The 230,686-nt window shown below is 41.8% G+C and carries 214 protein-coding genes, 4 tRNA genes, 1 rRNA gene, 3 riboswitches and 1 other annotated feature (1 of these 223 cut by a window edge); of the genes, 149 read left to right on the top strand and 70 right to left on the bottom strand.

Features of this window, described 5'->3' with window-relative positions; genetic code table 11:
* The 8 genes from C6348_RS09500 to dnaA form a co-directional block, all read right to left on the bottom strand.
* Nucleotides 1-130: ribosomal RNA gene (locus tag C6348_RS09500) — 16S ribosomal RNA — on the bottom strand; the annotation flags it as partial.
* A 364-nt stretch (nucleotides 131-494) separates the two neighbouring features.
* Complete coding sequence (gyrA, locus tag C6348_RS09505) at nucleotides 495-2,999, bottom strand: DNA gyrase subunit A (protein WP_066031458.1); 2,505 nt, start codon at nucleotides 2,997-2,999, stop codon at nucleotides 495-497.
* 232 nt (nucleotides 3,000-3,231) lie between these two features.
* Entirely contained in the window at nucleotides 3,232-5,148 is a 1,917-nt protein-coding gene (gyrB, locus tag C6348_RS09510; protein ID WP_095286181.1) for a DNA topoisomerase (ATP-hydrolyzing) subunit B, read from the bottom strand.
* 57 nt (nucleotides 5,149-5,205) lie between these two features.
* A complete protein-coding gene (gene remB, locus C6348_RS09515) occupies nucleotides 5,206-5,451 on the bottom strand; it encodes an extracellular matrix regulator RemB (protein ID WP_008360920.1) in 246 nt (81 codons plus the stop codon).
* Between the two features lie 17 nt (nucleotides 5,452-5,468).
* A complete protein-coding gene (gene recF, locus C6348_RS09520) occupies nucleotides 5,469-6,581 on the bottom strand; it encodes a DNA replication/repair protein RecF (protein ID WP_034660671.1) in 1,113 nt (370 codons plus the stop codon).
* Nucleotides 6,582-6,597: 16 nt separating this feature from the next.
* Nucleotides 6,598-6,813 carry a S4 domain-containing protein YaaA gene (gene yaaA / locus C6348_RS09525; RefSeq protein ID WP_003215257.1) on the bottom strand — a complete coding sequence of 72 codons (216 nt, stop codon included), beginning with the start codon at nucleotides 6,811-6,813 and terminating at the stop codon, nucleotides 6,598-6,600.
* Between the two features lie 150 nt (nucleotides 6,814-6,963).
* Nucleotides 6,964-8,100, bottom strand: a complete 1,137-nt coding sequence (dnaN, locus tag C6348_RS09530; protein WP_034660670.1) for a DNA polymerase III subunit beta — start codon at nucleotides 8,098-8,100, stop codon at nucleotides 6,964-6,966.
* A gap of 196 nt (nucleotides 8,101-8,296) precedes the next feature.
* Nucleotides 8,297-9,637, bottom strand: a complete 1,341-nt coding sequence (gene dnaA, locus C6348_RS09535; RefSeq protein ID WP_034660669.1) for a chromosomal replication initiator protein DnaA — start codon at nucleotides 9,635-9,637, stop codon at nucleotides 8,297-8,299.
* Nucleotides 9,638-10,255: 618 nt separating this feature from the next.
* On the opposite strand from dnaA, the gene rpmH reads away from it, so the two are divergent.
* From rpmH to C6348_RS09590, 11 genes are all read left to right on the top strand, one after another.
* Complete coding sequence (gene rpmH, locus C6348_RS09540; RefSeq protein WP_008360908.1) at nucleotides 10,256-10,390, top strand: 50S ribosomal protein L34; 135 nt, start codon at nucleotides 10,256-10,258, stop codon at nucleotides 10,388-10,390.
* Nucleotides 10,391-10,468: 78 nt separating this feature from the next.
* Entirely contained in the window at nucleotides 10,469-10,828 is a 360-nt protein-coding gene (gene rnpA, locus C6348_RS09545; protein WP_034660668.1) for a ribonuclease P protein component, read from the top strand.
* A 158-nt stretch (nucleotides 10,829-10,986) separates the two neighbouring features.
* Entirely contained in the window at nucleotides 10,987-11,769 is a 783-nt protein-coding gene (gene spoIIIJ, locus C6348_RS09550) for a YidC family membrane integrase SpoIIIJ (RefSeq protein ID WP_095286180.1), read from the top strand.
* Complete coding sequence (gene jag, locus C6348_RS09555; RefSeq protein ID WP_034660666.1) at nucleotides 11,766-12,389, top strand: RNA-binding cell elongation regulator Jag/EloR; 624 nt, start codon at nucleotides 11,766-11,768, stop codon at nucleotides 12,387-12,389. The genes spoIIIJ and jag overlap by 4 nt, the downstream gene beginning before the upstream one ends.
* 402 nt (nucleotides 12,390-12,791) lie before the next feature.
* Nucleotides 12,792-14,171: a tRNA uridine-5-carboxymethylaminomethyl(34) synthesis GTPase MnmE gene (mnmE, locus tag C6348_RS09560; RefSeq protein ID WP_034660665.1), complete on the top strand. Its 1,380-nt coding sequence runs from the start codon at nucleotides 12,792-12,794 to the stop codon at nucleotides 14,169-14,171.
* A 17-nt stretch (nucleotides 14,172-14,188) separates the two neighbouring features.
* The gene (mnmG, locus tag C6348_RS09565; protein WP_034660664.1) at nucleotides 14,189-16,075 is read left to right on the top strand and encodes a tRNA uridine-5-carboxymethylaminomethyl(34) synthesis enzyme MnmG; all 1,887 of its coding nucleotides are present in this window, start codon (nucleotides 14,189-14,191) and stop codon (nucleotides 16,073-16,075) included.
* A gap of 13 nt (nucleotides 16,076-16,088) precedes the next feature.
* Entirely contained in the window at nucleotides 16,089-16,808 is a 720-nt protein-coding gene (rsmG, locus tag C6348_RS09570) for a 16S rRNA (guanine(527)-N(7))-methyltransferase RsmG (protein ID WP_034660662.1), read from the top strand.
* 105 nt (nucleotides 16,809-16,913) lie between these two features.
* A complete protein-coding gene (gene noc, locus C6348_RS09575) occupies nucleotides 16,914-17,789 on the top strand; it encodes a nucleoid occlusion protein (protein ID WP_034660661.1) in 876 nt (291 codons plus the stop codon).
* A 118-nt stretch (nucleotides 17,790-17,907) separates the two neighbouring features.
* A complete protein-coding gene (locus C6348_RS09580) occupies nucleotides 17,908-18,732 on the top strand; it encodes an orthopoxovirus pf05708 family protein (protein WP_106042772.1) in 825 nt (274 codons plus the stop codon).
* A 237-nt stretch (nucleotides 18,733-18,969) separates the two neighbouring features.
* Complete coding sequence (gene soj / locus C6348_RS09585) at nucleotides 18,970-19,731, top strand: sporulation initiation inhibitor protein Soj (RefSeq protein WP_034620351.1); 762 nt, start codon at nucleotides 18,970-18,972, stop codon at nucleotides 19,729-19,731.
* Complete coding sequence (locus C6348_RS09590) at nucleotides 19,724-20,578, top strand: ParB/RepB/Spo0J family partition protein (protein WP_106042774.1); 855 nt, start codon at nucleotides 19,724-19,726, stop codon at nucleotides 20,576-20,578. Before soj ends, C6348_RS09590 begins: the two co-directional genes overlap by 8 nt.
* A gap of 25 nt (nucleotides 20,579-20,603) precedes the next feature.
* Here C6348_RS09590 and yyaC read toward each other — a convergent pair whose 3' ends face one another.
* Nucleotides 20,604-21,230 (bottom strand): spore protease YyaC, encoded by a 627-nt coding sequence (gene yyaC, locus C6348_RS09595; RefSeq protein WP_106042775.1) that lies wholly within the window; start codon nucleotides 21,228-21,230, stop codon nucleotides 20,604-20,606.
* A 72-nt stretch (nucleotides 21,231-21,302) separates the two neighbouring features.
* Here yyaC and C6348_RS09600 point away from each other — a divergent pair, with 72 nt between their 5' ends.
* Nucleotides 21,303-22,358 carry a YkvI family membrane protein gene (locus tag C6348_RS09600; RefSeq protein ID WP_080869565.1) on the top strand — a complete coding sequence of 352 codons (1,056 nt, stop codon included), beginning with the start codon at nucleotides 21,303-21,305 and terminating at the stop codon, nucleotides 22,356-22,358.
* Nucleotides 22,359-22,383: 25 nt separating this feature from the next.
* On the opposite strand, the gene C6348_RS09605 is transcribed toward C6348_RS09600, so the two are convergent.
* Together C6348_RS09605 and C6348_RS09610 are read right to left on the bottom strand one after the other, a co-directional pair.
* Nucleotides 22,384-22,794: a hypothetical protein gene (locus C6348_RS09605; protein ID WP_060597704.1), complete on the bottom strand. Its 411-nt coding sequence runs from the start codon at nucleotides 22,792-22,794 to the stop codon at nucleotides 22,384-22,386.
* 15 nt (nucleotides 22,795-22,809) lie between these two features.
* Nucleotides 22,810-24,129 carry a hydrolase gene (locus tag C6348_RS09610; protein WP_106042777.1) on the bottom strand — a complete coding sequence of 440 codons (1,320 nt, stop codon included), beginning with the start codon at nucleotides 24,127-24,129 and terminating at the stop codon, nucleotides 22,810-22,812.
* A gap of 294 nt (nucleotides 24,130-24,423) precedes the next feature.
* Between C6348_RS09610 and C6348_RS09615 the strand changes: the two genes are divergently transcribed.
* The 10 genes from C6348_RS09615 to wrbA all read left to right on the top strand — a co-directional run bounded on the left by C6348_RS09615 (nucleotide 24,424) and on the right by wrbA (nucleotide 32,348).
* Nucleotides 24,424-24,630 (top strand): DUF951 domain-containing protein, encoded by a 207-nt coding sequence (locus tag C6348_RS09615; RefSeq protein ID WP_012011910.1) that lies wholly within the window; start codon nucleotides 24,424-24,426, stop codon nucleotides 24,628-24,630.
* Between the two features lie 216 nt (nucleotides 24,631-24,846).
* A complete protein-coding gene (gene ychF, locus C6348_RS09620; RefSeq protein ID WP_034660650.1) occupies nucleotides 24,847-25,947 on the top strand; it encodes a redox-regulated ATPase YchF in 1,101 nt (366 codons plus the stop codon).
* Between the two features lie 108 nt (nucleotides 25,948-26,055).
* On the top strand, nucleotides 26,056-26,343 hold the full coding sequence (gene rpsF, locus C6348_RS09625; protein ID WP_003215073.1) for a 30S ribosomal protein S6: 288 nt from the start codon (nucleotides 26,056-26,058) through the stop codon (nucleotides 26,341-26,343).
* Between the two features lie 36 nt (nucleotides 26,344-26,379).
* Nucleotides 26,380-26,925 carry a single-stranded DNA-binding protein SsbA gene (gene ssbA, locus C6348_RS09630; protein WP_034660649.1) on the top strand — a complete coding sequence of 182 codons (546 nt, stop codon included), beginning with the start codon at nucleotides 26,380-26,382 and terminating at the stop codon, nucleotides 26,923-26,925.
* A 40-nt stretch (nucleotides 26,926-26,965) separates the two neighbouring features.
* Nucleotides 26,966-27,205, top strand: coding sequence for a 30S ribosomal protein S18 (rpsR, locus tag C6348_RS09635; RefSeq protein WP_008347556.1), 240 nt, complete (start codon nucleotides 26,966-26,968; stop codon nucleotides 27,203-27,205).
* Nucleotides 27,206-27,417: 212 nt separating this feature from the next.
* Entirely contained in the window at nucleotides 27,418-28,383 is a 966-nt protein-coding gene (locus C6348_RS09640) for an ABC transporter ATP-binding protein (protein ID WP_106042779.1), read from the top strand.
* Nucleotides 28,376-29,893, top strand: a complete 1,518-nt coding sequence (locus C6348_RS09645; protein WP_106042781.1) for an ABC transporter permease/substrate-binding protein — start codon at nucleotides 28,376-28,378, stop codon at nucleotides 29,891-29,893. The genes C6348_RS09640 and C6348_RS09645 overlap by 8 nt, the downstream gene beginning before the upstream one ends.
* A 191-nt stretch (nucleotides 29,894-30,084) precedes the next feature.
* Complete coding sequence (locus C6348_RS09650; RefSeq protein ID WP_189293914.1) at nucleotides 30,085-31,056, top strand: ring-cleaving dioxygenase; 972 nt, start codon at nucleotides 30,085-30,087, stop codon at nucleotides 31,054-31,056.
* Nucleotides 31,053-31,661, top strand: a complete 609-nt coding sequence (locus C6348_RS09655) for an alpha/beta hydrolase (RefSeq protein WP_060597699.1) — start codon at nucleotides 31,053-31,055, stop codon at nucleotides 31,659-31,661. The genes C6348_RS09650 and C6348_RS09655 overlap by 4 nt, the downstream gene beginning before the upstream one ends.
* 72 nt (nucleotides 31,662-31,733) lie before the next feature.
* Nucleotides 31,734-32,348 carry an NAD(P)H:quinone oxidoreductase gene (gene wrbA / locus C6348_RS09660; RefSeq protein ID WP_003215063.1) on the top strand — a complete coding sequence of 205 codons (615 nt, stop codon included), beginning with the start codon at nucleotides 31,734-31,736 and terminating at the stop codon, nucleotides 32,346-32,348.
* Nucleotides 32,349-32,396: 48 nt separating this feature from the next.
* On the opposite strand, the gene katX is transcribed toward wrbA, so the two are convergent.
* Nucleotides 32,397-33,896 carry a catalase KatX gene (gene katX / locus C6348_RS09665; RefSeq protein ID WP_262982732.1) on the bottom strand — a complete coding sequence of 500 codons (1,500 nt, stop codon included), beginning with the start codon at nucleotides 33,894-33,896 and terminating at the stop codon, nucleotides 32,397-32,399.
* Nucleotides 33,897-34,090: 194 nt separating this feature from the next.
* Between katX and C6348_RS09670 the strand changes: the two genes are divergently transcribed.
* From C6348_RS09670 to rsiV, 3 genes are all read left to right on the top strand, one after another.
* Nucleotides 34,091-34,747: a hypothetical protein gene (locus tag C6348_RS09670; protein WP_106038849.1), complete on the top strand. Its 657-nt coding sequence runs from the start codon at nucleotides 34,091-34,093 to the stop codon at nucleotides 34,745-34,747.
* 149 nt (nucleotides 34,748-34,896) lie between these two features.
* Nucleotides 34,897-35,391, top strand: a complete 495-nt coding sequence (sigV, locus tag C6348_RS09675) for an RNA polymerase sigma factor SigV (RefSeq protein WP_106042787.1) — start codon at nucleotides 34,897-34,899, stop codon at nucleotides 35,389-35,391.
* Nucleotides 35,392-36,249, top strand: a complete 858-nt coding sequence (gene rsiV / locus C6348_RS09680; protein ID WP_106036341.1) for an anti-sigma-V factor RsiV — start codon at nucleotides 35,392-35,394, stop codon at nucleotides 36,247-36,249.
* 47 nt (nucleotides 36,250-36,296) lie between these two features.
* Here rsiV and C6348_RS09685 read toward each other — a convergent pair whose 3' ends face one another.
* A complete protein-coding gene (locus C6348_RS09685; protein ID WP_106042789.1) occupies nucleotides 36,297-37,223 on the bottom strand; it encodes a manganese-dependent inorganic pyrophosphatase in 927 nt (308 codons plus the stop codon).
* A 302-nt stretch (nucleotides 37,224-37,525) separates the two neighbouring features.
* On the opposite strand from C6348_RS09685, the gene C6348_RS09690 reads away from it, so the two are divergent.
* From C6348_RS09690 to rplI, 3 genes are read left to right on the top strand one after another with little or no spacing between them, the layout of a single operon-like run.
* Complete coding sequence (locus C6348_RS09690; RefSeq protein WP_034660744.1) at nucleotides 37,526-38,464, top strand: YybS family protein; 939 nt, start codon at nucleotides 37,526-37,528, stop codon at nucleotides 38,462-38,464.
* A 30-nt stretch (nucleotides 38,465-38,494) separates the two neighbouring features.
* Entirely contained in the window at nucleotides 38,495-40,474 is a 1,980-nt protein-coding gene (locus C6348_RS09695) for a DHH family phosphoesterase (RefSeq protein ID WP_106042791.1), read from the top strand.
* On the top strand, nucleotides 40,471-40,920 hold the full coding sequence (rplI, locus tag C6348_RS09700; protein WP_034323903.1) for a 50S ribosomal protein L9: 450 nt from the start codon (nucleotides 40,471-40,473) through the stop codon (nucleotides 40,918-40,920). Before C6348_RS09695 ends, rplI begins: the two co-directional genes overlap by 4 nt.
* A gap of 41 nt (nucleotides 40,921-40,961) precedes the next feature.
* On the opposite strand, the gene C6348_RS09705 is transcribed toward rplI, so the two are convergent.
* From C6348_RS09705 to C6348_RS09765, 13 genes are all read right to left on the bottom strand, one after another.
* On the bottom strand, nucleotides 40,962-42,176 hold the full coding sequence (locus tag C6348_RS09705) for a CynX/NimT family MFS transporter (RefSeq protein ID WP_106042793.1): 1,215 nt from the start codon (nucleotides 42,174-42,176) through the stop codon (nucleotides 40,962-40,964).
* Nucleotides 42,177-42,198: 22 nt separating this feature from the next.
* On the bottom strand, nucleotides 42,199-42,345 hold the full coding sequence (locus C6348_RS09710; protein ID WP_106042795.1) for a YycC family protein: 147 nt from the start codon (nucleotides 42,343-42,345) through the stop codon (nucleotides 42,199-42,201).
* A 72-nt stretch (nucleotides 42,346-42,417) separates the two neighbouring features.
* Complete coding sequence (locus tag C6348_RS09715) at nucleotides 42,418-43,152, bottom strand: alpha/beta hydrolase (RefSeq protein ID WP_060597691.1); 735 nt, start codon at nucleotides 43,150-43,152, stop codon at nucleotides 42,418-42,420.
* A 115-nt stretch (nucleotides 43,153-43,267) separates the two neighbouring features.
* Complete coding sequence (locus tag C6348_RS09720) at nucleotides 43,268-44,233, bottom strand: ABC transporter substrate-binding protein (RefSeq protein WP_106042797.1); 966 nt, start codon at nucleotides 44,231-44,233, stop codon at nucleotides 43,268-43,270.
* Nucleotides 44,234-44,331: 98 nt separating this feature from the next.
* A complete protein-coding gene (locus C6348_RS09725; RefSeq protein ID WP_066031473.1) occupies nucleotides 44,332-45,957 on the bottom strand; it encodes an AraC family transcriptional regulator in 1,626 nt (541 codons plus the stop codon).
* Nucleotides 45,958-46,081: 124 nt separating this feature from the next.
* Nucleotides 46,082-46,309, bottom strand: a complete 228-nt coding sequence (locus C6348_RS09730; protein ID WP_025093680.1) for an MbtH family protein — start codon at nucleotides 46,307-46,309, stop codon at nucleotides 46,082-46,084.
* A gap of 20 nt (nucleotides 46,310-46,329) precedes the next feature.
* Nucleotides 46,330-53,478, bottom strand: a complete 7,149-nt coding sequence (locus C6348_RS09735) for an amino acid adenylation domain-containing protein (RefSeq protein ID WP_106042799.1) — start codon at nucleotides 53,476-53,478, stop codon at nucleotides 46,330-46,332.
* A gap of 15 nt (nucleotides 53,479-53,493) precedes the next feature.
* On the bottom strand, nucleotides 53,494-54,399 hold the full coding sequence (locus C6348_RS09740) for an isochorismatase family protein (protein ID WP_106031723.1): 906 nt from the start codon (nucleotides 54,397-54,399) through the stop codon (nucleotides 53,494-53,496).
* A gap of 19 nt (nucleotides 54,400-54,418) precedes the next feature.
* Entirely contained in the window at nucleotides 54,419-56,038 is a 1,620-nt protein-coding gene (locus C6348_RS09745) for a (2,3-dihydroxybenzoyl)adenylate synthase (protein ID WP_060597687.1), read from the bottom strand.
* Between the two features lie 23 nt (nucleotides 56,039-56,061).
* Nucleotides 56,062-57,243 carry an isochorismate synthase DhbC gene (dhbC, locus tag C6348_RS09750; protein WP_106042801.1) on the bottom strand — a complete coding sequence of 394 codons (1,182 nt, stop codon included), beginning with the start codon at nucleotides 57,241-57,243 and terminating at the stop codon, nucleotides 56,062-56,064.
* A 26-nt stretch (nucleotides 57,244-57,269) separates the two neighbouring features.
* Complete coding sequence (locus C6348_RS09755; protein WP_106031726.1) at nucleotides 57,270-58,055, bottom strand: 2,3-dihydro-2,3-dihydroxybenzoate dehydrogenase; 786 nt, start codon at nucleotides 58,053-58,055, stop codon at nucleotides 57,270-57,272.
* Nucleotides 58,056-58,062: 7 nt separating this feature from the next.
* Nucleotides 58,063-58,944, bottom strand: coding sequence for an alpha/beta hydrolase (locus C6348_RS09760; RefSeq protein WP_106042803.1), 882 nt, complete (start codon nucleotides 58,942-58,944; stop codon nucleotides 58,063-58,065).
* A gap of 595 nt (nucleotides 58,945-59,539) precedes the next feature.
* Complete coding sequence (locus tag C6348_RS09765) at nucleotides 59,540-60,397, bottom strand: hypothetical protein (RefSeq protein ID WP_106031728.1); 858 nt, start codon at nucleotides 60,395-60,397, stop codon at nucleotides 59,540-59,542.
* Between the two features lie 108 nt (nucleotides 60,398-60,505).
* Here C6348_RS09765 and C6348_RS09770 point away from each other — a divergent pair, with 108 nt between their 5' ends.
* The 3 genes from C6348_RS09770 to C6348_RS09780 all read left to right on the top strand — a co-directional run bounded on the left by C6348_RS09770 (nucleotide 60,506) and on the right by C6348_RS09780 (nucleotide 63,622).
* Nucleotides 60,506-61,462 (top strand): DUF4885 family protein, encoded by a 957-nt coding sequence (locus C6348_RS09770; protein ID WP_106042805.1) that lies wholly within the window; start codon nucleotides 60,506-60,508, stop codon nucleotides 61,460-61,462.
* 251 nt (nucleotides 61,463-61,713) lie between these two features.
* The gene (gene dnaB, locus C6348_RS09775; protein WP_003214779.1) at nucleotides 61,714-63,078 is read left to right on the top strand and encodes a replicative DNA helicase; all 1,365 of its coding nucleotides are present in this window, start codon (nucleotides 61,714-61,716) and stop codon (nucleotides 63,076-63,078) included.
* 130 nt (nucleotides 63,079-63,208) lie between these two features.
* Nucleotides 63,209-63,622 carry a VOC family protein gene (locus C6348_RS09780; RefSeq protein ID WP_106042807.1) on the top strand — a complete coding sequence of 138 codons (414 nt, stop codon included), beginning with the start codon at nucleotides 63,209-63,211 and terminating at the stop codon, nucleotides 63,620-63,622.
* Nucleotides 63,623-63,656: 34 nt separating this feature from the next.
* On the opposite strand, the gene C6348_RS09785 is transcribed toward C6348_RS09780, so the two are convergent.
* Nucleotides 63,657-64,862, bottom strand: coding sequence for a cytochrome P450 (locus C6348_RS09785; protein ID WP_106042809.1), 1,206 nt, complete (start codon nucleotides 64,860-64,862; stop codon nucleotides 63,657-63,659).
* A gap of 106 nt (nucleotides 64,863-64,968) precedes the next feature.
* On the opposite strand from C6348_RS09785, the gene C6348_RS09790 reads away from it, so the two are divergent.
* The 4 genes from C6348_RS09790 (at nucleotide 64,969) to C6348_RS09805 (ending at nucleotide 68,581) form a co-directional block, all read left to right on the top strand.
* Nucleotides 64,969-65,580, top strand: coding sequence for a TetR/AcrR family transcriptional regulator (locus C6348_RS09790; RefSeq protein ID WP_223251551.1), 612 nt, complete (start codon nucleotides 64,969-64,971; stop codon nucleotides 65,578-65,580).
* 216 nt (nucleotides 65,581-65,796) lie between these two features.
* Entirely contained in the window at nucleotides 65,797-67,086 is a 1,290-nt protein-coding gene (locus C6348_RS09795; protein WP_034660617.1) for an adenylosuccinate synthase, read from the top strand.
* A 136-nt stretch (nucleotides 67,087-67,222) separates the two neighbouring features.
* Complete coding sequence (locus C6348_RS09800; protein ID WP_106031732.1) at nucleotides 67,223-68,356, top strand: DUF418 domain-containing protein; 1,134 nt, start codon at nucleotides 67,223-67,225, stop codon at nucleotides 68,354-68,356.
* A gap of 15 nt (nucleotides 68,357-68,371) precedes the next feature.
* On the top strand, nucleotides 68,372-68,581 hold the full coding sequence (locus tag C6348_RS09805) for a hypothetical protein (protein WP_034660614.1): 210 nt from the start codon (nucleotides 68,372-68,374) through the stop codon (nucleotides 68,579-68,581).
* Nucleotides 68,582-68,611: 30 nt separating this feature from the next.
* Here the strand turns inward: C6348_RS09805 and C6348_RS09810 are convergent, their stop codons facing one another.
* Complete coding sequence (locus tag C6348_RS09810; protein ID WP_106042811.1) at nucleotides 68,612-69,136, bottom strand: peroxiredoxin family protein; 525 nt, start codon at nucleotides 69,134-69,136, stop codon at nucleotides 68,612-68,614.
* Between the two features lie 343 nt (nucleotides 69,137-69,479).
* On the opposite strand from C6348_RS09810, the gene C6348_RS09815 reads away from it, so the two are divergent.
* The 11 genes from C6348_RS09815 (at nucleotide 69,480) to C6348_RS09865 (ending at nucleotide 77,614) form a co-directional block, all read left to right on the top strand.
* A tRNA-Lys gene (locus C6348_RS09815) sits at nucleotides 69,480-69,555 on the top strand.
* 6 nt (nucleotides 69,556-69,561) lie between these two features.
* Nucleotides 69,562-69,633, top strand: a tRNA-Glu gene (locus C6348_RS09820).
* An 81-nt stretch (nucleotides 69,634-69,714) separates the two neighbouring features.
* A tRNA-Asp gene (locus tag C6348_RS09825) sits at nucleotides 69,715-69,791 on the top strand.
* Between the two features lie 27 nt (nucleotides 69,792-69,818).
* A tRNA-Phe gene (locus C6348_RS09830) sits at nucleotides 69,819-69,891 on the top strand.
* Nucleotides 69,892-70,238: 347 nt separating this feature from the next.
* A complete protein-coding gene (gene yycF / locus C6348_RS09835; protein WP_034660610.1) occupies nucleotides 70,239-70,946 on the top strand; it encodes a response regulator YycF in 708 nt (235 codons plus the stop codon).
* A 7-nt stretch (nucleotides 70,947-70,953) separates the two neighbouring features.
* A complete protein-coding gene (gene walK / locus C6348_RS09840; protein ID WP_106042813.1) occupies nucleotides 70,954-72,792 on the top strand; it encodes a cell wall metabolism sensor histidine kinase WalK in 1,839 nt (612 codons plus the stop codon).
* On the top strand, nucleotides 72,782-74,161 hold the full coding sequence (gene yycH, locus C6348_RS09845; protein ID WP_034660605.1) for a two-component system activity regulator YycH: 1,380 nt from the start codon (nucleotides 72,782-72,784) through the stop codon (nucleotides 74,159-74,161). The genes walK and yycH overlap by 11 nt, the downstream gene beginning before the upstream one ends.
* On the top strand, nucleotides 74,148-75,011 hold the full coding sequence (locus C6348_RS09850) for a two-component system regulatory protein YycI (protein ID WP_106042815.1): 864 nt from the start codon (nucleotides 74,148-74,150) through the stop codon (nucleotides 75,009-75,011). Before yycH ends, C6348_RS09850 begins: the two co-directional genes overlap by 14 nt.
* Before the next feature lie 6 nt (nucleotides 75,012-75,017).
* Nucleotides 75,018-75,812, top strand: coding sequence for an MBL fold metallo-hydrolase (locus tag C6348_RS09855; RefSeq protein ID WP_034660602.1), 795 nt, complete (start codon nucleotides 75,018-75,020; stop codon nucleotides 75,810-75,812).
* Nucleotides 75,813-75,890: 78 nt separating this feature from the next.
* Nucleotides 75,891-77,081, top strand: a complete 1,191-nt coding sequence (locus tag C6348_RS09860; RefSeq protein ID WP_411266108.1) for a S1C family serine protease — start codon at nucleotides 75,891-75,893, stop codon at nucleotides 77,079-77,081.
* Between the two features lie 62 nt (nucleotides 77,082-77,143).
* The gene (locus C6348_RS09865) at nucleotides 77,144-77,614 is read left to right on the top strand and encodes a GNAT family N-acetyltransferase (protein ID WP_370876298.1); all 471 of its coding nucleotides are present in this window, start codon (nucleotides 77,144-77,146) and stop codon (nucleotides 77,612-77,614) included.
* A 48-nt stretch (nucleotides 77,615-77,662) separates the two neighbouring features.
* On the opposite strand, the gene C6348_RS09870 is transcribed toward C6348_RS09865, so the two are convergent.
* Both C6348_RS09870 and C6348_RS09875 read right to left on the bottom strand, forming a co-directional pair.
* Entirely contained in the window at nucleotides 77,663-78,532 is an 870-nt protein-coding gene (locus tag C6348_RS09870) for an ABC transporter ATP-binding protein (protein ID WP_106042821.1), read from the bottom strand.
* Nucleotides 78,533-79,222 (bottom strand): ABC transporter permease subunit, encoded by a 690-nt coding sequence (locus C6348_RS09875; protein WP_106042823.1) that lies wholly within the window; start codon nucleotides 79,220-79,222, stop codon nucleotides 78,533-78,535.
* A 192-nt stretch (nucleotides 79,223-79,414) separates the two neighbouring features.
* Nucleotides 79,415-79,685: a binding site (T-box leader), on the top strand.
* Between the two features lie 110 nt (nucleotides 79,686-79,795).
* Here C6348_RS09875 and C6348_RS09880 point away from each other — a divergent pair.
* The 12 genes from C6348_RS09880 to C6348_RS09935 all read left to right on the top strand — a co-directional run bounded on the left by C6348_RS09880 (nucleotide 79,796) and on the right by C6348_RS09935 (nucleotide 94,976).
* Nucleotides 79,796-80,656 carry an SAM hydrolase/SAM-dependent halogenase family protein gene (locus C6348_RS09880; protein ID WP_034660590.1) on the top strand — a complete coding sequence of 287 codons (861 nt, stop codon included), beginning with the start codon at nucleotides 79,796-79,798 and terminating at the stop codon, nucleotides 80,654-80,656.
* 14 nt (nucleotides 80,657-80,670) lie between these two features.
* The gene (locus C6348_RS09885) at nucleotides 80,671-81,228 is read left to right on the top strand and encodes an ECF-type riboflavin transporter substrate-binding protein (protein WP_012011871.1); all 558 of its coding nucleotides are present in this window, start codon (nucleotides 80,671-80,673) and stop codon (nucleotides 81,226-81,228) included.
* Between the two features lie 19 nt (nucleotides 81,229-81,247).
* The gene (locus C6348_RS09890) at nucleotides 81,248-82,963 is read left to right on the top strand and encodes an ABC transporter ATP-binding protein (RefSeq protein WP_106042825.1); all 1,716 of its coding nucleotides are present in this window, start codon (nucleotides 81,248-81,250) and stop codon (nucleotides 82,961-82,963) included.
* The gene (locus tag C6348_RS09895) at nucleotides 82,954-83,784 is read left to right on the top strand and encodes an energy-coupling factor transporter transmembrane component T family protein (RefSeq protein ID WP_106042827.1); all 831 of its coding nucleotides are present in this window, start codon (nucleotides 82,954-82,956) and stop codon (nucleotides 83,782-83,784) included. The genes C6348_RS09890 and C6348_RS09895 overlap by 10 nt, the downstream gene beginning before the upstream one ends.
* Nucleotides 83,785-83,945: 161 nt before the next feature.
* Nucleotides 83,946-84,116 carry a CxxH/CxxC protein gene (locus tag C6348_RS09900; protein ID WP_106033080.1) on the top strand — a complete coding sequence of 57 codons (171 nt, stop codon included), beginning with the start codon at nucleotides 83,946-83,948 and terminating at the stop codon, nucleotides 84,114-84,116.
* 80 nt (nucleotides 84,117-84,196) lie between these two features.
* Complete coding sequence (gene rlmH, locus C6348_RS09905; protein ID WP_106036271.1) at nucleotides 84,197-84,676, top strand: 23S rRNA (pseudouridine(1915)-N(3))-methyltransferase RlmH; 480 nt, start codon at nucleotides 84,197-84,199, stop codon at nucleotides 84,674-84,676.
* Between the two features lie 146 nt (nucleotides 84,677-84,822).
* Nucleotides 84,823-86,301: an ATP-binding protein gene (locus C6348_RS09910; protein ID WP_106042829.1), complete on the top strand. Its 1,479-nt coding sequence runs from the start codon at nucleotides 84,823-84,825 to the stop codon at nucleotides 86,299-86,301.
* Nucleotides 86,288-88,933 (top strand): Z1 domain-containing protein, encoded by a 2,646-nt coding sequence (locus C6348_RS09915; protein WP_106042831.1) that lies wholly within the window; start codon nucleotides 86,288-86,290, stop codon nucleotides 88,931-88,933. Before C6348_RS09910 ends, C6348_RS09915 begins: the two co-directional genes overlap by 14 nt.
* Before the next feature lie 18 nt (nucleotides 88,934-88,951).
* Nucleotides 88,952-89,977 carry a PD-(D/E)XK motif protein gene (locus C6348_RS09920; RefSeq protein WP_106042833.1) on the top strand — a complete coding sequence of 342 codons (1,026 nt, stop codon included), beginning with the start codon at nucleotides 88,952-88,954 and terminating at the stop codon, nucleotides 89,975-89,977.
* A gap of 3 nt (nucleotides 89,978-89,980) precedes the next feature.
* Nucleotides 89,981-91,792: an AIPR family protein gene (locus tag C6348_RS09925; protein WP_106042835.1), complete on the top strand. Its 1,812-nt coding sequence runs from the start codon at nucleotides 89,981-89,983 to the stop codon at nucleotides 91,790-91,792.
* Between the two features lie 434 nt (nucleotides 91,793-92,226).
* A complete protein-coding gene (locus tag C6348_RS09930) occupies nucleotides 92,227-93,969 on the top strand; it encodes a DNA cytosine methyltransferase (RefSeq protein ID WP_106042837.1) in 1,743 nt (580 codons plus the stop codon).
* A gap of 158 nt (nucleotides 93,970-94,127) precedes the next feature.
* Complete coding sequence (locus tag C6348_RS09935; protein ID WP_106042839.1) at nucleotides 94,128-94,976, top strand: MBL fold metallo-hydrolase; 849 nt, start codon at nucleotides 94,128-94,130, stop codon at nucleotides 94,974-94,976.
* Nucleotides 94,977-95,036: 60 nt separating this feature from the next.
* Here C6348_RS09935 and C6348_RS09940 read toward each other — a convergent pair whose 3' ends face one another.
* Together C6348_RS09940 and C6348_RS09945 are read right to left on the bottom strand one after the other, a co-directional pair.
* Nucleotides 95,037-95,279: a hypothetical protein gene (locus tag C6348_RS09940; protein WP_106042841.1), complete on the bottom strand. Its 243-nt coding sequence runs from the start codon at nucleotides 95,277-95,279 to the stop codon at nucleotides 95,037-95,039.
* 14 nt (nucleotides 95,280-95,293) lie between these two features.
* Nucleotides 95,294-95,542, bottom strand: coding sequence for a hypothetical protein (locus C6348_RS09945; RefSeq protein WP_106042842.1), 249 nt, complete (start codon nucleotides 95,540-95,542; stop codon nucleotides 95,294-95,296).
* Nucleotides 95,543-95,691: 149 nt separating this feature from the next.
* On the opposite strand from C6348_RS09945, the gene C6348_RS09950 reads away from it, so the two are divergent.
* Together C6348_RS09950 and C6348_RS09955 are read left to right on the top strand one after the other, a co-directional pair.
* On the top strand, nucleotides 95,692-96,198 hold the full coding sequence (locus C6348_RS09950) for an LURP-one-related/scramblase family protein (RefSeq protein WP_106042844.1): 507 nt from the start codon (nucleotides 95,692-95,694) through the stop codon (nucleotides 96,196-96,198).
* An 8-nt stretch (nucleotides 96,199-96,206) separates the two neighbouring features.
* Nucleotides 96,207-97,079 (top strand): LysR family transcriptional regulator, encoded by an 873-nt coding sequence (locus tag C6348_RS09955; protein ID WP_223251552.1) that lies wholly within the window; start codon nucleotides 96,207-96,209, stop codon nucleotides 97,077-97,079.
* 40 nt (nucleotides 97,080-97,119) lie between these two features.
* On the opposite strand, the gene C6348_RS09960 is transcribed toward C6348_RS09955, so the two are convergent.
* On the bottom strand, nucleotides 97,120-98,016 hold the full coding sequence (locus C6348_RS09960; protein ID WP_106042846.1) for a PhzF family phenazine biosynthesis protein: 897 nt from the start codon (nucleotides 98,014-98,016) through the stop codon (nucleotides 97,120-97,122).
* 173 nt (nucleotides 98,017-98,189) lie between these two features.
* On the opposite strand from C6348_RS09960, the gene C6348_RS09965 reads away from it, so the two are divergent.
* Nucleotides 98,190-98,780: an Imm64 family immunity protein gene (locus C6348_RS09965; protein WP_106042848.1), complete on the top strand. Its 591-nt coding sequence runs from the start codon at nucleotides 98,190-98,192 to the stop codon at nucleotides 98,778-98,780.
* Between the two features lie 46 nt (nucleotides 98,781-98,826).
* Here the strand turns inward: C6348_RS09965 and C6348_RS09970 are convergent, their stop codons facing one another.
* A complete protein-coding gene (locus tag C6348_RS09970) occupies nucleotides 98,827-99,537 on the bottom strand; it encodes a GntR family transcriptional regulator (protein WP_106038565.1) in 711 nt (236 codons plus the stop codon).
* Nucleotides 99,538-99,691: 154 nt separating this feature from the next.
* Here C6348_RS09970 and C6348_RS09975 point away from each other — a divergent pair, with 154 nt between their 5' ends.
* The 3 genes from C6348_RS09975 (at nucleotide 99,692) to C6348_RS09985 (ending at nucleotide 104,173) form a co-directional block, all read left to right on the top strand.
* Complete coding sequence (locus C6348_RS09975; RefSeq protein WP_106042850.1) at nucleotides 99,692-101,590, top strand: beta-glucoside-specific PTS transporter subunit IIABC; 1,899 nt, start codon at nucleotides 99,692-99,694, stop codon at nucleotides 101,588-101,590.
* A gap of 9 nt (nucleotides 101,591-101,599) precedes the next feature.
* Complete coding sequence (gene bglA / locus C6348_RS09980; RefSeq protein WP_106042852.1) at nucleotides 101,600-103,039, top strand: 6-phospho-beta-glucosidase BglA; 1,440 nt, start codon at nucleotides 101,600-101,602, stop codon at nucleotides 103,037-103,039.
* Between the two features lie 153 nt (nucleotides 103,040-103,192).
* On the top strand, nucleotides 103,193-104,173 hold the full coding sequence (locus C6348_RS09985; RefSeq protein ID WP_066031490.1) for a restriction endonuclease: 981 nt from the start codon (nucleotides 103,193-103,195) through the stop codon (nucleotides 104,171-104,173).
* A 4-nt stretch (nucleotides 104,174-104,177) separates the two neighbouring features.
* Here C6348_RS09985 and C6348_RS19045 read toward each other — a convergent pair whose 3' ends face one another.
* Nucleotides 104,178-104,339: a hypothetical protein gene (locus tag C6348_RS19045; protein ID WP_223251416.1), complete on the bottom strand. Its 162-nt coding sequence runs from the start codon at nucleotides 104,337-104,339 to the stop codon at nucleotides 104,178-104,180.
* A 161-nt stretch (nucleotides 104,340-104,500) separates the two neighbouring features.
* Here C6348_RS19045 and C6348_RS09990 point away from each other — a divergent pair, with 161 nt between their 5' ends.
* The 5 genes from C6348_RS09990 (at nucleotide 104,501) to C6348_RS10010 (ending at nucleotide 109,937) form a co-directional block, all read left to right on the top strand.
* Nucleotides 104,501-105,736, top strand: a complete 1,236-nt coding sequence (locus tag C6348_RS09990; protein WP_106042854.1) for a TerD family protein — start codon at nucleotides 104,501-104,503, stop codon at nucleotides 105,734-105,736.
* Between the two features lie 198 nt (nucleotides 105,737-105,934).
* Nucleotides 105,935-107,539 carry a ribonuclease YeeF family protein gene (locus tag C6348_RS09995; protein ID WP_411266106.1) on the top strand — a complete coding sequence of 535 codons (1,605 nt, stop codon included), beginning with the start codon at nucleotides 105,935-105,937 and terminating at the stop codon, nucleotides 107,537-107,539.
* A gap of 2 nt (nucleotides 107,540-107,541) precedes the next feature.
* Nucleotides 107,542-107,793, top strand: coding sequence for a hypothetical protein (locus C6348_RS10000; RefSeq protein ID WP_106038349.1), 252 nt, complete (start codon nucleotides 107,542-107,544; stop codon nucleotides 107,791-107,793).
* Nucleotides 107,794-107,939: 146 nt separating this feature from the next.
* Complete coding sequence (locus C6348_RS10005; protein ID WP_106042858.1) at nucleotides 107,940-108,419, top strand: YxiF family protein; 480 nt, start codon at nucleotides 107,940-107,942, stop codon at nucleotides 108,417-108,419.
* A gap of 324 nt (nucleotides 108,420-108,743) precedes the next feature.
* Nucleotides 108,744-109,937 (top strand): MFS transporter, encoded by a 1,194-nt coding sequence (locus tag C6348_RS10010; RefSeq protein ID WP_106030719.1) that lies wholly within the window; start codon nucleotides 108,744-108,746, stop codon nucleotides 109,935-109,937.
* A gap of 39 nt (nucleotides 109,938-109,976) precedes the next feature.
* On the opposite strand, the gene C6348_RS10015 is transcribed toward C6348_RS10010, so the two are convergent.
* The 3 genes from C6348_RS10015 to C6348_RS10025 form a co-directional block, all read right to left on the bottom strand.
* Nucleotides 109,977-110,879 (bottom strand): shikimate dehydrogenase, encoded by a 903-nt coding sequence (locus C6348_RS10015; protein WP_034660559.1) that lies wholly within the window; start codon nucleotides 110,877-110,879, stop codon nucleotides 109,977-109,979.
* A gap of 18 nt (nucleotides 110,880-110,897) precedes the next feature.
* Nucleotides 110,898-112,079, bottom strand: coding sequence for an MFS transporter (locus C6348_RS10020; protein ID WP_106042860.1), 1,182 nt, complete (start codon nucleotides 112,077-112,079; stop codon nucleotides 110,898-110,900).
* Nucleotides 112,080-112,511: 432 nt separating this feature from the next.
* A complete protein-coding gene (locus tag C6348_RS10025; RefSeq protein WP_106042862.1) occupies nucleotides 112,512-113,534 on the bottom strand; it encodes a LacI family DNA-binding transcriptional regulator in 1,023 nt (340 codons plus the stop codon).
* Between the two features lie 261 nt (nucleotides 113,535-113,795).
* A riboswitch (glycine riboswitch) is annotated at nucleotides 113,796-113,875 on the top strand.
* A gap of 162 nt (nucleotides 113,876-114,037) precedes the next feature.
* Between C6348_RS10025 and C6348_RS10030 the strand changes: the two genes are divergently transcribed.
* Nucleotides 114,038-115,384 (top strand): amino acid permease, encoded by a 1,347-nt coding sequence (locus C6348_RS10030; protein ID WP_106042863.1) that lies wholly within the window; start codon nucleotides 114,038-114,040, stop codon nucleotides 115,382-115,384.
* A 48-nt stretch (nucleotides 115,385-115,432) separates the two neighbouring features.
* Here C6348_RS10030 and C6348_RS10035 read toward each other — a convergent pair whose 3' ends face one another.
* Both C6348_RS10035 and C6348_RS10040 read right to left on the bottom strand, forming a co-directional pair.
* On the bottom strand, nucleotides 115,433-116,113 hold the full coding sequence (locus tag C6348_RS10035) for a DUF3169 family protein (protein WP_060597653.1): 681 nt from the start codon (nucleotides 116,111-116,113) through the stop codon (nucleotides 115,433-115,435).
* Nucleotides 116,110-116,316 (bottom strand): helix-turn-helix transcriptional regulator, encoded by a 207-nt coding sequence (locus C6348_RS10040; RefSeq protein ID WP_034323321.1) that lies wholly within the window; start codon nucleotides 116,314-116,316, stop codon nucleotides 116,110-116,112. The genes C6348_RS10035 and C6348_RS10040 overlap by 4 nt, the downstream gene beginning before the upstream one ends.
* A gap of 170 nt (nucleotides 116,317-116,486) precedes the next feature.
* Between C6348_RS10040 and C6348_RS10045 the strand changes: the two genes are divergently transcribed.
* Entirely contained in the window at nucleotides 116,487-117,110 is a 624-nt protein-coding gene (locus C6348_RS10045; protein WP_106042865.1) for an NUDIX hydrolase, read from the top strand.
* Nucleotides 117,111-117,121: 11 nt separating this feature from the next.
* Here the strand turns inward: C6348_RS10045 and C6348_RS10050 are convergent, their stop codons facing one another.
* Both C6348_RS10050 and C6348_RS10055 read right to left on the bottom strand, forming a co-directional pair.
* Entirely contained in the window at nucleotides 117,122-117,604 is a 483-nt protein-coding gene (locus C6348_RS10050; protein WP_095285585.1) for a DUF4188 domain-containing protein, read from the bottom strand.
* Nucleotides 117,605-117,608: 4 nt separating this feature from the next.
* Nucleotides 117,609-118,160 (bottom strand): PadR family transcriptional regulator, encoded by a 552-nt coding sequence (locus C6348_RS10055; RefSeq protein WP_060597650.1) that lies wholly within the window; start codon nucleotides 118,158-118,160, stop codon nucleotides 117,609-117,611.
* 189 nt (nucleotides 118,161-118,349) lie between these two features.
* Between C6348_RS10055 and C6348_RS10060 the strand changes: the two genes are divergently transcribed.
* The 4 genes from C6348_RS10060 to C6348_RS10075 all read left to right on the top strand — a co-directional run bounded on the left by C6348_RS10060 (nucleotide 118,350) and on the right by C6348_RS10075 (nucleotide 123,766).
* Nucleotides 118,350-119,246, top strand: a complete 897-nt coding sequence (locus tag C6348_RS10060; RefSeq protein WP_142394261.1) for a hypothetical protein — start codon at nucleotides 118,350-118,352, stop codon at nucleotides 119,244-119,246.
* Nucleotides 119,247-119,556: 310 nt separating this feature from the next.
* Entirely contained in the window at nucleotides 119,557-121,416 is a 1,860-nt protein-coding gene (locus C6348_RS10065; RefSeq protein WP_106042869.1) for a beta-glucoside-specific PTS transporter subunit IIABC, read from the top strand.
* A 4-nt stretch (nucleotides 121,417-121,420) separates the two neighbouring features.
* Entirely contained in the window at nucleotides 121,421-122,887 is a 1,467-nt protein-coding gene (locus C6348_RS10070; protein ID WP_106042871.1) for a glycoside hydrolase family 1 protein, read from the top strand.
* Between the two features lie 30 nt (nucleotides 122,888-122,917).
* Nucleotides 122,918-123,766 (top strand): PRD domain-containing protein, encoded by an 849-nt coding sequence (locus tag C6348_RS10075; protein WP_066031502.1) that lies wholly within the window; start codon nucleotides 122,918-122,920, stop codon nucleotides 123,764-123,766.
* A 100-nt stretch (nucleotides 123,767-123,866) separates the two neighbouring features.
* Here the strand turns inward: C6348_RS10075 and C6348_RS10080 are convergent, their stop codons facing one another.
* From C6348_RS10080 to C6348_RS10105, 5 genes are all read right to left on the bottom strand, one after another.
* Nucleotides 123,867-125,045 (bottom strand): Rap family tetratricopeptide repeat protein, encoded by a 1,179-nt coding sequence (locus C6348_RS10080; protein ID WP_106042873.1) that lies wholly within the window; start codon nucleotides 125,043-125,045, stop codon nucleotides 123,867-123,869.
* Nucleotides 125,046-125,704: 659 nt separating this feature from the next.
* Nucleotides 125,705-126,466 (bottom strand): ABC transporter ATP-binding protein, encoded by a 762-nt coding sequence (locus C6348_RS10090; protein WP_106038344.1) that lies wholly within the window; start codon nucleotides 126,464-126,466, stop codon nucleotides 125,705-125,707.
* 13 nt (nucleotides 126,467-126,479) lie between these two features.
* A complete protein-coding gene (locus C6348_RS10095; protein WP_106042875.1) occupies nucleotides 126,480-128,807 on the bottom strand; it encodes an ABC transporter permease in 2,328 nt (775 codons plus the stop codon).
* Nucleotides 128,804-130,057, bottom strand: coding sequence for an MFS transporter (locus tag C6348_RS10100; protein WP_106042877.1), 1,254 nt, complete (start codon nucleotides 130,055-130,057; stop codon nucleotides 128,804-128,806). The genes C6348_RS10095 and C6348_RS10100 overlap by 4 nt, the downstream gene beginning before the upstream one ends.
* 72 nt (nucleotides 130,058-130,129) lie before the next feature.
* Nucleotides 130,130-130,777 carry a TetR/AcrR family transcriptional regulator gene (locus C6348_RS10105; RefSeq protein WP_106042879.1) on the bottom strand — a complete coding sequence of 216 codons (648 nt, stop codon included), beginning with the start codon at nucleotides 130,775-130,777 and terminating at the stop codon, nucleotides 130,130-130,132.
* A 161-nt stretch (nucleotides 130,778-130,938) separates the two neighbouring features.
* Here C6348_RS10105 and C6348_RS10110 point away from each other — a divergent pair, with 161 nt between their 5' ends.
* The 7 genes from C6348_RS10110 to C6348_RS10140 all read left to right on the top strand — a co-directional run bounded on the left by C6348_RS10110 (nucleotide 130,939) and on the right by C6348_RS10140 (nucleotide 137,704).
* Nucleotides 130,939-132,051 (top strand): CdaR family transcriptional regulator, encoded by a 1,113-nt coding sequence (locus C6348_RS10110; protein WP_106042881.1) that lies wholly within the window; start codon nucleotides 130,939-130,941, stop codon nucleotides 132,049-132,051.
* Between the two features lie 118 nt (nucleotides 132,052-132,169).
* Nucleotides 132,170-133,441, top strand: a complete 1,272-nt coding sequence (locus C6348_RS10115) for a GntP family permease (RefSeq protein ID WP_106042883.1) — start codon at nucleotides 132,170-132,172, stop codon at nucleotides 133,439-133,441.
* A gap of 31 nt (nucleotides 133,442-133,472) precedes the next feature.
* Nucleotides 133,473-134,612 (top strand): glycerate kinase, encoded by a 1,140-nt coding sequence (locus C6348_RS10120; protein ID WP_106042885.1) that lies wholly within the window; start codon nucleotides 133,473-133,475, stop codon nucleotides 134,610-134,612.
* A 93-nt stretch (nucleotides 134,613-134,705) separates the two neighbouring features.
* Nucleotides 134,706-135,044, top strand: coding sequence for a zinc ribbon domain-containing protein YjdM (locus C6348_RS10125; protein WP_034660533.1), 339 nt, complete (start codon nucleotides 134,706-134,708; stop codon nucleotides 135,042-135,044).
* A 327-nt stretch (nucleotides 135,045-135,371) separates the two neighbouring features.
* On the top strand, nucleotides 135,372-136,301 hold the full coding sequence (locus tag C6348_RS10130; protein ID WP_106042887.1) for an ABC transporter ATP-binding protein: 930 nt from the start codon (nucleotides 135,372-135,374) through the stop codon (nucleotides 136,299-136,301).
* The gene (locus tag C6348_RS10135; protein WP_106042889.1) at nucleotides 136,298-137,251 is read left to right on the top strand and encodes an ABC transporter permease; all 954 of its coding nucleotides are present in this window, start codon (nucleotides 136,298-136,300) and stop codon (nucleotides 137,249-137,251) included. Before C6348_RS10130 ends, C6348_RS10135 begins: the two co-directional genes overlap by 4 nt.
* A 24-nt stretch (nucleotides 137,252-137,275) precedes the next feature.
* Entirely contained in the window at nucleotides 137,276-137,704 is a 429-nt protein-coding gene (locus C6348_RS10140) for a DUF4064 domain-containing protein (RefSeq protein WP_106042891.1), read from the top strand.
* Between the two features lie 46 nt (nucleotides 137,705-137,750).
* Here the strand turns inward: C6348_RS10140 and C6348_RS10145 are convergent, their stop codons facing one another.
* The 7 genes from C6348_RS10145 to C6348_RS10175 all read right to left on the bottom strand — a co-directional run bounded on the left by C6348_RS10145 (nucleotide 137,751) and on the right by C6348_RS10175 (nucleotide 147,341).
* Entirely contained in the window at nucleotides 137,751-139,079 is a 1,329-nt protein-coding gene (locus C6348_RS10145) for a CitMHS family transporter (protein ID WP_106042893.1), read from the bottom strand.
* A 297-nt stretch (nucleotides 139,080-139,376) separates the two neighbouring features.
* Nucleotides 139,377-141,443, bottom strand: a complete 2,067-nt coding sequence (locus C6348_RS10150; RefSeq protein WP_106042895.1) for a beta-galactosidase — start codon at nucleotides 141,441-141,443, stop codon at nucleotides 139,377-139,379.
* Between the two features lie 23 nt (nucleotides 141,444-141,466).
* The gene (locus C6348_RS10155) at nucleotides 141,467-142,675 is read right to left on the bottom strand and encodes a glycoside hydrolase family 53 protein (RefSeq protein WP_106042897.1); all 1,209 of its coding nucleotides are present in this window, start codon (nucleotides 142,673-142,675) and stop codon (nucleotides 141,467-141,469) included.
* Nucleotides 142,676-142,686: 11 nt separating this feature from the next.
* A complete protein-coding gene (locus C6348_RS10160; RefSeq protein ID WP_012011808.1) occupies nucleotides 142,687-143,529 on the bottom strand; it encodes a sugar ABC transporter permease in 843 nt (280 codons plus the stop codon).
* A gap of 1 nt (nucleotide 143,530) precedes the next feature.
* Complete coding sequence (locus C6348_RS10165; RefSeq protein WP_003214698.1) at nucleotides 143,531-144,769, bottom strand: carbohydrate ABC transporter permease; 1,239 nt, start codon at nucleotides 144,767-144,769, stop codon at nucleotides 143,531-143,533.
* 138 nt (nucleotides 144,770-144,907) lie between these two features.
* Nucleotides 144,908-146,173 carry a galactooligosaccharide ABC transporter substrate-binding protein GanS gene (gene ganS / locus C6348_RS10170; protein WP_106042899.1) on the bottom strand — a complete coding sequence of 422 codons (1,266 nt, stop codon included), beginning with the start codon at nucleotides 146,171-146,173 and terminating at the stop codon, nucleotides 144,908-144,910.
* 172 nt (nucleotides 146,174-146,345) lie between these two features.
* The gene (locus C6348_RS10175; protein ID WP_106042901.1) at nucleotides 146,346-147,341 is read right to left on the bottom strand and encodes a LacI family DNA-binding transcriptional regulator; all 996 of its coding nucleotides are present in this window, start codon (nucleotides 147,339-147,341) and stop codon (nucleotides 146,346-146,348) included.
* 171 nt (nucleotides 147,342-147,512) lie between these two features.
* On the opposite strand from C6348_RS10175, the gene C6348_RS10180 reads away from it, so the two are divergent.
* Complete coding sequence (locus tag C6348_RS10180) at nucleotides 147,513-148,412, top strand: LysR family transcriptional regulator (protein ID WP_106042903.1); 900 nt, start codon at nucleotides 147,513-147,515, stop codon at nucleotides 148,410-148,412.
* 15 nt (nucleotides 148,413-148,427) lie between these two features.
* On the opposite strand, the gene C6348_RS10185 is transcribed toward C6348_RS10180, so the two are convergent.
* The gene (locus C6348_RS10185) at nucleotides 148,428-150,104 is read right to left on the bottom strand and encodes a hypothetical protein (RefSeq protein WP_106042905.1); all 1,677 of its coding nucleotides are present in this window, start codon (nucleotides 150,102-150,104) and stop codon (nucleotides 148,428-148,430) included.
* A 542-nt stretch (nucleotides 150,105-150,646) separates the two neighbouring features.
* On the opposite strand from C6348_RS10185, the gene C6348_RS10190 reads away from it, so the two are divergent.
* The 5 genes from C6348_RS10190 (at nucleotide 150,647) to C6348_RS10210 (ending at nucleotide 156,286) form a co-directional block, all read left to right on the top strand.
* On the top strand, nucleotides 150,647-150,985 hold the full coding sequence (locus C6348_RS10190; protein WP_106042907.1) for a DUF3969 family protein: 339 nt from the start codon (nucleotides 150,647-150,649) through the stop codon (nucleotides 150,983-150,985).
* A 164-nt stretch (nucleotides 150,986-151,149) separates the two neighbouring features.
* Nucleotides 151,150-152,007: a MurR/RpiR family transcriptional regulator gene (locus C6348_RS10195; protein WP_106042909.1), complete on the top strand. Its 858-nt coding sequence runs from the start codon at nucleotides 151,150-151,152 to the stop codon at nucleotides 152,005-152,007.
* A gap of 185 nt (nucleotides 152,008-152,192) precedes the next feature.
* Entirely contained in the window at nucleotides 152,193-153,737 is a 1,545-nt protein-coding gene (gene gntK, locus C6348_RS10200) for a gluconokinase (protein WP_106042911.1), read from the top strand.
* Between the two features lie 24 nt (nucleotides 153,738-153,761).
* Nucleotides 153,762-155,090 carry a GntP family permease gene (locus C6348_RS10205; RefSeq protein WP_106042913.1) on the top strand — a complete coding sequence of 443 codons (1,329 nt, stop codon included), beginning with the start codon at nucleotides 153,762-153,764 and terminating at the stop codon, nucleotides 155,088-155,090.
* An 89-nt stretch (nucleotides 155,091-155,179) separates the two neighbouring features.
* Nucleotides 155,180-156,286, top strand: a complete 1,107-nt coding sequence (locus C6348_RS10210) for a DNA alkylation repair protein (RefSeq protein WP_106042914.1) — start codon at nucleotides 155,180-155,182, stop codon at nucleotides 156,284-156,286.
* Nucleotides 156,287-156,318: 32 nt separating this feature from the next.
* On the opposite strand, the gene C6348_RS10215 is transcribed toward C6348_RS10210, so the two are convergent.
* Nucleotides 156,319-157,656: an amino acid permease gene (locus C6348_RS10215; RefSeq protein ID WP_034660513.1), complete on the bottom strand. Its 1,338-nt coding sequence runs from the start codon at nucleotides 157,654-157,656 to the stop codon at nucleotides 156,319-156,321.
* Between the two features lie 319 nt (nucleotides 157,657-157,975).
* On the opposite strand from C6348_RS10215, the gene C6348_RS10220 reads away from it, so the two are divergent.
* On the top strand, nucleotides 157,976-159,490 hold the full coding sequence (locus tag C6348_RS10220; RefSeq protein ID WP_106042916.1) for a methyl-accepting chemotaxis protein: 1,515 nt from the start codon (nucleotides 157,976-157,978) through the stop codon (nucleotides 159,488-159,490).
* A 42-nt stretch (nucleotides 159,491-159,532) separates the two neighbouring features.
* Here the strand turns inward: C6348_RS10220 and C6348_RS10225 are convergent, their stop codons facing one another.
* Together C6348_RS10225 and C6348_RS10230 are read right to left on the bottom strand one after the other, a co-directional pair.
* Nucleotides 159,533-160,516 (bottom strand): Gfo/Idh/MocA family protein, encoded by a 984-nt coding sequence (locus C6348_RS10225; RefSeq protein ID WP_106042918.1) that lies wholly within the window; start codon nucleotides 160,514-160,516, stop codon nucleotides 159,533-159,535.
* 144 nt (nucleotides 160,517-160,660) lie between these two features.
* Nucleotides 160,661-161,020: a MerR family transcriptional regulator gene (locus C6348_RS10230; protein ID WP_034660511.1), complete on the bottom strand. Its 360-nt coding sequence runs from the start codon at nucleotides 161,018-161,020 to the stop codon at nucleotides 160,661-160,663.
* Between the two features lie 310 nt (nucleotides 161,021-161,330).
* On the opposite strand from C6348_RS10230, the gene yidA reads away from it, so the two are divergent.
* Nucleotides 161,331-162,143 carry a sugar-phosphatase gene (yidA, locus tag C6348_RS10235; RefSeq protein ID WP_106042920.1) on the top strand — a complete coding sequence of 271 codons (813 nt, stop codon included), beginning with the start codon at nucleotides 161,331-161,333 and terminating at the stop codon, nucleotides 162,141-162,143.
* A gap of 36 nt (nucleotides 162,144-162,179) precedes the next feature.
* Here yidA and C6348_RS10240 read toward each other — a convergent pair whose 3' ends face one another.
* The gene (locus C6348_RS10240; RefSeq protein ID WP_106042922.1) at nucleotides 162,180-163,187 is read right to left on the bottom strand and encodes a helix-turn-helix transcriptional regulator; all 1,008 of its coding nucleotides are present in this window, start codon (nucleotides 163,185-163,187) and stop codon (nucleotides 162,180-162,182) included.
* Nucleotides 163,188-163,316: 129 nt separating this feature from the next.
* Here C6348_RS10240 and C6348_RS10245 point away from each other — a divergent pair, with 129 nt between their 5' ends.
* Nucleotides 163,317-164,024: a class I SAM-dependent methyltransferase gene (locus C6348_RS10245; RefSeq protein ID WP_034660508.1), complete on the top strand. Its 708-nt coding sequence runs from the start codon at nucleotides 163,317-163,319 to the stop codon at nucleotides 164,022-164,024.
* On the top strand, nucleotides 164,021-165,118 hold the full coding sequence (locus C6348_RS10250) for a saccharopine dehydrogenase family protein (protein WP_106042924.1): 1,098 nt from the start codon (nucleotides 164,021-164,023) through the stop codon (nucleotides 165,116-165,118). Before C6348_RS10245 ends, C6348_RS10250 begins: the two co-directional genes overlap by 4 nt.
* A gap of 27 nt (nucleotides 165,119-165,145) precedes the next feature.
* Here the strand turns inward: C6348_RS10250 and C6348_RS10255 are convergent, their stop codons facing one another.
* Nucleotides 165,146-166,969, bottom strand: a complete 1,824-nt coding sequence (locus C6348_RS10255; RefSeq protein WP_106042926.1) for an acyltransferase family protein — start codon at nucleotides 166,967-166,969, stop codon at nucleotides 165,146-165,148.
* Nucleotides 166,970-167,210: 241 nt separating this feature from the next.
* On the opposite strand from C6348_RS10255, the gene C6348_RS10260 reads away from it, so the two are divergent.
* The 11 genes from C6348_RS10260 to C6348_RS10310 all read left to right on the top strand — a co-directional run bounded on the left by C6348_RS10260 (nucleotide 167,211) and on the right by C6348_RS10310 (nucleotide 177,528).
* A complete protein-coding gene (locus C6348_RS10260) occupies nucleotides 167,211-168,086 on the top strand; it encodes an aldose 1-epimerase family protein (protein WP_060597616.1) in 876 nt (291 codons plus the stop codon).
* 60 nt (nucleotides 168,087-168,146) lie between these two features.
* The gene (deoR, locus tag C6348_RS10265) at nucleotides 168,147-169,091 is read left to right on the top strand and encodes a DNA-binding transcriptional repressor DeoR (protein ID WP_034660503.1); all 945 of its coding nucleotides are present in this window, start codon (nucleotides 168,147-168,149) and stop codon (nucleotides 169,089-169,091) included.
* An 83-nt stretch (nucleotides 169,092-169,174) separates the two neighbouring features.
* Entirely contained in the window at nucleotides 169,175-169,846 is a 672-nt protein-coding gene (gene deoC, locus C6348_RS10270; protein ID WP_106042928.1) for a deoxyribose-phosphate aldolase, read from the top strand.
* Nucleotides 169,847-170,012: 166 nt separating this feature from the next.
* Nucleotides 170,013-171,194, top strand: a complete 1,182-nt coding sequence (locus C6348_RS10275; RefSeq protein ID WP_034660501.1) for a NupC/NupG family nucleoside CNT transporter — start codon at nucleotides 170,013-170,015, stop codon at nucleotides 171,192-171,194.
* 25 nt (nucleotides 171,195-171,219) lie between these two features.
* Nucleotides 171,220-172,521 carry a pyrimidine-nucleoside phosphorylase gene (locus tag C6348_RS10280; RefSeq protein WP_095285603.1) on the top strand — a complete coding sequence of 434 codons (1,302 nt, stop codon included), beginning with the start codon at nucleotides 171,220-171,222 and terminating at the stop codon, nucleotides 172,519-172,521.
* Nucleotides 172,522-172,702: 181 nt separating this feature from the next.
* The gene (locus C6348_RS10285) at nucleotides 172,703-173,146 is read left to right on the top strand and encodes a MarR family transcriptional regulator (RefSeq protein WP_106036377.1); all 444 of its coding nucleotides are present in this window, start codon (nucleotides 172,703-172,705) and stop codon (nucleotides 173,144-173,146) included.
* Between the two features lie 14 nt (nucleotides 173,147-173,160).
* Nucleotides 173,161-173,799 carry a nitroreductase family protein gene (locus C6348_RS10290; RefSeq protein ID WP_012011776.1) on the top strand — a complete coding sequence of 213 codons (639 nt, stop codon included), beginning with the start codon at nucleotides 173,161-173,163 and terminating at the stop codon, nucleotides 173,797-173,799.
* A gap of 25 nt (nucleotides 173,800-173,824) precedes the next feature.
* Complete coding sequence (locus C6348_RS10295) at nucleotides 173,825-174,118, top strand: putative quinol monooxygenase (RefSeq protein WP_060597613.1); 294 nt, start codon at nucleotides 173,825-173,827, stop codon at nucleotides 174,116-174,118.
* A 189-nt stretch (nucleotides 174,119-174,307) separates the two neighbouring features.
* Nucleotides 174,308-176,689 (top strand): immune inhibitor A domain-containing protein, encoded by a 2,382-nt coding sequence (locus tag C6348_RS10300; RefSeq protein ID WP_106042930.1) that lies wholly within the window; start codon nucleotides 174,308-174,310, stop codon nucleotides 176,687-176,689.
* 208 nt (nucleotides 176,690-176,897) lie between these two features.
* Nucleotides 176,898-177,155, top strand: coding sequence for an ORF6C domain-containing protein (locus C6348_RS10305; RefSeq protein ID WP_034660495.1), 258 nt, complete (start codon nucleotides 176,898-176,900; stop codon nucleotides 177,153-177,155).
* A 1-nt stretch (nucleotide 177,156) separates the two neighbouring features.
* Nucleotides 177,157-177,528 carry a DUF1304 domain-containing protein gene (locus C6348_RS10310; protein ID WP_034660494.1) on the top strand — a complete coding sequence of 124 codons (372 nt, stop codon included), beginning with the start codon at nucleotides 177,157-177,159 and terminating at the stop codon, nucleotides 177,526-177,528.
* A 33-nt stretch (nucleotides 177,529-177,561) separates the two neighbouring features.
* Here the strand turns inward: C6348_RS10310 and C6348_RS18885 are convergent, their stop codons facing one another.
* Complete coding sequence (locus tag C6348_RS18885) at nucleotides 177,562-177,726, bottom strand: hypothetical protein (RefSeq protein WP_003214630.1); 165 nt, start codon at nucleotides 177,724-177,726, stop codon at nucleotides 177,562-177,564.
* A gap of 254 nt (nucleotides 177,727-177,980) precedes the next feature.
* Between C6348_RS18885 and C6348_RS10315 the strand changes: the two genes are divergently transcribed.
* The 11 genes from C6348_RS10315 (at nucleotide 177,981) to bglH (ending at nucleotide 190,403) form a co-directional block, all read left to right on the top strand.
* Nucleotides 177,981-178,637: a type 1 glutamine amidotransferase domain-containing protein gene (locus C6348_RS10315; protein WP_106042932.1), complete on the top strand. Its 657-nt coding sequence runs from the start codon at nucleotides 177,981-177,983 to the stop codon at nucleotides 178,635-178,637.
* A gap of 141 nt (nucleotides 178,638-178,778) precedes the next feature.
* A complete protein-coding gene (locus C6348_RS10320) occupies nucleotides 178,779-179,906 on the top strand; it encodes a hypothetical protein (RefSeq protein ID WP_106042933.1) in 1,128 nt (375 codons plus the stop codon).
* Between the two features lie 56 nt (nucleotides 179,907-179,962).
* A riboswitch (TPP riboswitch) is annotated at nucleotides 179,963-180,066 on the top strand.
* Nucleotides 180,067-180,153: 87 nt separating this feature from the next.
* Nucleotides 180,154-180,840, top strand: coding sequence for a thiaminase II (gene tenA, locus C6348_RS10325; protein ID WP_106042935.1), 687 nt, complete (start codon nucleotides 180,154-180,156; stop codon nucleotides 180,838-180,840).
* The gene (locus tag C6348_RS10330) at nucleotides 180,837-181,436 is read left to right on the top strand and encodes an ECF transporter S component (RefSeq protein WP_034660488.1); all 600 of its coding nucleotides are present in this window, start codon (nucleotides 180,837-180,839) and stop codon (nucleotides 181,434-181,436) included. The genes tenA and C6348_RS10330 overlap by 4 nt, the downstream gene beginning before the upstream one ends.
* Complete coding sequence (locus C6348_RS10335; protein WP_106042937.1) at nucleotides 181,411-183,009, top strand: ABC transporter ATP-binding protein; 1,599 nt, start codon at nucleotides 181,411-181,413, stop codon at nucleotides 183,007-183,009. The genes C6348_RS10330 and C6348_RS10335 overlap by 26 nt, the downstream gene beginning before the upstream one ends.
* Entirely contained in the window at nucleotides 182,999-183,733 is a 735-nt protein-coding gene (locus tag C6348_RS10340) for an energy-coupling factor transporter transmembrane component T family protein (RefSeq protein ID WP_034660485.1), read from the top strand. Before C6348_RS10335 ends, C6348_RS10340 begins: the two co-directional genes overlap by 11 nt.
* 533 nt (nucleotides 183,734-184,266) lie before the next feature.
* Entirely contained in the window at nucleotides 184,267-184,722 is a 456-nt protein-coding gene (locus tag C6348_RS19270; protein ID WP_258395123.1) for a methyl-accepting chemotaxis protein, read from the top strand.
* Nucleotides 184,723-184,893: 171 nt separating this feature from the next.
* Nucleotides 184,894-185,709 (top strand): YwqG family protein, encoded by an 816-nt coding sequence (locus C6348_RS10350; RefSeq protein WP_106042939.1) that lies wholly within the window; start codon nucleotides 184,894-184,896, stop codon nucleotides 185,707-185,709.
* Between the two features lie 235 nt (nucleotides 185,710-185,944).
* Complete coding sequence (licT, locus tag C6348_RS10355) at nucleotides 185,945-186,778, top strand: BglG family transcription antiterminator LicT (protein WP_034660482.1); 834 nt, start codon at nucleotides 185,945-185,947, stop codon at nucleotides 186,776-186,778.
* 327 nt (nucleotides 186,779-187,105) lie between these two features.
* Nucleotides 187,106-189,013, top strand: coding sequence for a beta-glucoside-specific PTS transporter subunit IIABC (locus C6348_RS10360; RefSeq protein WP_106042941.1), 1,908 nt, complete (start codon nucleotides 187,106-187,108; stop codon nucleotides 189,011-189,013).
* Complete coding sequence (gene bglH, locus C6348_RS10365) at nucleotides 188,985-190,403, top strand: aryl-phospho-beta-d-glucosidase (protein ID WP_106042943.1); 1,419 nt, start codon at nucleotides 188,985-188,987, stop codon at nucleotides 190,401-190,403. Before C6348_RS10360 ends, bglH begins: the two co-directional genes overlap by 29 nt.
* A gap of 53 nt (nucleotides 190,404-190,456) precedes the next feature.
* On the opposite strand, the gene C6348_RS10370 is transcribed toward bglH, so the two are convergent.
* On the bottom strand, nucleotides 190,457-191,581 hold the full coding sequence (locus tag C6348_RS10370) for a 5-methyltetrahydropteroyltriglutamate--homocysteine S-methyltransferase (RefSeq protein ID WP_106042945.1): 1,125 nt from the start codon (nucleotides 191,579-191,581) through the stop codon (nucleotides 190,457-190,459).
* Between the two features lie 87 nt (nucleotides 191,582-191,668).
* Nucleotides 191,669-191,781, bottom strand: a riboswitch (SAM riboswitch).
* Between the two features lie 211 nt (nucleotides 191,782-191,992).
* Here C6348_RS10370 and C6348_RS10375 point away from each other — a divergent pair.
* The gene (locus C6348_RS10375; RefSeq protein WP_106042947.1) at nucleotides 191,993-192,670 is read left to right on the top strand and encodes a DUF3298 and DUF4163 domain-containing protein; all 678 of its coding nucleotides are present in this window, start codon (nucleotides 191,993-191,995) and stop codon (nucleotides 192,668-192,670) included.
* Nucleotides 192,671-192,753: 83 nt separating this feature from the next.
* Here the strand turns inward: C6348_RS10375 and C6348_RS10380 are convergent, their stop codons facing one another.
* Both C6348_RS10380 and pepT read right to left on the bottom strand, forming a co-directional pair.
* A complete protein-coding gene (locus tag C6348_RS10380; protein WP_003215411.1) occupies nucleotides 192,754-192,933 on the bottom strand; it encodes a hypothetical protein in 180 nt (59 codons plus the stop codon).
* A 287-nt stretch (nucleotides 192,934-193,220) separates the two neighbouring features.
* Nucleotides 193,221-194,453, bottom strand: a complete 1,233-nt coding sequence (pepT, locus tag C6348_RS10385; RefSeq protein ID WP_106042949.1) for a peptidase T — start codon at nucleotides 194,451-194,453, stop codon at nucleotides 193,221-193,223.
* Between the two features lie 226 nt (nucleotides 194,454-194,679).
* Between pepT and C6348_RS10390 the strand changes: the two genes are divergently transcribed.
* From C6348_RS10390 to C6348_RS10410, 5 genes are all read left to right on the top strand, one after another.
* Nucleotides 194,680-195,003 carry a WXG100 family type VII secretion target gene (locus tag C6348_RS10390; protein ID WP_034660474.1) on the top strand — a complete coding sequence of 108 codons (324 nt, stop codon included), beginning with the start codon at nucleotides 194,680-194,682 and terminating at the stop codon, nucleotides 195,001-195,003.
* A 4-nt stretch (nucleotides 195,004-195,007) separates the two neighbouring features.
* Nucleotides 195,008-196,204, top strand: a complete 1,197-nt coding sequence (locus C6348_RS10395) for a DUF6861 domain-containing protein (RefSeq protein WP_106042951.1) — start codon at nucleotides 195,008-195,010, stop codon at nucleotides 196,202-196,204.
* 12 nt (nucleotides 196,205-196,216) lie between these two features.
* On the top strand, nucleotides 196,217-196,975 hold the full coding sequence (locus C6348_RS10400; protein WP_106042953.1) for a hypothetical protein: 759 nt from the start codon (nucleotides 196,217-196,219) through the stop codon (nucleotides 196,973-196,975).
* Nucleotides 196,976-196,996: 21 nt separating this feature from the next.
* Nucleotides 196,997-197,524: a YfjD family protein gene (locus tag C6348_RS10405; protein WP_034660472.1), complete on the top strand. Its 528-nt coding sequence runs from the start codon at nucleotides 196,997-196,999 to the stop codon at nucleotides 197,522-197,524.
* A gap of 98 nt (nucleotides 197,525-197,622) precedes the next feature.
* Complete coding sequence (locus C6348_RS10410) at nucleotides 197,623-198,090, top strand: helix-turn-helix domain-containing protein (RefSeq protein ID WP_034660471.1); 468 nt, start codon at nucleotides 197,623-197,625, stop codon at nucleotides 198,088-198,090.
* Nucleotides 198,091-198,151: 61 nt separating this feature from the next.
* On the opposite strand, the gene C6348_RS10415 is transcribed toward C6348_RS10410, so the two are convergent.
* Nucleotides 198,152-198,499 (bottom strand): helix-turn-helix domain-containing protein, encoded by a 348-nt coding sequence (locus C6348_RS10415; RefSeq protein ID WP_003214932.1) that lies wholly within the window; start codon nucleotides 198,497-198,499, stop codon nucleotides 198,152-198,154.
* 207 nt (nucleotides 198,500-198,706) lie between these two features.
* Here C6348_RS10415 and C6348_RS10420 point away from each other — a divergent pair, with 207 nt between their 5' ends.
* The 6 genes from C6348_RS10420 (at nucleotide 198,707) to C6348_RS10445 (ending at nucleotide 204,427) form a co-directional block, all read left to right on the top strand.
* Nucleotides 198,707-199,696, top strand: a complete 990-nt coding sequence (locus C6348_RS10420) for an asparaginase (protein ID WP_003215391.1) — start codon at nucleotides 198,707-198,709, stop codon at nucleotides 199,694-199,696.
* Nucleotides 199,697-199,724: 28 nt separating this feature from the next.
* Nucleotides 199,725-201,149, top strand: a complete 1,425-nt coding sequence (gene aspA, locus C6348_RS10425; protein ID WP_066031535.1) for an aspartate ammonia-lyase — start codon at nucleotides 199,725-199,727, stop codon at nucleotides 201,147-201,149.
* Between the two features lie 140 nt (nucleotides 201,150-201,289).
* Nucleotides 201,290-202,696, top strand: coding sequence for a Na+/H+ antiporter NhaC (nhaC, locus tag C6348_RS10430; protein WP_106042955.1), 1,407 nt, complete (start codon nucleotides 201,290-201,292; stop codon nucleotides 202,694-202,696).
* A 295-nt stretch (nucleotides 202,697-202,991) separates the two neighbouring features.
* On the top strand, nucleotides 202,992-203,417 hold the full coding sequence (locus C6348_RS10435; RefSeq protein ID WP_106042957.1) for a YwqH-like family protein: 426 nt from the start codon (nucleotides 202,992-202,994) through the stop codon (nucleotides 203,415-203,417).
* 38 nt (nucleotides 203,418-203,455) lie between these two features.
* A complete protein-coding gene (locus C6348_RS10440) occupies nucleotides 203,456-203,719 on the top strand; it encodes a YwqI/YxiC family protein (protein WP_106030678.1) in 264 nt (87 codons plus the stop codon).
* 282 nt (nucleotides 203,720-204,001) lie between these two features.
* Nucleotides 204,002-204,427: a YwqH-like family protein gene (locus tag C6348_RS10445; protein ID WP_034660466.1), complete on the top strand. Its 426-nt coding sequence runs from the start codon at nucleotides 204,002-204,004 to the stop codon at nucleotides 204,425-204,427.
* Between the two features lie 48 nt (nucleotides 204,428-204,475).
* On the opposite strand, the gene C6348_RS10450 is transcribed toward C6348_RS10445, so the two are convergent.
* Nucleotides 204,476-204,688, bottom strand: a complete 213-nt coding sequence (locus tag C6348_RS10450; RefSeq protein ID WP_223250412.1) for a hypothetical protein — start codon at nucleotides 204,686-204,688, stop codon at nucleotides 204,476-204,478.
* A gap of 136 nt (nucleotides 204,689-204,824) precedes the next feature.
* Here C6348_RS10450 and C6348_RS10455 point away from each other — a divergent pair, with 136 nt between their 5' ends.
* The 8 genes from C6348_RS10455 (at nucleotide 204,825) to C6348_RS10485 (ending at nucleotide 211,594) form a co-directional block, all read left to right on the top strand.
* The gene (locus C6348_RS10455; RefSeq protein WP_106042959.1) at nucleotides 204,825-206,783 is read left to right on the top strand and encodes a BglG family transcription antiterminator; all 1,959 of its coding nucleotides are present in this window, start codon (nucleotides 204,825-204,827) and stop codon (nucleotides 206,781-206,783) included.
* Between the two features lie 89 nt (nucleotides 206,784-206,872).
* Nucleotides 206,873-208,183 carry a PTS sugar transporter subunit IIC gene (locus C6348_RS10460; protein ID WP_106042961.1) on the top strand — a complete coding sequence of 437 codons (1,311 nt, stop codon included), beginning with the start codon at nucleotides 206,873-206,875 and terminating at the stop codon, nucleotides 208,181-208,183.
* A 14-nt stretch (nucleotides 208,184-208,197) separates the two neighbouring features.
* Nucleotides 208,198-208,377: a hypothetical protein gene (locus tag C6348_RS19050; RefSeq protein ID WP_223251553.1), complete on the top strand. Its 180-nt coding sequence runs from the start codon at nucleotides 208,198-208,200 to the stop codon at nucleotides 208,375-208,377.
* Nucleotides 208,299-208,556: a mannonate dehydratase gene (locus C6348_RS10465; RefSeq protein WP_223251558.1), complete on the top strand. Its 258-nt coding sequence runs from the start codon at nucleotides 208,299-208,301 to the stop codon at nucleotides 208,554-208,556. The genes C6348_RS19050 and C6348_RS10465 overlap by 79 nt, the downstream gene beginning before the upstream one ends.
* The gene (locus tag C6348_RS10470; RefSeq protein WP_106042963.1) at nucleotides 208,553-209,986 is read left to right on the top strand and encodes a glycoside hydrolase family 1 protein; all 1,434 of its coding nucleotides are present in this window, start codon (nucleotides 208,553-208,555) and stop codon (nucleotides 209,984-209,986) included. Before C6348_RS10465 ends, C6348_RS10470 begins: the two co-directional genes overlap by 4 nt.
* A 12-nt stretch (nucleotides 209,987-209,998) precedes the next feature.
* Nucleotides 209,999-210,322 (top strand): PTS sugar transporter subunit IIB, encoded by a 324-nt coding sequence (locus C6348_RS10475; protein WP_106042965.1) that lies wholly within the window; start codon nucleotides 209,999-210,001, stop codon nucleotides 210,320-210,322.
* 19 nt (nucleotides 210,323-210,341) lie between these two features.
* On the top strand, nucleotides 210,342-210,671 hold the full coding sequence (locus C6348_RS10480; RefSeq protein ID WP_034660460.1) for a PTS sugar transporter subunit IIA: 330 nt from the start codon (nucleotides 210,342-210,344) through the stop codon (nucleotides 210,669-210,671).
* Nucleotides 210,672-210,736: 65 nt separating this feature from the next.
* A complete protein-coding gene (locus C6348_RS10485) occupies nucleotides 210,737-211,594 on the top strand; it encodes a polysaccharide deacetylase family protein (protein WP_106042967.1) in 858 nt (285 codons plus the stop codon).
* 129 nt (nucleotides 211,595-211,723) lie between these two features.
* Here the strand turns inward: C6348_RS10485 and fosM are convergent, their stop codons facing one another.
* From fosM to C6348_RS10505, 4 genes are read right to left on the bottom strand one after another with little or no spacing between them, the layout of a single operon-like run.
* The gene (fosM, locus tag C6348_RS10490; protein ID WP_034660458.1) at nucleotides 211,724-212,149 is read right to left on the bottom strand and encodes a FosM family fosfomycin resistance protein; all 426 of its coding nucleotides are present in this window, start codon (nucleotides 212,147-212,149) and stop codon (nucleotides 211,724-211,726) included.
* A 58-nt stretch (nucleotides 212,150-212,207) separates the two neighbouring features.
* Nucleotides 212,208-213,299, bottom strand: coding sequence for a bifunctional diaminohydroxyphosphoribosylaminopyrimidine deaminase/5-amino-6-(5-phosphoribosylamino)uracil reductase RibD (gene ribD, locus C6348_RS10495; protein ID WP_034660457.1), 1,092 nt, complete (start codon nucleotides 213,297-213,299; stop codon nucleotides 212,208-212,210).
* The gene (locus C6348_RS10500) at nucleotides 213,286-214,047 is read right to left on the bottom strand and encodes a GTP cyclohydrolase II (RefSeq protein ID WP_095285622.1); all 762 of its coding nucleotides are present in this window, start codon (nucleotides 214,045-214,047) and stop codon (nucleotides 213,286-213,288) included. Before C6348_RS10500 ends, ribD begins: the two co-directional genes overlap by 14 nt.
* Nucleotide 214,048: 1 nt before the next feature.
* Entirely contained in the window at nucleotides 214,049-214,918 is an 870-nt protein-coding gene (locus tag C6348_RS10505) for a VOC family protein (RefSeq protein WP_106042969.1), read from the bottom strand.
* Nucleotides 214,919-215,095: 177 nt separating this feature from the next.
* On the opposite strand from C6348_RS10505, the gene C6348_RS10510 reads away from it, so the two are divergent.
* From C6348_RS10510 to cydC, 15 genes are all read left to right on the top strand, one after another.
* Complete coding sequence (locus C6348_RS10510) at nucleotides 215,096-215,428, top strand: winged helix-turn-helix transcriptional regulator (protein ID WP_106042971.1); 333 nt, start codon at nucleotides 215,096-215,098, stop codon at nucleotides 215,426-215,428.
* 371 nt (nucleotides 215,429-215,799) lie between these two features.
* Nucleotides 215,800-216,258 (top strand): NEAT domain-containing protein, encoded by a 459-nt coding sequence (locus tag C6348_RS10515; protein WP_066031542.1) that lies wholly within the window; start codon nucleotides 215,800-215,802, stop codon nucleotides 216,256-216,258.
* Between the two features lie 20 nt (nucleotides 216,259-216,278).
* A complete protein-coding gene (gene isdC / locus C6348_RS10520; RefSeq protein WP_060597745.1) occupies nucleotides 216,279-216,932 on the top strand; it encodes a heme uptake protein IsdC in 654 nt (217 codons plus the stop codon).
* An 18-nt stretch (nucleotides 216,933-216,950) separates the two neighbouring features.
* Nucleotides 216,951-218,759: an NEAT domain-containing protein gene (locus C6348_RS10525; protein WP_106042973.1), complete on the top strand. Its 1,809-nt coding sequence runs from the start codon at nucleotides 216,951-216,953 to the stop codon at nucleotides 218,757-218,759.
* Nucleotides 218,760-218,834: 75 nt separating this feature from the next.
* The gene (gene isdE, locus C6348_RS10530; protein WP_034660451.1) at nucleotides 218,835-219,722 is read left to right on the top strand and encodes a heme ABC transporter substrate-binding protein IsdE; all 888 of its coding nucleotides are present in this window, start codon (nucleotides 218,835-218,837) and stop codon (nucleotides 219,720-219,722) included.
* A gap of 33 nt (nucleotides 219,723-219,755) precedes the next feature.
* A complete protein-coding gene (locus C6348_RS10535) occupies nucleotides 219,756-220,742 on the top strand; it encodes a FecCD family ABC transporter permease (RefSeq protein WP_106030670.1) in 987 nt (328 codons plus the stop codon).
* Entirely contained in the window at nucleotides 220,729-221,499 is a 771-nt protein-coding gene (locus tag C6348_RS10540) for an ABC transporter ATP-binding protein (protein WP_034660447.1), read from the top strand. The genes C6348_RS10535 and C6348_RS10540 overlap by 14 nt, the downstream gene beginning before the upstream one ends.
* A 16-nt stretch (nucleotides 221,500-221,515) precedes the next feature.
* Complete coding sequence (srtB, locus tag C6348_RS10545) at nucleotides 221,516-222,268, top strand: class B sortase (RefSeq protein WP_060597580.1); 753 nt, start codon at nucleotides 221,516-221,518, stop codon at nucleotides 222,266-222,268.
* An 18-nt stretch (nucleotides 222,269-222,286) separates the two neighbouring features.
* A complete protein-coding gene (locus tag C6348_RS10550; protein ID WP_106042975.1) occupies nucleotides 222,287-223,225 on the top strand; it encodes an ABC transporter substrate-binding protein in 939 nt (312 codons plus the stop codon).
* On the top strand, nucleotides 223,222-224,235 hold the full coding sequence (locus C6348_RS10555) for a FecCD family ABC transporter permease (RefSeq protein WP_106042977.1): 1,014 nt from the start codon (nucleotides 223,222-223,224) through the stop codon (nucleotides 224,233-224,235). The genes C6348_RS10550 and C6348_RS10555 overlap by 4 nt, the downstream gene beginning before the upstream one ends.
* A gap of 1 nt (nucleotide 224,236) precedes the next feature.
* The gene (gene isdG, locus C6348_RS19220; RefSeq protein WP_106042979.1) at nucleotides 224,237-225,358 is read left to right on the top strand and encodes a heme oxygenase; all 1,122 of its coding nucleotides are present in this window, start codon (nucleotides 224,237-224,239) and stop codon (nucleotides 225,356-225,358) included.
* A gap of 331 nt (nucleotides 225,359-225,689) precedes the next feature.
* Nucleotides 225,690-227,105: a cytochrome ubiquinol oxidase subunit I gene (locus tag C6348_RS10565; RefSeq protein WP_060597576.1), complete on the top strand. Its 1,416-nt coding sequence runs from the start codon at nucleotides 225,690-225,692 to the stop codon at nucleotides 227,103-227,105.
* Nucleotides 227,092-228,108, top strand: a complete 1,017-nt coding sequence (gene cydB, locus C6348_RS10570) for a cytochrome d ubiquinol oxidase subunit II (protein WP_012011719.1) — start codon at nucleotides 227,092-227,094, stop codon at nucleotides 228,106-228,108. The genes C6348_RS10565 and cydB overlap by 14 nt, the downstream gene beginning before the upstream one ends.
* Entirely contained in the window at nucleotides 228,108-229,844 is a 1,737-nt protein-coding gene (gene cydD / locus C6348_RS10575) for a thiol reductant ABC exporter subunit CydD (protein ID WP_106042981.1), read from the top strand. The genes cydB and cydD overlap by 1 nt, the downstream gene beginning before the upstream one ends.
* Nucleotides 229,834-230,686 carry the 5' end (the start) of a thiol reductant ABC exporter subunit CydC gene (gene cydC / locus C6348_RS10580; RefSeq protein WP_106042983.1) on the top strand. Its footprint extends 881 nt past the window's final position, so 853 of the gene's 1,734 nt are visible here — the first part of the coding sequence; the start codon lies at nucleotides 229,834-229,836; its stop codon lies off the right edge, out of view. Before cydD ends, cydC begins: the two co-directional genes overlap by 11 nt.

The raw sequence follows: 230,686 nt of genomic DNA on the forward strand, positions 1-230,686 counted from the left end.
AGGTTACCCACGTGTTACTCACCCGTCCGCCGCTAACATCCGGGAGCAAGCTCCCTTCTGTCCGCTCGACTTGCATGTATTAGGCACGCCGCCAGCGTTCGTCCTGAGCCAGGATCAAACTCTCCGAAAAAGTACAAAACCGAAGTTTTGTTTTTCGCCAGTTTGACTGACTACCTATGATGTTTCATAGGATTTTTTTTATAAAAACTCGAATTAACAGGTACGTTTTGTCTTGTTTAGTTTTCAAAGAACTTGTGTGCCACTCTCTTAAAGCGACCACTTAAATATATCATGTATCTCTATCAACAGTCAACATTTTTCTTAAAAAATATTTTGTTTTTTTAAGAAGTTTTTACTGAGAATGAGATAAAAAATAGAGCCTCTTTTTGCTCCTTTGAAAGATTAACACATATCTATGAAAAAAGCATTATAAATTTCAAAAAAAATGATGTTTTTTCAAAAAAAATAAAGCCGGTGAAGAACCGGCTTTATTTTTACTCAGATTGCTCTTGATCTGACTCTATATTTTCTACGTTCTCTTCACTAATCTCTTCATCGTCTTCTTGTGATTGTTCAACTAATGCCACTGTAGCGACATGTTCCTCATCACCGAGGCGTATTAGGCGGACACCTTGAGTGACTCGACCTGTTGTCGAAATGTCAGAAACGGCCATACGAATGATTACACCACTTCCTGTAATAATCATCAAGTCTTCTTCGGCTTCAGCATTAGTTGCCTTCACTGTGACAAGCGGACCATTGTTATCAGTGATTTTGCACGTTTTAAGACCTTTACCTCCACGACTTTGAACACGGTATTCTTTTTCAGGGGTTAGTTTGCCATATCCTTTTTCAGTTACAATCAATACGTTTGCATCTGGCTCAAGGATTTCCATACCCACGACAATGTCATCTTCGGAAAGTGTGATACCTTTCACTCCAGCTGCCGTACGTCCCATTTCACGAACATCTGTCTCGTCAAAACGGATCAGCATCCCCTTTTTCGTTCCAATGATGATTTGTTTTTCTCCATTGGTTAAACGAACAGCCATCAGTTCATCTTCGTCACGAAGGCTGAGTGCAATAAGACCGTTGTTTCGAATGTTAGCAAACTGAGACAATGTCGTCCGTTTTGATACACCGTGTCTTGTTGTAAAGAAGAGATACGAATTTTCATCAAACTCGCTTACTGGAATAATGGCGTTAATCCATTCTCCCTTTTCTACTTCAAGAAGGTTAATGATCGGAATCCCTTTCGCTGTCCGTCCGAATTCAGGAATCTCATACCCTTTCGCACGATAAACCTTCCCTTTATTAGAGAAGAAAAGAATCGTATCGTGGGTCGATGTTGAAATCAACTGTTCAACGAAATCATCTTCGTTGGTTCCCATTCCTTGGACACCTTTACCGCCTCTTTTTTGACTGCGGTATGTTGATGCAGGGAGACGCTTGATATAACCATTATGCGTCAGCGTAATCACGATGTTCTCAACAGGAATCAAATCTTCGTCTTCAATTGTTTCAATACCCGCTGTCACAATTTCAGTCCGGCGCGTATCATTGAAGCGTTCTTTAATTTCTGTTAATTCTTCTCTAATGATTTCAAGTACTTTCTCATTGTCTGCTAAAATGGCTTTTAATTCAGCAATCAAATCAACAAGTCCTTTATATTCATCTTCTATCTTTTCTCGTTCTAGGCCAGTCAAACGCTGAAGTCGCATATCAAGAATGGCCTGTGCCTGTTTTTCAGACAAGCTATAGTTTTCCATCAAACCATTTCTCGCAATTTCCGCAGTTTGAGAGCCTCTAATTAAAGCAATGACTTCATCTAAGTGATCAAGTGCAATTCTGAGGCCTTCTAAAATGTGTGCTCTTGCTTCTGCTTTACGCAGCTCATACGCTGTTCTTCTGCGAATGATCACTTTTTGATGCTCTAGATAATACTCAAGACATTGTTTGAGGGACAAGACTTTCGGCTGTCCATCAACAAGTGCTAATAAGTTGATACCAAATGACGTTTGAAGTGTCGTTTGTTTATAAAGATTGTTTAATAGAACATGGACGTTTGCGTCTCTTCGCAGTTCAATGACAATACGCATACCATTACGATCTGATTCATCACGCAAATCTGTAATGCCATCAATCTTTTTATCACGCACAAGATCAGCAATTTTTTCAATCAAACGGGCTTTGTTGACTTGGTACGGGATCTCATTGATAACAATGCGCTGTTTTCCGCTAGATGTTTCCTCAATATTCGATTTTGCTCTTAATGTAATAGAGCCGCGCCCTGTTTCATACGCCTTTCGAATACCACTTCGGCCAATGATTTGACCTGCTGTTGGGAAATCTGGCCCTGGGATGATATCCATAAGCTCCTGTGTTGTCATTTCCGGGTTTTGACTGATGGCCAATACCCCATCAATCACTTCACCTAATTGGTGCGGCGGAATATTGGTCGCCATTCCTACAGCAATTCCTGTCGCTCCGTTGACCAATAAGTTCGGGAATCTTGCAGGCATCACCATTGGCTCTCTTTCACTGCCGTCATAGTTATCTTGATAATCAATGGTATCCTTTGTGATATCACGGAGGATTTCCATAGAAATCTTAGATAGACGCGCCTCGGTATAACGCATCGCCGCTGCTCCGTCTCCATCGACTGAACCAAAGTTTCCATGACCATCAACTAACATATAACGATAGTTGAAGTCTTGCGCCATACGAACCATTGCTTCGTATACAGCGCTGTCACCGTGAGGGTGATACTTACCGATAACTTCCCCAACGATACGTGCAGATTTCTTAAATGGTTTATCACTTGTCATACCTAGGTCATTCATCGCATACAAAATTCTTCGATGCACGGGCTTTAATCCGTCTCGCACATCTGGTAATGCACGCGACACAATCACACTCATTGCATAATCTAAAAAGGACGTACGCATTTCTTGACTAATATTCACTTCGCGTACATTTGGTGTATGTTGTTCACTCACTATAAGAACCTCCCTTTACGTATCACATGAAATAAATTATGTGGGAGTAAAATATGTATTTATCTTCACAAGACTATTCTCCATTATATCAATAATCTCGTCTTTATACACATTTATTTACTAGAAAATCAACGAAAACACGGAAAAACAGGACATTGGTTATACGCCCCTATTTCTTGAAAAACAACCTTATTCCAAACAAGAAATAAGGTTGTTCTCAGTAGGGATCTATCTAAATATCGAGGTTTTTCACGTATTGCGCGTTTTCTTCGATAAAGTTTCTTCTCGGCTCTACTTTATCTCCCATGAGCATTTCAAATGTCTCATCAGCATCGATCGCATCCTCAAGTGTGACTTGAAGAAGTGTTCTCGCATCAGGATCCATTGTTGTTTCCCAAAGCTGAGTAGCATTCATCTCTCCAAGACCTTTATAACGCTGAAGTCCAGGTTTTGGTGTTTGAGGAAGTGATTTTAACAGCTCATCTAGCTGTTTGTCGTTATACACGTACTCAACACGTTTTCCTTGCTGCACTTTATATAAAGGCGGCTGTGCAATATACACATAACCGTTTTCAATAATTTCACGCATGTAGCGATAGAAGAATGTTAAAAGCAGCGTTCGAATGTGCGCTCCATCCACATCGGCATCCGTCATGATCACAACTTTGTGATAGCGAGCTTTCTCTAAAGTGAAGTCTTCTCCGATTCCAGTTCCTAATGCTGTAATCATTGAACGAACCTCGTTGTTCGATAGAATTTTATCTAGTCGCGCTTTTTCAACGTTTAGGATCTTCCCTCTTAACGGTAAGATCGCTTGGAAGTGACGATCACGGCCTTGCTTAGCAGATCCGCCCGCAGAATCTCCCTCTACGATATAGAGTTCAGAGATGGAAGGGTCTTTAGAAGAACAGTCCGCCAGTTTCCCCGGTAAGCTGGAGACTTCCAGTGCACTTTTACGTCTTGTCAGCTCACGTGCCTTTTTGGCAGCCATTCTTGCACGAGCTGCCATCACACCTTTCTCCACAATTTTCTTTGCAGCATCAGGATTCTCTAAGAGGAATTTCTCAAGTGCTTCAGAGAAAAGGGAGTCGGTAATGGTTCTTGCTTCTGAGTTCCCAAGCTTTGTCTTCGTTTGTCCTTCGAATTGAGGATCTGGATGTTTGATGGAGATAATGGCTGTTAAGCCTTCTCGCACATCTTCACCGCTCAAATTCGAGTCTCCATCTTTGAATACACCATTCTTACGAGCATAATCATTGATAACACGCGTCAAACCTGTTTTAAAGCCTGCTTCGTGCGTTCCGCCTTCATACGTGTTGATATTGTTGGCGAAGGAATAGATGTTGCTTGTATAGGAATCGTTATATTGTAATGCCACTTCAATCGTGATTCCGTCTTTTTCACCTTCGATGTAAACGGGTTCTTCATGAACGACTTCTTTTGAGCGATTTAAATGTTCTACATAGCTCTTAATACCGCCTTCATAGCAGTATTCATTTCGTCGTTCTTTACCTTCACGTAAATCTTCAATAATAATGTTTACACCTTTTGTTAAGAAAGCTAACTCACGTACACGGTTGGCAAGTGTATCGTAATCAAATTCAATGGTTTCAGTAAAAATTTCTGGATCTGGCACAAAATGAGTGGTTGTCCCTGTAACATCTGTTTCACCAATGATCTCTAAATCTCCAGCTGGAACACCGCGTTTGAATTGTTGATAATGAATTTTCCCGTCACGATATACGGTCACGTCTAAGGTCGTAGATAACGCATTAACAACAGATGCCCCTACGCCATGCAGACCGCCAGATACTTTATAACCGCTGCCGTCAAATTTACCGCCAGCGTGAAGAACAGTCATAATGACCTCTACAGCAGGACGTCCCATTTTCTCATGAATCCCAACCGGAATCCCGCGGCCATTATCTTTCACTGTAATGCTATTATCCTTTTCAATTTGCACCGTAATATCTGTGCAATATCCAGCTAAAGCCTCATCAATACTGTTGTCGACAATTTCCCATACAAGATGGTGAAGTCCTTTTGCACTGGTTGACCCGATGTACATTCCTGGACGTTTTCTAACAGCTTCTAGTCCTTCGAGCACCTGTATCTGATTTTCATCATAACTATTATGTTGCTGTTCCATTGCCACGTACATTCACCTACACTTTTCTTAAACGATATATTTATATGAATTGAGCTTTTAGACTTCAATTTCAATCACAAATGAAGCACGTTTTTTGAGCGTGCTTGAGGAAAGAGGAGAGTAATAAACAGATTCAGTTGTGACGACGATGGATTTGGGTGTTCCTTGTGATAACGAAATGATTTGTTCTTCTTGTTTTTGGAGAAACTCTTCTACAACAGAAGACGACCTCATTTTGTAATCAACAATTGCGACAATCTCTCGTGTAGAAACAACACAATCATCACCTAAATGAATATACAAGACTCACACCTCATTTATCAGTCAATTACTTTTCCACTGGCTACTCTGAAAATTTCCGCTTCTTTCAAGGTGGCGTGATCAATGCCTTCAACACTTGTTGTGGTGACGAAGGTCTGTACACGTCCCTGAATGGTATGGAGCAAATGAGACTGTCTGTAATCATCAAGTTCAGATAAAACATCATCGAGTAGAAGAATGGGATATTCTCCGATTTCTTCATGTATCAGGTCGATTTCTGCCAGCTTTAGTGAAAGAGCTGTTGTTCTTTGCTGCCCTTGAGAGCCATATGTCTGAACATCCCGACCATTCACAAAGAAAAGAAGGTCATCTCTGTGAGGCCCCCACAGTGTCACTCCTCGGTCTATTTCTCTGTCTCTTAGTTTCTGAAACGATTCTTCATAGCTATTCTTTATTTTCGACAAGTCTGACGCTTCTGATACCTCTATCGCCGTCTGGTATTGGAGCGTGAGTGTTTCTAGCTCTCTAGAAATGCCAAAATGCAGCGGCTGCGCCCATTTCTCGAGCTGTTTCGTAAAAGTCAGTCGTCTTTTGACAACTTTCACTGCCGCATCAATCAACTGCTCTGTTAAAACCTCCAGCATCGCTTGATCCGTTTGCTTTCTTGTCTGCAATTGTTTCAAGTAATGATTCCGCTGAGAGAGGATTTTTTGATAGAGCGATAAATCATGCAAATAGACAGCAGAAACTTGTCCAATCTCCATATCGAGGAATCTTCTGCGGATTTGCGGGCTGCCCTTCACAAGACTTAAGTCCTCTGGTGCAAACATGATGGTGTTTAACGCACCAACATAATGACTGAGCTTCTGTTGTTCAATGTGATTGACCTTGCCCTTTTTCCCTTTTTTTGAGATCACGAGCTGCATTGGGAGTGGACCATTTTTTTTGATGACTCTACCTTCTATTTTAGCATAGTCTTGGTCCCATCGGATAAGTTCTTTATCATTTGACGTACGATGCGACTTTGCCATCGACAATACATAGATCGCTTCCATCAAGTTCGTTTTACCTTGGGCATTCTCACCGATCATGACATTCACCTTGTTGTCGAATTGAAGCTCAGTGTGTTCATAGTTTCGGTATGAAGTTAACGCCAGACTTTGAATGTACATGTATTGTCACCCGTTTCTAATTCACAACTTGAAATGTGCCATAACCTTCTATCTCGACAACATCTCCTGGGTATAGTTTGCGTCCCCGTCTATTATCTGGCTCTTGATTAATGAACACCTCATGTTCACTTAAAAACCATTTCGCCATTCCGCCAGATTGGATGACTTCGGCTAATTTCAAAAACTGCCCTAATGTAATCATTTCTTTCTCAATGGTTATAAGATTAGGCATTATATCGACCTCTTTCAATATCACTAATATCTAATTGTACTAAAAAACAAGACAAGAAGGAAAGGGGGAAAGCGAACTAGGATGAAAGAAAGCATGGTAAACGAGAAGAAAAGCTGCTGTGCACTCACACAGCAGCTATTTTAGATTGGATTAATATGTTCTGACTGGGAGAATCAACTGCAAGATTGAATCATCATTTGGCGTGCGCAACAGGAACGGTCTCATGGCACCAGTGAAGCTTACATGAATTTCTGTTCCCTCTAATACTTTTAACGCATCCAGCATATATTTTGGACTGAAGGAGATTTTGAGGTCCTCCCCTTTAATGTCATCCGCTTGAACCGTTTCGACTACTTTACCGATTTCAGGTGAATTAGAAGAAATCTCAAGGCTTTGTTCAGGATCAGCTGACAGCTTTACGACATTATTGCGTCCTTCTCTTGCCAAAAGTGATGCACGGTCAATAGCTTGAAGGAATTCCTTCGTGTTGACCACGACATCCGTTTTACTTTCTTGCGGGATCAGGCGAGCTGTATCTGGATAATTACCATCCAGCAATCTTGAGAAGAACAACACGTTTTGTGCTTTAAAGAGAACTTGCGTTTCTGTAATCACGATGCTCACAAGATCTTGTCCGTCATCAAGGATTCTACTTAGCTCTGTTAAACTCTTCCCTGGAATTACGACATTGTATGAGCTTTCCTCGTCAATATCCAACTTCGCTTTTCTTAAAGCAAGACGGTGGCTATCCGTCGCTGTGCATATTAATTCACCTTTCTCTACCTTCCAGTTTACACCTGTCAAGATAGGTCGTGTTTCTGAGGTGGACACTGCAAAAACGGTTTGACGAATTAAGTTTTTAAGCAAATCTGTCGGGACTTGAAATGCATGATGCTCTTCAATTTGCGGCAGATGCGGATATTCCTCAGCATCTAAGCCGTTTAAGTTAAATTCCGCTGAACCAGAACGGATGATCGTGAGGTGATTTTGTTCTACTTCAATTTCGACAGTAGCCATTGGCAGTTTCTTCACAATTTCACTAAAGAAGCGGGCCTGAAGCACAATACTCCCTGGACGGTCAATCGTGATTACTTCTAAATCTCCATCTCTTTGAGGAATAAAGGATTCAATTGAGATATCAGAGTCGCTTCCTGTGAGAGAAACCCCCTCATCAGATGCAACAATTTTAATCCCTGTCAAAATAGGTATCGTTGTTCTAGAGGATACGGCCTTTAATACATCTTGGACACTTTCGACAAGACGATCTTTTTGAATCGTGAATTTCATAGTGGTCCTCCTAAATTTTCTTAATGACATGTATATATATTTTATTAATAAAAATCGTAGAAGTAATAGTAGGGCTTGTGAATATGTGGATAAGTCGGTAAAAAGAAAGGAAAGACAGCCTATCCACATGTGGACAGACTGTGTATGACTATGCTCTAGTTATTCACATTTTCCCGTACTTATTATATCAGCTTGGTTATTTTAATTGTTCTTTGATTTCTTTCACATGCTGCTGAAGCTGTTCATCTTCAACCATTAATTTCGAAATCTTCTCATGAGCATGAATGACAGTCGTATGATCACGACCTCCAAATTCTTCTCCTATTTTAGGCAGAGAGGAATCGGTCATTTCTCTAGAGAGATACATGGCAATTTGTCTTGGATAAGCAACTGACTTCGTACGTTTCTTCGCTTTGAAATCCTCTAAGCGAATATTAAATTGCTGCCCTACAATTCTTTGAATATCTTTAATTGTAATGACTCTTGGCTTCGATGAAGGAATGATGTCCTTTAGGGCCTCAGCTGCTAGATCCGCATTGATGTCTTTATTAATTAAAGAAGAGTAAGCAACGACACGAATCAAAGCACCCTCCAGTTCACGAATGTTGCTGTCGATTTGATTGGCAATATAAAGCATGACTTCATTCGGAATGTCTAAGCCTTCTGCTTTTGCCTTTTTTCGCAAAATTGCAATACGTGTTTCTAAATCTGGCGGGGTAATGTCTGTGATTAAGCCCCATTCGAATCGAGAGCGTAATCTGTCTTCAAGTGTCGGAATTTCTTTCGGCGGCCGGTCACTAGAAATGACGATTTGCTTACTTTCTTCGTGAAGTGTGTTGAATGTATGGAAAAACTCTTCTTGTGTTTGTTCTTTTCCTGCTAAAAATTGAATATCATCTATCAAAAGCACATCTACATTCCGATAGCGATTACGGAAATCGACAGCTTTGTTGTCTCGGATTGAGTTGATAAATTCATTTGTAAATTTTTCAGATGATAGATAGACCACTTTGGCTGATGGATTATGGTCGATGACATAATGACCAATCGCATGCATCAAGTGGGTCTTTCCTAAACCAACGCCCCCATAAATAAAGAGCGGGTTATATGCTTTTGCCGGTGCTTCCGCAACTGCAAGTGAAGCGGCATGCGCAAATCGGTTGCCTGAACCAATAACAAAAGTATCAAATGTATATTTTGGATTCAGCATATTTTGTGGAATATCAACGGCCTCTTCTTTAGACATTTTTTTAATTGGAGACTTTGGCATGGCTTCCACTTCATCCTGATTTTGAGGAATAATAAATTTAATGCTGAGCTCTTCACCTGTCAGTTCGTAGATGGTATCAGCAATTAAGTGGAGATATCTTGATTCCAGCCAGTCTCTAGCAAATTCATTAGGTGCCGTAATTGTAAGCGTATCGCCTTGAAGAGAATGGGCTTTTGTCGATTTCATCCATGTCTCAAAACTGGGTTTGCTCAACTTTGTCTCTATTTTTTGAAGTGCTTTATTCCACAGATCCAAAATATTTTCCATAAGGCTTCTCCCCCCTCCTTTTCTTTATAAAATGACCAATATCAAACTGTTATAGAACACGAAAAAGAGCAAATGGTCATCACCATTCGTGCACATACGTTGTTGAAAACAAATAATATAGTAGAAAAACGTCTTTTCGACAAATTACACAGTCTGTGGATAAATAATTCAACAGCCTGTGTAATATCTTTCCACAGCTTATCCACAATTTGTGGATAACGCAAATAGGTCAGATAAGTAATTAAGAGTTAAAACACAAATATAATATCAAAATAAACAAGATGGTGCAATGGGTGTCACAAACTTATCCACACACTTTACATCCTGTTGAAAATAATTATCCACATCGGTTATTTGTGTGAAAAAAATGTCGATAATGGATGTGGATAGTCTAAATATGCCGGAAAAATATCCACACCCTTGTTTTGCAGGCCTTTTAGGAGGAAAAAAGAATAAAATGCTGGAAACTGAAAAAGAAGGTTTCTTCGTTTGATAAATTATGTTATGCTTATAAGGTTGATAATAAGAGTTTTATCATTGATATTGACAATCGATGGGTTACACAAATATAATGAGTTAGACTGTCTTAAACAGCTATTCCTCAGGGAGGTGTCATAAATGAAAAGAACGTTTCAACCAAATAACCGTAAGCGTAGTAAAGTTCATGGCTTCCGCAGCCGTATGAGTTCTAAAAACGGACGTCTAGTTTTAAAGCGACGCCGCAGCAAAGGTAGAAAAAAATTATCAGCTTAGGCCACTGAATAATGTCAGTGGTCTTTTTTACATAAAATCGTAAATGAACTGTCAGTTTTTATCGGAGTGGAAGAAAACATGAAGAAGCGAAACAGGCTAAAAAAAAATGAAGAGTTTCAAAAAGTGTTCAGAAAAGGTCAATCAATGGCGAATCGTCAATTCGTTATTTACCAGCTGGATCAACCAAATCAAGATGAACTGCGTTTGGGATTGTCTGTCAGTAAGAAGATTGGTAATGCAGTGATGAGAAATCGAATTAAACGACTGATCCGCCAGGTGTTTTTAGAAGAAGGTCATAAGTTAAAGCAAGAAAAAGACTACATTGTCATTGCAAGAAAACCAGCAAGTGAATTGACCTTTGAAGAAACAAAGAAGTCTCTCCAACATTTATTTAGAAAATCCGCTGTTTATCAACAACAACCGAAAAAGTCTTCGTAATAGAAACTTTCGTTGAATCAATTTTTAAAAGCGCTTCCTTCATCTAGTGAATTAAAATGAAACCACCACTTTGTAATGAAAAAATGTTACCATACTGATTAGGTGAGTCACTTTCGTAATCAATTCCAACTTAAATAAAGTTTGAAGTAATGGGAGGAATCTTGTTGAAAAGGCGATTATTACTAATATTTAGCTTGATTGGCGTGTTGGTTCTATTGGCAGGATGTACACAAATCAATGAACCAATCACATCAGATAGTAAGGGATTCTGGAATTCTTATATTGTTTACCCGCTATCTCAATTAATCACGTACATGGCAAATTTGACTGGTGAAAACTACGGGGTTGCGATCATTATTGTGACACTGTTAATCCGCTTGCTCATTCTACCATTAATGATTAAGCAGTTAAGAAGTACAAAAGCAATGCAAGCATTGCAGCCTGAATTGAAAAAGCTTCGTGAAAAATATAGCTCTAAAGACCAAAAAACTCAGCAGCAGCTTCAGCAGGAAACAATGGCCCTTTTCCAAAAAAATGGCGTCAATCCATTAGCTGGATGTTTCCCGATTTTAATTCAGATGCCAATCCTAATTGGTTTTTATCATGCGATTATGAGAACAGCAGAAATTAAAAAGCATACATTCTTATGGTTTGACTTAGGCAGTCCAGATCCATTGTTCCTATTACCGATCATTGCGGGGGTAGCTACTTTCATTCAGCAAAAACTGATGATGGCTGGAAATCCTTCGGACAACCCTCAAATGGCTATCATGCTATGGGTTATGCCGATTATGATCATTGTATTTGCCATTAGTTTCCCAGCAGCACTTTCATTGTACTGGGTTGTAGGTAACATTTTCATGATCATCCAAACATTAGTGATTAAAACTCCTCAAGTAAAATTGGATACAAAAGAAAAAGCTGGCGGGAATAAAAAATGAAGGAAATAACTGCTGTCGGTCGCACAATCGAAGAAGCAGTAGATTCCGGACTTAAACAAATTCAACTTCTAAAAGAAGAAGTAGATATCACAATAGTTGATGAAGGAAATAAAGGTTTCTTAGGATTATTTGGCAAAAGACAAGCTGTAGTCAAGTTGATAGAAAAGAGAAATGCTCTTAAATTAGCTACACAGTATTTAGATAATATTGTTAAATCAATTGATCCTAAAGCGAAGATTGTTTCCAAAAAGGAACCGAAAAAGATTTCTTTCCACATTGATGGAGATAAAACGTCATTAATGATTGGAAAAAGAGGACAAACTTTGTACTCTTTAGAAACATTGGTACAGCTAGTATTTAATCGCTATTCTGATCAGTATCATCATATTACCATTGATATTGGAGATTATAGGAAGAAGCGACAAGAAGCACTTGAACAATATGCCGTCAAGACAGCAAACAGAGTTTTAAAAACGAAGAGAAAGGTTCATTTAGAACCAATGCCTTCTAATGAACGAAAAGTAATTCATGATACGATCGCCGCATTTTCTAAAGAACTTGCAACGGCATCGGAAGATACAGGCAGCAAGCGTCATGTTGTGGTGCTGTATAAAAAATAACAGAAAGGCTAGAATTCAGCAAAGCTGGATTTTAGTCTTTTTTTATTGAAAAATTGTCTTTCTATAGAAGATTCATCCTTTATTTCTAAAAAATTAGTGTGTGATATGAGTGGAAAACGCCATTTTTACAAGTAAGCAAAGGGATCAGGGCGTTTAAATTTATTGGATTTCGGTGTAAGATGTGAAGATAAGTTTAGAACGTCGTTATTCACATGTGGATAAGTTAAGTGTTAAAATAGATAGGATGCAAAGCTGTGGATAATTAGATATGGGATACTTTCACTTCGCTTTCATTTATGGTATCTTTAAATTTTGGATTAAGCGTTTTTGATATAGAGATGGACAACGTCCATTTAATAGATAAAAGACTGTCTATTAAGTAGAGAAAGAGGTGATTGAGTGATGGATACAATTGCAGCCATTTCTACACCGATGGGTGAAGGAGCAATTGCGATTATTCGTTTAAGTGGGCCTGATGCGGTACAGATCGCTGATCGGATGTATAAAGGGCCTAAGGAGAAAAAACTTGTAGCAGTGGATTCCCATACAATTCATTATGGTCATATTGTGGATTCAAGTACTGATCAAGTAATAGAAGAGGTCATGGTGTCAGTACTTCGAGCGCCAAAAACATTTACGAGAGAAGACGTTATTGAGATTAACTGCCATGGCGGAATTGTAACGGTCAATAAAGTATTGCAGCTTGCTTTAAGAGAAGGAGCAAGATTAGCGGAGCCAGGTGAGTTCACAAAACGTGCTTTCTTAAATGGAAGAATAGATCTTTCGCAAGCAGAGGCTGTTATGGACTTGATTCGGGCAAAGACTGATCGTGCGATGAACGTAGCAATCACTCAAATGGAGGGACGCCTCTCCGGTTTGGTTCAGCGACTGCGCGGCGAGATCCTAGAAACACTGGCGCATATTGAAGTCAATATTGACTACCCTGAGTATGACGATGTTGAAGAAATGACACATCGCGTCTTAGTGGAAAAAGCGACATCGGTCAAAAAAGAAATTGAGTCGCTGCTCTCGACCTCTCAGCAAGGGAAAATCCTTCGAGAGGGCTTATCCACTGTGATTATAGGAAGGCCGAATGTTGGAAAGTCTTCCTTGCTGAATAGCCTTGTACAGGAAACAAAGGCGATTGTCACAGATATTCCTGGAACTACCAGAGATGTCATTGAGGAATATGTGAATGTAAGAGGTGTACCTCTTCGTCTAGTCGATACTGCGGGTATACGTGAGACTGAGGACATTGTTGAGCGTATAGGGGTTGAACGATCTAGACAGGTCTTAAAAGAAGCTGACCTGATTTTACTTGTGCTCAATTATAGCGAAGAATTATCAGAAGAAGATATGAAGCTTTTTGAGGCTGTCTCAGGTATGGATATCATCGTGATTGTGAATAAGACAGACCTTGAGCCTAAGCTTGATGTAGAAAAGGTCAAGCAGTTAGCGAAGGATCGTCCGGTCGTCACCACATCATTATTACAAGAAAAGGGCATTGATGAGCTTGAAATGGCGATTCAATCACTGTTCTTCACTGGATCAATTGAAAGTGGAGATTTAACGTATGTAAGTAATACAAGGCATATTGCCCTCCTTCAGGCAGCAAAACAATCAATTGAGGATGCTCTTGAAGGCATTGAAATGGACGTACCGATCGACATTGTTCAAATAGATTTAACACGCTGCTGGGAACAGCTCGGTGAAATTATAGGAGATGCTGTTCATGAAAGCTTGATTGATCAGTTATTCTCTCAATTCTGTTTAGGAAAGTAAAGGGAGGAACATAAGAAATGGGTTATGAAGCTGGCAATTATGACGTAATCGTCGTGGGTGCCGGTCATGCTGGGGTTGAGGCTGCTCTTGCTTCTGCAAGACAGGGCGCCAAAACACTTGTATTGACTATCAACCTCGATATGGTTGCTTTTATGCCATGTAATCCGTCCGTAGGCGGTCCTGCAAAAGGGATTGTCGTTAGAGAAATTGATGCACTGGGCGGAGAAATGGCACGAAATATAGATAAGACGCATATCCAAATGCGCATGCTGAATACGGGGAAAGGACCTGCTGTCCGTGCGTTAAGAGCGCAAGCAGATAAGTTCCAATATCAGCATGAAATGAAAAAAACAATGGAAAACGAACCGAACCTGACAATGCTTCAAGGTATGGTGGATCATTTAATTGTAGAAGATGATGAATGTAAAGGTGTCGTTACCCAAACAGGAGCAAACTATCGTGCGAAGTCTGTTGTATTAACGACTGGGACTTTCTTAAAAGGCCGCATTATTTTAGGGGATCTATCGTATTCAAGTGGTCCTAATAACCAGCAGCCATCAATCAAATTATCGGATCACCTAGCAGAGTTAGGATTCGATTTGGTTCGCTTTAAAACAGGAACACCTCCTCGAGTGAATAGTCACTCGATTGACTATAGTAAAACAGAAATTCAACCAGGTGATGATGTTCCGCGGGCGTTCTCCTATGAAACGGTTGAATATATTACAGACCAACTGCCATGCTGGTTAACATATACGAGTTTAGAAACACATCAAATTATTGATGAGAATCTTCACCGTTCTCCAATGTATTCAGGTATGATTAAAGGAACTGGTCCTAGATACTGCCCTTCCATTGAAGATAAAGTGGTTCGTTTCAATGACAAACCGAGACATCAAATTTTCTTAGAGCCAGAAGGTCGTAATACGCAGGAAGTGTATGTTCAAGGATTATCTACAAGTCTTCCAGAGGATGTACAGCAGCGCATGCTTTCCACCATCCCAGGGCTCGAAAATGTACAAATGATGAGAGCGGGTTATGCCATTGAGTATGATGCAATTGTGCCTACTCAATTGTGGCCTACACTTGAGACGAAGAAAATTTCTGGATTATATACAGCGGGCCAAATTAATGGTACGTCTGGCTATGAGGAAGCAGCAGGTCAAGGAATTATGGCAGGTATTAATGCAGGAAGAAAAGCATTGGGTAAAGAAGAAGTCATTTTAAGCCGATCTGATGCATATATCGGTGTTCTCATTGATGACCTTGTCACAAAGGGAACAAATGAACCTTACCGTCTTTTAACATCCCGTGCAGAGTATCGTTTGCTTCTTCGTCATGACAATGCGGATTTAAGATTAACTGAACTTGGCTATCATATTGGATTAATTTCTCAAGAAAGATTCCAGACATTCCAGCAGAAAAAAGAAGCCATTGAAGCAGAGAAAAAACGTTTATATTCTGTCATCATCAAACCTACAGCAGAGACACAAGAATTTATTCGTACACTTGGTGGAAGTGAGCTGAAGGACGGTATTCGTGCAAGTGATTTGATGAAGCGTCCAGAAATGAACTATGAATCTGTTGTGACGTTAGCTCCTGCTGAAATACCACTTCCTTCTGATGTGTGTGAGCAGGTAGAGATTCAAATTAAATACGAAGGATATATTGAAAAGTCACTCCAACAAGTTGAAAAGCTGAAAAAGATGGAGAACAAAAAGATTCCTGATCGTATTGATTATGATGCCATCAAAGGGATTGCAACTGAAGCGAAACAAAAGCTGAAAGAAGTCCGACCGCTTTCTGTTGCACAGGCTTCTCGTATTTCAGGCGTTAACCCTGCTGATATTTCTATCCTTTTAGTATATTTAGAGCAGGGACGTATTGCGAAGATAGCAGAATAGAAAGGATGTCGGCATGAACATTGAACAATTTACAGCAGCACTAGAGGAGAAAGGGATGACTCTTTCTCCTGTGCAGCTTGAACAATTTGAAACTTACTTCCGCATGCTTGTAGAATGGAACGAGAAGATGAATTTAACGTCCATTACTGAAAAGGAAGAAGTGTATTTAAAGCATTTTTATGATTCAATTTCAGCAGCATTTTTTATTGATTTTCACAAAGTGACGACGATTTGCGATATTGGAGCTGGTGCTGGTTTCCCAAGCATTCCTCTTAAAATTTGCTTCCCTCATCTACATGTAACCATTGTTGATTCTCTTCAGAAACGAATTACGTTTCTCAATGAGTTAGCAAAAGGGTTAAACTTACAAGATACTACTTTTTATCATGATCGTGCGGAGACGTTTGGACAACGTAAGGAAAAGCGTGAAAGCTATGATCTTGTCACTGCTAGAGCGGTTGCGCGTTTATCCGTCTTGAGCGAACTATGTCTGCCCCTTGTAAAAAAGGAAGGATTGTTTGTTGCATTAAAAGCATCTGCCGCTGATGAAGAAATGCAAGCAGGGAAAAAAGCTGTTACTGTCCTCGGAGGAGAGGTTGTTGAAAAGCATTCCTTTGTTCTTCCTTTAGAAGAAAGCGAACGGAACATCATTGTCATTGAAAAGAAAAAGCAAACACCAAAAAAATATCCTAGAAAACCAGGAACACCTAATAAATCACCAATAGAAGGTTGATCATGTAAAAGGTCGGTTTTTCTTCAATATTTAAGATTTTACAGAAGGAAAAAACATGAGAAAATAGAATTATAAAAAGGTAGTTTTTAAAGGTGGTGTAGGTTCATGAAGCATTCACTCTCACGCTTCTTCGGGCTTGGTGACAAAGAACATCCTGAGCGTGAAACCGAAATAGAGGCAGAGATTGCTGAGCATGATACATTAAAGGAAGAGATACAGGAGCTCCCGGTCGACACAATTATGCCAAACCGTTTTCAGCCACGCACCATTTTTTCAGAAGAAAAGATACATGAGCTGGCCACGACGATTCATACCCATGGCATTATCCAACCTATTGTTGTCAGACCAACAGAAGAAGAAGGTAAATATGAACTGATCGCCGGCGAAAGACGTTGGAGAGCGGTACAGACTCTTCAATGGGAGAAAATCCCCGCTATTATAAAAGACTTTACTGATACGGAAACGGCATCTGTGGCATTGATTGAAAATTTGCAAAGGGAAGAGCTGTCTGCTATTGAAGAGGCTCATGCTTATGCACGTCTTTTAGAGCTCCATGATTTAACACAGGAGGCGCTTGCTCAGCGTTTAGGCAAGGGACAATCAACTGTTGCAAACAAATTAAGACTTTTAAAGTTGCCTGAAGAGGTACAACAGGCCATTTTAGAGAAAAAAATCTCTGAAAGGCATGCACGTTCACTTGTACCCCTAAAGCTTCCAGAATTACAAATCGCGCTATTGCAGGAAATCATCGAAAAGCAGCTGAATGTAAAACAGACTGAAGAGCGTGTAGTGAAAATGCTTGAACAAAAAACAGATCGCAAACCGAAGCCAAAACGTAAGGCGTTTAGTCGTGATACACGAATTGCGATGAATACCATTCGTCAGTCTCTCCATATGGTAGAAGACAGCGGGCTTAAAATAAATACCGAGGAAGAAGAGTTTGAGGAATATATCCAATTAACGATTCGGATTCCTAAATAGAAAAAAGCTGATGAGAGCCACTCGTCAGCTTTTTTAATTGGTTCCACATCATATTTACTTATTATTCATAAATTGGTAAAATATGATTTTCATAGAAGAAAGGAGGTGACATGACTCGATGAAAATGAAAAAGACGAAATTTGTTATTATTTGTTATTTACTATTTTCTTTTTCTCTTTTTACAAATGAAACAACCATATTTGCTGTGAATTCGCCAACGGCTCCTGCAGAAGAAAGCCCGCTGGCCAAAAAAGAACTGAACGTTCTGAAGAAACAAGGTGTTGTTTCTAAGGAGGTCACTTTACAGCAATTAAATCATGAGCATGAGTCTCAGGACGACACAATTGACTTGATTTCAGCTGAGGATGATTTGAAGGACTATGGCTTACAACAAAACAAGCAGGATGAGTTGGTAACGGATGAAAAGCCGCACACCATCAAGCACCTTTTAGGAAAGCCGTATCCTGGTACCGATATTATGCCTAAAAAAGGAGATATATTGGTGACAAGTACTGATGCTTTGAAGGGTATCGTTGGACATGCAGGTATCGTCATTAATGAGAAAAGCTTTGCTTCTATTCCAGGGTTTCGACAGCATCCTCAGCTTGATTCCATTCTTAACTGGTTTCGCTATAATGCCAATACAAAGGTAATTCGGATTAATCAAGAGGAAACAGCAGACCTGGCAGGGGAATGGGCGCACGATTATGTGAAAACTCATCCAAAGGCTCGATACTCCATCACCCTGTCAATTCAATCACTCGATCCGACGTATTGTTCAAAGATTGTGTGGCAGGCCTATGCCAAAACAGGTGACGCTTTGGGACATGCGACATATACCATTAAAACCCCCTACGGATTCTTAAAAAAGAGAAGCTATCATACAGTGACTCCTAAAGTCATTGTGAACGAAGGCCGTAAAATTGGTGGATTACATTTTTGACATGTGCCCCTCACTTTTGATGAAAGTGAGGGTTTTTTATGCTTGTCTTTTCCACTAAAAAGATATATTGATATATTTTTTGATGCGTTTTGGTTAGTCCTTTCATGTACGAAAATAGACATTTGCTGACGAATATATAATGGAGAAACAAAAAAAGCAAACGTTTCATACTTTTTTTGATAGAATAGGAAGTATGAATAAAATGAGAAACTTGTTAAGTTGAAAGTGGGTGACATCGTGGGAAAAATCATAGCGATTACCAACCAGAAGGGCGGCGTCGGGAAGACGACAACTTCTGTTAATTTGAGTGCGTGTTTAGCATACATAGGTAAACGAGTGTTGTTAGTTGATATTGATCCGCAGGGCAATGCCACGAGTGGTATTGGGATTGAGAAGGCCGACGTAGAGAAGTGTGTGTATGATATTTTAGTTGATGATGCAGATGTCCTTGATGTGATTAAGACGACAGAGGTCGAAAATCTTGATGTCATTCCTGCGACGATACAGCTTGCAGGGGCTGAAATAGAGCTTGTGCCTACGATTTCACGTGAAGTGAGATTGAAGAGAGCACTTGAATCTGTTAAGCAAAATTATGATTATATGATTATTGACTGCCCGCCATCACTCGGATTACTGACGATTAATGCGTTAACAGCATCCGATTCCGTTTTAATTCCGGTACAGTGTGAATATTATGCGCTTGAAGGATTGAGCCAATTGTTAAACACTGTTCGTCTCGTGCAGAAACATTTAAATACTGATCTTGCCATTGAAGGTGTCTTGCTGACAATGCTTGATGCACGAACAAATCTTGGGATCCAGGTCATCGAAGAAGTGAAGAAATACTTTAGAGATAAAGTCTATCAGACCGTGATTCCGCGAAATGTGAGACTGAGTGAAGCGCCTAGTCATGGGAAACCGATTATCTTGTATGATCCACGTTCAAGAGGTGCAGATGTCTATTTAGACTTAGCAAAGGAAGTGGATGCGAATGGCTAAAGGTCTTGGAAAGGGTATTAATGCACTATTTAACCATGTAGACTCAAATGAAGAAATGGTCGAAGAAATCAAATTAAAGGATTTGCGTCCGAACCCTTATCAGCCAAGGAAAACGTTTGATGATGATGCATTGTCTGATCTCAAAGAATCAATTCAGCAGCACGGTGTTTTACAGCCGATCATTGTCCGTAAATCGATTAAAGGATATGACATTGTAGCAGGAGAGCGCCGTTTTCGTGCAGCGCAACAAGCTGGTCTGACAACAATTCCTGCGATCGTTAGAGAATTCTCAGAAACGCTGATGAGAGAGATTGCCCTTTTAGAAAACCTGCAGCGCGAGGATTTATCTCCATTAGAAGAAGCGGAAGCCTATGCTTCCTTGCTAGATCATCTAAGTGTGACGCAAGAGGAATTAGCGAAGCGATTAGGGAAGAGCAGACCGCATATTGCGAACCATCTCCGTCTTTTGACTTTACCGGATGAAGTACAAAAGCTGATTGCAGATGGAACATTATCGATGGGACATGGAAGAACATTGCTTAGCTTGAAAAACAAAAATAAGCTAGCGCCATTGGTAAAGAAAATCGTAAATGAGGGGTTAAACGTACGCCAGGTTGAGAAACTTGTTCAGCAGTTAAACGAAAATGTTCCACGTGAAACAAAGAAAAAAGAAGCACCAAAGGATCGAGTGTTGAAAGAAAGAGAGTCTTTCTTACAAAACTACTTTGGCACTTCAGTGACGATCAAGAAACAGAAGAAAAAAGGAAAAATTGAGATTGAATTTCTCTCCAACGAAGATTTAGAAAGAATCCTCGAATTGCTTTCTACGAGAGAATCATCAGAGTGACCATCTTGATACGAGATGGTCTTTTTTATATTCTCCCAGTGATATTTTGAATAGGAGCGAAAAGGGACCGATTTTTTTCTCTTGTCCAATCCATTTGATCAATGTGAGATAGACTTTCAGAAAGTGTAATGGCCATAGACATAACAAGATGAAGACGTGTGTTTTGGAGAACGAAGTATTCCATAAAACCGCTCACATTGACGATTCCATTAATATGAATATCTCCTACTTCTGGCAGCTCCTTTTGTACACCCGCCCCAGGCTTTAACGGGCCATCTCCAATTTGGAAGGAGCCTACACTTTTCACTCTTCCTAAACAGGCATCAATCGCTACAATAAACGGATGTTTATGAGCTTGTTCAATTTCAGCGAGCTTTTCTTTTAAATTGACCGCATGAACTGGGTCAGAGAGCGTTCCATATACATGAAGCTTTTTCAAATCCAGACCTGAAAGCTTTGTACCAACAAGTGGACCTAGAGAGTCGCCAGTTGAGCGGTCTGTTCCAATACAAACGATGGCAACGGGTCTTTTTCCTGCTTTCTGAAGATGCGAGAATAAAATACTTTTAAGCTGTTGAATGGCATTTGTATCCGTATGGGACACGTATTCTTTCACCCTATTTCTAAAAAAAAGACCGTTCTTGCTATTCATAGGTCTCACTTCCTTGTCATAGTAGTTAGTAACAGTATACGGAAACAAGCTTAATTCTATACCTATGAGGTGATGATTGTGTGGAAGGCTGGTTCAAGGTGGACGCTTTTAATTTTAGGAAGCTTAATAGGAGCGGGGTATGCTTCCGGCCAAGAAATTTGGCAGTTTTTTGGCATTGATAGCGGACTAGCCATTCTACTGTTTACATTGATGTTTATGCTGTCTACCTATGTGGTGTTGAAAATCAGTTATGAGGTACGTGCCGATCACTTTGTGCCAGTGCTAGAGCGGCTTGTCGGTCCATGGCTGGCTAAAGTGTATGACGTTTTAATTGTCCTTTATTTATTCACGACAACGACAGTCATGATTGCCGGTGGCGGGGTGACACTCGAGATGTATCATGTACCATTTTGGATTGGCATCGGTGCATTTTGTCTGTTTTCATTTATGATTTTTTTCTGGGATGTGAAAGGGCTCTTATCTGTGAATGCTTTCATTATACCAATTTTGGTGGCGGGGCTCATCTATGCGTTTGTTTTTTATTATATGAACCATGATCATATGTGGCGGATTGATTTTGGGCAGCAGTACAATTGGCCTGCCAGCATTGTCTTTGCCTCTTTGAATATATTATCTGTGGTGGCAGTGCTGTCTTCGGTTGGGAAAGAAATGAAGGGGCTTGGAGAGGCCAAAGTGGCGAGTATATTAAGCGGCCTGATTTTTGGGGTCATCTCGTACGTGTATAACGAAATACTGGTTGATATTTCTGGGAGTCTATCAGCAGAAGGCATTCCTTTGTTTACAGTATTAGAAGGAGCACCGACATCATTGTTTGTGTTTATGACGGTTGTCCTTTGTCTAGCTATTTATACGACGACAGCTGCAGGTTTATTTGGTCTATCCAGCCGGATGCTCTCTTTTGTACCATTGCCTCGCTGGCTGGTTGTGCTGGTGATGCTTCTTTTGATGGCGCCTTTAACATCTCTTGGGTTTGCCGATTTGATTGCTTTCTTGTATCCGATATATAGTTTGCTGAATCTTTATTTGCTTGTCTGTTTAATGCTATATCCGATTTTAAGTAAAAAGATATTTTCCCGCTCTAAAAATTATATTGATAAAATAAAATAAGCGCCTCTCTTTGTCAGAGCGGTGCTTATTTTATCCGAATAGAATCAATGGCGTCTTTGATATCATCATAGACTGGCATTTGCTTGAGACGCTGAAGTCGTTCCTCTAATTCTGAAATGGCTTGTCCCTTTAAATGCTGGGAGATGTGTTGTTTGACAATGGTCGTTTGGTTGATCATGTCTTCGGTTTTAGACAATTGATACTCCAAGTGCACGCGAGTGTTTGCTAATTCGTCATGCAGCCGCATTTTGAGCAGCCGTTTTAGATCCTTTCGCTGTCCTTCTCTGCGTATGGCCTGAATTGCGGCCATTTCTTCGGGGGACTGCGTCTGTGTTTGCGGTGCCGATTGATTTTCAAATACAGACATGGAGCGGCGGGCACTCACATTTTGCAAGAAACGCTGGGCGTCACTAGGAGGTTTATTTTGATTGATCATGCGATGACTCCTTTCTTAATGAATACCCATTTGCATCGCAAGGCGTCTATCTGCCTTGGCGTAGTCATCACCCATTGTGTACATATGTCTTGAAAGGGTAGAAAGTTCTTGTTCGTAATCTCTCAGGGTGTACAAGGCATTCAGCTGTTTTTCGTGTGAATAAAAGGAGGAATGATGTTGTTCCATCCTCACTTCCTCTACTAGTGCTTCCACATCACTAGGACTTAGTAAATCATAGTGACCAAAGCCGACGAGTCCTTTGAGCTCCTGTTTTACATGCTGGACGGCGTCTTTTACACTTTCATCGATCCCATCGATTTTCTCAAATATAGTGTGTACTTCATGTTCAATCACGCTTTGGAGATCGTAGGATGAATTTTTCAGTAAATGGGATTTTATGATAATTTCAAGGCCGCTTTGTGCATATGCACGTCCAGAATGGATTTCTTGCAACAGCATGGCTGTAAAACTTGTATTATGATCAAGCTGTTCATCTAAAATACGGGCAGACCCATCTGTGTGGAATGAATACCCATTTACTTTGTAACTCCCAGAAATAAGAGCTAAAAAAGCATTTGTATCAAAGGATTCGTTCCATTCTATATTCATAGACGCAAATGCTGATTTTAAAAAGGTGTCAATTTCTCTTTTTTTGTATGTAACGGGTTCTTGGATGGCGTCTTGCTGCCGTGGCGGTACAGTATACTTGACTTGACCAACCCCATGATCATGACGATTGAGTAAACCTACATAATGACTAGGTTGAATATATTCAGTCAATATCCGTGTGTATTGACCTTGCTGCGCTTTCTGCTGAATCGCAGGCGACAGACTGCTCCATATATTTGGGCTATCAAAGGTGACGGCTTTTTTGACAGCTGGCTGTTCTGTTGCAACATAAGCACAAACAGCACCGGCAAGGGCTTGTCCAGTGAGATAGATACCTGCATTTGGATGCTGCTGACAGACTTGCTCTATGTATTCCTTTCCTTTAAAAAAGACATGATCTTGATTGCCATCAAGGGACTTCCTTTCAATGGGATAGGCATAATCCGTTTTGAGCAATGACTGTGCCGCGGTGTGTACATCTTGTGGCGAGGTCACCGGCATTTGATTTGGCTGCGGACAGTGAAAAGCGACGATGAACTCGTCTGATTGTTCCGGCTGCATCGTTAAACCATATAATTGATGATCGACCTTGAGAAAATCATGGACAGTGAGCGTTTGCTGACCTATTTCTATCGTATGGTGCTGCTGGTAATTGTCTATGTTTCCAGCATGATCGGATATGATTTTATATTCTTTATCAGTTAATCTATCCTTTCGATTGACCATCGTACCTGCTCCCTCACATAACATTTATGCAGATATCATAAATCAAAAAATATGGAAAAACCACAGCGTTCTACCAATAAAAACCTTTTGACCTACAGTGTTTGTGACAATATTGAAAAAAAGCGGAGTTTAAGTAACTATTGGTCACAAATAAAATGATCTAAAAGAAGGGTTTTTTCTATAAAAAAGAATAGGATGAATGATTGAAAGAGGTTCTTTGTTTTGTACATTGCTCTTCATCGCCGTTTTTTTGTACAATAGATTCAATGAAGTGAGCAAGAGAGGTGAAGGCTGATGGCAGACAAAGCGTTTGGGTTACATGACGTCGTTGAAATGAAGAAACCCCATCCATGTGGTGTCAATCGGTGGAAAGTTATTCGATTGGGCATGGATATTCGCATTAAATGTGAAGGCTGCGGGCACAGCGTGATGATCCCAAGAAGAGACTTTGAACGAAAAATGAAGAAAATTCTCGTCAAGCATGAGGAGCCAACTGCTTAAGCAGGCCTCATGCTTTTTTGATGAAATTCGTCTTTTGTATAGAAGAAGCAGGTGTAAATTCGCGTTTTAAAGCACTGATTAATCCTTTTTGGCAATGTTTCTTCTATTGATAATGCATAACGGTTAGCTTGTCTTTTCATGTAAACCTACTTATAATTGCTCTAGGTTCATATTACGCAGTATAACGAGCACGTTTGATATAGAGGAGATGAAAGAATGGCTTTAACAGCTGGTATTGTTGGCTTACCTAACGTCGGGAAGTCAACGCTATTTAATGCAATTACACAGGCTGGAGCGGAGTCTGCTAACTATCCGTTTTGTACCATTGATCCAAACGTCGGAATTGTAGAAGTTCCAGACGAGCGTTTGCAAAAACTAACAGAATTGGTGCAGCCGAAAAAGACAGTTCCGACTGCTTTTGAATTCACTGATATTGCCGGTATTGTCAAAGGGGCTTCTAAAGGTGAAGGTTTAGGGAATAAATTCCTTTCTCACATTCGTCAAGTAGATGCGATCTGTCACGTGGTGAGAGCTTTTGCAGATGATAACATCACACACGTATCAGGTAAGGTTGACCCTGTGTCAGATATCGAAACCATTAATTTAGAATTAATTTTGGCTGATTTAGAAACAGTTGAAAAGCGTTTGGCTCGTGTGAGTAAGCTTGCAAAACAAAAGGATAAGGAAGCGGTAGCTGAATTTGATATTTTGTCGAAGCTAATGGACGCATTTGAAGCTGGGAAATCGGCAAGATCTGTAGAATTTACAGATGAGCAGCAGAAGCTTGTGAAACAGCTTCATTTACTCACATCTAAACCAGTTCTTTATGTAGCAAATGTGAGTGAGGATGAAGTAGCGGATCATGACGGTAACGAATATGTGCAGCAAATCCGTGAGTTTGCTTCTGGTGAAAATGCTGAAGTCATCGTCGTTTGTGCGAAGATCGAGTCTGAAATTGCAGAGCTTGAAGGAGAAGAGAAGCAGATGTTCCTTGAAGAGCTTGGCATCAAAGAGTCAGGTCTAGATCAGCTGATTCAAGCATCTTATTCACTTCTTGGTTTAGCTACTTATTTCACAGCAGGTGAGCAGGAAGTACGCGCTTGGACGTTTAAAAAAGGAATGAAGGCACCGGAATGTGCTGGAATCATTCATACGGACTTTGAACGTGGGTTTATTCGTGCTGAAACGGTTGCATATGAGGATTTACTTGCTGGTGGAAGTATGTCTGCTGCAAAAGAGGCTGGAAAAGTCCGTCTAGAAGGTAAAGAATATGTAGTGAAAGATGGAGACGTCATTCATTTCCGTTTTAATGTATAGGTTCTTGTCATAGGCCAAGTAATTTGTTATAATATACAATTGTGAGTAATATAATTTATTGCTCCTTGCCCGTTTAGGGCCGCTTAGACCAAAAGGAGGTGCAATCAGATGAGAAAGTACGAAGTTATGTACATCATCCGCCCAACAGTTGACGATGAGGCTAAAAAAGCAGTTATCGAGCGTTTCAATAACGTGTTAACTTCTAACGGTGCGGAGATCACTGGAACAAAGGATTGGGGTAAACGTCGTCTTGCATACGAAATCAACGATTTCCGTGAAGGCTTCTACCAAATCGTAAACGTTCAATCTGACGCTGCAGCAGTTCAAGAATTTGACCGCTTAGCTAAGATCAGTGACGATATCATTCGCCACATTGTTGTTAAAGAAGAAGTATAAATCATTGAAATATATATTTAAAGGTGGTCTTTCAATATGCTAAACCGTGTTGTATTGGTCGGAAGACTAACAAAAGACCCTGAGCTTCGCTACACGCCTAATGGTGCGGCTGTAGCCACGTTTACTCTAGCTGTGAATCGTACGTTTACGAATCAATCTGGAGAGCGTGAAGCCGATTTCATTAACTGTGTTACTTGGAGAAGACAAGCCGAAAACGTGGCTAATTTCTTGAAAAAAGGAAGTCTTGCCGGTGTAGACGGTCGTTTGCAGACAAGAAACTATGAAAATCAGCAAGGACAGCGTGTCTTCGTGACAGAGGTTCAAGCTGAAAGTGTTCAATTTCTTGAGCCTAAGAGCGGCGGTGCTGGTTCAGGTGGATACAGCGGCGGTGGCAATAGCGGAGGCCAGTATTATGGCGGTAGCCAAAACGATCAGAATCCATTCGGAAATGAACCAAATCAAAATCCATATGGCAATCAGAGCAACCAACAAAATCGTAATCAGGGAAATAGCTTCAATGATGACCCATTTGCGAATGATGGTAAACCGATTGACATCTCCGATGATGATTTGCCATTCTAATTGATCTGAAAAATTGACTAAAGGAAAGGTGTGAAAACAAATGGCAGGTGGACGCAGAGGCGGTCGTGCGAAACGTCGTAAGGTATGTTTCTTTACTTCTAACGGTATCACGCACATCGATTACAAAGATGTTGATCTTCTTAGAAAGTTTGTTTCTGAGCGTGGTAAAATTTTACCTCGTCGTGTAACAGGAACTAGCGCTAAGTATCAACGTAAATTGACATTAGCGATTAAAAAATCACGTCAAATGGCATTACTTCCATACGTTACTGGTGAGTAAGTCGTTGACTTAAAAGCGGAGAGCCTTGAGCTCTTCGCTTTTTTTATTTGTCTCACTAAGAATCTCATCCGAATTGGCTAGAGCTGTTTTTGGCGGGCTTCCTAGGGGAAGTATGTAAAAGAGAGAGAAAGTGACAGTTTGTTCTATACAAATACGGGGTCAATCTGTCATATTGATAGTCTAGAAAATAATTGCAGTCAGGGCGTGGGAAGATGATTGACTTTAAGAAGGTATCGATGCAATTTTCTGATGAGCGCTATGCCGTTCAATCGGTTGATTTAGAGATTCAGAAAGGTGAATTTTTTGTATTTATTGGACCTAGTGGAAGCGGGAAAACGACGACATTGAAAATGATCAATCGTCTCATTTCTTCTACAGAAGGTGAGATTTACATAAAGGGTCAAAAAATAAATGATTATGATATGTATGAGCTGCGCTGGGATATTGGGTATGTTCTGCAGCAAATTGCTCTTTTTCCTCATATGACCATTGAAGAAAATATCGCCGTGGTGCCAGAGCTCAAACAGTGGAGCCGGAAAAAGACCAATAAGCGGGTGGATGAATTGATGCAGATGGTTGGGCTTGATCCTGCTATGTATCGACATCGAAAGCCATCAGAGCTATCTGGTGGACAACAGCAGCGTGTCGGTGTGGCACGTGCACTTGCAGCTGATCCTGAGATTGTCCTGATGGATGAACCCTTTAGTGCGTTAGATCCACTAACGAGGGAGAAATTGCAGGATGATCTGCTTGATTTGCAGCGCCGTATTCAAAAGACCATTGTCTTCGTGACGCATGATATGCAGGAAGCGATGAGGCTTGGTGATCGAATTTGTATCATGAAGGAAGGGGAAGTGGTGCAGATTGGTCGTCCAGAGGAATTGGTTCAACACCCAGTCAATGCTTTTGTTCGGGAGTTTGTTTCAGGGGCTGCTCGCCATGTGGGACATCAAGCGTTTGAGCTAGAGGCCATGGCTAGACCAATGGCTCATGAGGCTCTTTTAGGCTATGAAGCGATCACAGCACATGCCACGCTGGACGATGTCTTATCCCAATTGGCAAAGCATGAGGAATTGGCTGTGGAAAAGGATGGGGAGCGAATTGGACTAGTGAATCGTCAAGCGGTGATTCAGTTTTTAGCTGATTCTCCTAGAGAGAGGGGCGAGTCACATGAATGATTGGATCAGTGTGTTATTGGACCGAAAAGAACAATTGGGACACGCCTTACTTGAGCATATTCAAATTTCTTTTATTGCTTTATTTTTAGCGATTTTGATTGCCATTCCATTAGGTATCTATTTAACGAGGGTGCCAAAGCTTGCAGAGTGGGTGATTGGGGTGACGGCGGTTTTGCAAACAATTCCGTCGCTCGCGCTGCTTGGCTTGTTGATTCCTCTCGTTGGGATTGGACAAGTGCCTGCCATTATTGCGCTTGTCGTCTATGCCTTACTCCCTATTTTAAGAAATACATATACAGGCATTCAGGAGGTCGACCCTTCCCTGAGAGAAGCGGCGCTTGCCATGGGAATGAATCACCGCAAACGGTTATTAAAGGTGGAGCTGCCTTTGGCCATGCCAGTCATCATGGCAGGTATCAGAACCGGGATGGTTCTCATTGTGGGAACTGCCACTCTTGCCGCACTGATCGGAGCTGGGGGATTAGGAAGTCTGATTTTGCTGGGAATTGATCGAAATGATATGTCGCTCATTGTCATTGGCGCTATACCAGCTGCCTTACTCGCACTCTTATTTGATGTGGTGCTGCGCACTTTTGAGAAAATCTCTTTTAAAAAGACTGTGAGCTCTGTGACGGTTTTTGCTGTGATTGCAGGAGCAGTTGTCGCGGGCCCATTACTGTTTCAACAAGAAAAGAAAGAAATCACCATCGGTGGAAAGTTAGGATCAGAGCCTGAAATCCTGATCTCGATGTATAAGCTTTTAATTGAACAGGATACGGATATTCAAGTCAATCTTAAGCCTGGTCTTGGCAAGACGTCCTTTGTTTTTCAAGCTTTACGGTCTGGTGATATTGATATTTATCCTGAGTTTACCGGTACTGCGATTTCTGAGTTCCTCAAACAAACAGCGAAAAGCACAGATAAAGAAAAAGTGTATGAGCAAGCGAGGCGTGGTTTGGAATCATCCTTTCAGCTCCGCCTTCTTGAGCCGATGGCTTACAACAATACGTATGCTTTAGCCGTGCCTCAGTCGCTGGCTGATCAATATGATGTATCCAATATTTCAGATCTAGGCAAGATCAAGAATCGCATAAAGGCTGGATTCACCTTAGAATTTTCTGATCGACAGGATGGGTATCTAGGTATTCAAAAGACCTATCAATTTTCCTTTGACGATGTGGTGACGATGGAACCGAAGCTTCGGTATCGAGCGATTCAAAAAGGAGATATCAATTTAGTCGATGCGTATTCGACAGACAGTGAATTGAGGGAATACAAATTAAAGGTGCTTGATGATGATCAGCATGTTTTCCCGCCATATCAAGGAGCACCGCTGCTAAGACAGGAGACATTAACTGAGTTCCCTGAGATCAAGACCTCTCTCAATAAGCTTGGTGGTCAAATCACAGATGATGAGATGAGAGAAATGAATTATGAAGTAAATGTGAAAGGTAAGGATGCATTTCAGGTTGCGAAAGCCTATTTAAAAAAGAAAAAATTACTGCAATAATCAAGGAAGAGCAGGTCTGTTATGTAAAAAGCAGACCTGCTTTTTTAAAAGGGAAAACAAAAACCGTTGACATTTATTTAAAAACATCATATCCTTAATTCGAGATAAATATATTTTTTTGATTTAATATCTCGAATTCGAGATAATATAAAGACGTCAGTAAAGACATAATGAATAGAGGCTTGTACTTCATGATTAGGAGGTCATTAGAATTGAAGAAAACAGAAGGAATTCACCATATCACAGCAATTGTAGGGCATCCTCAGGAGAACGTTGATTTTTATGCAGGTATTTTAGGACTTCGTCTCGTGAAGAAGACCGTTAATTTTGATGATCCAGGTACGTACCATTTATATTTTGGAAATGAAGGAGGATCTCCGGGGACGATTATCACGTTTTTCCCTTGGCCAGGTGCTCAAAAGGGACAAATTGGCGCTGGCCAAGTGGGCGTGACGACATATGTTGTACCGCCAGGCGCTTTCTCTTTCTGGAAGGAACGTCTTGAGCAGTTTGATATTTCTTATGAAATGGTTGAACGCTTTGATGAAGCCTTTCTCTCATTTGAAGATCCACACGGCTTGTTGATTGAGCTAGTAGAACGTGCGGAGGGAAAACAAAATGATTGGACATTTAATGGCGTAACGCCAGATGTTGCAATAAAAGGGTTTGGGGGAGCTGTTTTATTAACATCACAGCCAGAGCAAACGATGCAGCTGCTAGAACAAACAATGGGTTTTGAACGAGTTGGAGCAGAAGAGGATTATGTAAGATTCCGTTCATTTGGTGAGATAGGCAATGTCATTGATGTGAACAAGACACCTGTTGCACGCGGACGTATGGGTGTTGGGGTTGTGCATCATATTGCATGGAGAGCGACAGATGATCAGGATCAGTTAGATTGGCAAAGACATATTGCACAAAGCGGGTATCAAGTGACACCTGTGCAAGATCGAAATTACTTCAATGCCATTTATTTTAGAGAGCTTGGCGGCATATTATTTGAAATTGCGACTGATCCTCCAGGGTTTGCACACGATGAATCAGTGGAAACTATGGGTGAAGCATTGAAACTGCCACCGCAATATGAGGCGCAGCGCAGTCAGATTGAACAAATTGTGCTGCCAATAGAAGTGAGAGAGTGGAAAGGGAAAGGAGATTCATGATGAAGCATCTTTTTCGAAAAGGAAAGAATGAACAAAGACCTGTTTTGTTATTACTGCATGGTACTGGCGGGACGGAAGAAGATTTATTGCCGCTTGCCGATTTGGTTGATGCTGACGCTTCTGTTCTTAGTGTGAGAGGAAATGTGTTGGAAAACGGTATGCCGCGCTTTTTCAGACGTTTAGCAGAGGGTGTTTTCGATGAGCAGGATTTAATTGAGCGGACAGAGGAACTGTATACATTTATCGGAGAAGCAGCAGATGAATATGGGTTCGATCGGCACAATGTGGTGGCTATCGGATATTCTAATGGGGCAAACATTGCTGGAAGTCTTTTATTCCATTACGAGGATGCGTTAAAAGGAGCTATCCTGCATCATCCAATGGTCCCAAGACGCGGGGTTTCATTGCCTTCATTAGCGGGGAAACAAGTCTTTATCGCAGCTGGTGAAAATGACCCAATGTGCCGTCCAGAGGAATCACAGGAGCTCGAGCAATTGCTGCAAGGCGCAGGCGCTTCAGTTACGCTTCATTGGGAAAATCGAGGACATCAGCTAACAAGAGAAGAAGTCGATGCTGCGGCATTATGGTATCGTCGTCAATTTTAATGAAGGTGGGGAATACAGGTGGGATTTTTACAGAAGCTTTTTGGGCAAACCAAACAAAAGGAGATGGAACAAATGGAAAACGTAAAATTAGCGATTATTTATTATAGTTCAACAGGTACAAACTATCAGATGGCAAAATGGGCTGAAGCTGGAGCGAAAGAAGCTGGCGCAGAAGTGAAGGTATTAAAGGTTGCTGAATTGGCACCAGAAGCAGTTGTAGCATCAAATCCAGCATGGAAAGCACATTTAGACGAAACAAAGGATGTTCCAGAGGTTCAATTAAGTGATTTAGAGTGGGCAGATGCTATCATCTTTAGCATGCCAACACGTTTTGGTAACCTACCGGCTCAAATGAAGCAATTCTTAGACACAACTGGCGGCTTATGGTTCCAAGGGAAATTAGCAAACAAAGCAGTGAGTGCGATGACCTCTGCACAAAACCCAAATGGCGGGCAGGAACAGACCATTCTTAGCCTTTACACAACGATGTTCCACTGGGGAGCGATTATTGCCGCTCCTGGATACACAGATGACTCGTTATACGGTGCAGGGGGCAACCCTTATGGCGTGAGTGTCACTGTTGACCAAAACGGAAAGATCCAAGAGGATGCAGAAGCTGCTGCAAAACATCAAGCAAAACGTACAGTCAATGTAGCAGAATGGATCAAAAAGGGTCAAAACGCTTAATCGATGAATACAAAAAGAATGCAGCCTAGGCGCTGCATTCTTTTTTATTTAATAAGGATCTGATGGTGTGCTGTTGTTAATCGCTTCGTCCACGGCTTGTGCGGCGCCTGTAGAGCCTATAGGTCCGCTTGGCTGTTCTTGTTTGAAGGCTTTTAAGCCATCAGCGACACGCTTTCCGTAATCAGGGTCAGCCTTTGTAAAGTTTTCGATCATTTGCTCTTGAATGTCCTTTTGACAGGTCGCAAGGGTGTTGACTAAGTTCTTAATCAGTTCCTCACGTTCCCAATCATTGAAGCGGCGATACGTTTCTCCGGCTTGGCCAAAGTTGTTCGGGCGGTCAATGGCTTCTCGTTTGACGTCACCCTCTACAAAAGGCGTATGATCTTTTCCATCCTGCTTGGCTTCTTTTAATCCGCAGAGGATCGATGGTTCATAATTCACATGAGGGTTTTGTTCTTTGCCTTGATCGACATGGTATTCCATTTGCCCATCTCTTTGATTCGTGGCCACATGCTTTTTCGGTGCATTGATCGGCAGCTGTAAATAGTTTGGCCCCACACGATATCGCTGCGTGTCAGAATAGGAGAAGGTGCGCCCTTGAAGCAACTTATCATCTGAGAAATCCAAACCGTCTACGAGAACGCCAGTCCCAAAGGCGACCTGCTCGACTTCTGCGAAATAATTTTCTGGATTTTTGTTTAACACCATTCGTCCAATCGGTTTCCATGGATAGTCATCCTTGTACCAAAGCTTTGTCGGATCAAGCGGGTCAAAGTCAAGGTGAGGATGGGCATCATCTTCCATGATCTGCGCATATACCTCCCATTCAGGATGATCTCCTTGCTCAATGGCTTCATACAAATCCTGTGTGGCATGATTAAAGTTTTCTCCTTGAATCGCTTGAGCTTGTTCTTGCGTCAGGTTGCGAATGCCTTGCTTCGGTTCAAAGTGATATTTAACCAGCACTGCTTTTCCTTCATGGTTCACCCATTTGTAAGCATGGACACCTGAGCCTTGCATGTGCCGATAGGTTGCGGGGATGCCCCATGGTGAAAAGAGAAATGTCACCATATGCGTCGCTTCAGGTGATTGCGAGACGAAGTCAAAAATACGCTCGCCGTCTTGACGGTTGGTGACAGGATCAGGCTTAAAGGCATGAACCAAATCAGGGAATTTCAAAGCATCTCGGATAAAGAAAATTTTGAGGTTGTTCCCCACGAGATCCCAGTTGCCTTCTTCTGTATAAAATTTAATCGCAAATCCTCTAGGGTCACGCAATGTTTCTGGTGAATGACCGCCGTGAATCACAGAAGAAAAACGAACGAAAACAGGTGTCTTTTTCCCTTTTTCCTGAAATAATTTTGCCCTTGTATAAGTGGAAATGGGTTCGTCACCGAATGTGCCATAGGCTTCAAAATAACCGTGAGCTCCGGCCCCGCGCGCATGGACGACACGTTCAGGAATGCGTTCACGATCAAAATGACTAATTTTCTCTAGGAAATCGTAGTTTTCAAGCGTAGTTGGTCCTCTATTCCCAACGGTTCTCATATTTTGATTGTCTGTTACGGGATGACCTTGCCGATTTGTTAAAGTGTCTTCTGACTCTGAAGATGGTTTAGGGTGTTGTTCTTCTTTCAATTAAATCCCTCCTTCAATACCTCCCTAACAATATGGTCATCATGCTCCCTATTTCATACAAGGATTGATATAATGATTGAAAACTTTCACGAGGAGCGAACCTGATGATTCGATTACACTGCCTTCACGCCCATCCGTCCAATCAGTCATATATAGAAGATGTTTTTGGCGATACCGATATTGCGCTTTATCACACGGTCGATTCATCATTTATAGAACGCGCTACACAAGATCCCACTTTTGATCAACACAAGCAGCAAGCCTATGTCATCAACAAATTGATGCAAGAAGATGAAGCCGATCTCATTCTGCTCACGTGTACACAATACATTGCCGCTTTGGGTGATCAGCAGCATCTTTTTAAACGACCGATTGTTCCGATCGATGAACCGTTATTTGAGCTGATTTGTCAGGGAAAAGGGCCTCTTCAACTTGTGTTTTCAAACCCGGATACAGTGGAAGGGACGATGAAGCGGCTTAAATCATATGCAAAAGAGCACGGCAAACAGATTGATGCAGAAGTTATGGTGATGGAGGATGTCTTTCACCTTTGCCTAAATGGTGATATACAGGCTTATGAGGAGCAAATCAAAAAGCAGCTCAGAAGATGTATGAAAAAAAGCGGAGATATTTGCGTGATGCAGCTATCGATGGTTCATGCGGCACAGCAGATGGAAGAGGAGACAGGCGTTCCGATCATTCATCCGCTTTCTCCACTTAAACAGTTTGTCCATCAAACAATATCTGCTTTGAAAGAGTGAACCTGTCTGGTTCGCTCTTTTTGTATAGAAACGGAAATGGGATGACATGTTAAAAAAATAACCGAGCGCAAACTATTTTCAAAAGGCGCGCGTCTATCCATTGTAAGAAATAACCGATGCGCATTTAAGATAAAGGAGCTCTTTGTAAAATGAAGAAACGAAAGATTGAGGATCAATTTGCTGATTACGTAATGGAGCATAAACACAGTTTTTATCGATTGTCCTATAGTTATGTCAAAAACTCAGAGGATGCGATGGATGTCGTTCAAGAGGCGATTCATAAAGCACTCAAATCTGTTCACCGATTAGAGGATGCGACTAAGATGCATAGCTGGTTTTATAAAATCGTGGTGAACGCTGCCCTAGACTTTTTACGAAAAAAGAAGCGGGTGCAAGTGACAGATGATGACACACTCGAATTCTTGTCAAAGGGTGAGTCAGATGTCTATGAGGATCAAGATGTCAGACGAGCCATAGAGGATTTGCCTGAGATGTACCGGGTTATCATCATTTTGAGATTCTTTGAAGATTTAAAATTAGAGGACATCGCCCATATTCTCGAAGAAAACGAAAACACCATCAAAACAAGATTATATAAGGCGTTGCGGCTTTTAAAAGTAGAATTATCGCAGGAGGAAATATAAATGGATAAGCATTTGGAACAGTTAAAAGAGGAATATTTAGAAATCCCTATTCCACCGGAATATGATGCTATGGTTGAACGAACGTTGAAACGAAAAAACAAAAAACCTCATTTTCAGCAATGGACCATTGGACTTGTTGCTGCGGCTGCTCTATTTGTCACGACAGTTAATGTCAGTCCACAGGCGGCAAGAGCCATTTCAGAGGTGCCTGTCATTGGCGAGCTGGTGAAAGTCGTGACATTCACAGAATTTAAAAAGAGCGATCAAGGAACGAATATTGACCTTAAAACACCACACGTTTCAGGGCTTGGGGACGGAAAATTACAAGACAGCCTGAATCAAAAATATTTAGCTGAAAACAAAAAGCTGTATCAAGATTTTGAAAAGGAAACAAAGGGTTATAAAAATGGTCATTTAAGTGTAGAGAGCGGATATGAAGTGAGAACGAACAATGACCAAATTCTCTCGTTAGGTCGATACAAGGTGACGACTCAAGCTTCTGCGGCAGAGGAAATGACATATGATACGGTGGATAAGAAAAACCATGTACTCATTACATTACCAAGCTTGTTTAAAGATGACCGGTATATAGATGTCATTAGTGAAAATATTAAAGATCAAATGAAGAAACAGATGAAAGAGGATTCAAATAAGATTTACTGGATTGGCAAGCAAGATATGGCGGATCCATTTAAGAAAATTAAGCCGGATCAAAGCTTCTATATCAATTCAAAAGGCAAACTGGTGATTTCCTTTAATGAATATGATGTGGCACCTGGTTACATGGGTGTAGTTGAATTCACGATTCCAACAAGTGTGCTAAAGGATATTCTTGTCAGCGATATGTACATTCATTAAAAGAAGAAAAAAGACTGCTGAACATGTCAGCAGTCTTGTTGTGTTGATTAAGAAAGTGCGTCTGTTAGTGCAGGTACCACTTGTTTCTTTCTTGATACAACACCTTTTAGTAAAGCGGTGTTGTTTTCAAGTGTGACGTTAAATGCTTTTTCTACTTTTGCAGCTTCTGCACCGAGTGCAAGAGCAAGGGAGTCATTTTCTAAGATGTCTGTGATCACTAGAACGAATAGATCAAGACCTTTCGCTGCGATGACTTCATTGATTTTCGCTTCAATGTCAGCCTGTCTTGCTGTTACTTCCGCGATATCTACTGTATTGACTTGCGCAATTTCCACTTTGCTGCTGCCTAGTGCGAATTCTTTTGCATCAATTGTAATTAATTCTTGAACCGTTTTTTGGCTTAGGTCAGCGCCAGCTTTCAGCATGTCTAGGCCGTAAACTTCTGGATCTACCCCTGCAATTTCAGCTAGCTCATGCGCAGCATCAATGTCTTGCTGTGTGCATGTTGGGGATTTGAATAGCAAGGAATCAGAAATGATTGCAGATAAAAGCAAACCAGCGATTTCTTTTTCAATCTTCACTTGGCTCTCTTTGTACATTTTGTTTAAGATTGTTGCTGTACAGCCAACAGGCTCAGCGCGATAGTAAAGAGGTTCACTTGTTTCAAAGTTGGCAATACGGTGATGATCAATAACCTCAGTCACTTGTACTTGATCAATATCGCTTACACTTTGTTGGAATTCGTTATGATCGACAAGAATGACTTGCTTTGTTTCGTTTGCAGCCGTTTCAATGAAACGAGGTGCTTCTTGTTTAAAGAAATCTAATGCGTATTGTGTTTCTCCATTGATTTCTCCAAGTCTGACCGCTTCTGCCTGAACGCCGATTTTGTTTTTCAGATCAGCGTAAGCGATAGCAGAGCAAATCGTGTCTGTGTCAGGGTTTTTGTGTCCGAATACGAGTGTTTTTCCCATGTGAATTCTCCTTCTTACATTTATTGATGATGTTTCTATTCTAACAGCTTTTGACCTTGAATTCAGGGTTTATAGCTAAGAATAATCTAAAAAATTGTAACATGCTGATTGAAAAGTTGCATGTACGAATCTATATTGGTGTTCCACGTGAAACGCTCCTAAGATAGCCTGCATTTTACTTGCGATTTGCCGCTATGGTAAAATAAAGGTTGGGGTAAGACATGGTGTAGCTTACATCGTACGTATACATAGAAGGACACATTGAGCAAGATATAGAAAAAGGATTGGATAGAGGTGAAGGTGTGAAACAAACAAAAGCGTTAGTAGAGGGCGCTATCATGATCAGTATTTTTTCTGTCATGATGCTGTTTTATTTGTATGTGCCGCTATTATCCATTATTTTCTTTCTAGCTGCTCCGATACCGATTATCCTCTATACAATCAGGCACGGCTTGAAAAAAGGAATTGCTGCTGGCGCTATTGGGATAGTGATCAGCTTTTTAATTGGGTCTCTTGCTGGACTCATGAGTGCGCCAATTCTGATTGCTGCCGGATTAGGCATGGGTGTTTTCTACAGCAGAAGGCAGCCTGGGAATGCCATCATTACAGGTGCGCTGATCTATTTATTCAGTTTTCTTATCTCCTTTATTGTCAGTGTTCAGCTTTTTCAAGTCGATATCATGGGTATCGCGAAAGAGTCGGTTGAACAAATGATTCCGATGTTAGAGAGTGTCTTAAAGCAATCCGGCGCTTCTGAGCAGAACATTGCGAAGCAGCTGAAGCAGTTCAGAGAGATGCAGGATGCTGCATTGAGTGCTTTGCCTGTAGCGCTGTTAATTGGTGTCACATTGCTGGCGTTCGTGAATCACTGGTTCGTGCAGCCTCTGATCAAACGGTTTGTCAAAGACATGCCGGTCTTGAAGAAATTTAAGGATATGCGGCTGCCAAAAAGCATGGTATGGTATTATTTACTCACACTGCTTTTGATGCTGATTCAGACGGAAAAAGGCAGCTTTTTATGGCTTGTTCAAACGAGTGCTTTTCAAATTTTATTTATACTGGTGCTTATTCAGGGATTTTCTTTTATCTTCTATTATTGCCACGAAAAAAGCATCTCAAAAGCGGTGCCCATTTTCGCTATCGTGTTAGGGGTTCTCTATCCGCCAGTCGGTGTGATTGTGCGTATTATAGGGATTGCTGACATAGGCTTTGATTTAAGAGAGAAAGTAAAAAACAAATAATTCACTCTGAATGTTGAGGAGTTGATATCAGTGCCAAGCTTCTATAGAAAACCTGTCATCAAGTATCCGATCATCGCGCTAATTGTTTTTGCGGTGGTCACAGTCCTCCTCAACCTTTATTATAATTGGATCATAGGAGCGGTTGGTCTTTTCGTTCTTGCAGGTGTGCTCTACTTCTTAAAGTGGGCAGATACGCAAGTGCAAAAAGAGATTGATTCATATATTTCAACATTATCCTATCGAGTCAAAAAGGTTGGAGAAGAAGCATTAATGGAAATGCCAATTGGTATTATGCTGTTTAATGACCAGTATTATATCGAATGGACAAATCCATTTCTCGCTTCGTGCTTTCATGAAAGCACGCTTGTCGGCAGATCTTTGTATGATACATTCGAGTCCGTTGTGCCTCTTATTAAACAAGAGGTCGAGACAGAAAATGTGACGCTGAATGACCGGAAATTCAAAGTCATTATTAAACGGTCAGAGCGCCTTTTATATTTCTTTGATGTCACGGAACAGGTGCAGATTGAAAGACAGTACGAAAATGAACGAACGGTGTTATCTTATATCTTTTTAGACAATTACGATGATGTCACGCAGGGTCTTGATGATCAGGTGCGCAGCACCATTAATAGTGAAGTGACGTCGCTGTTAAACAATTGGGCACAAGAATATGGCATTTTCCTGAAGCGAATTTCGTCTGAACGATTTATGGCGGTTCTAAATGAGAGCATTTTAGCAGAGCTGGAAGCGTCGAAGTTCTCCATTTTAGACGAGGTCCGTGAGAAAACAGGGGCGCATAGTGCGACGCTTACTCTGAGTATCGGGATTGGAGCGTCCGTTCCTTCTTTAAAAGAGCTTGGGGCACTTGCGCAGTCGAGTCTTGATCTTGCCCTCGGACGAGGCGGGGATCAGGTCGCCATTAAGCAGCCAAATGGAAAAGTGAAATTCTACGGCGGGAAAACGAATCCAATGGAGAAACGGACACGTGTACGCGCACGAGTCATTTCTCATGCTTTAAAAGAAATTGTATCTGAAAGCGGAAATGTCATGATCATGGGGCATAAGTTCCCAGACATGGACTCGATCGGTGCATCGATTGGAATTTTAAAGGTCGCCCAGGCCAATGGGAAAGAAGGCTATATTGTCATTGATGCCAACCAGATTGGTGACAGTGTTCAACGCTTGATTAGTGAGATTAAGAATTATGAAGATCTTTGGTCACGTTTTATCACCCCAGAGGAAGCCATGGAGCTTGCAGAGGATGATACATTGCTTGTGGTCGTGGATACACATAAACCGTCTCTCGTCATGGAAGAACGACTGCTCAATAAGATTGAAAATGTCGTGGTCATTGACCATCATAGACGCGGCGAAGAGTTTATCCGTGATCCATTACTTGTCTATATGGAGCCGTATGCTTCATCCACAGCAGAGCTTGTGACAGAGCTTTTAGAGTATCAGCCGAAGAAATTGCGTATTAACATGATTGAAGCTACTGCGCTTCTCGCAGGGATCATCGTGGATACGAAGAGTTTCTCGCTGAGAACGGGATCAAGAACGTTTGATGCAGCATCCTATCTTCGTGCGAAGGGGGCAGATCCTGTCCTTGTGCAAAAATTCCTAAAAGAGACAGTTGATCATTACATCAAACGGGCAAAACTCATTCAACATACAGATTTGTATCAAAATCAGGTGGCGATTGCTTCATTGCCGTCAGACAGCTCGGAGTATTATGATCAAATTACGATTGCCCAGACGGCTGATTCTCTGTTGTCAATGAGTGAGGTAGAAGCGTCATTTGCTGTCGCTAGACGAGATGACAACACGGTGTGCATTAGTGCGAGATCATTAGGAGATATCAACGTCCAAATTATCATGGAAGCGTTAGATGGCGGCGGTCATTTGACTAACGCTGCCACCCAAATGTATGGTATAACCATTGAAGAAGCGGTAGAGCAGTTAAAAGCTGCCATTGATGAATATTTCGAAGGAGGGGTTCAAAGATGAAAGTCATCTTTCTAAAAGACGTAAAAGGCAAAGGGAAAAAAGGCGAAGTCAAGAATGTAGCTGACGGATACGCTCACAACTTTCTCATCAAACAAGGGTTAGCGGTTGAAGCAAATCCAACGAACCTAAGCGCATTGGAAGGGCAGAAAAACAAAGAGAAAAAGAATGCCATCCAAGAGCTTGAACAAGCGAAGCAACTAAAAGAGACACTTGAGGCGTTAACAGTGGAGCTCACTGCAAAATCAGGTGAAGGCGGTCGTCTGTTTGGATCGATTACAAGCAAACAAATCGCTGATAAATTACAAAAAGATCATCAAATCAAACTCGATAAGCGCAAAATCGAGCTGAATGACGCCATCCGTGCATTAGGTTACACAAATGTACCGGTGAAGCTTCATCCAGAGGTACAAGCAACGTTAAAGGTTCATGTGACAGAACAAGCATAAAGCAGAAAAGAACCCGTCTCACGAGGAGGCGGGTTCTTTTTTTATGATGGATCTGAAATATAGACGCTTCGTCCGGCTCGCATACCGGATAAAAACATGAAAAATAGGATGATGATAAAGATGATAATGGATGGCGTCCATGTATGTGTGAGATCAAAAAGGATACCGATCATGAACGGACCAACGGCGGCTAATAAATAACCGAGAGACTGCGCCATTCCGGAAAGGGCAGCGGCTTGCTCCATATTGGTCGTCCGTAATCCGATAAATGTGAGCGCCAGACTGATGCTGGCACCTTGTCCAATACCGATCAATAAAACAGAGATCACGAGAATAGGCGTCGATCCTCCGAGAAGAAGTCCGATCATGCCGAGTAAATACACAAGGACAAGTCCGAAGACAAGCGGTCTTTGTGTTTTTAATTTTTCTGCAAAAACAGGCGTTAAAAAGGTGGATGGCAGTCCAGCAAACTGCATAATGGACAGCATCCAGCCGGCTGTCGACAGGTTCATTCCATGTGATGTTAAAATATCGGGAAACCAGGCGATACTGCTATAGAAAAGGAATGACTGCAACCCCATAAAAAAGGTCACCTGCCATGCGACACGTGAACGCCATATTGGCTGCTCTGTGAGCGAAATGCTTTTGACGGCCGCTGTGTTCTGATGAAGAAGCTGTGGCGCCCAGACCATCATCGCGAGAAGAGCAAGGCCAGCCCATACGAGGAATGATGTATTCCAGCCGCCAGGCATCGTATGACTGAGTGGAACACTGACACCTGATGCAAGTGCCGCAAAGACGGACATCGAGGTCGTATACACGCTCGTCATCAATCCAGCATGTGCAGGAAATTTATGCTTCACGAGCCCCGGTAAGAGCACATTACATATTGCAATCCCGACACCGACAAGCGCGGTTCCAATCATTAAGAAGGTGATCGTGCCAAACGAGCGAATCACAATCCCAAATAAAAGGACAGCAAGCCCAAGCCAAAGGGTTCGTTCATTGCCAAGACGTTTTCCGATTTTAGGTGCAATTGGAGAAAGCAATGCGAATGAGAGCAGTGGTAATGTTGTGAGAAAACCCGCAAGTCCATTTGAAAGCTGTAAATCGGAACGAATGGCGCCGATGAGAGGCCCCACGGACGTAATGGCAGGCCGCAGATTAAATGCAATGAGTAAAATCCCAGCAATCAGCAGGATGGTTTGTCCTTTACTGCGAGGATGTAATGTTGATTGTTCTAGTTGTTGTTCCATGAATGTAAACTCCTTTATTTCTTTAAGAAGAACGATCTTTCTTCTGTTCAAGTTCTGCTAGTTTAGCGATTAAGATAGGCTGCGGCATATGCATGATTTGTTCAATGGGTACATTGAGTGATGCCGCAAGTTTTTGTGCTGTATCGGCTGAGATTTGTAAAGGTCTCATACGCAAATCCCTCCTCTTTCAATCTATACGTTCCAATATATCATATCGGCTTTGTGCCATGCTGATAAAAAATTAGAGTTCTCTTTTATAAAACCACTTTATGGCCGATAAGAAATTTTTTTGAAATTGTTTCAGATGATGGCCCTCCCCTTGTTCGATGTGATATTGCAGCTGCCAATCCTGCATCCCTTTCTGTAATAAAAGGTCATGTAGTTGTTTGTTGAATAAAGGCATGTGCTGTTGAGCAGATGTTTTGCCTTTACCTTCTTCACTGCCTACAGATAAATAGACAAGGTGCTCCACACACTGAATGCTTTGTTGTTTAGCAAACGGTAGAAAATCTTGATACCAAAATGACCCAGAGATAGATGCGATGTTTTTAAAAAGGGCAGGGTGCATCAATAGGGTATAAATAGCAAATAGTCCACCTAATGAAGCACCTACGTGACTATGTTGATGACAGGTCTGCTTGACTGGATATTCTCTTTTGATATATGGGAGCAAGTCATTTGCTAAAAATGACATATACGTCTGTGCCTCGCCATTAAAGTCAGGAAACTCAGAACGCAGTGATGACGCCTTCCATGGTGTATATTCATCAAGTCGATTGAAGGGGTGTATGCCGACAATGATGATTGGCGAGATGGTATTGGCTTCGATCATTCTTTCGATCTCTAGCAGGTGTGTTCTAAACAAAGAAGAGCCATCTTGTACAAAGACAGCTGGAACATCAATAGAGGTGTCCTGTGGAAGGTAAATATCAAGCTGACGCCCATTAAATTCGTCATATAGAAACGTTCCGTTCATGTGTATTCTCTCCTCAAGGTTTTCAACTACACTGAAAAGAAGACAAAGAGCTAAAAATAAAGATCATTTTAGCCCTTTGTCAACAATCTGATCGCGCAAATTGGCGCTTCTTTTTTTAGTTGTTTTTCTCTAACCATTTGACAGCTTTATCAAGGAAGGTTGTTTTGCTTAGTGCTGTTCCTCCTTGAAGCATAGGATCAACGACATTTGCATTGATGTGCCCATTTTTCACAGCTTTTAGGCTTGTCCAAATTTTATTTTGCTCTAAGTCCTTCAATGCGTTTGGATTCGATGAGTTTTCCGCTTTAGAGAACTGAACAAAAATATAGTCAGGATTTAGTTCGCCCAGGCGCTCCATTGAAATCATCGCTTGTGCTTTGGCTTTTTTGATATCACTTGGTGCTGTAAATCCTAAGTCCCCATATAAGGTAGAGTTGAAGTATACATCTTCAGGATACACGTACAGGTCTCCCTGTCTAATGCGTAAAATGACAGCTGTTTTGTTGTTGCTTTTGTCTTTCAGGGTTTCTTTCGCCTGTTTGAGATCTTTCTGATAATCAGAAATGATGTTTTTGGCTTCTTCACTCTTTCCAGTCAGCGTACCGAGCAATAAAAGATTGCTTTCCCAGTCAGAAGAGACATGGGATACTGGGATCGTCGTTTGGACTTTATCCAGTTTTTTAATTGTTGCAGGCGGGAACTTTGTTGATCCGAGTATCACGTCTGGTTTTAGTTTTAAGATTTTCTCTAGGTTTGGTTCTGTTTTTTCACCGATGCCTTCTGTTTTCGCTGTGATGTCTTTAAATAATTCAGGGAATGTGCCGCCTACGGTAGAAGCACCAATAGGTTGGATACCAAGTAATTTTGCATCTTCCATTGATTCTAGGCTTCCAGCAATGACGATTCGTTTCACTGGTGTTTTGAGCTTGTACGTTTGATCTAAGTAATTGATTTTTGTTTCTGTTGCTTCAGCTGACTTGCTTTTGGCTGTGTTTGAAGCAGGTTTATTTTCTGTAGCACCACAGGCTGCTGTGGTGATCGTCATGATACAAAGGGTAAGCAATGCTAACCATTTTTTCATTTGTTTTCTCCTTTAACTGATAATTGTTCTCAATTAAAGATTGTATTAGGCTTTCGTCCTTTTAGCCATAGACAATTCTCTATCAAATGATGGACTTTTTACGGAAAAAAAGATAAAAGGTCCTGAATGACTCGTTGATGACTGGCTGCTGTGTATTCACGCCAAGGGTCAGAAGCGAGTGGATAGACTGCTTGTTGACTCACAGCCTTGAGATTTTGCCAAGCCTCCTGTTGCTTTAACTTTTGATAAAATGCAATGGTTTTTGGCTCCTTATGCAAGAAGAGGAAGATGGCGTCTGGGTCTAGCTGTTGTATGGAACGAATGCTGATTTTTTTTTCTATTAGCTGACCATCATTCTGAAAAGCTGGCAGAAGACCAATGTCATGAAAAATCACTTCTGACATGGTGCGATTTACAGACAAGTAGAGCTGATCTTGAAAGATACGAAGAGGCAGGACGGTTTTTGGTGGATGATCAACAAGGCATGCCTTTTTCGCTTGAATGACGATTTCCTCGTAATGAAGCAACCATTCTTCTGCTTCCTTCGCTTCGTTCAGGAACATAGCTGTTTGTCTGAATTGAGCGCGCCAATTCAATTGTGTGAATGGAACAAAGTGAACAGGACAGATGGTTTTCAACACTTGTTTTTCTTCCTCTGTCACATGATCATTGGCAATGATCAGCTCAGGTTTTGTTTCCTTTAATTGCTGTAAATTGGCTTCAGCGTGCTCGTTGATACGATGTGCACTCAGGTGAATCGGAATTTCTTCTGCATGATGCTCAAAATCATGTGCTGTCCATTTAGGATGAAGAGGGGCAGCATATGGGATGATATGAATTGGTGTGAGCTGACCGAGTATGGAATGACCATAGGCTGCAATTTTCCGCTGACGGCTTTTCATATAAGCAGAAGGGGTCATGCCAGTTTTTTTCTTAAAGATGCGGCTAAAGTAATAGGGATCTTGATAGCCGATTTCCAGTGCAATGTCTTTGAGCTTTGCATTGCTTTTTGCCATTAACTGTTTGGCTCTAGCCATCCTTTTCTTGGTGATATAATCAGTGACACTCACATCAAAATGCTTTTTAAATAGGTCACTGTAATGATTGGCGCTGATGCCAGCCATATGAGATAGACTTGTAAGGCTGAGGGGTTCTTCGGAATGTTGATCAATATATTGTTTTGTTTTGAAAAGGGCATGTGCCGTGTCACAAATATCTTCTTTATGCAGTGTGAAAAGCTGCATAATGAGCTGTTGAAAAAGAGTTTGGCTTCTAAAAAAGCTAATGGATTCAGGTCTTTTCCATTCCTCTGTCATTTCAGGCAGTAAAGAATGAATTTGTTCAATCGAGCTAATATCGATAAATTGCCATACATTCAGTAAAGAACGGGCATGTTCAGTTGATACTTCTCCTATGTTTTGATCTTGCAGTGTGTAGAGCTGAAAGCGAAACAGATAGAGCTCGTGTTTTCGATAAGGCTCTGTTTTCAACATAAATGTTTCCCCAGGCATGATCGTATAGAGTGTCAGATTTTTCAATCGCCATTTTTGATCGTTCAATGTGAGTAAACCGCTGCCGCTTATGCTGAAGAGGAGGCAGAATGTATCTGATAGCTGTTGCTCCGTATGCGGAAGCTCTGCATTATTTATTTTTTCAGTATATGTTAATCGATAGATGAATTGTTCGGCATTTGCCATTGTACGTAATTGATTGTTATTTCCCATAAAACCACCTGATCTCTTAATGATTGATAAACATTCTCAATTAAATTGTAGCAGAAAGGGCTGGAAAGATGGTGATGTTTATTCTGTCAAAAAAGCACCCTGAGTGAGATCAGGGTGCGATGATTTATTCCGTTTTTCCATGTGCTAGGGCAGGTTCTTTTGTTAAGCTTAAAGGCCGTAAGTCCTGCCAGTGTGTCTGGATATAATCGATGCAGGCATTTCTAGTGTCTTCACCAAAGACCTTTTCCCATCCATCTGGCACTGGTGCAAATGATGGCCAAAGTGAATGCTGTCCTTGTTCATTGACAAGCACAAGAAAGACACCGTCTTCACGATCAAAGGGATTTGTCATTTGTCATCTCTCCTTTATTCTTAGTGCTTTTGTTTGACCCGATGCAGTGTGTTGTCTAAGATGACACCAATTTCTGCTAGGGGTTTAGGCTGGCACATGTCTTTGTGCCGGCAATGAATGTCGTGCTGTTCAATTTTTCCGTTGATATAAGGTGCCCATGCTTCGGGATCAATTGGTGTAAACCAATCTGGGATAATGGTAGATCTAAAGAATAATATATCTCCATGATAAGTTTTTGGCTGATATTCTCCGAGCAATCGAACTGAATTGACATAGGTTTCTTTTAGATTTCTAATGGCATCTTCACTTAAGCTTGCTAGTGCACTGCCATCTTTTTTCAAGATGTCGACGGCACTTTTCATTGTGAGCGGTTCATCTGTTAAGGTATCTGGATCATAACCGCCGAGCGCAAGAAGAGCGATTAGTGCTTCTTCTTCATCAGGTGCTTCTTTAATCGGTAAGAAATGGTTCGGATAGGCATCCAGCATCGCAACGAGTGAGATTTCTTCACCTTGCTGCTGGAGCTGTGTAGCCATTGCCTGTACAACGTTTCCGCCTAGTGACCAGCCAAGAAGATGATAAGGGCCTTTTGGCTGAATCGTTTGGATGTGCTTGATATAATCCGCAGCCATATCATCTAGTGTGCGCGGGTAGTCATCTTTTCTTGCGATTCCTCGTGCCTGTAATCCATAAATAGGGATGTCTTTCTCTAATGTATTCAAGAGGCCTGCATAGCACCAGCTAAGACCACCTGCTGGGTGAACACAGAAGAGAGGATATCTTTCTCCATTTGTTCGTAGTGGCAGCAAGATTTCTAGTGCGTTTTCATCGCTTCCTGTTTCTAGTTTCTCTGCCAAACTTGCAACATTTGGTGCTTCAAACAACGTTCCGATGCTTAGTTTGACACCAAGTGCATCACGAATGCGGCTGATTAAACGAACCGCAAGTAAGGAATGCCCGCCAATGTCAAAAAAGCGATCGTCAATGCTGATTTTTGGCAAATCAAGCACCTCTTCAAAGAGATGACATAGGATTTCCTCCTTCGGATTTCTTGGGCCGCGGCCATCCGTTTGCTTTATATGCAATTGAGGTGCCGGCAGTGATTTTTGATCAAGCTTCCCGTTTGCTGTAAGTGGCATGGTATCAATCTGTACATATGCCGCAGGCACCATGTAATCAGGAAGACTGGCTGCGGCAAAATGACGAAGGGTCTCTGTATCGAAACAGTCTTCTTCAGTTGTTACGATATATGCGACTAAGCGTTTGTCACCAGGCTGATCCTCTCGCATAATGACGGCAACTTGTGCAACTGCATCGTGGCGTGCCAGAACGGCTTCGATTTCTCCAAGTTCAATCCTAAACCCGCGTATTTTAATTTGGTGATCAGCTCTGCCAATGTAATCAAGTGCCCCTTCTTCTGTCCAGCGTGCGAGGTCACCTGTACGATACATCCTTGTGCCAGGTGCTCCATAAGGGTCGGCAGGGAATCGATCTGAGGTCAGGTCAGGCCTGCTTAGATAACCTCTGGCCAAGCCAGCTCCAGCTACATACATTTCACCTGTCGTCCCAGGGGGAACAGGTTGTAGGTATTCATCTAGTACGTAAACGTGTAGATCAGGAATCGGTTCGCCTATTAAGCTACTGGATTTCTTTGCGATCATGTCTCGATTGAGTATATTGTACGTAACGTGTACGGTGGTTTCTGTAATGCCGTACATGTTAATTAGCTTTGGCTTACAGTCTGGGTGACGGCTGTACAAATCTTCTAATCTGCTAAGCTCTAATGCTTCACCGCCAAAGATGACATAGCGGAGTGATAATGCTTGACCAAGTGTCTGTTGTTCCTTGTCTATCTGCATGAGCTGATAGAAGGCAGAAGGTGTTTGATTAAGCACAGTCACACCTTCCTCGACTAGAAGCTGCAGCATCTCTTCTGGAGAGCGAGAGATGGTATGAGGTACAATGACAAGTCGACCTCCATATAAAAGTGGTCCCCATATTTCCCATACTGAAAAATCAAAGGCATACGAATGAAACATTGTCCAAACATCTTCTTCATCAAAATGGAACCAATGTGCAGTAGATGTCAGAAGACGGATGACATTTTGGTGTGGGATGACCACTCCTTTTGGTTTCCCTGTAGAACCGGATGTATAAATAATATAGGCCGGATGCAGAGAAGATAGTGGCTCAATTCTGTCTATATCAGCCGGATTGTGATTTGGCGTAGTCAGCAATTGATCGCTCGTTTCTTTTTCGTCTAACAAAATCAAATCGCAATCAGCAGGGAGATGCACTGCATCTGCTTTTGTTGTGATGCTGCAAACGGGTTTGGCATCTTGTATCATGTATGCCAGCCTGTCTGCTGGATAGTCAGGATCAAGCGGAACATAGGCTGCGCCTGCTTTATGAACGGCTAATAAGCTTACGAGCATATCGATTGATCTAGGCAGGGCAAGTGCAACGAACTGTTCTGGTCCAACGCCTCTTTCTATTAATAAATGAGCAAGTCGATTGGCTTTGTTGTTTAACTCTTCATAGGTAAGCTGTTGATTGCCATCCGTTACAGCCACTCGATCAGGGTATTGCTGCGCCGTTTTTTCAAATAAGTCTGGGAGACTAGGTGCTTGGTCTAACTGAGCGAATGTCTTTTTGTCAGGGAGAAATGTTTGTCGTTCTTTATCCGACAAAATGTTCACTTGACCAATCGGCAGGTGTGGGCGCTCAGCTACTTCTGTTAAAAAGCGCTTCATTCTGTCAGCGATTGCTCGAATGGTGCTTTGTTTAAATACATCTGTACTGAATTCAAACAAACCTGTTAATCCTGCTGCTGATCCAGTTTCAGTTCTTTGTTCTGTCAATTCGATGGTCAGATCAAATTTAGCTGACCCTACTGGTTTCACGTAGAGATCTGAGTCAAGTTGTGTCAGCTTCATTTCCGCCTTCGGTGTATTTTGGAAGGCAAGCATGACCTGGAACAATGGATTGCGTGATCTGGATCGGGTTGGATTTAGGATTTCGACTAGCCGTTCAAATGGCAGATCCTGATGCTCATAGGCTGCTAAGTCAACGTCTCGAACTCGCTTCAATAGCTCACTAAAGGTTGGATTACCAGCTGTATTTGTACGTAATACTAGTGTGTTCACAAACAATCCCACAATGTCGTCAAGTGCATCGTCATTCCGTCCAGCAATTGGACTGCCAATTGGGATATCTGTCCCCGCCCCAAGGCGTGTCAGTAATGCTGCAAGTGATGCTTGAAGCACCATGAACAAACTCACTTGATGCTGCTTTGCAAGCTCAAGGAGCAGCTGGTGTAAAGCGGGCTCAATCGTAAAGTCTATCGTAGCACCGTTGAAGCTTCCTTCCTGTGGACGCGGGAAGTCATAGGGAAGCTCCAGTTCTTCTGGCAGGTCATGTAAGGCACCTGTCCAATAGCTTAGTTGCTTGGCAAATAGACTATCCGTCTCTTCTTCACTGCCCAACAGCTTTTGTTGCCAAATAGCATAGTCAGCATATTGAACAGGTTCGGCTGGCAAGGAGAGTGATTTCCCTTGTATACGTGCTTCGTAAGCAGCAGCTAAGTCTCGTGTCAATGGTGCAAGTGACCAGCCGTCACCAGCGATGTGATGTAGCAATAGAAGCAGTACGGATCGATTTGCATCAAGCATGAATAAATCTGCTCGCAGTGCGGGTTCTTCTTCAATCTTAAAGCTATAGCGAATGGCTTCGTTTAACTGATTCTCAATTTGTTGATCGCTTGAAGCTGTGACATGGAGTTCAGGCTGAACACTTTTTGGATGTAAAATGACCTGTCTTGGCATGCCGTTCTTATTTGGAAAAATGGTTCTAAGGGTTTCATGTTTTTCAGTGATATCTGCCAATGCACCAATTAAAGCTTTTTGATCTAGTGTACCTGTCAGCTGAATGACAAGTGGGATATTGTAAGTTGGACTTGGCCCTTCAAGGCAATGAAGGAACCAGAGCCGTTTTTGGGCAAAGGATAACGGAATCTCATCTGGCTTGTTTTCTACCTGAAGCGGCGGCCGAATGTCCTTCGCTTTGTCAATGTGCTGCGCAAGCTCAGCAACTCGAGGTGATTCAAAAATGGTACTCATGCTTAGGTCTGCACCAAGTGTATCGCGTATACGTCTAAGCAGACGAGCGGCGAGTAAGGAATGTCCGCCTAAGTCAAAGAAACTATCATCTATGCCAATTTGAGATAGGCCAAGGGTTTCTGCAAATAAACTACATAACATGTCTTCTTGGGGCGTTCTAGGTGTACGGTCAGAACTAACTAAAGACATATTTGGTGCTGGTAATGCTTTGCGATCGATTTTGCCGTTTGGTGTAAGTGGAAGGTCTGGCAAAACGACAACAGCAGAAGGCACCATGTAATCAGGAAGTGATGCAGCCACAAACTGCCTGAGCTCTGAAGGGTGCAGAGAAGTGCCATCTGTCAGCACAACATACGCACAAAGCAGCTGTTGTCCAGGTTGATCCTCACGAACGATAACAGATGTATGCTTTATGGATTGGTGTTGCATAATCACGGTTTCGATTTCACCTAGTTCAATACGGAAGCCGCGGATTTTAATTTGATGATCGGCACGGCTGATATAATCAATTGAACCATCCTCACGCCATCTGGCTAAATCACCAGTACGATACATTCTCGTGCCTTTTGTACCGAATAGATCAGCCACAAAACGTTCAGCCGTTAAATCATATCGTCCAAGATATCCTCTGGATACTCCTTCACCTGCAATATAAAGTTCACCGATTGATCCTGCTGGGACAGGGTTTAGCCCTTCATCTAAAATGTAAATACTCGTATTCCAAATGGGTTTGCCAATTGGCGGCCCGCTATTCTCTTGATGTGCTGTGACATTTTCCATCGTAGACCAGATCGTCGTTTCTGTAGGTCCGTACAAATTGGTAATGTCGCATTGAAGAGATTGCAATGTGTGCAAAAGGGAGGCAGGGAGTGCTTCTCCTCCAACAAGAACACGCATACCTGTTATCACGTCAGGGTATTCATCTGCCAATACATGCCACAACGTTGGTGTTGCCTGCATGATTGTGACATGATGAGAACGAATCATGTCTGAAAGCTTTGCTGGCTCTTGTATGATTTCTTTTTTTGCCAATAAAAGAGCAGCCCCATGTAAGAGTGGGAGGAACATTTCTAGCCCGGAAATATCAAAGGCAATGGTCGTTACCGCTAAAAGCTGATCTCCTTGATCTAATAAAAATGAATCTTGCATGGACAATATAAAGTTGATCACATTTCGTTTTGTTACAACAACACCCTTTGGTTTGCCTGTCGATCCTGACGTGTAGAGGATGTAAGCCGGGTGATGTGGAGAGCCTTCGTTCCAGGTCGGATTGAGATGCGGACTCCCTACGATCTCCTGATAAACAGTTGAATCATCGAGTTGAACGATGTGTGGATGGTCCAAACGGTCTGCAGTCTCTTTGACTGTGAGCAAGCACGCTGGTTTGGCATCATTTAGCATATAGGCGACACGATCGCTAGGGTAATCAGGGTCTAATGGCAGATATGCGGCTCCTGTTTTGACGACGGCCAACAGACTTACGACCATATCGATGGATCGAGGCAGAGCAATTGCGACAAATTGTTCTGGTCCGATGCCATGCCTTTTCAAATAATGAGCTAATTGATTTACCCGTTGATTTAACTCTTCGTAGGTCAAAGTGGTTCCTTCAAACTGTATTGCTTTTGCTTGTGGTGTTTTGCTGACTTGTTTTTCAAATAGTTCCCGTAAAGATTCTTTTGGTAATTCTCGTTTTGTATCATTCCAGTGCTTGAGGATGTTCTCTTTTTCTTTAGACAAAAGAAGGTTGAATTGACTGATTGTCTGATCTTGTTCTAGTCCAGTTATTTCCTCCAGCAATTGAAGAAAACGATGCTGATGAGCGTCAACTGCTTGCTCTTTGTAAACGGCAGGGTTTGCATCAAAGTCGATTTGAAATCCGTTCCCGTCCGCGCGGTCGTATATGTTGATCGATAAATCATCTACGGGTCCTGCTGAAAGATTATGTGCTTGACCAATGCTCTGATCGAACATGAGATCATAATCAAATGGCATGATATTGATCTGTGGGCCGAATAATCGTTGATTTCTTCCGATGAGTTTAAAGTCTCTCCGCATGTCTTCGTGACGATATCTTTGATGAGGCCGAATGGCTTTCAGTTCATCAGATACTTGGCGAACAAGTGCTGAGAGCGTCATTTCTGGTTTGCATGTTAAACGAAGCGGTACTAGGTTCATGACCATTCCGGGTGTTTGCAAGGCGCAAGATCCAAGGCGCATCATAACAGGCAATCCTAAAATAATATCGTGTGCACCAGTCATACGATGCATATATAGAGCGGATGCGGCAAGAATCATTTCATGCCAGGTACAACCGAAAGCTTGAGCATTTTTTTTCATTTTGCTTACCTTTTCGGCATCATAGCTAGCGGTTTTTCGGATAAAATCATCTGAAGTTCTTGGGGCAAGCTCAGCAAGGCTCACAATTTCAGGTTGATCAGCAAAGCGATTTTTCCAAAACGCTCGATCCTCTTCATACCGATTGGACTGTTGATAGGTGATCTCCTCTTGGACTACGTCATGTAAGGCTCCAAATGTTTGAGGAGGCACAGGTGTCCCTTTCGATAGGGCTGAATAGACCTCAGCAACACGGCGTGCAATGAGCGAAAAGGCGAATCCATCAATGGCAATGTGATGAATGCGCTGATACCAGATAAATCGGTCGTCAGCAAGTTGAAAAAGTACTTCACGGAATAATACATCTTTCTCTAAAGAGACTGATGTTGAAAGATCTGCATTCATCCATGCTTTAGCCGCATCAAGCGGCTGTTTTTCATATTGTAAATTGATATATTGAAATGGAATCTCTTTCTTAGATGTAAACCATTGCTTTGGACCGTCAGTATCCTCAACGAAGCGCATATACAAGGAATCTGCTTCTAAGACAGTCTTTCTAATGGCTGCTTCAAAGTGTATGGGGTCAATATAACCTTTAATATCTATATACTCAGCTGTATTGAAAATGGGATTAGATGGATCAAGCTGCTGCGCATACCATATGCCTGATTGGGCACCGGTTAGTGGGAATGAATCGACTGACTGGATCGACAAGGGTCTATACCTCCTTTACATGTAATCGATATTTGGGATAGATGGCTGTTTTTCTGGGAAAAGAAGAGTTCGCCAATGAGTGAGCGTTGGATTTGCTGCAAGCTCAACGAAATTGACTGTCATTCCTTGCTGTCTCCACTTTTCCGCTAGGCTCATCATTCTAATAGAATCAAGCCCAAGGTAGACGAGATTCTCGTCAAGCGGTATTTCATTCGGCTTGATTTCGAGATACTCAGCTACTTGGTGAAGGATGGCCTCAAAAGATAGGTCATCTTCTGCTTCCTGTCCTGTTAAACGACTAATGATTTGGTTTGTCGTTGTGGTGACCGCACAGCGTTCAGCTGCATAGGTCATTGCCATTTTGTGATGCTTAAGTGAAAAGTCAGCAACGGCATCGGCGACAAAAAAGGTTTCAATATCGAGCATGAATGCTTCTGCGGCTGTCAGCATACAGCCAATATGTGCATATACGCCAGTAATGATCAGTTGATCACGCCCGCCTTCTTGAAGAATATCTAAAAAATTGGATTTTTTGAATGCGCTATAACGCCATTTTGTCAGCATTGTATCTGCTTCAGATGGAGCAAGCTGATCAATGATTTTTGTCAATGCTTCATCATCACCAAGTCCAGGTCCCCAAAAATCTGTTAATAAGGCACGATCCTTCGGGTCTTGGTCACCAGGTTGAGCTGTATAGACGACTGGAATTCCAAGTTCATTGCATGTATTACGTAATTGTTCAATATGTTGAACTAACTCTGTGATCGGTGATGTATCTTGTTGAAATGCATTTAAAAAATATTGTTGCATGTCATGTATCAGCAGAACAGCACGTTTCGGATCCGGTATCCAGTTCACTTTATTTTCGGGTAAATCTTGTGTGCTCGGCATTGGATACGCAGGAATAGTAGGGATTGCCATGGTTTTCACTCCTCTTTTTTTATACGTTGGCAGTATGGATTGCAGCTAATTCTCTTAATGCTTTTTTACTGACTTTGCCTACACCTGTTTGTGGGAACGCATCGATCCATTCAATGCGGTCGGGAATTTTATAGGCAGCGAGCCCGCGTTCTCTTAGAAATGACTTTAATGCGTGTGGTGCTGGCTTGTTGTTTCCTTTTGCAATAACAAAGGCACATGAGCGTTCGCCAAGAAATGGATCTGGCATGGACACCATGGCGGCATCATGAATGTCAGGGTGCGCAAGTAAATGGTTCTCAACTTCTTCAGCGGCAACCTTTTCGCCACCACGATTGATTTGATCCTTGTCTCTGCCTTCTACAACAACATTTCCTTCTTTGGTTAATCGCACGATGTCACCTGTTCTGTAAAAGCCATCGGGTGTAAATGCTTTTTTGTTTTGTTCATCAGCTTTATAGTAGCCACGAATCGTATAAGGTCCTCTTGTTAAAAGATGTCCAGCCACTTCATTCGGGACGGGCTTGTCCTCATCATCTACCACTAGTACCTCATCATATTCAGACATCGGGCGTCCTTGTGTATGAATAATGACATGTTCAGGATCATTTAATCTGGTATAGTTGACCAGACCTTCTGCCATGCCAAAAACTTGCTGTAATTTACACCCAAGGGCAGGCATCACTCGTTTTGCTGCCTCAGCACTGAATTTAGCACCACCTACTTGCAAGACCTCAAGGCTGGATAAGTCATCTGATCGATGAGGAGCAGCCTCTAGCCAAATCAATGCGATAGGTGGAACGACAGCGGTAATGGTTGCTCGTTCTTTTTCAATGAGTGGAAAGACGACATCAGGGCTTGATCCAGGTGCAAGAACGACTCTTCCACCTGCGTATAACGTCCCAAGGACTCCAGGCGAGCTTAATGGATAGTTGTGTGCAACTGGAAGTGTAGCTAGATACACACTATCTTGTGTAAGCTCGCACACCTCATTGCTTTTCCAAAGACTATACATATAGTCATCATGTGTACGAGGAATGAGTTTTGAAAGGCCTGTGCTGCCTCCAGATAACTGAAGAAACGCAATTTCGCTTGCCTCTACATGAATTTGAGGATCAAGTGATGGGTCCTTGCGCAGATCATCCAAGTCAAGGAATTCCTCAGCTTCCCCTGCAACAATGACATGAGGTAATGAGGGAAGCTTTTCTTTCACTTGACGTGCGAGTGATCGATAATCAAAGCTACCATCGATATCTGGTATGACATATGCGTCTGCTTCGGCAAACTCAATAAAATAAGTGATTTCGCTGCTTCTATGAGATGGAAGCGAGAAGACGGGTAAAGCACCGATTCGAAATAAAGCGAAAATGACTTCAAAAAAAGCAGGAATGTTAGGAAGCTGAACGACAACTCGACTTCCCTTTTGAATTCCAAGCTGATGAAAACCGGCGGCAAGACTGCTGACGCGCTCATCAAGTTCTTGGTAGCTCATGTGCGTATCAGCATATGTAATTGCTGTTTTATTCCCTAACGATGCGGCGCGTTCACGAAGCATGCCGCTAAAGGTTTCCCCACGCCAACAGCCGTTTTCACGGTAGCGTTTTGCAAATTCTTCTGGCCATGTAGGTGGTTGAACAAACATGTTTTGTCATCTCCTATGTATTTTTATAACTGATGGATGCCCATCGCATGAAGCATCGTGTTGAATTTTGCAGATGTTTCGGCTAGCTCTTCTTCTGCCTTTGATCCTTTGACCACTCCTGCACCAGCAAAGAGGCGAAGGGAGTGCCCCTCAGCTTCTGCACAACGAATGGTGACAATCCAATCACCATTACCATTTGCATCTGACCAACCGATCATTCCTGTGAAAAATCCTCGATCGAAGGGTTCAATCGCTTGGATTGCTTCACGAGCATCTGCTGTAGGTGTTCCGCATACTGCGGGTGTTGGATGAAGTCTAAGCGCTAAATCAATTGAGGATACACCTGCATCTGCTAATTCACCTTTAACGACAGTAGATAAATGCCACATCGTTTCTGTTTGTATGACGGATGGTGATGCAGGCACATCTAGTGTATGACAGTAAGGAGCAAGCGCTTTAGTGACAGCAGCGACAACCACTGCATGCTCGTGTAAATCCTTCGCTGAAGTAAGGAGTTCATCGTGACGACGCTGGTCTTCTACTGGATCTGAACTGCGTGGCCGAGAACCAGCAAGTGGATTGGAAATAACAGATGAACCAGTTTTTGAAAGAAGCAGCTCAGGGCTTGCCCCAAGCAGTGTGCGCTTTTGGGAAGATTCCGGGTCAGCTACATTTGCAGCAAACGTATAGCCAGTCGTATTATGACGAGCAAGTCGTTCGAGTATTGCTTTCGTATTAATTTCTCGATTTGATTTGAGATAGAGAGATCTAGAGAGTACGATTTTGCTAAGCTCTCCTTTCTCAATTTTAGCTAACCCTTCGTTCACACCATTCATGTAGACATCTGGAGAGGGAACAGGCGTCACCTCATAGGATGGAGCTGCCACTTCCGACTCCTCATCACCTTGATGAAATTCGAGTGGATCACTAAACTGTACATGGATTGGAACACTTAAACGAACGGGTTGCGCCGGATCAAACGGAACAGCACCAGCAACAATCGGTGTTCGAATACCAGCTTGTTTGGCAGCGTCAAATACGTGAGCTACCCTTGTGGATAGTTCATTTAGCTGATTGGTTTCAATATGCTGGAAAATCCCTTCTGCCAGTATCGTACGTTTAGGGGAAGCAAGGAAAAAAGCGCCTGGCTGATAGTCTTGAATCAACTGTACTTTTTCTTCTGACGACAATAATGAATGTTTCATGAAAAGGCCTCCTTTTTGATGAAATGCTAGATTCCGAGTGTTGCGCCACCATCAATCGTGAGATTCTGCATCGTAATATGACTGGATTGCTCAGATGCAAAGAAGATGACTGCATCAGCGATGTTTTGAGGATCAGCGATTTTTTGTAAAGGAATACCGGTTTTATACGTCTCTAAAGAACCTTTAATCACCTGATCTGCTCCTTGTTCATCAGACCATAAAGCCCATTGCATAGGTGTTGCGGTAGAGCCAGGAGAGACGACATTGCATCTGATTCCATAGGCTGCTAGCTCTAATCCAAGCGTTTTTGTAAAGGAAGTAGCTGCGGCTTTTGAAGCGGCATAGGCAGCCATATTCATTCTAGGAATGGCACCTGCGTTAGAGCTGACGGTCACAATGACCCCTTCTGATCTTTTCATCATGTATTTGGAGACAGCTTGAGATACGTAAAAGACACCATGTGTGTTGACTGCGAAGGTTTGTTGCCAGTCATCTGCACAAAGCTGGTCAATAGAACCAATTCGAAGAATGCCTGCTACATTGACTAGTAAATAAATGGGTCCGAGCTGCTTTTCAATTTGATCGACAATGTGCTGAACAGAAGCTTGATCGGTAATGTCACCTGGATAGGCAAAGGCGCGTATGCCTTCATCATTCATTTGTTGGATGGTGCTTTGCAGCTGATCTTCATTTGCGTCAACTGCTGCAATGATCGCACCTTCTTCGGATAGTCTTTTTGCGACTGCTTGCCCAATACCTTGTCCTGCACCTGTGATAAGGGCAATCTTTTGAGATAGACCACTATGTTTCATGTGTTCACTACCTTTCTTTCATGTCTGTGGTTGTTAAAGGATCATCATGATAGAGTGCAAAACGGAAAGCGTAATTCATCAGCACCGGTAAAACGGACGTATGTCCTTCTTCAGGGAACTCATGATAGGCCGTATGTAAGCCATATGAGGATAAAGGCAACATACGATTTGCTAGTGACTTTGCATGATCATTCATTTGACATGGATGATGTTTTTCTAGCTCACCTACACCTACAAACAGCCTTACATCCATAGGCACCTGACGTATACGGTTGGTGAATTGGTATTCTTTTTCTAGAAATAATTTTTTATTCCAGTGGATAGAAGGACTGCCCGCAATATATGTCTGATAAGCATCAGGGTGCTCAAATAGTGTGTGTAATACAAATAGACCGCCAAGAGAATGCCCAAACAGTGTTTGACGACTCAGGTTGATCGGAAAGCGTTGCTCGATATAAGGCTTTACAGTCTTTTCTAAAAAAGAAAAGAAAGCAGAGGCCCCGCCATATGTATGGATGGAGAAGTCCTTTCTTTTGCCCCCAATGGAAGCGTCAGGGCTGGTAAGAGTGAGATCATAATGCCTGAGCGGATGATAGGGCGCTTCTGTCTGATAGCCAATTCCAACAATGATGGCAGGTACGACACCTGTTTTTTCAGGTCTTCTTGACTGTAAACGAATGGCTTCGACCATTGTGCCAAAAAGTGAATTCCCATCAAGCACGTACATGACTGGAAAACCAGCCGCTGGAGGAGTAGTATTCGGTTTAAATATAAAAAGTCTGTATGGGTGTGCTGTGATATCCAGTTGCTCCGTCCCAGGTATAAAAAAAGGACGGCTTTCTCCGAAAAGTGAATCCTCAGTACCCATTCCTTCAGGGCGTTTGGCCATATGTAAAAAATCTCCTTCCTCAAATTCGACCCTCATACGATGATAAAAGCAGGCTTGCGGATATTGGATGAGTGTAGTAATTGAAGAATGGTTCCTCCAAATGAAAATGATTCTCAACTATCACGCAAGCAAATCAAATGATAATGGTTATCAATTATGAAGTCAAATGTTCATAAAGTTGTGTATTGGATATTTTAATCTTAATATTCAGAAAATAAAGGACTAACTCACTAACAAATGATTTGAAATAGGGAATACCGGACCTTGTCATTTAAAAAGAGGAGAAATGTCAAAAGACCTTGACTGCCTCGGAATATTTACCATTTTCTTCTGTTTGATTCAGGAATAAATATAGGTTTTTCTTCTCGAAATAATTTTGAGGAAAAATGAGTCTATAGACCCTCTTATATTTTTAGGCAAAAAGAGGAGGATTTTGCAAAAAGCTGGTGATCATATCTCACAACTTATTCAATATCATGCGTAGCTGTTTTAAAAGTGGCGAAGTATAGCATCAAAAATGACACAATTAAAAAAGTAAGGGAATGTACCCTTACTTTTTGATCAATTGGTGAACATGTCTGTAAACACCATTAAATTAGAATCCATCTGTGACATCATATTCGTAACGGATATCGGCTTTGACATTGCTCATAGTAGATCTCGCTGTAGCTTTTGCGTTGTACTTAAAGTTCCATTTTTGAGCGACTTTTAATTCATCTTCAAGAGAAATACGGTAAGAACCGCTTGTTGCAGAAGAAAAAAGTGATGTGTACCAAATATTACTTTCACTAGCCATCAGTTTGTGTGTGACATTCCCTTGGTTGGGTGTTTGGGTACTAGTTGTCGTAATCGATTTAACTACAGCACGTTTAGGAACTGTGGAATTATTAGTTAAATCCATTGTAATGACTGAAGAATCAACTCCTAAAAAATTTAAAGAAGAATTCCCCAAGTTGGTAGAAGTCCCCGTAAAATTGAATGTCCCATTCCCAGATTTAATACGATCTTGAATGGAAACAGTAAAGTACATATTCCCTGTATATGTACCACGGGTCACTTTCACAAAATAAGTCTCTGAAGTTGATGTAACTTCACCAGTATTAGCAAAAATAAAAGGCGTTACTGAATCAGGATTAATAACTTCGGACCCTGTCCTAGAATATTTAGAATTATACACCTCGATATTCATCCCTGTATATTGCTTATTATAAGAACTTCTGACATAAACTCTTTCACCTTTATTGATCGTGAACTGATAATACGCTTCATTTTCACCTTCAGGTAAGATTGTTGTATCTGGACGACTATTTTTCCAATATCCCATTGAACTTGCTGTGTTAGGGCTGTTATTCCCTGTAATAGCTGCTTCCGCAGAATTAGGTGCAAAAAAACTAGTAACAAGCACTAATACCAATGCAGGTAATAAAAAACGTTTGAAGATAGTATTTGTCATATTTTAACCCTCCTTGTAATAATTACTATATCGGATCAAAACTAACAAATTTTAACTGAATTGCCGATATATTTAATAATCACTATTTTTTTAAAAAGGAGAATCAAAATGAATATTAATACGTCATACACGGCAGGTGCTTCAAACAATCAGAACCGAATCGACTATAAAGGTCAATCAGCTATTAAAAGTACAAATGAGGTGATGACCGAAGCTGATAGACGGATGAAAATACTAGATGAAAAATACGAAAAAATAAATGAACAAAATAAACGATTCAAAGATCCTCAAGACCATATATATAATAAGTATAGAAACCCTTATTCTTCTTATTTCAGAAGTGATCTAACAAAACCGGAAAGAGAAGCTGCTTACATTATGGAAATGAGTTGGGCAAGGAATAATAAAGGAGGTCAATATGACTTTAATGACGCCATCTTCCGTAATGAAAAACGGTACGATCCTACCCAAGAAAGCGTAGAGAAAAAAATATTCAATCGGCAAAAGGTCAACGAACAATTGCAAGATTTATTCTCTAAAAACGGTATAACCATTCCTAAAAACACAAATTTAACTTTTACCATTGACCCAAATCATTTCAAATTATTGGTGAGTGGTTCAACAGACGAATCGCTGACCAAACAAATAGAAGACCTATTAAATACAACCAACAATACAAGAGAATTATTTTTCCACATCATGAAAAGCAGATCTGACGATTCTACTCAATTCACGCCTGATTCTCTTGCCAAATTCCACCTTGTTAATCAAATCAAAACGGTCACAGGCTACAATTTAAAAGATTTAAGCATTGTAAACGGTCAATTTGTAACGGATAACGGGAAGAATATTTTTGATATATACAAAGAAGAACTCCTGAAAAATCCATACACAGCAGAAAATGCACGCATTGCCGCTTCACATTATGGTGCACAGCTATTTGATCTAGCCAAAAACGGGATTGATTCAATTCCCGATTTGGTGTTATCTATTGGTTATCAAAACGGGTCTTTACAAGACATTGGGCAAAAAGAAAATTATGGAGTTAAGAAAACGATAGATTAAAAAAACGCATTCGAACATGCCATGTTGGAGCGTCGATCACATGTGTGAACTACAACAGATAAAAATCCGATACAGAAGGACTCTATAACAATTTATGTTACAGAGTCTTTTCTATTGAAATGCGTTGGTTGGCTGTTCAACGAAACATCCTCATGGTAATTTTGACTATAGTCGATGTTTTTCACTTTTTTATTGATGAAAATGTTAAAATGATGAGTAGCGTATTTTTATATGAAAGGACGGTGCTTGGCATGACGGAACTTCTCGATGACCGGCTGCCGCCGCAAAATATAGAAGCCGAGCAGGCCGTATTAGGTGCTGTTTTTTTAGAACCATCTGCGCTCACGCTCGCTTCTGAGGTATTAATTCCAGAGGATTTCTATAGAATGTCGCATCAAAAGATTTACAATGCGATGCTTGTACTTGGTGATAGAGGGGAACCGGTCGATCTTGTCACGGTGACTTCTGAACTTGCCAATACAGATTTACTAGAAGAGGTAGGCGGGATTTCGTATTTAACCGATATTGCGAACTCTGTCCCAACTGCCGCAAACATTGAATACTATGCAAAAATTGTAGAAGAGAAATCAATTTTAAGACGTCTGATCCGTACGGCGACAACCATTGCACAGGATGGGTACACGCGTGAGGATGAAGTAGAGGATCTGTTGAGTGATGCTGAAAAGACCATTATGGAAGTGGCGCAGCGTAAAAACTCAGGAGCTTTCCAAAACATTAAGGACGTTCTTGTTCAGACATATGATAATATTGAACAGCTTCATAACCGAAAAGGCGATATCACAGGGATTCCAACAGGATTCTCTGAACTTGACCGGATGACCGCTGGATTCCAGCGAAATGACTTGATTATTGTAGCGGCTCGTCCATCGGTAGGGAAAACAGCCTTCGCATTGAACATTGCACAAAATGTCGCGACGAAGACAGACGAAAGTGTCGCCATCTTTAGTTTAGAGATGGGGGCTGAGCAGCTTGTCATGCGTATGCTTTGTGCAGAGGGAAATATCAATGCACAGAACCTAAGAACCGGTAATCTGACAGAAGAGGACTGGGGCAAGCTGACAATGGCGATGGGCTCGCTATCAAATAGTGGGATTTTCATTGATGATACACCAGGAATCAGGGTAAGTGAAATTCGCTCAAAATGCCGCCGCTTGAAGCAAGAAAACGGTCTTGGCATGATCTTGATTGACTACTTGCAGCTCATTCAAGGGAGCGGACGATCAAGCGATAACCGTCAGCAAGAGGTTTCTGAAATCTCTAGGGCATTGAAATCGCTGGCAAGGGAGCTTGAAGTTCCGGTTATTGCTTTGTCTCAGCTTTCACGCGGAGTAGAGCAGCGTCAGGACAAACGTCCAATGATGTCTGATATTCGTGAATCAGGAAGTATCGAGCAGGATGCCGATATCGTGGCATTCCTTTATCGTGATGATTACTACGACAAAGAATCAGAGAATAAGAACATTATTGAAATCATCATTGCCAAACAGCGTAACGGTCCAGTTGGTACAGTATCACTGGCGTTCGTCAAAGAATATAACAAATTCGTCAATCTGGAAAGAAGGTTTGACGATGCGGGTGTTCCGCCCGGTGCTTAAAGCCCAGCTCAAGAAGCTGGGCTTTTTTTTGATGGATCTACATCGAAAGAATGATTGAAAAACGGTCGAAATGAGGAGGAGAGGGAGAGAGAGAAATCGTATACTAAAAGGAGAAAAGGAGTGATGACTGATGAAATTTCAACAGTTCGAAGCCGCTCAATTACGCATCGCACGTCCAACCGTCAACATGGAAGAGGTTGTTTCTTTTTATGAAAAAGGCTTAGGGCTCAAACGAATAGGTTCATTTGATCAGCATGAAGGATACGATGGTGTGATGCTGGGGCTTCCTCATCAGCATGTTCATTTAGAAATCACCAAACATGAAGAAGAAGAGAGCCTGCCCGTTCCGCATCCAGAACAGCTGCTTGTTTTTTATATTCCTGATGAACAGGAGTTTCAGCAGATGAAAGAGAGACTGATCTCATTTGGCGGACGGCAAGTCACCTCTACAAATCCATATTGGGAACGGGGAGGAGCAACCATTGAAGATCCAGATGGGTATCGCATTGTGCTCATGAACACAGAAGGAATTACCCCCGTTTAAAAAAGACTCCCATGCTTGGTGGGAGTCTTTTCTGTTATGAACGCGGCGTGACGCGCAGCTTCAGCTCTTTCAGCCCATACATGCCGCTGTTTGTCATCGGCAGATAGGAGAGGAGCTCTAGTGACTCATATCGGTCCAATAAGGCCTTGATGGCAGTACATGCTTCCAAGCGGGCAAGTGGTGCGCCAAGACAGAAATGGATGCCGTGCCCGAAACCAATATGAGGGTTAGGGTGGCGGTGTATATCGAATTCATGTGCATTTGAAAATTGACGCTCATCCCGGTTGGCAGAAGCAAGAAACACAATCACATTGTCTCCCTTTTTCAGCACTTTTCCCCCAAGCTCTGTGTCTTCTGTGACATAGCGGACGATCGTAGGAGCGGGTGCACGGAAACGGACGGCCTCCTCAACAGCACGCGGGATGAGCTCAGGTGATTGAACGAGCGCTTCATACGCACCCGGCTGTTCTAACAAGCTGAAGATCATATTGGAGATCAGGTTGGTGGTTGTTTCGTTGCCAGCTAAAAGAAGAAGATTACAGAATGGAATTAATTCATCCGCTGACAGTTTGTCTCCATTCTCCTCCGCTTGAATGAGGAGGGAAATCAAATCATCACCGAGGTTGTGACGTTTCCTTTCAATGATGTCTGCAAAAAACGCCATCATATCAGCCTCTCCTTGGTCCCGAATTTTCTGCCATTCAGCGACATCCTCCTCATCTTCACTTTTAGGCATACTGACGAGAATATCAGACCATTCTTTAAAGGATTGTTTATGCTCTGATGGCACACCTAAAAGCTCTGCAATGACAATGACAGGAAGCGGATAAGAGATGGCTTGCACTAGGTCAATCTCGTTTTTTCCTTCTATTTGTGCCATGAGTTCCTCCATCAATTCTTGAATACGCGGCTCCCACAATTTCATGACTCGAGGTGTAAAGGCTTTGCTCACAATGGAGCGGATTCGAGTGTGTTTGGGAGGGTCCATCATCACCATTGTTTTCATCAGTGAATGCTTCCGCTGGTCTTTAGGAGGCTGACTAGAAAAGGTATCTTTATCGATTGTCACACGTTTTGCTTCCTCATAGGTGAATACACTCCATGTTCGGCTGGCTTCGTCAAAATGAACAGGTGATGTCTGACGCATGTTGGCATACCAATCAAATGGGTTATACGGATCCTGCTTGTTTTTTCCTCTTAATAACGCTTTTTGCACGGCAGTTGGTGTTGTTGTTTCCATGATCATCACTCCTTATAGGTTGTCAGATGCTTCCTTTTTTTCATTGTGTTAGATTAAAGTTAATTCATCAGCCTTGAGGATTCAACCAACAGAAAAGCGGAATCTGTTGAAGTTCATAGGAAGGGGAGAATGGCTTGTGGCGGACTGCTACAGAGGGGATAAGCGTGCAACGGAATCGAAGCAGCAATTAAGAAAAGCGTTATTTCAGTTATTAAGAGAAAAAGAGTGGGAGAAGATTTCTGTACAGGATTTGACGAAAGTGGCGGGCATCCACCGCACCACCTTTTATCAGCATTATGAGGATAAATTTGATCTTGCCCAGCAGGTGATGGATGAGATGTTTGATGTGATGAAATGTGCCATTTTTGCTCCTGTACAAGAAGATGATGTGAAAAAAGAGCATGCGGCATATGTGTATATTTTTCGATTTTATCAGCATTTGCAGGAACATGAAGAGGAGTATCAAATTCTTTTGAAACGAGGACGAGAGCTCAATATTCATGAAACGGTTCGTGCTTTTTTTGAAGAAAGCTTTTCTATGGGGTTAGAGGAAATCGCAGGCTCAAAGCCTCATCCACATCTCGTTCCAATCGACATGCAGAAGCAATTCGTCATTTCTGCTTATGTTGGAACAGCAGAATGGTGGTTGAGGACAGGGAGACCGTACTCACCTGATTTTATGGCAAGCTCGATGATTCATTTAATTGAAAATCAATAGAAATTAGGAACCATCAAAATAGTTGTTTTTACTCAAAATCTCCCTTTTTAAGCGCTGAAGAAGTGATTAAAGCGCTTTTTCTCATAATTAAAACGAACAAAATTTGATTTCGAGATATTAATGTTCGGATTTCACGTTGACTTTTTCGTTTTGCATTGATAAAATAAATGTGTTTGAAAGAGATAACGTTTTGAAAGGTTAACGGAGGTGCACGATATGTCTTCAGTAGTCGTAGTAGGTACGCAGTGGGGTGACGAAGGGAAAGGGAAAATTACCGATTTCCTTTCAGAAAATGCAGAGGTGATTGCCCGTTATCAAGGGGGAAACAATGCAGGTCACACGATCAAATTTGATGGAGTGACTTACAAGCTACACCTCATTCCGTCCGGTATTTTTTATCAAGAGAAAACTTGTGTCATCGGTAATGGAATGGTGGTTGATCCTAAAGCGTTGGTCACTGAGCTTGCGTATCTTCACGAACGGAATGTGAGTACAGATAACCTCAGAATCAGCAATAGAGCCCATGTGATTCTGCCTTACCATTTAAAATTGGACGAGGTGGAAGAAGAGCGGAAAGGGGCTAACAAGATCGGTACGACGAAAAAAGGAATCGGACCAGCTTATATGGACAAAGCAGCTCGTATCGGTATCCGTGTCGCAGATCTATTAGATCGTGAAGTGTTTGAAGAGAAGCTTGCACGTAATCTAGAAGAGAAAAATCGTCTTTTAGAGAAAATGTACGACACAGAAGGCTTCAAGATTGAAGATATTTTAGACGAGTATTATGAATATGGCCAGCAAGTGAAAAAATATGTCGTGGACACATCTGTTGTCTTGAATGACGCACTAGATGAAGGCCGCCGTGTGCTATTTGAAGGAGCACAAGGCGTTATGCTTGATATTGATCAAGGGACATATCCATTTGTCACGTCATCTAACCCAGTAGCTGGAGGAGTGACGATTGGTTCTGGCGTAGGACCAACAAAAATTCAACATGTGGTCGGCGTGTCAAAAGCGTACACAACACGTGTTGGAGATGGCCCATTCCCGACAGAACTCCATGATGAAATTGGCGATCAAATCCGTGAGGTTGGCCGTGAATACGGTACAACAACTGGACGTCCGCGCCGTGTTGGCTGGTTTGACAGTGTCGTTGTCCGTCATGCTCGCCGTGTGAGCGGGATTACAGATCTATCTCTTAACTCAATTGATGTACTGACAGGGATTGAAACATTGAAAATCTGTGTCGCTTATAAATTGAACGGAGAAATCACAGAAGAATTTCCAGCAAGTCTAAATGAACTAGCGAAATGTGAGCCTGTCTACGAGGAAATGCCAGGATGGACAGAGGATATTACAGGCGTGAAGAATTTAAGCGAACTGCCTGAAAATGCCCGTCATTATTTAGAGCGCATTTCACAATTAACAGGTATTCCACTTTCCATTTTCTCAGTCGGACCAGATCGTTCCCAAACGAACGTTGTCCGCAGCGTGTACCGTCCATAATAATAGACTGATCAGACACCAGTAAAATTGCACATTTTACTGGTGTCTTTTTGTTTAAATATTTCTTAATTTCAGTAGAACAGGCTTCCGATCATTACCAAAATATGATAACTGTATAGGGGGAAGGAGCGTTCTAGTGAAAGAAAGAATAAGATTATTAGATATTTTAAGAGGTTTTGCCATATTAGGTACATTGGGAACGAATGTCTGGTTTTTTGCGTATGCAGGGGATACCTTTGCGACAGATCAGATTGCAGATGAATATGAACATGGCAGTTTTCTAGAAAGCCTTGTTTCCATGTTCGTCTATGGGAAAATGCTCTCACTGCTCACAATCATGTTCGGTGTAGGGCTAGAGCTGAAATATCAGCAGGCCAAAAGAAAAAACATGCCTTGGCCAGGTACATATTTATGGATTCTTTTATTTTTATTTATCGAAGGCTTTGTCCATTTTGCACTTGTGATGGAATATGATGTGCTCATGAGTTACGCTGTGACCGGTTTGCTTGTGGCATTTATTGTACGAGGAGGGAGCAAGCGCATCAAAAGAGGCATGATGTTCTCTGGAGTCATTCATTTGCTTGTTCTGTCCTGTCTGATGGTGTTCTCCCTCTCTGAAATGGAGACAGAATCGTATGATCAAAGCAGTGAACCGGCGCTGGAAGAGCAGCTGCCAGAGACATGGATCTCGCAGGTTCAAGAACGATTACAACACTTTTTCATGTACCGTGAAGAAGCGATCTTTATCATTCCAATGAACACATTTCTGTTTTTATTAGGTGTGCGGATGATGAGAGCCGGTGTTTTTTATGCAAACGAACGCGGGCAATCTCTACGGAAAATATTATTCCGAGTCGGTCTGTGGGTGGGTCTGCCGCTGAATGCACTTGTCTTCGTTCCGAACGAACTAGTGGAATTCGTTGTGCGCTATGCGTTTTCGCCATTCCTTTCTCTTTTCTATATCGCTGTCATTGCGAAGCTCCTGGTTCACACGGAATCATGGTTCATGTGGAATTGGTTTGAATATGTAGGGAAAATGGCACTCAGCTGTTACATCCTGCAAAATATCATCTGCTCGGTTCTTTTTTATAGCTGGGGATTGGGTCTTGGCGGACAAATCAACGCCCCTCTTATCGTATTGGCATGGCTGCTCATTTCACTTCTGCAAATTGCCATATCAGCATGTTGTCTAAAGGTTTGGAGAATGGGTCCAATGGAATATATTCGTTCGCGGGCACTTCGCCGAGTGACGATGAAGAAGGCAGCATAAAGGGGAATAGCTGCAATGTTTTTTAAAAAAATGACGAAAAGAGAACAAGCGAATTCACATAAAGCAGCTGTACCAGCGTTTGTCTTTTATCTTCTCGCATTAGGAGGACATGCGCTGTACTCGTATGTTGAAGGTGACAGACCACCCGTCACTTTTGTCATTCTCATGGCGGGACTTCTTGTGTTTTTCGCCGCAGACTGGCTGTTTAACAAAAGACAATCATAAAAAAAGAGCCCTCATTACGAGGGTTCTTTCTTATTTCACGCTTTTATATTGGCCTTTTAAGTTTTTGCGGATGTACTGAATGATTTTGCGCAGTTCGTTGGCATGCGGTCTGCCAAACGGACTTGTTTGTCTTTGCTGATAGAGGACTTGTCCCTTTTCATTTAGTAAGAAATAGGCAGGTTCCCCGTGCACTCCGTGATCTTCATAAGGAGCATCTTCTCCGTGATAGTGGACTTCATATGCTTTTAATGAAGTAAGGTCCTGGTCAGACATGATCGGGAAGGACAGCCCCTCTTTATCCGCAAAATCTTTCAAGTCATCAGGGTTATCCGTTGAAATCGTCATTAAGTGGATATCCTTGTCTTGAAAGTATGATTGCTGCTGTTCGAGCTCTTTTAATTCTTCTACACATACTGGGCACCATGAGCCTCTAAAGAAGACGATGAGGTGCCAGCTTTGATGCTCCTCTAAATGTTTGTGAAAATCAATATGTTCGCCCTGAATGGTTGGAAGTGAAAAGTTGGGCATTTTATCTCCTAATTTAAATGAACTCATACTGCTTCCTCCTTTTTCAATCACAATGTCACTTGTTTCATGTATAACCATTTTTGAGCGGTCTAAAACGTTTCTATGTGCTTGAATAGGCAGTAGTCATGAAAAGGTGAGTCAGAAATGAAGGCGGTTGCAAAAAAGGGGGGCTTTGGCAGGAGATATCAAATCCGACACTTTTTTTAAAAAAATGTCGAAAAACGTATTGCCATATGTAATTACTCTATGATATTATAAATCTCGTTGTTGCAAAGGTCTCTGAAACTTGTTAGGATGCGATGTTCCAGCTTTTTTAAAGCGATTGGTTTGACGCAATACGGCTTCTTCAGATTCACTTTTCACAAACCGAGAGCCATTAGCTCAGTTGGTAGAGCATCTGACTTTTAATCAGAGGGTCGAAGGTTCGAGTCCTTCATGGCTCACCATGTATTGGCCCGTTGGTCAAGCGGTTAAGACACCGCCCTTTCACGGCGGTAACACGGGTTCGAATCCCGTACGGGTCATTGATTTACTTTAGCGTTAAGCTAATTTTTCCTCACTTGCTTGAAGGAGCACCACGATTGCTTTTTCGGGCAAGTTACTGAGGTCCGGTAGTTCAGTTGGTTAGAATGCCTGCCTGTCACGCAGGAGGTCGCGGGTTCGAGTCCCGTCCGGACCGCCATTTATACATATTCATCTTTTTGATGATGGCTCGGTAGCTCAGTTGGTAGAGCAACGGACTGAAAATCCGTGTGTCGGCGGTTCGATTCCGTCCCGAGCCACTTCCAAACGCATCTGCAATCGCAGGTGCGTTTTTCTTATGAAAAGAAGGCATAAAAAGGGAGAAGCCGGGCCTAGGTAGGGCCCGGCTCCATAAGAAGAAGACGTTACATCTATATAGACGATTGGTGACTGGAAAAGTTTCAATAAAAAAGGAAAAAAGCCATCAATTTTTTTGAGAGGTGACTTCCTATCCAACGTTTACTAGAAAAGAAAGCCGTTATTATTTTTATCTTTGCCACGTAAAACGTTATAATAGACAGTGAGCCTTTTTTGCTCAAACGAAAAGGCCTGATGAGACATGCAAAATGGAATGACATAGATGCTAAAAATGCAGGAGGAAATCACAATGGAAAAAAAGATTCTTGTCGTAGATGATGAAAAACCGATTGCTGATATATTGGAGTTTAACTTAAGAAAAGAGGGCTATGAGGTTCATTGTGCATATGACGGAAATGAAGCCCTTGAAATGGTAGAAGAAATCAAACCGGACATCATTCTGCTCGACATTATGCTGCCGAACAAAGATGGCGTTGAGGTATGCCGTGAAGTGAGAAAAAAATATGACATGCCGATTATCATGCTGACAGCAAAAGACTCTGAAATTGATAAAGTCATCGGTCTTGAGCTTGGCGCAGATGATTATGTGACGAAGCCGTTTAGCACGCGCGAGCTGCTTGCCCGTGTGAAAGCGAATTTGAGAAGACAAATTGCTGCGCCGCAGACAGAGGAAGAATCTGAATCAAATGATATTGAGATTGGATCACTTGTCATTTATCCAGATGCGTATGTGGTGTCTAAGCGTGAGGAAACAATTGAATTGACGCACCGTGAGTTCGAATTGCTTCATTACTTAGCGAAACATATCGGACAAGTTATGACACGTGAGCACTTGCTGCAAACCGTATGGGGCTACGATTATTTCGGGGATGTGCGTACAGTGGACGTCACAGTCCGCCGTCTTCGTGAGAAAATTGAAGACAATCCTAGCCACCCGAGCTGGATCGTGACACGACGAGGCGTTGGCTACTATTTAAGAAACCCAGAGCAGGACTAAGATTCTTATGAGTAAAGTAGGTTTTTTTCGCTCGATTCACTTCAAATTGACCTTAATTTACGTGCTGCTGATCATTGTCGCCATGCAGATCATTGGCGTGTACTTTGTGAAGCAGCTAGAGCAGTCCTTAATTAATTCCTATGATAATTCCTTGAATCAGCGAATCTACTCGTTATCGTATTACCTAGAACAAGATTCATCGAAAAGCAAGGCAGAATTAAAAGAGGATGCTCAAAAGATATTAAACGACTTTAACAACAAAGATGAGTCTAATGAAATTTCTGAAGTCAGCTATATTGACGAAAGCAGAGAGGTCATTGCCTCTGTGAATAATGGCAGTCAGGAGATTGCCGGGAAGAAAATCACTGATCAAATCATTAGCCGTATTTTTGCGGTCGGCAAAGACTATGAAAAGAAATTCTATGACCCAGAATCCAATAAACGGGTGCGTATTTCTGCGACAGCCGTGAAAAATGAAAACCAAGAAACCGTCGGTGTGATTTATGTTGTGTCTTCGATGGAGAGCGTGTTTAACCAAATGCGAACCATTAACACCATTTTGGCGACTGGCACACTGATCGCACTTGGGACGACCGCACTGCTTGGTATCTTCATCTTTAGAACAATCACTCATCCTATTTCGGATATGAGAAAGCAAGCGATCGAGCTTGCCAAAGGGAATTTTTCCAGGAAAGTCCGAAAGTATGGACATGACGAGATCGGCCAGCTTGCGACAACCTTTAACCATCTGACGAGAGAGCTGGAGGAAGCGCAGCTGATGACGGAGGGTGAGCGGAAAAAGCTTTCTTCTGTTATTGCCTATATGACGGATGGCGTCATCGCCACGAATCAAAACGGTGCGATTATTCTATTAAACAGCCCCGCATTAGAGCTGTTAAATGTTTCACGTGAAACAGCTCTAGAGATGCCGATTACGTCCTTACTGGGCCTCGAGGAGACGCATACATTTGAAGATTTAGTCGAAAATCAAGATTCCATGCTGATAGAAATTGAACGCGAAGATCAGCTGTCTGTTTTGCGTGTGAATTTCTCAGTCATTCAGAAAGAGCATGGGAAGATTGATGGTTTAATTGCGGTCATTTATGACGTCACAGAGCAGGAGAAAATTGATGCAGAACGCCGTGAATTCGTCGCAAACGTATCACATGAGCTGCGCACACCGCTGACGACGATGCGAAGCTATCTTGAGGCACTGGCTGAAGGGGCAATTGGTGATAAAGAGCTTGCGCCAAGGTTCCTCAGTGTCACGCAAAATGAAACAGAGCGCATGATCCGGCTTGTTAATGACCTGCTGCAGCTGTCTAAGTTCGACAGCAAGGATTATCAATTCAACCGTGAGTGGACGAATTTTATCAGGTTTATCTCATTGGTCATTGATCGTTTTGAAATGACGAAAGAGCAGCATGTCGAGTTTATCCGCAATCTGCCGCAGCGTGAAATATACGTGGAAATTGATCAAGATAAAATCACACAGGTGCTCGATAATATCATTTCAAATGCCATGAAATACTCCCCAGAGGGTGGACATATCACGTTTACCGTTGATCTGGATGAGGAGAATGGCCTTGTGTTATTCAGCGTCAAAGATGAAGGGATCGGTATTCCGAAGAAGGATATGGATAAAATCTTTGAACGTTTTTATCGAGTGGATAAGGCGAGAACAAGAAAGCTTGGCGGAACCGGCCTAGGACTTGCGATTGCAAAAGAAATGGTTCAGGCTCATGGCGGAGATATTTGGGCTGACAGCATTGAAGGAAAAGGAACAACGGTGACCTTTACCCTTCCGTACAATGAAGAACAAGAGGATGATTGGGATGAAGCGTGAGACCTTTAAAACCATAATATTGACAATCCTAATTGCGATCAGTCTTGTGTTTACGTGGAATATTTGGATGTTCCAGCCCGTCATGCAGGACCAGGCAGATGCCGGCACAAAGGTCGTGGAAACGAAGAAGATTTCAAGCGACGAGCCTAGAAGTCTCATTGATGTCGTGAAGCCGCGCGAGATGTTCATCCATTCAAATGGGGAGCATTTTAAAGTCGATCAAAAGGAACTCTTTCAAAACTTTTGGAATGATGTGAGCCTTTGGGATGTCAAAGAGATTTCGGATGTGTCGGATCAATATTCTGAGCAGAGATTTAAGAATTTCTTCTATGGAAGCGGAGGACAGGGGAAGACATTGGATCTTGTGTTCAATGACTCGATTCCGATTGATATTTTCCAAGCGCTGTTTAAATGGCCGAATAAGTCCATTGAATACAACTCGTTTGATCGGATGATTGTGCCGTTCTCCCAGCAGGACAAGGCCAATAAGAAAGTCTATTTGGTTTCATACAGCAAGGAAACGGTGCTTGAGCTGACAATAGAATCCGCTAACTATCGGAATCTAATGGACAGTATCTCAGCCGCTCAAAACGAGATGCCGCGCTACGATCTCTATACATTCTCAGCGAATTCTAAACGAGATTTCCTCCTTCCGAGAAAGCAAAAGCAGCTTGAAGCGAAAATGTTCTTTATCGAAACGATTAAGACAAGCAAATTCAAGGACGCTCTGTTTACGGACCCGAGTCTTGTGGGCGAGGAGTCTAATTTAAATCGGACAGTGTACACAGATGGCACAAGCCGTCTTGAAGCCAATCAAAAAGACCACCGCATCCAATATCAGCACCGCAATATCAATTCCAGCACCGTTTTCCAAACGGGGGATTTGATCAAGCGAAGTGTGAAGTATTTCAATGATACGGGGAGCTTTACCGATGACTATCAATACTTTGGCATCAACAGCAACCAGCAGCTTTCCTTTAATATGTTTATGGATGGTCTGCCGATCGTCAACAGTACAAAGCATCCATTTGGGATGACCTCTCTTGAAGTACAGTGGGCGAATGATGACATCTTGAATTACAAGCGTCCAAACTATATTCTAGGCAACAAAGCGAGTCAGAGTGAACAGGTCAAGCTGATGAACGGGACAGAGCTGAAGGACTTAATCGTCAAGCAGACGAAATATGATGACCTGGAGAAAATTGAACAAATTTTCCCGGCCTATCAAGCTGCTTCAACCGCATCAGATCAAGATCAAGCGATGTTTGTCTGGCTGGAGCCAGTATGGTGCATGAAATATAACGGCAAAACCGTGATACTATCGCATGATTTGTTGACAGAGGGGAGCGAGAATAATGGAGTGGAATAAGACCAAAACGATCTTTATCCTAGCCTTTCTCGTTCTCGATATCTTTCTAGGTTTTCAATACTTTGAAAAACGATCAACCGATCATTTTGCGATTATCGAAAAAACGGATACGCTGGAAGAAATGAAGGCAGATGGGATCAAATATGGCAATCTATCAGATGAAGCGAAGATTGGATACCGCATTACAGCTGAAAAGAAGCAATATACGAAAAAGGATGTCGACGGATTAGCTGATCAAAAGGCGAAAAGCACATTCCCGAAAACGGACAAAGATGATCCTGTCACACTGCTTGAGATGACCTTCAATAAACCCGTTGCATTGCCAAAAAAGGATATAAAAACAGCGGCGGCAAACCTCGTAAACCAGCGTTTGCTGGATGGGAAGAATTATAAGCTGTGGAGTATTGATGAAGAGACAGGGAAGATCGTCTTTTTCCAAACGTATAAAGGGAAATACATCTTCCAAGAAGGCCTTGATGACACCGAAACCATCGGGAAAATCACCTTAGATGTAAACGATCAAAACGAGGTCGTGTCGTATCAGCAGTCGATGGTGACGTCGATTAATGAAGTGAGAAAAGAAACCCTTGTCCCAGCCCTTGAAACCGTGAAGGACTTATATACACAAAACATGCTGAGCCAAAACACGACCGTGAAAAAGGTAGAACTTGGCTACTATACGCAATACCCGGGTGCAAGCACGCAGGTCATGGTGCCTGTATGGCGAGTCGAGCTTGAAGGCGTATCAGTTAGTTCAAAGAAAAAGACAGAAGAAGAATATTTGATCAATGCCATTGATGGCTCAACACTTGATCATATAGAGAAAGATGACAAATCTTCAATGGAGTGAGAGAACATGAGCTTGCAGTTCAGTGTACTAGCGAGCGGAAGTACGGGGAACGCTTTTTATTTAGAAACAGACGAGCATGCCTTTTTAGTGGATGCTGGGTTAAGCGGCAAACAAATGGTCGAGCTGCTTGGTCAAATCGACCGCAAGCCTGAAGACTTGGACGGCATTTTTGTGACACACGAGCACTCAGATCATATTAAAGGGCTCGGTGTCATGGCGAGAAAGTACAAGCTCCCTGTCTATGCAAATGCGAAAACATGGAAGGCGATGGAGTCTCATATCGGGAAGATTGACACAGAGCAAAAATTCCACTTTGATATGGAAACCGTCCAATCCTTTGGTGGTCTCGATGTTGAGTCCTTTGGCGTCTCACATGATGCGGCTGAGCCCATGTTTTACGTGTTCCATTATGGCGGGCGCAAACTTGCCCTAATGACGGATACAGGCTATGTGAGTGACCGTATGAAAGGCATCATTCAGTCAGCCAATACATTTGTATTTGAGAGCAATCATGATGTCGGTATGCTGCAAATGGGCCGATACCCGTGGAGCATTAAGCGCAGAATTCTGAGCGATGTCGGACATGTATCAAATGAAGATGCCGCTCTTGCGATGACAGATGTGATTGGAGATGCCACCTCACGCATTTATTTGGCTCACTTGAGTCAAGACAACAACATGAAGGATTTAGCCCGTATGGCGGTCCAGCAGACGCTTGAGATGAAGGGCTTTGTTGTCGGGGATGGCTTTGATTTATATGATACGGACCCGAAAAAAGCAACCCCGCTTTGCGCCGTATGATTTTTACAATCGGATGATTAAGATAAGAGCTTCTTACCAACACTATATACATCATCTATTCACTGAAAGGAAGGAAACATAGTGGATTATCGCGATGTAGAGTGGAAGCCGAGACGAAGCAGAAAAGGATATTTCCTATCTGGTCTGATCGGTGTATTGGTAGGAGCTTTTTTAATGGGATTCTTTTTCCCCTATGTGTCAGGACAGAGCGGCAGTCCCTTTGGGTGGCAGCAGAATGGAGATGGGCAATCAGCACAGGGCCCTTTAAAGACCGTCAATGTGAACGTCAATGATGCGGTTACAAAAGTCGTATCTAATATGTCGGATACGGTTGTCGGCGTCATTAATATCCAAAAGTCGAGCTTTTGGGAAGAAGGCGGGGAGGCAGGCAGCGGGTCAGGTGTGATTTATAAGAAAAAGGGTGATACCTTTTATATCGTGACCAACCACCACGTCATCAAAGGCGCCAACCAGCTTGAAGTGAGCCTTCAGGATGGGACAAGAATTGGTGCCAATCTTGTTGGCAGCGATCAGCTGATGGATTTAGCGGTTCTCACCGTCAAAAGTGATAAGATCAAGAAGACCGCCGCCTTTGGCAATTCAGATCATGTGAAGCCAGGTGAGCCAGTCATCGCCATTGGAAATCCGTTAGGGCTTGAATTCGCGGGCTCTGTCACACAAGGTGTCATTTCGGGAACGGAACGTGCGATTCCTGTAGACTCGAATGGGGACGGACAGGCGGATTGGAATGCGGAGGTACTGCAAACAGATGCCGCCATCAATCCAGGCAACAGCGGTGGTGCCTTGATCAATATGGACGGAAAAGTGATCGGCATCAACTCAATGAAGATTGCTGAATCAGAGGTAGAAGGCATCGGGCTGTCTATCCCGGCGAATCTAGTCATCCCTGTCATAGAAGATTTAGAGCGCTACGGAGAGGTGAAGCGTCCGTATCTAGGCGTTGGCATGAAATCATTAGCAGATATTGCGAGCTATCACTGGCAGGAAACGTTGAAGCTGCCATCTAAAGTCACATCAGGGGTTGTCGTGATGAGTGTCGAGTCTTTGTCTCCAGCGGGAAAAGCGGGACTAAAAGAGCTGGATGTCGTCACCTCCTTTGATGGCAAGAGTGTTCAGAATATCGTAGATCTTCGTAAGTATTTATATCAAAAGAAAGTCGGCGACAAGGTAAAGATGGAGTTTTACCGAAGCGGAAAGAAAAAATCAGTAGAGATCAAACTTTCTCAAACCGACCGGTTCGGTGGATGACCAGTTCCTTGATGGGACTGGTTTTTTTTGCATGCTCATCATATGATGGAGGAAAGGGGGCGATGCGATTGGTTACACTACAACCAATGTCACAAACGGATTACGATGTATTGATGGAGAAGGCCATTCAGCGGTACGCAGAAGAAAAGGTACTCGCAGGGACATGGGAAAAGGAAGAATCACTTGCGAACGCAGAAGAACAATTTGATCGGCTGCTTCCCGAAGGTCTGCAGACAGAGCATCATGAGCTATGGAATTTCTTGAACGGGGAAGAAGCGATTGGCTGGGTTTGGCTTTGTTATGACCCGAATCACCCTCAGCAGGAAGGATTCATTTATAACTTTATTTTATTTGAAGCTTATCGAGGAAAAGGCTTTGCAAAGCAGGCCATTGCTGCATTAGAGGAGCAGGCAAAGTCATTAGGAGTGCAGAAACTCTCGCTGCATGTCTTTGCTCACAATCAAATCGCCCGTTCACTGTATGAGAAGACGGGATTTGAAGAAACCGGAATCTATATGAGTAAACCTTTATGAAAAAGAAGAAGCACCGTGCGGATCGCATGCGGTGCTTTTTATCAGGAGTCATGCATCCTGAGCCGTGACTCTATATAAATCAACTTTGCATTTCACGAAAGCGCGGATGATCGATGGGACTTGGGCTTCTGAACGAATCAACAATGAGGTCTCGTCATCACTGATCACAAGATCTGTTCCGACAGTTTGTAAGTACTGTGTGAGAACAGGCTTCACCTCATCATCAATCCACGCATGCTTGAAGGTTGCACGTATGTTTGAGGATGTGATGGTTTTTTCTTGAGGATGAGTATGGGGGGACACTAATTTTCCTTCAGAAATGAATGCCGTTTTGGTACAAATACTATTTGTGAACCTTGGGCGGTCAGCCGTTAAAAAGACGGTTTTCCCTTCATGTTTTAACGTTTCAATGACCTGCTGGATGTGTAAGATCGAATCAGCATCAATATCGGCAAAAGGCTCGTCTAGTAAAATAAATTCGGGCCGATGGGCGATGGCCTGCGCCATTCCGAGCCGCTTCTTCATACCAGGTGTGAAGGTAGCTACCTTTTCCTGATGATAGTGATCTAAACCGACAAATTCGAGCAGTTCTTCATAATCACTCGTTTTCTGGCGTGTCCCGGTGATTTTGGATAAGTAGGCAATATGTTCAAGTGCCGTGAGCCCTTCATATAAATCCGTATATTCAGGCAGAACACCGATATGCTGCCTCACCTTTTTTAATGAAGGCATATCCATCATCGTAAACGTACCAGAGGTTGGCCGGGAAATTCCCGTAATGATATTGAAAAACGTCGTCTTACCAGAACCCTTAGGTCCAATGAGTCCGAAGATATCGCCTTGATTGACATCAATGGTAATGTGATCTATCGCGACTTTTGTCCGATATTTTTTTGTGAGCTCTTTTGTATGCAGCATTTAGACATCCCTCCTTTGAAATAGGAGTGCTGTTCCAATGAGTAATACAACGGTCAATGCTGTATTCATGAGTACATAGGTCAGCGGTTCACTCAAGCGCGCATAATAATAAGGCGTCATATATTGGAACCAATGAATCAATCGTTCTGAAGAAAGAACAGATATCATACTGACGATCGGGAAAAGAAAGGAAAACAACATCCCAACAAACATTGATTTCTGCGGTGTTGGAAAGAGCATGGACAAAAATAAAGTACATGAGATACCGACACTGATAAAGGTTAAGATTTTTAACGCATCAGAGAACAGAAAACGATGTGAAATCACCATATTCAGTACGTATGTCGTCATAATGCAGCTAAGCCAAAACAGCATCAGCCCAAGATATTTTCCGATAATAATGTTCAAACGGGTTGTTTTACTGACGAGAAAACGAATGGTTTTTAAATGAATTTCGCGGCTCAAAATATCATGAGACAATAAAAAAATAAGGAAGAAACCAAATAACGACATCACCAGTTCATTCCCAATAGAATAAGGATCCTTTGCCTGCTCCCATTTGTACTGATGAGCAGCAATAAACGGAAGAGTTGAAACAAAAGTAGATAAAATGAAAATAATAACAATTGTTAAAATCGATTTTGTGCTTTTGAAGAGCTGCTTAAACTCATTCATACAGATGGTCCACACACGCTGTACCTCCCTTCATCTTTATTATACAGCTAGAAAGGAAAGACACCATATCTCGCTCTTTAACATTTGTTTAAATTTTATAAAAAGAAGACTCTTCCAGCATCAGTTGACTCACTTTTGAAAATGTTCAGAAAAATATCTTGATTTATCAAAAAACATCATGTATGATAGCTTTAATTCAAGATAGTTAAACAGGCAATGACGAGAGAAAGTACAATCATCAATTTTTCCACAGAGAGCTTCGGCAGCTGAAAAGAAGCAAAAATAATGATTCGAAAAATGGTCTCTGAGCCTCGTGCTGAACATATCTATGATATTAGTAGGACACGACGAGAGTTGGTACTCGTTATCAAAACCACAGTATATGAGCCAGATTGGAGCTTTGTACTTGTAGAGGCTGTTTAGCGCGAGCAAACAGTAAATAAAGGTGGTACCACGAGACAAATACCTCGTCCTTATGATTCAAAGATAAGGATGGGGTATTTTTTATTGTCCACTTTTTTCATACAAATGTTCAAATGTTCCACGTGAAACACCACATCCATTTTTTCAAATGAAAGGGAGATTGACATGAGTGAACATGCATTGGTTTTACAATCAGATTTCGGCATTGATGATGGAGCAGTCAGCGCAATGTACGGAGTGGCAAATACGGTGAGCAGCAGGATCCGCCTTTTTGATTTAACACACAATATACCGCAGTATGACATTTGGGAGGCATCTTACCGCCTGCTCCAAACCGTCACATACTGGCCGGAAGAGACGGTATTCGTTTCCGTTGTTGACCCAGGTGTTGGGTCAGAGAGAAAGAGTCTTGTCGTCAAAACCACAAGCTCGCACTATATCATTACCCCAGATAACGGGACACTCACGCACGTCGCGCAGGATATTGGCATTGTGGAAGCCCGTTATTTAGATGAAACCATTAACCGGCTGCCGAAGTCGGGAAAATCACATACATTCCATGGGAGAGACATTTACGCATATACAGGGGCGAGAATCGCTTCAGGTGTGATTTCTTTTGAAGAGGTGGGGCCAAAGGCGAATATTGATGATATTATTCACCTTCCAGTCGTACAGGCGTATGCGAAAGAAGAAGTCATCACAGGGACGATTGATATTTTAGACGTGAGGTTCGGAAACCTATGGACAAACATTCATCACACGTTATTTGAACAGCTTTCAATTAATTACGGCGATGCAATAGAAGTTACCATTGCCAACGGGCCGAAAAATGTGTATAAAAATATCATGACCTATGGACGATCTTTTGCCGATTTAAAGGTAGGCGAACCACTCGTATATGTCAATTCACTCGACCATTTAGGCGTGGCGATCAATCAAGGGTCATTTGCAAAGGCTTATAACATCGGTACAGGCACAGGCTGGCGCCTTTCGATTCGCAAAGCTCCGCGCATTATATACGAATAAGAGGAGGAAACATCATGGCAGGTAAACAACTTTCAACGAAAACTGTCGTTGCCATCGGAATTGGCGCAGCCGTCTTTGTCATTTTAGGACGCTTCGTCTCCATTCCAACTGGGATTCCGAATACACAAATTGAGACATCATACGCATTCCTTGCATTAATGGCTGTGCTTTTTGGTCCTGTTGCAGGCGCACTGATTGGGTTTATTGGTCATCTCATTAAAGATGCCACCACATTCGGCCCTTGGTGGAGCTGGATTATCGTTTCAGGTGTTGTTGGGTTATTGATTGGCTTCATTTCTAACCGTTTAAAAGTAGAAGAGGGCGACTTTGGCTGGAAGAAGATCACGCTTTTCAACGCCGTACAAGCAGGCGCACAGGCATTAGGCTGGTTTGTCATTGCTCCTGTACTCGACATTGTGATCTATGCAGAACCTGCGAACAAAGTATTTGTTCAAGGCATCGTGGCAGGGATCTCGAACATCATCACAGTCGGTGTACTAGGAACCATCATCATTGCGGCTTATGCGAAAACGAGAAGCAAAAGCGGCAGTCTATCGAAAGAAACATCATGAAGCAAGGTGGAACACATAAATGAAGAAACCGATGATTCAATTCGAACATTTCGGATTCAAGTATCGCAGTCAGGCAGAACCGACATTGAAAGATATCAACCTGACCATCTATGAAGGGGAAAAAGTCCTCATCGCAGGCCCGTCTGGATCGGGAAAAAGCACGCTAGCCCATTGTATCAATGGGCTAGTTCCTGCGTCTTATAAAGGTTCTATGGAAGGAAGTCTTCACATCGGCGGGAAAAATGCAGAGAAAGAGAACATTTTCTCCCTTTCACAGCTCGTCGGAACGGTGCTGCAGGACCCTGATGGACAATTTATCGGGCTGACCGTTGGAGAAGACATCGCGTTTGCTCTTGAAAATGATCAAGTCACACGCGATGAAATGAAAACACGTGTCGAAGAAGCGGCAAGATTAACAGAGGTAGACGGCAAGCTGGCATCGTCCGTGCATGAGCTGTCAGGCGGTCAAAAACAACGTGTCGCCATTGCGGGCGTACTTGTCAACGATGTCGACATTTTGCTGTTTGATGAACCACTTGCAAGCCTTGATCCGTCTACAGGCAAAGAAGTGATCGATCTTATTGATCGACTGCAAAAAGAAACGAAAAAAACGGTCGTGATGGTCGAGCACCGGTTAGAGGACGTCCTCTTCCGTCATGTGGACCGCATCATCGTCGTCAATGACGGAACGATTGCGGCGGATATGACACCAGATGAATTGCTCGCCTCAAATGTATTAGAAGCGGCATATTTGCGCGAGCCTTTATATGTAAAGGCCATGAAATATGCAGGCATTCCGGTTGAAGCAGGAGATCAGATAGCTAATTTACAGCATCTTACCTTAAATGAAGAGGCAAAAGTGAAAATCGAGCAGTGGATGGAAGCGTCTGAGCCGTCAGTCGAGCAGATTGCAGCGCAGGATTTGCTAGAGGTGCGTGAGCTGAGCTTTGACTATCCGACGAGACCAAACACGCTGAGCAACATCTCCTTTACCGTCAAAAAAGGAGAAATGATCAGCATCGCAGGAGCCAATGGCGCAGGCAAGACGACACTGTCCAAGGTGCTCTGCGCGTTTGAAAAGCCAACGAAAGGGTCAATTCTTTTAAATGGCGATGACATCACAGGAGACACAATCAAACAGCGCTCCGAACGAATCGGCGTTGTCATGCAAAACCCAAATCAAATGATTTCAAAACAAATGATCTTTGATGAGGTGGCACTCGGTCTTGTTTTAAGAGGCGTAAAGGAAGACGACATCAAGGAACGGGTGGAGCGGGTTCTAAAAGTGTGCGGCTTATATCCATTTCGGAACTGGCCGATTTCAGCTCTCAGCTTTGGTCAGAAAAAGCGCGTCACCATTGCATCAATTCTTGTATTAGAGCCAGAAATCATCATTTTAGATGAGCCAACTGCAGGACAGGATTTTAAACATTACACAGAGATGATGACGTTTTTAGAGCAATTAAATCAGCAGGGTGTCACGATCTTCATGATCACCCATGATATGCATTTGATGCTCGAATACACGACAAGAACCATTGTCATTTCAGATGGAGAAAAAATCGCAGATGATACCCCAGCCAAAGTGCTGACAGATCAACTGCTTGTCCAAAAGGCGAGCTTAAAGGAAACATCGCTGTACGAACTGGCACTGAAAGCAGACTGGCCAAATCCAAATGAACTCGTGGATCGCTTCATTGAGGTTGACAGAAAGGAACGAATGACATGGCTGTAGACATGCTGTCCTATATCGATCGCCCGTCGCCGATTCATCGGCTGACAGGTGCAACCAAACTCATTTGCTTTACCCTCTGGTCATCCGCAGCGATGCTCACGTATGATACAGGCATTTTAGTCTTTATGCTAGCCGCCAGTATTGTATTCTTTCAGCTATCGAACGTGCGATTTCGTGATATTTCCTTCGTGGTGATTGTCCTGGCGATTTTCCTAGTCATCAACAACATCGCTATTTACATCTTTGCGCCCCAGCAAGGAGTCGCCATCTACGGAGCAAAGCATGAGCTGTTTCATATTGCAGGCTGGTACAACGTCACACTGGAACAGCTTTTCTATCAATTGAATATTACGCTGAAATATGTGACCGTCATGCCAGCAGCGCTTTTGTTTATCGTCACAACGAATCCAAGTGAATTTGCCTCATCGCTCAGCCGAATCGGGGTCAGCTACCGGATTTCCTATGCTGTCGCGATTGCTTTACGCTATATTCCAGATATTCAGCGGGATTTTCGAACGATAGCGATTTCTCAGCAAGCAAGAGGAATTGATTTATCGAAGAATGAAAAACTGGGGAAACGGATTAAAAATGCGCTGTCGATTGTGATGCCGCTGATTTTCTCCAGCTTGGAGCGGATTGAAACGATCAGCAATGCGATGGAGCTGCGTGGATTTGGAAAGCATAAAAAGCGCACATGGTTCACGGCGAAAGACTTTCAAAAAGCAGATTATGCTGCGTTATTGTTTGTTGGTGTGGTACTCATCGTGTCGCTAGTGATTACATTTGTTAGAGGAACGAGATTTTATAATCCGTTTCTATAGAAGGAAGCCTACACATGAGTGGAGGCTTCTTTGTTTTGTTTGTGGATAAAAGTTGTGGAAAATAGTAAAAGACTATTAACATGTGAATAAATCGGTTATATTGAACAATGAGCGAAACACTTGTGAATAACGAGACAATATATTGGAGGAATTAGAAACTTATGAACAAATCACTTTATGCTTGCGCAGAACACATAGAAACCGTACTAGACATGTACATAGATGATCACGAAACGCCGCCAGAATTCAGAAAAATCGAACATACACACAGTTTATCCACAACCTGTGAATTGTGCAATGAACCTGCAATATATATAGTGGGGAACGAATGATCGGACACAAAATACACAAATTTTATCCACAATTGTTGATAACTTATATGAATAACTTGTTCTTAAGGTGGGGATGACCTGTGAATATATCAATTATCACGGTAGGAAAATTAAAAGAGAAGTATTTAAAGCAAGGCATAGCCGAATACACAAAACGATTACAGGCCTATGCGAAACTTGAGATCATTGAGCTCGCGGACGAAAAAGCACCAGAACACCTCAGCGAGCAAGACATGAAAATCATCAAAGACAAAGAAGGCGAACGCATCCTAAGCAAAATCAACCCAGACGCCCACGTCATCGCCCTCGCCATCGAAGGAAAAATGAAAAGTTCCGAAGAATTAGCCGATACAATAGATAAGCTGGCAACATACGGAAAAAGTAAGGTGTGTTTTGTCATAGGTGGGTCACTTGGGTTAAGTGATGCTGTGATGCAGCGGGCGAATGAGAAACTGTCGTTTTCGAAAATGACGTTCCCGCATCAGTTGATGAGGTTGGTGTTGGTGGAGCAGATTTATCGGGCGTTTCGGATTGTGCGGGGGGAGCCTTATCATAAGTAGATGGGGATTTTTATACCATTTGATAAAATCTATTAATAATTTTTTATCTATTTGGAAACTTAAGTAAAAACTATTATCTACAATTTATTCATCCTAATTATTTGCTATAATTAGGATGAATATTGCTGCGAAACGGGGTTTAATAGATGAATATAGTTCTGACAAGACCATCAGCAGCGCCTGTGATTCAGGCGCTTCGTTCTATTGGATATAACGCTAGCACAGCTATTGCTGACCTTGTAGATAACAGTCTTGATGCTAAGGCATCAACTATTAAAATTAATTTTACCTATAATGATACAGATGGAATGATTACCATAAATGATAATGGTTTCGGTATGACTGAAGATATGCTTCAAATTGCCATGAGTATTGGTTCTAAAGACCCAAGAGAGCATAGAAGAGCAAACGAGCTCGGTCGTTTTGGAATGGGGTTAAAAACGGCATCTTTTTCATTTGGAAAGCGGTTGAGTGTTTTGACAAAAAAAGATGGAGCATATTATGAGAGATGCTGGGATCTTGATCATGTATCAGAATGCAATGAATGGCAACTTTTTACCAAAATTCCTGAAGAAATCAAACTGAAAATGGGTGAAATAAAGGAAGAAAACGGCACAGTCGTCTGTATTGATAAGCTTGACCGTTTTATGGGAGTTGGACGAAAGCGCAGATTAAAAGAAATAAGCTTCTACAATAAAGTTTCCCGTATTAATAGACACCTGGAATTTGTCTTTCACTCTATACTGGAGAAAAAAGAAGTAAGCCTGCTAATCAACGGTAAGGAGATAGAACCGTGGGATCCATTTATGAGATACCATCCGAATACAATGGAAGGCGAAATGCAGATCCTTAGAATAAATGATAATAGAATCAAAGTACAGTATTTTATTTTGCCTCATGCCTCCCATTTAACAGAGTCTGAATATAAGAAGGCTGGCGGTTACAAAGGCTGGCGTGATCATCAGGGATTATATATCTATAGAGAAAATCGTCTTCTATATTTTGGTGATTGGATGGGGCTGTTTCCAAAGGATGCAGCTTCACAGCTGGCCAGGGTGCGCATCGATCTCCCGAATGCAGCTGACTCAGACTGGCAGGTTGATATAAAAAAATCGGGCATTAATTTGCCTGAAGACGCTAAAAGAAGACTAGAAACCATTTCATCCATTGCACGAAAAGTTTCAAGGGATATGTTTTATTTCCGGACACAGTCTGGTCCTAGAAATCCTTCTATTAAGGGAAGTTTAAATACATGGGAGCAGTCAGGAAACGAGGATGGTCCTCAATTTATTTTAAATCGGAATCATCCGATTCTTTCTGAGTTGCTTAAAAATTTGGATGATGAACATGTAAAACTCTTAAACTTATATTTGAAATTTGTACAGCTTGGCTCGCCAAGCAATATTATAGATGCTCCTAAGGTTCCAGAAGAAGAAGTGCAAAAGGTTTCAGACAGCAAGAAAGAATTGGTAGTCCAATTTGCTTCTTCTATGATGCAGTTAAATGTGGCTGAAAACGAAGAACAGCTTTTGAATATTTTGTTAACGCAACCTGCATTTGATGAATTAAACCGTGCAACTTTAAAAGTAATTCTATTGGAGGCGAATTTGAATGTCAGCAATTGATTTGAAAGATTTTTTTGAACAGAACTTTTCAAATACCTATTATTACCTAAAAACAGTTTATAAAAATCAGGAAGAGGCAGCAGAAAAAGCCTTGGAATCAGCAAGAGGATTAGCGTCGGCGGAGAGCCCTATTGACGATCCAACATTTCAAAGGTGGTCACTTGAAATGTACATGAAGTACAAAATTGGTTTGGAAGTTCCAAAGAATTATGTGATGAGAGAGTCCAAAGAAAAAAGCTGGTTTGAGCCTAAGATGGTAGCTAGCGGATTTTTCTGGTCCAGGTACCGTAGATATCTCTCCAGTTCGAAAAACTGGCCTCTTGAGGCAGTTACTGCAATAGATGAAACAACGAATCAGATAATGGCTTCTATAGGAAATCCAAGCTCGATGGACCCATTCGATAAACGTGGGCTTGTATTAGGTTACGTTCAGTCAGGTAAAACAGCTAATTTCACTGGCTTAATCAATAAAGCTTTTGATGTTGGCTATATGCTAATAATTGTGCTGTCAGGGATTCATAATGATTTAAGAACTCAGACACAAATCCGTCTGAATGAAGAGGTAATTGGGAACCGAACAGACAAGGATGGAAATCCAATAGGGGTTGCCCAAATAAGCGCAAATACAGCTGATCATATCATTTCTTCTTGGACAACAGAAGACCATGATATCAAATCAAGCCAAAGGGGTACTAGTAATCTAAACTCACCAACATTAATGGTCGTTAAGAAAAATAAAACCGTACTAGAGTCGCTTCGAGATCAGTTAATTTATCATCGGGATATATATAATTTGGATATTCCCGTCTTAATTGTTGATGACGAAGCAGATCAGGCATCCGTTGACACTTCCAATCCTGATAAAAATGAAGATCCGAAAACGATCAATCGCTTGATCAGGCAAATTCTTGAAATTTTTAATCGGAAAGCTTTTGTCGGATATACTGCAACACCTTTTGCAAATCTTCTAATCAGCAATGAAGGAATTACAAATGAAGAAGGCGATGACCTGTATCCAAAAGATTTTCTTGTCGGCCTACCAAAGCCGAAGGAATATTGCGGACCTGAGGAATATTTTAATGTGGAAGAGGACGCTGAAGATACTCGCCCAAGTCTGATCCGCCATTTGCGTCAAGAAGACCTCGATGTATTTACAAAAATTAAAAAGAAATCTGACGCAAATAAATTCGAAGAAGTTCCTCCTCAAATGCGTGAAGCAATACTTGAATTCCTGCTTGTGATTGCTATTCGCAATTTGAGAGGACAAAGAAATAAACATAATTCAATGCTCATACATACTTCTCGTTTTAAAGATGTCCAGTCAAGTGTAAAAGACGCAGTGGAGCGGGCGTTTGATGCTATATCAAAGCAATTACAGTATAATCCAGAAAGCACTGTGATTGCAGAGCTGCAAGACCTTTATGAAAATGATATTCTCCCAACAAGTAAAGATTGGCCGAATGAAAATTACCCAGAATTTAGCTGGAATGAAGTATATAAAGAATTGATGAATTGCTGTGAAAGTATCCAAGTTTTCGAGATAAATGGTAACAGCCGGGATGCATTAGATTACCATCAATATAAAGAAGAAGGATTAAATGTTATTGCTGTAGGTGGAGACAAATTGTCCAGAGGATTAACACTAGAAGGCTTAAGTATCACCTATTATTTCCGTAATACGCTTATGTACGACACTCTCATGCAGATGGGGCGCTGGTTTGGCTATAGAAAGGGTTATATGGATATCTGCCGCATTTATACTTCTAATGAGATTGCTTCAAATTTTGAACATCTGTCTATTGCGATGATTCAACTTCGACAGGAATTCGACCGTCTGGCTGCAATGAAGAAAACACCTTCTGAATATGCAATCAAAATGCTCAGCCATCCAACAATGAAGCTTACGAGTCCTTTGAAAATGAGAAATGCAGTTTCTTCAAATGTCATTTATGCTGGTACCCTACAACAGACAAGACTATTTGATCCAAGTGAAGATGTAATGAAAGGAAACATGGATGCGGCTGTTAAGCTCGTTAATATACTTCCTTTAATAAAGACAACATACAAAAAGACCAACTTCTACTCGACATCTGGTGTGAACGCAGAACACATCAAGGGATTTCTGTCAGAATATCGAACGGCTGACAGTAATATTGTAAATTCTGCACTAATTGCTGACTATATTGACAGAGTGAACAAAGAGGGAGAATTATTAAATTGGACAGTTTCAATTGTAGAAGGTCAGCCTAAATCTGCTATTGGCCTATCAGAATACCCGGTTGAATTAGGGAAAATCAGTTTGAAATCTGCTTCTGCACTTGGAAATAAGGTCAAAGCACCTGATAGCATGTATCAAATTAGAGACATTGGGGCTATTGTGTCTCCAAACCATGAGGACATGGATTTGGACTTTGATAAAATTAAAGAACTTAAAGAGCGTAAAGATAAACGAGGAGTGCGTTCAAAGGAAAATGGCCTAATGTTAATATATCCTTTGCATCCAGAAGTTCCTATCTTTAAGAGTTTAGATGTGAAATTCTCCTCGAAACTAGTGCCAATTGGAATTGCGTTTTCTTTCCCGGGGACGGAAATCGAAGAGAAGGGCGTCTACCAGACAAATAAAACGATATAATTTTTAAGGAGAGTATTTGTGTTGAACCTAAAACTAGAATTTGAGGAATTGATACAAGAACTTAGGGACCAGGATGATAGCGAAATTTACAAATTGAATGTCTTGACTTATGAGAATCCAATTATGTTTGCAGGAATTGATCCTGTTAATCATCATAGGCAACTGTACATTGATTTGGGGTCAGGAGGATGGGACGAAGATCAGGAAAAAGCATTGCCTAAATGGAGGGGAATGTCCGTTAAGGTGGAATACTTTGAAAAATTATCCCTCTTAAAGGAACATTATTTTCTTGTTATCCGACAAGAGGATGAACAAAGCCCAGAAATCTTTGAACTTGTTCTGCAGAATCTCGCTGATCATCTGGCAGTAGCTGAAGAAGAAGGATCCCTCTTTTCAACAGTCTATAAAGTACTTGATCGATGGAGGACTTTCTTTCAGCGCGGAGGATTTAAACGCCTTTCAGAAGAGCAGCAACGTGGGTTGTTTGGGGAATTATGGTTTATTAATGAATGGCTGGAAAAGCATCCGGGTCAGCCCCCTCTTATAATTGAGCATTGGGAAGGACCGACGAAAGGCCGTATTGATTTTAAAGGCACCAAATGCGGAATTGAAATCAAAACAATTATTGAAAAATTATCAAAAACGATTAAAATATCAAATGAAAACCAGCTAAAGCTGAATGAAGCCGTATCTTCAATTTATCTCTATGTATGTTTTCTAGAGCAAAGTCGTACACATGGACTTTCTCTTCAAGAGCTGGCAGGACAGGTTCGTGTCAAACTTGCAGAAAGATCTGAAAGAATTGCACTCATTTATAGCGATTTATTGACTGATCTGGGATTTAGAGAAGATGAATATGAAGATGTTCTATATTTTATGGAAAAGACAGAAGTATATGAGGCTGGTGAAAATTTTCCCCGCTTAATAAAGGAACATCTGCCAAAAGGAATTTCACATGTAAGCTATAATATTGATCTGACTCATTGTTCAGTATATGAGAAACAACTGGAAACCATATATCAAATGTTTAGAGTGGAAGGATAAAAGATGATAGAAACAAGACAAAGAAAAGAATTCCTGCTCGATTTTACGGAAGAGTTAGAGGAAAAAGCGATAAAATCTGGTAGTTACCAGGTTCCTTTCCTGGAAAAAATGATTTCCTTTATGGATAGACCAGATGAACCTGAAATTCTGTTGCCTCCTTTTAAGGATTCTGGAAAAAACATTGCCGTAAATGCCTATTCTTATGATGATGAGAATCAAGTATTAGATGTTTACGTTGTTGATTATAACTTTGAGCAGAATGAAGAAGATTTGCTTTCCATCAACATGACTGCTGTTACTGAAATAGCTAATAGGGCAAAACGCTTTATTACAAACTCAAAGAATCTTCTTCAGACGATTGATCATTCATTGGAAGCCTATGATCTTGCTAAAATCATTGATGAAGTAATCAATAGTTTAAATGAGATTAATATTTTTGTTATCACGAACATGTATTATACCTCCAATAAACCTGTAGAAATAAGCATCCCTGGAATTGAAACGGTTAATGTCCAAGTATGGGATATCAATCGAGTTCAACAACTCATCACTTCTGAGCAAGCTATTGAAACAGACTACATCGATTTTGAACAGGACTACGGTGAAACATTTGAAATGATGTTTGTCCCTGATCCTTCAAGCGGTATGAAGGATTTTGAATGTTATATAGGTTATATTTCTGCTGAGTTACTAGCTAAAGCTTATGATGAATGGGGGCAAAAGCTTGTTGAGCGAAATGTCCGTTCATTTCTTCAAGCAAGGGGTGGAACCAACAAAGGCATTCGCGATACATTAAAGGACCCTTTTCAGCGTAAAATGTTTGTTGCATATAACAACGGTATATCAACAGTAGCTCGTACTGGTGAATTTGAACCAGTAAAAGACGGGGTAAACCAATTTAAGATTAAAGGATTAAGTGGCTGGCAGATTGTCAATGGAGGTCAAACGACAGCTTCCATTCATAAAGCTTACAAGGATGGAATTAGCTTGAAGGATGTCTATGTTCAGGCAAAACTTACAATCCTACAGGTTAATGAATTTGTTGAAAAAGATCAGCACCAGATTGAAGATGAGATGATTTCACGCATTTCACAGTATGCCAATACACAAAACAAGATTAATAAATCTGATTTATTAGCCAATACACGTTTCATGTCTGACCTTGAAAAATTTTCAAGAAATATCTGGATTCCTGGAAAAGATGGTAGGAGATCCGAAAGCAAATGGTACTTTGAACGTGCCAGAGGGCAGTATATGGTTGATATAAACAGGCGCAATAGAGGCAAAGAACAGACCGACTTTAAGAAGCAAAATCCGAAAAATAAAGTCCTCACAAAAGTTGATATGGCTAAATATTTCATGTCATGGGAAGGCTATCCTCACGTTTCTAGTAAAGGGGGGGAGGAAGCTTTTAAAAAATTCATGGAGCTGAATAAGAGCTTCTGGAGCGGAAATTCCCTAGATAAGATAACATTATCTTTCTATCAAAAACTAATTGCCCGAGCTATAATTAATCTTAGGGTAAAGGAAATTGTTGATGAAATGAAGCTAAGAGGGTACAAAGCAAATGTTCTTTATTATACAACTGCAATGATTCATCAAATATACAATGAACAGATAGATTTAGTTGAAGTATGGAAAGAACAATCCCTTTCCGAAAAATGGGATGATATTATTCGAATAATCGCAGAAAAGACATTGTCCTATCTTAGGGAATCTGCGGGAGAGCGAAACGTTACACAATGGGCGAAGCAAGAAGCGTGTTGGATTCAGTACAAAGAAACCTGCTCACAAGAATTAAAAAACTTGATTTAGTCTTATCACCCTAATCCTTTGACAGAGATTCAGGGTGTTTTTTCATTTAAGGATAGTGTTTTATAAATATGTGAATATGATTAACTGAGTGTCAAAAGCCATGCATAAATTCATGTTCCTAAATGAAAATTAAACTTCATTACATACTAGTCTTTTAGATTCACTCGCTGATCTTTGCAGACATTTTAGAGAGTCTTAGTGAGACATTATTAGACATGGATTGGAACACTGTAGGTTTGTTATACTTTATAGCTTATAAACAATTTGTCTTTTGCAAACTCTGAAATCTCCCTTGAGAACCCAACAATAAACCATTTGTTATAAATATAATTATGATATAATTGAAAAGTTAATTAAAAAACAAATTTACGAACGTATGTTCTTTTTTAAAATATAATATGAAAGATTACTTCTTAATGAAGTGAGGTTTTATAATGAAAAAATTTAAAGTAATGGATCTTTTTGCAGGGGCAGGCGGTCTCAGCAACGGCTTTGAACAGACAGGCAGGTTCGAAGTGAAAGTTGCTGTCGAAATTAATGAGAACGCACGTAAAACCTTCAAAATAAACCACCATAATGACGTCATTTTACATGAGGATATTACAAAGCTTCAATATACAGACGAAAATGGAGTAAAGATTGGTGAATTTTGTGATATAGATGTTGTAATCGGGGGACCACCATGTCAAGGATTTTCCAATGCGAATCGGCAGCAGAATACCTTAATTTCTTCGAATAATAATCTTGTTAAGGAGTATTTGAGGGCGATTGAAGAAATTCGTCCTTTAGCTTTTGTGATGGAAAACGTGAAAAGCATGGAGTCAGAAAAGCATAAGTTTTTTTTGAGTGAAGGGGACGAAGTTGAGCTTGTTAAGCTGGAAATCGAGCCTGTAGAAGAACATATTAAGATCGGAAGAAGTACACTTTACTCTGTTAACTTAAGAAATTTTCTTATGGATGCCTACAAACAGCGGAAAGATCTAACACCTTTTATGATAAGTAACGAACTCTTTTCTAAATTAAATACACTTTTAAAACATGCTAAAAAGAAATCGCCTATGGATTTATTAAACTTTATAGAAAAAGAGGCAAACTATAAATTTTTTATGAAGGTAATAAACAAGCAATGGCATAGTCAGCATTGTGAATATTGGAATAGCCTATACCAATTAGATTGGACTGACTTGGGAGAAAAGCTGAAGAACCTTTTAGACAAAACAACTGGAGATCTCACTTCATATACAGATAGCCTTGAAAACATCCTTGAGGCACAGAAGGTAATACGCAAGATTTCAGAAGTAATTAAAAATAAAGTTTTGTTATTCGATATAGAAGAAAATAATGATGATATTGAGATTATCATTAAATCATTTAATGTGTTTAATTATATTAAAAGAAAGTTTACCAAGTTAGGTTATGCATTAAATGAGGATAAGTATATTTTTAATGCTGCTCATTATGGAGTGGCGCAGGAAAGAAGCAGATTAGTTTTAATGGGCATCAAAGAAACTTCTTTAAAAAAGGAAGCAGTTAAAACGCCTGAGCCACTATTTCATAATAGGAAAGAGTATAACAAAATCTATGATGCAATAGGCGATTTAGAAAACATATCACCCGGTGTAAATGTAAAAGATGATGAACTTGATAAGACTTCCCATCAACCGCTACTCAATAGTCCTCTTAATGATTATCTTAATAATATAGATAAGGTATATAACCATGTTAGAACTGAATCTGGTGAAGTAGCTCTAAAAAGATTTAAGGCTCTAAAAGAAGGCCAGAATTTTCATAATTTGGATGAATCTTTAAAAACAACCTACACAGATCATAGCAGAACACAAAATACGATTTATAGAAGACTTGCATATAATGAGCCTTCAGATACTGTACTTAATGCTAGAAAATCAATGTGGGTTCATCCAGTTATAGACAGAGCTATCAGTATTAGAGAAGCAGCTAGGTTACAATCATTCCAGGATTCATATAAATTCTGTGGGTCAAAAGACTCGCAGTATCAACAAATAGGGAATGCGGTACCCCCATTGCTTGCTAGGGCTGTTGCAGAGGGAATTTTGCAATCTTTAGGTGAAGAGGTTGAGGAGAATATTAGAGAAATACTTTTGCCTAAACAAGTTGTTGAAAATTGTGTATATTCTGGAATGAAAGTTCGCGGGTAAAGGTCTGATATAGACTTTTTCCTTTAAACTTTTTATATACTCCCATTACATAACTTATAAATTTTTAAAGTAAGGCATAATTAAAATTAAAAATTTCTCTCTTGAATTAAGTTAGGATAAAAAATCCTAAAGAGAAATCATAAGGTAGGAAACACACCATGCACACAATCAAAAAAATAGGCAAAGCCTTCTCTTACATCACACCAGTATCACTCACCGACCGCCCCATCCTAGGCATGGTCGTAGGCAATAACAAAACATTAATGATCGATGCCGGCAATTCAGAAGATCATGCAAACTATTTCATCCAAAAGACCTTAAAACAAGAGAACGCCAAGCCCGATCTCGTTGTCCTCACGCATTGGCATTGGGATCATATTTTTGGTCTGCCAGCGCTGCCTGATACGGTTTCGATTGCTTCTGCAAAAACCAGAAATGAAATGGAGAAGCTTCTTCCGTTTTCTTGGTCAGATGAGGCGATTGATGAGCGGGTGAGGGAAGGAACGGAGATTGAGTTTTGCGCGAAGGCCATTAAGGAAGAATATCAGGATCATCGAGATATTCAGGTGGTTTTACCGGATGTCACGTTTGACCGTCGGATGGAGATTGATCTTGGCGGGGTTACTTGTGTCGTGCAACATGTTGGGGGCGATCATGCGGCAGATTCAGTGATTGTGTATGTGAAAGAGGAAAAAATCCTGTTTCTTGCTGATTGCATTTATCCGAAAATGTATGCTGAAAAAGTACATTATACAGTGAAAGAAATCTTACGTCTTTTAGATGAGTTAGATGCTTTTGAAGCTGATACGTATATTCCTTCACACCAAAGACCGTGGACAAAAGAGGAGTTTCGTCAGGAAACAGACAAGCTTCGGATGATAGCGAAATACACTGATCTTTATGGTGGAGATCGGCAGAGAATCGTGAGTGAATATCAAGCACATGTGAACAGAGAACTGAAAGAAGATGAGTTAGAGACGATCGCTTATTTTGTAAATGGTTATTAAATAAATGCGCTAAAAAAAGTCTCATTTGAGTTATGCATCTCAAATGAGACTTTTAAATTTCTACGGCAAACCTACAACATCTTCTGCATCACAAACTGTGACAGACATATTCTTAGCATTAATAATAATGACACAATCCCATGTCGGCTTAATTTGCAGTTCATCATTCTCATCAATACGGATAATCCCTTTGAATTCAACAGTTTGTTCTAGAAAAACCATTTTCTTTTCTGTATCATCTTTGACTGCTGTTAAATGTTCAGGGTAGTGAACTTTCCAGTCAAAAAAAGTAGTTTTTTTCATAAATCCTCCTGTTTTCACTCGTATAAATCTCCGAATACTTCTTCTGTTTGCCGGATTGTTAGAGTTTTGTTGGTTGGATCGATTGTAATGACACAATCCCAAGTAGGTTTGATTTGTAGCTCGTTGTTTTCATCTATCCAGATCACACCGTTTAATTCAATGGATGGTTCTAAAATGACCATCTTCTTTTCATGATGATCTGTTATTGCCGTTAAGTTTGCTTGTAATTGAATGGTCCAATCAAAAAACGTGATTTTTTTCATGAGTTCCCCTCACAATTTTGTTTATATTTCCATTATAACTTGCATGAGTTCTGACATGTTATTTGATCATTCTATTTTTTGGTATAATTAGATGTAATTAAAGAATGGATAAAAGACTGATAAATGTTTGAATTTAATCGGAGGTATGTATGAAGCAACTATACATGAAGCAGAAAGTATTTAGTCTGAGCGGCAGGTTTACAGTAAAGGATCAGCAGGAGAACGATGTGTATTTGGTCGAAGGCAGTTTTATGAAGATACCGAAGACGTTCACCATTCTGAATACAGAACGAGAAGAAATTGCTGTGATTACGAAGAAAATATTTAGCTTTTTACCGAAGTTTTTAGTAGAAGTCGGTGGTCAAGAAGTATTGACGATCAAAAAAGAGTTTACGTTCTTTAAAGCAAAATATTCAATTGATGCTGCGGGTGTAGAAGTGCAGGGTAACTGGTGGGATATGAATTTCCAAGTGCTGCAAAGCGGCGAAGTGATCGGCCAGGTGAAGAAGGAATGGTTTACATGGGGAGATAGTTATAAGGTCGATATTTTGAAAGAAGAAATGGAGCCTGTGATGATTGCGCTCGTTGTTGCGATTGATTGTGTGAAGGCTGATGAAGCAGCCTCTAGGTCTTCGTCGTCGACAACGACGAATTAATAAGTGAGGTGACCAAACTGATCACATTCCAATACAAAGTATTTCTAACAGTCGTTGAGTGCGGCAGTTTTACAAAAGCCGGGGAGAAGCTAGGACTAACGCAGTCTGGAGTCAGTCATAATATTGCGAAGCTTGAGTCGGAATTAGGGGTTGTGCTGCTTCGGCGGAATCGAAACGGGCTGTCGCTAACAGACGCAGGTGAGCGGGTGATGCCGCATATTCGGCAAATCATTCATCATGCGTCATTGCTTGAGCAGGAGGCGGCGTTGATTCAAGGGATGGAAGTGGGGATTATCAAGATCGGGACGTTCTCCAGTTTTTCTTCAAAAATGCTTCCACAGCTGATTCACCGCTTTACAAAAAGGTACCCCAATATCCAAGTAGAGTTATATGAAGGTGGTTATGAGGAGATTGAGGAATGGATTGCGTCTGGCACGGTTGATGTCGGTTTTTTAACGCAGCCATCAAGAGAATTTGAAACTGTTCCACTTTTCCAAGATGAATTGGTGGTGCTCATGCAAGAGGACCATCGCTTCAATACGAAGAAAGTGATAGAAGTTGACTCGTTACATGATGAATCATTCATTATGCCAAAAGCGGGCTGTGATCTGCTCATTAAGAAATTATTAAAAGAAAGAGGCGTGAAGCCTCAAGTTTTGCTTGAAATTGGAGACAACAATGCGCTCATTTCTATGGTTCAAGAAGGGCTCGGAGTGACCATCATTCCGACATTAATTTTGCTGCCGCAGATGTCTGATATGAAAGTGATTCCACTTGAGACAAGCGTCTATCGTGAGATCAACTTGGCGTTCAAATCATTCAAAACAGCATCCCCATCGGCCAAAAGATGGATCGAAGTGGTCAAAGATCATTTCAAGTAAAATCAGCTTGAACGAGATGCCTCCCATTCAAGCTGATGGTTTATAAGGTCAACACGCCGCGAATAGTGATAACCGCCGCGCCTGCCACTTTGATCACAGGCTTTGATTCATTCGGAATGACCGTGATACGAAGTATGCCAGGCCTGCCGATGGCATTCCCTTGGGTAATGTTCAGGTGAGTGGTTTCTTGCTGAGAAATGATTCCTTCCAAATAAAGATAGCCAGCTAATGCTCCGTTTGCTGCCCCCGTCACCGGATCTTCGGGTATCCCAATTCCAGGTGCAAAATCTCTCGTGTAAAGATCACATTCTTTTGTGGTATGAAATGTATAAAGGTGAGTCGTCGTGATATTCTGCTCTTTATTCATTTTCCCTAAAGCCGCTAAGTTCGGTGCTGCTTGATCGATGTCTTTCTGGGTCTTCATCGGAACGAGAAGATGCCAGTTTCCGGTATTTGCTAATTTGATAGGATAAGATGGATCAATGCGGTTACTGCTGATACCAAGCATGTCACTAAGCTCTTCTAAATCGATCATAAAATCTCGTGTTTTCGGCGCCACCTGCGTCATTTCCACATCGATGACTTTGTCATTTTCTTCGTGCCACACAACAGGAACATTGCCAATCTTCGTTTCTAACACGACTCCTGTTTTCTCTTTTGCTAGCCCAAGCTCCGTCGCCAAAAGCCAAGTCAATCCAACAGTCGCATGCCCACAGAAATTGACCTCATCTGTCGGTGTGAAGTATTTGACCCGATAATCTGCTTCTTTATCATGTGCAGGCAGCAAGAAGACAGATTCCGATAAATTCAACTCTTTGGCGATATTCTGCATCTCATCTTCCGTTAAAAGATCACCATCCAACACGACCCCAGCAGCATTTCCTCCAAATTTCTCAGTTGTAAATGCATCGACATGGTACACTCTAATGTCTCTCATATAATGAATCCTCCTATACACTCTTGTTACGTTTATCATAAGTTTGATCAATGCATTCGTAAAATGAATCTTTTTGATACTTTAAATCGGAGGTGTTCATGTAAGGGGATGAGTTTTCTCAGAATACAGGTTTGAGTAAAATATAATGAAAGAAAAAATAAAGCGAGGGATGCATGATAGCTATAGGTGGATACATCAATATTGGAATCGTTTTTTATGAGGCCATTCATTTACCAAATACTTTTCGCCAATTGTCTGATTATCTAGCTCAAAAAGAAATGTCTATTACCAAAGTAAAGTTTAGTCAGGACCCTGATGGCGAAATGTGGATTGAACACAGTATAAAAGAGAGTATCATTAAAGACGATGACTTTTCAGGGTATTATATGGAGTTTGAATTATCGGGATCGAAGCTAAATGATATGACGATCAACATACAAAAAGAAGCAGGTTACGTAGGGTTCGTTATCTCTTTAAAGTGGACAGATGTTGTTTCTCATAATGTCATTCGTCTTCAACAGGGGATCATACGCTGTCTTGTGGATCTTTATCATACGCTGACGTTTGAATATGCTTTCATTGGACATGAAATTGAAGTAGAGATTCATCCAGATGAGTTCGAAAAGTGCCTGCAAGAACAGCATGCTTTTCCAGTTGCTCTAATTGGCAAAGGAGGTCACATAGACATTTATTATGGTGATGTGGCGATTGATGGCCTTTCTTCTCAAGAAAGAAGGAGGGAATGTTTAAAGGTTGAAAGGTAAATCGTAAAAAAGCCTCCTGAATGTCTCAGGAGGCTTTTTCCATCCATCACCCATAATAATTATTCGCCTGAATAAAAAATTGGGACTGCATGTAGTTATAAGTGATTTTCGAGAAGTCGAAGGGCTGGCCGTTTGTGAGATGAAAGACGGTCTCGACGCGGAGAGCGGGATCATCTTGTTTAAGGCCGAGGTGCTTTGCTTCGGTTTCATTCAGTTTACCTACTTGTAAGTACATATCGGAAAAGCCGACCTTGAGTCCAAGGCCTTCACTGATAAATTTAAAAACAGAATCGGCAGCAATTTCTGTGTTGAGATAGGGAATGATGGTTTTTCGGTAATAGGATTCTTCTAGACATAAGGTTTGTCCATTGATGTAACGGATGCGTTTGAGGTAAAAAACATCCTCATCTTCTTCAATATTCAAATTAAGCGCAGCTTCTTCGGACGGTTTGATGGTGTCTAGCATTAAAACCTCTGAAGTCAGTTGAAATTCCTCTAAATCTTTTTTAAACCCTTGGTTGGATAAAAGGCTGATGTACCCTTTGCGCCTGTGTCTTCGAACAAAGATGCCGCTGCCCCTCACTTGATAGATAATTCCTTTTCTTTCGAGTAAGTCTAATGATTTGATAATGGTGCTTTTGCTCACAGCAAATTGGCTCATGAGGGTTTCGAGTACAGGAAGCTTGTCCCCTTGCTGCAGCTCATGGGTGACAATATATTTTTCAATATCGCTCGCAATTTGTTGATACTTTAACATAGCCATTCCTCTTTGTTTTCACGATTTATTGTCTTTGTATTATAGCACATACCGATTTTCCTTTGATATGCTAATCAAAATTATATATGTATTGATATATTGTACCGGTATAATTATAATATACATATACTAGTAGTGATAAAGGGGAGGTTATATGTCAAAAGTGAGGGATTATCAAAAGCTTGCAGAAGACATCTTAGAGACAGTTGGCGGAGAAGAAAATGTGGTGAGTGCCGCAAGATGCGCCACGCGTCTGCGTTTGGTACTGAAACGTTCGAATCCAAAGGCCAAGGAAGCAGTCAACGCCATGCCTGGTGTTATTACCGTGGTGGAAAACGGCGGTCAATTTCAGGTCGTCATCGGCCAGCATGTTGGTGAAGTATACGAGCATTTTTCCAACCTTGTTCAGCTCCAATCGTCGGATGATGACCAGCCTAATGAAAACAAGGGAACGGTACTGAACCGTGTCATTGCGACCATGTCCGCTGTGTTTGCGCCTTTTGTGTATATTTTGGCTGCAGCTGGTATTTTACAAGGTGCACTTATCCTCATTAATTTGTTATTTCCAAGCTTTTCGAAAACGGGAACATATGAAGTCTTTAGTTTCATTTCATGGGCACCGTTTACGTTTTTGCCAATCTTTATTGCCATCACAGCAGCTAAGCATTTTAAAACGAATATGTATATCGCAGTAGCGTGTACAGCAGCGCTTGTCAGTCCAGCTTGGACAGAAATTGCTGGGCGTGTGGCTTCAGGTGAAGGCGTTACCTTTTTAGGCATTGCGTTATCTGAAACTGTTTATACGTCATCTGTTTTGCCTCCGCTGTTCTTGGTATGGATTCTTTCATATGTAGAGAGATTTTTAAATAAACGGATTCACGAGGTAGTAAAACCGTTATTTGTCCCGTTTATCTGTATGGTCGTCATGGTTCCGTTAACCATTCTATTAATTGGTCCTCTTTCAACAGCAGGTGCAAATGGGATTGCAAACGGATACAATATCTTAGCAGAAAATGTACCGGCTTTAGCAGGCGCCATTATCGGTGGATTCTGGCAAGTACTTGTCATATTCGGCGTTCACTGGGGCATTACGCCAATGGTGCTCGCCAACTTTGAACAATATGGACGTGACTCCTTCCAGGCATATCAAACCATTGCTGTTATCGCTCAGGTCGGCGCAGTGTTAGGAGTTATTTTAAAAGCAAGAAACCGCGAAACTCGGAAAGTCGGAGTCTCAGCCGGAATCACGGGACTCTTCGGAATTACGGAGCCTGCGATTTACGGTGTTACCTTACGTTTTAAAAAGCCGTTTATTTTCGGATGTATTTCTGGAGCAGCCGGTGCCATCGTTGCCAGCTTCTTCACGCCTTATTACTTTGCGTATGCAGGTTTGCCTGGTCCGCTGACAATTGTGAACGGAATTAGTGCAGATTATCCAACATCGATCATCGGTATCTTAATTGGTGTCGCAATTGCGCTGATCTTACCAGTTGTGCTCATTCAAATGTTTGGTTATGGGGAAGATACAGTGGAGCAGACAGCCGGAACAACAACTGTCAAAGATCAAGATAAAGAAAAAAAGAATGCTTCGATGAACAATGAAGAAACAATCACTGCACCACTTGCAGGAAAAGTGCTCACATTATCTGAAGTACCGGATGCCGTATTTAGCTCCGGGGCGATGGGCAAAGGCTTTGCCATTGAACCGACAGACAATAAGCTGTATGCACCGTTTGACGGCAGTGTTGTCATGCTTGCACCAACAAAGCATGCCATTGGACTTCGTTCAGAATTTGGTGTGGAGTTACTTGTTCACGTAGGAATTGATACGGTTTCTCTAGATGGCTCAGCATTTACACTCAAGATTCAAGAAGGCGACAAGGTGAAAAAGGGTGACTTGTTGATGACATTTGATCAAGAAGCCATCGAAAGCAAAGGATTAAAAACAGTCACACCGGTTATCATCACCAATACACAAGCGTACGAAGATGTGATCGTAGAAGAACTATCGACATGTCAGCCAACGGACGTCATGATAACAATTGTTAAATAGGAGGAATATATAATGACATTACCAAAAGATTTTCTATGGGGCGGAGCATTAGCTGCACATCAATTCGAAGGTGGATGGAATGAAGGAGGAAAAGGCCCAAGTGTTGTGGATGTAATGACAGCTGGTGCTCACGGAGTACCGAGACAAATTACTGAGACGATAGAAGACAACAAATTTTATCCGAACCATGAAGCGATCGATTTCTACCATCGTTACAAGGAAGATATCGCGATGTTTGCCGAAATGGGTTTGAAATGCCTGCGTACATCCATCGGCTGGAGCCGAATTTTCCCAAAGGGAGATGAAGCTGAACCGAATGAAGCTGGTTTACAATTCTATGATGATGTATTTGATGAACTGCTCAAGCATGGCATCGAGCCTGTGATTACACTGTCTCACTTTGAGATGCCGCTTCATTTGGCAAGAGAATACGGCGGGTTCCGAAGCCGAAAAGTCGCTGAGTATTTCGCGAAATTCGCAGAAGTGTGCTTCAATCGATACAAGGACAAAGTCACATACTGGATGACATTTAATGAAATCAATAACAAAATGGATGTCAACAACCCACTGTTCCTTTGGACAAATTCAGGGGTATCAGTCAAAGAAGGCGAAAATGCCAAAGAAATCATGTATCAAGCAGGACATCATGAATTACTTGCAAGTGCGTGGGCAGTAGCAAAAGGCAAAGAAATCAATCCTGCTTTTCAAATTGGAGCAATGGTTTCTCACGTACCAATCTATCCATATTCCTCAAATCCAGAGGATGTCATGCTTGCTGAAGAATATATGAGACAACGCTATTTCTTCCCAGATGTACAAGTTCGGGGCTACTATCCGAGCTATGCACTTAAAGAATTCGAACGCGAAGGCTATCATATTCCGTTTGAAGAAGGCGATGAAGAAAGCTTAAGAAAAGGGAAAGTAGATTATCTTGGCTTTAGCTACTACATGTCGACAACGGTTAAAAGTGATGCAGTGTCTGATAACAACGGAGATATTGTCAACGGAGCCCTGCCGCATGGTGTAGACAATCCTTATATCAAATCAAGCGACTGGGGCTGGTCCATTGACCCGACAGGCCTAAGATATACTTTGAATCGTTTTTATGATCGCTATCAAATCCCGCTATTCATTGTAGAAAATGGATTTGGTGCCATAGATCAAGTGGAAGATGACGGTTCTATTCACGATCCAGAACGTATTCAATATCTCGCTTCTCATATCGAAGCACTGAAAAAAGCCATTGAATACGACGGTGTTGACCTTATTGGCTACACACCTTGGGGCATCATTGATATCGTGTCATTCACAACAGGTGAAATGAAAAAACGCTACGGCATGATCTACGTTGACCGCGACAACGAAGGCAACGGCTCGATGAAGAGACTCAAAAAAGATTCTTTTACTTGGTACCAAAACGTCATTGCCACGAATGGTGAAGAAGTGTAATAAAGGAAAAGAGAAGCCCGGATGAGCGAAGTATGTGCTTGTTCGGGTTTTTACGTTCTTTCGGGAAAATTGGTTTGTATATCCTTTTGTTCACTAGATATAAGTCTTATAATTTAGTAAGAAAGAAGAAGATTGGAATGGGAGAGATCGTAAATGACGAAATGGTGGATGGTGCGTGCAGGCGACCAGAATGATTTAATTCCGATTTGGGAAGAGAAAGGATTAGCATCAATCGGGTGGCCTAAATTAGGTAATCCAAAACAATATCAAACAAAGCAAGAGATGAATGCTCGAGCTGATGTCATATACGCCGAGAACAAACCTTTTACGAGAAGAAGCTGGGTTAGTCAGGTATGGAGGTTTAGTAGAGAAATTCAAAAGGGAGATCGAATTATTACATACATAAAAGAAAGCCGTGAATATCGAGTTGGTACGGTGACTGCTCCACATTTTTTTGATGAAGCAGCAGGGGATAAAATGTATCCAAATCATATTCAAGTCAATTGGGAACCAATCGCAGTGAAACGAGATTCTCTCAGCCAATCAGCTAAGAACAGCCTCGGTTCTATATCAACTGTTTTTCGTGTAGATGATTGGGGGAAAGAAATTGAACACCTACTTAAAAACCCTACTTCTATACCAGCATTCGAAGATGAAACAGAAGAAGATGAAATTATTGAAGATTTAGTCAGCAAAGCAACTGTGATGATTGCAGATAAGGTGGATAAACTGGATCCGTGGCAGATGCAAGACTTAGTCGGGGGCTTACTGCAAGCTATGTCATACAATGTTCGTGTGAGTCCAAAAGGTCCTGACGGCGGTGTAGATATATTAGCTTATAAAGATGCATTTGGATTTGAAAAGCCTATTATTAAAGTACAAGTCAAGCATCGGAAAAATTCAGCCAGTGCGCCAGAAGTGCAGCAATTATTAGGAGCAAACCCCATGAATGCAAATAGTTTATTTGTTTCTACTGGTGGATTTACCTCTCATGCAAAAGCTGTTGCGAAGCATAATGAAGTTCATCTATTGGACTTAGAAGAACTCGTCAATCTTATTGTACATTGGTATGAGGATATGCCAACTGAGACAAGATCTTTATTACCTTTGAAAAAAGTGTATGTGCCTGAGTGAATTTTTATTGTCTAAATTTTATTAATGCCTGAATACAAAGAAAAAAGAGAGTAATGGCGACAAAATAGTTCATTGGATTGTGAAAGATCTTGATGTTCAAGGATATTTGAAGAAGAATCCAAAGGCCGAATATCACCATAATTGCAGGAATGATTCTTTTATACACATTGATTTTCCTTTCGGGAGTGGTTTGTTTTTAGTTAGCATTGTCTCATATCATTGCAGAGGTTGAAAAGAGATAAAGATATTAATAGGTTCTATTACATGATTTGGTATAATTGATCTATAAAAACGATAAATGGTAGATAAAGTATAGGAGTTGTTGAAATGAATCAAACACTGCAAATGGGAGCCAATACCGTACTAAGTTCTCCAAAGGGGCATGTATCCATCAGCTATGAAGTGTCATCTGCAATTGATATTTCTTTAACAGCGTTTCTTTTAACAGATTCGGATCAGGTTGAAGGAGATCATGGCATTATTTTTTACAATCAACCAGAGAGTGCTTCGGGTGCAGCGGCACTTCTACCAGCAGAGGTATCAGGTCAATTGAAAAGGCATCAATTGAATTTTGATATGAGCAAAGTGCCTGCTGGAATCACAAAGATGGCTATTACATTAACAGAAGATCAAGGAACGGGCTTTTCTCAAGTGAAGAATTTGCAAGCGGAAATTCGAACAGGTGACGAGGTGTTTTATCTAACACCAGTAAACTTTACAAATGAAAAGGGCATTGTCGTAGTAGAGCTATATATAAGAAATGGTGACACGAAAGCACGCTCAATTTGGCGTGGTTTCGATTCTGGACTGGAAGGTCTATGCAAGCTTTATGGTGTGGAGGTTGAACCTGATGAACAGGATATTTCTACACATCAAATGGCTCTTGAAAAACAACCAATTAAAGACCCTGCTCAAACGAAGACAACTGCTAAAGAGAAAGTCGCTGCACCTATCAGTTTAGAGAAAGTTCAGGGTAAAATTAGTCTAGACAAAGGTCATAAACCGATCATAATCGAGAAAACGCCTGAGATCACAGCTACAGTATCTTGGGAGTCCGGCACCGATTATGATATTTATGCATTGGTCTACACAAAGTCAGGAAAGCAAGTAGATGTGGCTATGTTTGGTGCGAAAGGAATTCCTGCTCTCAAAAGTTACGGCAGCGGAGCTGTTGAGCATATGGGAGATGTCGGTAGAGACCATGAATCAATGAAAACAGAAGTTATTAAACTACGGTTAAATGACGATATCCTTGCTGTCGTTCCGGTTGTTTATTCTGCCCAATCAAACGGAACAGGTTCCTTTTATAGATATAGAGTATCTATGAGTATAGATAATCACCAAGGAACGTCTGTGACGATTCATGCCAAACATGCCAATGACAATGATCGTATTTATTCTTGTGTGCCAGGTATACTTCAAAATACAAATGATGGTGTGATCATCCGCCCACTTGAGCTTTACAGCAAACCAAACTCTGAGCGCAGACCTAAATTAAAAATGAAGTCTTCTAATGAAATTGAGGTTTTGATGGATAAAGGACCTGTCAATGATTATAAATAATATGAATGGCTAGACAGAGCAAAGCGCATTGTCTAGCTTATTTTTTAGCCCGTTAAATAGTGAGTCTATTCCATTTTTTATGTCAATTAGCCTATTTTTCCGTTTTGGTGGACACGGTAAAATAGACTTTATGATCAATAATGGAGGGAGTGACTTCTTCTGGGCAAGATACTTGATGCAAAAGCACTAACAAATGCTATGGATGCAAGGGCAAAACACTACCAAGAACTCCGCGAACAAATGGTAGATTTAAAAAAGACACTTCAAGGCGTGGCAAACCTCGGTGATGAATTCACGGGAAAAGGCGCCGATAACATTAAAAGCTTCTACAAAGAACTGGCTGGAAATGTAGACATGTTTATCAGCTTCATTGATAAGCAGAAAGCCTTTCATGAAGGCGTTTCTGGGACACTTGATGATACGAATTTTGGCGACGATACCTTTGTAGAAGAACACTTTTTAGACAATGCAGTACATATGGGAATCAAAAACGCCAAAAGTATTGTAAAGGATCAAAAAAAGGCACTCAAAACGATTTTTCAAGACATCGACGACCTCATTTCTCTAGAAGTATTTGATAGCCAAACCTTTGATGAAAAGATTGCAGATGCGGAAGACGAGCGAAAAAAGACAGTGAAAGACCTAAGAGAGCTTGATCAAAATTTAAAAGATGAATATGCTTTGTCAGAAACGGAGCAGCAAGCTACAATGGCATTGTACGCAGAAATGATGAATGCGACAAATGATGGAAAAGCCATTTCGCCGATGAATTTTGACAAGAAAGCGTATCAAAATAGCGAAATCTACAAGGCAAAAAGCGATATTGAGAAGCAAACTGCTGAATATCTCAAAATTAAAAAAGAACAAGAAGAAGCTAGAGAAATCGCAAAGGAACAAGAAGCACTCGCCAACCGCCCTTGGTATGAAAAAGCACTTGATTATGGTGGAAATATCGTGAATGAACTGACTGGCGTGAACGATGCAAAACGCGCCGCAACGGGCGTTGACCCGATCACAGGCGAAGAACTTACCGCAGGACAGCGCGTCGCCGCAGGCGGCATGGCAGCAGCAGGTTATATCCCAATCGTCGGCTGGGCAGGCCGTATTTTCAAAGGCGGAAAGGCTGTCTATAAAACGACTCAAGCCACATCAGCAGCAGTACGAGCAGTCGACATCTACAAGACATCGCAAAAGTCCTTTGACGCCTTAAAAACATCTCAAAAAGGCTTATATGGTCTCACCGCAACAAACGGCTTCAGTGAAGCGATTACTGGGCGAGACATGTTTGGAAATAAGGTCTCGAAAGAACAGCAGGAAGCGAGTATGAACGCGGCGCTGGGAATGCTTTTGCCGTTTGGGACGAAAGGGTTTCATGGTAAAATAGGTTTTAAGAGTGCTGATAGAATTCAAACTGGTGGTAGGGAACTTTCAATAGATGCATATCTAAAACAACTTGATAAGGCAGAAGAAATGTATGAATCTTTTAGAAAGACAAAAGCTGATATTAAGCCTATAGCTAAAAATACTGGAATGCCCGAACACAGGATACAAAGAATAAAGGATCATTTATTTATAAAAGAACATATAAAAGAACATGGGGTCGGGCGTTTTGACTCAGATTATCAAATTGCACAAGCGTGGGATAGGTTGCAAAAAGGTACTTATAAAAAGAATGATATTGATTTATTAAATCATGAACTTTTTGAATCAAAGTTTGAAGGGATATTCAAGACTGATTACAGGACTGCACATGATAAAACAGTTGAATCTGGGCGTCCTTGGTACCCACCAAAGGAGGAATAAAATTGGCTGCGTATGTTTTATTATTGAAGGAATATGAAGATGAAAAAACTGTAGTTTACAAATTTGGGCCTAATGAAGAGACAATGGGGAAAATTGAGTTAAGTAAAATTACAAGGAAGTTTAGAGAGTTAGAAAGCTTACCAGATTTAAATCTCCCCAATGAATTTTATTTTGATCGAGCGGCTCAAAGATTGGCAGTATGCTTAGTAAGAGAAGGTGGCATATTTCCTGAAAGAACAGCTTTTGAATCTTAGAAGTTATAAAAAAACTTGATTGGTAGAATCCTTTCAAGTTTTTTATTTAGATAAGCAAAATTAGCTTGGTTACAGTGGTAAGTGCTGCTTTGACCAGAGTTTTGGTAAAATTCTTAATTGTATACATTAAGAAGAAAGGTAAATTTATGAATAATAACCAAAAACCAAAAATCGAAACCTTAAAAAGAAAAAGCAGAAGAAAACACTTAATGAACGAATTAAGCTATATGACACTGCCAGAAAATCCATTTTTAGATATAGAAGAAAATCAATTATATTGTCAGAAGGTATTTACTTTCCTTCAATCGAGAGAAGATAAAATTCAAATACACGGAAACCACTATCGAGAGCATATTGAGAAGTCTACACACATGTTAAAGGAAATGGTCAGCCAGGTGAAAGTAACTCCTACACAAGGTAGATTAATATTTTTTCGAGAGCATGAAATTGAAGCGGTTTTATTGAACTTGAATGAAGTTTTCAGCCATTTAAACCAGCTTCTTGAGCAAACGAAATTTTCAAGTGGATACGGGGATTTTATTTTAGTCGCAGAGGATTTTTGTTTTGGGTTATGCATAGAGCGAACGGAATATTTTTATGAGCTAAGTATTTGGGGGCTAGAATAATTAACTATGAATAGAGTTGACACATCTTTTAGGGAGTGGAATTAGCCACTCTTTTTTTCTATCGATGGAGTCATACGCTTGATCGATGATTTTCTCTCAAATTTAAGCAATTCACTATCATTACCTTTCACATTCATATAAAATAAGAGAGTGAAAAATTGAAGAAATGCTTGATACATGAAGGGCATGTAAGCTGTGAGCTGCATGACATGATGAGATGTATGAACGTGAAGGCTGCAAAGCTGTTCTTCCTCACATATGAGATCTTGTAAGCGTAACCATTATTTGTCACTTCATTGCGATGGTGTTGAGGGGTGTGTCAGGATGAGAAATCCGTATGTGAGAACGGCTTCTAGTCTTTATATCAATTATTTTTTATTAGGTATGGTCAATATTATTTTGGCTTCAAATATGCCATTTTTAATCAAACAGTTAGATACCAATAGTGCGGGAATTAGTTATATGATTTCGGCGCTCGGCATTGGCAGGGTGCTCACGTATGGTCTATCGGGCGTGCTGTCAGATCGTTTTGGGCGAAAGCCGGTCATTTTGGTTTCGGGTGTGCTGATGGCGGCGTTTCTCATCGGAATCCCATTGTCTCCGAATTATCAAATTGCGTTTGCGTTTGCGATTTTGGCAGGGGTGGCGAATTCGGCGATGGATGCAGGAACGTATCCAGCGTTAATGGAGGCTTTTCCTCAAAACTCGGGATCTGCGAATGTGATGGTGAAGGCCTTTATCTCGATTGGGGCAACCATCCTACCACTGGCGATTTTCTTTTTAGCAGAGCATAATTTGTTTTATGGGATGGCATTTTTTGTTCCTGCTCTGATCTATCTTGTGAATGTCTTGATGCTGTGGAGCTTGCCATTTCCGAATCATCGCAAGGTGGAGCAAGTCCAGGTAACGGAGCATGACGGACTTCCGCGCTTCTCGATAGAGCCTACGTTTTGGAGAGAAGGGATTGCACTCATTGTGATCAGCTTTACATCAAATGGGCTGTATGCATTGCCGCAAATTTGGCTGCCTACTTACGGTGAGACCATATTGGGGATGGCTTCAGGGAGTGCTGTGAAGCTGCTTAGTTACTATAGCATGGGCGGGCTGCTGTCTGTCTTATTGCTCGCATTTCTTTTGCGACGTTTTGTCCGTCCAGTCACTGTGCTGCTGATCTATCCAATCATTACACTTGTCTCCATCTGTGTACTATTGGTCGTGAAATCCCCAGTCATCGGAACTGTCAATGCCTTTGTATTGGGATTCTCAACAGCCGGTGTTTTTCAGCTGACGTTAACGGTGATGGCTGAATTCTTCTGGAAGAACAAAGGAACGATGACAGGGATTATCTCAACAGCCGGCGGGGTGTCGGCTATTGTCATTCCGGTCGTAACAGGTTTAATTGAAAGTCACTCGACCATTTTACAAATCTTTCTGTTCGATGCGGTGGTGGCAGTTGTCGCTATTATCGGTGCACTGTATATTCTGTATCGATACCGCCAAATCATGGTCCATGAATAAAAAAGACGACCTCCGCTTAGGAAGTCGTCTTTCTTTTGTTTAGAAACGGTCATTTTCAAAAAGAATTTGTTTTACTTGATCAACTGGCATATCTTCACCAGTAAAGAGTTTGTAAGCAAGTGCACCTTGCCATAGCATCATGCCAAGACCGTTAATGGTTTTGGCACCAGCTTCCTGTGCTTGCGCAAGGAGCTTTGTTTTTTGCGGGTTATATACGACGTCTGTCACGATTAAATCTTCACGCAGGACATCAAGCGTATCATCGATGATGCTGAGCTGATCTAGTGGTTTCATGCCAAGGCTTGTCCCATTTGCTAAGATTGCACTTTCAGCTACTTCACGGCGGAAAGCGTCTTTGTCTTCAAGTGGGAAAATGTTCGCTTTGACACCAAATGATGTCATTTCGTTGTTGATGTAATTTACATTTTCTTCTGCTTGAACAAAGTATTGATCATTACGAGCAAAAATACTAATTTCACGAATACCTGATTGTGCAAGCTGAATGGCAATCGGTGTTGCAGCTCCGCCAGATCCGACTAGTGTGACCTTTTGTCCAGCTAATTCAACGCCATGTTCAATCAAGTTTCTCACGTAACCAAGACCATCTGTGTTGTAGCCAATCAGTTTGCCATCTTTGTTTACGACGGTGTTACTTGCACGTGTGTATTTTGCAGAATCATCTAGTTCATCTAAGTAGTCTAGCACTTTCATTTTGTTCGGCATAGAAACGTTAAACCCAGCTGCACCCATTGCTTTCATACCGTTGACAGCTGCTTCTAGTTCCTCATTCCCTACTTCAAATGCGAGGTAAGCGTAGTTGATTCCTGTTAGTGTATAGCCAAGGTTATGCATACGTGGTGACAGGCTGTGTCCGATTGGTGTAGCAAGAAGGCCTACTAATTTTGTTTTTCCATCAATATTACGTTCATGTATGTTTGTCATGATTGACATCTCCTTTAATTATCTAAACAATTTTTTCATGCGTCCAAGAACAAAGACCGCTAACAATACGCTAATAACCGCAATGATCATATCGAAAAATAACGTCATTTTAATATCGTACGTGCTGACCAAACCGCTTGTAATGAGCGGCACAAGAATAAACGCTGAGCTTGCCGCAATGTTGACGTATGATGAAGCCGTTGCTTTGTTTGTAGGGAATAATTTCATCATAATACTCATCGCCAGCTGGAAGATCCCTGCTGTAAATAATCCTAAGAAAAAGGTGCTGACAATGACAATGCTATACGTTTCAATTTGAAATAGTGAAAGCATGGCAAGAAATGCTCCAACTGGATAAATGATTGCGACCATAATCGGCGAAATGAATTTATCTAATACAATTGAGAGCAGTAGAACTGACACAAGGGCACCAATACTAAAATAAGAAAGAAGCTGTGTCGCTTGTCCTGTGCCAAGCCCAATCAATTTTAACCCGAGTTGTGGAAGCCACGTTTGCCATACGACAAACAATGCAGTAGACGTGAATCCCATGAGCACGACGGCTAAGCCTTCACCCAACATTTTAGGTTCTTCCTTCATTTGTTCCTGCACTGGAAGGTCATCTTGTGAAGAGACTTGCTTATGGTTCGGGAACGGCATAAAGATCAAGTAAATCCCTACAAGTAAATAAAGAAGTCCTAGTCCAAAGAACGCCCAGCCCCAGAAGATGTCATGTGCAATAAGGAACGCCAAGATAAATGGAAGAACAGTCGCTCCAATTGAAACGGACGCCTTCACTAAAACAGAAGCTGAACTTGCCTTTTTAGGAAACGATTCTGTCAAAGCAGGATATGTTCCCGAATCAAGTAATGAGTTTGCAATCCCGGCTGAAATTGCAAAGATAAATGCCAATGTATAATTCGTTGTCGTTGGAATACCGATTAAGAATAATAAGTAAAGAAAGTTCCCTGTAATAATGACAGGCTTACGTCCCCAGCGGTCTGCTAACCGGCCAGAGAAAAAGAGAGCAATCAGTTTACCAATTCCGATCGCCGATACAAGCAAGCTGATTTTCGTAATATCCACATGGTAGCGTTCAGATAAGCTATTCATATTGGACGCTACAATGATATTGATCATGCCGAGCATGAAGTAATTTAAATACATGCCGAGTGATGATTTAATATAAGGATTTTTCATGTTCCCACTCCTATATTTGCAACCCTTTTAGGGTTAAATTCTTTGTATGTCGGTTGTTCTTTCTATGAATGTACATAAAGCCCATCACAACACCCCTTATGTGATTGATGTAAAATAATGAATATTCATCTGTTCTTCAATTAAGTGCATCGTTCTACTAAAATATAAAAATAAAAACAGCCTTGATAAGAAAGTGAATCTTCATAATTTGATCAGAATCAGAAAAGTCCACTTTTAACTGATGTTGAATAAAAACAACGATACACAGAAGTAGGTATAACGATATACTAAAAGAAGCAACGAGATAAATATACTCCTGTGTTTAAAATGTGTCAAGTTTATGACTTTGTGATTTAAAAAAAGAAAAATGAAACAAAGAAATGATTGACTTGCTCAATAAAAAAAGAGAATTGCTGTACACAATTCTCCTTTTCACGATGAGGTAGAGGTTTCTCTGATATGAAGTTGAGGCTTTAAGATCAATCGCTGCAGCTCTTCATCCTGCTCGTTCATTTTATGATATAAAAGGTTCGCTGCTTTTACCCCGATGGACCGTGGGAATGAAGAGACAGTGGTGAGCGGCGGGTGATACATTTCCGCTTCAGGGATGTTATCGAATCCAACTACATCGATATCTTCACCAGGCTTGATGTCACGTGATGTCAGTCCTTGAATGACCCCAAACGCAACTAAGTCACTAAAACAAAAAATAGCAGTAGGAGGATCGGGCTGATCGATGACTTGGGCGAGTGCTTCTTTCCCGCCTTCACGAGTCGGTTCCATATCAATAATAAGAGATTCATCAATTGTTAGGTTTGCCTCGTCGTGGGCTCTTTTGAACCCTTTCATTCGGTCGATCCAAGTCGAGGAGGTCTTGATGCCGCCTAAAAAGGCAATGCGCCGATGTCCCTTTTGAAGAAGATGATGGACCGCCATCCAAGCGCCTTGTTCATAATCAGCACCGACATAGTCACAATGCACATCTGCTAATTCACGATTTGCCAGTACTTTTGGGGTGCGAATTTGATTTAATTGTTTGACCGTCCGAGCAGAGCTTTTCGAAGCTGGGTTTAAAATGATCCCGCCAACTCGGTGCTCTACCATGGTGGAAATGAGCCGTTCCTGCTTATCGACACTGTCAAAGGTTGTCCCAAGTAAAACGGTATAGCCCAGTGATTCAAGTGTGGTTTGCACGCCGATTAAAAACTCAGAAATAAACGTGTTTGAAATATCCGTGACAATCACACCTACAATATTTGAACTTTTTGACCGCATGTTAGCAGCGACGCGGTCATACACGTATCCTAATTCCTCCATAGATTGCAGGACCTTTTTTCGAGTGGCTTCAGAGATTCTTGGGTTGTTTCGAACAACGAGTGAGGCCGTTGAAGTCGATACACCGGCATGACGGGCGACTTCCTGTAATGTGACACGCTGTTTGTTCATTTTTTTCATTTATCTTCACCAACTTCAATGGATTGCCTAACTTGGTTCATGGTCAGGATGGATTTCTCCATCAAACGAGCCGAACATCTTTTGATTTATTATACCTTAATGAGGGGTGTTGATGAAGTGATGTCAGGTAGAGTGACAGAAATCATAAAAGATTTCCATTGACAGCTTTCTTCTTGAGGCGTAAAATATGAAATTATTCAGAAATAGCAACATTTTAAGTAAATAACTAAGGCTATGATTGCTGTGGGTCACACTATGGCAGGAGCAGCTTCTGGAGAGACCGCATGTATGTGCGGCGCCGAAGGGTTCACAATCTCAGGCAAAAGGACAGAAGAGTACGAAATATTGTATTTGTAATGCATGGATGACGCCGTGTATTGCTTTTCTCTATTTTACTATTCTTTTATGACCGTGAGATTGGAGCGCATCCAATCTCTTTTTTTATGGACTTTTTGAGGATTCATTATTTCAGTATAAGATCGTGTCGTAGGAGGGCGTTAGCATTGGAACAACAAGAATTAAAACGAGATTTATCAAACCGCCATGTTCAGTTGATTGCAATTGGCGGAACCATTGGAACTGGGCTGTTTTTAGGCTCTGGAAAGGCCATTCAATTGGCAGGTCCATCGATCATTTTTGCTTATTTAATTGTCGGAATGGCGATCTTTTTTGTCATGAGGGCACTTGGTGAATTACTCTTATCGAAGGCGGGCTATCAGTCATTAACCGATATTGCAGAGGACTATCTCGGTCCTTGGGCTTCCTTTGTGACAGGGTGGACGTATTGGTTTTGCTGGATTATGACAGCGATGGCGGATGTCATTGCAGTCGGGGTGTATGTGCAGTACTGGTTTGACATCCCGCAATGGATTCCTGCCATCATTTGTTTGTTGATTTTACTAGGGTTTAATTTATTAACGGTGAAGCTTTTCGGAGAAATGGAATTTTGGTTTGCACTCATTAAAGTGATTACGATTCTATTATTGATCGGCGTTGGAATTGTCCTTTTAATCATTGGTTTTCAAACAGATGCCGGGCTGGTGACGATAACGAATCTTTGGTCACACGGCGGACTATTCCCGCATGGTGTCACAGGCTTCTTACTGTCATTCCAGATGGTAATCTTTGCGTATGTGGGAGTGGAACTGGTCGGTGTATCTGCAGCAGAAACAGCCAATCCGCAAAAAAACATCCCATCTGCGATTAATAAAATTCCTTTAAGAATTCTATTTTTCTATGTGGGTGCCATCTTTGTTTTACTATGTATCAACCCATGGACTGAGCTCAGTGCATCAGAAAGTCCTTTTGTAAAAACATTTGGGCTGATTGGGATACCAGTAGCAGCGGGACTTATTAATTTTGTTGTCTTGACGTCTGCGGCTTCGGCTTGTAATAGCGGTATGTTCTCGACAAGCCGTATTTTATATAATCTCAGTCATCAAAAACAGGGACCAGCTTCCTTTGGACGTCTGAACAAGCACGCTGTTCCAAGTAATGCACTATTCGTTTCAACGATTGTGGTATCGGTCGGTGCTCTTTTAAGCAAGCTGATTCCCGAACAAGCCTTTGGTATTGTCACAACCATCAGCGCCATTTGTTTCATTTGGGTATGGAGTATTATTTTAATTTGCCATTTGAAATATAAAAAAACACGGCCTGAACTGCATGCGGCATCTACTTTTAAAGCACCGTTCACACCTTTTGTGAACATTTGTGTTCTTGTGCTCTTTGCTGCCATTCTTGTGATCATGCTGTTTGCGGATGCAACACGTCCGGCGCTCTTATTAACACCGGTTTGGTTTGGTTTCTTATTATTGATTTATGCACGAAAGAAACGCCGTGCGTCATAATGGACGGAAAAAAGCACAGCCTTTGCATTAGGCTGTGCTTTTGTTCATTTAACGATTTCTAATCCTGAACATATAATTTGCATTCAAAATGATTAAAACAAGTCCAATCACCATGATTGAGAAGAGCTGAGAGTGGTTGGCCCCAAGGGAATACACAATCAAAATAAACATGGCACCGATCAACAGGATATTCATCAATTGATATGTGTGAAACAGTCCGCCAAGCATCACATGCTTTTCACCTTCGTCAGAAATAGCGAGCAGCTTTTTACTATAATCTTTGTCAGATGGGCTTGGTAGGTTGCGATTAGGGTAGACAAGCTTTAGAACGGATATCGCTACATAAGAACTGATAATGGTGACGATAAATAAAGTAACATTGACCAGAATCAGCCAAATAGGCTGCTCGGTTACGATGGCCATACCGATGGCAATAATGGACAAAATGGTACTCACCGTATTGGCTAACGTCAAATCAGTAAAGGTTCGATACTGTTTTGCTTCCAGTTCATCCTCCTCATCACCAGATACCGAAAGTGATACTCTTTTTTTCATACGTGAAATCCCTGAAAAACAATAAATAATCAATAGAATCGTCAATCCGCTGATGACAAGAGTCGCTTCGAATGCAACATCAAGAAGTGTCATCTCAAATTCGGCTGCCAGCAGACAGTAAGCGCCGAGAAAGCCAAGGAGAGCACCTAAGAGCATTTTGTATACAGTTTTCATGTGAGTTCATCCTCCTCGAATAGAAAAATACGTTCAATGGGTTCCTGAAAAATTCGTGAAAGCTTAACAGCGAGCAAGAGAGACGGCATTAATTCATCTCGTTCCATTAAGCTGATGGTCTGACGAGAAACCTTTGCACGCTTTGCAAGCTCAGTTTGGTTCAACCCATCACGCGCACGAAGCTCTTTTAGCCGATTTTTCATTCTGTCACCTCAACTTTGATCGAAATCTTTCTTTGATTGTAAAGCATTGTATTCAATTTGACAAGTATAGTTGTCAAATTGATAAAATTAATTGTCAGAAAGATCATCTTTAATCAAAAGGTGAACCATGATACGCTAAAGGAAAGAGAAACAGAAAACAGGTGATGTCCGTGTTCATTGACCAATTAAAAAATGACTTACATCAATCACAACCGTTATTTATTGGAGAGGAGACAGCGTTCAAAGCTGCGGTCCTTGTCCCTTTGGTGCAAGTAAACGGGGAATGGCATATATTATTTGAGGTGCGATCGCTGACCATGAGAAAACAGCCGGGTGATATTAGCTTCCCTGGTGGCAAACTCGACGGCAGCGAAACAGCACAGGAAGCTGCACTGCGAGAAACACATGAAGAGCTGGGTATTCCACCAGAATCGGTGGAGATTCTTGGACAGCTCAGTCCTTACATTGCTTCTCCATCCTTCGTGGTCTACCCATATGTCGGGATCATTGATGAACAAAAAGTGAAACACTCCTTCAATCAAGAAGAAGTAGAAGAGACCTTTACCGTGCCTCTATCATGGCTCAGCCAATATGAGCCGTACTTACATCATGTATCCGTTCAGCCAACACCAGCTGAGGATTTCCCTTATGAAAAAATCATGAATGGTGCGAAGTACCACTGGGGGAGCCGTTCGATAGAGGAATGGTTTTATGATTATGAAAACTACACCATTTGGGGATTAACAGCCCGCATATTAAAGCATTTTGTGACCGTTGCAAAAAGAAATTCCTAGAGATTCGCTCTCTAGGAATTTGTTGTTTTCAGCCGTTCTTTCGCTGTTTGTTTTCCTTTACCAATTGGAATAGGTGCTCTCGCTTGGCTCAGTCCGTAGGAAGGCATGTTCATATAGACGGATTCATACGAGCCGGCTTGAATTTGATAGGTTTCATGATAAATGCCCACTGCGTCATTGTTCTGAGCCTTCTGATGGAAGTTCTTCCAAGCCGCCAAATGTTTTTCCATCTTCGCATAGGCAAGGAGGTCATCTGTTGATTTCCAATATTGGATCATCGCTGTCGTGCGTAAGCCAAAGTAATTCTCTGTCCCGAGGAAACCAAGCTCATCTTGATGGGTATACAGCTCTTTGATCATGCCAGGCATCGCCATGAACACAGGCAGCCATTGATGAACCGCCCAGCGTTTGTTGATCCGCATGCCGATGATGAACACAACAATCGAGTCAGAATTTTCTGTTGTAAACCTGCCAGCACGTATGTCTTTTTTCATTCATTTACCCTTCCTTTTTCATCAAATGGGATGTTTCCACGCACCAATCAATTCCTGCTTGAGCCACTCTTTTTCCGTAATCTAAAGTAAACAGCCAATACTTCGCATCCGCTTCATCTGGATAAAGCTCTTGAATGTTTTCTTCAATCGAAACATAGGTCTTATAACGGATACGAAGCTGCCTTTCATAATCCTGTAGAAGCACCAGCTTTTTCTCAAACGAAAGATATTGACCGAAGAATAACTTTAATAACACTTCATTTCGTTCTGTTGGTAACTGATCGAGCGGCTGCGCTAACCACTGCCTTAACGTCTTCAGCCCTTTTTCAGTCAAATGATATTCCCGCTTGTCTGAGCGACCAGACGTAGAAGCGGGTGAAACCTCAGCAAGACCTTCCTCGACTATAAACTTTAAAGCTGGATAAATTTGTCCATAACTAATTTTCCAAAAATGATGCAAGCTCTTATCAATTAATTGCTTCACTTCGTACCCTGACTTACAATCTGTCGTTAAAATACCTAAAATTGCATACGTCGTATCATTGTATTTTTTCATATCAGCACACCTATCTAAAAGATATATCAATTAGATATATAATAAATTTGAAATGAATAAAAAGCAAGAAAATAATAATTGATAGATTTATATTTTTGAAATACAGGAGATAAATCATAAATATGGTAATATATACTTGATGTGTAAAGTGCTTGCGCATCTATTCATAAAAGAATGGAGGGTGTACAAATGAAGTTGAGGAACATAGGAATATTGTTCATGATCGTTGCACTATTGATTGGTGTTGGAAGTTTTGGAGGAAACAAAGCATCTGCTAAAAAAGAATCACTGAATCAATCTTATGCATATGCCTATAAAACAAAGGACAATGTCAGTTGGCTGAAGGTAACTGAAAAGAAAGGCAAGGTCACTGGTTACCTAAACGGTAAGGGTGTTAAGGTTGATCCAATTGAACCTTTTATGGTGAAAACAAAATACAAACTAACGGGGAAAACCACGAAAAAAGGATACAAACTTAAAATCCAACAAAAGAAGAAAACAATCGTATATGACATTTATTTTTCTGGAAAAGACCTCATGGTCAAAAAGCAAGGGGCAAAGAAAAGTAAACGCTATCAAGCTGTTGATGAGAAGAAATTAAAAGAATACAAAAAAGCCATTGATAAGCGCTATGATGAGTACGTGGATACAGCAGAAGACCGTTACTACGAGATCATAGGGAAATACACAGACAATTTAAATAAAGCCTACGGCTATTTGTATACAGCAAAAAACAATTCATATCAAATTTTCCTTGATATCGAAGAAGCCGTTTTTGAAGGGGATTTTTCAGGGGCTATTACAATTTCTAAAGCCACAGGGAAGAAAAGTAAGCCATTGAAAAAAGAAAAATATCAAGCAGTTGGAATCACAGGTTTTAAAAACTTTTGGGTATATCCCACACCAAAAATAAAGGGTGGCCTGTCTAAGATGATAGGATCATCTGATATAGAAGCTTCCTATATTGAGTTACCGTTTTGGAAAAAGAATGAAAAAATGAAGCTAAAAGCTGTGAATAAGAAACAATATCAAAAGCAAGAAGAAGCATTTAAAAATGCCGCAAAGAAAAAAGCAAAGAAAAAATAAGATAATAATCAAGTCAGATAGGACATTTGAGACTATCTGACTTTTTCGATTTAAATTTCCTCTAAAGTAAAATGAGGTCGTTTTGATGACATTAGACTTGTAAAAAAATATTTTTTTAAATTCAAAAATATATGTTGACGCTTACATTAACTCAATATATACTAAAATCAAATCCAATATTGATAAATTAGACATGTGACTGGTCATGCAGGCAGGATCTAAAAACGATGAATTTCTTTAATTTGTCGTTTTAGGTCCTTTTTTTATTGCCGAAATATAGGTCTCATGTATGAGAAAAGGGGGAGAAAAAATGGATTACACACAGGTTGCCAAAGACGTTTTACAGCATGTAGGTGGCAAAGAAAACATTGCGCACCTTGAGCACTGTTCAACAAGACTTCGCTTCACACTGATTGATCAGAAGAAGGCAGATGTACCGGCTCTAGAAAAAACGCCAGGTGTCATAGCTGTCAGAATGTCAGGTCAATGCCAAGTGGTCATTGGGAATGACGTCATCGAAGTGTATCAAAAGTTAACAAGTTTAATAGGTAGCAGCTCATTAGGGAAAGACGCGCCTTCCAATCAGCCAAAAGAAAAAAGAAAAGCAGGCACAGTTCTGTTAGATTTCATTGTAGGTGTCTTCCAGCCGCTTGTTCCAGCTATCGCAGGCGGAGGGATTTTAAAATCATTTCTTCTCCTTTTCTCTTTATTAGGCTGGATGGATGCAAAGGGCCAAACCTATCAAATATTGAACATGGTAGGGGACGCACCTCTTTACTTCCTCCCTTTACTAGTCGCTGTAACAACTGCCAATAAACTAAAAGTAAACCCACTGGTCGCATTATCAGCAGTCGGTGCGCTCCTTCTTCCGAACATGACGGCTATGCTTACTGAAGGTGCGCAATTGATGACATTCGACGTAAAAAATATAGCTTATGCGTATCAAGTGTTCCCAGCAATCCTTTCTGTATTGCTTTACGCTCAAATGGAAAAATTCTTTACACGATTTTCACCAAAACCAATTCGGATTTTCTTTGTCCCAATGATGTCATTGGTCATTACTGTACCAGTTACGTTACTTCTATTAGGACCGATTGGTTTTACAGCAGGACAAGGTTTTTCATCCATCATTCTTGCAATGTTTAATACAGTAGGCTGGGTAGCTGTCGCAATTTTAGCAGCAGTCCTCCCATTCATGGTCGCATCAGGTATGCACAAAGCAATGGTCCCTTATGCAGTCACAACGATGGGAACCCTTGGGAAAGAAGCACTTTATTTACCAGCATCACTTGCGCATAATATTGCTGAAAGTGGAGCGTGTTTCGCTGTGGCACTACGCACAAAAGACAAGGTACTCAGATCAACAGCCATTTCGGCAGGGATTTCAGCATTTTTTGGCATCACAGAGCCTGCTTTGTATGGTGTGACACTTCAAAATAAGCGGGTCCTTGGAAGTGTCATGATTGGTTCGTTTGTTGGCGGAATCTTCATTGGATTAGTTGGTATACAAGCCTTTGTACTTGTTGGCCCTGGATTAGCAAGTATGTCGATGTTTATCTCAGATGAGCTCCCGCGAAATCTGATGTTTGCTGTCATTGGAGCAGTCATTTCGTTTATTGTCGCCTTTATCGCTGCTTTTGTATTAGGTAAGGATAAAACAGGAGAAGAAAAGACAAATGATCAAGCTGCATTTGCTGAACAAATTGGGGCAGGTGAAACATTCAAAAGCCCTGTGATTGGTCAAATGATCTCTCTATCTGAAGTAAAAGATGATATTTTCTCTTCAAAGGTCATGGGTGAAGGAATTGCCATAGTACCTTCAAAAGGAGCGCTTTATGCACCAGTAGATGGCGAGGTGACCTTGCTGTTCGAAACAAATCACGCACTTGGTATGAAAACGGACCAAGGGGTTGAAGTATTATTCCACATTGGCATCGATACCGTTCAGCTGGAAGGACAGTATTTTCATCCAAAAGTGCAGGCAGGAGAACGTGTTCAAGCAGGAGATTTACTGATTGAATTTGATGTAGAAAAAATCATAGCAGCAGGATATGATCCAGTTACACTTGCTGTAATCACAAATACAGATCAATATGATATAAAGGTACGGCCATTACAAGAGGTCAATCGTCAAGATACATTGATGGTTGTCACACAATTAGGAGGCTAATCATATGACAACAATTAAAGGTTTTCCAAAAGGATTTTTATGGGGCGGCGCCATTGCCGCCAACCAGGCAGAAGGCGCCTGGAATATAGATGGAAAGGGACCATCAGTTGCAGATATTGCAATGTATCGTTCCAATTTAAGTGTAGAAGATTATGAAGGACATCTTGCTGTTACTTCTGAAAATATAGATCGTGCAATAAAGGATCCAGACGATAAAAAGTACCCAAAACGCAGAGGTGTTGATTTCTATCATCACTATAAAGAGGATTTGGCTCTATTTGCTGAAATGGGCTTTAAAACACTTCGCATTTCTATTGCGTGGAGCCGTATCTTCCCTACTGGAGAAGAAGCTGAACCGAATGAAAAAGGGCTGCAATTTTATGATCGTGTATTTGCCGAAATGAAAAAACTCGACATAGAACCGATTGTGACACTCTCTCATTATGAAATGCCTTTAGCCCTTAGTGTGAAATATAACGGCTGGGTTGAAAGAAAAGTGGTCGATCTCTTTGTGAAGTTCGCCAATGTTTGTTTCGAACGTTATCAACATGATGTGAAATATTGGCTCACTTTTAATGAAATTGATAGTATACACCGCCACTCATTCATTACTGCAGGAATTATTCCTGATCGTTGCCCAGAAGGAAAAGTAGAAGAGACGGTGTATCAAGCGCTTCATCATCAATTTGTCGCATCTGCTCTTGTAACAGCAGATTGCCATCGTATTATCCCAGGCAGCCAGGTTGGGTGTATGCTGACAAAATTGACAACGTATCCGCATACATGTCATCCGAATGATGTGGAACAAGCCTTGAAACAAAACTTAGAAAACTACTTCTATGCAGATGTTCAGGTGTTTGGCGAATATCCGCCACTTATTACACGTATGCTTGAGAGAAAAAATATTCAAATTCATATGGAAGCAGATGATCTAACCATTCTAAAAGAAAACACAGTAGATTTTATCTCATTTAGCTACTATATGTCTTTAACTGAATCAGCCCAAGAAGGATTAGAACAGACAGAAGGGAATACGATTCGTGGAGTCAAAAACCCTTATCTTCCTTCAACTGACTGGGGCTGGCAAATTGATCCGGTTGGTCTGAAAATTTCTTTAATCGAATTGTATGATCGCTATCAAAAACCTCTTATCATTGTCGAGAACGGAATGGGTGCAAAGGATGTAGTTGAAAGTGATGGCTCTATCCATGACGACTATCGTATTAACTATTTTAAAGAGCATTTCCGTCAGATGAGAGAAGCGATTGAAGAAGGCGTCGATCTCTTTGGATATACGAGCTGGGGATCAATTGATATTATTAGTGCAGGTACATCACAAATGTCAAAACGCTATGGCTTCATTCACGTAGATCAAGATGATGATGGCAACGGAACCTTAAAACGATCTCGAAAAGACTCATTTTATTGGTACCAAAAAGTCATTGAGACAAATGGTGAATCGCTTGATTGAACACCACAATCATGAAAACAGGTGATGACGATGTTTAAAATCAAAAAAGTTTTAAACTCGAGTGTGGTCCTGGCTGAAGATCAGAACCATCAGGAGATGGTTTTGTTTGGCCGAGGGATTGGCTATGGACAGAAACCGGGTCAAATGATAGAAGAGAAAAAAGCGGACCAAGTCTTTATGTCAGTCGATAACATGAGAGCAAAAGAATTTCTTCAACTGTTAGATTCAATGCCTCAAGAGTTTATCGATTTAACTCAGCACATCGTCCAATATGCAGAAAAACGGTTAAATTCAAATCTAAATTCAGGTGTTTATTTTACCTTAATGGATCATTTGAATTTTGCTGTCGAACGACATAAAAAGAATATTAATATTACGAATCGCGTGTACTGGGAAATCAAAAATTACTATACTGAAGAATTTGAAGTAGGGAAGTACGCACTTGAGTTAGTAAATGATACATTGGGCATACAATTACCAAAAGAAGAAGCCGCCAATATCGCCTTTCACTTAATTAATGCATTAGGTGAAGAATCTGATTCGAAAGATGGCATGAAATATGCCAAAATGATCGGGAGTATTGTCAATCTTGTGCGCTATACATTGAATATGAAAATGGACCAAGAGAATATTCATTACAGTCGGTTCATTACACATGTGAAGTTCTTTGTAGAAAGATTTTATGCAAATAAATTACTCTCAGATCAAGAAAATGAGTTGTTTGAACAAATTGCACACTTGTATCCTCAAGCGATGGATGTTGCTTTTAAAATCAAAGATTATATTAAACAGGTGCATAGTATCGTCATTCCTAATGATGAGCTTACTTATCTTGCGGTACATATACACCGCCTCATATCTTATCAGCAATTAAAATAATGGTGGAACCACTTGCCTTATGATCAGGCAAGTGGTTCTTTGCTATGACCAATTTTTATATTAAGTTCCGATAGGTCGTTCTGTTGTACCAGCATTCGTCTCATTTAACGAATTGAAAGACGCTGTTTGTCCGAAAACAACGATGGTTAAAGCGATGATCAATAAACTCATTTTTTTCATTAGAATTCCTCCAGTCAAGTATAGGATGGTTCCTGTGATAGGCTTCCTTTAAAAAGAGATAGGCTTGATGAATGTCACCCAAATCCTCAAAGTGTTTTGCAGCTAGAGCACTTAATTCACAGGCACCTTCAGCATCCTTTAATTCTTTTAGAATGCTGATTTCATCGAAACAGGCTTGAGCTTTTTGAACCATATCTTCAGTAAAATATAGATGGTAAAGCAAATTCATTTTTGCTGTATAGATGGGGCATTTCTCTGATTCATGTTTTTGGTTGACCAATTCGAAGTAATAGAGAGCTTGTGTTCTTTCATCAATAGAGAGCAGCTCTTTGATTAACATAAACATGGAGTGATGGAAATAGCACGATGAGAGGTAGTTTTCATCACTTAGAGCCTTTTCTAGGGCATCGATACATTTTTTCGATTCTCCAGCTTCGGCATACAGAATACTGATATTATGAAAAAGCTGTGAAGTTAGAAAATGATCATTTAGACTGTCAGCGATGTGTATTGCTTTTTTGTAGTAGTTTTCTGCTCTTATGAAGTCGCCAATGTCCATATAATTAGCAGCGGCGATGACAAAGGCTGTCGCTAGTCTTCTTTCATATCCTTCATGACTTTTGAAAATATCTATAGCATTCTGAATATAGTGAAGAGAAATTAGGCTTTGACGAAGTAGCATATATAAGTTTGCGATTTTCGTATGAAATTCTGCTACTTCTATTTCATCCGGAATGTTTTGCAGTTTTTTCTCGGCAATTTTAAACAGTCCAATGGCTGATGCATAGTCCCTGTTATATGAAGCGTAAAGGGCTTTGTATAGGTAAAAATAGTATTCAATTAAATCGTTTGTTTTAGAGGGGCAATCTAGCTCTGTCTGTTCATTCAGTTTTTTACCTCTCCGTTCATATAACATGAGTTTATACTTGCCTTCTAGCAATGAATAATAAGTCAAGACCTCCTGATTCTCTTCCATTTCTTGAAGTAATTGCTTTAATTCTGTGTACATTGCGTTAGCACTGTGTACATCATGCTTGCGAATCGCAATTCGCCAATCATTTAAACGGTTCCCCACCTGTTCAGCAGAAATGATAGCCATGAAATTTCACCTCTTTAAGATCCTTTCACCTGTTTCACTAAAAAACGATATCACAATTTTTGGAAGAATATAATCATTTCTGCGAGGTGATTGCCAAGAGGTAATAAAAAGGACCTAAGGTCATGTGATGTACGAAATTGTAATGGTGATTGAATGTTTTTACAAATGATTAAAATCTTTTTTTAGTCGTCTAAAAAAGGGATATATACATTGGGTTTTATGATTATGTTCGAAAATATCACTGGTATATTACAAATAAAGTGATTTTAGGTAAACGACGGGTCGGTTGGAAGGTCGATCTATTAAAGAAAATCAGTTATGATGATGCTAGATCAAATTTGGAATAGAAACTGATAGAAGCAGACAAAAGTAAATGCCAATCACAAACACTAGTCTATTAGAAAGGACGTTGATATGAAAAAAAGATTTCAAATCTTAAACTGGCAAATCACAGTGATCATGACGACGCTGTTACTCGTTTTAGTGACTCTGTATATGTCAAAGAGATACTTTTATAGCAAAGAAATAGAGTTGCTGACAGAATCTTGTCAACAAGTAGGCGGCAAAATCATATTAGAAACAACTCGTTTTTCGATGGATTATTCGTTTGAGTGCCAGAAAAAATAGAACAGGCAGCTTTCTGCCTGTTTTTACTCCAATTAAAAACCTAAATTTTGCAGCCATTGATTTAATCTAAATTCTCGATTCTCGGCAGTTGAGTCATCATATCTCCCTAAATGTAAGCTGGCTGTTATTTCTCCGTCATTCATAAACATGATTCTTTCAGAACGAAGAGCAACCTTTGGGTCATGTGTGACAAGCAGTAGTGTTGCTCCTTCAGAATGGATTTCCGAAAATATATTCATCACTTCCTTCGTTGCATTAGAGTTAAGAGCACCTGTTGGTTCATCAGCGAAAAGAATGTCTGGTTCATTCATAAGCGCTCGACAGATAGAGGCTCTCTGAAGCTGACCTCCTGATACTTCTGACAAATATCGATCTGCTAAATGATCAATATCAAGTTTTTCCATTAAATATTTAGCTCGTTCATTCATTTCTTTTCTTGGCTTTTTCTTTGTTAAGTAAGCGGCAGCAATGATGTTGTCAAATAGATTAAGATTTTTTAGTAAGTGGCTGTGTTGAAAGACAAATCCCATATCTGTTAAGCGCAGAGCAGTTAACTGTTTGTCTGTCATTTCTGATAGTAAACGGCCTTTATATTTGATCTCTCCTGTTGAGGCTGTCTCTATCCCGCTAAGCTGATAAAGCAAGGAAGTTTTCCCGCATCCGGAAGGCCCCATAATGGTCACAAATTCCCCAGGCTTTATCGATAAATGGATATCTTTAAGAATGATTTGTTTCTGTCCTTTTAAAGAATCGATTTGCAAAGACAATCGCTTTGTTTCAATCAAGTGTTCCATGTGAAACATCTCCTTATGAAAGTGTATGACGTGTAGTTTGATTAGTAAAAAACGTCTTCAATAACGAAGCGGTTAAAGCTAAGCTGACAATCAACAGTGTGATTGGGTACACAACTGACACCCATTGTGGTGCCAGCCACTGCAGGCTTGATGCCCCTAAGGATGCTCCACCTACACTCATCAAAGCTGGTCCAATCGTATGGACAGCGATCGTACCAATAAAGGCGCCCAAAGAGATAACGACGATAAAACTTGTGATATATTGTGCTGTTACATCTTTTTTAGAAAATCCAATCATTCTTAACATGTGGTTTCGACTTGAATCTTTCGTTTTTAACATGTGCAGAAACATGAATAGCATCAAACTGGCGGTTCCAAAAGCAGCTAATGTAGACAAAAATGCAACGATTTTTACTAAAGAGGCTGTGCTGCCGATTGTTTGATGAACGTATTCTTTCATATCTGTCACTTTTGCAGGAGATATCCCTTTTTCAAATACTGTCTTTTTCTCCGCAATTTCTACTCCTTGTTTTAGTTGGATTTGAATGGTTTTCCAAAGGGGTGATTGAGAAAATGGCTGTGATATTGCTTTGGCTGTTTTGCCGCCGTTGGTGACATCCTGATAAATGCCAGTCACTGTTTTTTGAATTTCATGCCCGTTTGTTACGAGAGTGATTTTTTCTCCTACCTTTTTCTGGAGTGAATCTGAACTGAGCACTGATAAGGCAATTTCTTTATTCTTTAAAGGCTGTCGCCCTTGTAAATAGGTGAGAGGAAATGCTGAGAGATCACCTGTTTCTAAATAGAGTGTTTCTAATGTATTCTCCTTTGATTTTGCCTGAAGAGAAGTTGTTTCATATATGGCTGATGTATGAATGTCCGGATCTTCACGAATTATTGATTTTATTTCATTTGTATTTTCCTCTAGATGATTTCCTTGTCGTATATCAATTCGAAGGTCACTTTGACCAGAGCCAAGATATGTGATGAAATCCGGCGATTGTAAGGTGTGCCATAGCTGAATAGGCAGCAGCATCAAAAATGTACAAAGCGCGATAATACAAGTAATCGTTGTGTACAACTTCTTTCGTGATAACAGATCTTTTAAACCAAGCCAAATATTGACCGGTATGAACCTGTTTTTCTTGAGATGTAGGGGTATTTGTTTTTTATCATTCGTTGAAATGGCGCCGCCTTGAAGTGCTTGAGCGGCTGATACTCGGCCAAACTTTCTTAGGACAGCATAGCTGCAAGAAATGACGATCATTGCCAACACAATAGAAACACAAAGCGGGATGAACCAAGAAGTAAAAGAAGGCTGATTCCCCATGTATCGCTGAATATTGGCTGTAAACATATCACCAAATATAAGCGTTAACCCATATCCTGCTATACACCCTACACAAGCAAGCACGGCATACTTTCCAACGTATAATTGCTTGATTCTTGTTAAAGGAATCCCAAGCACCTTCAGTATTCCAATTTCACGTTCGTCCTCTTCTATAGAAGCTGTCATAGCAAGATAGAGAGAGAGAAGGGCTATACTGACGAGCAGCATGCAAACAAGCAGGAGAATGGCGATCACCATTCCATCTGTCAATGCATTCAGCATACGGAGCAAAGGTAATGTGACAGCTGGACCTTGCTGTGGAAGCTGTGATGACTGGTAGATTGCTTGAAAGGCATCTGCCTGCGCGGCATCATGCAGTAAAAATTCAATTAAATATTCCTTTTTATGAAATACTTGATTCATTGCGTCCCAATCCTTGTGATGAAGAAGGAATCTTTTCGAACTCACAAGACTGGGGTTCATTTGTGCATCTCGCAAGAACGTTTTGATGCGGAAAGAGAATTGATTAGACCCTTTCCCAATCAGTAATGTTTCTCCTATTTTGAGATGATACTTTTGTTGAAAATAGATAGGGACAGCCACTTCACCTTTACTGACAGTGAGCTTTTCATTTTGTTTATTTAAAAGAAAATCAAAATGACGATTTTGTTTTACAAATAAATGATCCATCACACCTGCTTTGGCGGGTTCGTTTCCGAACTTGATGTTTGCATGTTCAATTGGAATCATTGGGACGATTTGATGTGCTTTTACCATGGACTGCTTGCTTGAAAATAGTTCAATGTTTTTTTCATTTAGGGTACCGTCATGCATTTGGACAAAGTCTGGTGCCTTGGCTGAATGGAGCAGATTAGAAATGGAACCATTCAGCTGTACTGTCATTTGAGCGGCGCTTGTTGCGAGAAATGATGTCAACATAATACAAATGGTTAAACCGATGGAAATGAGACGGTGGCGGGTTAAGTCTTTCTTTATAAACGTCAGTCTCATGAGGCTGATTCTCCTTCATGTTGAAGCATATTTTTTGTTAAGTAGGCAAGGGCAAACATGAAAGTGCTGACTATTAGCACCGTCACATACATGTTGGCTGAAAACGTATTGAACAAGAATCCATACATCATTTGACCAAGCGGGGCAGCACATTGAGAAACCATTGTCAGGTTTGCCATCACTTTTCCTAATTGACTATTTGGCGTTTTCTTTTGAACATGTGAAATCACAACGATTGAGATCATTGTAAGCAGCATAGCAATTGGAAGACATCCTGCTAGAAAGAGAAAATAAGCTGGATAAGTGCCAAATTGAAGAGCTGTGTTGGATGTTGAGAATGCGACAGGCAGCAAGATGATCGCGATGACGATCAGCCAGCGATATAAAGTAGGTATCTGCCAATGCTTTGCTACAAGTCCAACTAGCAGAGCCCCTGCGATCACAGCGAACTCAATCAAGCCCATGCCTATTCCATACATGATGTCACTGCTTTTCATTGTGACCCTTAAAATGATTGGACCACCCACGATAAAAAATGGCGTGAGGATGAAATTTAACATTGCAGCAAGCAGCATGGCTCTTTTTAAAAATGGCTGACTGCCAATATAGGAAAATCCTTGTTTCATATCTTTTACGAGCACTTTGCCCATAGTTTCCGTTAGCGGGCTAGGTGAGAAGGGTATGTTTAACCGTAAAAGCATGCATGCTGATAGAAAAAACACGATAGCACTGGCACCTATGATGGATTGACTTCCAATCAGTCCGTACAGAACCCCGCCGATAATAGGAGCGAGAACACCTGAAAGTGCCTGCACGCCATTGACGATTCCGTTTGCTTGTTCTAATTGTTCCTGTTTTACTAACTGTGGAATGCTGGACATCACAGCAGGAGCATAGAACGTACTCATCACACCAAGAAGCACCATGACCGCTCCGATCATATAGAGCGAATCATTTCCTGAGAATAACCAAAAATAAAAAGCCAGAATCATGATGCCGGTGAGAACATCAAATAAAATCATCAAGTTCCTTCTGTTAAACCGGTCAGCGATTGCGCCTGCTAAGGGAGAAAGAAGGAGTGGGACATTGGATAAAGCGAATAGTAAGGCATATAAGTCAACACGCTGCGTCATATCCAGTACGTGTAAAGATAGAACAAACCGAATTAAGGAAGAACCAAAAACGGAAATAATTTGTCCGAGAACGAGGTACATAAAGTGGGATGAACCTCTTTTGGATAACAAAGACATGGGTATCACTCTCCTTTTAGACCGACCGTCAGTCTATAATGTATGCAGGATTGGTATTGAAGTGACCAATCACTAATTCTTTTCATCCAGCTCTCCAGTTAATCGCTTTAGAAGAAAGGAGAAGCTCCCCTTTTCTGCATGTAATGAGGATTCGAGGATATCGATAAAAGCTAGAGCGCGTCGTATACTTTCTTCGGCTGTCCATTGAAAAAGTCCCTCATCAAATATGACCTGTGCAGAAGCAAGAAGGAATTCAACCGTTTCTTGAGGGAACTTTGTTTTGAATGTTCCTTCTTCCACCCCTTGCTGAATGACGTCTGCCAATACGGGTGATAGTTCTTTAATCGCTTTGATTAAGCTTTTTTGGTGCATCTCCGCATTAGAAGGCTGATGGAATTGTTCAATCATCCCCTGTTTATTGCTTCCTTGCTGAGGCGATTGTGCCATGATGATACGAAATAGTTTGTCGACGACTGGAAGGTCTGGCTCAGCCGCAATACGCTTTGCCACGATGATATCTGCTTTGATGATCCTGTCAATAATGGCATCCATCACTTCTTCTTTGGATGAAAAGTAATAATAAAAAGTGCCTTTTGCAATGCCAACAGCTCTCAGAATGTCGATAATCGTTGTTTGCTGATAGCCTTTGGTAGAAAAAAGCTCTTCTGCTGCATTTAAGATGTCATTTTTACGTTCTTCAGGATGTTTAACGGTTCTCATAAAGCCATCCTTTCTTTTGACTAGACTGTCGGTCGGTGTCTTGATTTGATTAAACACTTTTCAATGTACCTTTGTCAATGCCTCATTTTTAAACAAATTGCATTTATTGTGCAATGACACTATGATAAATTGAATGAAAACACTTTCAGGAGAGATGCCTCATGCAATTTTTAACCACTGAATTGGCACAAGAAATGGTTGAACGTACGATGCGTATTTTAGATAAAAATATCAATGTGATGAATGCAGATGGTGTCATTATTGGTTCTGGTGAACGAAACAGGATTGGTCAGAAACATGATGGTGCACGACTTGTGCTGACAAGCGGGAACAGTATGGAAATTGACCATGAGGCGTCCTTACGCTTAGAAGGAGTGAGACCTGGAATCAATTTGCCCATTTGCTTTCGTGAACAAGTAGTTGGTGTGATTGGCATTACTGGTGAGCCAGAGGATATTCGGCATCATGCCGAGCTGGTGAAAATGGCAGCTGAGCTTGTGTTAGAGCAGTCTTTTCTGCTTGAACGGGTTCAGTGGCGGCAACGAATAGAGAGTGAAATTGTCAATCAGTTAATATCTGATTCGGACGTTGGTGATCATCAGCTAAAGAACCGAGCTGCATGGCTGGGAATGGATTTAGATAAGCGCCGAATGGTCATCGTTTTTCAGCCAGTTCCATCCTCAGAGGACGCTGTGCATAAAATGATGCATGCGATTCAATACGATAAGAATGCGGATGATTTGCTTGGCATGACCTTTCGTCATGAATTGGTTCTTTTAAGGCAGCCGATCCCTGATCATCGTTTAAAGCATGTGGCAGGGCAGCTGCAAAGAACAATGGAAAAAGCAGTAGGAGGTCAGGTGCTGGTGGGGATAGGGACTATCGCTGACGACATAAGCCGGCTGCCATTGTCTTTTGAGCACGCAAGAGATGCCTTGAGGTTGGGGAAAACTCTTGATCCGGAGGAAAGTATTTATTTTTTTGAATCTTATCAGTTGGAAAGGCTATTCATCACTGCAGGAGCTGTTGAAGAGGAGATTAGATGGACTGACTTTTACAAGCCATTAACACAGGAAGCGGAGCTCGCCCAAACATTAAGGATTTACATTGAAGAGGGCGGTGATTTACAAAGAATTGTTGATCGTTTATTTATTCACCGGAATACTTTGCGATATCGTTTAGATAAAATTCAAGCATTGACCGGAAAAAATCCCCGTCATGTGAAACAGTTGATGGAGCTTTATATGGCGCAGTTGATGAGTCAACTATCTTGATTGTGCATATGCACAATGGAATGAAGGGATAAATTAAAAAAATTCATCTAGATTCACAACCCGATCCCCACTAGTAAACGCTTACAATTGGAGAAAGACATTTTGGGGGAGATCGAGGATGAGTGGAGATGTGACAGTAAGTACACTGGGAGCCGTGACGGCGCTTGTGATAGCGATTGTTCTTATTCTAAAAAAAGTATCACCTGCATATGGCATGCTGGCAGGTGCCTTCATAGGCGGCTTGGTAGGCGGTGTAGATATTGTTCAGACCGTCAACGTCATGATGGAAGGCGCTAAGGATATGATTCCGGCTGTCCTCAGAATTATGGCGGCAGGTGTACTAGCTGGCGTTTTGATTGAGTCGGGTGCAGCTTTAACTATCGCCGAGGCTATCGTGAAAAAGCTTGGAGAGGCGAGGGCGTTATTAGCACTCGCACTGGCAACCATGATTTTAACAACAGTGGGCGTTTTTGTAGATGTAGCTGTTATCACGGTAGCACCCATTGCACTTGCCATTGCCAAACGGGCAAAGCTGTCGAAAACGGGGATTCTACTTGCCATGATTGGAGGCGGGAAGGCAGGGAATATCATGTCACCGAATCCGAATGCCATTGCCGCTTCTGATGCTTTTGGTGTACCGCTTACTTCAATGATGGCTGCGGGTGTCATCCCGGCTGTGTTTGGATTGGCTGTTACATATGTGTTAGCCAAAAAGCTTGCAAAAAAAGGGACACCTGTTCTTGAAGAGGAAACTGCGCAAAGCAAAGTTCAAGTGCCAGCTTTTTTTCAAGCACTTGCGGGTCCGCTTGTCACCATTTTATTGTTGGCTTTAAGACCGCTTTTTCAAATCAATATAGACCCAATGATCGCCTTACCGATCGGAGGCATTGTAGGCGCTCTTTTCATGAAAAAAGGGAAGTTTCTCAATGATTATGCGATGTCGGGGCTTCATAAAATGTCGGGTGTAGCGATTATGTTATTAGGGACAGGCACACTAGCAGGAATTGTATCGAATTCTTCCTTAAAAGATGTGTTTATTCAAGCACTCGATGCATGGGGATTACCTCCGTATTTACTTGCACCAGCTTCAGGGATATTTATGTCAGCCGCCACCGCTTCGACAACAGCAGGAACGGCGGTAGCGAGTGGCGTATTTAGCGGTACATTAATTGGCCTTGGCGTATCTGCTCTTTCAGGAGCAGCCATGATTCATGCTGGGGCAACAGTGCTAGATCATATGCCGCACGGGAGCTTTTTCCATGCCACAGCAGGAAGTGTTCAAATGGACATCAAAGAGCGGTTGAAACTCATGCCATTTGAATCGTTAATTGGTTTGACATTAACCGTCGTATCGACCATTATATTCGGCGTTTTTCAGCTGTTTGGCTGATGACATTTGATAAGAAACGAGGGGCTTTAGGATGAAAATTGTGATTGCACCAGATTCATTTAAAGAAAGTTTATCTGCATATGAGACAGCATGTGCCATTGAACGAGGATTTCATGCGATTTTGCCAAACGCTGAATATATCAAACTTCCAATGGCAGATGGAGGAGAGGGAACTGTTCAATCGCTAGTTGATGCGACGGGCGGGCACATTGTCAATCAAGTGGTCACAGGCCCGCTTGGGGAGCCTGTTGATGCCTTTTTTGGCATGTTAGGGGACGGTCAGACTGCAGTCATAGAGATGGCCGCAGCCTCTGGGTTACACCTTGTTCCGCAAGAAAAACGCAATCCCTTATTCACGACATCGAGAGGAACAGGGGAATTAATGCTTGCGGCACTGGATCAAGGAGCGAAGCATGTCATCATTGGGCTTGGCGGAAGTGCAACAAATGATGGCGGCGTTGGGATGATGCAAGGATTAGGTGCGGCTTTTCTTGATAATGCAGGACAGGAGCTATCGCCAGGCGGTGGGGCCCTTCATCAATTAGCTTCTATTGATCTATCTGGACTTGACCCAAGACTGCAATCCGTTCGGCTGGAGGCAGCTTGTGATGTGGACAATCCTTTAACGGGTGAAAGAGGAGCATCTGCTGTATTTGGTCCTCAAAAGGGTGCTGATAAAGGAACGGTTCAAGTGTTAGATAAAAACTTAGCTCATTTTGCACAAGTAGCAGAAAAACAGTTCAATGTATTTTTTGAAGGTGTAGCAGGGGCAGGAGCGGCAGGAGGACTTGGTGCGAGTTTATTAGGCTTTTTACACGCCGATTTGCAAAGAGGAATTGATATTGTGCTGAAGGCAGTTCATTTTGATGATGTCATCAAGGAGGCAGACCTTGTCATTACTGGGGAAGGCCGGATTGACCAGCAGACCATTTATGGAAAAACGCCAATTGGTGTAGCCAAAGCAGCAAAGCAGTATAACCTGCCTGTGATTGGTATTGCGGGCTCCCTCTCAAAAGACAGTGCAGTTGTACATGAGCATGGAATTGATGCACTTTTTAGTATCGTTCCAGGTGTAACTTCTCTTTCTGAGGCGATGAGAGATGGGGCTCTTCATGTAGAGAGAACCGCTCGGAATATTGCGGCTGCTATATCAATTGGAAGAAATAAGTAAACGTTGAAAAATGTTTCCTTTTCTATCACAATCCTTTCTATAGAAATGTGGTAAAATTGTATGAAATAAAATAGAAAGTTGGAGGAAACACAAATGTCTAATCTACCGAATTGTCCTACATGCAGTTCAACGTATACTTATGAGGATGGCAGTCTGCTGGTTTGTCCTGAATGTGCGCATGAATGGTCGCTAGAACAAGAAGAAGCGGCAGAGGAGCAGCTTGTTGTCAAAGATGCAAATGGAAATCTGTTAAGTGACGGGGACACGGTCTCTGTCATTAAAGATTTAAAAGTAAAAGGTTCTTCTTCCGTTTTAAAAATAGGGACGAAGGTCAAAGGCATTCGTTTAGTGGAAGGCGATCATAACATTGATTGTAAAATTCCTAGCTTTGGCGCAATGAAGTTAAAATCAGAGTTTGTGAAAAAGGTATAATAACGAAAGGAGGCTGTCAGTAAGAGGCCTCTTTTTATTTCTTTATTTATAGGTGAAAGGAATAATCTTAAACAGAATTCCATACATATATACCTGTTGAAAAAGGTTCATTTTTTAAAAAAATCAAGCCTCTTTTCACATAAAAAATTGCTGTTTTCTTAACCCTACCTTAAAAAAGGCAGATGATTCGCTAAATTTTGCCTAATCCCCTTCACAACTTTTGGGCATTGCTGTACCATATGGAAGTGTTCTTCTATTTTTAACGGATCATGGTGTTTATCAGGAAATAGATGATAGATGATACTTAGACAAAGAAGGAGAGGTAACGTGACGAACGTTTTAGAACTGCATAATGTATCTAGGCATATTCACGGGAAAAAGATCGTTCAAGACTTGAGCTTTTCTGTCCAAGCGGGCGAAGTCTTTGGCTTCTTAGGACCAAACGGCGCAGGGAAAACAACAACCATTCGCATGATGGTCGGTCTTTCTCCAATTACATCTGGCGACATTCTGATTAATGGTCATAGTATTCAATCCTCATATCAGCATGCCATCCAAGATGTTGGTGCCATTATTGAAAACCCAGAAATGTATAATCACTTAACAGCCAGACAAAATCTTGTTCACTTTGCCAGAATGAATGGGAAAGTGGATGAAGGGCGAATTGATGAGCTGCTAGAGCTGGTCAGCTTACAGCACGTGAAACATAAGCGTGTCCGTACGTTTTCATTAGGAATGAAGCAGCGTTTAGGCATTGCGCAGGCTCTTATACATAGACCGAAACTGCTGATATTAGATGAGCCGACCAATGGACTTGATCCAGAGGGAATTCGCATGATACGAGATTACTTGAGAAGGCTGGCAAAGGAAGAAGGGCTGGCTGTTATTGTTTCAAGTCACCTCATGTCAGAAATGGAATTGATGTGTGATCGTTTTGCGATTATCCAAAAAGGAAAGCTGATTGCGATTGAGGATCAGCGTACAGAGACGAATCAAGACGAACTGGTCAATTATCGAATGAAGGTCGCATCTGGTGAGCTGGAAGAAGCGCAGAAGCTCATCGGTGTATTTGAGGAAGGCACGACTGTAAGAGAAGAGGAGCAGTATTTATTCCTCTCCTTGACAGAAGAGAAAATGCCGGAATTGATTCGTCATTTGAGTGACGCGTCCATTCATTTGTACGAAATCAAAATAGAAAAACAAACCTTAGAAGATAAGTTCTTAAGCTTAACAGGTAAAAAGGAGGCAGACGTATGATTCGCCTCATTCAAAACGAGTGGATGAAGATCAGTTATCGTGTTGGAACTTGGATTATGGTTGGACTTCTTGTTTTAGGTATGATTGCCACACTGATCTTTGCACTTAAAACAAATGACGAAGATCAATCATCCGGAGCTTGGAAAGACCAACTAGAAATGATGAATACTGAGAACAAGAAGGAACTCAAAGAAACAGAAAATGGTTTCTTTAAAAGAAGCCTTGAAAAAGAGATAGCTATTAATGATTATCGAATCAAGCATAACTTACCGCCAGCTAATCAGTTTAGTGACAGTGTATGGGATTATGTAAAAACAAACGCCAATTTACTTCAGCTTGTAGGTGTGTTTGTGATCATTATTGCTTCCACCATTGTCTCGGCTGAATACAAGCATGGTACAATTAAATTATTATTGATTCGCCCACCATCAAGGCTAAAGATCCTAATATCTAAATATATTACGGTGCAGCTGTATGCTCTTTTACTAGTTGTGGTACTGTTTCTCTTGTCATTTATATTGGGTGCCATTTTCTTCGGCCTCAACACTGATTATGTGAATTTGGTCTATCAAAATGGTGAAGTGATTGAACGTTCGCAGTTTGCAAATATGGTCTTTTATTATCTTGCTCATTGTGCAATGTTTGTCGTACTGGGAACACTTTCGTTCGCCATTTCTACAGTATTTAGAAGTGAAGCTATCTCCATCGCTATTAGTGTGTTAGCTTATATTGTGGGTGGATCAATTACAGGTATTTTAATGCTCTTCTTTGATTGGTCAAAATATTTGTTATTTGCAAACGATCCATCCCAATACTTTATGGAACAGGTTACTCTTATCGAAGGTATGTCTCTAGGATTCTCATTAACAGTCCTAGTGATCTATTGGGCTATTTTCTTGGCCATTGCCCTGATTGTCTTCCAAAAGCGAGAAGTGAAAACAGGTAGTTAATTTAACTTTTTAGGAGGTTTACACATGATTAAACGTAAAGGTGAAAAAATTATGGGGATTATTAGTATTATCCTCAATGCCATTGGTGTTGGGTTTGGAGCATTAATTCTCTCCTTAGGTCCATCATTTTATGATGAAATCAATGAAGTGTTACAAGAGGAAGGAGAAACATTGCCGATTGAAACGCTTCAGGCTTCGGTTAATTCATTTGGTACTCAGTTCATGGTTGTTTCCGCAATTGCAGCTGTGCTATCGATTGTCGGTGTGATTCTTTTGAAAACAGATCGCCGTGCCGTGCTTTCAGGTATTCTTTTCTTGGTGTCTGCTGTGACTCTTTTAATTGGAACAGTCGGTCTTGCATTTGCTCCAATGGTTCTATTGTTTATCATTGGATTGATGTCTCTTATTAGAAAGCCGAAAACAGACATTCACACGAGTGAATATCCTTCATAAATACAAAGAAAAAGACATGCGTCGTTGTACGCATGTCTTTCTTTTTTTAAATGATACCGATCAGCAACGCCACGAACAGAAGGATAATACTGAATCCCCACATCCAAAAGAAGGAGTAGCGGATATGTTTCCCCATATCGACCCCTGCAAGGCCTATCGCAAGCCAAACGGCTGGAGCGAGTGGACTGACAAAGGTTCCGATGATGTTACCAATCATCATGGCATACGCAGCGGAAGTGCCCGACACGCCAACCTCAGATGTAATCGATTCGACAATTGGAAGTAGAGCATAATAATAGGCGTCTGTGCTTGTCAGCATATCCAGCGGTACGCCAAACATCCCTACAATGATATGTAAAAATGGAAGCAGGAAAGCAGGTAGAATCTGAATGCTGTCCACAGCAATGGCTTTTAGCATGCCCGTTCCTTCGAGAATTCCTAAAAACGAACCTGCGGAGAAAATAACGGCAGCCATCATGAGTGCACTAGGTGCATGCGCCTTGATTCTCTCCATTTGTACATCCACTTTCGGATAGTTAATTAATAGTGCGAGAGAAAGACCAATCATAAACATATAACTAGCCGGAATCACGTTGAGCACAAGAAGGACAACTACGGCTATAAACAGAATGAAATTCACCCACATCAAGTGATAACGTTTTAAAGCGGCGTCACCTGTCTCGCTAATGGATTGAATAGCCCGGTCCCAATCTGCGCCTTCTAATTGAACAGCAGCGATTTCGTTTGCAGCGATTTTTACCCGAATGCGTTTTTCTTCCCTTTTCCCTAAAATAAATGCCATTCCTAATACGAGAACGACCCCAATGAGCTGAATGGGAATGAGCGGCACCCAAAGTTCAGATGGGTCCATATTAAGGACACTCGCTGCCCGTCCTGTGGGGCCAGCCCACGGCACCATATTCGTTAAGCCGGCACTTGTCCCGATCAATAACAGCAATAAGTACGGACTCATATGTAATTTTTTATAAAGTGGAAGCAGTGCAGGTACAGTTAATAAAAATGTAGTCGCCCCTGCTCCGTCTAAATGAGCGATGACTCCTATTAGAGCTGTTCCCATCGCAACCGTGACAACATTTCCCTTTGTCAGTTTAATGAGCGCTTTTATTACAGGTTCAAAGAACCCTGTATCTTGTAAAATACCAAAAAATAAAATGGCGAAGATGAACATGGTCGCCACTGGAAGTACTTTAATAATCCCTTCTTCAAAGAAGGATTGAATGTCATTAATCCCAAATCCTGCGATGAATGCCCCGATTAAAGGCACCATGACCATGGCAACAATTGGACTTGCTTTCCCCCAAATTAGCAATACAACAATCGTTAAAATAATCAATAATCCAACAAACGTTAACATAAGTCCCTCCCCCTACAATAAACCGTTTACATTTACTTGCTCTTTTTATGACAATGCAGTCCCACATCTGCATTGAAAAAAAGGGTATCAAAAATATGAGCATTAGGCAACCGCTTTCATACCTATACAATGGTAAAAAAGGATGGTGAATCCATTCACGGCGCGGTATCAAACATGTCAAAAAATTTAGATAAAATATAACGATTCAAGGGCATTTCTACAAGTGAATATATTTATATAGGTATTTAGAATCATTAAAATAAAAGAAGCGTCCAATGAATGAACGCTTCTTTCAAATTATTTTTTCAAGATGACGTACTCGTAAGGGTCAAGCTGAAGCTGGTCTGGCACCTGCTCTTCAGACAGCATATTTTCATAGCTTTCCGCTGAATCTAGTGATATGTTCTGCAGCTCTTCTGTAAAATTCATCATAAATACATAGTCTTGCGTGCCATCTGTTCGTTTTTGTACACTAACTCCCTCTGGAATCACAGATGATAGGACGGGCTGTATACCCATTCCTGCGATGAGATCCTCGTAAAACTCATCATAAAAAATCTGTTCATTTTCGGAAGCCATATAGTATGCTTTTCCATCTCCAAAAGGATGGACAGTAAGGGCTGGCTGTCCTTCATAGCAGCCATTCTCAAAATGCCCTAACACAGAAGCCGTTTCAGGATGAATGGATTCGCAATATTGCCCGACATGGTAGGTGCGTCCATTCCCTGTGGTTATTAACACATGTTCATCTGGCATCAATGTGTTGATTTCCTCAGCCCATATGCCAAGTACATGACGGAGAGGGCCGGGGAAACCACCGAGGAAACATAGGTCATTTTCGTCGACCATGCCGCTCCAATATGTCGCGATAAAAATACCGCCCTTTTTGACAAAGGCTTCGATTTTTTCTGCGACGCCTGGTTTGATCATGTAGAGCATTGGAGCAACCAGCACACGATAGGATGAGAAATCCTTTTCCATGCCGACAATGTCAACAGGGATGCCTTTTTTCCAAAAGCTTCGATAGTGAGTTTGACAAGCCTCTACATAGCGTTTGTTTGTATTATTTAAGCCTTGTGCATCATCAATGGCCCAGTGGTTTTCCCAATCGTATATGATGGCGACTTCTGGTTGTACGGACGTGCCCGCAATGGGCTGCAGCTGCTCCAATTGTTTCCCTAGATCAGCGACTTCTTGAAACACGCGCGTATGTTCATGCCCGGAATGATCGACTACGGCGCCATGGAATTTCTCGGAGGCACCTCGGCCTTGGCGCCACTGAAAGTAAAGCACGGAGTCTGATCCGTGGGCAATCGCCTGTATGGCAGAAAGGTGTGCCATTCCTTTGTGTTTGACCTTATTCACTTCATGCCAGTTCACAAGGCTCGGTGTACTCTCCATAACGAGAAATGGCTGACCGTCCTTTAATGAACGATATAAATCGTGAACGAAGGCGACGTTTGACGCTAATTCGGAGGTTGTTTCCCTGCCGCTATGCCATGCTGGATAGCTATCCCATGAAATCACGTCGACCTCTTTTGCAAATTGATGATAATCCAGCCCAAGGAATGGGCGCATATGCGGGTAGTCGCCCATAAAGTTGGTGGTCACTGGGATATGAGGCGTCAATTCCCGCAGCGGTTCAATTTCATTTTGATAAAAATTGATCGTTTGCGCTGTGACAAAGCGCTTCCAGTCTAGGTTCATCCCGTGAATCATGTGCTCCCCGTGCGGTGCAGGTGATTCGATTTGTGACCAGTCACTATACGTGTGGCTCCAAAAACCCGTCCACCATGCTTGATTCAAAGCTTCAAGGTCATGATTGTATTTGTCTTTCAAATAGTCCCGAAATGCTTCCTGGCAAAGATCACAATGACATTCGCCGCCGTACTCATTCGAAATGTGCCACATGATCAGTGCTGGATGATCCTTGTAGCGTTCAGCTAGCAGCCGGTTGAGTGTATTCGTTTTTTCTCGATAAACCGGTGAGGTGAAGCAATGATTATGGCGCAGTCCATGTAAATTACGCTGACGGTTCGCTTCGACGCGCAATACCTCTGGATATGCTTGTGACAGCCAAGCAGGTCTTGCCCCGCTTGGCGTTGCGAGAATGGCGTGAGCCCCCTGAGCTGCCAAGCGGTCCATGATGTCATCCAGCCATGCAAAATCATACTGCCCTTCTTTTGGCTCTAGCTTACTCCATGCGAAAATGTTGATGGAGAATGTTTGACAGTGTGCAAGCTTCATTAATCGAAAATCTTCGTCAATGATCTCCGGCATATGGAGCCATTGATCTGGGTTATAATCGCCACCATGCAAAAAGCCTTTCACATTTGGGTGAACGAGTGGGTAACGCTTTCCCATTTTGTCACGTCCTATCCTTTTAATTACGGTGTCATTTGTTTAAATACATCAAGAGAAGGCAGTGCTTTTCCGTTGAAATCAAACATCGCTTGATTTTCCCAAGCATTTCCGACTGTACCGGTTGTTTGGATATAAGCCAGCCCGTATTGACTAGACCACGGAGCGCCTTTCGCTGGAATCCAAAGCGGCTCCCAATAAAAGAACCCTTTTCCGCGATTGTTTTTTACTTTTGAAATTTTCTCTGATAGATCTCGTATAAAAGATGCCTGACCTTGAGGTGAAGCCGGGTAGCCGGCTGTTTTGACAGAGTCTTGATTAAATGAATTCTCTAGGTTGTCGCCATTTGCTGTCGTAAACCCATAGGCGGTTTCCACAACAATCACGTCTTTGTGATAGCGGGCACTAATATCATTCATATTAGACGTCAGACCATTAAATCCACCGTCCCAATACGGGTAATAAGATAGACCGATCGTATCGAATGAGACGCCTCGTTTTGTGATTTCATCAAACCACCAGCGGGACGCACCATTGTCCCCTCCGTGTGCAAGGTGAAGCATGATTTTGATGTTAGAATCGACAGAGCGGACAGCATTTGTGCCAGCCTTTAGCAAAGCGGCGAGCCGGTCAAATTCCCCGCCGCCTTCACCCCAGCTCTTTCCATTTGGCCACAGCATGCCTGAGTTCAGTTCATTCCCAACCTGAACCATGTTCGGAAGGGCATTTTGTGCTCTCATCGCTTTGAGTACATCCCCTGTGTAAGTGCCGACCGCTTTTTCTAAATCGCTTTGTGAAAGAGATGCCCAAGCTTTCGGTTTGAACTGTTTACCAGGATCAGTCCAGAAATCACTGTAGTGAAAATCAAGCAGCACTTTCATATTTTGTGCTTTTGCACGTTTCGATAGAGCGATGGCTGTGTTTAAATCATTTGTCCCGCCGTTATAGGCACGGCCTTGGTTGTCGTATGGATGGTTCCACAGTCTAATGCGCACATAGTTGACGCCTTTTTCCTTTAATAGCTTGAGCGGGTCCACCTGTTTTCCGTTCTGGTCGAAGTATCTGCCGCCGCTTCTCTCTACTTCTGCAAGCATAGAGATATCGGCTCCTTTGATGAAATCACCCTGCAGTCCATTGATCGGCTGAACAGAAATCGTATCGGCTTTTGCTTCAGGCAAAATACCTAACCCCATAAAAAAGAAAACGACAACCGTGACGAGCATCCACTTTTTCATCAAATCTCCCCTTATCCTTTTGTCCCGCCTTGTGTGAGGCCGGATACAAATTGTTTTTGTAAAACAAGAAACAATAAAGCGACTGGAATCGCAATGAGTAAAGCCCCGGCTGCAAAGGTCGTGTAGCTGGCCCCCATTTTGTCTGACACAAGATTGTACAGACCGATCGGGAGCGTATACATTTCGGGTGAGCGGACAATGACACTGGAGATGATGAAATCACCCAGTGGTCCTGTAAAAGAGTTGATGGCGACAACCGCCAAAATCGGCTTAGCAAGCGGCATAATAATTTGGATGAAAATCCGGAAATGCCCTGCGCCGTCCATTCTGGCTGATTCATCGAGATCCTTCGGAATCGCATCAAGATAGCCTTTCATTAAATACGTATTCATCGGAATTTGCCCGCCTGCATAAATCAAAATCAGTGCAAGGTGGCTGTTAATCAGTCCAAGCATTTGAGCCAAAACAAAAATCGCAATCAGCGCTGAAAATTGCGGAATCATTTGCAGCAGCAAAAAGAGCATCAGCCCATTTTTCCGTCCTTTGAAACGGAATCTGGAAAAGGCATAGCCTGTAAAACTGACAAGAATTAACGTTAAGAGCATAGTCGCAATACTGATCTTCATTGAATTCCAATACCATTTTGCATAAAGTGCTCCCTGACCGAAAAAGAGCTCGGTAAAGTGGCTGAACGTTGGATTCTTCGGAAACATACTTGTACTCATGAGGCTGTTTCCAGGATTAAAGGAAGCTCCGATTGTCCAAAGCAGTGGATATAGAATACAAATGGAGGCAATGAAAAGGATAAAATAAGTAATGCTCAGGCGAATGAGCTTGTTTTGTTTTGATCCCATATCACATCATGTCCTCCTCTTTGAATGAATTCGTTCTCTTAAACTGCCAGAGTGCAATGGCGATGACAAAGATTGAAAGTAAAATCGTGACAGCCGCAGCGAGCGCATATTGAGAAGACTGCATCGTAAGTTTATAAATCCAAGAAACCAAGATGTCCGTTCCTCCAGCGGTTGACCCCGCAACAGGCGGTCCCCCGCCATTAAATAAGTAGATAATATTAAAGTTGTTAAAGTTAAACGTATATTGTGTGATAAGGATGGGTGCAATGGAATAGAGAACAAGCGGTAACGTGATGGACCGGAATTTCTGAAAAAAATTGGCTCCATCGATGGTCGCAGCCTCATATAAATCCTCGGGAATCGCCTGCAAAACGCCTGTTGTCATAATGAAAACAAAAGGAAATCCAAGCCAAGTCTGCATCGCAATAAGGGCAATTTTGCTCCAAAATGGATCTGTCAGCCATGGTTTTGGATCAATCCCTATCGATGCAAAAAGTGTATTGTTAATGGCACCAAAGGTATCATTGAACAGTCCAGCAAACACCAAAATGGTCACAAAGCCCGGAACAGCCCAAGGGAGAATCAAAATGGTTCTAAAAAACCGTTTTCCCTTTAAATCCTTCTGATTGAGCAGAACCGCTAAAAAGATGCCGAGGGCACATTGAAGGGTCGACGCAGCCAAAGTCCATACGACGGTCCAGCCAAGTACATCAATGAAGGTGTCTCTCCAAATATCAATGGAAAAGATATTTTGAAAGTTCTTGATTCCTACCCAGTCGATCAGATTGGCAGGAGGCGAGTGGTATAAATCATAGTTCGTAAAGGCAAGCGCAAAGCTGAACATAATAGGAAAGACAACAGAAAATAGAAGTAAAAAGAAAGCAGGAGTGCTCATTAAGTAAGGGAAGCCTTGATCGATGAGCTGATGATATTGAGCACGGATGGAATGAAGCGGTACCCCTTGATCCCGTTTCTTTCCATTCATAAAAGCATCACGCATCATGAGTACATAAAAGCCGATACCAAAACCAGCTGTTAACAGCGCAATAATCCCTTTGGCTAAAAGAAAAACAGAGTTGTCACGAGGCAGCATCGTCCCCAGTGTGAACAGTCCCCAAAAGCCAATATTGAATAAATCATAAAATACAATCAAAAAAGAGACGCCAAACAGGAAAAAGAGTGCCCCTTTGCCGTATTGTTTGTTGTATATCTGCCCCATCCCGGGTATAAAGGAGAACATTAGCGCCCGTCTCCGGTGTGTCTTTGATTCCACTGTGTGTGTGCGGTCTAGTTCAAGGTTACCCGTCACGTCTAACACCTACTTCATATGAAATTAGATCAACTACGGGCAGTTTGATAGACTACCCGCATTTGATGGTTATTTGGAGTGATTTGCTTTAATTTGAGAGTCGATTTGATTGACCGCATCATCAAATGCCTTTTTCACATCTGTACGACCAGTTGCAATGAGACCTAATGCACTATCAATCGGCTTCCACACTTCTGCCATTTCAGGATTGTTCGGTGTCAGCGTGGCATATTTCGTTTGTTTTGAAACAGCATCCGCATTAGCGTTTTCCGTAATGATTGGATCTTTCATCAGTTTTTTCACTGGTGGAATTTCCTCTGTCAATTCAAAGCGCTTCTTCGAATTTTTTTCGTTCGTGATAAACTCAACAAATTTCTCAGCAAGTTCTTTATTTTTAGAATAAGAGGAGACGTTGTAGCTCTTTACACCTAAGAATGAGCTCATATGTTTTCCGTTAGGGAGTGTTGGCAGCTCGGCCACGCCATAGTCAATACCCGCCTCTTTATATGGACCAAATGACCATGGACCAGAAATGACAGCTGCCGCCTTTTTCTCTGTGAATAAGGAGTTGAGGACATTGATTCCTTGTTCACCAATGATGCCTTTCGGGAAAAGCCCTTCGCTAAAGAATTTTTGAATGTATTCTCCGCCTTGGATGGCGCCATCGTTGTTCAGACCAATATCATTGACATCATAAGAGCCGTCGCTTTTCTGCTTGAAAATATAGCCCCCTGATCCGCCTAACACACTTTGTGCATAGTAAATTTCATCCCATTTCGCAACAAAACCGTACTTTCCGTCTTTTGTCAGCTTTTTCGAAAGATCATACCAGCCATCAAGTGTCGTTGGTGCCTTTTTGACAAGATCTTTATTATAGAAAAGCACCGTCGTTTCAACGGATTTAGGAAGGCCATACAGCTTGCCGTTTACCGTTTGTGATTGAATCGATTCGTCTGTGAAGGAGTCAATCACTTTTTGATCTGGCTGGATTTCCTGTAATAGCCCCTCAGTGACAGCTGATCCAATTTGATCGTGAGGCATCGTGATGACGTCTGGACCTGTCCCGGCTGCACCATCTAGACGGAGAGCTTCAACTTGGTCGGCATATGCTTTTTCGACCACTTTGATTTTCACATCATTTTGTTTTTCGAATTCTTTTACAGCGTCTTGAATCCCATCAGACTTTTTGACATCCTCCCACACTAGCAAGGTCTTTGTACCTGTAGATGCCGGCTGTGTACCGCTTGAATTGTCATCTCCCGGTCCGCAAGCTGAAAGCAGAAGCACAGCAGTACCAACGACTGCTGATAATGTCGCCCATTTTCCCTTTTTCATTGGTAATCCCCTCTCGTTCTTTTTTCACAGATGATAAGAAAACGCTTACTTAATGTGAGAATATCAACTTAAGTAAAAAAAGTAAACACATTTTATTAAATTTATTAAGTAAAATTTTTTACTCATATAGAGAGAAAAGAAGCCCTCCACATTGGACGGGGCTTCTAGTTGTTTATATCGTACTTTTTCGAAAGACAGGTTCTGAGGCAATCAGCACAGTTTTCGGTAATGTTCTGCCGTCCACAAGTCTTTCTAACAGTAAATCGACAGCTGTTTCACAAAGTAAAGACGTGTGGATATGATACGTGGTGAGCGGTGGTGACACATATTGAGACACATGAATATCGTTGATACTAAAGACGCTCACGCGGTTCGGCAGAGAAAATCCGCGCTCGTTTAATGCTTGTAAGCAGCCGATGGCAAGAGGATCACTAGCGACACAAAAAGCGGTGGGCAGGTCATCACCAAGCTCATCAATTGCCTTCATCACCAGCGAATACCCTTCATCTACTGAGAAATGGTGACCGACATAGACCAATCGCTCATCAAGGACATTGTGAGCCATCATATATTCACGGAAAGTCGTTTCGCGAATATCTGGAATATGCACATTCGTATTCAGATCAAGGTCTGTGCCGCCAATGAATCCAATAGATGTGTGCTCTTTTTCAATAAAAGAATCGATGATCTTTTCAACAATTCGTTTCAGGTTTGGCTTTACAGAATCAAAACGGTCTTCATCCGGTGACGTATCAATAAAAACGATGTGATGGGTGATCGCATATAATTGGTCAAGCTCTGACGTTTTAAATCGGCCGATGGCGATGATCCCTTCTGTAGAAGGATCAATGGAATGAAGCCCATCAGATGGATTGTAAGCGGTGACATTTAAACTCCGAGTATTGGTCAGTTCCTCAATGCCCAGTCGAATGGATTTAAAATAAATATCTTCAAGCTCTTCCTTTTCGGTCATCCAATAGAGAAAGGCGATTTTTTTTAATGAATGTTTGAATGTTTTCTTTTGATAGGACAAAGCTTCTGCGGCGGCATATACTTTTTCGCGTGTTTGATCCGTGACAGATAGGTTGGGATCTTGGTTCAGTACGCGAGATACAGTCGCAATGGATAATCCAGCTTTTTCAGCAATGTCCTTTATTTTAGCTGCCAAATCAGCACCTCCTATAGAAAATATCTCCTCCTAGTATAGAGTCTTTAAAAAAATTAGTAAATATTTTTATTAAATTGTTTTCAGTAAGCGCTTCTTTACGCACTGGGAAGGAATTAGTAAGATATATATATGAAAGGTTTTGGATTAAGATTTCTGATAGGAGAGGGACCGATGTATTACGATGCACTGAAGACATTTGTGACAGTTGTGGAAGAGAAAAACTTTACAAAAGCAGCCCAAAAGCTGCGGATTTCTCAGCCGAGTGTCAGTCTTCATATTAAGAACTTGGAGCAGGAATTCCAGACCGTTCTGCTGAATCGTTCGCCAAAGCAATTAACGGTTACACCAACTGGGGATATGCTGTACCATCGATCAAAACAAATCATTCGTTTATATGAACAGGCGAAGCAGGATATTTATGAGCATCATCATCTGGCAAGAGGGAAGCTGACAATCGGGGCGAGTTTCACCATTGGAGAGTACGTGCTGCCGCAAATATTGGCAGAGTTTCATCAGCTCTATCCGCATGTTGATATTGAGGTGGTCATTGATAACACAGAGGCGATCGCCAGACATATCCGCTTATTCCATGTTGACATCGGTTTGATCGAAGGACAGACCAATGACAAAGAACTAACTGTCGAAACTTTTCTAGAAGACGAGCTCTATATCGTGGCGCCATTAGATCACCCCTTTGCTAAGAAAAAGGATGTCACGATTGATCAACTGCAGAACGAAACATGGATCACGAGAGAAGAGGGATCAGGTACCGGAGAATACTTACAGCACGTCCTGAAATCAAATGGACTGAAAGCACGGACCTTTGTGACATTTAGCAGCAATCAAGCGATTAAAGAAGCTGTGATCCACGGAATGGGGCTTTCCGTTTTATCTAAATATGTCCTCCAGCGAGGCAGCATTGGCGGTGAATTGGCTGTCATTTCTGTGAGAGGAATGGATTTCAAACGAAAATTCTCCTATGTCGAGTCACCAATGACAGGGGGAAATAAAAATAAAGAGTTGCTCGTTGAATTGTTAAGGAAAGAGAGAAAAGACGCTTCTCCTCAGTAGGAGAAACGTCTTTTTTTATAATCCTTTGATTTTGATTTCATCAACTGGAAGGAAGATTTCACCTGTATCTGTGTATTTCATGGTGACCTGATCGCCTTCTTTTAAATAAATGACGAGAGGTTCTTTTTCAGATGACATGGTGTAGCTTTTTCCATCGTCTAGCAGGAAGGTGACGGTTGTATAATCACCGGTCTTTTCTTTATAGACTCGTTTGACTTTTCCTGTAGCTTCTTTCTTTTCCTGCTTAGATGAACTGTTGACGGTGCCGCCGCCTTTTTGAAGAGCTGTCTTATAGGCTCTCAATGCTTCGTTTGGTGTTGAAGCGTACGCAGCGATTTCAGGATTGGCTGCAGAAACGATAAAGTAGTTTTGCAGGAATCCATTTGAATCGAGAACCGGTGTGAGCCAGCTGGCTTCTCCATAGAAATTATAGAGAATGGGCATGCGCCCTTTCCATTTCTTCTCGATGAATCGTTTTTCAATAATTTGCAGAGCGCCTTGAGAATCCATGTAGGACTCTTCAAGATTACCGGTATAATAAGTCGCTTTTCCTGTCCGGGCATTTGTCAGGGCATACCCAAGCATCGAATCAACGCCCTCTTTCGGACTTGTGAAATCTGTGAAGTAATACATATCTCCTTTTGAATCAAACACTGGACTTACATTGGCTTCTGTTCCTTCATCTGAAGGCAGCTTCACATCTGATTTTCCAAACATACTGTTCCAGAACCCGTGAATATAGTTTCCGAAATAACTGTTTTGCAGACTGACCGCTTCTGGTGAAACAGCGCCATCAATAAAAGCAGGTACTTGATCTAGAGCATATTTCTTCGTTGCACCTGTTTTGGCATCAACAACGACTACGCCTGAAGCTTTAAAGCCGTTTCGGGCAGAGATAAAATCGCCATACGTGCGAATGTAATAAGGCTTACCATCATCATTGATTTCCAGCTGGGTGTCGCCGTAGAAAATCAAATCAGGGTACTGAAGCCGGATATGCCGCTCAATTTCTTTGTTGAAATAAGAGGAAGGCGTATAAACCATCTCTGTTTTTACAAACTTTGGATTAGCAGATGAGTCGGTCGCACTTAATGTAAAGTAACCCGGCGTACTGCCCGAACGAATCCATTTAAAGAAGTCCGAGAATTCCACTGGGGCGATGTACACATACTCACCGTTGACCTTCTGGATTTGCAGGCTGCCAAGCTCATAGTAGCTTGTGTTCGGAACCTGTCCAAACGATTTCTTCATTTTGTTCCGAGCGAATTGAGGCGGTACACTTGCAGGTGTTTCCGTCTCATCAAACGCTTTGATTTCCACTTTTTGTTCCATTTTGGAGACATCAAATTTCTCATTCGCATTGAATAGAAAAGCTGTCGCCATATAAACACCGAGCAGTAATAGAATAAGAAACAGCACGCCTTTGATCTTACGCTCCAATCCAACTGACAAAAAGGCGCCTGCTGCTGTCACAACAAGTCCAATCAACCATAGGGATGAAGGGTTACGATCTAAATTGGTGATGTAATAGAAAACAAAAATACCGACCATGAACAGCAAAGCAAGGCCTGCAATCCACATAAGCGGAACCTGCTGTTCTGTTCCTTTCTTTCTAACGAACAATCTGAGCGGTGTGAGCAAAAGGGTCAAAATCAAACCAATCACAACCGAAAATAACAAAATATATCCCACAAACAGATCTCCTTTCAAATCAATCACTCTTTTAGTATATACGAGTGAGACGGGGAAAAGATTCATAAGAATCATACAGATAAGGTTTATAAAAAAATGAGTTTAAAAGACAATTATATATCGGAAGTTTAGGTGAAGTTTTCCTTGCGCTACATGATTAGATTATAGTGAATATTTTGTTATGTCATTCAAATATATCATTTTCCTTTTCTAATTATTTTTACTTTAATTGTATCGTTATTCTCACCGTCTGTAACATTCCATATTAATCGAGAGGCTTCTTCAAATGACAAAAGTGTACAAATTGGTTATAAAGAAGCCGATGCAGTATGGGGTCTTGTCATCCGTACTATTTTTGTAGACTAAAAAAGTTACAGTAAATAATAAAAAATTGTTATCGGAGTTAAAACAGATTGAAGGAGGGACTTGGAAAAAAGTATATAAAGATGGATATAAAGACGGAAAAAAGGTTTCCATACATTATTTTCAAAGTAAATCTGGTTTGGTGTATGATGTGAAAAGGTTGGAGTGTGAAATGATTTATGAATAAAATTGAACTCAAATATTCTTCACATGAAGATTTAGATAGGATTATTGTTATAAATATCATTGGTATAATCATATCGCTAAAAGAAGGTTTAATCACTATAGAAGAAGCGGAAAAGCTCATGTTCAGTCCACGAACAATCGATGTTTTAAAAAAGAAAGGGATAAATGAAGAACTGATAAATATACTTCATTTGGGAACAGAACTTGAAGATGTAGAAAGTTTAATACCACATGAATTAAGTGATAGTTTAGAAGAAATAAGGGTAAAATGCTTAAGATTTTTGGAAAGAAATATAGAAAATGAAGTTGAAAATAATGTGGTAGATTGTTGAGCTAAAAGTGTATATTATAAAATTTTGAGTAAATCTTTTTTGATTTATTGATCAAAACGATGAATTCATAAAAAGAGAAGTCTGTGCAAACAGGCTTCTTTTTTATAAGATGGGAACATGAGGAAATGTATGCGTTCACATCAATAAGGGAGGAGTGAAGTCATTTGGCTTCTGTTAGTTTAAGTAGTATTGAAAAAATACGAGCAGCAAGCAGGGGATTGCCGCCAAAGCTGAAAGGAATTGCAGAACATATTACGAGTGAGCCCCGCGACATCATCCATTTGTCTATTGTAGAACTTGCGAAAAAGACAGCGAGCTCAGAGGCAACGATTTTTCGTCTTTGTAAAAGGCTTGGATTTGAGGGCTTTCAAGATTTGAAGATTGCTATTGCCCAGGAAATAGACCAAACAAAGCCTAATTATGTAGATGAAGAAATGAGTCTTGATGATGATACAGCGATTTTTATGCAAAAGGTTTTTCAGGCGAATATATCCGCTTTAAAGGATAGCTTTCAATTGTTGAATCCAGAGGATGTAGAAAAGGCCATACAAATCATACATGAAGCGAAACGCTTAGAGTTTTATGGGAGTGGTGGGTCTGGACTCATTGCAACAGACGCTTTTCATAAATTTATGAGGACAGGCATCAACTGTATTGTTCACACCGATTCTCATTTCCAGGCGATGTCTGCCGGTCTTCTCGACCAGCACAGTACAGTGATCGGTATATCTCATTCTGGCCGTAATAAAGATTTACTCGATGCGATGAAAACAGCAAAGGAAAAAGGAGCGAAAACCATCGGTATTACAAGCTATCAGCGCTCTCCATTGAGCCAGCTTACCGATGTCACGTTGTATACTTCGACACAGGAAACGGCTTTTCGAACAGAAGCGATGTCTGCAAGACTTGCTCAGCTCACTGTCATTGACGTACTATACTTTGCACTTGCTCACTTAAGACAGCAGGAAACTTTAACCAATTTAAAACAAATGAGAGAAACCATTTCACAAAAAAGGGTGTAATGGTTTCAAAAATAAATTTTTCTATTAGTGAAAAAGGCCGTTGTGGTAACGATTTTGAGCTTTTAAGTGAAAATAATTTTCTTTTTAGTCGTTGAATGTCGAAAAAATTATTCCTATAATGGGATTTAACAGGTATATCAAAACAATAAAATATGATTTCAAATCAATGATTGGGCGTGATACAGATGAAGGGAAACCAGGCGGTAATTGGTTTGGATATTGGAACAACAAGTACAAAGGCGGTTCTGTTTGGACCACAGGGGAAAGTGATAGCAAAGCATTCGGTTCCTTATGATCTCATTCAGCCCCAGCCAGCATGGGTTGAACAGGACCCTGAACTTATATTAGAAGCCGTCATTGCAAGTGTAAGAGGTGCGTTGACGAAAGCAGCATTTGATGCAAAACATCTCATAGGCGTCGGGATTAGTACAGCGATGCATTCCTTGATTGTGATGAATAAGGATGGCAAGGCGTTAACGAACAGTATCATTTGGGCAGATAACAGAAGTGCAGAACAAGCGAAGCGAATCACTTCAGACATGGACGGCTTCCAAGTGTATAAAAGAACCGGCACGCCGATCCATCCAATGTCACCGCTTTCAAAAATACGTTGGATCAAGGAAATGACACCTGATCTCTTCAAGAAGGCAGCGAAATTTATTTCTATCAAAGAATATATTCTTTATCATTTCTTCGGTCAGTATGTCGTCGATTATTCAATCGCTTCAGCAACAGGTCTGTTCCATTTGGAAACGCTTCAATGGGATGAACAGGCGCTTCGTATTGCTGGAATTGAAGCCAGTCAACTGTCTGAACTTGTCCCAACGACGTATCAGCTGAGAGGACTTCAGCCTGAGATTGCACTGCGCATGGGCATTAAAGAAGATACACCATTTGTGATTGGTGCGAATGATGGCGTTCTAGCGAATTTAGGTGTTGGCGCGATTGGAAAAGGAGAGGTGGCTGTTACGATTGGGACAAGCGGTGCGGTCCGTACGGTTGTAGACAAACCAATCACAGATGAGCAATCAAGAACGTTCTGCTATGCGCTAACAGATAAACATTGGGTTGTGGGAGGACCGACCAATAATGGCGGGATCATGCTGAGATGGCTGAAGGATGAATTTGGATCTTCAGAGGTGGAGGTAGCAAAGCGCCTTGGTGTGGACCCTTACGATTTAATGATGGATATTGCAGAAAAGATTCCAGCAGGCTCAGAGGGACTGCTGTTTCTGCCATTTTTATCGGGTGAGCGTGCACCTTATTGGAATCCAAATGCGAGAGGCACCTTCTTTGGGATCGGTCTCCAGCATAAGCGGGAGCATTTTATTAGAGCTGTGTTAGAAGGCGTCATTATGAGTGTTTTCTCGATCGGTGTTGCTTTAAGAGATTTAACCGGTTCTGCAAAGGATGTCAGAGCTTCGGGCGGATTTGCACGATCTCCGCTGTGGCGGCAAATTTTAGCGGATACGATGGGCAGAGAAGTACTTGTTCCAGAAAGTTATGAAGCGTCAGCACTTGGGGCAGCTGTCCTTGCACTTTATAGTTTAGGTCAAATGGAAGAGATAGAAGAGGTTCAAGAGTGGATTCGAATCTCTGCTCGTCATGAACCTAATATGAAGAACAATGAAACTTACATAGAGCTGTTTTATTTATATGAGCGTCTCTACGACAAACTGAAGGATGAATTTGATGTCATTAGTGCGCTGCAATTAAAACAAAATCGTTAAACATCAGGGAAAAGGTGGGAGAACATGCTTTTATTCATCGTGATTGCGGCGATTGTCCTTTTACTCATTCTCATTACAGTCGCTAAGCTGAATCCATTTGTGAGTTTAATTATTACTTCGATGCTAGTGGGCTTTGCTGCTGGGATGGATTTGCAGGAAATCATTCAATCGATTAAAACGGGATTAGGCAATACGTTATCATTGCTGGCCATTGTTCTAGCGCTTGGTACAATGCTTGGGAAAATGATGGCTGAATCAGGGGGAGCAGAGCGGATAGCTCAAACTTTAATCGGCCGGTTTGGGACGAAAAATGTGCATTGGGCAATGATGTTTGTTGCCTTTATCGTGGGGATACCTGTCTTTTTCCAGGTCGGTTTCGTTCTTCTCATTCCTTTACTTTTTACAATTGCCATTGAAACAGGCATCTCGCTCGTGACAATTGGGCTCTCGTTAATTGCTGGCTTGTCTGTCGTGCATGGACTAGTGCCGCCTCATCCAGCGGCAATGGCAGCCGTTGGCATCTATCATGCCAACGTGGGGAAAACCATTTTCTTTTCTATAATTGTCGGATTGCCAACAGCGATTATTGCTGGACCGCTGTATGGTAAGTGGATTGGAAAACGGATACATAAACCAGTTCCGGAGATGCTGAGGAAGCAATTCACGGAACGAAATGAAGATCGAAGGCTCCCCGGCTTTGCGAATACGATGTTTACCATATTGGTGCCGGTGATTCTGATGCTTCTTGCCACATTGGCGGACATTATCTTACCAGAGGACAATATGTGGTTCCAGGTATTCAAGTACATCGGGGATCCAATTACAGCACTGCTGATTGCAACGGTGTATTCTTTCTTCAGTCTTGGCTTTATGCAAGGAATGAGCCGTGACCGAGTGCTTTCATTTAGCAACGAGTGCTTAGGACCCATCGCTTCCATTTTGCTTGTCATTGGAGCAGGCGGGGCTTTCAATAATGTGCTCATTGATTCGGGCGTTGGTGATTATATTGCAGATGTAGCCAAACACTCGCCGATTTCACCGATTTTGCTAAGCTGGCTAATTGCTGCGGTGATTCGTGTAGCAACAGGATCTGCGACGGTCTCTATGATGACGGCAGCAGGTATTGTAGCCCCAATTGCTGCAACTATGCCGGATGTAAGCAGTGAGCTGCTTGTGTTAGCAACAGGAGCGGGTTCGTTAATTTTATCTCACGTCAATGACTCTGGTTTTTGGCTGATCAAGGAGTATTTTGGTATGACCATTAAAGAGACGTTTTTGACATGGACGGCTATGGAGACGATCATTTCCGTTAGTGCCATTGCATTTATTATGATCATTAATATGTTTATATAGCGAACAACAGCCTGGTTCTTTGGAATTGGGCTGTTTTTGCTTGTTGTGATACCACTTTCTTCAGATTGGGGTAAAATAATGATATTGAGATGTGGGAGGCGGACACGATCGAACCATTAAAACATGTGTACCATGAATTATTTATTCAAGAATTAGCGGAGAAACTTACGCAGGCTTCAACTGTATTTGATGCTGAGCAATTCCAGCGGCTCGTGCTTCAAGAGGATTGGCAGCAGCTTGAGTTAAAAGGAAGGATGAGAAGAGTCACTGAATCGATGCATGCCTGTCTGCCTGAGGATTATAAGCAGGCAATTGAGGTACTGCGTCAGGCAGCCCCGCATTTTTCAGGGCTTAGTGCGCTCGTATTTCCAGACTATGTCGAGACATATGGCCTTGCACATTGGGATCTCTCGATCAAGGCGCTCGAATTCTTCACGCCTTTTTCCACTTCTGAATTTGCCGTTCGGCCATTTCTGATTCAAGATCAAGACAAAATGCTGCCGCAAATGCTCGTATGGTCTCAGGATCAAAATGAGCATATACGGAGGCTTGCTAGTGAAGGCTGCAGACCGCGTCTGCCATGGGGCTTATCTGTTCCTTCGCTTAAAAAAAATCCTTCGGTCACACTGCCGATTTTGGAAAATTTGAAGTCTGACTCGGCGCGGTATGTGCAAAAAAGTGTGGCGAACCATCTAAATGATATCTCAGCAATTCAGCCTGATCTGATGAAGCAGACAGTTCAAAACTGGTATGGAACTAACAAACATACGAACTGGATTGTCAAACATGCATCCCGTACTTTACTCAAAAAAGGAGATCCAGATATCATGGCTTTGTTTGGCTATGGAGACGATCCATCCGTTCAGGTAACGGATTTGAAGATAGTGCAAGACCCTATTCGGATCGGTGAGAAAATGACTTTTCATTTTACACTTCAGGCCGATAAGCCGCTAAAGCTGCGTGTAGAGTATGCCATAGACTACGTCAAAGCTCGGGGGACCCGCAATCAGAAGGTATTTAAAATTACAGAGTTTGAAAAAGGCTCAGCGTTACATAGAGAATTCGTCAGGTCACAGTCTTTTCAAAATATGACGACGAGAAAACATTATGAGGGAACCCATACTTTATCGATTATCATCAACGGTATCCCAAAAGCGTCGGTTGATTTTAAAGTGACAGAAGCCAGCAGCTCATGAAAAAAACCCGCCTCAATGGCGGGTTTTAGCGTTTAAGCCTTCTTTTTCATTAAGAATGAAGCAATGATGGCTGCGACTAAGAAACCGATGCTGATAATCGAGCTAGGCAAGTTTTCTGGTCTGAATAGAAACATCACAAAACTCACACTTAGTACAAGACCTGCAAATAAAGTCAAATACGGAAACAGCCACACCTTAAAATACGGCTCCTGTGGATATTTCGGGCGAAGTTTCAAATGTGCCATGCAAATGCTAATCCAAATGAGTGAAACAGCAAAACCAGGAATAGCCAGCATATAGCTGAAAATTTGCTCTGGATATAAGTAAGCAAAGAATGTTCCGATGAGAAGAAACAGAACGGTCACCCATAAACTCAAAATGGGTACGCCTCTTTTATTGACCTGTGCCAGCTTTTTCGGACCGCCATCTGATTTAGAGAGAGAATGCATCATTCTCGTCGTTCCATAAATGCCAGAATTGGCCGCAGATAAAACGGCTGTAATTAATACAAAATTAATGAAGTGAGAGGCGCCTTGCATACCGGCTGCTGAAAAGACTTGAACAAATGGGCTGTTATTTGGATCAATTTGATTCCAAGGAATGAGTCCGCAGATGATCAAAATCGGCAAAGTGTAAAATAAGATAATACGCCACATCATACTTTTAACAACACCAGGCAAGACCTTCTCGGCATCCTTTGTTTCTGTAATGGTCAGCCCGATCAATTCAGAGCCCCCGTAAGAGAAGATAACGACTAATAAAGATGCAAAGATCGCACCCCATCCGTTCGGGACGAAGTTTTGATAGTTGGTGAGTGCAGGTGTGCTTTGTTCGTTCGGAATGATCCCAAATAATAGGGCTGCACCAAGAATAATAAACACAATAATAACGAAAATCTTCATTCCAGCGAACCAAAACTCAATTTCACCAAAGTATTTTACATTATTTAAGTTAATTCCGATGACTAAGAGTGAGCAGAGTAAACATAGTGACCATAGCGGCACGTTCGGCATCCAGTATTGAAGCAAGCTGCCTGCCGCGATAATCTCAATGACACACACAGTGAGCCACATGAAACAGTAAACCCAGCCGACGACAAATGAAAAACGTTGACCAAGCGCAATCTGTATCAGGTCGCGAAGGTTATTTCCCGGATAGACAATCGCCATTTCAGCTAAGGCTGCCATCACGATGAGCAATAATAATCCGGCAAATACATAGGAAAAGATGACCCCTGGACCTGCTAAACCGATTGTATCGGCACTTCCTTTAAAAATTCCTGTACCAATGACCCCGCCCAATGCAATCATGCGAATGTGACGCGGTGATAAAAGCTTTTTTAATTCTTGTTGTTCCTGATTCGCGCTCATGACGTTCTCCTTTTTTAAAAATGCTTATGTTCCATTTTCTTTTTTCGGGACGTCAGTGTCAATATAAAAAAAGAGATTTTTCAGACAAAAAAGGCGGTTGTTTCTTTCAAATGAGCCGTTTTTTTCCATAAATCCTTTCCATCATCCATCACCAAAATCTGAAACTTCGTGAAAAAATGAACATTTGCCTTCATTATGACATAAACAATTTTCAGTTTTTGTCGATATATCTTTTGTAATACTAAAGTCCTAATAAAGAATTGTTTATAACTGTAAAATATTTCAAAAATGTATGAAGAAGTGAAAGGAGTTATGAAAGATGTTTATGAGAAAAGCGAATGATTCATCGTCGGGAACCCTTTTAAATGAAAGTAGTCAATTAGTAGAACGAATTGAGAAGGGAGACCTTTCAGCAAGAATAGATACTGCTGCATTCTCTTCAAGTCAAACGATTGAAGCAGTAGCCCAAATAAATGAAGCTTTGCACAAGATGCAGGAAGTAAATGAAGATATTCAAATGCGGATGAATTTAGTGACAAAAGCCATTCAAGTTGGTTTATGGGATATGATCGTTGTCGCTGGAGATCCGGTCAATCCAAAAAATGAGTTCACATGGACGGATGATTTCCGCAAAATGATCGGCTTTCAAAATGAGCACGATTTTCCAAATGTTTTAGACAGCTGGGCATCTCGAATCCATCCGGATGAACAAGAATATACCTTAAATGCATTCTCTTCGCATTTATTGGATCATTCGGGACGTACACCATATGATATCGAATATCGCTTGAAGTTGAAAAACGGAGATTATCGCTGGTTCAAAGCAACTGGCACGACCATTCGTGATCGAAATGGTGTCCCTCTTCGTGTAGCGGGAGCTCTTTTCGATATTCATGATCAGAAATTGAAAGAAGAAGAGCTGCAAGCATTCGTGACGAGATATGACTTGATCAACCGTGCGCTTGTGGAAGCTCCTTGGGACATGGTCGTAGAGGCCGGCGATCCAGTCAATCCGAATAACGAGTTCTGGTGGTCCCCGCAGTTCAGAAAAACGCTTGGTTTTACGGATGAAAAGGATTTCCCGAACGTGTTAAGCAGCTGGAGCGATCGCCTGCATCCTGAGGATCAAGAAAAGGCTCTCCAAGCTTTTGCAGATCATTTAAATGATCACTCTGGACGCACACCATTTGACATTGATTACAGATTGCAGAGCAAAAATGGCGAGTATCGCTGGTATCATGCAGGTGGTGAAACCATTCGTGATGAAAAAGGTGTTCCTCTTCGTGTGGCTGGAACCATTCGTGACATCACGTTAGAGAAGAACAAAGAGAAAACAGCGAATGAAATGGCTTCACAAGTAGAACAGCTTTCAAGTTCGATCAGCGAGATGGTATCAGGCATCAGCTCTGTGACAAACCAAGCGCAAGAGCTTGCTGTCGCACAAGAGCAGTCAACATCTGCTGCCAATCTAGCAAAAAATAGTGCAGATGAGACGAAAAATATTTCTGACTTGATCAAAGAAGTAGCGAACCAAACGAACCTGCTTGGTTTAAATGCTGCGATCGAGGCAGCGAGAGCTGGTGAGCAAGGAAGAGGATTCTCAGTCGTTGCAGATGAAGTGCGTAAGCTGGCGCTTCATAGTGCCAATGCAACGGAGAATATCGAATCTAGTTTAACGGAAATGAAAACGCAAATTGATGAAATTCTTGAAAATATTTCGAACATGACAGCTCTTACGCAAACACAGGCTGCTTTAACAGAGCAAGTAAATGCTTCAGTCGATGAAGTGAACCACATGTCTCAGCGCCTTGTGGCCTATTCAAAGAGTATTTAATCATCAAAAACCGCCCTCTCGCATAGAAGGCGGTTTTTTTGATTAAAATTGATCTGCTGGGAAAACAATACCTGCATCTTTTCTTGCAGCTTCAAGGACTTTCATTACGGAGAGACTTTCATCAAGCCATGCATAGCACTGTTCATAATTTTTTGTTTCAATGATGTGCTGAAAAGCTTCTGTTTCATAAAACAGACGGTTTGAATTTGTTTGTGCATTGAGTGAGGTCACCTGATCATTCACATGAAGTAACACTTCCTCGCAGCCATTCGCCCCATTTTTCACATGAATGAAGCCTTTTTCTCCTTGAATCAATGCAAAATTCATGCTGCTTGTATCCTTACTGCCGACACTTGTCGCAATGAAATCATTGTAGGTGAAAGTCAAAACACCAGATGTATCGATGCCATTTGGGTGACGGTTTGCCTGGTAGCGGACCTGTTCTGGTGATCCGAAGAGGTTCATGATGAAATGGACATTATAGATATTAATATCCATCAACGCTCCTCCGGAGAATTCAGGGTTAAAGACATTTGGCGTTTCGCCGGCTAGCAGCTGATTATATTTGCTTGAATATTGACTATAGTTGCATTGAACCAGTTTGATTTTACCTAATTGATGAAGATGCTTTTTAATCAAATGATAGTTTGGCATATGAACGGTCGTAATGGCTTCAAATAAGAGAAGCTGCTTTTCCTTTGCGAGTGCGATTAAGGCTTCCAGCTCTTTGACATTAGAGGTGAAAGGCTTTTCGCAAATCACATGTTTTCCGTGTTCCAATGCAGCTGCGGCATGCTCGCTATGTAAACGATTCGGTGATGCAATATAAACGGCTTCAATGTTCGGATCTTGTAGCATAGCCGTTAAGTCCGTATAAGTTGTTTTCACACCAAATTGGTCTGCGAGCTTCTTTGCCGTTGCTTCCTTTCTTGAATAGACGGCATGACAAGAAGCGCCTTCAAGCTGTTCAATCGCTTGCAAGAAGCTTTCCACAATCACACCTGTTCCAATGGTTGCAATGTTCATTCTACTCAAAACCCCTTCCACTCGTTTGATATCCAGTAAAGCTGTCTCTAGTATAACTGATGTTTGAATTACACGTGCATTTGAGGCCTGGGCGGAGAGGGGTGCCAGTGGCAAACACCGGCACATTTTTGGCAGCCCTTACAATTAGCTGATGTCCGCTAATGTTTGTTTTGTTAACAATTGAATGGCAGCCTTCCTCTTTTTTAACTCTTGAATGGAGTGTTGAATATCCTCAACTTTTTGTTCGAGCAGCTGTTCAGCTTCTGTTTTTGATTGTTTTTCAAATAGTGATTTGATAATTTCGCGAATTTCTTTGAGTGAGAAATCTAGCTTTCTTGCTTCTGTGATAAAGGAAAGCATGAGTACATATTTTTTATCATATAAACGATAGCCGTTATGTGCTCTCTTTGGTTCGGGGAGCACACCCTCATTTTCGTAAAAACGAATGGTTTCAATATGCACACCAGACAGTTTTGACAATTTACCTCTAGTAAACGTAATCATTCCCTGCACCTCCTTTCTTTGCTATCCATCATACAATTAGATTTGCTAGTTTCAAAATGTTCAGTCGTGAACATTTGTTTTCATTTTCCCATTGGAAAAGGGCACAAACTCTGTTTAAAGCAGGATGAATAGAATACGATATAATAGAGTAGGCAGATGACAATTTTGTTACAGGTGAGAACAAGTAGACAGCGTGATGAAAAAACGATAGGCTAAAATAGGTAAATAGTAATGATATAGCCTGTCATCATATAGATGATGGCTCAAAATAGTGACAGCACGTTTTTTGCTGAGAAAAGGGGACCAGTGAATGTATAAATTAGTTGCAATTGATATGGATGGTACGTTATTAAATGATCAACATATGGTGACAGCTGAGGTGTTTGAGGCCATTCAACAGGCGAAGGCAGAGGGAGTTAAGATTGTATTATGTACAGGACGACCTATTGGTGGAGTGAATCGCTATCTAGATGATCTTCAGCTCAATCAAGAAGGAGACTATGTGATTGCCTACAATGGGGCGCTTGTCCAAAACAGTCATACAAATGAAGTGGTGTCAGAACTGACATTATCCTATGATGATTTGACTTCTTTATATGAGCTGAGCCGTGAGCTCGTTACACCGATGCATTATTTCGATTCCGCTCATTTGTACACACCGAATCGTGATATTAGTGAATACACAGTACTTGAATCTTATTTAACAAAGCTGCCGCTTAAATATTTACCTGTTGAAGAGGCAGATCCTTCAATGAGACTTCCGAAGATGATGTATATTGATCAGCCAGAACGGTTGGAAAAGACGATACAAGCCATTCCATCTGAAGTAAAAGACAAGTACATGATGGTGAAAAGCACAGATTTCTTCCTTGAAATACTGCATCCTGAAGTCAGCAAAGGAAACGCCGTGAAGCTTCTAGCGAAAGAGCTGGGAATTGCTCGTGAAGAGGTCATGGCCATTGGTGACAATGGGAACGACGTATCGATGCTGGAATTTGCGGGCTGCGGCGTTGCCATGGGAAATGCCATTGATGATGTCAAAGCAGTAGCGGATGTTGTGACAAAATCCAATAATGAAGCCGGAGTAGCACATGTCCTGCATGAGTTAGTTTTAGGAAAATAAACAAAAAAGCGGTCTACCAGTGAGGTAGCCGCTTTTTTATATGTGAGAGAAAAAGTAAACAAGCATCCGTCTGCTGCTCAAATTTGTCTTTTGCAGCATCGCCTTCACATGATCATGGACGGTATGGGTTGAAATAAATAAGGTACTGGCGATTTCCTTTGTAGACTGTCCCTTTAATAAGCAGTCGAGGACGTTCATCTCTCTTTCTGTCAGCCGGTACGTTTTTGCCGCATAAGGAAGAATATCATTTGTTTGGGCTCTCTTGATGTGAATCATGACAGCCTCTTCCTGCCCGGCTGCCTGCGCTAATCGAAATGCTTGAAGAGAGAGGAACAGCCCCGTAGGCATTCTCGTCATGCTTGCCGCTGTTTGGTCGATACCTCCGTATAAAAGTTTAGCCCCTAATGCTCTGAACGGGCGCGGCATGGTCGCCTTGTCATGGATTTGTTCAAAGGCTTGAAATGTATGAAGCCAATGAAGCCCTGTCTCATTTCCATAAAGAAGATTGTAATCGTGTGAGAGAATGAGGAAACCTTGCTGCTTCGCTGCGTCATCCTCTTCAGTATCTCTTTTCTTGAAAAGTTCATCTCTTAGCTTGGCTGCGAGTCTGGGCGTTTGTTCGATGACCGCTCGGATATCTTGTTCTTGAAAAGGTTCCTTGTCCTTTAGACGATATAGGCTGGCAATACCCCAGCATTCTCCTTGAATCACAAGGGCTGCCCGCAATTCATCAGACCATCCTTTAGGCAACAAAATGTCTCTGTAGCGATCACTGTTGAGATATTCCCCGCTTTGGACTAAGCTCGCAGCATGAATAGGGCCTTTGGCTAGATACTCATGTAGATGCACGTCCTTTTTTAAGAATTCATTTTGAAACAGCTGGTCATGAATTTCTTCAATCGGTTCATCTGTGAAGGAACCCGTCGAGAGGAGAGTGGCTGGATCAATGGTCGTGATACAGGCGGCATCAAAATCAAGGACGGCAGCAAGCTCGTCCCGAATGTGTTGTCTCAGCTGCTGAAAATGAGTGGCTGGATTGGTCACATGATCTCCTCCTCAAAAATCCCCACTTTTAGGGATCGTGTTTTTTGATGTCTCTTTTTACAATAAAGATGTCATACCGTTAGTGTACAGGAAACGATGTAAAGCGGAAAGGAACTGGAGGAGAAGGACATGAAAGGAAACCAGCATTGGCACGATCCCGTAGCTGAATCATACGCAGCCACGATTGCTCATAAAGTACCCGGCTATCAGCTATTGCATGAGTTGACAATAGACGTATTAGAAACTGAAGTAAAGGGAGCGGCTTCTCGCATTTTGACTGTTGGAGCGGGCGGGGGCGAAGAGATCATCAACATGCTTCAAAGAAAAGAAGACTGGCTCATCACAGGAATCGATCCGTCACCTTCTATGCTGGATATGGCGAAACAGCGAGTTGGACAGCTTCAGATGGAGGCGCGTGTTACATGGCATGAGACCGTATTAGATAAGGTTTCTGCTGAACCTGTTTACGATGCAGCGATGAGTTTGCTTGTGATTCATTTTATAGAAAAGCGCCAGCCCTTTTTAGAGGAGATTGCCCGCAGGCTTCAACCAGATGCACCGCTTGTGTTGGCATTTATACAGGGAGAGATGAAGTCCCATACATTTCAACAGGAGCTTTTCATGCTTTCTCTTTTCATGCAGCGGCAGGGTCTAGAAAAAGAAGTGTTTACATCCTTTAAAAACAGGCTGGGACACGCGACACACCCTGTTCCTGAGGAAGAGATAAGAGAGCATTTAATCAAAGCGGGATTTGAAGACATCAGACCTTATTTTCAGGCAGGAATGATCAAAGGGCTTGTTTGCAAGCGAGGTCGAAGAGAGGCGGATGAGAAATGAGATCACAGGTGATGGTGATTGGCGGCTATGGACATGTTGGACAGCAAATATGTCTACAGTTAAGCGAAGTGTATCCGGGACAAATTGTTGCGGCAGGCAGAAGCTATGAGAAGGCAGAGAAATTTTCACGCCAGTCAAAAGGGAAAGTTCGTCCTTATCAACTAGATGTCAGTGAGCCGCTATATTCGGACTGGATGGATAAAACAAAGCTGGTGATCATGTGTCTTGATCAAGAAGATCCGTCATTTGCTGAAGCAGTTCTGCGGTCAGGCATTGATTATATAGATATCTCCGCAAAGGGAACGTACATGGAACAGGTGGCAAAGCTGGATCAGCGGCACATCGGTGCAACGGCTTTGCTCAGTGTCGGGCTTGCGCCTGGCCTTACGAATTTATTGGCAGCGAAAGCAGCATCTATGCTCTCATCAGTGAATCAAATAGATATAGGGATTATGCTTGGGTTGGGTGATCAGCATGGAAAAGCCGCTATTGAGTGGACGCTTGATCATGTCCATACTGACTATGTGCTTACTAAGCATCATCAGCGTAAAAGAGTCAAAAGCTTTACTGGAGGTAAACGGATAGACTTTGGTGGAAGTCTTGGAAAGCGGCATGCCTATCAGTTCCCCTTCTCAGATCAGCAGACATTGCCTTCAACGCTTCACGTGCCTTCTGTGACGACAAGGCTTTGTTTTGATTCCCGCGCGGCGACGCGTGCATTTGCCTTCACAAGGAGTCTCGGAATGACGTCCCTTCTCACTGTGCCGAAAATCAAGAAACGAGCCATTTCCATGATTCAATCTGCTCAAATGGGAACAGATCAATATGCAGTGAAAGTGGAGGCTACAGGAATGGATGGGAACAAGATTCATCAAGCAGCGCTTGGAATAAAAGGACGCGATGAGTCTCAAGCAACAGCTCAAGTCGCCTCTGCTGCGGCATTGCATTTATTGAGCAGGCGGTTTCAGACAGGTGTTTTTCATATCGAAGAAGTATTTTCTCTAGCGTATGAGAACGGTGATTTTGCTTTGGTGGATCAAACAACGAAGGAAAAGCGGGTGTTAGCGGTTAGAGCCAGCCTTTTGACGGTATAAAAGAAGACTAGCAGGATGCTAGTCTTTTTATGATGAAGATGACACATCTCCTTTTTTCTTGATGCTCGCTGTAATGAGCTGTGTCAATGTGTCAGAGCCTTTTGTTGAAAGGTGAACACCATCCGGCTGAAAATAAGAGGGCTGTCCGGTAGCGGCTGAATGCCAATCGACCAGGGCCACATTGGAATATTGATCGGCCACTCGCTGAATGACTGCATTCACATCATTTTCCCAAGACCTTGGGACTCTCGTGTTCACAAGGAAAATGTGCGCCTTTGAAAATTGCTGAATGAATGCTGTCAATGTGCCCTCAGTAAAATAGCCATTCGTGCCAAGCTCAATAATAACAGCGGCATCAGATTGATTAAATGAAGCATATTGAGGAGCGATGCTGACGGCTTCGTTCATTTGTCTGCCAACCTTTGCATCGATGGTGATTTGTGCATATGCTTTTTCAAGATTCGGCGCAATGTCCAGCATGACGGAATCACCAATAGCAAGAATTTGGTGAAACTGTTTCTGATCTGCTGCTTTCTTCTCGTGTTTTTCTTTCTTTTTCTTAGCTTTTGGTTCCGCAGAGTCTCCTGCTTTTTTCGGTGCCGTCTTAATTTGTGTCACTTCCTTGGCATGTGGGGACGTATGGGACGAACTGGACATGCCAATGGTAAATAAGATCAAAAGAGCTGCTGCGATTCCAAGGAACACTTTATGAGACGTAGACCATTGTTTGAATCCCTTTTTCCAAATAGACCAAGAGGCAAAATATTGTCTGAAGCCAAGCCGGCGAATCGGCTGTTCGATGAAGCGGTAAGAGGCCTCTGCAATGAGTAAAATGGCCATGATCTGCAATGCGACACGCCCCATAGAAGGCTGTCCAATTTCAATGACAGGGGTGGTCAGCACGATGATGGGATAATGCCACAGATAAATACCATAAGAACGCTTTCCGAGCCAGACGAGCGGCTGATAGGAGAGCCATTTTCCCAAAAGACTTGCAGGGTGGCAGATGCACGCAATTAAAATCGCTGCATTTAGACAGAATAAAAGCATGCCTCCCTGATAGAGAAAGCCGTCAAATTCGTCCACTGCATAAACACACAAAAGAAAAACCGCAAACGAACCAAAACCAGCGATATGTAAAATACGTCTGCCAACAGGAAGTAACTTTTTGCTGGACAGTCTTTGCATGGGCCATACAAATGCCAGGCTGCACCCAATCAGGAGCGCAAATGCACGAGTATCTGTTCCGTAATAAACTCTGCTTGGATCCGTATCTGGTGAATAAAGAATCGCCATCCATAAGGCGGAGACAAGTGCAAGGCCAAAGGTGATCATTGGCAGATGGGATCTATTTTTCACCCATTTTAGCCCTGCAATCAATAGAATCGGCCAAATGATATAAAATTGCTCTTCTATCGCCAAAGACCACAAATTTTTCAGTGGAGATACAGCGTTGAAGCTATCAAAATAAGACAGCTGATGGAAGATGTACCACCAGTTACTGACATAAAAAAAGGACGATAAGGCATCGCCACGAATGGACAATAGTGCATTCGAACCCGCAATCGCACACCAGCTGACGGTTAAAAAAATCATCACGTAAGCAGCTGGAAGAAGCCTTCTGATCCGGCCCATCCAAAATGGTAAAAGCTCTTGATAGCCCAGATCCTGCTTATGTAACAAGATCGTCGTAATCAAGTATCCAGAAATCACAAAAAACAAATCAACGCCAAGAAACCCGCCGCTTGCAGGTCCGATATGTAAGTGATAAGCAATGACTGCCAATACAGCAACAGCCCTCAGCCCATCTAATCCTAATATATAACGTAAACGATTTTCCTTGCTGTTCATGAAAATGAATCCCCCATTTATGTCAAAACGCTTCTTTTTTGTTGTCATTCCAAAAGAACAACGATTCTTTTATTTTATATAAGATTAGACGGATCAGCATCACATTTTGTTGGCGAATTTCTGTCTTTTTTTAAAATTTTTATATAAAGAAAGAATTGATGGCCTGGAAGGCTGCCTTATTTTTATACTCAAAACCAAAATCCCTGTCATAATAAAAGAAGAAGGAAAGGGGATGTGTGGAATGAGAACGATTGAAAATGATCAGTTATTGATTCAGGTCAATGAGAGAGGTGCTGAGGTCAGAGAGGTGCTTCACAAGGAAAGTGGACGTCACTATATGTGGTCTGGCGATCCTGCTTATTGGGGCAGGGTGTCGCCAGTCTTATTTCCAATTGTCGGACGATTAAAGAATGACCAATACAAGATAGGTGATCAAACCTATGAGCTTGCGCAGCATGGATTCTTGCGGGATGTTGATTTTGATTTATATGAAGAAACGAAACATACGGTGACCTTTCAATATGAATCAAAAGGCCGCCACATCGAGCAGTATCCTTATGAATTTACCGCCCGTATTCGATACGAGCTGTCGGAAAATGGTCTGACGATTTCCTGGGAAATTGATCATGACGGAGATGACACGATGTATTTCTCCATTGGAGGGCACCCCGCATTTCATGTCCCGCTTGTTGAAGGTGAGCGCACAGCAGATTACTACCTGACATTGACCCCTTCCACTGAGTATCTTCCTGTCCAATATGAACTAAAAAATTCACTTGTCAGGGAGAAAGAAAAAGGCATTCAACTTGAACCGATTCAGCTTCGACCAGAGCTTTTTCAGCATGATGCGATGATCTATAGTCATATCAATCGAGTGTCATTGATTTCTCAGGCAGGTCACGGGGTTGAGGTTGATCTCACTGGTTTTCCGTTTGTTGGTATTTGGTCACCTTATAATAAAGAAAAAGGCACAATGGCTCCATTTGTATGTATTGAGCCTTGGTACGGTATTGCCGATGTTGAAGGGGCGAATGGGCAGTACAAGGAAAAGTTCGGTATTCAAACTTTAGAGAAGAATGAAACCTTCCAAGCCGCCTATACGATTTTCTTCAAATGAACATTTGTGCATGATAAGATGAACATTTTGTTATGATAGAAGAAAAAAGGAGGCGTACGAATGGATCGGGAGAAACAACAACTGAGTATTGAAGCGGCAAGGCTTTATTATTTATCGGATTACAGCCAGCAGGAAATTGCCAAACAACTCGACCTGTCGAGACCAACTGTGTCTCGGCTGCTTCAATATGCGAAGGAGAAGGGGTACGTCCAGATAACGGTAATGGACCCATTTGAAGACTTAAATGAGCTATCTTCATTGCTCAAGGAAAAATATGACCTGCTCGAAGCTCATGTGGTGTTTTCGCCCAAAGATGATTATCCAACGATTACCGAATACTTGAGCCAATTTGGTGCCGAGTACTTGCAAGACACAGTGAAAGACGGTGATATCGTTGGTGTGAGCTGGGGAACCACCATGTATCAAATTGCCCAAAAGATGCAACCTAAACAGGTCAAAGGTGTGGAGGTTGTCCAGCTGAAGGGTGGGATCAGCCACTCCCATGTGAATACATATTCTGCGGAAACCATCCAGCTGTTTGCTGAGGCCTTTCAAACAGCACCGCGCTATTTGCCGCTTCCTGTCGTATTTGACAGTGCTGCCGTCAAGGAGATGGTTGAGCAGGACAGACATATTCAGCGCATCATTGAAATGGGGAAACAGGCGAATATTGCTGTGTTTACTGTTGGAACGGTAAGAGATGAAGCACTTTTGTTTAGACTTGGTTATTTCCGTGAAGAAGAAAAAGCGCTGCTCAAAGCATCCAGCGTCGGAGACATCTGTTCGCGCTTTTATGATCAGGAAGGGCGCATTTGCAGTGAAGCGATTAACAACCGCACTATTGGTGTGGAGCTTGATGATTTAAGGACAAAAGAACGCTCCATTCTTGTCGCTGGCGGACATCGCAAGGTTGCATCTATCCACGGGGCACTAAGAGGAAAATATGCGAACGTATTGATTATTGATCAGCATACAGCAAAGGCTCTTTTAAATGTCACAAAATAGATGAACAAAATTTCATAACTATGTTTACAAATGTTCATCGGTCATATATGATGAAAGTATCATAATTAAAAGGAAGTGTAAGCATGACGATAGCAAAGCTCATTGATCATACAGCACTAAAACCAGATACATCTAGAGCTGCCATTATGCAGTTACTTGAAGAAGCAAAAACTCATCAATTTGCATCCGTTTGTGTGAATCCAACTTGGGTATCTCTTGCAGCGAAGGAACTAGCAGGAACAGGCGTTGATGTATGTACAGTCATCGGTTTCCCGTTAGGTGCAAACACAACAGCAGTGAAAGCATTCGAAACAAATGATGCAATTGAAAACGGTGCAACTGAAGTGGACATGGTTATCAATATTGCGGCATTGAAAGACGGCGAATATGATGTGGTTGAGCAAGATATTCGTGCAGTTGTAGACGCGGCAAAAGGCAAAGCCTTAGTGAAAGTCATCATTGAAACTTGTTTATTAACAGATGAAGAGAAAGTCAAAGCTTGTGAGCTTTCAGTAAAAGCTGGCGCTGATTTTGTGAAAACATCGACTGGATTTAGTACAGGCGGTGCAACAGCTGAGGATATCGCATTAATGCGTAAAACAGTTGGACCTGACATTGGTGTGAAAGCATCAGGCGGCGTGAGAACAAAAGAGGACGTTGAAGCGATGACAGCTGCAGGCGCTACCCGCATTGGTGCGAGTGCAGGCGTTTCTATTATCAAAGGGGACCAATCAGCTCCTTCGAAAGACTATTAATTCATACGATCCTATGGTAGGATAACATTCGTGACTCATAAATGATGAAAAAGTCATATGCGGAAGGATCTCACTTCTGGGAATTTCTTCCGCTCTTTGTTTGCGAAATATGGTTTGTTCCATACAAGCGCATTAATGTAAACGAATTCATTCGAGGAGGAAAAACATGAAATACGTGATTGGTATCATCGGTTTGCTGGTGATTCTCGCCATTGCATGGCTGGCTAGTAACGGGAAAAAACGAGTAAAATTCCGTCCAGTAATTGTCATGATTGTACTGCAATTTATTTTAGGTTATATTCTGCTCAATACAGGTGTTGGGAACTTCCTAGTCGGAGGCTTTGCAAAAGGATTCCAAATGCTTCTAGGCTATGCCGGTGAAGGAATAAACTTCGTATTTGGCGGGTTAATGAATGATAATGCGTCAACTTTCTTCATCAACGTCTTACTGCCGATCGTTTTTATTTCGGCATTGATCGGTATCTTGCAGCATTGGCGTATCCTTCCGCTTATCGTACGCGGAATCGGTTATTTGCTTAGCAAAGTAAACGGTATGGGGAAACTAGAATCTTACAACGCAGTAGCGTCTGCGATTTTAGGACAATCAGAAGTGTTTATTTCTATTAAAAAGCAGCTTGGATTGTTACCTCAGCAGCGTCTTTATACATTATGTGCATCTGCGATGTCGACAGTATCGATGTCTATTGTCGGTGCGTACATGCAAATGATTAAACCAGAGTACGTGGTCACAGCACTTGTGCTGAACCTATTTGGTGGATTTATTATCGCGTCTATTATCAATCCATATGAAGTGGCTAAGGACGAAGACATGCTCGAAGTCGTTGAAGAAGAAAAGCAATCCTTCTTTGAAATGCTTGGCGAATATATTATGGATGGTTTCAAAGTAGCGATTGTTGTCGCTGCGATGTTGATTGGATTCGTTGCATTAATTGCGATGATTAATGGAATCTTTACAGCTGTCATCGGTGTTTCTTTCCAAGATGTACTTGGATATGTCTTTGCCCCATTTGCTTTCCTTGTCGGTGTTCCTTGGAGTGAGGCGGTACAGGCAGGAAGTATTATGGCAACGAAAATGGTATCCAACGAATTTGTGGCGATGCTGGCTCTAACTGGAGATGGCTTGCATTTCACAGCTCGTACAGAAGCAATCATTTCTGTATTCCTTGTGTCATTTGCGAACTTCTCATCTATCGGTATCATTGCTGGAGCAGTCAAAGGCTTAAACGAAAAACAAGGGAACGTTGTCGCACGCTTTGGATTAAAGCTGTTATTCGGTGCAACACTTGTCAGCTTCTTAACAGCAGGCGTTGTCGGTTTGATTTACTAATTTAAAAAAAGGAATGGTGAAAACAATGAGAATGGTAGATATCATTGCGAAAAAACGTGACGGAAAAGAATTATCTTCAGAGGAAATTTCTTTCTTTGTCAAAGAATATACGGACGGAACAATTCCTGACTACCAAGCAAGTGCCTTGGCTATGGCAATTTTCTTCCAAGATATGACGGATCAAGAACGTGCAGACTTAACGCTCGCTATGGCGAACTCAGGAGACACGATTGACCTGTCTGCCATTGAGGGCATTAAAGTAGACAAGCACTCAACAGGCGGTGTAGGCGATACAACAACGCTTGTACTTGCTCCTCTGGTGGCTGCACTTGATGTACCTGTTGCGAAAATGTCTGGGCGCGGCCTTGGACATACAGGCGGTACAGTGGACAAGCTTGAAGCGGTAAAAGGCTTCCACGTAGAAATTACAAAAGACGAATTCATCGAGCTCGTGAACCGTCATAAAGTAGCGGTCATTGGGCAATCAGGCAACCTGACACCAGCGGATAAAAAGCTTTATGCCCTTCGTGATGTGACAGGTACCGTTAACTCGATCCCGCTCATTGCAAGCTCTATTATGAGTAAGAAGATTGCTGCTGGTGCAGATGCAATCGTACTAGATGTGAAAACAGGGGCAGGTGCTTTCATGAAAACCCCTGAAGACTCTGAGAAACTTGCAAAAGCAATGGTTCGCATCGGAAACAACGTAGGCAGACAAACGATGGCTGTCATCTCTGATATGTCTCAGCCGCTAGGATTAGCGATTGGAAATTCCCTTGAGGTGAAAGAAGCGATTGATACACTCCGAGGCGAAGGTCCTGAAGACTTAAACGAGCTTGTGCTCACATTAGGAAGTCAAATGGTTGTTCTTGCGAAAAAAGCAGAGACACTTGATGAAGCTAGAGAAAAGCTAATTGAAGTCATGAAAAACGGCAAAGCACTTGAGAAATTCAAGGAATTCTTAGAAAATCAAGGTGGAGACGGCTCGATTGTAGACCAGCCGGAAAAACTGCCGCAAGCCCCTTACCAAATCGACGTTCCTGCAAAGGAATCAGGTGTGGTTGCTGAAATCGTCGCAGACGAAATCGGTGTTGCAGCGATGATTCTTGGAGCAGGACGTGCAACAAAAGAGGACGAGATCGACCTATCTGTCGGTATCATGCTGAACAAAAAAGTCGGCGATCGTGTTGAAAAAGGAGATTCACTCGTGACACTTCATGCAAATCGTGAAGATGTTGCGAATGTCATGGAAAAAATTTATAACAACATCCGCATCGCAGATCATGCTGATGCACCAACTCTCATTCACACTGTGATCACAGAATAAAGGAAAAAGGACAAAAGTGCTTCGTCGCTTTTGTCCTTTTTTTGTTCATTTCTTTTTCTATTGAGATAAAAAATTTCACTTTATGAAACAAACCTCTTGCAATCATCAAATAATGGGTGTATATTAGTTGACGAGTCAATGATTGATATATCAACTAATTGATCTGAATAGAAAAGAGGGGATGGCATTGACTGCATTTTGCTCTGAAAAAGCAGAGGTATTATACCGTTTGCAGTGCGTGAACCGTATGATGGGTGTGAAGTTCGAAGCATGCACGGGCATCAGCCAATCAAGACTAGAGTTGCTATCACTGTTATTCCAAGCCGACGAAATCAGCCAGTCAGATTTGCAGAAAAAAGTGAATATTGACAGTGCGGCTGTGACGCGTCACTTAAAACAGTTAGAAACAAAAGGAATGGTTACGCGCAGAAGAAAGCCAGAAGATAATCGAGTCACACTTGTTCGTCTGACAGAAGAAGGCAGAACGAGAATCGAAGCTTCTAAAAAAGAAAAAGAACGATTTATCTCAGAAATGCTTGAAAACGTAAGTGACGAAGAACGAAAGCTTCTCACTGATGTGCTCATGCGAATACAACAAAACATCGAAAAGATTCAAACAACCTAAAGGAGTGTTTCAACATGGCTACAACATTAAAAACAAACGATTTTATGGAAATTATGAAAGGGCGCCGCTCCATTCGTAACTATGACCCAGCTGTGAAAATCAGCAAAGAAGAAATGGCAGAGATTTTAGAAGAAGCAACAACGGCACCATCATCAGTGAATGCACAGCCTTGGCGCTTTATGGTCATTGACAGCCCAGAAGGAAAAGAAAAGCTTGCACCACTTGCAAAATTCAACCAAACTCAAGTGTCAACATCAGCAGCTGTCATTGCAGTATTTGCAGATATGAAAAGCAATGAATACTTAGATGAAATTTATTCAAAAGCAGTAGAGCATGGCTACATGCCGCAAGAAGTGAAAGAAAGACAAATTGCTGCACTAACTGCACACTTTGAGGTTCTTCCAGAGCAAGTCAATCGCGAAACAATCTTAATTGACGGTGGAATTGTGTCTATGCAGCTTATGCTTGCAGCACGTGCACACGGCTATGATACAAATCCAATTGGCGGATTTGATAAAGAAGTCATCGCTGAAACATTTGGCTGGGATAAAGAACGTTATGTACCAGTGATGCTGTTATCAATTGGGAAAGCTGCTGACGAAGGTTATGCATCTTACCGCTTACCGATTGAACGCATTACAGAGTGGAAATAATATCTTTTCAAAAGGAGACGATCATATGATTATTATTCATGCAGGGATGACCATTCATCCAGAAAAAGAAAACGTATTTCTAGAAGAAATCAACGCATTAATGAAAGCTTCACAAGCGGAAGAAGGCAATGTATCCTACAAGCTGTTCAAGGATACAGAAAAGGAAAATACCTTTTTAATGGTAGAAGTGTGGAAAGATGACGCTGCGGTTCAGAGCCATAATGCAAGTGCACATTTCCAAGCTTTCGTAGCGAAGGCAAAAGAATTCTTAGCCGCTCCACTTGACGTTGTTGCCTTTCAAGGCCAGCAGCTTTCATAGTAAAACAACAAACACCCTAGGCGGTTATCGTCTAGGGTTCTTTTATTTTCGACACCTTGTTCCACCCATTTCAATCCCGTATTGTGCATTTTCCACAAAGTTTCTGAAAATAAAATGTTTTTCGACTTAAGTATATTGGAATATGCTAGAATGAGATATTATTTATTACCAAATTAGGGAGGAACTAATATGAAAAAAGGGAAATGGACGAGCATTGCACTAACGGCTGTCCTCAGTTTAGGCACATTGGCAGCTTTCAGCACCCCTCTATCTGCCCACACCACAGAGAAATCAACATCCTCAGATGGCGGTCATTATTCAGGTATTCCATTTGACGCAAGTGTCGTGAATGAAGACCGTCTCATCAAAGCCTTGAAAAAACAAGGAAAGATCAAAAAGAATGCCAATGAGGCAGAAACCCAAAAAGCATTAAAGAAATATCTAAAGAAAAAAGAAGAATCTGCCATGAAACAAAGTGCAAGCACCTTAACAGAAGAGCCTGAATTTCTGAAAGAATACAAACAAGAGGTACATAACAAATTAGCCAACAAGAAAAAGTTAAAGAAGCATAAAGGAAAAGAAGGGAATCATGTAAAACCGGTCAAAAAGGAAAAGTATAAAGGCGATGTTCGCAATGATAAGGTATTGGTTTTATTAGTAGATTTTAAAGATTATAAGCATAATAGTATTAAAAAAGAAGAGACTGATATGTACTATGACAAGTACAATCAACAGCACTATCAAGATATGCTTTTCGGAAAAAATGGCTACATCGGTCCAGATGGTAAACGCAAAGTATCCATGAAGCAATATTATGAAAAGCAGTCCGGCGGTAGTTACACAATCAGTGGAACAGTTGCAGGATGGTATACAGCTAAGCATGAAGCAGCCTATTACGGTGGAAACGTACCAGACGAATCAGGCAGTGACGGCAAACCGCGTGAATTGGTGAAAGAAGCACTCGAAGCAGCAGCAAAAGACCCGAACATTGATCTCGGTGAATATGATCAATGGGACCGCTATGATATGGATGGAGACGGCGTTTATAACGAACCAGACGGCATCATTGACCATCTGATGGTCGTTCATGCTGGCGTAGGTGAAGAAGCTGGCGGCGGACAACTTGGTTCTAATGCGATTTGGTCGCACCGCTGGTCACTTGGTGATGTATTTGAAATTCCAAACACTGAATCTGAAGTCGGGCGAGGCGGAAAATTAGGTGCGTTAGATTACACTATCGAGCCTGAAGATGGCGCGGCAGGCGTGTTCACACATGAATTCGGACATGATCTTGGTCTTCCTGATGAGTACGATACACAGTACACAGGCGGAGGCGAGCCTGTTTCATACTGGTCGATCATGTCAAGCGGAAGCTGGGCAGGTAAAGTCCCTGGAACGGAACCAACAGGCTTTAGTCCATATGCGAAAGAAATGCTTCAAAACTTGCATGGCGGTAACTGGCTTACTGGACAAACCATTGATGGTAAAACATTAAAGAAAAGCAAAACAGTGCTAATTGATGAAGCAGCAACAAAAGGAACGAACCATGATGCGGTTCGAGTGGATTTACCAGATAAAGAGATTGTGGTCACAAAACCTGCTCAAGGACAATATTCGTACTTCAGCGGAACAGGTGACAATTTGAATGCGACCATGACGACAACAGGTATCGATTTGTCGAAGGGGAGCAAAGCAGAGCTTACATTTAAAGCATGGTACGATATCGAAGAAGATTATGATTATGCGTATGTAGAAGTACGTGAAACAGGAACTGATCAGTGGAAGACCATTTCTGGTAACATCACGAATGATCGAAATGAAGCAGGTGCGAACGAAGGCAATGGAATTGACGGAAAATCGGACGGATGGGTAGATGCAGCCTTTGATCTTTCTGCTTATGCAGGGAAGAAAATCGACCTGCAATTCCGCTATACAACCGATGCAGGCTATTCACTGCCAGGCTTATTTGTAGATGATTTAAACATCACAGCAGATGGGACGAAAGTGTGGTCAGATGATGCCGAGGGCACGTCTAAGTTCACCTTTAACGGATTCTCAAAATCTAATGGAAAACAATATGCACCCCAATATTATTTGCTAGAGTGGCGCTCTTATGCTGACGTTGATAAAGGCTTAAAGCATATCAAACGTGGGGCAAGCCTCATGAGCTATAATAACGGTTTGGTCGTGTGGTATGTCGATCAATCCTATAGTGATAACTGGGTAGGAAATCACCCAGGGAACGGTTTCCTTGGGGTAGTAGATGCAGATCAGCAAGTATTGAAATGGAGTGACGGCTCCATTGCTGCCACAGGCTTCCAAGTACATGATGCAGCATTTTCTTTGAATCCAAGTACGAAGCTGAATATTGATTATACAGCGACAACAGGCTTAACATTGGCAGATCGCTATATTCGCCCGACTCGTACATTTAGTGATAAAAAGAATTATGTGAATCCAAATAACCCAGATGCAGGACGTGATGTACCAACATATGGTCTATCCTTTAAAGTCGTTGGACAAAGTAAGGATCGTTCTGTTGGAAAGGTATTAATTTCTAAAAGTAACTAAACAGAAAGCCGGATTTTACCATTGAATCCGGCTTTTTGATATGGTAATAAACTGTTTTTGATGAAAAGGACGGCTTTTTGGTCGAATGTCTGTTCTTTTTTATTTTGATATCCGAATGAAACCATTATATAATAGAGACTGGAAGGTTTTTCTTTCATTCATGGTTCTTTTTTAGCTGTTAAAACAAAGGAAAGGATGAGCGTTACCAATGAGTTGTGTCACTGCTAAGCAATTAAAGGTGATTAGAGGGACGATGCAGACTTTTTGCAGCCATTTGGAGTATGATGGTCACGGTAAGCTTCATATCAATACCATCATGGCTTTTATTAAAAAGGAATTCGGTGTGAGAAAAATGAAAGACATTCCACAAAGCCGGTTTACTGAAGCGCTTGAATTAATACAAGACTTTGATTTATACACGGATAAAATAGAGATTCGTGATCGTCTATCAGAAAGGAATAACTAAATTGAATATTTTAGCAATGATATTAGTAGGAATTGTCGCATTAGAACACATTGTCATTATGTTATTAGAAATGTTTTTTATGGAATCAAAGATGGCAAAGAGATCCTTTAAGCTGCCAGAACACTTGCAAAAGGATCCAAATGTAAAAGTGATGTTTGCCAATCAGGGGCTTTATAACGGGTTTTTAGCTGCAGGACTCATTTGGGGGCTCATTCTCGGATCGAATACTGTTGGATATATGATTCAGCTATTTTTCATTCTTTGTGTGATCATCGCTGCGGTATTTGGCGGTGTGACCTCTAATAAATCAATCATCATCAAGCAAGGAGTACCAGCGCTGCTTGCATTAATTGCGCTTATCCTGGCAATTTAACCATAAATAAAGCCGCCCTAGTGAGGGCGGCTTTTATCTTTTTCGAAGACCCATCAGACGAATAATGGATGTCAGACAAAGAGCAACGGCAACAGCCAAAATAATTTTTCCATACATGACCCCTGTTAGGTTCATCAAAAAGACGGCCAATATGATACAGAGCGTGATGATGATCATCACAATCGAATAGGTTTTCATCTCTTTTCCACTCCTTTTAAAGTCCCCTCACATCCGAGAGGTCTATCCATCTTACCTCATATGATATCACTCAATGACAATTTTACATGAAATTCCCTACCAATAGAATGTGACATATTGATTAGATTTGAAGTCATGCCATATTTTTTAGAAAATCGGGTATACCATAAAGAGCTGCATCGAAGTTTAATTGCTTGATATTTAATTGTGCAAAATATAAAATAACCATATGATATATCGAAAGGATGATCAAGATGAGTAAGAAAGTGTTATTAGTATCGACAAGCAGTTCGGAAATGAACGGACATCCAACAGGCTTATGGCTAGAAGAATTGGCAGAGCCATTTCATATTTTTAAAGAAAATGAACTAGATGTCCAAATTGTCTCTATTCAAGGAGGCACTGTGCCTATTGATAAAAATTCCATTCCAGAAGGTGTTCCAGCGCAATATGAAGATGTATATGAATTACTTCAAGAAACAAAGGCGCTTACAGATGTGAACCCAGCCGATTATGATGGCATCTTCTTTGCGGGAGGACACGGTCCAATGATCGACTTTGCATCTAATCAACTGGTAGCCGATGCAATCTTAGCCATTTCAGACAAAAATGGTGCAGTCGGAGCTGTTTGTCACGGCGTTTCAGCATTCGTTGATGTGAAGGATCAAAATGGCAAATCATTTATCGAAGGCAAAAAAATCACAGGCTTCACAAACGAAGAAGAGGAAGCTGTTCAGCTGACATCAAAGGTTCCATTTTTATTGGAAACAAAACTTCGTGAGCAAGGGGCAGCGTTTGAAAAAGGAGATGCCTTTGCACCATTCGCTGTAGTTGACGGGCAAATCATTACTGGACAAAACCCAGGTTCCAGCGCAGAAACAGCACGCCTGTTTGTTAAAACCATTTCATAAAATGATCAAAAACCAGTCGTAATATATGCGGCTGGTTTTTTTGTCATAAAGATGTCCTAAAAAAGACCAAAACAATGAATAGAATAATGGTAAAATATTAACAGGGCAAAAAACCTAATTAAGGAAAAAGGGGATGTTCCTGTGAGAGCATTTTATGTGAAAAACACTGCAGCTTTATTGTCTATTTTACTTGTCACAACAGGTTTATTTTCACCAGCATTAAAAGCAGAAGAAGCACCGAAATCAGATGGGAAATTGTCATCACTGACGGAAAAAGCTATTCAGCAAGTGCAAGAGTCGTTTTTGAAGCAGGATGAAGGAACCGCTATCCAACAGAAGCAACTGAAAAAATCTTTTAAAGTAGATAAGAAAAATGGAATCAGTATCAAACGAAAAGCCGCTAAAGATGGCAAGATGCGTACATCTGCCATTCGCTCCATTGATGGACTAGCAATCAACCAATCGGTTGTCTTATCAGAGGACGACCCAGTTGATTTATGGTTTTTAAGCACATCTTCACCTCAGGCACTCATCAGCCGGATTACCTCTTCAAATCCCGATTATTTCGTTCAATTATTTGTTGTTGATTATGAAACAGGACAAGCGTACCCGACAGACCTGATTCAGCCCGCAGGCAGTCTCCTTGGTTTGACCAACTTACCAGCAGGTGACTACGCATTCGGTATCACAAGCGGTGGAGATTTCGGAGACTCTTACACGTTACAAGTGAATGCAAAAAACCCGCCCAATTTCACAGGGGCTGTATCCCTATCGTCAACCTTACAATACTTTGTAGCTGAGTATGCAAATGGGGATGTATTTGCAAATGGCGCAAAAGTATACAACAAGCAATCGAAGACAGCAGATTATGAATGGGAGCGTGTATTTTATTTCTCTTATGATGGTAAATACGAACAAAGAACCCATTCAATTTCAAGTGTAAAAGTGAAAAGCATTTCCGCTCCAGTGTCGTACTCAGCGCCTTATGCAAGCTCCTCAGAGGCCATTCTCGTCTACTTAGATGTGGAGACATTGTTTATGTACCATCAATCTTCATATGCAAGCGGTCAATATTACCACGATACCTTTGTAGATACACTTGGCAAGAAAACGCCAAGGTATTTAGATATTGATGATATGACAAATTACGGCGATCATATTTTAGCTGTTGATTTGAAAACAGGAAAGCCAATTGATTTCTTCAGTGTCCTTAATTTTTACTATGCCGCAGGGATCGAGAAGCTGCCAACGATCAAAACATTGAATTAAGAAAGGCGGTTGACATCAAATCGCCACATGTGTAGAGTAAAGATAATTAAATGATAAAAGTCCACTAGGGGAGTCATGTATGACTGAGACAAGAGGAAATCTTGGACCCTTTGAACCTGATCTAGTTCGTACTAGCGGAGGGAAGTGGAGCTGGACCTTGTCTTATTCATGATTGAATCGATAAGAAGGCCGCTCCATTTGGGGTGGCTTTTTCATTTATTCAACTGAAGAAGAGGAGGCTTTTTTTATGACATTTTCAGCGCAATTAAGAAAAGAAACAGAACCATTATTTGAAGCCATTTATCAGCATCCGTTTGTCAGAGGCTTGGCAGCAGGAAAGCTGGAAAAGGAACAGATCATTCATTACGTCAAACAAGACGCAGAATACTTACAGGCTTTTATTAAAATTTATGCAGCGGCTCTTAGCAGATGTACAGACAAAGAAGATATTGCCTTTTTCCATCAGCAAATTGCGTTTGTATTAGATAGTGAGACGCACCCTCATCAAAATCTTTGCCGAGTGGCAGGTGTATCATATGATGAGCTCCAAGGTGCTTCATTGGCTCCGAGTGCTCATCACTATATTCATCACATGCTGCAAGTCGCCCAGAAAGGCACGCTTGGGGAAATCATTGCTGTCCTGCTTCCATGTCCTTGGACATATTGGGAAATTGGAAAACGAATGCTCTCAGACGTGCAGCCTGACCCGTCACATCCGTTTTATGAGTGGATCACGTTTTATGGAGGGTTAACCGACTCTATTACAGTGGAGCTTTACAAGCGGCTCGATCAGCTGGCGGAAGGAGCAAGTGAGAAGGAAAAGGAAAAAATGAAACAGCACTTTATCTTAAGCTGTCAGCTTGAGTACAAGTTTTGGGACATGGCGTTTACGGTGGAAGAGTGGCCAGTTCCATTGGAGGTGCATTCATCATGACATGGAAGATGAAAGAAGTCGTCCTTGCTGTCATTTTATCCGTTGCGTGCGGTGTCATCTATTTAGGGTGGTCCACACTTTACTTACCAATTACAGCACTTGTTGGCCCAGCAGGAGGCAACATCATGTTTGGCATTTGGGTGATTGCCAGTCCAATCGTCGCGTATATCATCCAAAAGCCGGGAGCTGCCCTGATTGCAGAAACAGCCGCTGCCGCTGTGGAATTACTGACAGGCAGCCACTTTGGTCTTTCAGCCCTGCTGATTGGTGTATGCCAAGGGCTTGGGGCAGAAATCGCCTTTGCTCTTTTTGGTTATAAACGATATCGCATGTGGACACTGATGCTGTCAGGTGCCTTTGCAGCTGTTGGAGCAATGGCATATAGCCTCGTTGCAAATGGCTTTGGTTATTACACGCCTCAAGTTTTACTCATCACACTGATGACTCAAATCATCAGCGGGATGATACTGGGCGGATGCTTAGCGAAAGTTGTGGTCGACGCATTATCCAAAACCGGTGTACTGAATCAATATGCCATCATGAAAGAAAAACGAAACAAAGGTGAACAGCATGGATTCATTTCTCGCGTGCAATAATCTCACTGTCCGTTTTTATGAACAGCCTCAGCCTGTTTTGCATCAAATCTCTCTTTCCATTCAAAAAGGAGAAAAGGTGCTTATTTTAGGACCAAGCGGGAGCGGTAAATCCACACTCATTTCAGTTCTGGCTGGGATTATTCCAGAACATATGGAAGCTGACATGCAGGGCGAAGTGATATTGCAAAGACATACAGGCGTCATGTTTCAAGATCCTGATTCCCAGTTTTGTATGCACCGCGTCAATGAAGAAATTGCCTTTAGCTTAGAGAACCGTTCCGTCCCTCGTGAAGAGATGGATGACATCATTCAGCAGCTCATGCAAAAAGTCCAACTCGATGTCGATCCGAATACAGACATTCATACATTATCTGGCGGCATGAAGCAGCGATTGGCACTTGCTTGTTTACTAGCGTTAGAGCCAGATGTGCTGTTCTTTGATGAACCGACCGCACAGCTTGATCCAGCAGGCAGAATGGAGGTTTTCCAGCTGCTACAGCAGCTTGCAGGTGAGCAGCGACAAACCATGATTTTTGTAGAGCATGTGCTAGATGGTGTCATCGAATGGATGGACCGGGTGATTTTATTAGACGATCAAGGCAGCATTTTAGCAGAGGGGCCTCCAAAAGATGTGCTCGCGACATATGAAGAAGAAATGAAAGAGGCAGGGATTTGGCGGCCGAAATTATTTCCCGAGAAATGGTCCACAATTATTCAAGACCCATTTCATCCAATGAGTCAAACGCTTATGCAAACCTTTGAAGCAAGAAAAGAGCAGCGTAAAAAAGTGCCGTCGACTGAGCGAGAGACCATCATTCGCACAGAAGATCTTCAATTAAGCTACGGGAAAAAAAGGATTATGAGTGACCTTCAGCTGGATATCAAAGCAGGGGATTGGGTGGCGATAATTGGGGAAAATGGAAGCGGGAAAAGCACATGTCTCAAACATTTAGTCCGTTTAGAGCCAACGAAAAAAGGCAGCATTTTCTTAAAAGAGACACCCCTCAAAAAGTGGTCTGACCGACGACTATATGAAAAAGCAGGCTTTGTGTTTCAAAATCCGGAGCTTCAATTCATACAAGACACAGTCTACGATGAAATCGCATTTGGTGGAAGACAGCGAAATTGGCCAGAATCCGTTGTGCAAGAAAAAACAGTTCAGCTATTGGAAGAGTTCGGTTTAGAGAAGCATACAAAAGCGCATCCTTTCACCTTAAGCTTAGGTCAAAAAAGAAGATTGAGTGTGGCCACAATGCTCCTTTTTGATCAGGATGTACTATTGTTAGACGAACCGACTTTCGGGCAGGATGAAAGAACGGCGAAGGAATTAATGAGGCGTTTGAAAGAGCGTCAATGCCAAGGCACCACCATTTTGATGGTCACACATGATATGGACCTCGTCGATAAGTGTGCCGATCAAGTGCTTCTTTTTCACCAAGGAAAGCATGTGTATGATGGCACGCCCTATGATTTATTTTCAAATCAGGAACTTGTCGATGCTTATCAGCTGAGAGCCCCTTTGCATTATCGCTATGTGGCTGAAAGAAAGGACGTGCTGACGATTGCAAAGTAATCACTCCTTTCTTTCCACTGTGAATCCAGTCATCAAATTACTCGCTCATCTGCTTGCGATGTGTTGTCTCATGGCGATATCTGACCCTAAAACAACCTTCATCATCTGGCTGTTTGCACTTGGTATTGGACTTGTCTTAGGCGGATGGAATATGAAGTATCTTTTCACAAGACTTGTCCCTTATCTGCTCTTTTTTATTCTCGTATTTTGGATGATGGCGGCCTTTGGCAAGGGGGATCATACTGTTTGGAAGTGGGCATGGTTTCATATCACAGAGGAGAGTTTGAAAAATGGCCTTACCATTTCTTTCAGAATGCTTGGCTTTGTGACATTCGGTCTCCTTTTTACGTCCACAACAGATTTGACGGCCTTTATGATGAGCTTAATACATCAATGCCGAATGTCCCCAAAATGGGCATATGGGATGCTTGCCGGCTTCCGGTTTATCCCGTTATTTCAAAGTGAATTAAAGCAAATGAAGGCAGCACATAAAATCAGAGGCTATAAGCAAAAAAACAGCTGGAAAGCCTTTATGCGTTATGCACTTCCTCTTTTTACGCAGGGCGTACGAAAATCAGAGCGCTTAGCGATTGCGATGGAAGCACGAGGTTTCACGGGGGCGAGGGAGCGGACGTATTATCATGTCATCAGCACTTCGTGGATCGACTATATGTATCTTTTGCTCATCGGTATCAGTGTCTTGATGTGCATGTCCTTTTTTTAAAAATACCCACATTCTCTTGATAGAATGTGGGCTTTTTATATGTCTTAGGTCATTTGATTGATATTAGTGCACATTACAGGCTGTAATAGACCTTATAACGAACCGATAAAGAGGATGTACTGAGAAAAAGAGAGGATGAACGTGAGCGAATGTCACAGAGAATTGATAACATAATAGACGCTTTACCAATCATTGGACTAGCTATGAGAGAGCAACTAACCTTTTCTGTTTTAGGGAAAGAGAAGGTTCTTTATTATCAGCAACATGGGAACATTGACTTAGGGTTTAAAGCTGGGGACATAGTAGCTCCAGGGTTCGAAAACTTTTCTATGTTGAAAAATGGGAGAGAGCCATCGTTTATCCAAATTCCGAAAGAGGTATACGGGATTCCAATGGATATTGTAGCCGTTCCAATTAAAGATGAGACGGGTCAAGTAGTCGCTGCTTTCTGCGTGGCCTATGACCAGACCAATCAACAACGATTAGATCACATCATGACGGAGAGCAACCAAGCTTCCGAAAAACTAGTCGCAATGGTTCAGCAAGTTGCCGCACATTCAGAGGAACTACAAGCGACAAGTGAACAAATTCTACAAAACACGAAAACCACTGTAGAAAATTCCTCTAAAATCAATCAAGTGTCCAATCTTATAAAAGGTATCTCTGATCAAACGAACTTACTTGGACTCAACGCATCAATTGAAGCTGCAAGAGTAGGTGAAGCAGGAGCAGGCTTCGGAGTGGTCGCAACGGAAGTGAGAAAGCTGTCAACTCACGCCAAACAAGCGACGACGGATATTGAAACAGCGCTAAAAGATGTGCAGGGATCGATTAAAGGAATGGAAGAAGAAATAGCACAAATTGTCGCTTCCTCTGAGCATCAAGCAGAGCTTGTAGGCACGTTCACAAAAATTATTGAAGGTCTTCATGAAACAAATGAAACGATGAAATCACTGGCAGAAGACTTAGTGAACTATCAAGTGAAATAAAAAATACCGACCAAAACCTCCAGATGAATCGGAGGTTTTTTTACGTTTTAAGGTGGGCAAGTTGTTCGGATAATGACCGATTTATCGCTGACAGGCAGGGTACCCTTCTGTATGATAGAAAAAGAGATACCAGTCTGGTCAGTAGACCTATTCATAAGGAGGAAGACCATCGTGACACAATCAGCGAAGCTGCAAGAAATAATAGCACCTTACCGTACAATGTTAGATCAAACTGAACAACCAATGATTCAATTACAGATGAAACAAGGAAAAACAGGACCATACGACAGCAAAATTGCAGGCGATCCTTACTTCCCAAAAAACGACGAATATCCAGTTGATGGTGAAGGACACCCTATGAAGCTTTTGGCACAAATAAATTTTGGACAGCTGCCGAAGCTGAAGGATTATCCAGAAACAGGGCTTCTGCAAATTTTTATTTCTGTGCATGATGATCTTTATGGGATGAATATTGACCATAAAACAGAGCAAACAGATTTTCGGATCAAATTTATTGAGGAACCTTTCTTGGCAGAAGAAGAGCTGTTGACTGATTTTTCTTTTGTGAAAATTCCAGACGACTTTTATTTTCCTGTGACGAAGGAAGGCGCAATTACAGGTGAACTGGCAAGCGAAACGGTCAGTGTAGGAGATTTTCGCTTTGAAAAAGTCACAGGTAAGCGAAGCTGGGACCTATTCGAAGATGTAAAAGGCATTGATGGAGATGAAGCTGATGCCCTGCTAGATGAATTTCATGATGCAGCGAGTGGCTTTGGTCACAAATTGGGCGGATATCCAGGCTTTACACAAGAGGACCCGCGTACCTATGAAGACCAGGAACATACCGTTCTGTTATTACAAATCGACTCAGATGATGAAGTAGATCTGTTGTGGGGAGATTGCGGAATCGCCAACTTTTTTATCAAACCAGAAGACCTCAAACGAAAAAATTTCGAGAATGTCGTCTATAATTGGGATTGCTCCTAATTTTGTAAAAAACACTCTTTAAGCACTCTTTTTAGAGTGTTTTTATGTATGTTTTTAGACTTTTTTGCCCCTATTTCGTCATTTTTGAGAGGTAATATGTCATTCTTTCTAGTTGACCGTATCAAAAAAAAATGTAAAATCATCTTAAAGTCCTCTTTTTTGAAGATAATAATAAAATGACATATCAATCTACAATGAGATGCTCGAAAAAGCGGAATGTACTGGGGGGTATCAATTGATCATTTCGAAAGTAATCAATAATAATGTGGTCAGTGCGTATGATGACGAGCAGCATGAGCTGGTCATTATGGGCAGAGGGATCGCTTTTCAAAAGAAAAGTGGAGATCCGATTGACGAAGAACGTATTGAAAAAGTATTTTCCATTCAAAATAAAGATATATCAGAAAAATTCAAAACCCTGCTTTATGATATTCCGATCGAGTATATGCAAGTGTGTGAGGCGATTATTGATCATGCGAGAACAACCCTTAATAAAAATTTGAATGACAGCATCTATGTGACACTGACGGATCATATTACCTTTGCTATTGAACGTCATCAAAAAGGAATGGACATCAAAAATGCTTTGCTCTGGGAAATCAAACGGTTGTACAAAGAAGAGTTCATGTGTGGTGTAGAAGCGATCCGGATTATTCAGGACAAGCTTAACATTCATCTTCCTGAGGATGAAGCCGGTTTTATTGCGATGCATATTGTCAATGCAGAGCTCAATGAAGAAATGCCGAACGTGATTCAAATTACCAAACTCATTCAAGATATTTTAAATATCGTCAAGTATCACTTTCAAATTGATTTAGACGAGGAATCATTAAATTATTTCCGTTTTGTCACGCATTTGAAGTTTTTTGGACAGCGTCTGTTTAACGAAACACAAATGGAAAATCAAAATGAATTCCTGTATGAAGTAGTAAAAGAGAAAAACACCGCGGCTTTTCAATGTGCTGAGAAAATTAATGATTATGTTCAAAAAGAATACAACCGAAGTCTCATAGAAGATGAGATGCTATATTTAACTTTGCATATCGACAGAGTGGTAAAAAGAAAATAAATTCAAAAAGAAAGCGTTGACATCATAAAATTAACATGATAATTTATAACTATAAACGAAATAACCCACAATCTTTTAGGATTGTTACTGGTCAAGCAGGCAAAACCTAAATCATTGTCCCTATCTTTGATAAGGCGTGATTTAGGTTTTTTTATATCTAAAGACTTATAAAAATTAAATAACGATCAATCGCTATGAAGGATTGTTACTGGTTAAGCAGGCAAAACCTAAATATCGATTAATGTCTGAATTGCTATTTCTCGGACATTAATGGATGTTTAGGTTTTTTCTATATCATGATTTAATCAACGATTGGAGGGTAATACAATGAACCACAAACAAACAGCAAAAGAAGTTCTAGAGCTTGTCGGCGGTGAAAAGAACGTCAAGCACGTCACGCATTGTATGACAAGACTTCGCTTCAACTTATACGATGAAGGCAAAGCGGATAAAGAGAAGCTGCAATCAACAGACGGCGTCATGGGTGTGAATCAAAGCGGAGGCCAATATCATGTCATTATTGGCAATGATGTTTCAAATGTCTATCAAGCGATGATTGCTGACTCAGGACTGTCAACAGATGTAAAGTCAGGCGGTACAGAAGAAGCATCAAAACAAAATGTGATATCAAAGCTTTTCGATTTTATCTCTGGTGTCTTCACGCCGATTCTTCCAGCCATCGCTGGAGCCGGTATGATCAAAGGAATATTGGCACTCATGCTTACGTTCCAGTGGATATCAGATAAAAGCAGCACGTATGCAATTTTAACAGCCATCGGAGACGGAGCCTTTTACTTCTTACCGATTTTACTAGCTGTAAGCGTAGCCAAAAAACTTGGCACAAATCAGTATATTGCCGCTGCCATTGCAGCAGCAGCACTGCACCCGCAGTTAACTGCTTTACTGGGTGCGGGAAATACAGAATTTCTAGGCTTACCAGTGGTTGCCGTTGTGTACTCTTCATCGGTGATTCCGATTCTACTCACCATCTGGCTCGGCTCATATGTTGAAAGATTCGCAGAAAAATATAGTCCGAAATCATTAAAGATCATCCTTGTTCCAACGGTCACACTTCTTGTCGTAGTACCAATTATGCTCATCGCGGTAGGACCGCTTGGTGGGATTATCGGAAATGGTCTTTCAGGTGGAATTGATTTATTGTTCAAACATGCAGGTATTTTGGCCGGATTCTTGATCGGCGGCTTCATGTCACCATTGATCATTACGGGTATGCACTATGCACTACTTCCAATCATGATCAACAACATTACGTTAAACGGTTTTGACTACATTCTCCCAATGATGTTTGTAGCGAATATGGCCCAAGCAGGCGCAGCATTCGGTGTCTTCTTAAGATCAAAAAACAAAACATTCAAATCATTGGCGATGTCTACAAGTATCACAGCATTAATGGGTATTACTGAACCTGCTATGTATGGTGTGAACATGCGATTGAAAAAACCGTTCTTTGCAGCCCTCATTGGTGCAGCAGCAGGCGGCGTGTTCATGTCGATCTTTAAAGTAAAATCATATGTTGTGTCGGGATCAGCAGGTATTCCAGGTATCCCAACATTCGTTGGCCCAACATTTGTCTACTCAATCATCGGTTTAGTGATCGGCTTTGTCGTAGCAACCATCATGACACTTGTCCTAGGATTCAAAGATGTACCAGTGAAAGATGATACAAAAGCAGACAAACCAGAAGAAAAGAAAGATACAGCAGCACTTCAAAATGAAGTGGTACAAAGCCCGCTTGAAGGTCAACTAAAGCCGCTAAATCAAGTGAATGATGCAACATTCTCTAATGAAATCATGGGTAAAGGTGCAGCCATTGTCCCAACAGTTGGACGTGTTGTAGCACCGTTCAACGGTAAGGTTGAAACCATTTTTCAAACGAAACATGCCATTGGCTTAAAGAGTGACCAAGGCACAGAGCTTCTCATCCATGTTGGAATTGATACAGTGAAGCTTGGCGGAAAGCATTTCACAAGTCATGTGCAGTCAGGTGATCTTGTTCAAGCAGGAGATGTGCTCGTTGAATTTGATATCGAGGGCATTCAGCAAGAAGGCTATGATGTCACGACACCAATTATCGTCACCAATACAAATGATTTCGCACAAGTTGATGCGAAAACAGATGGCACGATTACAGTGAAAGAGACACTGCTCACAGTCAGTGTAGAAGAAAATGAGGAGGGCATTCAACATGAACAAGTTAGAAAAAACATTTCCTAAAGGTTTCTTATGGGGCGGCGCTGTTGCAGGCAACCAAATTGAAGGTGCTTATAATAAAGATGGAAAAGGCTTATCGACAGCTGATGTATCACCGCATGGTATTATGCATCCATTTGATGAATCAATGAAAGATCTTAATTTATATCATGATGCAATCGACTTCTATCATCGCTATAAAGAAGATATTGCACTCTTTGCAGAAATGGGATTCAAGTGCTTCAGACTATCCATTTCTTGGCCGCGTATTTTCCCAAATGGCGACGATGCTGAACCAAATGAAGCAGGCCTTGCTTTTTATGACAGAGTATTTGATGAACTGCATAAACATGGAATTGAACCAGTTGTCACGATTTCTCATTATGAAATGCCGCTTGCACTTGTGAAAAACTACGGCGGTTGGAGAAACCGTAAGCTTGTCGATCTTTATGAAACATATGCGAAAACGTTGTTTACTCGCTATAAAGACAAAGTGAAATATTGGATGACCTTTAATGAAATCAACGTCGTGTTACATGCGCCTTTCACTGGCGGCGGACTTGTATTTGAAGAGGGTGATGACGAGAAAAGCATTCAATATCAAGCAGCGCATCACCAATTTGTTGCAAGTGCTTTAGCTGTCAAAGCAGGACACGAAATCATTCCTGATGCGAAAATCGGCTGTATGATTGCAGCGATGACGACTTATCCGTACAGCTCAAGACCAGAAGATATGTTTGCTGCAATGGATCAGGATCGTAAAACATTGTTCTTCTCAGATGTACAGGCAAGAGGCTACTACCCAGGTTACATGAAACGATACTTCCGCGAAAATGGAATTTATATTGAGATCCAAGATGGTGATGAAGACATCCTAAGAAACCATACAGTGGACTATATTGGCTTCAGCTATTACATGAGCTTTGTGACAAGTACAGATCCAGAGATTCTTGAACAAGTTACTGGTGGTAACCTATTTGAAGGTGTGAAAAACCCTTACCTAGAAGCAAGTGCTTGGGGCTGGCAAATTGATCCGAAAGGACTTCGTACAACACTAAACCAGCTGTATGACCGCTACCAAAAACCATTGTTTATCGTAGAAAATGGACTGGGTGCTGTCGATCAAGTAGAAGAAGACGGATCGATTCAAGATGATTACCGAATTGATTACCTCAGAAGCCATCTGCTAGAGGCGAAAGAAGCCATCGCAGACGGAGTAGACCTGATTGGTTATACAAGCTGGGGCCCAATTGACCTTGTCAGCGCATCAACAGCTGAAATGAAAAAACGCTACGGCTTCATTTATGTCGACCGTGATAATGAAGGAAACGGTACATTAGATAGAAAGAAAAAGAAAAGCTTTGATTGGTATAAACAAGTGATTGCTACGAATGGTGAGCATTTAGATGCTTAAAAGAAAAAGACAAACCGCTCATACTGCGGTTTGTCTTTTTTTCGTCAAGGGGACTATGAAGTCCACACTTGATCTGCAATCTCAATCACATGACGCAGCTTTTCCCATTGCTGCTCTTCTGTTAACAGATTGCCTTCCTCCGTTGAGGCGAACCCGCATTGCGGACTCAAGCAAATCTGGTTAATGTCGACATATTGAGCCGCTTCCTCGATCCGTTTTTTAATCTGTTCAGCCGGCTCAAGCTCACCATATTTTGAAGTGACAAGCCCTAATACGATTTGGAGGTTTGGGTTTTTCACATAGCGAAGGGGTTCAAAACCGCCAGAACGATCGTCGTCGAATTCTAAAAAGAGACCATCCAGATCTAAGCCGGCAAAAATCGTTTCTGCCGCTGCTTCATAACCGCCTTCAGCTGCCCACGTCGATTTAAAGTTACCACGACAAATGTGCATGGTGATCACCAAATCCTCTGGACGATCGGCAACCGCTTCATTGATTGTTTTCGCAAATGACTCACGAAGTTCATCTTCTTCTCGGCCAAAGGCTTTGATTTGTTCATGACCTTTTTCAGAAAAGAACACGGCCCATGCGGTATCATCGAGCTGTAGATAACGGCAGCCTGCATCATAAAAAGCACGGATGGCTTTCTTATACGCCTGTGCCACATCATGGTGGAATGCCTCTAGGCTGTCGTATACTCCTTCTTCAAGCTTTCCACGGAAAAAGAGCATATTCGGACTTGGAATCGTCATTTTAGCTGTATGATCACCAGCGATGCTGTGAAGGAATCGATAATCCTCTAGCATTGGATGATCTGTAAAGTCAATCTTGTCCGTTACCTTGATGCCACGCGCTTTTGTTGTCGTATTGTGGAATTGAATACCTTGATCCGCTTCAAATCCTTCGACCCCATCTAATCCCTCAAGAAAGTCAAAATGCCACCATGCACGTCTAAATTCTCCATCTGTGACAACCTCTAATCCAATTTCTTTTTGCTTCTCCACAATGCGTGTAATTTCTTCATTTTCAATTTGTCGGAGCTGCTCTGCTGTCAGCGTACCGTCTGCTTTTTGCTTGCGTGCTTCCTTGATACGTTCTGAACGAAGTAAACTGCCTACTTGATCTGCTCGGAATGGCGGTTTCGTTGTTTTCTTTCCAATGGTTTGTACTTGTGTCATGCTGAATCCCTTCTTTCTACAGGTTAAAAATCAAATAAAAAAGCTCTTCCTTGGATAAGGAAGAGCATCATATACTGAGAGAACTCTGCCTTATCTTCAAACAAGCATCTGCTTGCTTAAGGAATTAGCACCATTCTGTTCCGAGGAACAGCGGTTGCCGGGTTTCACAGGGCCAGTCCCTCCACCACTCTTAATAAGGTTACCTTTTGATTCAATTTTCTTAATAAACATAATTATTCAACTTTTTCGAGAGAAAGTCAATGGTTTTTACTGTTTAATTTTCTACATAAACAAATAATGGTAAACAAACCCGAAGTGGAAAAAGGAAGAATAATATGGAAAAAGTGCTTCTTTTGGTTCTTTTGTCATGGTATACTCAATTGGTAATAGACAAAAATGGGGGTTTTTACTATGACAATGAAAAAAGGCCTAATGATCAGCCTGCTCATTTTTTCGCTGATTGTTTCGTTGTTTGCTTCAGTTGGATCTGCGGATGCCAAACAAGCAAAAAAAGCAAAAGTAAGCACACACTATTATAAAAAGAAAAAAACATTCAAATATGCACAGGTGAAAAACCTAAGCAAGTCGCATATGAAAACCATCAATCGTGATTTAAAAGAAGATATCGCATTCTCTTATTCTACGTACTTGTTCTTAAAGGACGAAGCGAAAAAGGAAGGCTTTGGGAAGATCACGTACGAGAGATCGTTTAAAACGAAATTTAACAATGGGAAGAAGCTCAGTATCTTAAACTATGACTACATGAATGATGGTGGAATGCATGGGGATACGATGGTTTCCAGCATGAACTATGTGTTAACAAAGAAAAAGACAAAGCAGCTGTTTTTTACAGATGTTGTGAAAACGAAGAAAAAGCGTACGAAAGTTAGAGATTATGTCTATAACTATACAAAGAAACATAAAAGCAAATTCTATGCGAACCTGAAAAAAAGTGACATTGAAATCAACTACAACACGCAGTATTACTTCACGAAAAAGGGAATTGCTGTTATCTTCCAGCCATATGAAATTTCACCTTATTATGTAGGAATTCCTATGATTCAAGTTCCTGCGAAGGTATATAAATAAAAAGAAAAACGGCCAATGAATCTGGTCGTTTTTTGTTATTTACTCAAACAAAAAGAGCCCCTCATGAGGCTCTCTCTTTAGATTTATACTTGTTTAGGTGCATCATTTAGTGGATGACGGCGTTTTCCGTTGTAGTGGCGGCGCATACGAAAGATTTCAAACTCCGAAAGCTCTGCGCTTTTTCGTTTTGGTGTGCGGTTATCTTTTTTGAAAGAGAATAGTAAGTAGCAGCAAAGTGAAGCGATAATCAATAAAATCATCATATGACATTCCTCCAATTCATCCTATTCTTTAGTGTAGACAGGGTGAGTGATGTTTATAACTGAAAATAAGCAGCAGAATCGGTTTAGTTCTTAAGGTTTAGTCGATCTGCTAATTTAGGTCTAAAATACTGGTTGTTTTTAACTATTATATTTCCAGTTATTGCACTCGTCAAGAAGAATTTTTCTGGTGTTGTCTCTATTAGTACGAAAAATTGTCATAAAAGTTTCAGAAAATTGTAAACTTTTATTAAAAAACCGTTCCCGAACAGGAACGGTTTTAAACATATCTATGCTTTTTCTTCAAATAAACGTGCGATTTCAACGATGACTTCTGTTGCTTTCACCATGTTCTCGACAGAAATAAATTCATATTTACCGTGGAAGTTTTCCCCGCCAGTAAAGATGTTTGGCGTTGGAAGACCTTTATATGAAAGCTGGGAGCCATCTGTACCGCCGCGGATGGGTTCGATCACAGGTGTCACTGAGCGGTTTTCCATTGCTTCATGGGCAATATCCACAATATGTTTCACCGGCTCAATTTTTTCTCTCATATTATAATATTGATCTTGAATGCTGAGATTTATGCTGTTTTCTCCGTAGATGGCTTTTAAGTCATTTGCTATTTTTTCAAATAGTGCTTTGCGATCGTTAAATTTGTCTTTATCAAAATCACGAATAATATATTGCAGCTCTGCTTCTTCGACTTCTCCTACAAACTTCGTGAGATGGAAAAATCCTTCGTAGCCTTCTGTATATTCCGGAGATTCATCAGAAGGAAGCTTGTTGTGGAAGAGCATCCCAATCTTCGCAGCGCTGACCATTTTGTCTTTTGCTGTCCCTGGGTGGACGTTGTTTCCTTTAATTGATACTTTCGCACCTGCTGCGTTGAAGCTTTCATATTGCAGCTCCCCGAGCGGTCCTCCGTCAATTGTATAAGCATAGGAAGCGCCAAAGGCATCAACATCAAATTTGTGCGGCCCTCTGCCAATTTCTTCATCTGGTGTAAAGGCGACGCGAATTTTTCCATGCTTGATTTCTGGATGCTCAATCAAGTAATGCATAGCGGTCATAATTTCTGCGATACCTGCTTTGTTATCTGCACCAAGCAGGGTCGTGCCATCTGTTGTGATCAGCGTATGTCCTTGATATTTTTGTAAATTTGGAAACTGTGCTGGAGATAAAACGATATGTAGATTTTCATTTAAGGTGATGTCGCCGCCTTGATAGTTTTCATGAAGCTGCGGTTTCACATTCTTGCCGGTGAAGTCAGTGGCTGTGTCGATATGAGCCAGGAAGCCAATGGTCGGCACTTCTTTGTCAGTGTTAGACGGGATCGTTCCCATGACATAGCCGTTTTCATCCATTGTCACTTCTTGAATCCCGATGGACTTCATCTCTTCAACTAGCTGTCTCGCTAGGTTCAACTGTCCTTCAGTAGATGGGCAGCTTTCCTTTTCTGCATCTGACTGCGTATCTACCTTCACATAATTTGTGAAACGCTGAATCATTTCCTTTTTCATCTATACGTCACTCCTTTTGTAGAATACGTCCATTTTATCACGTCTTGAATGCGCTTCATAACAAGAAAGGTTTTCTCTGGCAATTAGAGAGGAAAAAGACCTACTTTCATTAGATGGTGTGTTGAATGGTTCTTTAGGGTGATTTTTTTGGGTGTCTTTTTATTTATAATGAGGACATATAAAATCATCCATTTGTACGTTAAATTGGGAGAAAGGGGTGCGAAAGTTGGATTCTAGTCAAACGCTGGCACTCGCTCAAAAGTTTCAGGAAGCAGCTGATGAGATTCGGCAGTCAAAGCAGCTGCTGGAGAATCGGCTGAAGGCAGTAGGATCAGGCTGGCAGGGAGAAGCAAGGAATAAATTTGATCAAAGCTTTGAGGAAACAACGTCACGCTATGATCAATTTGAAAAGGACTTGCTTGAAACAAGTCAGGAACTGCGCGACGCAGCGGTCAAAATCGAGGAACGGAAAGCTGAAATTGCCAGAATGGAAGAGCTTGAGCGAAAGAGACGAGAAGAACGGAGAGAAAGAAATCGAGAAGGGAGATGATGTGATGGCACGTGACATTGTGGTTGATCCAGATCAGCTGACAGGACTGGCGAATGATGTTGTAGGCGAATTGTCTGTCATTGAAACGAAGCACCGCGATTTACATAGTGAACTGGATGGTCTCATTTTAGGCTGTGATCCTCGGTATAGAAGCTGTTTTTCAAGTGTCGGGGATGCATGGGGAGCAGGACAAGCATTGATCAGTAAATTGAGCAGTGATGATATTGCGATTCGTCATGCAAAAGATAAAATGGTCGAAGCAGACGATATTTTACGGAAAATGTACAGCATCTATGATCAATATGGTACAATCACGAGCTTAGCTGGTATTGTGATGATGCAGGCGAAATACTATGGGCTTGGGATGACGACCTTCATTAAAGACAATGGCCGGTATGCAGCGCAGCATTCAAAGCTGCTGCTTGATCTGACCAGCCGGGTAGAAGGAACGAGATTTGACCGGCTAGCAAGGATTTGGCTGAGTAAAAAAGAATTATTAAAACGATCAAACTGGTCGATGGCTGACTTGGTCCATAAGAAATTCACAAAATTTTATCCTGACGATACGGTTGCCTTTACGAATAGCGTTCGTGATTTTACAAAAGGAAGTATCAATTGGAAGGACACGGCTGCTATCAAGTCTGTTCTGAAAAATGGGTCAAGATTCGCGAAAGGAAATGCCATCATTGCAACGGTTGTCACTGGTGCAACGGAAACGGTCGGCTGTGGATTGAAAATTGCCGAGAACTATGCAGAATTCGGTGATCAGCCAGAAGTCCTCAAGCGTGAAAATGCGAAGGCTGTTGGAAATGCAGTGAACAACACGGTCTTTATCGCTGGCGGATCTGTCGCAGGTGCCGTTGTCGGAGGAGCTCTAGGAAGTTTTGCAGGACCGATTGGAACCGTTGTCGGAGGAGCCATTGGTTCAGCAGTCGGTGGATTTATAGGAGAAAAAGTCGCCAAGCTGACATCAGGCTTTGCTGAACAGGTTGCAGTGAAATTAAAGGACCCTATTCATGCGGTCGTCGATAAAGGGAAACAAGCATTCGAGCTGGCGGGTCAAGGTGTGAAAGCAGTCAATGACACCATTGATCAGGCAAATCAGGTGATACATAAAGGGATAGAAAAAACAAAAGAAACCGCAGATTCGCTCATTAAAGGTGCAGGCGATTTCTTTAAGGGTGCATTTTCTTTTGGATAAGGAGAGATCAAGTTGGATCAGCTAAGTCTAAGTATTGAGGAACTCATCTTTAGTTTTTACAGTGAAGGCTATTTTGAACAGGGCATGTCCTTAAAGGAAGCCTATTATCCTGATGTAGAGGACGAACGCCTTGGGTTTTTATTTGAAATTGCGTGCCGCTCTTTGCTCGCAAAAGGTGTACTTGAATTTCAAAACAGACAATATCGTTATAAAGCGGAATACCGTCATTTCATTCAGGCGATGAATGATGCATCTCACACCGTCAAGGCGTCTCGATTTGGGGATAAAGATGAAGAAGTCAGTACCTCCTTTCACACGACACAAATGGGCGTATATGCGCACCATACGCTGTATGATCAACAAGTCCATCAGATTCAAAAACTGAAAGACGACCAGCTGGCAGAGGAGCAAGTGACTGACTTTTTCAACATACAGATGAGTGAACACCCTGCACCTGTCATCACCCTGCAAGCAGAGGAATTTGAAAAGCTATTAGAGCAAGCAAGTGAGGCGAAGAATGAGTGGCCCTCCTTCCTTCATCGAGCAGAGAACGAAGAACTCGTGCAGGCATTTGTTTCTGATGTAAAGGCGAGAAAAGGAAAGATGGACTCCCTGATGAAGGTCGTCTACGACAAAAACAATACGCCTGATGTGGAGTCCATGTTATTTGTCATTCCAGGTGAGGAACAGTCGTGGCTTGTGTCGGGAATAAAAGAAAATGAATTTCGCATTGAGACGGCTCATAGAGACGGATTACGTTCTATATTCTAATGGAGAAAAGGAGAATGACGCTTGAATCCAAGTGAAGTAATAGAAGTGAGGAGCAGGACCTTTTTAAGGGTATGGGCATTCTTAGCAACAGGCGGCTTCGGTATCATCGGTATTTGGTTGTTTTCAGAAGCTCTTACATTTGAATCGAATTATACATTGTTTTTATTTTTAGGCGGACTACTAGGCATTGTTTATGGCTGGATCTCTTTCTTGATGATTTTACCGGCTTTTACGAAGAGAGGAAATGTGATTTTTCGCATTCAGCGCGGGAAGAATGGCGCGGTTTTACATCGCGGGCAAGCGATCCCTTTTCAAGACATTCAATCCATCGATATGCGCAGGCATCGGTACAGTGTACGGGGTTTTCTCTTCATGGATGTGTTGATTCGGAAAATAGACGGGAAATTGATCAAGATTCCAGCGTACAGTATTTTAGATGAAGAAGTATTCGAGCAAGCCGTCAAACAAGAGATCTACCCATATTTAAATCAGTCAGCCCAAGAGAACTGGAGACAGCAGCATGGTCAGGTCGAAGAGCAGATCGACTAGGATGTATTTTCCATGATTCCGAAGGATGAGGTGCCACTTTTTCGAAGAAATCGTGTATGATGTCAGTAAAGACTGAACACTCGGAGAGGTGATGAGAGATGGATAAAGAGATGGTAATCGACCTCGTCACAGAACAAATGGCACGGATTCGAAAAGAAAAGAATTATACGCAGGACCGCATGGCTGAGGTACTTGGTCTATCGAAACGGCATTTGCAGCAGGTTGAAAAAAATAGGCTGCGCCTCAACTGGACGCAAACTGCGGCCGTATGTGCATTATTCAGGGATAGTGACATTTTAAAAGGGACACTTGGGGATGATCCGCTTGAGATTCTGGAAGTCGTGGCACATGATGAATTGCATCTATCGGTGGAACGTACGATTGGCGGAAAGGTTTGGTGGCGGACGTCTATCAAAAAAGGCACATTTCGTCTTCAGCAAAATGTGCTTAGTCAGCATTACCGCATCTTAGATGATGAGAATTATCGCTATTATAGTTCGTTTAATAAAGATGAAGCGAAGCGGCGGTTAGAGGAATTAAGTCAGCTGTCTTCTCCTTATTCATAAGCAGCTGATAGGAAAAAGGAAAGAGAGGCACCCGATTGATAGGGGCCTCTCTTTTCTGTGTTTATACTTTTAGAGTGTTTTTCGCCCGAATAAAGGCAACAAGCTGTTTGATTTCTTCATCATTTAGGGGAACGCCGTCGACAAGGATGGTTCCTTCTTTTGCTTCCGTCAGTTCAATTTTGATATCAGAGATTTTGCGTTGTATCTCTGGCTCGTCCGTTCTACCAAGTAAAAAATCAATGGACGTATCATACAAATCAGCCAGCCGCTTCACTGCTTCAAGCGAAGGTCGTCGGTACCCAGATTCGTAACCGGCATAGGTGCTTTTGGCGATACCTAGGCGATCTGCCGTATGCTGGAGAGACCATTTTTTCTTTTTTCTAAGGGTGGTTAAACGATCGAGTATCATTACATGAACGCTCCTTTATATACAACAACAGTATATCATATTTTGACATGGAATGTACGCGTTATGCGTAATAATTTCTTGATTAATTCGCGTTATGTGACTATAATGGCAATGAAGGTACGCGTAAAGCGTATATTATAGAATAGCACAAGCTAGCTTATAATATGTGTGACAAACGAAGTAATTTTATTGAAAGAGGTGGACCTGTTGAAGAAATTATTGCTTTTAACCACTGGTGGGACGATTGCATCTGTAGAGAGTGAAAACGGTTTGGCTCCAGGTGTTAAAGCTGAGGACCTTTTAAGCTATTTAAACGAAATTAATGCAGAGTATACAATGGACACAAAGTCCCTAATGAGTATAGATAGTACAAATATGCAGCCTGAATACTGGGTGGATATTGCAACAGCCATTTATGAAAATTATGATCAATATGACGGTTTTGTTGTCACGCATGGTACAGACACGATGGCCTATACATCAGCAGCTCTTTCTTATATGCTGCAAAATCCGGATAAGCCAATTGTCATTACAGGCTCACAAATCCCGATTACGTTTAAGAAAACAGATGCGAAGAAAAACATCACCGATGCGATTCGTTTTGCATGTGACGGGGTAGGCGGCGTGTATGTTGTCTTTGATGGCAGAGTCATTCAAGGAACACGCGCAATTAAACTAAGAACGAAAAGCTACGATGCATTTGAAAGTATTAACTACCCATATATTGCATCGATTGAAAACCATCAAATTGAATACAATAGCAAAGTAAAAAGATCGTCAATGAAACCGCTTAAATTAGACGCATCTTTAAACACCGACGTTTGTCTCTTGAAATTGCACCCAGGTCTAAAGCCTGAGTTCTTAGATGCAATCAAAGGCGTCTACAAAGGAGTCGTGATCGAAAGCTACGGCAGCGGCGGTATTCCTTTCGAAGGAAGAAACCTTTTAGAGAAAATCAACGAATTGCTCGAAGAAGGCATTTCTGTTGTCATCACAACTCAGTGTCTTGAAGAAGGAGAAGACATGAGCGTGTATGAAGTAGGACGCAAAATCAATCAAGAACTGGTGGCACGTTCACGAAACATGAACACAGAGGCAATCGTGCCGAAACTCATGTGGGCACTAGGTAAAACAACAGACCCAAGAGAAGTGAAAAAGATTATGGAAACGCCAATCGCAGAAGATTTAGTGATTTAACTATTCTATAGAAAGCAGGTCATATCAGATGGTTCAAGCAACTTATCGCTATGAGAAGGATTTTCTGGGTGAAAAAGAAATTCCGGCAGACGTGTATTATGGGGTTCAAACCCTTCGTGCAAAAGAAAATTTCCCGATTACAGGATATCGCATGCACGAGGAACTGATCAGAGCCTTTGCCATCGTGAAAAAAGCAGCAGCTCAAGCCAATATGGAAGTTGGACGTTTATATGAAGGAATTGGAAATGCCATCGTACAAGCCTCTGATGAAGTTATTGAAGGCAAGCTGCATGAGTACTTTATTGTAGACCCAATCCAAGGCGGCGCAGGAACGTCGATGAATATGAATGCCAATGAAGTGATTGGAAACAGAGCGCTAGAAATCATGGGACATCAAAAGGGTGAATACATCCATTTAAGCCCAAACACACATGTAAACATGTCACAATCGACGAATGACTCGTTTCCAACAGCGATCCACATCGCTGTATTGAAGCAGTTAGACATTCTGCTTGAAACAATGCAAACGATGCAGGACGTATTCAAAAAGAAAGCAAAAGAATTTGATCATGTGATCAAAATGGGACGTACACACCTGCAGGATGCTGTTCCAATTCGTTTAGGACAGGAATTTGAGGCATACAGCCGCGTGCTCAGCCGTGACATTAAACGGATCAACCAATCAAAGCAGCATTTATATGAAGTGAATATGGGTGCAACAGCTGTTGGGACAGGCCTAAACGCAGATCCTCGTTATATTGAAATCGTGGTGAAGAAGCTAGCAGATATTTCTGGTCTTCCGCTTGTAGGCGCAGAGCATCTCGTTGATGCTACGCAAAATACAGATGCTTACACAGAAGTGTCCGCCGCATTAAAAGTATGCATGATGAACATGTCTAAGATTGCCAACGACCTTCGCCTAATGGCATCTGGTCCACGTGCAGGACTTGCTGAAATTGCATTGCCCGCTCGTCAGCCTGGATCATCCATTATGCCTGGGAAAGTCAATCCAGTTATGGCAGAGCTCATTAACCAAATTGCATTCCAGGTCATTGGGAACGACCATACCATCTGTCTTGCTTCTGAAGCAGGCCAGCTTGAGTTAAATGTGATGGAGCCTGTTTTGGTCTTTAACTTGCTTCAATCTATTAGTATAATGAATAACGGATTCCGCTCATTCACAGATCATTGTTTAGTGGACATTGAAGCAAATGAAAAACGTTTGAAAGAATATGTAGAAAAAAGTGCAGGCGTCATTACTGCGGTAAACCCTCACTTAGGCTATGAAGCCGCGGCTAGAATCGCAAGGGAAGCTATTTTAAGTGGAGAATCCATTAGAGATCTTTGCTTGCAAAATGATGTGTTAACAGAAGAAGAACTTGATATTATTTTGAATCCATACGAGATGACAAAGCCTGGTATTGCAGGACAAGAACTGCTAGAACGGGAATAATATCAAAAATTTTATTTTATTAATATGTCGAATTGCCTGTGAAATAGAGAAAAACAGGCAATTCACTTTCTTTCGAATTGACACACTTTTTTCACAATATTTTGAAAACGCTTAACGCACTCACAAAGGGAGGAAACACAATGAAATCACCACGTCTGCCGTCTATGTTAGAAGTCGTGTCTGTGCTTGGCTTATTTTTAGCAATTGTTTTATCTTTTACTCTTTATTTCAAATTAGATATCCAACTAGCATTGTTTATCTCATGGTTTATAGTTATCGCATTAGGTATTCGATTGGGGCATTCATATAAGGATCTTCAAAATGCGATCACAAAAGGGATATCGAATGGTCTAGAAGCCATTTTAATTTTAATTGCAGTAGGTGCACTTGTTGGTACATGGATTGCAGGTGGAGTTGTACCTACGTTAATTTACTACGGTCTAGAGTTTATTCATCCTAATATCTTCTTATTAGCTACACTTGTCATCTGTGCACTCATGTCCATTGCAACAGGAACCTCTTGGGGGACGGTTGGAACGGCAGGGATTGCGATGATCGCAATTGGTGAAGGGCTAGGTATCCCACTTCCGATCGTGGCAGGTGCCGTCTTATCTGGTGCTTATTTTGGAGATAAATTATCCCCATTATCAGATAGTACAGTGCTCGCTTCCTCTCTTTCAAAAGTGGACGTGCTGGCGCATGTTCGAGCGATGATGGTTTTATCCGTACCAGCCTTTGTCATTACGGCCATTATGTTTACGGTTACAGGCTTTATGTATGGCGGACGCAACATTGATCAAGATAAGGTAGAATTTTTGAAAAATGCCCTTCATGATACATTCACCATCAACATTTGGATGGTCATCCCAGCAGTAGTGGTTGTATTACTGCTCGTATTTAAGAAACCTTCAATGCCTGTTATTGCCATTGGTGCTCTTTTAGGATCTATTTGGGCGATGGCTTTCCAAGGAATGAATCCAGCAGATGCGATTGGTTCAGCATACAATGGCTTCTCTATTAATTCAGATGTAGATTTCTTAAATACGCTGTTAAATCGTGGCGGTATTGTGAATATGCTTGGATCTTTAGTTGTCATTATTCTCGGGCTTGGTTTTGGTGGCGTACTTGAATATCTCGGCGTCTTAAAAGTGATTGTCGCTACTTTCGAGAAGAAATTATATAATGCAGGAAATGTAACCTTATCTACACTTGTTGTTGCATTCTTCGCAAATATTTTTGGCTGTGCAATGTACGTTTCATTAATTCTTACACCGAAAATTATGGAAAAAAGCTACGATAAATTGAAAATAGACAGACGCGTTCTATCTAGAAACGCTGAGGTCGGTGGAACAATGACGTCTGGTATGGTTCCGTGGTCAGATAACGGAATTTACATGGCTGGAATTCTAGGCGTCTCGACATTCTCATATTTACCATTTATGTGGTTGAGCTTTGTTGCCATTGCTCTTGCCATTATCTACGGATATACAGGGAAATTCATTTGGTACGTCAAAAATCAACAAGACTCAGAAGAATCGGCTTCATAAGCCGTTTACAAAAGCCGCCTCAATTAGGCGGCTTTTGCTTGTCCTAGGACCGAGAGACTACATATGATATAAAAAAGATGATCGGGAGTTTAGACCCTTTATAAAAGAGGTCTAAAGGGGTAATGTGAAGCAGAACGAAAGCATATTTATCCCATAAAAAGGGTACAAATCCCTATTCAAACATGAGTCTTTGAACCTTATAATAACAATATTGGAAAAAGTGCTATTCACCTTACGCTCGTTTAGAGGAACTCTAAGCAGCGTTTTTATTTTTTGACAGGAGGAGGAACCCATAATGAGCTTGTCGGATATGCTGTCTGCCCTAAACGGTGGCATTACAAGTAAAAAAGCAGAAATTGAAGAGAAAATCGCTCGACTTAAAAAGGCGAAAAGTAAGGTCGAACGTGAACAAGATACGGCAGAAACAGACCTGAAGCAAATCAAGCAGCCAAAGCTTGGGGCCTCCTGGAAAGGTGAGCGAAGCAAGGATTTCAAATCAGAGCGGAATGAAGCACATGATGCGCTGCAAACGATTGTGAACGACAAATACCCACGCTACGTGAGCCGCATCGAATTCAAAATCAGTACATTAGAAGCTGAACAGGCTGCGTTATCCTTTGCCAGTTCTTTAGCTGGAGACGCCGCACGTCTTGCTGAAAAAGGAGAAGACGCAGTAGAGGACGCCAAACGCTTGATCTCAAAAGCATGGAACAGTTTTTAAAGCTGCTTTCACACTGAACAAATCTGGAGGATATCACGATGGGACAAATTAAGTTAAACTACCAAACAGTTATGAATCAACTAGATGAAGTCTCCCAAGCAGTCGAAGCTTTAACGATGAAAAAAGCAGCAGATAAAGCGGGTGAAAACAGCCTTGAATTTGTGACCAAGTGGACGGCACGTGAGGCAGAGGTGAACGAAATGGTCTCAAACTTTAAAGAAGCCTTAATCAAAAATGTCCAGGACACGCGCTCGAATGTGAAAACCTTAAAAGAACAGGACGAAGCGATTGCGGCAAAATAATTGGCATTCGGTTTCTTTGGGGTTTAATGGAATGATATGAATTATAGATCTAAGTACCTATATATAATTCAGGATGTACGACCTTGTATTATTCCGTTTTTCTTCCAAACGCGTCACTAAAAGGACACCTTTTCCCTATTTAAGACTGAGGCTTTTCACCTTATACTATACTTAATGAAAGCGAAACGATAGAAATGTCAGGATTGGAAAAATCAAGTGAGTCGATAGCTTCCAAGGCTCTGACGCTGTGCTTTCGTATGAGGTCCGATAGAGGTGGATGACATGAGTTTATCCGAGATGCTACACCATCTGCATATGGGAATTGAAAACAGACGTGCAGAATTTGATGAAATGATCTCTCGGTTAAAGACAGCCAAAAGCAATATTCGAACAGAACAAGATCTTGCGCAGTCAGACATAAAGGAAATTAAGAAGCCTGCTCTAGATTCGTCATGGAAAGGTGAGAGAGGAACCGACTTTCATCGCCACCGAAAAGACGCCTACCATGTAATGCACGACATCGTGAACAATGAGTATGAAAAATATATAACCGAGCTTGATCAAAAAATCTTGCACTTTGAATTAAAAAAAATGGAGCTGGCTGTTGCCAGTAATTTTGCCGGAAGAGCCCAGGACGTGATGGAAAAGGGCGAGGATTTTGCAAAGGATGTTAAACATTTGATTGAACGGGGCTGGAAAGCTCTTTAAAATAAAATATAAAACAGCCGTCTCATAAGCGAGCGGCTGTTTTTTTGTTTAGTCACATCCACCACCGCTATCGCCTGAATCTCCCCCGCAGGAGGCATCAGAAGCGTGATGAGTATATGAATCAGTATAGGTACTTGTCGTTGAACTGTGATGTGAAGAACGCTTAGCAGATGTACGTTTATCCTTTGATGTGAACAGGTGGGCAATGATTGCTCCTAAAGAAGCCAATATGATCATAACAACAAACATAAAAGAACCCATGATGCATCCCTCCTCTTGTTTCATCATCATACGATTGAGCCATATTGAGGTTCCCGATTTGTAAGAAAAACTGGGCAAAGAGTTCTATTTTCGTTTATGATGATAGGCAAAAGTAAATGCCAAGGGAGGAGAGCCCATGCTATCTTTACGTCAGGAGGAGCTCCTGAAACGCTTGATGCAAGCGGAGCAGGAACTGACAAGTGAAGAAATTGCCCGCATGATTGGCGTCACATCACGAACCATCCGAACAGATATGAAAGCGCTTAAATCTATAATAGATGAACATGGAGCCGCACTACATATCAAACGCGGGGCAGGGTATACATTGACCGTCGAGGATTATGGGGCATTACGTACATTTTTGAAAAAGTCGCTGAGAGAAAGAAACGAAAAAAAGGAACAGGTCATTCCCAATCAGCCTAAAGACCGTGTGGCGTATCTATTGAAAAGGCTGCTTCTGTCTGAAGACTATATCAAATTAGATGGGTTGGCAGAGGAACTATTTGTGAGTGAATCGACAGTGAAGAATGATTTGAAAGCGGTCAGACATTTGTTTTCATTACATGGACTTTCTGTAGCACATCGCCCTAAATATGGATTGCGGCTGACAGGGGATGAAATGAAATTAAGATATTGTATGGCTGAGCATGTGTTTCAGCAAGAGCATGCGAACTCTGCGCTGTTACCTGAAGAAACGTATCAATTGGTTCAGGACATTGTGCGTTCACGTACAAAAGCAAGCGGACTTCATCTGTCAGAGATCGGTTTAAGTAATTTAGTCACCCACATCGCCATTGCATGCAAACGAATTGAAGAGAAAAAACTAGTCATGATGCCAGAAGCGGAATTGAAAGACATTCAAGTGCAGCCTGTTTTTCAAGTGGCTCAACAAATGGCAGAAGATATTCGGCATGTATTAGCTATTGATTTTCCGTTATCTGAAATGGCGTACATTGCGATTCACTTGATGGGAGCCAAGATGATGGCATATGGAGATGACGGCCATACGCTATTTCACCTTCTAGACGAAGATCACTTTCGCTTCACTCACCAATTACTTGCTTATGTAGAGGAGCACATGTCACTTGATATTCAATTTGATAAGGAGTTGATCGTTGGATTAAGTCTTCATTTGCGTTCCGCCATTCATCGTTTTAAGTACGATATGAACATTCGTAACCCCTATTTACCGGACATTAAAAGGCATTATCCCATTGCATTTGAAGCGGGTGTCTATATGGGGAGATGGCTGAAGGAAAAAGAGGGGGTCGAGATCCATGAGGATGAGATTGGGTATTTGGCGCTCCATATCGGTGCTGCAATCGAGCGGACAAAATCACAGCATGTGAGAAAGAGATGCCTTATTGTGTGTGCAACGGGTGTCGCCAGCAGTCAGCTCCTTTTTCATAAGCTGACGGCGGCTTTTAGCGGAAGGCTGGAGATCGCTGGAACTGCAAGTGTTGGGGATCTTCCTTCGTATGATTTGAGAAGCATTGATTTTATTATTAGTACCATTCCGCTTCAGAACACATTGCCGGTGCCAGTGATTGATGTACATACGATTTTAAGTGACGATGATATTGTACGGCTGAAACGTTTTGTGCAGGATCCACAGGATACAGGGGTTTTGCGGTATGTCAGTCCGGCGCTGACATTTTATCAGCAAGACCTTCAATCAAGAGAAGAGGTTCTTCAATTTTTTGTGAACGTGCTAAAGGAACAACATCGCATCCCGGACGAGTTTGAACAATTATTGCTGGAAAGAGAGCAAGTGTCCCCGACATCGTTCGGTCATTTGGTCGCGATTCCTCATCCGATGAAGCCGGCAACAGATGACACGTTTTGTGCGATCTGCACGTTGAAAAAACCGGTGCTGTGGGGTGAAGATCGAGTACAAGTCGTTTGTTTGTTGAGTATCCAGAAGACGTATCAAAAAGAATTACAGTCGCTTTATCAATTTCTTGTGCGGCTGACAGAGCGGAAGGAAGTGGTGGAACAACTCATCAAGGCCGCTTCATTTGAGGAACTGACGGCGGCGCTTCAAGTATTGGAGCATCCGAATGAAAAAACGGGACACCCATTTCCGCATCTGTGAGGAAAAAGATTAGATGTTAATGAAAGCGCTTTTAAAATAACATCAAAAAGGAGGATGATCACGAGTTTTTGCAAAGGGGGAGACGGATCATGAGCTTCAAGGAGAAAGCGGCAGACGTCATGGGGAATGTGGCTTATCGCATCACGAATCAGAAGTATATTATGGCGATTAAACAGGCATTTGTCACATTGATGCCAATCATCATTACAGGGGCTTTTGCTGTATTGGTGGCAAATATGATCATGAGCCCGGAAACAGGGCTTGCTCATTTTGAGATGTTCAGATTTTTAGCGGAGCTTCAGCCAATTATGAAGGCAATCAATTATGCCACGCTGAACTTTTTAACGATTGGGGCTGTGTTCCTCATCGGGATAGAGCTTGGGAAAATCAACGGACACAAGTCCCTGTTCCCAGGGCTGATGGCATTGATTTCATTTATATCTGTTATTCCAACAACACTACTTCTTGAAGTGGATGGATCGATGCGTGAGGTTGTAGATGTACTGGCAAGGCAATTTTCCGATCCAAAAAGTTTATTTTTAGGGATGATCATTGCGATCGTATCTGTGGAAATCTTTTGTAAGCTGACCGAGGTGAAATGGCTGCAAATCAAGATGCCAGATTCTGTTCCATCGAATGTTGCGACATCTTTTTCGTCACTTTTTCCTTCGATCATTACGATTACGATCATTAGTTCATTCGGCTTTGCATTTCACCGTTTGACAGGCATTTATTTGCATGAAGCAGTGTATAACGTGGTGCAGCGCCCGCTAGAAAGTGTTGTACAGGGTCTGCCGGGGATTTTAACGTTGATGTTTGTGGCGCAATTTTTCTGGGTGATCGGCATCCATGGCAACCAGATGATCAAACCGATCCGGGAGCCGCTCTTATTAGGATCGATTGCAGTGAATATGACAGCATTTCAAGAGGGAAAAGAGATTCCGAATATCATCACGATGCCATTTTGGGATGTGTATATGAGTATTGGTGGTTCAGGTGTGACCATTGGGCTTTTGATTGCGATTTTTATTGCTGGAAGAAGGGAAGAGATGCGAAGCATTGCCAAGCTCTCATCTGGGCCGGGCCTCTTCAACATCAATGAACCCGTTATTTTTGGATTACCCGTTATGTTAAACCCTGTGATGGCAATCCCATTTATCGTCACACCGCTTGTGACAGGGACGATTGGTTATATTGCGACGGCTACAGGATTTGCTGGAAAAGCAGTCGTGATGGTGCCGTGGACGACACCGCCGATTGTGAATGCATGGCTGTCAACCGCTGGCAGCATGGGAGCTGTCATTACACAGCTCATCTGTATTGTAGTAGCAGTCTTCATCTATTTGCCATTTGTTCTCTTGTCTAACCGCAAACCAGAAGCGGCACCAGATTCAGAATAAAAGGAGGGGCATGAATGAACATGCAATGTAGGTGGTATGGAGAGGATGATCCCGTTTCACTTGGGCGTAAATATGCGAAAAATGGCGCATCCACTTTGCTCATTGACGAAATGTCATCGTTCATGAAAATGGTCATTTTGAAGAGTCAGCGCACCTTTCGTCAGCAGGAAGCCTTGATATGGGGGCAATTGTGAAGGCTTTGTTTGAAGAGGGCTCTAATGGCTATGTCCGGTCGGATCATGGACGTATGATCTTTGGCGAGACAGGCAGACCTGGCTACGGTTTATATGATCGAGCACTTGGGGCTGTGTATTTGCAAGGAATTTGGGAGGGGCTTCACGTTCAAACGAGGAAAGGGAAGGTAGCGATATGAACAGAATCGAGATTCCAAGTGATTTTATCCTAGGTGCAGCGGCTTCTGCTTGGCAAACAGAAGGATGGAAGGGAAAGCAGGTGCATCAGGATTCGTACATTGATTCATGGTATAAGGAAGGATATCACGTGTGGCACGAAGGATATGGTCCGGCTGGTGCGACGAACTTTTACGAGCGCTATCCTGAAGATGTGGCCTTAATGAGAGAGATTGGACTGACACATTATAGGACATCGATCAATTGGTCGAGGTTTCTCATAGATTACGAGAAGGGGATTGTGGATGAGACCTATGCCAGTTACATTGATGACTTGATCAATGGATTAATTGCAGCAGGTGTAGAGCCAATGTTTTGCTTAGAGCATTATGAGCTTCCTGCCGTTTTGCTTGAGAAGTATGGCGGATGGTCATCAAAGCATGTCGTCGAGCTGTTTGTTCTCTATGCGGAAAAAGTGTTTGAGCGCTACGGGGACAGGGTCAAACATTGGTTTAGCTTTAATGAACCAATTGTTGTCCAAACACGTGTTTATCTAGATGCCATCCGTTATCCCTTTGAGCAAAATACGAAAAAATGGATGCAGTGGAACTATCATAAAGCGCTGGCAACAGCAAAAGTGGTGAAGCTGTTTCGGGAGATGGGATTGAAGGAATCGACAGGTGCAAAAATCGGGGTGATTCTCAATCCAGAAGTGACGTATGCAAGATCCTCTGCCCCGCATGATCAAGAAGCGGCACGGATGTATGATTTGTTTTTCAATCGAATGTTCTTAGATCCCTCCATCAAAGGGGAATATCCAGAGAAATTGCTCGATGTGTTGAAAAAGCATGATATTCTTTTTGATGCGACAGAGGAAGAGCTTCAGGTCATCAAGAATCATACGGTCGATGTCGTCGGGCTCAACTTATACTATCCGCATCGTGTCAAGGCGCCGAGTAAGGCGTGGAACGAAGGGACGCCATTTCATCCGTCTTATTATTACGATATGTTTGAGCTGCCAGGGAGAAAAATGAATCCATTCAGAGGCTGGGAAATCTACCCAAACATTGTCTATGATATGGGGATGAGAATAAAAGAAGAATACGGAAATATCGAGTGGTTTGTAGCCGAAAACGGGATGGGTGTAGAAAAGGAAGAACGGTTTAAAAATGAAGACGGTATCATTGATGATCAGTATCGCATTTCATTTATCAGCCAGCATTTGAAGCGGGCACTTCAAGCGAAAGCAGAAGGATCAAATTGCACGGGCTATATGCTGTGGGCTTTTACGGATAATGTCTCACCGATGAATGCCTTTAAAAACCGCTACGGATTAGTCGAAATCCAGCTGGAAAATGAACGAAATCGCCAGTTGAAAGCATCAGCGTATTGGTACCAGACATTAATTAAAACAAGGGAACTGAAGGTTGAAACAGAAGTCATCTATCGATAGGAGTGATGGGATATGAAACGAATCATTCTCGCTTGTGCCGCAGGAATGTCGACGTCCATTGTAGTGTCCAAAATGAAGGCTGCTGCAGAAGCTAAAGGGCTGGATTATGATATCTACGCCATACCTGAAGGGGCCATTGCGGATGAATTAGAAGAGCATGGAGGAGATGTTCAGGTGATTTTACTTGGACCGCAAGTAAGCTTTATGAAAAAGGCAGCAGAAAAAACCGCTGCACCTTATCAAATACCTGTCGATGTCATCAATGTGAGATTATACGGAACAGCGAACGGGGAAAAAATACTAGAGCATGCTCTGAAACTAGCAAATGAATCTTAAGTAATTGGAGGAGAAGCAGATGACGGTATTAGAGGAAATGCAGGGAGCAGCCTTTCAAATCATTGCTCATGCAGGCGAGGCAAGAAGTCATTATGTCGAAGCGATTCGTCTAGCAAGAGCAGATGATTTTGAAAAAGCACAGCAGTTGATTGAAAAAGGGGAGGAAGCGTTTCGAAGCATCCACAACCTGCACTTGTCGCTGATCCAAAAAGAGGCGGCAGGTGAGCAGCTTCCCTTTTCTTTACTGCTGATACACGCAGAAGATCAAATGCTCACAACAGAGACCATTCATCTGCTCGCCATCGAAATGATCGAAATGTGTAAAAAAATGAACGCCCTGTCAAAATAGATATCAGCTATTAACCAATTTCTGTTATAATCATTCGGTAGATAGAGAGAAAGCAGGATTGGTGAATGAAAAAAACATGTATGTTGATTGTGGTTGGTCTTTTGGTGCTGCTCATTTCGGGCTGTATGGGAACGAAGGAGCAAACGATAGGAAACCAGCAAGTAGTCAAAGAGGAAAAGGGTCCATTACTAGCAAAAGAAACAGAAGAGATTCAGCAGACAAAAGCAGCAGAGATTGATACACAAAGCTGGATTGAGCAAAAGGAGCCGGTAGAGCTTCCGATTTTGATGTATCACAGCATCTCCAGCGGCAGCTCGCTTCGTGTACCAAAGAGCGAGTTTGCGGCTCATATGAAATGGTTGAAGGACAACGGCTATGTCACGCTGTCGCCAGAAGAAGCTTACCGCGTCTTCACAACAAATACGAAGCCAAGTGAAAAGTGTGTCCTCATTACATTCGATGATGGATATACCGATAACTATACAAAGGCATTCCCGATTTTAAAGCAGTATAGAATGAAGGCAACGATTTTCATGATTGCGCAATCCATTGGCCGCCCGAACCACTTAACGGATGAACAGATGGATGAAATGATAGCAAATGGGCTTTCGATTGAGAGTCATACCATTCATCATTTAGAGCTCAATCGTTTATCAAAGGAGCAGCAGAAAGAGGAATTAAAAGGATCAAAGGCATTCTTTGATCAACGATTTTCTCAGCATACGAGAATGGTCAGTTATCCTGTTGGGCGCTATAACGAAGACACGCTGAAGCTAGCGAAGGAAGCCGGTTATCAAATGGCTGTCACCACTGAACCAGGACATGCGAAAAAAGAACAAGGCATGATGTCCTTGCATCGTATCCGCGTGTCACCGGGACTTTCACCCGAAAGCTTTGGCAGACTGGTAGAGGGGAATCGATAGAGATCAAATCACAAATGTTTCACATGAAACATTTTACGACAAGTTTCACGGTGATGATTGGTGAATCGACATTTGGGTGGTTCAAAGGCGAAACAGAACTTTCATGAAGATGGAAGTTCTGTTTTTTTATCATTCATCAAAAAATTCCATATGAGCTTTTTCTTGCTTGTAATAATCGATTCGATCTTTCATGGTCCCGGTATGAAACTCAAATTTATGTCCATCAGGGTCCGTAAAGTAGATCGACTGATGATCTTTTTCATCTCTCGGACGGCCTGGCAAGATGTTGACGTTCAAATGTTTTAGCTTGTTGTACATGTGATCTACATCCTCTTCATCAATTGAAAAAGCGATGTGCGTGTAAGAGTGCTGAATGTCTTGACGAGGAATGTCTTTTTCCACATTCAGGGCAAGCCATAGCCCGTTCAAATCAAAGTAAGCTGTCTTTTTTCCTTTTACTAATAAAGTGGCGTCAAATACGTTTGTGTAAAAATCAATAGAGGTTTCTAAATCAGAAACAGAAAATAACAAATGATTGATTCCTTTTATCGACATCACATTCACCTCAAAACATATTTTAAAAAAAGCCTGTAGATGGGGTCTACAAGCTTGTTTATTGATAAACAGGATAGCCCGTTATTTTGATATCTTTCCCTAGTGGTTCTACTGAGAGTTGATCCAATTCGATGGCATCACTCATGAGGCGTATGCCTTCGCCTCCAAAAAAGGAAGGTGACAGCCGACCGCCAATGAGTTTAGGTGCCATATAGATGACCAATTTATCTACAAGCTGCTGTTCTAAAAATGAGGCATTGATCTGGCCGCCGCCTTCAATCATGAGGGAGGAGACATTTCTTTCTCCCAGCACTTGAAGCACTTCTTGCAGGGGCACCCGCGTGTCGCTATCTGTTATAAAGACACTGACGCCAGCTGCTTCTAAAGCGGCTCGTTTTCCCTCATTGGCTTGCTTTGTCGTAAAGATCCATGTAGGTGCCGTCTGATCAGTGACGATCTTTGCTGTCAGCGGTGTTGACAGCTTAGAGTCTAAGACAATTCGAATCGGATGATGCCCATTTGGAATCCGTGCAGTTAGTGAAGGATCGTCATGAATAACGGTTTGAGCACCGACCAAAATCGCATCATTGATACTGCGGATATGATGAGCATCATAACGAGATGTTTCAGATGTAATCCATTTACTGTCAGACGTAGCAGAGGCAATTTTTCCGTCTAAGGTAATACCTGCCTTGAGCGTCACGAAAGGTGTTTTTTTCGTAATAAAATGATTAAATACTTCATTCATGAGAATGGATTCCTGTTCCAGTACGCCTGTAATCACTTGGATGCCAGCATCTTGTAAGATGGCAATCCCGCGGCCTGCGACAAGCGGGTTCGGGTCAAGCGCTGCCACGACAACGGTTTCGACGCCTGCTTTCACAAGTGCTTCCGCGCAAGGGCCTGTGCGGCCGTGATGGGAACAAGGCTCGAGGGTCACATAAATGGTGGCTCCTTTTGCCTTGTCTCCAGCCATTTTAAGTGCATGAATTTCAGCATGCGGTTCACCGGCTTTCATGTGAGCACCGACACCAACAATTTCATTCTCTCGCACAATCACAGCCCCGACGAGCGGGTTTGGAGAGGTCTGACCTTTCATTGCCTGTGCATTTTCAAGGGCTAGATTCATATATCGCTCATGATGTGGCAATCGTACGCACCTCTTGCTCCGCCTTCATGTGACCTGAGCGGTTGATTTTTGTCTGCAAGTATTTTTCGTTAAACTCCGAGACATCACCCCAAAGCGGAATGCGTCCAGAAAGAGATAGACCTGCATGGCTGATGGCATCTGTCTTTTTCGGATTATTGGTAATGAGTCTGACCGGCTTTGTACGAAGTGTTTGAAGAACGGCGATGGCTTCTTCATATTGACGCGTGTCATCTTCAAAGCCGAGTGCTTCGTTCGCTTCTACTGTATCGTAGCCGTTTTCTTGAAGAATATAAGCCATGGCTTTACTGAAAAGTCCAATACCGCGGCCTTCATGATTGGCTAAATAGAACAGTGCACCTGCACCATTGTCTTCAATCATCCGCATGGACTGCTTCAATTGGAACCCGCAGTCGCAGCGCTTGCTTCCGAAAATATCACCAGTGTGGCAAATGGAATGCATGCGGATAAGGGCTTCGTCAGCGTGCTCGAACTCCCCATACACTAGAACGCTTGACTGCTGATGATCGGCAAGCTGGCGGGACGAGAGGCTTTCAATTAAAGCTTCATCTGACAATGGCTCTTTTCCATCGTCTTTTAACCATGAATACCAGTTGAACATCACGGTTCTGCCGTCTAAATTCACTGGCAATTTAATGGGTCCAGTGATATATATATACCCGTCTTCTTGCTGTACTCGTTTGATTTTATCTTTTAAAATGGCTGTTTTAAGATCTGTGTGTTTGTCCATATTATGCACCTTCTTTTTTGTCTGTTTCTTCAATCTGTAAACGAACGAGAACGCCAAATGGATCAACAAATTCGTTACTTTTCCCTGTTGTTTTCACTTGAGTGCCTGCTTTTGTCAGACGCTCGACAACGGACTGTCTGTCTGCTTCTTGTGGGAATACCAGTGTATAGCTTCTAATTCCTGAAAAACGTGGATCAATGGCTCCTTTTCGTCCCCGTCCCCATGCATTAAAGGCAAGGTGATGGTGGTACACACCAGCGGCGATAAACAGGCTTGCTGGTGGAGCCATTCTGATGTGAAAACCGAGCGTATTGACATAAAAGGAATCAGCTTCTTCTGGGTTAAGATGGAAATGTAAGTGTCCCATCACTGTACCAGCGGGAAGTCCTTCCCAAGTTGTATCAGCGGCTTCTTGCAGGAGACCATCTCCATCAAGAGGTGCATTTCCGCCACCTTTCAGTTCTCCATGCTCACCTACCCAAACGTCCTCAGGGCGATCAGCATATATTTCTACGCCAATGCCGTCAGGGTCACTTAAATAAATGGCTTCACTGAAAAAGTGATCGCTTGCTCCAATTAAAGGATAGCCTTTTTTGATCACATGTGCCAGCCATGTGCCCAGGTTTTTTCTGGTAGGTAATAAAACAGCAAAATGATAAAGTCCTGGCTCATGATCAGGCTTCTCCTTGAGCTGTGCATCCTCTTTTAACAAAAGAATGGGTTCCTTTGCATTGCTTCCAAGAGTGACGGTGGATTCCGTCTGTTCTACTATTGTAAATCCTAAAATGTCTGTATAAAAAGGTAAAGAACGCTCAAAGCTGGACACATGTAACTCTGTTACACCCAATCTTAGCTCCTCAACTGTCTTCAAGCTCGGTCAGCTCCTTCATGATATATGCATCGGCATGTTCAAATGTTTTTGAAAATCTATAAAAATGAATACCTTGTTACTTAAAGTAACTAAACTATATAATAGTTAGTGACTTATTTCAAGTAATTAATTGTGCTATAATGAAAAAAAAGAGAGAAAAGCGGGAGGGAGTAAGGTATGGCTCAAGTAGATGGCTGTCCAATCACAGATGCCATGGAGATTCTAGGCAAGAAGTGGGTCATTCTCATCATCAATCAGCTTCTGACAGGCCCTAAGCGTTTCTGTCAGCTTGAAAATGAAATGGACATCAGCGGACGATTATTATCAGAAAGGCTGAAGGATTTAGAGGCTGAAGGACTCGTTGAGAAAAACGTATACCCTGACATTCCAGTACGGATTGAATACGAATTAACAGCGCAAGGGAAGAAAATTGAGCCGATTATTCGTGAAATGTATGCTTGGTCTTTAGAACGTAAAAACAGCAAAAAAGGGGAACAAGTCTCTTCCTAAACGATTTCGATCAGTCTGTCTGATCGAAATTTTTTTTGTGCGATTTTCCAGAAATCTAAGTCAATAGTATGAAAAATGATGTTGACAATAAATTCATTCATCATATAATATCAAGGAGAAGAGGGTTCTTTTCCCTGTAATGGAATGGAGGTTATGCCATGGTATCATGAATGGGACAGATTACCTAAAACACGTTTCAAACCATCATTTAGAAACAGACATCTTTGGCTTTTAGGAAGCAAAGATTTATTTTTTCAACTCAATTGATAATGATTATCATAATCATCTATAAGTGTGATCCAGCGCTTATGAAGGTTATTTTTTTTATTATCTATTGAGAATAATTATCAATATCATTTAGGAGGGTTCACATGAAAGCCATTCGTTCAACATCACACGTATTATTGTTCTTTAGTTTTGTTCTATTATTTGCCCTAGCCCCAGTTAGCTCAGCCTCAGCAGCAGGCTTAGCAGATGGTCAACATTCAGCACAATATGTGGTATGGAAGGCAGATAGCGATTCGACTTCAACAGCGAATACGTATTTTGAAAAACCAGCCAAGCTTGTCGTGAAGAATGGAAAAATCAAAGCACAAGTCACGTTAACGAATAGCTCTTGGATCACAAGCTTTAAAACACTTGATCAAGGTGTGTACAAAGATGCGAAGGTGATCAGTACAAATACAGCTGCAAATAAGAGAACGGTTGAATTCAACGTGAACAGCCTGACAGAAGTCGTACCAGCAAAAGTGAGCGTGACTGTACCGGTCATCGGATATACAGGCAATTACGACATCCGCCTCAAGTTTGATGCAGCATCTGTTCAATAGAAAGGGAGGAAATTCGCTTGATGAAAAAAATGATGAGGCTATCAGTCTTCATGACCGCTTTATTATTGGCACTTATGCTGCCTTTTTCAAACGCACAGGCTGCCACGTTAAAGGATGGTACATACTCCGTCAACTATACTGTGCTGAAGGCTGAAGGAAATGCGGTTTCCATGGCAAATGATTACTGGCTGAAGCCAGCAAAAGTGATTGCAAAAAATGGGAAGCTGACTGTACAAATGACCATTAAAAATAGCAGCTGGGTGACGGAATTTAAAGTGCCGGGAAATGGCGGCTATGTCGACACAACGGTTCTCTCAACTAATAAAAAAGCCAACACAAGGCTTGTTCAGTTCCAAGCTCAGAGCTTGTCTAAGCCAATCAAGTCAAAAATTCATGTCACTGTTAAATCTGCTGATTATGATCATGATTATACCATTCAGCTGAAATTCGATGAGAGCAGCATGAAATCGCTTTCGTCTAACAGCACAAACAAATCAGCGGGTGCAGCAGAAGATCAGCAGCCATCAAAAGAATCAACTAAAACATCTGATTCATCCACGACAAAACAAGAAGAGAATCCTCAAACTGGTGATACAAACCAGACAGGGTGGCTCCTTGTGCTTGCTTTATGCTCAGGCGGATTTTTAGCAAGAAAGTGGATCATCAAGCATTAAGGAAGGAAGTGTCACCATTTGAAACGTCTTTTTCATCTAAAGGCAGCCATTCTGCTCGTTTTATTCAGTTTATTGACTGCGTTTCAGATTCCTCAAGGAACGGCTCAAGCGGCATCATTTGTTGATGGTGAATACACGGCCGGATTCACCATTTTAAAGAATGGCAGCACAGAAGCGTCCATGATGGATACGTATACAGAAAAGCCAGCTAAGCTGATTGTGGAGAATGGCAAGACAACAGCCTATGTCACGCTGAAGCAAAGCAAAGAGATTACAGATTTCAAAGTTGAACAAAATGGTGCTCTTGTCACCACTGAAACCGTCAGTGAGGATGAAACAGCCAATACACGTGTGATCAAATTTGATGTAGCCGACTTATCAGCCAAATTAAACGGCTGGGTGAAAATTTACTGGGATTTAGGCGGCTTTATTTATGACGAAGCGTATGACGTACAGCTTGCATTCGATCAAAGCAGCCTAACACTCGTTACACCTGCAAAGCCAGACGATAACGAAACAAAACCAGATGACCAAAATGGCACAAAGCCAGACGATAACGAAACAAAACCGGATGACCAAAACGGGTCAAAGCCAGACGATAATGAAACAAAGCCGGATGATCAAAATGGGACAAAGCCAGACGATCATCAGGCAACACCTGGCAATAACAATGGCACAAAACCAGATGATTCTGCGCAAAATCAATTAAAAGATGGCGAATACCGCATCAATTACAGTGTGCTGAAAGGGGATCAGGACGAGGCATCTCGGATGAACCAATACTTCTCACATCCTGCATCCTTAACCATCAAAAATGGAAAACAAACCATTTCCTTTACGGTGAAGGATCATACGTCTGTCGCTTCCTTGAAAACAGAGAAAAACGGATCTTATCAAGAAGTGAAGACTGTCAGCACAGATAAAGCAAAGAACACAAGAGTGGTGTCATTTGATGTCGCTGATCTGAAAAAAGCGGTCAAAGGAAAAGTACACATCGTGGTAGCAGCTGCTCACTATGACCAAACCTACGATATTCGTTTTCAATTCGATGCAAAGAGTATCGCTCCACTTAAGGACGGGCAGGTAGAGGAAGAAACACCGGCTGCACCAGAAACACCAAAACCAAACACACCATCACCAGAAACAAATAACGGCGGAGCTGCTCAAGAGACGGCTAAGCTTAAAGATGGTGTATACAAGCTGCCTTTCTCAATGAAGAAAGCAGACAAGGATGAGCCTTCTCGTATGAACGATTACGTCGTGAGCCCTGCGACATTGGTGGTAAAAAATGGCCGCCATTTCGTTTCATATACAGTGAAGAACAGCTCCGCCATCACATCCTTCCAAGTAGGGACAGGCGGGAAATATGAAGAGACTCTTGTCGCAAAAACAGATCAAAAAGCAGACACACGAGTGATTCAATATGAAGCCAAAAGTTTAAGCACTGCTCAAGCAGCACGCGTAAAAATTGATATTCCGGCTGCGAATTATCATGAGCAGTACGATGTCAAACTTGTCTATGACACAAAAGGAATCACTCTTGGTGAAGGAAGCGGCATTGCTATGGTAATCGGAGACGATGAGAGTATCGGCTTTGTCAAAAATCCAAATGATCGCGATTCTCAAACAAATCAGCTTGAAAATCTAGCGCCAGAGGAAACAGGCGCAGAGCAGATGACATTTACTCCATCAGATGACCAAACCAAGTCTGAGACTGGACAGTTGAATCCGAAAACAGGAGATACCTCTCTTTTTTGGGTGTATATTCTTTTATTCGGCGGGTCATTATTCGTACTCGTCAGAAAGTATCAAACAAGAACAAGATAGATGGATTAGTTTAAGTGAGATGCGCAATTTCTCTCGGCGCATCCACTCTCTTTTTTCGAAAGGAGGCTTCTGTTTTTGAAGCATCGAATGTTATGTACCCTGATCGCTGCTCTTAGTGTGTGCGTGATCTTATCGGGCTGCTCACAGTCAGCCGAAAGTTCAGCGAAAGGCAAAAAAAGCGCAGAATCAAGTGCGCGCATTGTGGCAACGACTGTAGCTGCTGTGGAGATTATGGATGCTTTAGAGGTGGATCTTGTCGGGGTGCCAACAAGTCAAAAATCCTTGCCAGCTCGTTATAAAGGACTGCCGGAAGTCGGTAATCCAATGAGCCCGGACATGGAAATCATCCAATCACTTCAACCGACAGATGTCCTGTCTGTCACAACCCTTCAATATGATTTAGAGACACCCTTTCAGCAAGCAGGTGTCCCTGCCACATACTTAAATCTCGAGAGCCTTGGTAGCATGGAGAAGGCGATCACGAAGCTCGGAGCTCAGTATGACAGAAAGAAACAAGCCGAGCGCATCGTGTCTGACTTTGAACAAAAAAAGAAAGACATACAAGAGAAGACGAAGGGAAAGCGCAAGCCGTCCGTTCTGATTTTGCTTGGTGTACCGGGCAGTTATTTGGTGGCAACAGAGAATTCATATATTGGTGATCTTGTACGTATCGCAGGCGGAAAGAACATTGTCAAAGGTGAGAAAATGGAGTATTTGGCATCTAATACGGAGTATTTACAAAAAGCCAATCCAGATATCATACTCCGGGCCGCACATGGGATGCCAGATGAAGTTGTCCGCATGTTTGATCAAGAATTTAAAACAAATGACATCTGGAAGCATTTTCATGCGGTCAAGCAAGACCGGGTGTACGACCTCGAAGAAAGCTTATTTGGGACAACGGGCAATTTAAAGGCAGCAGAAGCATTAGATGAACTAACGCGTATGCTCTACCCGTCATAAGCGGCGAATCTTAATGATAAAAGGACGTTCAAGATGAAAAAAACAGGGATTTTATTTCTGATAGTTAGTCTCTTACTGGTGTGCGTGTTTATTTATTCCGCCATTACTGGGAGTATTCATGTCACCCCGATTGAATTATTGGAAGGGCTCATCACCGGTCAACATGCACAGGTAGACATCATTAAAGATTTGAGAATTCCCCGCATGCTCATCGCAATGTTTACAGGGGCCGCCTTATCTGTCTCCGGTGTACTGCTGCAGTCGGTCATGAGAAATCCATTAGCTGATGCCGGCGTCATTGGAATTTCATCAGGAGCCAGCTTCTTTTCTTTAATGGCGATTACAGCGCTTCCTCAATTTTATTTCTACTCTCCTTTATTTTCGGTATTAGGCGGAGCCATTGCATGTTTCCTCGTGTACGTTCTGTCTTGGAAGGGCGGCTTAAGCCCAATCCGTATGATTTTGGTTGGGATCGCCATCAATGCCATGTTTACTGGAATGGCTGAAGCATTTGTGACCATTTGCAGCTATTTCAATATCACGATCAATCAGTCAGGACAGTCAAATCTCACGATGAAAACGTGGGGAGATGTCCGTTTAATCGGAGTCTATGGCGTCGCCGGTCTTGTCGTAGCACTTTTCTTCAGCAGATGGTGTAATCTCTTGGCTCTTCAGGACAAGACAGCGAAAAATTTAGGGTTGCGTGTGACCAGAATGCGCCTTTTGATTTCCATCACAGCGGTATTACTCGCGGCGGTGACAGCTGCGGTAGCGGGCGTGATTGCCTTTGTCGGTTTGCTCATTCCGCACATTTCAAGAAGGCTTGTTGGCTCGGATCATCGGGTACTCATTCCATTTTCTGCGTTAAGCGGGGCTTTGCTGATTTTGACGGCTGATACGCTCGGCAGGACGCTTGTCGCGCCAAATGAGATTCCTGCTTCTACGATCATGGCCGTGATTGGCGGGCCGTTTCTGATCTTTTTATTAAGAAGGGGGGACCGTCTCCATGGACATTCGTGAGGTGTCATTCTCATATGACCAGCAGAAGGACATCGTTCAATCGGTCACAACACAGATTGAAAAGGGGAAAATCACAACCATTATCGGTCCAAATGGCTCGGGGAAATCCACACTGCTTTCCTTGATGGCGAATAATCATTGTCCAAACAAAGGGCAAATTCACTTAGACGGACAAGCGCTGAATGCATTTAAGCCAAAGGAGCTGGCAAAAAAGCTGGCTGTCGTCCATCAGCAAAATGAAGCACCGCTTGATTTAACGATCGAACGGGTCGTGGCATTCGGTAGAACGCCGTACCAGACGATGCGCGGGGGTGACAAGGAAGAGGATGAGAGAGCGATAGAGTGGGCACTGTCCAGTACAAAACTAACGGAAAAACGAAAGGTGCCGCTCGCCTCACTGTCAGGTGGTGAGCGTCAGCGTGTATGGATTGCGATGGCACTTGCGCAAAAAACACCGATCCTTTTCTTAGATGAACCGACAACCTATTTGGATATCTACTATCAATTTGACATTCTTGAGCTGATCCGTGAGCTCAATGTCGTGCATGGACTCACGATTGTCATGGTGCTGCACGACATGAATCAGGCTGTCCGCTACAGTGACGTCATCATTGCGATGAAGGATGGACGAATTATCAGTGAAGGACAGCCAAACGATGTGTTAACTGAAGAGAATGTGCGGCACATTTATGATGTGTCCGTCACGATTAGACAGGATGCAGAAACAGGAATGTACATCGTGCCTGTTGGCATATAAAAGCAGGTGAGACAGTGTGAAAAGAGGAAAACGGGTCTGGCAGCGTATGCTGACGATCGTCTGTTTAGGAGTATTCATTTATAGCGGTACAGCCATTGGTTTAGAACTGTTCGGCTATTATCAAAATCGTCAGGTGCTTGCAAAGGCTCAGACGATGTATGGTCAAGAGCAAGGAATGACTGAAAGCCGGGAACCGGGAACCACCCGTACGTCATTTGATGAGCTGCGGAAGGTGAACAACGACATTGTCGGCTGGATCAATATGAAGGACACGATGATTCAGTACCCAATCGTTCAATCTCGTGATAATGCGTTCTACTTAACCCGCAATTATTTAAAAAACGACACCCGGGCAGGCAGTATCTTTATGGATTATCGCAATGACGTCTTGCACGAGAGCCCGAATACTGTGGTGTACGGGCATCGGATGAGAGACGGATCCATGTTCGCTGGACTCACAAACTATTTAAAAAAGGATTTCTTCCATGATCATCGGACATTTCAGTACGATACGCTGTATCAAAGCTATGAGGCGGAGATTTTTGCCGTGTATGAAACAACGGTGGATTTCGATTATATTCAAACCGATTTTCAAGATCTTGGCGAATATGCGCACTACTTACAAGCTGTGCGGAAAAAATCAATCTATCAAACGAAGACAGACGTGTCCACAGATGACCTCATCCTCACCTTATCGACTTGTGATCATGTGCTTGCACCTAAAAATGGGCGTCTTGTCGTACAGGCAAAGCTAAAGAAAGTTTACTAGAAAAGGAGAGACAGACGGTTGAAATTTTCACATGTGATCTTCGCTGGACTCGTCTTGATGCTTCTCCTCGGCGGATGCAGTCAGGCAGCACCTGTAGAGAAAGGAAGCGGGCAAGGTGCGCTGAAGATAAAGGATTTTACTGGCAGAACGCTGTCGTTTGAAGAATCCCCTCAGCGTATCGTCGCATTATCGACTGGAGACATGAGCATCCTGTATGCCTTAGGCGGTGAGGTAGTTGGCCGTCCGGCCGCCGAATTACCAGACAGCTTACAAAAGGCAAAGTCTGTACAAACGATTGGCACAACGCATCAATTTGATGTAGAGCTCATCACAAGCTTAAAGCCCGATGTTGTGCTTGGGAATGAACAATTAAACAGTAAGGACATCTCTACAATAGAAGGAATTGGTTCACAGCTTCTTTTGACAAGTGCCAATTCAGTGAAGGATATTCAGCGTCAAATAACGTTATTCGGGGATTTGCTCGGAAAGCAGCAAAAGGCCAAAGCCCTCAATGAGCAAATCGATCAGAGGAAAAAGCAGGTCAAGCAGCCTCAGAAAAAAGTGAAGACACTCGTTGTATACGGGGCACCTGGCACATATATGGCGGCACTTCCTCAATCCTTAAGCGGAGATTTACTGCACATCGCAGGAGGGACGAACATCGCTGAAAATGAACCGGCACTCGAGAAATTCCCTCAATACGCTCAAATCAATGCAGAAAAGGTCATCGAAGCCGATCCTGATCTTATTCTGCTTATGACTCACAGCAATCCTGAAGATGTGAAAGCGGGCTTTATGAGTGAAATGAAACAGAATGCCGCTTGGCACGATGTGTCAGCTGTCAAAAATGGACACGTCGAGATTCTGCCGAGTGATCTATTTGGGACGAACCCAGGCGCGGAAGTGATGAGAGCGATTGATGAGCTAGAGAAAAGATTGAAGCGATTGTCATCATGAAAATGAATGCAGAGTTAGATTTTCAAAAAAGACAGTCGAGGCGAAAATGGCTGATACCCGGTTTATTATTCTCGTTAGTTGTAGGTGCATGCCTAGGGCTTGCATTAGGTTCTGTTCAATTATCGCTGCCAGATCTAATCGCCGCTTTGATGGGATCAGGCCAGCCTGTCCATGAGAAAATTGTGATGGATTTACGTCTGCCGCGTGTTTTGATCGGTTTTATTGTCGGAGCCTGTCTCGCAGCATCAGGGGCGATTTTACAAGGAGTCGTCCGGAATCCACTCGCTGACCCTGGCATCATCGGTGTGACTGCTGGCGGCGGATTGGCTGCTGTGCTCAGCATGATTGTGTTTCCGCAATTTACGTATTTGCTGCCAGCTGCTGCTTTCCTTGGCGCTTTATTAGCGGCACTCGTGGTGTATATGCTGTCATTTGATCAAGGGGTTTCCCCGCTGAAATTGATTTTGGCGGGAGTGGCAGTCAATGCCCTCCTTGGGGCGGTTATGAATGGGTTTATGGTGCTTTATAGTGAGCGTGTGCAGGCTGTTCTGCCTTTTTTATCCGGAGGATTAAATGGACGGAGCTGGCATCATCTAAGCTTCGTGTCGCCATATGCGCTTGCTGGGTTGTGCCTTTGTTTTTTTGCCATCAAGCCGGCAAACCTTCTTTTGCTTGGTGATGAATCGGCGCAGTTACTCGGCCTTAGAGTAGAGCGCACCCGGTTTTTCTTAATTGCGCTGGCGGCGCTTTTAGCTGGTGCAGCTGTAAGTGTGAGCGGCTTAATTGGATTTGTCGGGCTGGTCGTTCCTCATTTTATCCGTCTTTTAATTGGAGATGACTACCGGTACCTGCTGCCGATCTCAATGCTGGGCGGAGGCGTACTTGTGGTTTTTGCAGATACAGCGGCACGGGTATGGTTTACACCGGTTGAACTGCCTGTCGGTATCCTGCTTGCCTGCATCGGTGCACCTTTCTTCCTCTATTTATTAAAAAAGAAAGGGAGGGGTTAAGTTGGAAGTGATAGCTATGGATGACGTGAGTCTCAGTCAAGGAGGCTTTCGGCTGTCGTCTATTTCAGCAGCTGTTCCTAAAGGAAGTGTGACAGGAATTATTGGACCAAATGGATCAGGGAAGTCGACTTTTATTAAAGCAGCCGCACGTCTTACATCGATCGAAAGCGGCATGATATACATTCACGATATACCGCAAAAAGAGATGACATCTCAGGAGATTGCAAAGGAAATCGCCGTTCTCATGCAGACGAGAACAGCCATTCCATCTATGACCGTACGGGAGCTGGTCGCACTTGGACGCAGTCCGCATCGTTCGATCTGGAAAAAGAGCTCGAAGACAGATCAAGAAGCGATTGAGTGGGCGCTTGATGTGACCAATAGCCGCATCAATGAAAACAGAATGCTGCATACATTGTCAGGCGGAGAAAGACAAAAGGCGTATATTGCGATGGCGCTCGCTCAGAAGACAGAGACCTTGATTCTGGATGAGCCGACGACTTACCTAGATATTGCACATCAGCTTGATTTACTAGAGCTGCTCAAACAGCTGAATAAGACGCATGGAATCACCATTTTAATGGTTCTTCACGACCTGCAGCAGGCAGCAAAATATTGTGACCGCCTCATTGCGATGAAGGGTGGTCAAGTTTATCAAATAGGGACACCAAACGAAGTATTAACAGAAAACTTTTTCAAAGAAGTCTTTGGGATTCAGGCTGAGGTTCACTTAGACGGTGAGCATCCGCTCATTATCCCAATCGCTTCGATCCAACAACAAAAGGGAGATGAACAGAAAATGATCATTGTCAACAACCAGGTAAGAGTAGAAAAAGGCAGTGCTGACCACCTCGTCAAGCGTTTTAACAAGCAGGGACAAGTAGAATTCATGGAAGGATTTTTAGGCATGGAAGTATGGGTCACGCAGCAGACAACCGATTACGATGAAGTGACCATTCATACCCGCTGGAATCGAAAAGAAGACTTTGTGAACTGGACAAAATCTCAGGCATTTGGTGATGCGCACGCTCATGGGAAAGCGAAACCTGAAGGACTATTAAAAAACAAAATTACGTACTACGAAGTGCAAGTCACTAGACCAGCTTTACAGAAAAAAGCCTAAAAAAGAAACATAGCGCTGCGGTTCATGTGCAGCGCTATGTTTTTGCGTTTTTTTACTTTCTGTCACATATCTTTGACAAAGTATTCAAACAACTGACACAATACCATCCAATTTTTAGGTAAAATTTACTTTATTTTTGAAGCGCATGGGTGTAAAGTACAGGTATAAATAACTAACCGAATGAAAAGCAAGAGTAAAATTTCACCGAGTAAACCATTTCAAACAGGCTATTATTTGTGAATCATTGAACAAATAGTGAATATTTTGTGAAGTGGTGAGCATAGTTATTTCGAATCATTCGGCATGTGAAAGTAAGGGAGGATGTAAGGCTGTGAGTGAGCTGTTTTTAGCAAGATTTCAATTTGCTTCAACGACATTATTTCATTTTATTTTTGTTCCTATGTCAATAGGTTTGGTGTTTATCGTCGCCTTGATGCAGACCCTTTATGTCGTCAAGAAAAAAGAGATTTATAAAAAAATGGCGAAGTTTTGGGGTCATCTATTCTTACTCAATTTTGCAGTAGGTGTGGTGACAGGGATTTTGCAGGAATTCCAGTTTGGGATGAACTGGTCAGATTATTCAAGGTTTGTCGGTGATGTGTTTGGTGCACCGCTTGCCATTGAAGCACTGCTCGCCTTTTTCCTTGAATCTACATTTATTGGACTTTGGATATTCGGCTGGGATCGTCTGCCGAAGAAGATTCATTTATTGTGTATTTGGCTTGTTTCTCTTGGTACGATCTTTTCGGCGTTTTGGATTCTACTCGCCAACTCATTTATGCAAGAGCCAGTTGGATTTGTCATTAAAAATGGCCGCGCAGAAATGAATGATTTTGGCGCTCTTGTAACGAACCCGCAGCTTTGGGTTGAATTCCCGCACGTTCTGTTTGGTGCGCTGGCTACAGGTGCATTCTTTATTGCAGGAGTTAGTGCCTATAAAATGATCAAAAAACAAGAAATCGCCTTTTTCAAAAAATCATTCCAGATTGCCATGGTCCTCGCTTTAATTTCTGGCTTAGGTGTGGCGTTCTCTGGACATGATCAAGCGAAGCACTTAATGAAATCACAGCCGATGAAGATGGCAGCAAGTGAAGCCCTTTGGAAGGATAGTGGAGATCCAGCGGCTTGGACACTATTTGCCAATATTGACACAGATAAAAAAGAAAACTCTGCGGAGATCAATATTCCGTTTGCTTTAAGTTACTTGGCTTATCAGAAGTTCAGTGGAGATGTGCCAGGCATGCTGACACTTCAAAAAGAATATGAAGCAAAGTTTGGCCCTGGAGACTACATTCCGCCAGTGAAAACAACCTTCTGGAGCTTTAGAATCATGGTTGGTGCCGGAATGCTGATGATTTTTGCCAGTATGATTGGCTTGTACTTGAGCTTTAGAAAGAAACTCGAAACGAACAAATGGTTTTTACGCTTCATGGTAGGGATGATTGCGTTCCCGTTTATTGCGAACTCAGCTGGCTGGATCATGACTGAAATTGGGCGTCAGCCGTGGACTGTCTTTGGTATGATGACGACGGCTCAATCGATTTCGCCAAACGTATCGTATGGCATGCTGTTATTCTCAGTCATTAGCTTTACGACGATTTATCTGATCCTTGCCATCTTGCTTGCCTACCTATTCATTCGAGAAATTAAAAAAGGTGCACATTCGGAAGAGGATACAGATCAAAAGGATGAAACGGACCTGTCTACAGATCCATTTGATGGAGGCGCATATCATGGCATATCTTAACGAGATTTGGTTTATTCTTGTCGCAGTATTGTTTGTTGGATTTTTCTTCTTAGAGGGATTTGATTTTGGTGTTGGGATGTCCATGCAGCTGCTTGGAAAGGATGCGCACGAGCGCCGCATTTTAATTAATACGATTGGCCCTTTCTGGGATGCGAATGAGGTCTGGCTGATTACAGCTGGGGGCGCTATTTTCGCTGCATTCCCTCACTGGTATGCCACGATGTTCAGTGGATACTATATACCATTTGCGGTTCTCCTCTTAGCGCTCATTGGGCGCGGAGTCGCCTTTGAATTCCGAGGGAAGGTTGAGAAAGCCTCTTGGATCAAAGCATGGGACTGGGTCATCTTCTTTGGCAGTCTGCTGCCGCCGTTTTTACTCGGTGTGCTATTCACAAGTATTTTACGCGGGATGCCAATTGATCAAGACATGAATATGTATGCTGGTTTTACGGATTTTGTGAACCTTTATTCAGTGATTGGCGGGTTAGCTGTGACGGTTCTTTGCCTTCTGCACGGATTGATTTTCGTCACACTACGAACAGAGGGTGATTTAAGAGATCGTGCAAGAAAGCTTGGCAAGCGTGTCCTGCTTATTGCGCTGCCAGTTCTTGTCCTATTTGTCGGTGTATCTATCATGGAAACAGACATTTATACGGTACGCCCGATCATCACCATTCCGTTAACTGTCCTAATTGTGGTTTGTTACGTCGCGGCTCTATTCTTTATGAAAAAAGAACGTGATGGCTGGACATTCTTATTCACAGGTGCAGGCATCATGGTGACAGTGACGATGCTTTTCACTGCATTGTTCCCGCGCGTCATGATTAGCTCAATCAACCATACGTTTGATCTTACCATTCAAAACGCTGCATCCGGATCATATTCACTGACGGTGATGACGATTGTTGCCATTTCTTTGCTGCCCTTTGTGCTTGGGTATCAAATTTGGAGCTATTACGTCTTCCGTAAACGTGTAAGCGGTAAGGAGCCAATGACCTACTAATGGATAAACGTTTGCTTCAATTAAAAGGAATAAGGGGGCTTCTTGCCCTTTTGGGTATTGTGTCACTCATCCAAGGAGCAAGTATTATTTTCCAAGCACAGTGGCTGGCACATGCCATTACTACGCTGTTTGACGGGAAAAGCCTTTCGCAGGCAGCGCCTTATGTCCTGCTGTTTCTTGCTGCCTTTCTGGTGCGGCACGGTCTCACCTTGATTCGGGAGAAGGTCATGTTTACCTACTCTTCCCGAATTGGAGCAGACGTCAGAAAACAGCTGTTAGACCAACTCTTTCGTTTAGGTCCAGCTTTCACAAAGAAAAAAGGTACAGGAAAGCTTGTCACATTAGCGATGGAGGGGATTGCTCAATATCGTCAGTATTTACAGCTGTTTTTACCGAAAATGGTGAACATGGCAGTGATACCGGCAATGGTCCTCATCTATGTTTGGACGTTAGACGAAACATCTGCTGTCATTTTAATCGTGACGCTGCCGATTTTAATTATTTTTATGATTTTGCTAGGCCTTGTCGCTCAGCGTAAAGCGGCCAAACAATGGAGATCGTATGAGAAATTATCCAATCATTTTACTGATTCTCTCCGCGGCCTTGAAACGCTTCGTTACTTAGGCATTAGCAAAAAACATTCCCGCAATATCGGGGAAGTGTCAAAGCGATATCGAAAGACGACCATGAGTACGCTGAAGGTTGCATTTCTTTCATCATTTGCGCTTGATTTCTTTTCCATGCTGTCGATTGCAACTGTCGCTGTCTTTCTTGGCTTGCGATTAATTGAAGGAGAGCTTCTGTTATTGCCGGCTCTGACCGCGCTTATGCTGGCACCGGAATATTTCCTGCCAGTACGTGAAGTGGGAAATGATTATCATGCGACGCTAAATGGAAAAGAAGCGAATGAAGCGATGCAGGTCATTTTAGAAGAAAAGGGCTTCCGCGCGCAGGAGACACAATCAGTGCAGCTAGACAAGTGGGGTGAACAAGCTGTGCTCACGCTGCAAGATGTTAGTGTCCAGCATGATGAACAAGCCCCTTATTCGATTCAGGATGTAGACCTCACTGTCAAAGGGAAGAAAAAAATCGGAATCATTGGTGCCAGTGGTTCAGGGAAATCGACGTTAACCGATGTGCTCGGCGGCTTTGTTGAACCGACCTCAGGTCAAATCACGTTAAACGGCAAGCCGCTTGTTCATTTACAGATGAAGGAATGGCAAAAGGAAGTCGTCTATATGCCGCAGCACCCTTATTTATTTCACATGACATTAAGAGAAAACATTCGTTTTTATGAACCGCATGCAACAGATGAAGAAGTGGAAAGAGCTGTCTGTGAAGCTGGATTATCTCAGCTCGTAGCGCAGCTGCCAAATGGTCTCGATGAGGTCATTGGAGAACAGGGAAGAGGGCTAAGCGGCGGACAGGCACAAAGAATTGCGCTTGCGCGAACGGTGCTGGGACAGCGGTCAATTATGCTGTTAGATGAACCAACGGCGCATCTCGATATTGAGACAGAGTATGAATTGAAGAAAACAATGCTTCCGCTGTTTGAAGATAAACTTGTGTTCTTAGCGACACATAGGCTCCATTGGATGCCAGACATGGATGAGATCATTGTCATGGATCAAGGAACGATTGCAGAAATGGGTACACATGAATCATTAATGCAAAGAAAAGGCGTGTATTATCAATTGGTACAGGAGCAGATGGGGGCGGTCACACATGGTCAGTAAAGGCTGGTTTATACCTTATATCAAGGAGAATCAAAAGCTGTTTGCGCTGGTTTTATTTCTAGGGGCAATTGCAGTATTCTCTGCTTCTATGCTGATGTATACGTCAGGATTTCTCATTTCAAAAGCTGCCACAAGACCTGAGAATATACTTATGGTATACGTTCCAATTGTAGCTGTACGGACCTTTGGTATTTCACGCTCAGCTGCCCGCTATGCAGAAAGACTGGCGAGCCACCAGCTCATTTTGACAATGATTGAAAAAATGCGTGTCCGTCTGTATGACATGGCTGAACGAAGTGCGAAACAGACAAAGCTGGGTACAGGTGAAATGCTTGGGCTTCTGTCAGATGATGTCGAGAGACTGCAGGACGCCTATTTAAAAACCATCTTTCCATCCATCGGGGCGCTGCTTTTATATGACGCATCCATTGGGGCACTTGGTCTATTCTCGTGGCCCTTTGCTGGACTGATGCTGCTTTATATGGCACTTCTCGTATTCGTTTTTCCATACGTCACAGTGCTAGTGAACCGGGCGAGACAAATTCAAATGAAAAAAGGCAGAAATGAACTGTACAGCCATTTAACAGATGCAGTCATGGGCGTTAGTGACTGGCTGTTTAGCGGCAGGCAGAAAGATTTTGTTGATGAATATGAACAGAAAGAAGCGAAACTGTTAGCGCTTGAAGCAGCCAAGCACCGGTTTATCCGTCTGCGCCTGTTTTTTGCCCAGCTTATGATTGGAGGAGCTGTCGTGCTTGTCGTGTATTGGAGCGGTTCGGTCGTTCAGTCAGGCTCGATGTCACACACCCTGATTGCAGCCTTTGTGCTTGTGCTGTTTCCGT

The sequence above is a fragment of the Bacillus sp. YBWC18 genome, from assembly GCF_002998775.1.
Lineage (GTDB): Bacteria > Bacillota > Bacilli > Bacillales > Bacillaceae > Bacillus.

Bases quoted from the DNA above. Each gene is read 5' to 3' on its own strand.
- C6348_RS09615 (WP_012011910.1), top strand. From the start codon at position 24,424: ATGGCAGACAAAGCGTTTGGGTTACATGACGTCGTTGAAATGAAGAAA.
- C6348_RS09795 (WP_034660617.1), top strand. From the start codon at position 65,797: ATGTCTTCAGTAGTCGTAGTAGGTACGCAGTGGGGTGACGAAGGGAAA.
- walK (WP_106042813.1), top strand. From the start codon at position 70,954: ATGAGTAAAGTAGGTTTTTTTCGCTCGATTCACTTCAAATTGACCTTA.
- C6348_RS09810 (WP_106042811.1), bottom strand. From the start codon at position 69,136: ATGAGTTCATTTAAATTAGGAGATAAAATGCCCAACTTTTCACTTCCA.
- C6348_RS09770 (WP_106042805.1), top strand. From the start codon at position 60,506: ATGAATATTAATACGTCATACACGGCAGGTGCTTCAAACAATCAGAAC.
- C6348_RS10150 (WP_106042895.1), bottom strand. From the start codon at position 141,443: ATGGGAAAGCGTTACCCACTCGTTCACCCAAATGTGAAAGGCTTTTTG.
- rpsF (WP_003215073.1), top strand. From the start codon at position 26,056: ATGAGAAAGTACGAAGTTATGTACATCATCCGCCCAACAGTTGACGAT.
- C6348_RS10395 (WP_106042951.1), top strand. From the start codon at position 195,008: ATGGCACGTGACATTGTGGTTGATCCAGATCAGCTGACAGGACTGGCG.
- C6348_RS10160 (WP_012011808.1), bottom strand. From the start codon at position 143,529: ATGGGATCAAAACAAAACAAGCTCATTCGCCTGAGCATTACTTATTTT.
- C6348_RS10215 (WP_034660513.1), bottom strand. From the start codon at position 157,656: ATGAGCGCGAATCAGGAACAACAAGAATTAAAAAAGCTTTTATCACCG.
- C6348_RS19270 (WP_258395123.1), top strand. From the start codon at position 184,267: ATGGTTCAGCAAGTTGCCGCACATTCAGAGGAACTACAAGCGACAAGT.
- isdC (WP_060597745.1), top strand. From the start codon at position 216,279: ATGAAAAAAATGATGAGGCTATCAGTCTTCATGACCGCTTTATTATTG.
- C6348_RS10435 (WP_106042957.1), top strand. From the start codon at position 202,992: ATGAGCTTGTCGGATATGCTGTCTGCCCTAAACGGTGGCATTACAAGT.
- C6348_RS09850 (WP_106042815.1), top strand. From the start codon at position 74,148: ATGGAGTGGAATAAGACCAAAACGATCTTTATCCTAGCCTTTCTCGTT.
- sigV (WP_106042787.1), top strand. From the start codon at position 34,897: ATGAAGAAACGAAAGATTGAGGATCAATTTGCTGATTACGTAATGGAG.
- C6348_RS10555 (WP_106042977.1), top strand. From the start codon at position 223,222: ATGAAAATGAATGCAGAGTTAGATTTTCAAAAAAGACAGTCGAGGCGA.
- C6348_RS10330 (WP_034660488.1), top strand. From the start codon at position 180,837: ATGACATGGAAGATGAAAGAAGTCGTCCTTGCTGTCATTTTATCCGTT.
- ganS (WP_106042899.1), bottom strand. From the start codon at position 146,173: ATGAAAAAGGGAAAATGGGCGACATTATCAGCAGTCGTTGGTACTGCT.
- C6348_RS10250 (WP_106042924.1), top strand. From the start codon at position 164,021: ATGAGATCACAGGTGATGGTGATTGGCGGCTATGGACATGTTGGACAG.
- C6348_RS09600 (WP_080869565.1), top strand. From the start codon at position 21,303: ATGATTGTGTGGAAGGCTGGTTCAAGGTGGACGCTTTTAATTTTAGGA.
- tenA (WP_106042935.1), top strand. From the start codon at position 180,154: ATGACATTTTCAGCGCAATTAAGAAAAGAAACAGAACCATTATTTGAA.
- fosM (WP_034660458.1), bottom strand. From the start codon at position 212,149: ATGTCGATAAAAGGAATCAATCATTTGTTATTTTCTGTTTCTGATTTA.
- C6348_RS10070 (WP_106042871.1), top strand. From the start codon at position 121,421: ATGACAACAATTAAAGGTTTTCCAAAAGGATTTTTATGGGGCGGCGCC.
- rplI (WP_034323903.1), top strand. From the start codon at position 40,471: ATGAAAGTCATCTTTCTAAAAGACGTAAAAGGCAAAGGGAAAAAAGGC.
- C6348_RS09725 (WP_066031473.1), bottom strand. From the start codon at position 45,957: ATGGGAAATAACAATCAATTACGTACAATGGCAAATGCCGAACAATTC.
- C6348_RS10145 (WP_106042893.1), bottom strand. From the start codon at position 139,079: ATGTTAACGTTTGTTGGATTATTGATTATTTTAACGATTGTTGTATTG.
- C6348_RS09785 (WP_106042809.1), bottom strand. From the start codon at position 64,862: ATGGAAACAACAACACCAACTGCCGTGCAAAAAGCGTTATTAAGAGGA.
- C6348_RS09885 (WP_012011871.1), top strand. From the start codon at position 80,671: ATGGCAGGTAAACAACTTTCAACGAAAACTGTCGTTGCCATCGGAATT.
- C6348_RS10370 (WP_106042945.1), bottom strand. From the start codon at position 191,581: ATGACACAAGTACAAACCATTGGAAAGAAAACAACGAAACCGCCATTC.
- C6348_RS09685 (WP_106042789.1), bottom strand. From the start codon at position 37,223: ATGGGAAAAACACTCGTATTCGGACACAAAAACCCTGACACAGACACG.
- C6348_RS09945 (WP_106042842.1), bottom strand. From the start codon at position 95,542: ATGAAAAAAATCACGTTTTTTGATTGGACCATTCAATTACAAGCAAAC.
- aspA (WP_066031535.1), top strand. From the start codon at position 199,725: ATGGTTCAAGCAACTTATCGCTATGAGAAGGATTTTCTGGGTGAAAAA.
- C6348_RS09965 (WP_106042848.1), top strand. From the start codon at position 98,190: ATGATAGCTATAGGTGGATACATCAATATTGGAATCGTTTTTTATGAG.
- C6348_RS09705 (WP_106042793.1), bottom strand. From the start codon at position 42,176: ATGGAACAACAACTAGAACAATCAACATTACATCCTCGCAGTAAAGGA.
- ychF (WP_034660650.1), top strand. From the start codon at position 24,847: ATGGCTTTAACAGCTGGTATTGTTGGCTTACCTAACGTCGGGAAGTCA.
- C6348_RS10055 (WP_060597650.1), bottom strand. From the start codon at position 118,160: ATGAAAAAATACAATGATACGACGTATGCAATTTTAGGTATTTTAACG.
- yidA (WP_106042920.1), top strand. From the start codon at position 161,331: ATGTATAAATTAGTTGCAATTGATATGGATGGTACGTTATTAAATGAT.
- C6348_RS09855 (WP_034660602.1), top strand. From the start codon at position 75,018: ATGAGCTTGCAGTTCAGTGTACTAGCGAGCGGAAGTACGGGGAACGCT.
- C6348_RS09910 (WP_106042829.1), top strand. From the start codon at position 84,823: ATGAATATAGTTCTGACAAGACCATCAGCAGCGCCTGTGATTCAGGCG.
- C6348_RS09940 (WP_106042841.1), bottom strand. From the start codon at position 95,279: ATGAAAAAAACTACTTTTTTTGACTGGAAAGTTCACTACCCTGAACAT.
- C6348_RS10015 (WP_034660559.1), bottom strand. From the start codon at position 110,879: ATGACAAACATACATGAACGTAATATTGATGGAAAAACAAAATTAGTA.
- C6348_RS10080 (WP_106042873.1), bottom strand. From the start codon at position 125,045: ATGGCTATCATTTCTGCTGAACAGGTGGGGAACCGTTTAAATGATTGG.
- C6348_RS09755 (WP_106031726.1), bottom strand. From the start codon at position 58,055: ATGAAACATAGTGGTCTATCTCAAAAGATTGCCCTTATCACAGGTGCA.
- C6348_RS10065 (WP_106042869.1), top strand. From the start codon at position 119,557: ATGGATTACACACAGGTTGCCAAAGACGTTTTACAGCATGTAGGTGGC.
- C6348_RS09900 (WP_106033080.1), top strand. From the start codon at position 83,946: ATGAACAAATCACTTTATGCTTGCGCAGAACACATAGAAACCGTACTA.
- C6348_RS19050 (WP_223251553.1), top strand. From the start codon at position 208,198: ATGAACATGCAATGTAGGTGGTATGGAGAGGATGATCCCGTTTCACTT.
- C6348_RS09975 (WP_106042850.1), top strand. From the start codon at position 99,692: ATGTCAAAAGTGAGGGATTATCAAAAGCTTGCAGAAGACATCTTAGAG.
- C6348_RS09880 (WP_034660590.1), top strand. From the start codon at position 79,796: ATGAGTGAACATGCATTGGTTTTACAATCAGATTTCGGCATTGATGAT.
- C6348_RS10455 (WP_106042959.1), top strand. From the start codon at position 204,825: ATGCTATCTTTACGTCAGGAGGAGCTCCTGAAACGCTTGATGCAAGCG.
- C6348_RS09960 (WP_106042846.1), bottom strand. From the start codon at position 98,016: ATGAGAGACATTAGAGTGTACCATGTCGATGCATTTACAACTGAGAAA.
- rpmH (WP_008360908.1), top strand. From the start codon at position 10,256: ATGAAAAGAACGTTTCAACCAAATAACCGTAAGCGTAGTAAAGTTCAT.
- C6348_RS10190 (WP_106042907.1), top strand. From the start codon at position 150,647: ATGAATAAAATTGAACTCAAATATTCTTCACATGAAGATTTAGATAGG.
- C6348_RS10255 (WP_106042926.1), bottom strand. From the start codon at position 166,969: ATGAACAGCAAGGAAAATCGTTTACGTTATATATTAGGATTAGATGGG.
- gyrB (WP_095286181.1), bottom strand. From the start codon at position 5,148: ATGGAACAGCAACATAATAGTTATGATGAAAATCAGATACAGGTGCTC.
- gntK (WP_106042911.1), top strand. From the start codon at position 152,193: ATGAAGGGAAACCAGGCGGTAATTGGTTTGGATATTGGAACAACAAGT.
- dnaN (WP_034660670.1), bottom strand. From the start codon at position 8,100: ATGAAATTCACGATTCAAAAAGATCGTCTTGTCGAAAGTGTCCAAGAT.
- C6348_RS10315 (WP_106042932.1), top strand. From the start codon at position 177,981: ATGAGTAAGAAAGTGTTATTAGTATCGACAAGCAGTTCGGAAATGAAC.
- rpsR (WP_008347556.1), top strand. From the start codon at position 26,966: ATGGCAGGTGGACGCAGAGGCGGTCGTGCGAAACGTCGTAAGGTATGT.
- C6348_RS10480 (WP_034660460.1), top strand. From the start codon at position 210,342: ATGACGGTATTAGAGGAAATGCAGGGAGCAGCCTTTCAAATCATTGCT.
- C6348_RS09590 (WP_106042774.1), top strand. From the start codon at position 19,724: ATGGCTAAAGGTCTTGGAAAGGGTATTAATGCACTATTTAACCATGTA.
- C6348_RS09995 (WP_411266106.1), top strand. From the start codon at position 105,935: ATGGATGCAAGGGCAAAACACTACCAAGAACTCCGCGAACAAATGGTA.
- C6348_RS10050 (WP_095285585.1), bottom strand. From the start codon at position 117,604: ATGAAAAAAGACATACGTGCTGGCAGGTTTACAACAGAAAATTCTGAC.
- C6348_RS10410 (WP_034660471.1), top strand. From the start codon at position 197,623: ATGGATAAAGAGATGGTAATCGACCTCGTCACAGAACAAATGGCACGG.
- cydD (WP_106042981.1), top strand. From the start codon at position 228,108: ATGGATAAACGTTTGCTTCAATTAAAAGGAATAAGGGGGCTTCTTGCC.
- C6348_RS10075 (WP_066031502.1), top strand. From the start codon at position 122,918: ATGTTTAAAATCAAAAAAGTTTTAAACTCGAGTGTGGTCCTGGCTGAA.
- C6348_RS10475 (WP_106042965.1), top strand. From the start codon at position 209,999: ATGAAACGAATCATTCTCGCTTGTGCCGCAGGAATGTCGACGTCCATT.
- C6348_RS10450 (WP_223250412.1), bottom strand. From the start codon at position 204,688: ATGGGTTCTTTTATGTTTGTTGTTATGATCATATTGGCTTCTTTAGGA.
- C6348_RS10535 (WP_106030670.1), top strand. From the start codon at position 219,756: ATGAAAAAAACAGGGATTTTATTTCTGATAGTTAGTCTCTTACTGGTG.
- C6348_RS10360 (WP_106042941.1), top strand. From the start codon at position 187,106: ATGAACCACAAACAAACAGCAAAAGAAGTTCTAGAGCTTGTCGGCGGT.
- C6348_RS10025 (WP_106042862.1), bottom strand. From the start codon at position 113,534: ATGAAAAAAATGAACAAACAGCGTGTCACATTACAGGAAGTCGCCCGT.
- C6348_RS10295 (WP_060597613.1), top strand. From the start codon at position 173,825: ATGATTATTATTCATGCAGGGATGACCATTCATCCAGAAAAAGAAAAC.
- C6348_RS09925 (WP_106042835.1), top strand. From the start codon at position 89,981: ATGATAGAAACAAGACAAAGAAAAGAATTCCTGCTCGATTTTACGGAA.
- jag (WP_034660666.1), top strand. From the start codon at position 11,766: ATGAAGGAAATAACTGCTGTCGGTCGCACAATCGAAGAAGCAGTAGAT.
- katX (WP_262982732.1), bottom strand. From the start codon at position 33,896: ATGAGAACCGTTGGGAATAGAGGACCAACTACGCTTGAAAACTACGAT.
- C6348_RS10445 (WP_034660466.1), top strand. From the start codon at position 204,002: ATGAGTTTATCCGAGATGCTACACCATCTGCATATGGGAATTGAAAAC.
- C6348_RS09870 (WP_106042821.1), bottom strand. From the start codon at position 78,532: ATGCTGCATACAAAAGAGCTCACAAAAAAATATCGGACAAAAGTCGCG.
- C6348_RS10090 (WP_106038344.1), bottom strand. From the start codon at position 126,466: ATGGAACACTTGATTGAAACAAAGCGATTGTCTTTGCAAATCGATTCT.
- mnmG (WP_034660664.1), top strand. From the start codon at position 14,189: ATGGGTTATGAAGCTGGCAATTATGACGTAATCGTCGTGGGTGCCGGT.
- C6348_RS09895 (WP_106042827.1), top strand. From the start codon at position 82,954: ATGGCTGTAGACATGCTGTCCTATATCGATCGCCCGTCGCCGATTCAT.
- C6348_RS09710 (WP_106042795.1), bottom strand. From the start codon at position 42,345: ATGAGACCTTTACAAATCTCAGCCGATACAGCACAAAAACTTGCGGCA.
- C6348_RS10305 (WP_034660495.1), top strand. From the start codon at position 176,898: ATGAGTTGTGTCACTGCTAAGCAATTAAAGGTGATTAGAGGGACGATG.
- C6348_RS10275 (WP_034660501.1), top strand. From the start codon at position 170,013: ATGAAATACGTGATTGGTATCATCGGTTTGCTGGTGATTCTCGCCATT.
- C6348_RS09645 (WP_106042781.1), top strand. From the start codon at position 28,376: ATGAATGATTGGATCAGTGTGTTATTGGACCGAAAAGAACAATTGGGA.
- ssbA (WP_034660649.1), top strand. From the start codon at position 26,380: ATGCTAAACCGTGTTGTATTGGTCGGAAGACTAACAAAAGACCCTGAG.
- C6348_RS09915 (WP_106042831.1), top strand. From the start codon at position 86,288: ATGTCAGCAATTGATTTGAAAGATTTTTTTGAACAGAACTTTTCAAAT.
- C6348_RS10460 (WP_106042961.1), top strand. From the start codon at position 206,873: ATGAGCTTCAAGGAGAAAGCGGCAGACGTCATGGGGAATGTGGCTTAT.
- deoR (WP_034660503.1), top strand. From the start codon at position 168,147: ATGGATCGGGAGAAACAACAACTGAGTATTGAAGCGGCAAGGCTTTAT.
- yaaA (WP_003215257.1), bottom strand. From the start codon at position 6,813: ATGCCTAATCTTATAACCATTGAGAAAGAAATGATTACATTAGGGCAG.
- yyaC (WP_106042775.1), bottom strand. From the start codon at position 21,230: ATGAATAGCAAGAACGGTCTTTTTTTTAGAAATAGGGTGAAAGAATAC.
- C6348_RS09760 (WP_106042803.1), bottom strand. From the start codon at position 58,944: ATGGCCAAACGCCCTGAAGGAATGGGTACTGAGGATTCACTTTTCGGA.
- C6348_RS10140 (WP_106042891.1), top strand. From the start codon at position 137,276: ATGATTAAACGTAAAGGTGAAAAAATTATGGGGATTATTAGTATTATC.
- C6348_RS09890 (WP_106042825.1), top strand. From the start codon at position 81,248: ATGAAGAAACCGATGATTCAATTCGAACATTTCGGATTCAAGTATCGC.
- rsiV (WP_106036341.1), top strand. From the start codon at position 35,392: ATGGATAAGCATTTGGAACAGTTAAAAGAGGAATATTTAGAAATCCCT.
- C6348_RS10180 (WP_106042903.1), top strand. From the start codon at position 147,513: ATGTATTACGATGCACTGAAGACATTTGTGACAGTTGTGGAAGAGAAA.
- C6348_RS10510 (WP_106042971.1), top strand. From the start codon at position 215,096: ATGGCTCAAGTAGATGGCTGTCCAATCACAGATGCCATGGAGATTCTA.
- C6348_RS09740 (WP_106031723.1), bottom strand. From the start codon at position 54,399: ATGGCAATCCCTACTATTCCTGCGTATCCAATGCCGAGCACACAAGAT.
- wrbA (WP_003215063.1), top strand. From the start codon at position 31,734: ATGGAAAACGTAAAATTAGCGATTATTTATTATAGTTCAACAGGTACA.
- C6348_RS10155 (WP_106042897.1), bottom strand. From the start codon at position 142,675: ATGAAAAAGTGGATGCTCGTCACGGTTGTCGTTTTCTTTTTTATGGGG.
- C6348_RS10135 (WP_106042889.1), top strand. From the start codon at position 136,298: ATGATTCGCCTCATTCAAAACGAGTGGATGAAGATCAGTTATCGTGTT.
- deoC (WP_106042928.1), top strand. From the start codon at position 169,175: ATGACGATAGCAAAGCTCATTGATCATACAGCACTAAAACCAGATACA.
- C6348_RS09805 (WP_034660614.1), top strand. From the start codon at position 68,372: ATGTTTTTTAAAAAAATGACGAAAAGAGAACAAGCGAATTCACATAAA.
- C6348_RS09865 (WP_370876298.1), top strand. From the start codon at position 77,144: ATGCGATTGGTTACACTACAACCAATGTCACAAACGGATTACGATGTA.
- C6348_RS10245 (WP_034660508.1), top strand. From the start codon at position 163,317: ATGAAAGGAAACCAGCATTGGCACGATCCCGTAGCTGAATCATACGCA.
- C6348_RS09950 (WP_106042844.1), top strand. From the start codon at position 95,692: ATGAAGCAACTATACATGAAGCAGAAAGTATTTAGTCTGAGCGGCAGG.
- C6348_RS09720 (WP_106042797.1), bottom strand. From the start codon at position 44,233: ATGAAAAAATGGTTAGCATTGCTTACCCTTTGTATCATGACGATCACC.
- C6348_RS10290 (WP_012011776.1), top strand. From the start codon at position 173,161: ATGGCTACAACATTAAAAACAAACGATTTTATGGAAATTATGAAAGGG.
- recF (WP_034660671.1), bottom strand. From the start codon at position 6,581: ATGTACATTCAAAGTCTGGCGTTAACTTCATACCGAAACTATGAACAC.
- C6348_RS10470 (WP_106042963.1), top strand. From the start codon at position 208,553: ATGAACAGAATCGAGATTCCAAGTGATTTTATCCTAGGTGCAGCGGCT.
- C6348_RS10375 (WP_106042947.1), top strand. From the start codon at position 191,993: ATGACAATGAAAAAAGGCCTAATGATCAGCCTGCTCATTTTTTCGCTG.
- noc (WP_034660661.1), top strand. From the start codon at position 16,914: ATGAAGCATTCACTCTCACGCTTCTTCGGGCTTGGTGACAAAGAACAT.
- C6348_RS10225 (WP_106042918.1), bottom strand. From the start codon at position 160,516: ATGAACATTGCAACCATTGGAACAGGTGTGATTGTGGAAAGCTTCTTG.
- C6348_RS10205 (WP_106042913.1), top strand. From the start codon at position 153,762: ATGCTTTTATTCATCGTGATTGCGGCGATTGTCCTTTTACTCATTCTC.
- dnaB (WP_003214779.1), top strand. From the start codon at position 61,714: ATGACGGAACTTCTCGATGACCGGCTGCCGCCGCAAAATATAGAAGCC.
- C6348_RS10440 (WP_106030678.1), top strand. From the start codon at position 203,456: ATGGGACAAATTAAGTTAAACTACCAAACAGTTATGAATCAACTAGAT.
- yycF (WP_034660610.1), top strand. From the start codon at position 70,239: ATGGAAAAAAAGATTCTTGTCGTAGATGATGAAAAACCGATTGCTGAT.
- C6348_RS10220 (WP_106042916.1), top strand. From the start codon at position 157,976: ATGTTTATGAGAAAAGCGAATGATTCATCGTCGGGAACCCTTTTAAAT.
- C6348_RS18885 (WP_003214630.1), bottom strand. From the start codon at position 177,726: ATGAAAACCTATTCGATTGTGATGATCATCATCACGCTCTGTATCATA.
- C6348_RS09765 (WP_106031728.1), bottom strand. From the start codon at position 60,397: ATGACAAATACTATCTTCAAACGTTTTTTATTACCTGCATTGGTATTA.
- C6348_RS10115 (WP_106042883.1), top strand. From the start codon at position 132,170: ATGAGTGGAGATGTGACAGTAAGTACACTGGGAGCCGTGACGGCGCTT.
- C6348_RS10095 (WP_106042875.1), bottom strand. From the start codon at position 128,807: ATGAGACTGACGTTTATAAAGAAAGACTTAACCCGCCACCGTCTCATT.
- C6348_RS09640 (WP_106042779.1), top strand. From the start codon at position 27,418: ATGATTGACTTTAAGAAGGTATCGATGCAATTTTCTGATGAGCGCTAT.
- mnmE (WP_034660665.1), top strand. From the start codon at position 12,792: ATGGATACAATTGCAGCCATTTCTACACCGATGGGTGAAGGAGCAATT.
- C6348_RS09605 (WP_060597704.1), bottom strand. From the start codon at position 22,794: ATGATCAATCAAAATAAACCTCCTAGTGACGCCCAGCGTTTCTTGCAA.
- C6348_RS09935 (WP_106042839.1), top strand. From the start codon at position 94,128: ATGCACACAATCAAAAAAATAGGCAAAGCCTTCTCTTACATCACACCA.
- C6348_RS10380 (WP_003215411.1), bottom strand. From the start codon at position 192,933: ATGATGATTTTATTGATTATCGCTTCACTTTGCTGCTACTTACTATTC.
- yycH (WP_034660605.1), top strand. From the start codon at position 72,782: ATGAAGCGTGAGACCTTTAAAACCATAATATTGACAATCCTAATTGCG.
- C6348_RS10005 (WP_106042858.1), top strand. From the start codon at position 107,940: ATGAATAATAACCAAAAACCAAAAATCGAAACCTTAAAAAGAAAAAGC.
- cydB (WP_012011719.1), top strand. From the start codon at position 227,092: ATGGCATATCTTAACGAGATTTGGTTTATTCTTGTCGCAGTATTGTTT.
- C6348_RS10040 (WP_034323321.1), bottom strand. From the start codon at position 116,316: ATGAAAAATCGGCTAAAAGAGCTTCGTGCGCGTGATGGGTTGAACCAA.
- C6348_RS10230 (WP_034660511.1), bottom strand. From the start codon at position 161,020: ATGATTACGTTTACTAGAGGTAAATTGTCAAAACTGTCTGGTGTGCAT.
- C6348_RS09970 (WP_106038565.1), bottom strand. From the start codon at position 99,537: ATGTTAAAGTATCAACAAATTGCGAGCGATATTGAAAAATATATTGTC.
- C6348_RS10105 (WP_106042879.1), bottom strand. From the start codon at position 130,777: ATGAGAACCGTTAAACATCCTGAAGAACGTAAAAATGACATCTTAAAT.
- C6348_RS10060 (WP_142394261.1), top strand. From the start codon at position 118,350: ATGAAGTTGAGGAACATAGGAATATTGTTCATGATCGTTGCACTATTG.
- C6348_RS10100 (WP_106042877.1), bottom strand. From the start codon at position 130,057: ATGTCTTTGTTATCCAAAAGAGGTTCATCCCACTTTATGTACCTCGTT.
- C6348_RS10485 (WP_106042967.1), top strand. From the start codon at position 210,737: ATGAAAAAAACATGTATGTTGATTGTGGTTGGTCTTTTGGTGCTGCTC.
- C6348_RS10500 (WP_095285622.1), bottom strand. From the start codon at position 214,047: ATGGACAAACACACAGATCTTAAAACAGCCATTTTAAAAGATAAAATC.
- C6348_RS10335 (WP_106042937.1), top strand. From the start codon at position 181,411: ATGGATTCATTTCTCGCGTGCAATAATCTCACTGTCCGTTTTTATGAA.
- C6348_RS09780 (WP_106042807.1), top strand. From the start codon at position 63,209: ATGAAATTTCAACAGTTCGAAGCCGCTCAATTACGCATCGCACGTCCA.
- C6348_RS10515 (WP_066031542.1), top strand. From the start codon at position 215,800: ATGAAAGCCATTCGTTCAACATCACACGTATTATTGTTCTTTAGTTTT.
- C6348_RS10260 (WP_060597616.1), top strand. From the start codon at position 167,211: ATGAGAACGATTGAAAATGATCAGTTATTGATTCAGGTCAATGAGAGA.
- C6348_RS09670 (WP_106038849.1), top strand. From the start codon at position 34,091: ATGATTCGATTACACTGCCTTCACGCCCATCCGTCCAATCAGTCATAT.
- C6348_RS10280 (WP_095285603.1), top strand. From the start codon at position 171,220: ATGAGAATGGTAGATATCATTGCGAAAAAACGTGACGGAAAAGAATTA.
- pepT (WP_106042949.1), bottom strand. From the start codon at position 194,453: ATGAAAAAGGAAATGATTCAGCGTTTCACAAATTATGTGAAGGTAGAT.
- C6348_RS09650 (WP_189293914.1), top strand. From the start codon at position 30,085: ATGATTAGGAGGTCATTAGAATTGAAGAAAACAGAAGGAATTCACCAT.
- C6348_RS10165 (WP_003214698.1), bottom strand. From the start codon at position 144,769: ATGTTCTCCTTTATACCCGGGATGGGGCAGATATACAACAAACAATAC.
- C6348_RS10285 (WP_106036377.1), top strand. From the start codon at position 172,703: ATGGCATTGACTGCATTTTGCTCTGAAAAAGCAGAGGTATTATACCGT.
- C6348_RS10415 (WP_003214932.1), bottom strand. From the start codon at position 198,499: ATGATACTCGATCGTTTAACCACCCTTAGAAAAAAGAAAAAATGGTCT.
- C6348_RS10110 (WP_106042881.1), top strand. From the start codon at position 130,939: ATGCAATTTTTAACCACTGAATTGGCACAAGAAATGGTTGAACGTACG.
- rsmG (WP_034660662.1), top strand. From the start codon at position 16,089: ATGAACATTGAACAATTTACAGCAGCACTAGAGGAGAAAGGGATGACT.
- C6348_RS10120 (WP_106042885.1), top strand. From the start codon at position 133,473: ATGAAAATTGTGATTGCACCAGATTCATTTAAAGAAAGTTTATCTGCA.
- nhaC (WP_106042955.1), top strand. From the start codon at position 201,290: ATGAAATCACCACGTCTGCCGTCTATGTTAGAAGTCGTGTCTGTGCTT.
- C6348_RS10020 (WP_106042860.1), bottom strand. From the start codon at position 112,079: ATGAAAAATCCTTATATTAAATCATCACTCGGCATGTATTTAAATTAC.
- C6348_RS10300 (WP_106042930.1), top strand. From the start codon at position 174,308: ATGAAAAAAGGGAAATGGACGAGCATTGCACTAACGGCTGTCCTCAGT.
- C6348_RS09580 (WP_106042772.1), top strand. From the start codon at position 17,908: ATGAAAATGAAAAAGACGAAATTTGTTATTATTTGTTATTTACTATTT.
- C6348_RS09655 (WP_060597699.1), top strand. From the start codon at position 31,053: ATGATGAAGCATCTTTTTCGAAAAGGAAAGAATGAACAAAGACCTGTT.
- C6348_RS10010 (WP_106030719.1), top strand. From the start codon at position 108,744: ATGAGAAATCCGTATGTGAGAACGGCTTCTAGTCTTTATATCAATTAT.
- C6348_RS09715 (WP_060597691.1), bottom strand. From the start codon at position 43,152: ATGAACGGAACGTTTCTATATGACGAATTTAATGGGCGTCAGCTTGAT.
- C6348_RS09990 (WP_106042854.1), top strand. From the start codon at position 104,501: ATGAATCAAACACTGCAAATGGGAGCCAATACCGTACTAAGTTCTCCA.
- C6348_RS10125 (WP_034660533.1), top strand. From the start codon at position 134,706: ATGTCTAATCTACCGAATTGTCCTACATGCAGTTCAACGTATACTTAT.
- C6348_RS09985 (WP_066031490.1), top strand. From the start codon at position 103,193: ATGACGAAATGGTGGATGGTGCGTGCAGGCGACCAGAATGATTTAATT.
- C6348_RS10540 (WP_034660447.1), top strand. From the start codon at position 220,729: ATGGACATTCGTGAGGTGTCATTCTCATATGACCAGCAGAAGGACATC.
- dnaA (WP_034660669.1), bottom strand. From the start codon at position 9,637: ATGGAAAATATTTTGGATCTGTGGAATAAAGCACTTCAAAAAATAGAG.
- C6348_RS09930 (WP_106042837.1), top strand. From the start codon at position 92,227: ATGAAAAAATTTAAAGTAATGGATCTTTTTGCAGGGGCAGGCGGTCTC.
- C6348_RS10210 (WP_106042914.1), top strand. From the start codon at position 155,180: ATGTGGGAGGCGGACACGATCGAACCATTAAAACATGTGTACCATGAA.
- C6348_RS09610 (WP_106042777.1), bottom strand. From the start codon at position 24,129: ATGGTCAATCGAAAGGATAGATTAACTGATAAAGAATATAAAATCATA.
- C6348_RS09745 (WP_060597687.1), bottom strand. From the start codon at position 56,038: ATGTTTGTTCAACCACCTACATGGCCAGAAGAATTTGCAAAACGCTAC.
- C6348_RS10035 (WP_060597653.1), bottom strand. From the start codon at position 116,113: ATGAAAACTGTATACAAAATGCTCTTAGGTGCTCTCCTTGGCTTTCTC.
- dhbC (WP_106042801.1), bottom strand. From the start codon at position 57,243: ATGAAACATTCATTATTGTCGTCAGAAGAAAAAGTACAGTTGATTCAA.
- C6348_RS09730 (WP_025093680.1), bottom strand. From the start codon at position 46,309: ATGACAAATCCCTTTGATCGTGAAGACGGTGTCTTTCTTGTGCTTGTC.
- bglH (WP_106042943.1), top strand. From the start codon at position 188,985: ATGAACAAGTTAGAAAAAACATTTCCTAAAGGTTTCTTATGGGGCGGC.
- rnpA (WP_034660668.1), top strand. From the start codon at position 10,469: ATGAAGAAGCGAAACAGGCTAAAAAAAAATGAAGAGTTTCAAAAAGTG.